Annotated in this window: 202 protein-coding genes, 3 tRNA genes and 2 CRISPR repeat arrays (1 of these 207 cut by a window edge); of the genes, 99 read left to right on the top strand and 106 right to left on the bottom strand. The window is 40.6% G+C overall.

The genetic code is table 11. The features are described from left to right. The 5 genes from rpsG to H6G75_RS02820 all read left to right on the top strand — a co-directional run. Positions 1-156 carry the end of a 30S ribosomal protein S7 gene (gene rpsG, locus H6G75_RS02840; protein WP_190978480.1) on the top strand. Its footprint begins 315 nt before the window's first position, so only the last 156 of its 471 coding nucleotides appear in the window; its start codon lies beyond the left edge, outside the window; the stop codon is at positions 154-156. A 140-nt stretch (positions 157-296) separates the two neighbouring features. Continuing rightward, positions 297-2375: an elongation factor G gene (fusA, locus tag H6G75_RS02835; RefSeq protein ID WP_190978479.1), complete on the top strand. Its 2079-nt coding sequence runs from the start codon at positions 297-299 to the stop codon at positions 2373-2375. Between the two features lie 22 nt (positions 2376-2397). Next, positions 2398-3627, top strand: coding sequence for an elongation factor Tu (gene tuf, locus H6G75_RS02830; RefSeq protein WP_190978478.1), 1230 nt, complete (start codon positions 2398-2400; stop codon positions 3625-3627). 211 nt (positions 3628-3838) lie between these two features. Beyond that, positions 3839-4156, top strand: a complete 318-nt coding sequence (rpsJ, locus tag H6G75_RS02825) for a 30S ribosomal protein S10 (protein ID WP_015113498.1) — start codon at positions 3839-3841, stop codon at positions 4154-4156. A gap of 341 nt (positions 4157-4497) precedes the next feature. Next, positions 4498-5148 carry an LON peptidase substrate-binding domain-containing protein gene (locus tag H6G75_RS02820; protein WP_190978477.1) on the top strand — a complete coding sequence of 217 codons (651 nt, stop codon included), beginning with the start codon at positions 4498-4500 and terminating at the stop codon, positions 5146-5148. A 205-nt stretch (positions 5149-5353) separates the two neighbouring features. Here the strand turns inward: H6G75_RS02820 and pheA are convergent, their stop codons facing one another. Next, positions 5354-6232 carry a prephenate dehydratase gene (gene pheA / locus H6G75_RS02815; RefSeq protein WP_190978476.1) on the bottom strand — a complete coding sequence of 293 codons (879 nt, stop codon included), beginning with the start codon at positions 6230-6232 and terminating at the stop codon, positions 5354-5356. A gap of 105 nt (positions 6233-6337) precedes the next feature. Beyond that, a complete protein-coding gene (locus H6G75_RS02810; protein WP_190978475.1) occupies positions 6338-7993 on the bottom strand; it encodes a phospholipid carrier-dependent glycosyltransferase in 1656 nt (551 codons plus the stop codon). A gap of 305 nt (positions 7994-8298) precedes the next feature. Between H6G75_RS02810 and H6G75_RS02805 the strand changes: the two genes are divergently transcribed. Further along, a complete protein-coding gene (locus H6G75_RS02805) occupies positions 8299-8886 on the top strand; it encodes a DUF1997 domain-containing protein (protein WP_190978474.1) in 588 nt (195 codons plus the stop codon). Between the two features lie 116 nt (positions 8887-9002). Here H6G75_RS02805 and H6G75_RS02800 read toward each other — a convergent pair whose 3' ends face one another. From H6G75_RS02800 to H6G75_RS02775, 6 genes are all read right to left on the bottom strand, one after another. After that, the gene (locus H6G75_RS02800; RefSeq protein WP_190978473.1) at positions 9003-9398 is read right to left on the bottom strand and encodes a hypothetical protein; all 396 of its coding nucleotides are present in this window, start codon (positions 9396-9398) and stop codon (positions 9003-9005) included. A gap of 172 nt (positions 9399-9570) precedes the next feature. Beyond that, on the bottom strand, positions 9571-10476 hold the full coding sequence (locus H6G75_RS02795) for a hypothetical protein (protein ID WP_190978472.1): 906 nt from the start codon (positions 10474-10476) through the stop codon (positions 9571-9573). A gap of 91 nt (positions 10477-10567) precedes the next feature. Beyond that, positions 10568-11233 carry a ribonuclease HII gene (locus H6G75_RS02790; RefSeq protein WP_190978471.1) on the bottom strand — a complete coding sequence of 222 codons (666 nt, stop codon included), beginning with the start codon at positions 11231-11233 and terminating at the stop codon, positions 10568-10570. Positions 11234-11241: 8 nt separating this feature from the next. Then, positions 11242-13299, bottom strand: a complete 2058-nt coding sequence (locus tag H6G75_RS02785; RefSeq protein WP_190978470.1) for an Rne/Rng family ribonuclease — start codon at positions 13297-13299, stop codon at positions 11242-11244. Positions 13300-13861: 562 nt separating this feature from the next. After that, positions 13862-16480 carry a TIGR03960 family B12-binding radical SAM protein gene (locus tag H6G75_RS02780; protein ID WP_190978469.1) on the bottom strand — a complete coding sequence of 873 codons (2619 nt, stop codon included), beginning with the start codon at positions 16478-16480 and terminating at the stop codon, positions 13862-13864. Positions 16481-16622: 142 nt separating this feature from the next. Further along, entirely contained in the window at positions 16623-16955 is a 333-nt protein-coding gene (locus H6G75_RS02775; protein WP_190978468.1) for an STAS domain-containing protein, read from the bottom strand. 459 nt (positions 16956-17414) lie between these two features. Here H6G75_RS02775 and H6G75_RS02770 point away from each other — a divergent pair, with 459 nt between their 5' ends. After that, positions 17415-17618, top strand: coding sequence for a hypothetical protein (locus tag H6G75_RS02770; protein ID WP_190593319.1), 204 nt, complete (start codon positions 17415-17417; stop codon positions 17616-17618). A 160-nt stretch (positions 17619-17778) separates the two neighbouring features. Beyond that, complete coding sequence (locus tag H6G75_RS02765) at positions 17779-18948, top strand: pyridoxal phosphate-dependent aminotransferase (protein ID WP_190978467.1); 1170 nt, start codon at positions 17779-17781, stop codon at positions 18946-18948. A 108-nt stretch (positions 18949-19056) separates the two neighbouring features. Here the strand turns inward: H6G75_RS02765 and H6G75_RS02760 are convergent, their stop codons facing one another. Beyond that, positions 19057-19407, bottom strand: coding sequence for a hypothetical protein (locus H6G75_RS02760; RefSeq protein WP_190978466.1), 351 nt, complete (start codon positions 19405-19407; stop codon positions 19057-19059). 206 nt (positions 19408-19613) lie between these two features. On the opposite strand from H6G75_RS02760, the gene clpS reads away from it, so the two are divergent. From clpS to H6G75_RS02745, 3 genes are all read left to right on the top strand, one after another. Beyond that, positions 19614-19895, top strand: a complete 282-nt coding sequence (clpS, locus tag H6G75_RS02755) for an ATP-dependent Clp protease adapter ClpS (RefSeq protein WP_190967138.1) — start codon at positions 19614-19616, stop codon at positions 19893-19895. Between the two features lie 295 nt (positions 19896-20190). Then, on the top strand, positions 20191-21021 hold the full coding sequence (locus H6G75_RS02750; protein ID WP_190978465.1) for a CPBP family intramembrane glutamic endopeptidase: 831 nt from the start codon (positions 20191-20193) through the stop codon (positions 21019-21021). Positions 21022-21151: 130 nt separating this feature from the next. Next, a complete protein-coding gene (locus H6G75_RS02745; protein ID WP_190978464.1) occupies positions 21152-21955 on the top strand; it encodes an Rpn family recombination-promoting nuclease/putative transposase in 804 nt (267 codons plus the stop codon). 194 nt (positions 21956-22149) lie between these two features. On the opposite strand, the gene H6G75_RS02740 is transcribed toward H6G75_RS02745, so the two are convergent. The 3 genes from H6G75_RS02740 to H6G75_RS02730 form a co-directional block, all read right to left on the bottom strand. Beyond that, positions 22150-22788, bottom strand: coding sequence for a pentapeptide repeat-containing protein (locus H6G75_RS02740; RefSeq protein ID WP_190978463.1), 639 nt, complete (start codon positions 22786-22788; stop codon positions 22150-22152). Then, complete coding sequence (locus H6G75_RS02735; RefSeq protein ID WP_190978462.1) at positions 22785-24182, bottom strand: DICT sensory domain-containing protein; 1398 nt, start codon at positions 24180-24182, stop codon at positions 22785-22787. The genes H6G75_RS02740 and H6G75_RS02735 overlap by 4 nt, the downstream gene beginning before the upstream one ends. A gap of 212 nt (positions 24183-24394) precedes the next feature. Beyond that, on the bottom strand, positions 24395-25969 hold the full coding sequence (locus H6G75_RS02730; protein ID WP_190978461.1) for a photosystem II high light acclimation radical SAM protein: 1575 nt from the start codon (positions 25967-25969) through the stop codon (positions 24395-24397). Between the two features lie 567 nt (positions 25970-26536). Here H6G75_RS02730 and H6G75_RS02725 point away from each other — a divergent pair. The 5 genes from H6G75_RS02725 (at position 26537) to H6G75_RS02705 (ending at position 29463) form a co-directional block, all read left to right on the top strand. Further along, positions 26537-26914: a DUF1830 domain-containing protein gene (locus H6G75_RS02725; RefSeq protein WP_190978460.1), complete on the top strand. Its 378-nt coding sequence runs from the start codon at positions 26537-26539 to the stop codon at positions 26912-26914. A 143-nt stretch (positions 26915-27057) separates the two neighbouring features. Continuing rightward, the gene (locus tag H6G75_RS02720; RefSeq protein WP_190978459.1) at positions 27058-27519 is read left to right on the top strand and encodes a DUF4079 domain-containing protein; all 462 of its coding nucleotides are present in this window, start codon (positions 27058-27060) and stop codon (positions 27517-27519) included. Between the two features lie 46 nt (positions 27520-27565). Continuing rightward, on the top strand, positions 27566-27934 hold the full coding sequence (locus tag H6G75_RS02715) for a hypothetical protein (RefSeq protein WP_190978458.1): 369 nt from the start codon (positions 27566-27568) through the stop codon (positions 27932-27934). 72 nt (positions 27935-28006) lie between these two features. After that, positions 28007-28564, top strand: coding sequence for a hypothetical protein (locus tag H6G75_RS02710; RefSeq protein WP_190978457.1), 558 nt, complete (start codon positions 28007-28009; stop codon positions 28562-28564). 128 nt (positions 28565-28692) lie between these two features. After that, on the top strand, positions 28693-29463 hold the full coding sequence (locus tag H6G75_RS02705; protein ID WP_190978456.1) for an ATP-binding cassette domain-containing protein: 771 nt from the start codon (positions 28693-28695) through the stop codon (positions 29461-29463). Positions 29464-29671: 208 nt separating this feature from the next. Here H6G75_RS02705 and H6G75_RS02700 read toward each other — a convergent pair whose 3' ends face one another. Then, positions 29672-30439 (bottom strand): response regulator transcription factor, encoded by a 768-nt coding sequence (locus H6G75_RS02700; protein ID WP_062296855.1) that lies wholly within the window; start codon positions 30437-30439, stop codon positions 29672-29674. A 562-nt stretch (positions 30440-31001) separates the two neighbouring features. Here H6G75_RS02700 and H6G75_RS02695 point away from each other — a divergent pair. Further along, the gene (locus tag H6G75_RS02695) at positions 31002-31250 is read left to right on the top strand and encodes a DUF6761 family protein (protein ID WP_062296854.1); all 249 of its coding nucleotides are present in this window, start codon (positions 31002-31004) and stop codon (positions 31248-31250) included. 313 nt (positions 31251-31563) lie between these two features. Here H6G75_RS02695 and grxD read toward each other — a convergent pair whose 3' ends face one another. The 3 genes from grxD to H6G75_RS02680 form a co-directional block, all read right to left on the bottom strand. Then, positions 31564-31887, bottom strand: a complete 324-nt coding sequence (grxD, locus tag H6G75_RS02690) for a Grx4 family monothiol glutaredoxin (RefSeq protein ID WP_190978455.1) — start codon at positions 31885-31887, stop codon at positions 31564-31566. 75 nt (positions 31888-31962) lie between these two features. Further along, entirely contained in the window at positions 31963-32217 is a 255-nt protein-coding gene (locus H6G75_RS02685) for a BolA family protein (RefSeq protein ID WP_062296852.1), read from the bottom strand. Positions 32218-32377: 160 nt separating this feature from the next. After that, the gene (locus H6G75_RS02680) at positions 32378-32947 is read right to left on the bottom strand and encodes a hypothetical protein (RefSeq protein WP_190978454.1); all 570 of its coding nucleotides are present in this window, start codon (positions 32945-32947) and stop codon (positions 32378-32380) included. Between the two features lie 172 nt (positions 32948-33119). Here H6G75_RS02680 and H6G75_RS02675 point away from each other — a divergent pair, with 172 nt between their 5' ends. After that, positions 33120-35222 carry a S8 family serine peptidase gene (locus tag H6G75_RS02675; protein ID WP_190978453.1) on the top strand — a complete coding sequence of 701 codons (2103 nt, stop codon included), beginning with the start codon at positions 33120-33122 and terminating at the stop codon, positions 35220-35222. A gap of 28 nt (positions 35223-35250) precedes the next feature. On the opposite strand, the gene H6G75_RS02670 is transcribed toward H6G75_RS02675, so the two are convergent. From H6G75_RS02670 to H6G75_RS02645, 6 genes are all read right to left on the bottom strand, one after another. Beyond that, on the bottom strand, positions 35251-36021 hold the full coding sequence (locus tag H6G75_RS02670; RefSeq protein ID WP_190978452.1) for a 1-acyl-sn-glycerol-3-phosphate acyltransferase: 771 nt from the start codon (positions 36019-36021) through the stop codon (positions 35251-35253). Between the two features lie 64 nt (positions 36022-36085). Further along, positions 36086-36616 (bottom strand): tRNA adenosine(34) deaminase TadA, encoded by a 531-nt coding sequence (gene tadA / locus H6G75_RS02665; protein ID WP_190978451.1) that lies wholly within the window; start codon positions 36614-36616, stop codon positions 36086-36088. 129 nt (positions 36617-36745) lie between these two features. Further along, positions 36746-37177 (bottom strand): DUF6006 family protein, encoded by a 432-nt coding sequence (locus tag H6G75_RS02660; RefSeq protein WP_190978450.1) that lies wholly within the window; start codon positions 37175-37177, stop codon positions 36746-36748. Positions 37178-37329: 152 nt separating this feature from the next. Next, on the bottom strand, positions 37330-39342 hold the full coding sequence (tkt, locus tag H6G75_RS02655) for a transketolase (protein ID WP_190978449.1): 2013 nt from the start codon (positions 39340-39342) through the stop codon (positions 37330-37332). Between the two features lie 364 nt (positions 39343-39706). Next, positions 39707-40954 carry a beta-ketoacyl-ACP synthase II gene (gene fabF, locus H6G75_RS02650; protein WP_190978448.1) on the bottom strand — a complete coding sequence of 416 codons (1248 nt, stop codon included), beginning with the start codon at positions 40952-40954 and terminating at the stop codon, positions 39707-39709. Positions 40955-41108: 154 nt separating this feature from the next. Then, positions 41109-41360 carry an acyl carrier protein gene (locus tag H6G75_RS02645; protein ID WP_190978447.1) on the bottom strand — a complete coding sequence of 84 codons (252 nt, stop codon included), beginning with the start codon at positions 41358-41360 and terminating at the stop codon, positions 41109-41111. Positions 41361-41677: 317 nt separating this feature from the next. On the opposite strand from H6G75_RS02645, the gene H6G75_RS02640 reads away from it, so the two are divergent. Then, complete coding sequence (locus H6G75_RS02640) at positions 41678-42583, top strand: CoB--CoM heterodisulfide reductase iron-sulfur subunit B family protein (protein WP_190978446.1); 906 nt, start codon at positions 41678-41680, stop codon at positions 42581-42583. Between the two features lie 70 nt (positions 42584-42653). Here H6G75_RS02640 and lpxD read toward each other — a convergent pair whose 3' ends face one another. From lpxD to H6G75_RS02615, 5 genes are all read right to left on the bottom strand, one after another. Continuing rightward, positions 42654-43688, bottom strand: coding sequence for a UDP-3-O-(3-hydroxymyristoyl)glucosamine N-acyltransferase (gene lpxD, locus H6G75_RS02635; protein WP_190978445.1), 1035 nt, complete (start codon positions 43686-43688; stop codon positions 42654-42656). A gap of 416 nt (positions 43689-44104) precedes the next feature. Beyond that, positions 44105-45178 (bottom strand): hypothetical protein, encoded by a 1074-nt coding sequence (locus tag H6G75_RS02630; protein ID WP_190978444.1) that lies wholly within the window; start codon positions 45176-45178, stop codon positions 44105-44107. Positions 45179-45381: 203 nt separating this feature from the next. After that, positions 45382-46680 (bottom strand): NAD(P)/FAD-dependent oxidoreductase, encoded by a 1299-nt coding sequence (locus H6G75_RS02625; protein ID WP_190978508.1) that lies wholly within the window; start codon positions 46678-46680, stop codon positions 45382-45384. A gap of 126 nt (positions 46681-46806) precedes the next feature. After that, positions 46807-46968 (bottom strand): rubredoxin, encoded by a 162-nt coding sequence (rd, locus tag H6G75_RS02620; RefSeq protein ID WP_190978443.1) that lies wholly within the window; start codon positions 46966-46968, stop codon positions 46807-46809. Between the two features lie 204 nt (positions 46969-47172). Next, the gene (locus H6G75_RS02615) at positions 47173-47367 is read right to left on the bottom strand and encodes a hypothetical protein (RefSeq protein WP_190978442.1); all 195 of its coding nucleotides are present in this window, start codon (positions 47365-47367) and stop codon (positions 47173-47175) included. A 269-nt stretch (positions 47368-47636) separates the two neighbouring features. On the opposite strand from H6G75_RS02615, the gene H6G75_RS02610 reads away from it, so the two are divergent. Both H6G75_RS02610 and H6G75_RS02605 read left to right on the top strand, forming a co-directional pair. Further along, positions 47637-48191, top strand: a complete 555-nt coding sequence (locus tag H6G75_RS02610; protein WP_190978441.1) for an SRPBCC family protein — start codon at positions 47637-47639, stop codon at positions 48189-48191. Between the two features lie 457 nt (positions 48192-48648). Continuing rightward, positions 48649-49347 (top strand): hypothetical protein, encoded by a 699-nt coding sequence (locus H6G75_RS02605; protein ID WP_190978440.1) that lies wholly within the window; start codon positions 48649-48651, stop codon positions 49345-49347. 241 nt (positions 49348-49588) lie between these two features. On the opposite strand, the gene crtO is transcribed toward H6G75_RS02605, so the two are convergent. The 3 genes from crtO to H6G75_RS02590 form a co-directional block, all read right to left on the bottom strand. Then, entirely contained in the window at positions 49589-51283 is a 1695-nt protein-coding gene (gene crtO / locus H6G75_RS02600; protein WP_190978439.1) for a beta-carotene ketolase CrtO, read from the bottom strand. A gap of 104 nt (positions 51284-51387) precedes the next feature. Next, on the bottom strand, positions 51388-52146 hold the full coding sequence (locus H6G75_RS02595; protein WP_190978438.1) for a DUF2993 domain-containing protein: 759 nt from the start codon (positions 52144-52146) through the stop codon (positions 51388-51390). A 278-nt stretch (positions 52147-52424) separates the two neighbouring features. Next, positions 52425-53810 carry a cytochrome P450 gene (locus tag H6G75_RS02590; RefSeq protein ID WP_190978437.1) on the bottom strand — a complete coding sequence of 462 codons (1386 nt, stop codon included), beginning with the start codon at positions 53808-53810 and terminating at the stop codon, positions 52425-52427. A gap of 326 nt (positions 53811-54136) precedes the next feature. Between H6G75_RS02590 and H6G75_RS02585 the strand changes: the two genes are divergently transcribed. Both H6G75_RS02585 and H6G75_RS02580 read left to right on the top strand, forming a co-directional pair. Further along, positions 54137-56350, top strand: coding sequence for a phosphoketolase (locus tag H6G75_RS02585; protein WP_190978436.1), 2214 nt, complete (start codon positions 54137-54139; stop codon positions 56348-56350). Positions 56351-56535: 185 nt separating this feature from the next. Further along, positions 56536-58239: a tetratricopeptide repeat protein gene (locus tag H6G75_RS02580; RefSeq protein ID WP_190978435.1), complete on the top strand. Its 1704-nt coding sequence runs from the start codon at positions 56536-56538 to the stop codon at positions 58237-58239. A gap of 59 nt (positions 58240-58298) precedes the next feature. Here the strand turns inward: H6G75_RS02580 and grxC are convergent, their stop codons facing one another. Beyond that, positions 58299-58610 (bottom strand): glutaredoxin 3, encoded by a 312-nt coding sequence (gene grxC, locus H6G75_RS02575; RefSeq protein ID WP_190978434.1) that lies wholly within the window; start codon positions 58608-58610, stop codon positions 58299-58301. Between the two features lie 537 nt (positions 58611-59147). Here grxC and glpX point away from each other — a divergent pair. Continuing rightward, positions 59148-60185 (top strand): class II fructose-bisphosphatase, encoded by a 1038-nt coding sequence (glpX, locus tag H6G75_RS02570; RefSeq protein ID WP_190978433.1) that lies wholly within the window; start codon positions 59148-59150, stop codon positions 60183-60185. A 145-nt stretch (positions 60186-60330) separates the two neighbouring features. Continuing rightward, positions 60331-61617: a glutamyl-tRNA reductase gene (locus tag H6G75_RS02565; RefSeq protein ID WP_190978432.1), complete on the top strand. Its 1287-nt coding sequence runs from the start codon at positions 60331-60333 to the stop codon at positions 61615-61617. Positions 61618-61873: 256 nt separating this feature from the next. Here H6G75_RS02565 and H6G75_RS02560 read toward each other — a convergent pair whose 3' ends face one another. The 3 genes from H6G75_RS02560 to H6G75_RS02555 form a co-directional block, all read right to left on the bottom strand. Further along, on the bottom strand, positions 61874-62521 hold the full coding sequence (locus H6G75_RS02560; protein ID WP_190978431.1) for a Uma2 family endonuclease: 648 nt from the start codon (positions 62519-62521) through the stop codon (positions 61874-61876). Positions 62522-62644: 123 nt separating this feature from the next. Further along, positions 62645-62767, bottom strand: a complete 123-nt coding sequence (locus tag H6G75_RS33415) for a hypothetical protein (RefSeq protein WP_277884065.1) — start codon at positions 62765-62767, stop codon at positions 62645-62647. Between the two features lie 152 nt (positions 62768-62919). Then, entirely contained in the window at positions 62920-63135 is a 216-nt protein-coding gene (locus tag H6G75_RS02555) for a helix-turn-helix domain-containing protein (protein ID WP_190978430.1), read from the bottom strand. Positions 63136-63308: 173 nt separating this feature from the next. Here H6G75_RS02555 and H6G75_RS02550 point away from each other — a divergent pair, with 173 nt between their 5' ends. After that, positions 63309-63905 carry a metalloregulator ArsR/SmtB family transcription factor gene (locus tag H6G75_RS02550; protein WP_190978429.1) on the top strand — a complete coding sequence of 199 codons (597 nt, stop codon included), beginning with the start codon at positions 63309-63311 and terminating at the stop codon, positions 63903-63905. A 270-nt stretch (positions 63906-64175) separates the two neighbouring features. Here the strand turns inward: H6G75_RS02550 and H6G75_RS02545 are convergent, their stop codons facing one another. From H6G75_RS02545 to menA, 3 genes are read right to left on the bottom strand one after another with little or no spacing between them, the layout of a single operon-like run. Continuing rightward, positions 64176-65708 carry a 2-succinylbenzoate--CoA ligase gene (locus H6G75_RS02545; protein ID WP_190978428.1) on the bottom strand — a complete coding sequence of 511 codons (1533 nt, stop codon included), beginning with the start codon at positions 65706-65708 and terminating at the stop codon, positions 64176-64178. Then, positions 65693-66895, bottom strand: a complete 1203-nt coding sequence (locus H6G75_RS02540) for an o-succinylbenzoate synthase (protein ID WP_190978427.1) — start codon at positions 66893-66895, stop codon at positions 65693-65695. The genes H6G75_RS02545 and H6G75_RS02540 overlap by 16 nt, the downstream gene beginning before the upstream one ends. 48 nt (positions 66896-66943) lie before the next feature. Continuing rightward, entirely contained in the window at positions 66944-67843 is a 900-nt protein-coding gene (gene menA / locus H6G75_RS02535; protein WP_190978426.1) for a 2-carboxy-1,4-naphthoquinone phytyltransferase, read from the bottom strand. 416 nt (positions 67844-68259) lie between these two features. Between menA and H6G75_RS02530 the strand changes: the two genes are divergently transcribed. Then, positions 68260-69675: an isochorismate synthase MenF gene (locus tag H6G75_RS02530; protein WP_190978425.1), complete on the top strand. Its 1416-nt coding sequence runs from the start codon at positions 68260-68262 to the stop codon at positions 69673-69675. Between the two features lie 354 nt (positions 69676-70029). Here the strand turns inward: H6G75_RS02530 and H6G75_RS02525 are convergent, their stop codons facing one another. From H6G75_RS02525 to H6G75_RS02515, 3 genes are all read right to left on the bottom strand, one after another. Then, a complete protein-coding gene (locus H6G75_RS02525) occupies positions 70030-70653 on the bottom strand; it encodes a heme-copper oxidase subunit III (protein WP_190978424.1) in 624 nt (207 codons plus the stop codon). A 93-nt stretch (positions 70654-70746) separates the two neighbouring features. Then, the gene (gene ctaD, locus H6G75_RS02520) at positions 70747-72507 is read right to left on the bottom strand and encodes a cytochrome c oxidase subunit I (RefSeq protein ID WP_190978423.1); all 1761 of its coding nucleotides are present in this window, start codon (positions 72505-72507) and stop codon (positions 70747-70749) included. Between the two features lie 78 nt (positions 72508-72585). Next, positions 72586-73662 carry a cytochrome c oxidase subunit II gene (locus H6G75_RS02515; protein WP_190978422.1) on the bottom strand — a complete coding sequence of 359 codons (1077 nt, stop codon included), beginning with the start codon at positions 73660-73662 and terminating at the stop codon, positions 72586-72588. A 405-nt stretch (positions 73663-74067) separates the two neighbouring features. Between H6G75_RS02515 and H6G75_RS02510 the strand changes: the two genes are divergently transcribed. After that, positions 74068-75024 (top strand): heme A synthase, encoded by a 957-nt coding sequence (locus H6G75_RS02510; protein WP_190978421.1) that lies wholly within the window; start codon positions 74068-74070, stop codon positions 75022-75024. 302 nt (positions 75025-75326) lie between these two features. Then, the gene (locus tag H6G75_RS02505) at positions 75327-76280 is read left to right on the top strand and encodes a heme o synthase (RefSeq protein ID WP_190978420.1); all 954 of its coding nucleotides are present in this window, start codon (positions 75327-75329) and stop codon (positions 76278-76280) included. 288 nt (positions 76281-76568) lie between these two features. On the opposite strand, the gene H6G75_RS33410 is transcribed toward H6G75_RS02505, so the two are convergent. The 5 genes from H6G75_RS33410 to H6G75_RS02480 form a co-directional block, all read right to left on the bottom strand. Beyond that, the gene (locus H6G75_RS33410; RefSeq protein WP_277884064.1) at positions 76569-76703 is read right to left on the bottom strand and encodes a hypothetical protein; all 135 of its coding nucleotides are present in this window, start codon (positions 76701-76703) and stop codon (positions 76569-76571) included. Further along, positions 76687-76974, bottom strand: coding sequence for a type II toxin-antitoxin system Phd/YefM family antitoxin (locus tag H6G75_RS02495; RefSeq protein WP_190591177.1), 288 nt, complete (start codon positions 76972-76974; stop codon positions 76687-76689). Before H6G75_RS02495 ends, H6G75_RS33410 begins: the two co-directional genes overlap by 17 nt. Positions 76975-77081: 107 nt before the next feature. Beyond that, on the bottom strand, positions 77082-77483 hold the full coding sequence (locus H6G75_RS02490; RefSeq protein WP_190978419.1) for a hypothetical protein: 402 nt from the start codon (positions 77481-77483) through the stop codon (positions 77082-77084). Further along, a complete protein-coding gene (locus tag H6G75_RS02485) occupies positions 77480-78346 on the bottom strand; it encodes a CPBP family intramembrane glutamic endopeptidase (protein WP_313934783.1) in 867 nt (288 codons plus the stop codon). The genes H6G75_RS02490 and H6G75_RS02485 overlap by 4 nt, the downstream gene beginning before the upstream one ends. A gap of 169 nt (positions 78347-78515) precedes the next feature. Next, entirely contained in the window at positions 78516-78947 is a 432-nt protein-coding gene (locus H6G75_RS02480) for an AbrB family transcriptional regulator (RefSeq protein ID WP_062287281.1), read from the bottom strand. 1421 nt (positions 78948-80368) lie between these two features. Here H6G75_RS02480 and H6G75_RS02475 point away from each other — a divergent pair. After that, a complete protein-coding gene (locus H6G75_RS02475) occupies positions 80369-81382 on the top strand; it encodes a succinate dehydrogenase/fumarate reductase iron-sulfur subunit (protein ID WP_190978506.1) in 1014 nt (337 codons plus the stop codon). 131 nt (positions 81383-81513) lie between these two features. Here the strand turns inward: H6G75_RS02475 and H6G75_RS02470 are convergent, their stop codons facing one another. The 4 genes from H6G75_RS02470 to psbX form a co-directional block, all read right to left on the bottom strand. Beyond that, the gene (locus H6G75_RS02470; RefSeq protein ID WP_190978418.1) at positions 81514-82035 is read right to left on the bottom strand and encodes a PD40 domain-containing protein; all 522 of its coding nucleotides are present in this window, start codon (positions 82033-82035) and stop codon (positions 81514-81516) included. 124 nt (positions 82036-82159) lie between these two features. Next, on the bottom strand, positions 82160-82723 hold the full coding sequence (locus H6G75_RS02465; protein WP_190978417.1) for a PD40 domain-containing protein: 564 nt from the start codon (positions 82721-82723) through the stop codon (positions 82160-82162). A gap of 51 nt (positions 82724-82774) precedes the next feature. Beyond that, positions 82775-83692 (bottom strand): Ycf66 family protein, encoded by a 918-nt coding sequence (locus tag H6G75_RS02460; RefSeq protein ID WP_190978416.1) that lies wholly within the window; start codon positions 83690-83692, stop codon positions 82775-82777. A 256-nt stretch (positions 83693-83948) separates the two neighbouring features. Continuing rightward, positions 83949-84068 carry a photosystem II reaction center X protein gene (gene psbX, locus H6G75_RS02455; RefSeq protein ID WP_015112477.1) on the bottom strand — a complete coding sequence of 40 codons (120 nt, stop codon included), beginning with the start codon at positions 84066-84068 and terminating at the stop codon, positions 83949-83951. A gap of 112 nt (positions 84069-84180) precedes the next feature. On the opposite strand from psbX, the gene H6G75_RS02450 reads away from it, so the two are divergent. Further along, positions 84181-84429: a hypothetical protein gene (locus H6G75_RS02450; RefSeq protein WP_190978415.1), complete on the top strand. Its 249-nt coding sequence runs from the start codon at positions 84181-84183 to the stop codon at positions 84427-84429. Positions 84430-84592: 163 nt separating this feature from the next. Further along, positions 84593-84886 carry a YggT family protein gene (locus H6G75_RS02445; protein WP_190978414.1) on the top strand — a complete coding sequence of 98 codons (294 nt, stop codon included), beginning with the start codon at positions 84593-84595 and terminating at the stop codon, positions 84884-84886. On the opposite strand, the gene H6G75_RS33405 is transcribed toward H6G75_RS02445, so the two are convergent. The 5 genes from H6G75_RS33405 to accC all read right to left on the bottom strand — a co-directional run bounded on the left by H6G75_RS33405 (position 84883) and on the right by accC (position 87495). Beyond that, the gene (locus H6G75_RS33405; protein ID WP_277884063.1) at positions 84883-85008 is read right to left on the bottom strand and encodes a hypothetical protein; all 126 of its coding nucleotides are present in this window, start codon (positions 85006-85008) and stop codon (positions 84883-84885) included. The two genes, H6G75_RS02445 and H6G75_RS33405, sit on opposite strands and share 4 nt — an antisense overlap. 33 nt (positions 85009-85041) lie before the next feature. Further along, on the bottom strand, positions 85042-85317 hold the full coding sequence (locus tag H6G75_RS02440; protein WP_103125566.1) for a BrnA antitoxin family protein: 276 nt from the start codon (positions 85315-85317) through the stop codon (positions 85042-85044). Then, a complete protein-coding gene (locus H6G75_RS02435; protein ID WP_190871429.1) occupies positions 85280-85555 on the bottom strand; it encodes a BrnT family toxin in 276 nt (91 codons plus the stop codon). Before H6G75_RS02435 ends, H6G75_RS02440 begins: the two co-directional genes overlap by 38 nt. Before the next feature lie 59 nt (positions 85556-85614). Continuing rightward, on the bottom strand, positions 85615-85818 hold the full coding sequence (locus H6G75_RS02430) for a hypothetical protein (RefSeq protein ID WP_190978413.1): 204 nt from the start codon (positions 85816-85818) through the stop codon (positions 85615-85617). 333 nt (positions 85819-86151) lie between these two features. After that, positions 86152-87495 carry an acetyl-CoA carboxylase biotin carboxylase subunit gene (accC, locus tag H6G75_RS02425; RefSeq protein WP_190978412.1) on the bottom strand — a complete coding sequence of 448 codons (1344 nt, stop codon included), beginning with the start codon at positions 87493-87495 and terminating at the stop codon, positions 86152-86154. A 433-nt stretch (positions 87496-87928) separates the two neighbouring features. Here accC and H6G75_RS02420 point away from each other — a divergent pair. From H6G75_RS02420 to tilS, 5 genes are all read left to right on the top strand, one after another. After that, a tRNA-Leu gene (locus H6G75_RS02420) sits at positions 87929-88009 on the top strand. A 183-nt stretch (positions 88010-88192) separates the two neighbouring features. Beyond that, the gene (locus tag H6G75_RS02415; protein ID WP_190978411.1) at positions 88193-88822 is read left to right on the top strand and encodes a chorismate lyase; all 630 of its coding nucleotides are present in this window, start codon (positions 88193-88195) and stop codon (positions 88820-88822) included. 745 nt (positions 88823-89567) lie between these two features. Further along, on the top strand, positions 89568-91319 hold the full coding sequence (locus H6G75_RS02410; RefSeq protein WP_190978410.1) for a DUF3352 domain-containing protein: 1752 nt from the start codon (positions 89568-89570) through the stop codon (positions 91317-91319). Between the two features lie 277 nt (positions 91320-91596). Then, entirely contained in the window at positions 91597-92652 is a 1056-nt protein-coding gene (gene ccsB / locus H6G75_RS02405; protein WP_190978409.1) for a c-type cytochrome biogenesis protein CcsB, read from the top strand. A 149-nt stretch (positions 92653-92801) separates the two neighbouring features. After that, positions 92802-93779 (top strand): tRNA lysidine(34) synthetase TilS, encoded by a 978-nt coding sequence (tilS, locus tag H6G75_RS02400; protein WP_190978408.1) that lies wholly within the window; start codon positions 92802-92804, stop codon positions 93777-93779. Positions 93780-93820: 41 nt separating this feature from the next. Here the strand turns inward: tilS and hmpF are convergent, their stop codons facing one another. After that, complete coding sequence (gene hmpF / locus H6G75_RS02395; protein WP_190978407.1) at positions 93821-95578, bottom strand: pilus motility taxis protein HmpF; 1758 nt, start codon at positions 95576-95578, stop codon at positions 93821-93823. 404 nt (positions 95579-95982) lie between these two features. Here hmpF and H6G75_RS02390 point away from each other — a divergent pair, with 404 nt between their 5' ends. From H6G75_RS02390 to H6G75_RS02360, 7 genes are all read left to right on the top strand, one after another. Beyond that, positions 95983-97191 (top strand): response regulator, encoded by a 1209-nt coding sequence (locus H6G75_RS02390; protein WP_190978406.1) that lies wholly within the window; start codon positions 95983-95985, stop codon positions 97189-97191. 183 nt (positions 97192-97374) lie between these two features. Then, positions 97375-97740, top strand: coding sequence for a response regulator transcription factor (locus H6G75_RS02385; protein ID WP_062297988.1), 366 nt, complete (start codon positions 97375-97377; stop codon positions 97738-97740). A gap of 13 nt (positions 97741-97753) precedes the next feature. Further along, positions 97754-98284 carry a chemotaxis protein CheW gene (locus H6G75_RS02380; protein ID WP_190978405.1) on the top strand — a complete coding sequence of 177 codons (531 nt, stop codon included), beginning with the start codon at positions 97754-97756 and terminating at the stop codon, positions 98282-98284. Between the two features lie 16 nt (positions 98285-98300). Beyond that, entirely contained in the window at positions 98301-101201 is a 2901-nt protein-coding gene (locus H6G75_RS02375; RefSeq protein ID WP_190978404.1) for a methyl-accepting chemotaxis protein, read from the top strand. A 122-nt stretch (positions 101202-101323) separates the two neighbouring features. Then, positions 101324-106459, top strand: a complete 5136-nt coding sequence (locus H6G75_RS02370) for a response regulator (RefSeq protein WP_190978403.1) — start codon at positions 101324-101326, stop codon at positions 106457-106459. 275 nt (positions 106460-106734) lie between these two features. After that, the gene (locus H6G75_RS02365; RefSeq protein WP_190978402.1) at positions 106735-108825 is read left to right on the top strand and encodes a prolyl oligopeptidase family protein; all 2091 of its coding nucleotides are present in this window, start codon (positions 106735-106737) and stop codon (positions 108823-108825) included. Between the two features lie 95 nt (positions 108826-108920). Then, the gene (locus tag H6G75_RS02360; RefSeq protein ID WP_190978401.1) at positions 108921-109520 is read left to right on the top strand and encodes a Uma2 family endonuclease; all 600 of its coding nucleotides are present in this window, start codon (positions 108921-108923) and stop codon (positions 109518-109520) included. 94 nt (positions 109521-109614) lie between these two features. Here the strand turns inward: H6G75_RS02360 and H6G75_RS02355 are convergent, their stop codons facing one another. After that, entirely contained in the window at positions 109615-109899 is a 285-nt protein-coding gene (locus H6G75_RS02355) for a DUF427 domain-containing protein (protein ID WP_190978400.1), read from the bottom strand. Between the two features lie 181 nt (positions 109900-110080). Between H6G75_RS02355 and msrB the strand changes: the two genes are divergently transcribed. Beyond that, a complete protein-coding gene (gene msrB / locus H6G75_RS02350) occupies positions 110081-110575 on the top strand; it encodes a peptide-methionine (R)-S-oxide reductase MsrB (protein WP_190978399.1) in 495 nt (164 codons plus the stop codon). 65 nt (positions 110576-110640) lie between these two features. Here the strand turns inward: msrB and H6G75_RS02345 are convergent, their stop codons facing one another. Beyond that, on the bottom strand, positions 110641-112407 hold the full coding sequence (locus H6G75_RS02345) for an alpha/beta hydrolase (protein WP_190978398.1): 1767 nt from the start codon (positions 112405-112407) through the stop codon (positions 110641-110643). A 335-nt stretch (positions 112408-112742) separates the two neighbouring features. On the opposite strand from H6G75_RS02345, the gene H6G75_RS02340 reads away from it, so the two are divergent. From H6G75_RS02340 to H6G75_RS02330, 3 genes are all read left to right on the top strand, one after another. Continuing rightward, positions 112743-114110, top strand: a complete 1368-nt coding sequence (locus tag H6G75_RS02340) for a cytochrome P450 (RefSeq protein WP_190978397.1) — start codon at positions 112743-112745, stop codon at positions 114108-114110. 96 nt (positions 114111-114206) lie between these two features. Beyond that, a complete protein-coding gene (locus H6G75_RS02335) occupies positions 114207-114926 on the top strand; it encodes a 16S rRNA (uracil(1498)-N(3))-methyltransferase (protein WP_190978396.1) in 720 nt (239 codons plus the stop codon). A gap of 300 nt (positions 114927-115226) precedes the next feature. Then, the gene (locus H6G75_RS02330; RefSeq protein WP_190978395.1) at positions 115227-116318 is read left to right on the top strand and encodes a tol-pal system YbgF family protein; all 1092 of its coding nucleotides are present in this window, start codon (positions 115227-115229) and stop codon (positions 116316-116318) included. Between the two features lie 4 nt (positions 116319-116322). On the opposite strand, the gene H6G75_RS02325 is transcribed toward H6G75_RS02330, so the two are convergent. Beyond that, a complete protein-coding gene (locus tag H6G75_RS02325; protein ID WP_190978394.1) occupies positions 116323-116760 on the bottom strand; it encodes a hypothetical protein in 438 nt (145 codons plus the stop codon). A gap of 471 nt (positions 116761-117231) precedes the next feature. Here H6G75_RS02325 and H6G75_RS02320 point away from each other — a divergent pair, with 471 nt between their 5' ends. Continuing rightward, positions 117232-117888 (top strand): triacylglycerol lipase, encoded by a 657-nt coding sequence (locus H6G75_RS02320; protein ID WP_190978393.1) that lies wholly within the window; start codon positions 117232-117234, stop codon positions 117886-117888. A 134-nt stretch (positions 117889-118022) separates the two neighbouring features. Here H6G75_RS02320 and H6G75_RS02315 read toward each other — a convergent pair whose 3' ends face one another. Then, a complete protein-coding gene (locus H6G75_RS02315; protein WP_190978392.1) occupies positions 118023-118457 on the bottom strand; it encodes a VOC family protein in 435 nt (144 codons plus the stop codon). 342 nt (positions 118458-118799) lie between these two features. On the opposite strand from H6G75_RS02315, the gene H6G75_RS02310 reads away from it, so the two are divergent. The 3 genes from H6G75_RS02310 to H6G75_RS02300 all read left to right on the top strand — a co-directional run bounded on the left by H6G75_RS02310 (position 118800) and on the right by H6G75_RS02300 (position 123463). Beyond that, complete coding sequence (locus H6G75_RS02310) at positions 118800-119597, top strand: TIGR00297 family protein (protein ID WP_190978391.1); 798 nt, start codon at positions 118800-118802, stop codon at positions 119595-119597. A 456-nt stretch (positions 119598-120053) separates the two neighbouring features. Beyond that, positions 120054-120812 (top strand): peptidylprolyl isomerase, encoded by a 759-nt coding sequence (locus tag H6G75_RS02305; RefSeq protein WP_190978390.1) that lies wholly within the window; start codon positions 120054-120056, stop codon positions 120810-120812. Further along, on the top strand, positions 120761-123463 hold the full coding sequence (locus tag H6G75_RS02300) for a peptidase domain-containing ABC transporter (RefSeq protein WP_190978389.1): 2703 nt from the start codon (positions 120761-120763) through the stop codon (positions 123461-123463). The genes H6G75_RS02305 and H6G75_RS02300 overlap by 52 nt, the downstream gene beginning before the upstream one ends. A gap of 133 nt (positions 123464-123596) precedes the next feature. On the opposite strand, the gene petJ is transcribed toward H6G75_RS02300, so the two are convergent. From petJ to H6G75_RS02270, 6 genes are all read right to left on the bottom strand, one after another. Then, positions 123597-123941, bottom strand: coding sequence for a cytochrome c6 PetJ (petJ, locus tag H6G75_RS02295; RefSeq protein WP_062297964.1), 345 nt, complete (start codon positions 123939-123941; stop codon positions 123597-123599). 264 nt (positions 123942-124205) lie between these two features. Further along, entirely contained in the window at positions 124206-124622 is a 417-nt protein-coding gene (petE, locus tag H6G75_RS02290) for a plastocyanin (protein WP_190978388.1), read from the bottom strand. Between the two features lie 365 nt (positions 124623-124987). Continuing rightward, positions 124988-125479, bottom strand: coding sequence for a photosystem II cytochrome c-550 (psbV, locus tag H6G75_RS02285; RefSeq protein WP_190978387.1), 492 nt, complete (start codon positions 125477-125479; stop codon positions 124988-124990). A 76-nt stretch (positions 125480-125555) separates the two neighbouring features. Next, a complete protein-coding gene (locus tag H6G75_RS02280) occupies positions 125556-125810 on the bottom strand; it encodes a hypothetical protein (protein ID WP_190978386.1) in 255 nt (84 codons plus the stop codon). 176 nt (positions 125811-125986) lie between these two features. Then, entirely contained in the window at positions 125987-126823 is an 837-nt protein-coding gene (locus tag H6G75_RS02275; RefSeq protein ID WP_190978385.1) for a carbohydrate ABC transporter permease, read from the bottom strand. Further along, positions 126820-127728 (bottom strand): ABC transporter permease subunit, encoded by a 909-nt coding sequence (locus H6G75_RS02270; protein WP_190978384.1) that lies wholly within the window; start codon positions 127726-127728, stop codon positions 126820-126822. The genes H6G75_RS02275 and H6G75_RS02270 overlap by 4 nt, the downstream gene beginning before the upstream one ends. 158 nt (positions 127729-127886) lie before the next feature. Here H6G75_RS02270 and H6G75_RS02265 point away from each other — a divergent pair, with 158 nt between their 5' ends. Continuing rightward, entirely contained in the window at positions 127887-130328 is a 2442-nt protein-coding gene (locus H6G75_RS02265) for a 26S protease regulatory subunit (protein WP_190978383.1), read from the top strand. A gap of 173 nt (positions 130329-130501) precedes the next feature. Here the strand turns inward: H6G75_RS02265 and H6G75_RS02260 are convergent, their stop codons facing one another. Beyond that, a complete protein-coding gene (locus H6G75_RS02260) occupies positions 130502-131710 on the bottom strand; it encodes an ABC transporter substrate-binding protein (protein ID WP_190978505.1) in 1209 nt (402 codons plus the stop codon). A 228-nt stretch (positions 131711-131938) separates the two neighbouring features. On the opposite strand from H6G75_RS02260, the gene H6G75_RS02255 reads away from it, so the two are divergent. Then, positions 131939-133327 carry an MFS transporter gene (locus H6G75_RS02255; protein ID WP_190978382.1) on the top strand — a complete coding sequence of 463 codons (1389 nt, stop codon included), beginning with the start codon at positions 131939-131941 and terminating at the stop codon, positions 133325-133327. Positions 133328-133435: 108 nt separating this feature from the next. On the opposite strand, the gene accD is transcribed toward H6G75_RS02255, so the two are convergent. Further along, positions 133436-134386, bottom strand: a complete 951-nt coding sequence (gene accD / locus H6G75_RS02250) for an acetyl-CoA carboxylase, carboxyltransferase subunit beta (protein WP_190978381.1) — start codon at positions 134384-134386, stop codon at positions 133436-133438. Positions 134387-134978: 592 nt separating this feature from the next. Here accD and H6G75_RS02245 point away from each other — a divergent pair. Next, positions 134979-135131, top strand: coding sequence for a hypothetical protein (locus H6G75_RS02245; protein ID WP_190978510.1), 153 nt, complete (start codon positions 134979-134981; stop codon positions 135129-135131). Positions 135132-135358: 227 nt separating this feature from the next. On the opposite strand, the gene H6G75_RS02240 is transcribed toward H6G75_RS02245, so the two are convergent. The 3 genes from H6G75_RS02240 to leuB form a co-directional block, all read right to left on the bottom strand. Next, positions 135359-136177 (bottom strand): A24 family peptidase, encoded by an 819-nt coding sequence (locus H6G75_RS02240; protein ID WP_190978380.1) that lies wholly within the window; start codon positions 136175-136177, stop codon positions 135359-135361. Positions 136178-136266: 89 nt separating this feature from the next. Continuing rightward, on the bottom strand, positions 136267-136527 hold the full coding sequence (locus tag H6G75_RS02235; protein ID WP_190978379.1) for a hypothetical protein: 261 nt from the start codon (positions 136525-136527) through the stop codon (positions 136267-136269). Positions 136528-136620: 93 nt separating this feature from the next. Next, a complete protein-coding gene (gene leuB, locus H6G75_RS02230; RefSeq protein ID WP_190978378.1) occupies positions 136621-137706 on the bottom strand; it encodes a 3-isopropylmalate dehydrogenase in 1086 nt (361 codons plus the stop codon). A 101-nt stretch (positions 137707-137807) separates the two neighbouring features. Between leuB and H6G75_RS02225 the strand changes: the two genes are divergently transcribed. The 5 genes from H6G75_RS02225 to H6G75_RS02205 all read left to right on the top strand — a co-directional run bounded on the left by H6G75_RS02225 (position 137808) and on the right by H6G75_RS02205 (position 144230). Next, positions 137808-138020: a hypothetical protein gene (locus H6G75_RS02225; protein ID WP_190978377.1), complete on the top strand. Its 213-nt coding sequence runs from the start codon at positions 137808-137810 to the stop codon at positions 138018-138020. A 150-nt stretch (positions 138021-138170) separates the two neighbouring features. Beyond that, positions 138171-139037, top strand: coding sequence for a mechanosensitive ion channel family protein (locus H6G75_RS02220; RefSeq protein WP_190978376.1), 867 nt, complete (start codon positions 138171-138173; stop codon positions 139035-139037). Between the two features lie 512 nt (positions 139038-139549). Continuing rightward, positions 139550-140500 carry an ABC transporter ATP-binding protein gene (locus H6G75_RS02215; protein ID WP_190978375.1) on the top strand — a complete coding sequence of 317 codons (951 nt, stop codon included), beginning with the start codon at positions 139550-139552 and terminating at the stop codon, positions 140498-140500. A 34-nt stretch (positions 140501-140534) separates the two neighbouring features. After that, positions 140535-142388 carry an ABC transporter permease subunit gene (locus H6G75_RS02210; RefSeq protein ID WP_190978374.1) on the top strand — a complete coding sequence of 618 codons (1854 nt, stop codon included), beginning with the start codon at positions 140535-140537 and terminating at the stop codon, positions 142386-142388. 120 nt (positions 142389-142508) lie between these two features. Then, entirely contained in the window at positions 142509-144230 is a 1722-nt protein-coding gene (locus tag H6G75_RS02205; protein WP_190978373.1) for a hypothetical protein, read from the top strand. Between the two features lie 87 nt (positions 144231-144317). Here H6G75_RS02205 and H6G75_RS02200 read toward each other — a convergent pair whose 3' ends face one another. Next, positions 144318-145262: a hypothetical protein gene (locus tag H6G75_RS02200; RefSeq protein ID WP_190978372.1), complete on the bottom strand. Its 945-nt coding sequence runs from the start codon at positions 145260-145262 to the stop codon at positions 144318-144320. 412 nt (positions 145263-145674) lie between these two features. On the opposite strand from H6G75_RS02200, the gene H6G75_RS02195 reads away from it, so the two are divergent. The 5 genes from H6G75_RS02195 to H6G75_RS02175 all read left to right on the top strand — a co-directional run bounded on the left by H6G75_RS02195 (position 145675) and on the right by H6G75_RS02175 (position 151047). Further along, positions 145675-145744: transfer RNA gene (locus H6G75_RS02195), tRNA-Tyr, on the top strand. A 2-nt stretch (positions 145745-145746) separates the two neighbouring features. Continuing rightward, positions 145747-145821, top strand: a tRNA-Lys gene (locus H6G75_RS02190). Between the two features lie 580 nt (positions 145822-146401). Then, positions 146402-147442 (top strand): reverse transcriptase family protein, encoded by a 1041-nt coding sequence (locus H6G75_RS02185; RefSeq protein WP_190978371.1) that lies wholly within the window; start codon positions 146402-146404, stop codon positions 147440-147442. A 1145-nt stretch (positions 147443-148587) separates the two neighbouring features. Next, the gene (locus H6G75_RS02180; RefSeq protein ID WP_313934782.1) at positions 148588-149124 is read left to right on the top strand and encodes a Rid family hydrolase; all 537 of its coding nucleotides are present in this window, start codon (positions 148588-148590) and stop codon (positions 149122-149124) included. Between the two features lie 396 nt (positions 149125-149520). Beyond that, a complete protein-coding gene (locus H6G75_RS02175; protein ID WP_190978504.1) occupies positions 149521-151047 on the top strand; it encodes a slipin family protein in 1527 nt (508 codons plus the stop codon). A gap of 104 nt (positions 151048-151151) precedes the next feature. Here the strand turns inward: H6G75_RS02175 and H6G75_RS02170 are convergent, their stop codons facing one another. Continuing rightward, entirely contained in the window at positions 151152-151721 is a 570-nt protein-coding gene (locus tag H6G75_RS02170; RefSeq protein ID WP_190978369.1) for a DUF3611 family protein, read from the bottom strand. A gap of 297 nt (positions 151722-152018) precedes the next feature. On the opposite strand from H6G75_RS02170, the gene H6G75_RS02165 reads away from it, so the two are divergent. The 10 genes from H6G75_RS02165 (at position 152019) to H6G75_RS02120 (ending at position 163513) form a co-directional block, all read left to right on the top strand. After that, positions 152019-153368, top strand: a complete 1350-nt coding sequence (locus H6G75_RS02165) for a histidine phosphatase family protein (protein WP_190978368.1) — start codon at positions 152019-152021, stop codon at positions 153366-153368. Between the two features lie 242 nt (positions 153369-153610). Continuing rightward, positions 153611-155032, top strand: coding sequence for a dihydroorotase (locus H6G75_RS02160; protein ID WP_190978367.1), 1422 nt, complete (start codon positions 153611-153613; stop codon positions 155030-155032). A 250-nt stretch (positions 155033-155282) separates the two neighbouring features. Continuing rightward, positions 155283-157538: a CRISPR direct-repeat array (repeat unit 37 nt; unit sequence ATTGCAATTTCAACTAATCCCTATTAGGGATTGAAAC). 350 nt (positions 157539-157888) lie between these two features. After that, positions 157889-158173 carry a hypothetical protein gene (locus tag H6G75_RS02155; protein WP_190978366.1) on the top strand — a complete coding sequence of 95 codons (285 nt, stop codon included), beginning with the start codon at positions 157889-157891 and terminating at the stop codon, positions 158171-158173. 562 nt (positions 158174-158735) lie between these two features. Then, positions 158736-158987 carry a hypothetical protein gene (locus H6G75_RS02150; RefSeq protein ID WP_062295179.1) on the top strand — a complete coding sequence of 84 codons (252 nt, stop codon included), beginning with the start codon at positions 158736-158738 and terminating at the stop codon, positions 158985-158987. A gap of 132 nt (positions 158988-159119) precedes the next feature. Next, positions 159120-159377 (top strand): hypothetical protein, encoded by a 258-nt coding sequence (locus H6G75_RS02145; protein WP_190978365.1) that lies wholly within the window; start codon positions 159120-159122, stop codon positions 159375-159377. A gap of 132 nt (positions 159378-159509) precedes the next feature. After that, on the top strand, positions 159510-159752 hold the full coding sequence (locus H6G75_RS02140; RefSeq protein ID WP_190978364.1) for a hypothetical protein: 243 nt from the start codon (positions 159510-159512) through the stop codon (positions 159750-159752). A 425-nt stretch (positions 159753-160177) separates the two neighbouring features. After that, positions 160178-160435, top strand: coding sequence for a hypothetical protein (locus H6G75_RS02135; protein WP_190978363.1), 258 nt, complete (start codon positions 160178-160180; stop codon positions 160433-160435). Between the two features lie 99 nt (positions 160436-160534). Beyond that, positions 160535-160780: a hypothetical protein gene (locus H6G75_RS02130; protein WP_190978362.1), complete on the top strand. Its 246-nt coding sequence runs from the start codon at positions 160535-160537 to the stop codon at positions 160778-160780. 75 nt (positions 160781-160855) lie between these two features. Next, a complete protein-coding gene (locus tag H6G75_RS02125; RefSeq protein ID WP_190978361.1) occupies positions 160856-162052 on the top strand; it encodes a phosphotransferase family protein in 1197 nt (398 codons plus the stop codon). A 354-nt stretch (positions 162053-162406) separates the two neighbouring features. Next, the gene (locus H6G75_RS02120; RefSeq protein WP_190978360.1) at positions 162407-163513 is read left to right on the top strand and encodes a T3SS effector HopA1 family protein; all 1107 of its coding nucleotides are present in this window, start codon (positions 162407-162409) and stop codon (positions 163511-163513) included. A 219-nt stretch (positions 163514-163732) separates the two neighbouring features. Here the strand turns inward: H6G75_RS02120 and H6G75_RS02115 are convergent, their stop codons facing one another. The 6 genes from H6G75_RS02115 to H6G75_RS02090 form a co-directional block, all read right to left on the bottom strand. Further along, positions 163733-164509 (bottom strand): peptidylprolyl isomerase, encoded by a 777-nt coding sequence (locus tag H6G75_RS02115; protein ID WP_190978359.1) that lies wholly within the window; start codon positions 164507-164509, stop codon positions 163733-163735. A gap of 438 nt (positions 164510-164947) precedes the next feature. Beyond that, complete coding sequence (locus tag H6G75_RS02110) at positions 164948-166498, bottom strand: HlyD family efflux transporter periplasmic adaptor subunit (protein ID WP_190978358.1); 1551 nt, start codon at positions 166496-166498, stop codon at positions 164948-164950. Positions 166499-166896: 398 nt separating this feature from the next. Beyond that, entirely contained in the window at positions 166897-170010 is a 3114-nt protein-coding gene (locus tag H6G75_RS02105; protein WP_190978357.1) for an ABC transporter transmembrane domain-containing protein, read from the bottom strand. 372 nt (positions 170011-170382) lie between these two features. Then, entirely contained in the window at positions 170383-170982 is a 600-nt protein-coding gene (locus H6G75_RS02100) for a helix-turn-helix domain-containing protein (protein WP_190978356.1), read from the bottom strand. Positions 170983-171926: 944 nt separating this feature from the next. Next, positions 171927-172661: a peptidylprolyl isomerase gene (locus tag H6G75_RS02095; RefSeq protein ID WP_190978355.1), complete on the bottom strand. Its 735-nt coding sequence runs from the start codon at positions 172659-172661 to the stop codon at positions 171927-171929. Positions 172662-173410: 749 nt separating this feature from the next. Beyond that, positions 173411-173836, bottom strand: coding sequence for a HetP family heterocyst commitment protein (locus H6G75_RS02090; RefSeq protein ID WP_190978354.1), 426 nt, complete (start codon positions 173834-173836; stop codon positions 173411-173413). Between the two features lie 763 nt (positions 173837-174599). Between H6G75_RS02090 and H6G75_RS02085 the strand changes: the two genes are divergently transcribed. Beyond that, entirely contained in the window at positions 174600-174854 is a 255-nt protein-coding gene (locus H6G75_RS02085) for a hypothetical protein (protein WP_190978353.1), read from the top strand. A 307-nt stretch (positions 174855-175161) separates the two neighbouring features. Here H6G75_RS02085 and H6G75_RS02080 read toward each other — a convergent pair whose 3' ends face one another. Further along, on the bottom strand, positions 175162-178188 hold the full coding sequence (locus H6G75_RS02080) for a cysteine peptidase family C39 domain-containing protein (protein WP_190978352.1): 3027 nt from the start codon (positions 178186-178188) through the stop codon (positions 175162-175164). Between the two features lie 723 nt (positions 178189-178911). Here H6G75_RS02080 and H6G75_RS02075 point away from each other — a divergent pair. The 3 genes from H6G75_RS02075 (at position 178912) to H6G75_RS02065 (ending at position 183016) form a co-directional block, all read left to right on the top strand. Then, positions 178912-179568: a class I SAM-dependent methyltransferase family protein gene (locus H6G75_RS02075; protein ID WP_190978351.1), complete on the top strand. Its 657-nt coding sequence runs from the start codon at positions 178912-178914 to the stop codon at positions 179566-179568. 46 nt (positions 179569-179614) lie between these two features. Next, complete coding sequence (locus H6G75_RS02070; RefSeq protein WP_190978350.1) at positions 179615-180703, top strand: aliphatic sulfonate ABC transporter substrate-binding protein; 1089 nt, start codon at positions 179615-179617, stop codon at positions 180701-180703. A gap of 915 nt (positions 180704-181618) precedes the next feature. Beyond that, positions 181619-183016: an AAA-like domain-containing protein gene (locus H6G75_RS02065; protein WP_190978349.1), complete on the top strand. Its 1398-nt coding sequence runs from the start codon at positions 181619-181621 to the stop codon at positions 183014-183016. Between the two features lie 255 nt (positions 183017-183271). Here the strand turns inward: H6G75_RS02065 and H6G75_RS02060 are convergent, their stop codons facing one another. Together H6G75_RS02060 and H6G75_RS02055 are read right to left on the bottom strand one after the other, a co-directional pair. Continuing rightward, positions 183272-183967: an SAM-dependent methyltransferase gene (locus tag H6G75_RS02060; protein ID WP_190978348.1), complete on the bottom strand. Its 696-nt coding sequence runs from the start codon at positions 183965-183967 to the stop codon at positions 183272-183274. Positions 183968-184086: 119 nt separating this feature from the next. Beyond that, positions 184087-185184: an iron-containing redox enzyme family protein gene (locus H6G75_RS02055; RefSeq protein ID WP_190978347.1), complete on the bottom strand. Its 1098-nt coding sequence runs from the start codon at positions 185182-185184 to the stop codon at positions 184087-184089. 418 nt (positions 185185-185602) lie between these two features. Between H6G75_RS02055 and H6G75_RS02050 the strand changes: the two genes are divergently transcribed. Continuing rightward, positions 185603-186268, top strand: a complete 666-nt coding sequence (locus H6G75_RS02050) for a DUF4142 domain-containing protein (protein ID WP_190978346.1) — start codon at positions 185603-185605, stop codon at positions 186266-186268. A gap of 65 nt (positions 186269-186333) precedes the next feature. On the opposite strand, the gene H6G75_RS02045 is transcribed toward H6G75_RS02050, so the two are convergent. Together H6G75_RS02045 and H6G75_RS02040 are read right to left on the bottom strand one after the other, a co-directional pair. Beyond that, on the bottom strand, positions 186334-188172 hold the full coding sequence (locus tag H6G75_RS02045; RefSeq protein WP_190978345.1) for a penicillin-binding protein 2: 1839 nt from the start codon (positions 188170-188172) through the stop codon (positions 186334-186336). A gap of 59 nt (positions 188173-188231) precedes the next feature. Further along, on the bottom strand, positions 188232-188849 hold the full coding sequence (locus H6G75_RS02040; RefSeq protein ID WP_190978344.1) for a hypothetical protein: 618 nt from the start codon (positions 188847-188849) through the stop codon (positions 188232-188234). 481 nt (positions 188850-189330) lie between these two features. On the opposite strand from H6G75_RS02040, the gene H6G75_RS02035 reads away from it, so the two are divergent. The 4 genes from H6G75_RS02035 to H6G75_RS02020 all read left to right on the top strand — a co-directional run bounded on the left by H6G75_RS02035 (position 189331) and on the right by H6G75_RS02020 (position 193166). Continuing rightward, positions 189331-189582 (top strand): hypothetical protein, encoded by a 252-nt coding sequence (locus H6G75_RS02035; RefSeq protein WP_190978343.1) that lies wholly within the window; start codon positions 189331-189333, stop codon positions 189580-189582. 246 nt (positions 189583-189828) lie between these two features. Then, positions 189829-190161 carry a hypothetical protein gene (locus H6G75_RS02030; protein WP_190978342.1) on the top strand — a complete coding sequence of 111 codons (333 nt, stop codon included), beginning with the start codon at positions 189829-189831 and terminating at the stop codon, positions 190159-190161. Between the two features lie 243 nt (positions 190162-190404). Then, positions 190405-192699, top strand: a complete 2295-nt coding sequence (gene glgB, locus H6G75_RS02025; protein WP_190978341.1) for a 1,4-alpha-glucan branching enzyme — start codon at positions 190405-190407, stop codon at positions 192697-192699. A 251-nt stretch (positions 192700-192950) separates the two neighbouring features. Further along, complete coding sequence (locus H6G75_RS02020) at positions 192951-193166, top strand: NAD(P)H-quinone oxidoreductase subunit O (protein WP_190593310.1); 216 nt, start codon at positions 192951-192953, stop codon at positions 193164-193166. Between the two features lie 264 nt (positions 193167-193430). On the opposite strand, the gene H6G75_RS02015 is transcribed toward H6G75_RS02020, so the two are convergent. The 4 genes from H6G75_RS02015 to gatB form a co-directional block, all read right to left on the bottom strand. Beyond that, positions 193431-194006, bottom strand: coding sequence for a hypothetical protein (locus tag H6G75_RS02015; protein WP_190978340.1), 576 nt, complete (start codon positions 194004-194006; stop codon positions 193431-193433). A 137-nt stretch (positions 194007-194143) separates the two neighbouring features. After that, a complete protein-coding gene (gene argJ, locus H6G75_RS02010; RefSeq protein ID WP_190978339.1) occupies positions 194144-195481 on the bottom strand; it encodes a bifunctional ornithine acetyltransferase/N-acetylglutamate synthase in 1338 nt (445 codons plus the stop codon). A 306-nt stretch (positions 195482-195787) separates the two neighbouring features. Further along, the gene (locus H6G75_RS32775; protein ID WP_206757366.1) at positions 195788-195964 is read right to left on the bottom strand and encodes a hypothetical protein; all 177 of its coding nucleotides are present in this window, start codon (positions 195962-195964) and stop codon (positions 195788-195790) included. Between the two features lie 265 nt (positions 195965-196229). Next, a complete protein-coding gene (gene gatB, locus H6G75_RS02005) occupies positions 196230-197705 on the bottom strand; it encodes an Asp-tRNA(Asn)/Glu-tRNA(Gln) amidotransferase subunit GatB (protein WP_190978338.1) in 1476 nt (491 codons plus the stop codon). 275 nt (positions 197706-197980) lie between these two features. Here gatB and H6G75_RS02000 point away from each other — a divergent pair, with 275 nt between their 5' ends. The 3 genes from H6G75_RS02000 (at position 197981) to H6G75_RS01990 (ending at position 200650) form a co-directional block, all read left to right on the top strand. Beyond that, complete coding sequence (locus H6G75_RS02000) at positions 197981-198181, top strand: type II toxin-antitoxin system VapB family antitoxin (protein ID WP_190978337.1); 201 nt, start codon at positions 197981-197983, stop codon at positions 198179-198181. Further along, positions 198178-198588 (top strand): PIN domain-containing protein, encoded by a 411-nt coding sequence (locus H6G75_RS01995; RefSeq protein ID WP_190978336.1) that lies wholly within the window; start codon positions 198178-198180, stop codon positions 198586-198588. Before H6G75_RS02000 ends, H6G75_RS01995 begins: the two co-directional genes overlap by 4 nt. Positions 198589-198898: 310 nt before the next feature. Continuing rightward, complete coding sequence (locus H6G75_RS01990) at positions 198899-200650, top strand: FAD-dependent oxidoreductase (RefSeq protein WP_190978335.1); 1752 nt, start codon at positions 198899-198901, stop codon at positions 200648-200650. On the opposite strand, the gene H6G75_RS01985 is transcribed toward H6G75_RS01990, so the two are convergent. The 10 genes from H6G75_RS01985 to H6G75_RS01940 all read right to left on the bottom strand — a co-directional run bounded on the left by H6G75_RS01985 (position 200639) and on the right by H6G75_RS01940 (position 211728). Beyond that, a complete protein-coding gene (locus H6G75_RS01985; protein WP_190978334.1) occupies positions 200639-201409 on the bottom strand; it encodes a pentapeptide repeat-containing protein in 771 nt (256 codons plus the stop codon). The two genes, H6G75_RS01990 and H6G75_RS01985, sit on opposite strands and share 12 nt — an antisense overlap. 113 nt (positions 201410-201522) lie before the next feature. Beyond that, complete coding sequence (locus tag H6G75_RS01980) at positions 201523-201666, bottom strand: hypothetical protein (protein ID WP_190978333.1); 144 nt, start codon at positions 201664-201666, stop codon at positions 201523-201525. Positions 201667-201845: 179 nt separating this feature from the next. After that, a complete protein-coding gene (locus H6G75_RS01975; protein ID WP_190978332.1) occupies positions 201846-202445 on the bottom strand; it encodes a hypothetical protein in 600 nt (199 codons plus the stop codon). Between the two features lie 77 nt (positions 202446-202522). Continuing rightward, positions 202523-202987 (bottom strand): cupin domain-containing protein, encoded by a 465-nt coding sequence (locus H6G75_RS01970; protein ID WP_190978331.1) that lies wholly within the window; start codon positions 202985-202987, stop codon positions 202523-202525. Position 202988: 1 nt separating this feature from the next. Continuing rightward, positions 202989-203417 (bottom strand): GNAT family N-acetyltransferase, encoded by a 429-nt coding sequence (locus tag H6G75_RS01965; protein WP_190978330.1) that lies wholly within the window; start codon positions 203415-203417, stop codon positions 202989-202991. A gap of 13 nt (positions 203418-203430) precedes the next feature. After that, positions 203431-204171: a trans-aconitate 2-methyltransferase gene (locus H6G75_RS01960; protein ID WP_190978329.1), complete on the bottom strand. Its 741-nt coding sequence runs from the start codon at positions 204169-204171 to the stop codon at positions 203431-203433. Positions 204172-204299: 128 nt separating this feature from the next. Further along, positions 204300-205361: a histidinol-phosphate transaminase gene (hisC, locus tag H6G75_RS01955; RefSeq protein WP_190978328.1), complete on the bottom strand. Its 1062-nt coding sequence runs from the start codon at positions 205359-205361 to the stop codon at positions 204300-204302. Positions 205362-205631: 270 nt separating this feature from the next. Beyond that, the gene (locus H6G75_RS01950; RefSeq protein ID WP_190978327.1) at positions 205632-206378 is read right to left on the bottom strand and encodes a creatininase family protein; all 747 of its coding nucleotides are present in this window, start codon (positions 206376-206378) and stop codon (positions 205632-205634) included. Between the two features lie 263 nt (positions 206379-206641). Beyond that, a CRISPR array of direct repeats spans positions 206642-207914; the repeat unit is 37 nt; unit sequence GTTTCAATCCCTAATAGGGATTAGTTGATGTTTAAAC. A gap of 595 nt (positions 207915-208509) precedes the next feature. Beyond that, positions 208510-209994 carry a pitrilysin family protein gene (locus tag H6G75_RS01945; protein ID WP_190978326.1) on the bottom strand — a complete coding sequence of 495 codons (1485 nt, stop codon included), beginning with the start codon at positions 209992-209994 and terminating at the stop codon, positions 208510-208512. A gap of 102 nt (positions 209995-210096) precedes the next feature. Then, positions 210097-211728 (bottom strand): pitrilysin family protein, encoded by a 1632-nt coding sequence (locus H6G75_RS01940; RefSeq protein WP_199337686.1) that lies wholly within the window; start codon positions 211726-211728, stop codon positions 210097-210099. Positions 211729-212095: 367 nt separating this feature from the next. Here H6G75_RS01940 and H6G75_RS01935 point away from each other — a divergent pair, with 367 nt between their 5' ends. Then, entirely contained in the window at positions 212096-212710 is a 615-nt protein-coding gene (locus H6G75_RS01935; protein ID WP_190978325.1) for a TetR/AcrR family transcriptional regulator, read from the top strand. Between the two features lie 60 nt (positions 212711-212770). On the opposite strand, the gene H6G75_RS01930 is transcribed toward H6G75_RS01935, so the two are convergent. The 4 genes from H6G75_RS01930 to H6G75_RS01915 form a co-directional block, all read right to left on the bottom strand. Then, positions 212771-213223 carry a DUF4332 domain-containing protein gene (locus H6G75_RS01930; protein ID WP_190978324.1) on the bottom strand — a complete coding sequence of 151 codons (453 nt, stop codon included), beginning with the start codon at positions 213221-213223 and terminating at the stop codon, positions 212771-212773. A 263-nt stretch (positions 213224-213486) separates the two neighbouring features. Next, positions 213487-214071: a TIGR04376 family protein gene (locus tag H6G75_RS01925; RefSeq protein ID WP_190978502.1), complete on the bottom strand. Its 585-nt coding sequence runs from the start codon at positions 214069-214071 to the stop codon at positions 213487-213489. Between the two features lie 137 nt (positions 214072-214208). Beyond that, positions 214209-215093, bottom strand: a complete 885-nt coding sequence (locus H6G75_RS01920) for an alpha/beta fold hydrolase (protein ID WP_190978323.1) — start codon at positions 215091-215093, stop codon at positions 214209-214211. Between the two features lie 126 nt (positions 215094-215219). Then, positions 215220-215717, bottom strand: coding sequence for a HugZ family protein (locus tag H6G75_RS01915; RefSeq protein WP_190978322.1), 498 nt, complete (start codon positions 215715-215717; stop codon positions 215220-215222). Between the two features lie 346 nt (positions 215718-216063). On the opposite strand from H6G75_RS01915, the gene H6G75_RS01910 reads away from it, so the two are divergent. The 6 genes from H6G75_RS01910 (at position 216064) to H6G75_RS01885 (ending at position 220191) form a co-directional block, all read left to right on the top strand. Next, a complete protein-coding gene (locus H6G75_RS01910; RefSeq protein ID WP_190978321.1) occupies positions 216064-216459 on the top strand; it encodes a type II toxin-antitoxin system RelE/ParE family toxin in 396 nt (131 codons plus the stop codon). Beyond that, on the top strand, positions 216431-216748 hold the full coding sequence (locus H6G75_RS01905; protein WP_190590615.1) for a DNA-binding transcriptional regulator: 318 nt from the start codon (positions 216431-216433) through the stop codon (positions 216746-216748). Before H6G75_RS01910 ends, H6G75_RS01905 begins: the two co-directional genes overlap by 29 nt. Before the next feature lie 102 nt (positions 216749-216850). Next, complete coding sequence (locus H6G75_RS01900; protein WP_190978320.1) at positions 216851-218335, top strand: CIA30 family protein; 1485 nt, start codon at positions 216851-216853, stop codon at positions 218333-218335. A 131-nt stretch (positions 218336-218466) separates the two neighbouring features. Further along, positions 218467-218814 (top strand): hypothetical protein, encoded by a 348-nt coding sequence (locus H6G75_RS01895; RefSeq protein ID WP_190978319.1) that lies wholly within the window; start codon positions 218467-218469, stop codon positions 218812-218814. Between the two features lie 5 nt (positions 218815-218819). Then, positions 218820-219212 carry a GFA family protein gene (locus H6G75_RS01890; RefSeq protein WP_190978318.1) on the top strand — a complete coding sequence of 131 codons (393 nt, stop codon included), beginning with the start codon at positions 218820-218822 and terminating at the stop codon, positions 219210-219212. 604 nt (positions 219213-219816) lie between these two features. Next, entirely contained in the window at positions 219817-220191 is a 375-nt protein-coding gene (locus H6G75_RS01885; RefSeq protein WP_190978317.1) for a hypothetical protein, read from the top strand. Between the two features lie 206 nt (positions 220192-220397). On the opposite strand, the gene H6G75_RS01880 is transcribed toward H6G75_RS01885, so the two are convergent. Then, complete coding sequence (locus H6G75_RS01880) at positions 220398-221186, bottom strand: DUF1868 domain-containing protein (RefSeq protein WP_190978316.1); 789 nt, start codon at positions 221184-221186, stop codon at positions 220398-220400. 225 nt (positions 221187-221411) lie between these two features. On the opposite strand from H6G75_RS01880, the gene holA reads away from it, so the two are divergent. After that, positions 221412-222413, top strand: a complete 1002-nt coding sequence (holA, locus tag H6G75_RS01875) for a DNA polymerase III subunit delta (protein ID WP_190978315.1) — start codon at positions 221412-221414, stop codon at positions 222411-222413. 99 nt (positions 222414-222512) lie between these two features. Continuing rightward, positions 222513-222977 (top strand): DUF4168 domain-containing protein, encoded by a 465-nt coding sequence (locus H6G75_RS01870; RefSeq protein WP_190978501.1) that lies wholly within the window; start codon positions 222513-222515, stop codon positions 222975-222977. Between the two features lie 25 nt (positions 222978-223002). On the opposite strand, the gene H6G75_RS01865 is transcribed toward H6G75_RS01870, so the two are convergent. Both H6G75_RS01865 and H6G75_RS01860 read right to left on the bottom strand, forming a co-directional pair. After that, positions 223003-224991, bottom strand: coding sequence for an ATP-binding protein (locus H6G75_RS01865; protein ID WP_190978314.1), 1989 nt, complete (start codon positions 224989-224991; stop codon positions 223003-223005). Between the two features lie 17 nt (positions 224992-225008). Next, the gene (locus tag H6G75_RS01860; protein ID WP_190978313.1) at positions 225009-225878 is read right to left on the bottom strand and encodes a substrate-binding domain-containing protein; all 870 of its coding nucleotides are present in this window, start codon (positions 225876-225878) and stop codon (positions 225009-225011) included. A 372-nt stretch (positions 225879-226250) separates the two neighbouring features. Here H6G75_RS01860 and H6G75_RS01855 point away from each other — a divergent pair, with 372 nt between their 5' ends. Further along, a complete protein-coding gene (locus H6G75_RS01855) occupies positions 226251-227132 on the top strand; it encodes a hypothetical protein (RefSeq protein ID WP_190978312.1) in 882 nt (293 codons plus the stop codon). A 287-nt stretch (positions 227133-227419) separates the two neighbouring features. Here H6G75_RS01855 and H6G75_RS01850 read toward each other — a convergent pair whose 3' ends face one another. Next, positions 227420-228034, bottom strand: a complete 615-nt coding sequence (locus H6G75_RS01850) for a Uma2 family endonuclease (protein ID WP_190978311.1) — start codon at positions 228032-228034, stop codon at positions 227420-227422. Between the two features lie 88 nt (positions 228035-228122). Beyond that, the gene (locus H6G75_RS01845) at positions 228123-229736 is read right to left on the bottom strand and encodes an adenylate/guanylate cyclase domain-containing protein (RefSeq protein ID WP_190978310.1); all 1614 of its coding nucleotides are present in this window, start codon (positions 229734-229736) and stop codon (positions 228123-228125) included. A 35-nt stretch (positions 229737-229771) separates the two neighbouring features. Here H6G75_RS01845 and H6G75_RS01840 point away from each other — a divergent pair, with 35 nt between their 5' ends. Together H6G75_RS01840 and H6G75_RS01835 are read left to right on the top strand one after the other, a co-directional pair. Then, positions 229772-229984: a hypothetical protein gene (locus tag H6G75_RS01840; protein WP_190978309.1), complete on the top strand. Its 213-nt coding sequence runs from the start codon at positions 229772-229774 to the stop codon at positions 229982-229984. 253 nt (positions 229985-230237) lie between these two features. Beyond that, entirely contained in the window at positions 230238-230468 is a 231-nt protein-coding gene (locus tag H6G75_RS01835) for a hypothetical protein (protein ID WP_242051433.1), read from the top strand. Positions 230469-230686: the final 218 nt, after the last annotated feature.

The following is a 230686-nucleotide window of genomic DNA, read 5'->3' as shown; positions in this document are numbered from 1 at the left end:
CAATTTTCGCGCTCCAGGCCAGGGCGCACAATGGCTGGCAAATTAGCTAATGAGTTAATGGATGCAGCCAACGAAACAGGTAATGCAATCCGTAAGCGTGAAGAAACGCACCGGATGGCTGAAGCTAACAAAGCCTTTGCACACTATCGTTATTAAGCAGCACAGCGATATATCTTGCCTCAATAAGCGGTATATCGCCGACTGATAAAAATCCAGACGGTAATCCGTAAAAGTATAGAATCTTAACAAAGAGTAATATACAAGATATCATGAGGCAAAAACTATAGGAGGCTACTGTGGCACGTACAAACCCGCTAGAGAAAGTACGCAATATCGGTATTGCGGCGCACATAGATGCGGGCAAAACAACAACAACAGAGAGAATATTATTTTACTCTGGGATAATTCATAAAATTGGTGAAGTTCACGAAGGAACAGCTGTAACCGACTGGATGGAACAGGAGCGGGAGCGGGGAATCACCATCACTGCTGCGGCAATCAGTACCAGTTGGAAAGATTATCAAATTAACATTATCGATACTCCTGGTCACGTAGACTTCACCATTGAAGTAGAACGCTCCATGCGCGTATTAGATGGTGTAATTGCTGTATTTTGTTCTGTAGGTGGTGTTCAACCCCAATCGGAGACAGTGTGGCGGCAAGCAGACCGTTACGCAGTACCTCGGATCGCCTTTATTAATAAAATGGATCGCACAGGCGCGAACTTCTACAGAGTTCATGAGCAAATGCGCGATCGCCTAAGAGCAAATGCCATTGCAATTCAACTGCCCATTGGTAGCGAAAACGACTTCAAAGGCATTGTAGACTTGGTGCGGAAGCGTGCATACATTTACAACAACGACCAAGGTACAGATATCCAAGAAACGGATATCCCTTCAGAGGTGCAAGAGCAAGCTGAAGAGTACTACACCAAGCTGGTAGAAGCAGTAGCTGAAACCGATGACGCTTTGATGACTAAGTACTTCGATGGCGAAGCACTGACAGAAGAAGAAATCCGGGCAGCCCTTCGCAAAGGGACAATTGCCGGCACAATCGTGCCTGTGCTTTGTGGTTCAGCCTTTAAAAACAAAGGCGTGCAGTTAATGTTGGATGCAGTTGTAGATTACCTACCCGCGCCAACAGAAGTACCTCCCATTCAAGGCACACTTGCAAATGGTGATACAGTCGAGCGCCGGGCGGATGACAACGAACCTCTAGCTGCTTTGGCATTTAAGATTATGGCTGACCCTTACGGTCGCCTAACCTTTGTTCGTGTTTATTCTGGTGTTCTGAAAAAGGGTAGTTATGTATTAAATGCTACCAAGAATAAAAAAGAACGCATTTCCCGCTTAGTTCTAATGAAGGCAGATGATCGTCAAGACGTAGAGGAACTACGGGCTGGTGATTTGGGTGCTGCGTTAGGATTAAAAGATACCTTAACAGGTGATACTATCACTGATGAAGGCGCACCAGTAATACTGGAATCCCTATTTATTCCAGAGCCTGTGATCTCGGTAGCGGTTGAACCCAAAACCAAGAACGACATGGATAAGCTATCCAAGGCTCTGCAATCTCTCTCCGAAGAAGACCCAACCTTCCGCGTCAATGTTGATCCAGAAACAAACCAAACTGTAATTGCAGGGATGGGAGAACTCCACCTAGAAATTCTGGTGGATCGGATGTTACGCGAATTCAAGGTGGAAGCGAATGTTGGTGCGCCACAAGTAGCTTACCGCGAAACGATTCGGAAAGCAGTTACCAACGTGGAAGGTAAGTTCATCCGCCAAAGTGGTGGTAAGGGTCAATATGGTCACGTTGTGATCAATTTGGAGCCAGGAGAACCCGGTACCGGCTTTGAATTCGTCTCTAAAATTGTCGGTGGCGTAGTACCTAAAGAGTACATTGGCCCCGCCGAGCAAGGTATGAAAGAAAGCTGTGAATCTGGGATTTTAGCTGGATATCCCCTGATTGACGTGAAAGCGACGCTAGTTCATGGTTCTTACCACGATGTAGACTCTTCGGAAATGGCTTTCAAAATTGCTGGTTCAATGGCGATGAAAGAAGCTGTGCTGAAAGCTTCACCAGTACTATTAGAGCCTATGATGAAAGTTGAAGTGGAAGTTCCTGAAGACTTTATCGGGAACGTTATTGGAGACCTCATCTCCCGCCGAGGGCAGATTGAAAGCCAAAGCACTGAACAGGGACTCGCTAAAGTGGCATCCAAAGTTCCACTGGCAACCATGTTTGGCTACGCTACCGATATCCGGTCGAAAACCCAAGGTCGAGGTATTTTTACGATGGAGTTCAGCCACTACGAAGAGGTGCCTCGCAGCGTGGCTGAAACTATCATTGCAAAAAGCAAAGGGAACGCTTAATTAGAAAAGGAAACGAGCATTCATGGCACGCGCAAAGTTTGAAAGAAATAAACCCCACGTTAACATCGGTACTGTTGGCCACGTTGACCACGGTAAAACTACTTTAACAGCAGCTATCACCATGACCTTAGCTGCTCTCGGTCAAGCCGAAGCTAAAGGTTATGACCAAATCGACAACGCACCTGAAGAGAAAGCACGGGGTATTACAATTAACACTGCTCACGTTGAGTATGAGACCGCAAATCGTCACTATGCTCACGTAGACTGTCCGGGACACGCTGACTATGTGAAAAACATGATCACTGGTGCAGCACAAATGGACGGCGCTATTCTTGTAGTAGCGGCTACCGACGGCCCTATGCCCCAAACTCGTGAACACATTCTGTTAGCTCGTCAAGTAGGGGTTCCTAAACTAGTTGTCTTTTTGAACAAAGAAGACATGGTAGACGACGAAGAATTGCTAGAGTTGGTCGAACTAGAAGTTCGGGAACTACTATCGAGCTATGAGTTTGATGGTGATAATATTCCTGTGATTAAAGGTTCTGGTCTGAAAGCTCTGGAAAAAATGACCTCTGCACCCAAAACCCAACGTGGGGAAGATCCTTGGGTGGATAAAATTTACGAATTGATGGATGCGGTAGATTCTTACATCCCTGATCCAGAGCGTGACATTGACAAACCCTTCTTGATGGCGGTAGAAGACGTATTCACCATCACAGGTCGTGGTACAGTGGCTACCGGACGTATCGAACGCGGCAAAGTTAAGGTGAACGATACCGTAGAACTAGTGGGTCTGAAAGATACTCGTAGTACTACTGTTACCGGGATTGAAATGTTCAAGAAGAGCCTTGATGAAGGCTTGGCAGGGGACAACGCTGGTGTACTGCTGCGTGGTCTGAAAAAAGAAGATATTGAACGGGGTATGGTAATTGCTAAACCCGGTTCTATTACTCCTCACACCCAGTTTGAAGGTGAAGTATACGTACTCACTGAAAAAGAAGGTGGTCGTAAAACACCATTCTTCGCAGGCTACCGTCCTCAGTTCTATGTGCGGACAACTGATGTAACCGGCACCATTAAAGCTTTTACCTCTGATGAAGGTGAAGCAGTAGAAATGGTGATGCCAGGCGATCGCATCAAAGTGACCGTAGAATTGATCAACGCGATCGCTATTGAACAAGGTATGCGCTTTGCGATTCGTGAAGGTGGCCGCACCATCGGTGCTGGTGTAGTCGCAAAAATCGTCAAGTAGTACCCTTTTACTCTAAATAATTAAGAGCAGAGATGGTAGAACGCCTCTCTGCTCTTTTATCTGAACTTAATTGTGTGAGTAGGGGCTAGAAGTTAAAACATAAAAGGCAAAAGTCAAAAGAAAAAATCTTTTACCTTTTAACTTTTTACTTTCTTGAAGCCCCGTATCTATTCCCCACTCCCCTAATAAATCAGAACCTGGAAAATTAAAGATGGCAACTCTACAACAGCAGAAAATTAGAATTCGTTTAAAAGCTTTTGACCGTCGATTGTTGGATACATCTTGCGAGAAGATTGTAGATACAGCTAACCGGACTAACGCGACAGCCATAGGCCCAATTCCCTTACCTACAAAACGGAAAATCTATTGCGTATTGCGTTCTCCGCACGTAGATAAAGATTCACGGGAACATTTTGAAACCCGTACTCACCGCAGAATTATTGACATCTACCAGCCTTCTTCTAAAACTATTGATGCTTTAATGAAGTTGGATTTGCCATCTGGTGTTGATATTGAAGTCAAACTGTAGTTTAGAAAAATTTAGCAGTGAGAATTCAGGAATCAAGACTAATTAACGCATTATTAAACCCAGTTAATTTATTCACAACTCATACAGAATACTGTGCGGTAAGTTCATAGCCTAGCCTTAGTGTCAGGTTTTGCCAAACAATTCAAACTTAGCAGTATGCTTCTAAATACTGAGTTCTAGCTCTTGGTTACTGATTTTTTTACCAATGACTATAGTGTGAATACTGAACTAGCCCTGAGAAAATTGATCTCAGGGCTTTTTATTTAGTGATAGAATGTAAATAAAGTACGGGAAAGCAGAGAACAATAAATTTTTAAAATTAAATTTATACTAAGGTAACAATGACATCTTCATCTAGAATTGCTGTTCGTGAACTACCTCTGTTCCCGTTACCCGAAGTAGTTCTTTTTCCTACCAGACCATTACCATTACATATCTTTGAATTTCGCTACCGAATCATGATGAACACGATTTTGGAGAGCGATCGCAGGTTTGGAGTATTAATGGTCGATCCAGTAAAAGGTACAATTGCCAATGTTGGCTGTTGTGCAGAAATTATCCATTACCAGCGCCTACCAGACGACCGGATGAAGATGCTGACTCTCGGACAGCAACGATTTCGTGTCTTAGAGTATGTGCGAGAAAAGCCTTATCGTGTCGGTTTGGTACAGTGGATAGAAGATGAGCCACCTAGCAAAGATTTGCGCCCTTTGGGAGCAGAAGTTGAACAGTTGCTCAAAGATGTAGTACGCCTCTCGGCTAAGTTAACAGAACAAAATATTGAACTACCAGAAGAATTACCAGACTTGCCAATAGAGCTATCTTACTGGGTAGCTAGTAACCTCTATGGCGTTGCAGCCGAACAACAATCATTGTTAGAAATGCAAGATACGGCCTCTCGTTTAGAACGAGAAGCGGAAATTTTAACTTCTACCCGTAATCATTTAGCTGCTCGCTCAGTGTTGAAAGATACTTTCAATCAGAAGTCGTAAGCTAAATTAACTAGAATACGAGTCTTATTAGCGTTCTACCTTGCAGTTTCCTAATTATTTATTCATGCAAGAGTAGACGCTAATGATGTCCAGAAACAATAAGGGATATGTAATTTAAATTCTGACTCCTGAATTCTGCCTGTAGAAAAAAACTTCTGAACAAAATACTATTAAGGATCGAATCATTTAGCAGTTAATTTTGCAATTATAGTTCCAAAGTGTTAACTGCTAAAACACCATAACTACCAAAGATTTTTAAGATTTCTAGATATTCTATTAAATCGGCTAGAGCAGATTGCATTTTTGGTTGTTGAATATCTGTCTCTAGGTCAAGGAAAAACACATATTCTCCTAAAGAACGCTTGGTAGGACGAGATTCAATTCTGCTGAGATTAATTCCTAGTTCAGCAAATACTTGCAGAGGTTTAATTAACGCACCAGGCATATTTGCAGGTAAGCTAAAAGCTAAAGAGCTATGAGTAGGATTTAAATTATTGATGTGATATTCAAACTTGGCGTTATTTTGACTCACTACCCAAAAGCGAGTACAGTTTTCAGGATAGTCATTAATGCCTTGGGCGAGAATTGGCAAGTTGTAGAGTTGGGCGGCTCTAGAAGAGGCGATCGCAGCTGCTGTCAAATCTTGCTTTAATAATTGTAGAGCTTCTGTTGTAGAATTATTCGGTATGATTTGTACATTTGGCAGAGATTGTCCCAACCAATTTTGGCATTGGGCTAAAGCCTGGGGGTGAGAATAAACCTTTTCAATTTTATCTAAGCCAGAAGCACCAGAAATTAAGCTATGAACAATGGGCATCACTAAAGCCAATTGAATTTGTAAACTATCCAATTGCCATAGTGCATCCATTGTCATAGTCACACTACCTTCAATAGAGTTTTCTACTGGTACAACCGCTAACTGTGTTTTGCCTGCCGCCACGGCTTGGAGTGACTGAGCTATACTGGGATATGGGCATAAAGTAGCTTCAATTCCCGTTGCTTTGGTTAGCCAGTTGACATATAAAACCGCCGCTTGTTCTGCATAAGTACCTGGTGGGCCTAAATGAGCAATAGATAATGACATAACCTTGAAACAGAAATTATTGTGAGATTCATCGACTATACCGCAGCGAATTAAGACTTGAAGAAACAAAACATTGATTTAACTTGTTTTTTTAACTCGACTCTGCTATTTTGGACAGCGGTACAGTTTGTAATTATATTCACCAGTAGATTTACCATATTCTGTATCGATAAAACATTGCTGAGATGACAAATTGATGGTTGTACGGAATTCCACTAACCATACATCAAGAGGTCGCTGGATTGTAGCTATTTTTTCTTGTAATAGTTGCACAGCTTCGGTATAACTTTGATTGTCTGCATCTTTACCAGCTAAGAAAAACTGTACACGAGAATCACGTTGTTTTTGAAATTCCCAAGCTAATCCCATCATTCTACCTGTTTGCCCATGATGAATATGTGTTGTAGCAATTAATACCTTATTTGGAGATGCTTTAGATATAAGTGTGGCGAGAATATCTGGGCGTTGGTTTTGCAGATAGCCGAGATTCCAACTTACAATCATCCCCCCTAACATTGCCATCAGCAAAATTATCGTGACAACAACTTTACCATTCAGTTGATGTTGCCAAAAGCCTGCTAATGCAGCACCTAACAACAAAATTACGGCTGGAGCATATACAAATTGAAATCTAGCTGCTAAAGTTAAGTCCTTACCCAAACCATAAGTAAAAAATAAACAGATAAAAATTGCTATGAAGATATAACCACTCAAAATTTGTATTCCTAAAATTCTATGAGGGTTATCCTTGAGAGTTTTTAATCCATAACTGAGCTTCGGCAGACTCCAGCACAAAAATAAAAAAGTTGCTACACCAGACACAATCGTAATTTCTAGAGGTAAGCTAGTCAGTGCAGAAGGTAGAAGCAACAGCATACTCATATTCCACAGCAATAACCGCCCTAATGGTTCTAACCATCTGGTATGAGGGTTACTAATATTTACCCAATTTGTTAAATCATGATTGGGGATACTTTGGAGTAATGGTATCCAGACAACACATCCAATCAGCGTACCTAAAACAGCTATGCCAATACGCCAATAAATTTGTTTAGTATTTTGCTGACGATTTTGCCAAAGATGAACAAATAAAACTAAAGCTTCCGTAGCTAGAGTTAGGGCAAAAAAATAATGGGTGGCGACTCCTAAACTGTTGATTGCTACCCAAGTAAATACCAACCATATAGGTAGAGATTGCTGACGATGGATGTTTTGAATTGCTTTTATACCGCAGCATAAAGAAGCAATGATCAGTAACATCGCCAAAGTATAATGTCGTGCTTCCCTACCTAGAAATACAGCAAAGGGCGAAACCGCCATCATTACAGCGGCCATTTGACCCACTAATTTAGAACGAAAGGTCAGATAGGCAAGGCTAAATATAGCGGGAATTGAGACAACACCTAACACAGCACTGAGCGATCGCGCTGCCCAGATCGAGGCGATTTCCCCTGCTGGTGAGAAAATCTTCATCCAGAAATGGGCTAACGCAAAATAAACAGGCGGATGAGTACTTTCAGTCAACAGTTGCTCAATAACGGCATTAATTCCCATTTCTGGATTAGCTTGTAACGGCTGCAACAGTATATCTGAACTAATAACTTCATTGAGTGGTACTGTGCGAAAGCTATTTCCCAGGCTAAAAACCATCGTGGCACACTCATCAGTCCAAGGAGGCAAAGATGCTAGACGCAAAAAGCGTAAAGCTGTACCAAGAGCTAACCAAAATAACAGTAATAATATGTGAAAGCGGTGCTTCATGAATGTAACGTCAATATATTTTAGTTTTTCTCTTATTTATCATATTTTTAATACTGGTATAATTTTTTATATTTTTGATATTTATACTGAAAAAAAGGATTTTTTCTAAATAGCTGCAATTTGATTTATAATTATAAAAATAGTAATAATTTATTTTAAAAATATTTCAATTTAATAAATCTATGATTAAAGTCGTAAGTCATACAAAAGGAATATCTATACCTATTATTTGATTTGATTAAAATAATAATTGTACTAAATTTATTAACATATAAAGGTATCAAATAACTGCTGTCTGCAAAATCATGCCTACAAGATTTACTGCTTCTCAATCGGTAAAAATTGCTGTACCGCAACAGCCTATTCCTATTCAACATTACTTACGGCAGCCTCAAAGATTGGTGAATGCGTTAGTTGATAACAGTCGTGTCCAACAGCTTTCTGAGGAAGTATTTCGGTTAAAAATGCGTCCTTTGTCTTTTATGACATTGAGTATTCAACCAACTGTAGATATGAGGGTTTGGGCAGAATCAAATAGTGTAATTTATCTGCGCTCAGTAGGTTGTGAAATCCGAGGGTTTGAGTATATTAACCAACGTTTTAGCCTCAATTTAAAAGGTTATTTATCACCACATCAATCTAGCAATGGCACTCGTCTGGAAGGAAAAGCTGATTTAGAAGTACAAGTAGAATTACCTCCACCATTTTCTCTCACTCCAAAGCCAATTTTAGAAGCTACGGGCAATGGTTTGCTCAAGAGTGTCTTAGTTACTGTTAAGCAAAGGTTGTTGCATCAGCTACTCATAGATTATCGTCATTGGGTGACATCACAAATGGCAGAAAAAGCTCTAGAAGATAATAGTGGCGATTTACCAATTTTGAATTTAGATTAGTGCTTATTTAGTGTTGAATTCAGTTATAAGTATACAGTTAGTAGTAAATAATTCTGTATTTGCTACTAACAAAAAAATTATACATCTGTTTTAAACTTATGATGCTACTACAATTGTTACCACTCTAAAAAATAAAAGCGAGTTTGTTTTTCCACAGCTTTACGCAATATTAACTCCACAGCACGCAAGTCCCACAAAACCCACCATATACCTTCAGGGCTTTTATCAGCTTGAGGATGGGCAAGAAGATATGAAAAGAGTTTCTCAACAGTATCTAATCCCTGTTGCGGATCATACCATTGAAGATTATTTTGTAATTCTTCGTCGTCATTTTCATGTTTAATAAATTCACTAAGAGGAACAATCTCTAGTTCTAGTGCAATATCTTCAAGTAAAATATCTGCTACAGGCAAATTATTCCCGAAAATAAGTCCTTCATTTTTTAAGTCCATATTCGATGGTAATTTCATCGCACCTTCATTCTCAATGATGATTGCTAGTTGACGAGACATAGCTTTTTTACTATATTTAATAGGTTAAATTCAGTTGAAGCAACAAAATTTTATAAATTACAGTATGTACTATTTTAATAACAAGACAAAACAGGAATAAGTACGAAAGTAAATTTAGCCATCGTCCATACAAACAAAAAACTTTAATGTATGCACAGTTATTAAACTTGCACTAACATTGCTCATCTAAGATGTTAGCTTTAGCCTGTTTTAATAATGCCATCGCCTGATCACTGGAAAGACCATAAATCTTTTCGTAATCATCAAAGTAATCTTTGGCTTCACCTTGAGTAATAGCTATATAACTCATGTGAAGAACCCACCAAGGCGTTATTCCTAATGCTAGAGTTAATGTATGATGTCTTGTAACTGCATCTGGAAAAGCGTTTAGGTTTAGTAAATCCCCATACTTCGACTCAATAGAAATTTCGTCATTGATACCAAAACCCTGTGGTTTACGTAAAATACTTTCTACTTCATCAATTTTATTTTCTTGATTAAAAGCAACACAAAACTTTTTTGCATCTCCACCCTTTATCTTGGTTCCTAGTTCTGAGAAAATTGCTTTTCCTGGTTGCCAATTTTCTCCTGCATAAGTTGTGTATTCATCTATCATTTTGCCATTTCGAGACAAATGATACCAGAATTGCGAATCGTCTCTTACATAAACAGCTAATGCTGAACAAGAAAATTTTTGAGAAAGATGAGAAGCCCAACAAACTAGAATACCTTCTTTTGTTCCACTGTATTGCCTGAGAAATTTGTTGGCTTGATTATCTAAACTTTTAACCTTAGCTAGTTCATTGTGTGGCTGAGTAACAGCATATTTTAGCAACTGTAGATTCTGATCTGAATCCATATTATGAAGTTGAAACATTCTGGCGTATGCTTGATACATTGATTCAGTATTAGCATTGTTATTAATATTTCCAGAAGTTTCAAAGCTACTGTCGTAAATCGTCGTAAAGTTATTCTCAGTTGGAGAAACGTAACTGTTATAACCTCTATCAGCAAGATAATTAATTAACTCATCTTGAGTGACACCATATAGTGTGAGATTTACATAGCGAGTACCCATAATTGCTTAAAACAACAATATCTTTGTTAGGAAAAAAGTAAAACTATAAAGCGCGATCGCACCTACCAATGAATACACTAAATTATGCAAATTACTGCTGAATTTGGCAAGGGCTGAAAGATTTACGATGCAAAGATGAAGCGCCGTATTCTCGCAACGCCTGTAAATGTTTTGGGCTACCGTATCCTTTATTCTTTGCCAAATCGTACTGCGGATACTTTGCGGCTAAACGCAGTATCAACTCGTCACGCCAAACTTTAGCAACAATACTAGCAGCTGCGATGGAAAGCGATCGCTCATCTCCTTTGACTATTGTTTGTTGGGGTATGTGCAAATCTTTCATTGGTTGATTGCCATCAACCAAGCAAATTACAGGCTGTACTTTCAATTTGAGTACAGCCCGTTTCATGGCTAACAGTGTCGCCTGCAAAATATTTATTTGATCAATCTCCGCAGTTGCAGCAAAACCGATTCTCCAGTCTGTTGCTAATGCACAAATTTGTGCGGCTAATTTCGCCCTTTTAGAACTGGAAAGCTTTTTACTATCTTTAATTCCAGCTGCAATCAATTGCGTGAAAGCATCTGCTGGGAGAATGACGGCTGCTGCAACTACAGGGCCAAATAAAGCACCACGCCCAACTTCATCGATGCCGGCAATTAAGCCAGACATACCCGCTAAAGTGGACGAAAACTCCAGCCATTCCAGTTCACCTAAATTTGGTAGGGAATTAACAGCAGTTTGTTGAATCTCTACCATAAAGCATCTTAACTTTCCTCAGAACCAGATTCTACAGCCGAGGAACGACGACGACGGCGGCGGCTACCTGTAGCAGTCAGATTTCCTTCTGTGTCTTCAGGAGTCGGTGCAAATCCCTCTGACTCTATTGGTTCTTCGGGTAAAGATTTTGCCTCTGGTTCTAGAGGTGGTGGGGCAATGGGTTGAGTGAATGTTTCAGGAATAGCCACCTCGGCAGGCGGTGGTGATAATGTGCTTGTTCCTTGCCCTGGCTGAACAATGTTAATAATCACTGATTTGGGATTTTTCACTTCCCTATCCAATTTCACTAAGGGGGAGATTCCCATCAATGCAAAAACATCTTGTTCTTCTATAGTCATTTCTACAGTTCTAATTTCCGGTGGTTCTACCACTGGTTTGACTGGTTCTGTTTTGATGACTTTATTGCGTTCGACTCTTTCTGTCCAACCTGATTTACCTAATGTGGGTGCAGGGATATCTGGTGTTGGGCTTAAGTCAACTTCATTATCCAGGTCTAGGTCAGTATCACTATCAAAACCGAGAGAATTAGGTGCTAGGCGTGACTCATCTTTACCGTTTGCGCCATTAATCCCAATTCTGCGGCGACGGGTGCGGTTGCCACGTTTATTGTTATCGCCCAGTTCGTGATAGCTGGGATGATTAACTAAATTTAAAGCACTTAAGTCACTGTCACCATCAAAACTATCACCAAAGCTATCAAAGCTTTCTCTAGGTTCAGAAATCCGCGCTACAGGTAAACGAGGTTCTCTTTGTGGTAGAGGTACAAAACGTTCTGGTAATTCTGCTGGTGTGGGTAAGCGAGTTTCGGTTTCGCCGGGGAGATGGACAATGTGACCTAAACCACCGCAGGTTGGACAAGTACCACCAAACAATTCGTAAATGTTTTGACCTTGGCGCTTGCGAGTCAGTTCGACTAAGCCAAGTTCGGTGAGTTGGGCAATTTGGGGACGGGCTTTATCTGCTTTCAGGGCTTTGTTGAAATGTTCCAGGACGTGTAATTGGTCACGCCGTGATTCCATATCAATGAAGTCAACAACAATCACCCCAGCAATATTCCGCAGTCGCAATTGACGGGCAATTTCTGTGGCGGCTTCGCAGTTTGTCCACAATACTGTTTCTCTGGCTGTTGCCGATCGCGTGAATGAACCAGAGTTAACATCAATTACGGTGAGGGCTTCTGTAGGTTCAATAATAATGTAACCACCAGAAGGTAAATCGACTCTGGGTTTCAGGGCTTCTCGAATCGCGGCATTGATGCGGAAATACTCTAATATGGGTGAGCGATCGCGGTGATGATCAATTAACAATCCTTGGGGTGTTTGTCCGCCACTCCAGTTCTGCAAATACTGTTTTACCCGCTTCAAGCCAGTGCTGGAATCAACCACAATTCGGTTGACATCTGCACCATACATATCCCGCAATACCCGTTGAATAAAGTCATCATCTCGATTCAACAGGGCAGGCGCACGGGTTGATTGGGCTTCTTGTTGAATTGCTTCCCATTGTTTTTGCAGCAATTCCAAGTCTTCCATTATGGCTTCTTCGGGTTTGCCTTCAGCTTCTGTTCGTACCAACAAACCCATCCCCGCCGGTTTGATTAAGATTGCTAACGCCCGCAGGCGATTGCGTTCATTTTCACTTTTAATCCGGCGGGATAAATTCACGCCCCGACCATAAGGCATCAGTACTACGTAGCGTCCAGGCAAAGTAATGTTACCAGTGAGCCGCGGCCCTTTTGTCCCGGTTGGCTCTTTCATCACTTGCACCAGCACTTTTTGTTGCGGTGCTAATAATTCTGTAATGGCGGCGGCGGTTCGCTTCAACCTTAATGGGCCTAAGTCCGTGACATGAATAAAGCCATTGCGCTCTGGATCACCAATATTTACAAAAGCTGCATCAATTCCGGGTAAGACGTTTTCTACTACACCTAAGTAGATATCACCGATTTGGTGATGGCCTGTGGCTACAACCAGTTCTTGTATTTGATCTTCAGAAAATACGGCAGCAATTTGATGCTGCTCTGCGATGATAATTTGTTTTGGCATTCAATTTCCTCAAAAATTGGCAGCACTGGTGTAGTTCTGGCGGTTGGTCATATCCCTCGCCCCTGCCAGCTACTAAAGGTACTGCTGATAATAAAATTTGTGAAGCCGAGCTTCAAAGTTAAAGAGTTAATGACTGAGTAATTGCGTTGACACGCCTGTTTATTCCAGAACGGCTGCATATTGTTTAAGTAAATAAATCAACCGTCCGTGGTTGATTTTTGATGCGATACCCGCACCACCTAGGGATTGGGCATTCAGCAGTTGTTTAAAAAAATATAGCGTGAGAGTTGCCGACGGAGCCTGCTTTTAAGTTACTAGTTCACCCAAGTTGCTATCAAGAGAGGCTGTTTTTAATCCGCTTGTTGCTTGTCTGGGATAAAATCCTAGAACTTGCTCTCTAGTATCTTTGCTTCTGCTCCCTGAGTATAGGGGGTAGTGAACTAGTGAATTCAATGCAGCGCCAGAAAATTTCTCTTCACCTCATTCTAACGCAACCTTGCTAAAAATCAATTCCCACGATGTGCTACATCCGGGTAACTACTAGCAAGTTACCCTCTAAGGATTATACTCCCAAAATTAACTGATTGCGGTGAATTTGCAGAAGTTGAAATTCTTGATTTGCAACTACTTCCAGCATAGATAGGACTTGCTCAGGACGCAAGGAAACACCATCATTGCGGCAACTACCTAGAGAACGCAGAATAGCAGTAGATTCGGCGGCACTGTTGTTAATTTTTACTAATGATAATTCAAACAGGCGATCGCGCAGATTTACTATTTGAGTTTTACCAGATTTATTGGTTTGCTCTAGGTTAATTTCTTCCCTGGCCAAGAGGGCATCAATCCAAGCTTGCCATTGTGCAGCTGTGGCTTCACCCGCAACTGCTACCGTAATCAAGTACTCGGCTGCGGCTAAGGCTTGGTTTGCCGATGGAGATTTTAAATCTATCTCTGCTACACAATATATTGGTATATCGCTGGGCAGTTCCTCGGCTAACTTTGCCTGAAAAGTTTCCGTGTCTACAGGTGTAGTTAACTCAAAATCAACAATTTCGCCACTGCTAGTAGCACCTAAAGGTAAAGCACTGGCAATCATAATTCGGGGGTTTGGGTGAAATCCACCTGTGTAAGCAATTGGCAAACTGGCGCGGCGCACAACTCGATCAAGTAAACGCAGCAAATCAAGATTGCCTAGCAAAGCCATGTCACCTTGCTTCCCAAACCAAACACGCAATCTTTGGACTTTGGTAGTATTCGGAACAAACTCACCTGCAAATTGAGGTATTGGCGGCGGTTCAATCACAATATTATGACCGAAGTCTGTGCCGCAGACACCGCAATGGGAACAACCTTCAAAGGAACAATCGGGAACAATTGCTGCTTCTAAGGCGCGTTGCAAGTCTTGTTTCAACCATTTTTTATCGATGCCGGTATCAATATGATCCCAGGGAAGGGGGTTATTGAGAGAGTCGGGAGTCGGGAGTTGGGAGTTGGGGGAATCTTTGTCTTGTGAATGAAACAAGTTCCATTCGCCGTTTTCGACTTGGCGGTATTTCCAGTCTAGACCAGCCTCTTTGATCGCATTGCCCCAAGCGGTGAAGGCTTTATCTAAATTGTCATACCAAGAATCCATACCTGCACCTAATTCCCAAGCGCGGCGGACAACTTGACCCAAAGTGCGCTCGCCTCTACCGATAAAGTCTTCCATTGCCGAAATGCGGACATCGGTGAAGTTGACCTTTACTCCCCGTATCCGGCGGAATTCTTGTCGCAGTAGGTCTTGTTTGCGTTTAAATTCCGCAGTGGCGACGGAGTGCCATTGAAATGGTGTATGCGGTTTGGGCGTAAAGTTGGAAATTGTCAGGTTAAAGTTAAGCGGTCTTCTGCCTTGACCCCGACATTCTCGCTGTAGCCAACGGACTGTTTCAGCAATGCCTAAAACATCTGCATCTGTCTCACCCGGCAAGCCAATCATAAAATAGAGTTTGATTTTATCCCAGCCTTGTTCCCAAGCTGTTTTCACACCTCTTAATAATTCTTCATTGGTCAAACCTTTATTCACAATATCCCGCATTCTTTGGGTTCCGGCTTCTGGTGCAAAGGTTAAGCCACCTTGGCGTGTACCACCGAGAATGTTGGCAATGTTCTCATCAAATCTATCTACACGCTGACTTGGTAAAGACAGGGAAATGTTTTCATTTTTTAACCGATTTTTAATTTCCATCCCCACCGCCGGTAGGGCTAAATAATCGGAACAACTCAAAGATAGTAAAGAAAATTCATTGTAACCAGTCGCCCGCATTCCCTGTTCAATGGCATCTACAACTTTTTCAGGTTCCACATCTCGCGCCGGACGAGTCAGCATTCCTGGTTGACAAAAGCGACAGCCACGGGTGCAGCCACGACGAATTTCAATTGTCAGGCGATCGTGTACTGTTTGGACGTAGGGAACTAAGCCAATCGAGTAGGCGGGTATGGGTGTGGCAACTCTTCTGATAATCCGTTTTGGCACATCGGGGCGGTTGGGATGGACTGAGCCATCAGTTGCCATATCATAAAACTGCGGGACATATACCCCTGGTATCTGTGCCAAGTCGAGTAATAAATCGCGGCGACTCAATTTGGCTTGTTTACCCTCTTCCAAAACCATACCGATTTCGGGTAAGAGTTCTTCGCCATCACCTAAAGCGAAGAAGTCAAAAAAGTCGGCGTAGGGTTCAGGGTTCGAGGTTGCTGTTTGTCCACCCGCAAAAATGAGTGGATAATTCCCGGTGGCTCGTTCTTGCCATGTCAGGGGAATTCCTGCTAAATCCAACATTTCTAAGATGTTGGTTGCACCCAATTCGTAACTGAGACTAAAACCTAAAATGTCAAATTCTGGTAGCGATCGCTTAGACTCTACAGCAAACAAAGGGGTGTTTGTTTCCCTTAACTTTGCTGCTAAGTCTGTACCAGGGAGGTAAGCGCGATCGCATAATTGGCGTGGTTGGGCATTCAAAATGTTATAGAGAATGATATGCCCCAAGTTGGAAGAACCAACTTCATAGACTTCTGGGTAAGTTAATACCCATCTGACAACTGCCGTTTCCCAAGGCTTATGTACTGCTAGGCGTTCGTTACCAAGGTAACGCGCGGGTTTTAGAATATCCGGTGTAATTAATTTTTCAACTGCAACAGCCACTGTGCTATCTTCTAGCTACTTTTATGATTTACAGATAATCACCTCCAACCTTAGCACTGATTTGGTAGCAGCATAGTTTTATCTTTGTAACTGAAAACATCCTTTACAAACCTTTGCTACAAAGATTGCTTATATGCTAGATTTACAGTTTGGCCGATACCAACTCAGCATTATCTGCAAACTCAAATACTTCATCAAGTTGAGTTAATTCAAAGATAATTTTCAGGGCTGGAGACACAGAGCATAACCTTAAGCCCCGTTCTAAGTTTTGCGCCAACTTCAACGCAGACACCAACGCCATTAAGCCGGCACTATCTAGTGACTCTACTGCTGCCAAATCCACAAGTAAGATTGAGACATCATTAGCCGTTAATGCTGTGGTTAAATCTCGTTCAAGTTCTAACGCGTTGGCGGCATTAAGTTTGCCCTGTGGACGAATCACTGCAATTTTTGGGCATTCCAGCACTGCTTGCATATTGACATCCTAAATTAGAGTTATTAAATCTTTAACCTGAGATTTATTTGAACATAATCTCTTTTTTTAAACATCGACCATACGTCTTACATCTCTTTGCTGAATCTTTATCACTGAAGGGTATATCTTTAAAGATTGTCATAAATACAGGGTAAAATGTGTTCATATATACTTTTTTTTAATATTGCTTCTCAAACAATCAACATAGACAGCCACAAAATAAATTGCTGATTGGTAAATTTGCTGGAAAAGCCTAATTTAACGATACTTCAGCCAGTTCATCTGGACTGAGAAAATGAGATGAAATCCGCTCATTGACGAAGAAAAAAGATAGGGCTAGAAGCAAATCAATGAGCAAAATAAATGTGATCTAAATCACCAAAATCATAAATCTAGATCACAATTTTTACTTAGCTACATCCCAGATAATTTAGTATTACCTAAAATGGGTTAATAAATATGAGAACAAGTAAGTATGCTATTCGCCAACTGGTAGAAAAGGCTCTTGATATTAAAAAATTAACTCCAGAGATAGAAAATGAAATTAACTCCGAATTAACTCAAAATGGTTATATTTCGGATGTAGATTACGAAGCTTTGGAATTATTAATGGCAGAAATGGATGCTGGCAGAATCAAGCTAGTTCCTAGCTGGGGATATTAATCTTTAGTCAATTGTTATTTAGTCATTGGCCATTTGTGATGGCAATTCCAATCTCTAACCCCTAGCCTCGGAAATTTTCTGTGAGATTTACTGTTTAGTTACCTGGGGTGGCGTAAACTGTGCTAGTCAGCATTAATGTTTGCATTAATATTAAGTCGCCATGCAGTTCGCTAAACGCCTAGAAAAAATTCCTCCCTACCTCTTTGCTGAAATTAACCGTAAACGAGCAAAACTCGTCGCCGAGGGAGTTGATATCATTAATATGGCAATAGGCGACCCCGATAAACCGACTCCGGCACATATTCTCCAGGTAATGCACGCAGCAATTGATAATAGTGCCACCCATAACTATCCGCCCTACGAAGGAACACAAGAATTTCGGCAAGCGGCTGCTAAATGGATGGAACGTCGGTTTGGGGTAACTGATTTAAACCCAGATACAGAGGTTGTAGCATCTATCGGTTCTAAAGAAGCAATCCATAATACTTTTTTAGCCTTTGTGGAGGCGGGAGACTATACACTCATCCCCGATCCTGGGTATCCGGTGTATCGCACTTCCACAATTTTTGCTGATGGCGAACCATTCACAATGCCACTGAAGGCAGAAAACCAGTTTTTACCAGATTTAAACGCAATTCCCGAAGAAATCGCCCAAAAAGCCAAGCTGTTGTGGATTAATTACCCAAATAACCCAACTGGGGGAGTCGCCACACTTGAGTTTTTTGCAGAATTAGTAGATTTTTGTAAGCAGTACAACATCTTGCTGTGTCATGACAATGCTTACTCAGAGATGGCATACAACGGCTATAAACCGCCGAGTGTGTTGCAAGTTCCTGGGGCGAAGGATATCGCCATTGAGTTTCACAGTTTGTCGAAGTCTTACAATATGACAGGCTGGCGGGTTGGTTTTGTAGCGGGGAATGCGCTGGGTATTCAAGGCTTAAGGCAAGTTAAAACCAACGTTGATTCGGGAGTGTTTAAGGCAATTCAAACAGCTGCGATCGCAGCTTACAATACTTCAGAAGCTGAACTGCAAACTTTGATGTCTGTTTATCAACATCGCCGCGACACCATCGTTAAAGGATTGCAATCTTTAGGATGGCCGATTCAGCCGCCAAAAGCTACCCTGTACGTATGGGTTCCTGTACCTGCTGGCTATACTTCTGCGGAATTTGTAAATTTACTGCTTGACAAATGCGGCATTATGGTAGCTCCTGGTAGTGGTTACGGTGCATCTGGTGAAGGCTTTTTCCGCATTGCTTTAACTATCCCTGAAGAACGAATGCAAGCAGCCATTGAGCGAATGAAAGACGCTGGTATTCGCTACTAAAAAAGTATGAAGTGTGAAGTCTGAAGGATAAAATTCGGCGTTGCAGACAAACTCATTAACCTCTCTGCGCCTCCGCGCCTCTGCGTGAGGTAAATCATTCTAAATACTTCATAATTCAGACTTTCTACTTTGCCACATCTGCTGTATAAATTGATGGAGTTGCTGTTTAGCTGCCAAGTCTGGTTCACCTTTTGGTTCTTTAACCAAAACCTGACTCAACAGGGTAATTACTTCCGTGTCTAAAGCAGGGCGAAATAATTGGAGAGGCCAAAACAAGTCAGATGCGTCTCGCAGGTCTGTAATTAGTGGTGGTTCTTGAGTATGGTTAGCCAGCAGTAAAGGACGCACCCAACACAACTGACGAGATACGACAACTTCAATTACTTCCGCGTACAAATTCTTGTCGCTATGCGCTAAAGACACAATTTGTCCTGGTTGAAATTCTGGGTGTGTATCCATAATCATGTAGCTGGGACAGTAGCAAAGTTAATTTTGCAGCTTTTCTCATTGTAATTGGCAGGACGGGCTTGTTTTGAGAACTTACCTTTGGGTAAGAGGGAGTTTAAAATTTAATGTTATAAAATAAGTGAATAACTGTTAAGCTGTTAAGCGATCGCCAATAGGCATTCCGTTGTAGTAAATCATCGAAACAAGAGCAAAGAACCGTGTCAGTCGAAACCATTGAGAAGAGTTCCACATCCCGCAAGCTCGCCCCTCGGTATCGCGTTCTGCTCCATAACGACGACTACAACTCGATGGAGTACGTGGTGCAGGTATTATTAACAACAATACCGAGTCTCACTCAGCCCCAAGCTGTGAGTATCATGATGGAAGCACATACAAATGGGTTAGCTTTAGTCATTACCTGCGCCCTAGAACACGCTGAATTTTACTGTGAAACATTGAAAAATCACGGTTTATCCAGCAGTATTGAACCTGATGAGTAGTCATTGGTCATTGGTCATTTGTTATTCGTCATTTGTTCAATGTAGTCTACCTAACAACGAAAAGTGGCTACAAGGATAAAGCCTGTGTCCGCAAGCTAGAAAGATTCGTTTTAAAATGAGTCGCACTGGCGGATGCGCGTTTGTATAGCCGCGATTTCAATGGTCGGGGCTTTTATTAATGAAATATAGCAATAGTCAAGGTAGTTAGGACATTGGTAAATGATACAACCTAGACAGCAAAAAACTTTTAATTCTGTCACCTGTCCCCTGTTACCTGTTACCTGCTATTTTTAGTATGAAAAACAACCTTGTCCGTTTAGCTCAACGCCCTGCCCCCATTCGGCTGGGTTGTTTTATTTTAATGCTGTTGTTGCTATGGTTGCCTTTTGCTGCACCAATTTACTTACTAGTGCGTGATGCTAACTTAGTAAGTATTTTGACAATGGTTTTACTATACATAGAATTTATTATTCTATTGAAGCTATGGGGTAAATATGTCTACCAACAACCTCAGATATTGCAGCATTATGGTTTAGATACTACACCACACAACAGAACAGATTTGCTGCGGGGTTTGGCTATAGGTTTTACTAATATTTGGCTACTTTTTGGCATAGAAAGTCTTTTAGGTTGGCTGGTATGGCAACAACCGCAAGTTTTCTTATTAAAAATAGTTATAGAAGGTGTAATTGTCGGCTTGGGCGTTGGGTTTGCCGAGGAGTTATTATTTCGCGGCTGGTTACTGGATGAATTAGAACGCGACTACAACCAACGTGTAGCATTATGGACGGATGCTGTTGTCTTTGCTACCTTACATTTTATTAAACCATTAGAGGCAGTTATCCAAACTCTGCCGCAGTTCCCAGCTTTAGTAGTTTTAGGTTTAACGCAGGTATGGGCAAAGCGTTGGCGTAGAGGGCGTTTAGGTTTACCAATTGGTTTGCATGGTGGTTTAGTTGGCGGTTTCTACATTATTAATGTTGGTGGATTAATTAAATACACAGGTGTAGTACCTGATTGGGTTACGGGAGTATATCAAAATCCTTTGATGGGGTTGATGGGGTTATTTTTGATGAGTATTTTGGCGGTATGGATGAGCAGGAGAGGGAAGCGATCGCACCTTTGAGATAATATTAGAACTATTTGCGATCGCAGCAATAAAATGCAAAATATCACTCAGAAATGAAATTTGTCGTTACGCGCCAAACATCAGGATAGTACAATCACCGTAGTCAAAAATCTGCTCAAACATCTGTGTGAAAACCGACACCATATTTTATCGCTTATTTCAAGAACTCCCCAGCATCTTCTTTGAACTAATTGGCAATCCTCCCGAAATTGCCAACATTTATCAATTTGCTTCTGTTGAAATCAAACAAACAGCCTTTAGAATTGATGGTGTATTTCTCCCCATTCAAAATGAACAAAGCCCGATTTATTTTGTTGAAGTTCAATTTCAACCGGATGCAGATATTTACTTACGCCTAATATCAGAACTTGCTTTATACTTACGCCAAAATAAACCTAAAAATCCTTGGTGCGGTGTGGTAATTTATCCCAGCAGAGATATAGATATCGGCTATAAAGAACATTTCTTAGAATTATTCCAAAGCCAGCGTATCAGTCTAATTTACTTAGATGAATTAGGCGAATCTGCTTCCTTACCAATAGGTATTGCTACGATAAAATTAGTAATAGAAGAGGAAGATACAGCAATTAACACAGCCAGGGAATTAATCAACCGCACCCAGCAAGCCGTTAATTTGCAACTACCACAAAAACAGTTACTAGAATTAATAGAGACAATCTTAGTTTATAAATTTCCCCAAATGAATCGCCAGGAGATAGAAGCAATGTTTGGTTTCAGTGAATTGAAGCAAACGCGAGTTTATCAGGAAGCTAGAGAAGAAGGTAAACTAGAAGGCAAACTAGAAGGTAAACTAGAAGCTGTACCTAAGTTTTTGGCATTAGGCTTGACTGTAGAACAAATAGCACAGGCTTTAGACTTAGATATTACACAAGTCCAACAAGTAGTGCAGCAAATATCCCCCAATCAATAGCTCAAGTTATGAGTAAAAAAAGTTTCTTTCCTTGCTGATGTTGTGATAAAAGTACATCAAATCTCTGCGGAATTATATTTGATGATATGGCGATCGCTCCTTATGATTTGAATGGGAATAAAAAATGACGCAATCCAGTAGCTAGAAACAAGAGTTTGCGCCTTGGCGTGAGAGGGAAATTCTTCTGTCAATCCTTACAACCCATGTTCAGCAATTGTCCCCACCAAACACGCTTTATCCAACTTCACACCGCTTAAATTAGCCCCTTCCAACTCTGCACATAACAAGTTAGCACCTGTAAGATTTGCCCCCGCCAAATTTGCCCCCCGCAAATCAGCCTCTTCCAAATTTGCTTCACTCAACAGCGTTCCTTGCAAGTCAGCGCGGCTTAAGTCTGCGCCTTTGAGATTTGCCCCACTCAAGTTAGCACCACGCAAGTCAGCACCGCGCAAGTCAACGCCTTGTAAATTGACGTTCATTAAATTCGCGCCACTTAAAAAAGCACCTGCCAACGAGACATCACTTAGGGTTGCGCCCATCAAGTTCGCGCCGCGTAAATTACTACCACGCAAGTCAGCACTGGTTAAGTCGGCTTGCATCAAGTTTGCGCCCATCAAGTTCGCCCGCAAGTCAGTTTCTTGTAGGTTCGCCCCCATTAAATTGGCTCCTTCTAAATGTCCGCCTTCGAGCTTGGAACCACTAAAATTAGTGCCAACCAGGGTTGCGCCTGCAAAATTAATCCGGCTTAAATCGAGTTTACAAAGTTCCTCGTCTTCTAAGTTTACCCCTGGCAGTTGTTTGAGGGTTCCTGATTTAATGGCTTCAATGTTCATTGGGGGTAACTACCAATTTCCTCACTACTTTTGCTATGGCTATCCCAGCGAGAATCAAGTAACCACATACCGTTGCTGGCTTTGGTTGTCATCACAGGTAAGTCTAACCCTTGTTGCAAACCCATGACTAACAAAGTTAGGGCATCTATTAGTTTAGGGTCAAAGCGGGTTGATTGTTGCTGTCGGCATGGTTCTAAAGCTTGAACAAATATTTCTTCCCGACTTTGATTAGCTGATTTAATTTGATGGACTCGCCATTGAAATTCGGCTACTAAAGCTAAAATTCTCGATTCTAATGGAATTTCATCACCAGCTAAACCTGCGGGTTCGCCTGTACCATCCCACCACTCGGTTTGGTGGGTGATAATTTGAGCAACTGCTCGTAAACGGGGCATGGTTCGCAATACCTGTGCGCCTGGTACTAGAGGACAAGTTAAAGGACAACTTGGAGCTTGTTCTGTGTAACTGCTAGATGTTCCAGGAGTCAGAATACTTTCAGCTTTTTGTAGCGGATCTATGCGGTGTAATAAACCTGCCAAGCGCAATCTTTTGATTTGCCAAGCTGGTAGTTCTAACAATTGTCCCATTGCTTCGGAAAGGGCGACAACTTCCGATGCTGCCATTGGGTTGTTGATATCTGCCAAATCTATCAACTGCGCCATCCGCAAAAATGCTTGAATTTCGTTAGATAACAAGTTGCTATCTAAGGCTTTTTGACGTAATGCTGTGGGAATTGATAAGTTATCTTGCCCAGTTTGCAGGTAATCAATGACGCGAGAGACTACTGTACTTAAGTCCTCTAGTGTGGCAAGACGAGATTGGATTGCTTGTTGATGAGAGGTGAGTTTTGCGGCTAGTTCTGGGTTGTATTGTTGAATATGAGCGATCGCTAATTCTGCTGTTTCCTTCACTAATTCCGGTTCAAATGTCCACAACCCATAGAATTTCCGTTCTAAATCGGAATCTGGTAATCCACCTGCACCATAATCAGCCTCAGATAACTCTTGACAAAGTACCATTGCTGTGTATCCAGGCGACAGAATAATTAAATGCCATTCCTGTGCCACCGCATCAGTTGAATCCAACGCTACTAAGTCTACATTGGATAATTTGCTGGTAGGATGTTCCGCAAAGCCAGCATCGGGTGAAGCCATGATGACAATTTCCCGACTACATTTAGCTATGTCTGCATATCTTTCGGCTTCTTGCAAATACCATTTACCACGTTGGAAAGCTGTAATTACCAAGGGTTGACCTTGATCAGCTAAAATGTGGTCTTCGAGAGCATGACACAAAGCAACTAAAGTGTTTTTATAATACACCCCAAATCGAATTGGTCTATTGCTATGGCGATGGGCGGCTTCCAACTGTTGTAAAATTGAACCTTCTAACATGGGTTTGGAGTTTTATAAGAGGTTAGAGGCTAGAGGTTAGAACGTAAGATTCAAGAATTTTCCGAATCGTTTTAAGTTTTGTGGGATGGGTAAGATGACCATCCCCTGGTATCTATTAGGTAGGACGGAAAGTCTGCCTAATAAATATCATCTCTTGATTCAGAAACACTAATTTTTTAGTTCCTAACCTCTTATATTTATTAATGTGTTTTCTATGATATGCCTGCTAATTGTTTTTCTTTCGGCTCAATTGGTGCGGAAAGTGCTGTTTCTAATTCCGCACAACCTAGCCTTGCTTCTAAAATCTTCATCACTTCCCTTCCGAAGTCATTGGGATTTTGTCGCCAAGCTTGTAAGCAGACTTCACCAAAGAACGAACCGAGGGGTTCTGGGTTCCACAGCAGTTTTTTCGCTGTCCACGGCATCAAGCTCATAGGATTGTACCCTGGTTTGAGGATGCCTTCTTTAAAGGCATATTCTTCTAGATGGGTGTGGGGTTGCAGTCCGATAAAGAAAATTGCGGGTTCAACTTTATCTGCACCAAAGATACGTTCTAGTTCGCGGTGGTAGGCGATGGTTTGGCGAATAGTTTCGGGACGTTCGTCAATCACATTAAAGGAATAATTGACAGAAACTAAATCGTTAAACCCAGCGGCTTTTAAATCACGACAGTTTTGTAAGACAGTCCGCAGGTTGTAACCCATCCGCATTTTGCGTACCAGTTCTTGAGAACCGCTGGTAATGCCAATTTCAAAATAGTTCATCCCGGTTTTTGCCATCAATTCGCACAATTCCGGTGTTAAATTATCGGCTCTGATGTATGCTGCCCAATGAATATCTTGCATCCCAGAATCAACGATCGCCTGTAATAATTCAATGGCATCATTGATATATCGCCGCGCTGGGATAAATTGAGCATCAGTAAACCAAAAGTTCCGTACACCGCGATTATATAGTTGCCGGATTTCCGCTACAACTTCTTCGGCAGGATTGATACGTACTTGTTTACCTTCAACCACGGTATAAACACAGTAGCAGCAGTTATGCGGACAACCGCGCTTGGTTTGCACACCGATATAAAAGTCTTGGTCTTGCAGGTAATAGTTAAACTCTGGCCAGACACTTTCAATGTAGTCGTAGTTACAAGCGGTTTTTTGTAATGGGGTGGGTTGTTCGTGAATTAGGCGCTGGCGTGGTTTACCTTCCCCAACTACATAACAACGTTCATCACGAAATTCTTGATTATTCAAGAATTTCTCCAGTAAGGTTTCCCCTTCGCCCACAGAAATAATTGTGCCGGAAGGTAAGCTTTTACCTAACTGTTCATAAAATACGCTGACTGCGCCACCGCCAACCACTGCACGCGCATCGGTACGGTATTTTTGGGCGCGTTTTAAACCGCGTTTGATTAATCCCAAATTACGCCACAACTCCACATAGTAGGCAATGAAGATGCGTAAACCACCCAAAGCCCCACGTAATTTAATCAGGGGATTTTTCGCGTAGTAAAATTCAAAAGCGTTTTGCAACGGGTTGCCACCGCGTCCACCCACGGGGGCATAAATTTGAATATCCCGCCAAGAAAATACTAACAGTGTAGGTTGGAACTCATCGATACAGCGATCTAACGCCGCAGCATAGTCTAAAGGGGGGACTGTTCCCAAATCGAAAATGCGCTGTTTGATGTTCGGGAATAGCTTGTGGACATGATCACAAAGATAAACCACCCCAATGGGAAAAATGGGGTTACAAGGAAGGCGAACGTAGAGAATGCGATTTTCGATCATCGGAGTTTTAACCTTTATCTTGCCATTCTTTGAGGAAAGCGAGGGAAATGGGCTTGCTTAGTTGTATTTATGACAGCCTAGTTTGACTTAGAAGTTAATTTATGCTTTTACATTTTTCCGGTGAGGAATGGTGAAAAGGGCTAAATTAGCTTGGCATCAAACAGGAGAGATTGGTTTATGAATAAATTGTTCATATATCTTTACCATAACATTGAGTTTAATCATTAAGCGATGATCCCTCGCTATCTCTTTGGGGATAAAAGTCCAGCCAAACTCATGAAAAGAAAGATACAAGCTTAATCAACAGGTTGCATCCTCTAGAGAGAGTTAATTAATAACTTAGGCAAAATTGTTACCAAAGAAAACAATTAAAAATTTTCCGTAATAGTGTATAATTTTTTAAAAATAGATTTTTTTTATAAAATTTTCATAACTTGAACATATCTTTAGATAGAAATAACGTAGAAATTTTCAGTTGGTAGTCGGAGTTACAGCAACTGGGGATCAGCCGGTGTTAGTCTGGGCTGGTGTAATATACAATGTTTGGCGTAAAGCTCCTCGGCAGTTATGGCTCAAATACTAGATTCTCTACCACCTGAGCAATCGGGGAAAATTCTCTGCTGCTACGTTAATGTCACAAGTAAAATCCAGGTAGCTCGCATCTCTAATATTGCTAACTGGTACTTTGAAAGGGTTGTGTTTCCTGGGCAGCGCCTCGTGTTTGAAGCCCCGATAGAAGCTCAAATGGAGATTCACACGGGGATGATGGCAAGTGCAATTTTATCGGATACAATTCCGTGCGATCGCCTTGCACTTCAAGAACCAAGCAGTAGTGATTTTAATACCGACTCAGTTACTCTCGACCCTATCAGTAAAAAACCCATAGTCCAGTCAATTAATACCAAAAGCGGAGATACAACAAAACCTTTAACAATCGCTGGTTAATCATGCCTTGATTAAAATAAAAAAAATTGATCAAAAAAAATTTAAGGTTGCTGATATCAGCAACCTTTTCTATTGTGATGGTGGGTTGTCATCAGTCATTTGTCCTTTGTCATTTGTTTCCAATTCCCCACTCCCCCAAATTTATGCACCTACCTTCTTTTCTCTGGCTATGGAAAATCGCCGCTTGGTCGATGGGCTTATCGCTGTTAGCGTATATCATGTTAGCTGTTACTGGGATACTAATGTGGCAAGCGAGAACTTCCCAGTCTATGCCTAGTTTGCCAGGATTTCCTGTTAGTCGTGGGGGGGTGCGATCGCTCCACTATACAATGGGCATCAGTATGGTGAGTTTAGTGTTATTGTTATTGGCGATCGGTATTATCGGCACATTAGGCCACTTTGGTTCATTAGGACATTCATCACATTTATCTGCTGGGCTAATAGTAGTATTTTTAGTTTTGCTATCTGCTATCAGTGCGACTCAAATTAACCCCAGAAGACCTTGGGTAAGAACTTTACACATCACTGTCAATATTATTCTGTTTACCGCCTTTGCTTGGGTATCCTGGACAGGCTGGACTGTGGTACAGAAGTATTTACCTTAGAGTCATTTTAGAGCATTTTAGATTACTCTCTTTAAGGGAAAATCTTATGACCAAAATTAGTTGTATATGCGGTGAAATAATTAACCTATCCTCAATTCCAAATCGGCAATGCTTTCACATGGTTTGGGAACCACTGATTGAAACATTAGCTGGTGATTTAATCATTGCCCATCAAAAAGCTGCATCTGATGAAGAGTTTGAAACACAGGTCAATAAACTGCTAATTCCAATAAGACCAGAACCAGAATTTCCAGAAATTTATGAATGCCCTCACTGTAAAAGACTAGCTGTGTTAGCTCGTGCTTCTGATCGTGAAATTACATTTTGGTATCAGCAAGAACAGGCAAACACAGATACAGACTCATTACGTTCCTTAGTTGAGAAAACAATAGATAATCGAGCTGATGGGATTTAATAAACCATCAGCTAAAACTTTTTGTCTAAGTCCCGTTAGGATAAAACTGAAAGCAACAATCTTAATGGAACCGTGACAGCCAACTCAGCTAATACCTCTACAACTATATTTCGCCTATCTCCGTTGATTCGGATTACCCTGTTGAGTTTATATGTAGCACTCACAATACCATTGCCATTTTTAGCCCAAGCAACAGCCGCACCAACACCACCTACATTACTTTGGGTAGGAATTGCCATTGGCTTTGTCGGACTGTATGCAGTGTTGACTGAAAGAGTAATTGTCAACGACCAAGAAATTCAAGTTACTTACCCTGTTTGGGTTCCGCGTTTCTTTCGTAAAGGTTGGTCTTTACCTTGGTCAGAAGTTAAAGAATTAAAACCCCGTTCTACAGGTCAAGGGGGGTTAGTTTATTATTTCCTCAGCAAAGATGGTAAAGCATATTTATTACCGATGCGAGTGGCGGGATTTGCCCGTTTAGTAAATATTGTGCAAGCCAAAACAGGCATAGACACCACAGATGTTCGTCCCTTAGCACAGCCTTGGATGTATGCGATTTTATTTGGATTTACATTACTACTGCTGTTAGTCGATGCTTGGACTATCAATACAGCTTTGACACTATCTTAAATTTAGGACTCTTAATCAAAACATCCAAAATTGTCTTGTGGGATGGGTGTCCTCATCCGTCCCATCCCAAGGGCGGGCAGGATGCCCACCCCACAAGATAGATAATATATTGATTGAATTTTTATACTGTGGATAATTTCACTCCACAAGCCCAACTCAGGCTTGAGCAAGTTAATCTATTTAGCAAACTAAAAAGCAATCACCAGGGATACCCAATTTTACAGAATATTTCCTTTCAAGTATTCCCTGGTGAAAGAATTGCTATTATTGGCGTAACTGGTGCTGGCAAAACCTCATTACTACGCCTAATAAACCGCTTAACTGAACCTACTAGCGGTAAAATTTATCTGGAAAATCAAGAATATCACCAAATTCCTGCCATCCCACTGCGCCAAACAGTAACACTGGTGTTGCAAGAGTCAAAGCTACTGGGGATGACAGTCCAGCAAGCCTTGGAATATCCTTTAGTTTTGCGCGGGATACCCAAACAGACGATTCAGCAACGAGTTAGCCATTGGCTGGAACAACTGCATATTCCTAACGACTGGTTAGCCAAGAATGAGTTACAGTTGTCATCGGGTCAAAGGCAATTAGTTGCGATCGCTCGTGCTTTAATCATCCAACCCAAAATTTTACTATTAGATGAGCCAACATCAGCCTTGGATGCGGGTACAGCCTCTTATCTGATGCAAATCCTCATTCAACTAGCCGAAACCCAACAAACTACAATTTTGATGGTCAATCACCAGTTAGATTTAGCCCAAATGTTTTGTACAAGACTGTTACACCTGCACCAAGGCCAGTTGTTAGCAGACAAACCCGCCTCTGAGTTAGATTTAGTCAGTTTACAAGCAAGTTTGACTCAGGCAGAAACTCAAGCCGCACAAGAATGGATTTAAAAACCTCTTATCTGATAAATCACCCTAAACACAACACTTACAGCACTCTTCCTTTGGATAAAACCCATTAGCCTCTCTCCTCTGGAACTTGTACTGCACCCAACCAAACCCTGTTATGTAGCAGTTGAAGCATAGTTTCAGAAATCCGCAGCTGATAAAATCCAGGCAAAACCTATCACCTGTCACCTGTTATCTCTCACCTGCTTCATCACCGTTGAGTAGTAAGTGTTGGACGTTGATTGCTAAACCGTTCTTTTGCTAACTTAGTTTGTGATTGGGGAAGATTGGCATTCAAAATTTCCATGTTAAATCTGTATCCCACATTCCGAATAGTTTGAATCAAACTAGGCTGGCGGGGATCAAGTTCTACTTTTTTGCGTAGCGATAAAACATGAGTGTCTATCGTGCGCGGGTTGTCAATTGCATCTGGCCAAGCACGACGCAGCAATTCTGACCGAGACAAAGGTACTCCGCCAGCTTGCGCCAACACATACAACAAACTAAATTCCTGGGGTGTTAAATCAATAAACTCCCCTTGGAACCGGACACGACGTTGCACTAAATCAATTTGCAAAGTGCCATAGTCTAAATAAGCTGGCGCAGTCGGCGTGCGTTTGCGGCGAATTAGTGCCTCAACCCTAGCCAAAAACTCCTGCATCCCAAAAGGTTTGCTGAGGTAATCATCGGCCCCCGCTTTTAGTCCTGCGACCACATCCGCCTCGTTGCTACGCGCAGACAGCATTAAGATTAAAGGCTGCTGCTGACGGTGCAACCAACGGCAAAACTCGATACCATCTCCATCAGGCAGATCCGCATCTAGAATCACTAGAGTAGGTTGATGGGTTAAAAACACTTCTCTTGCTTGATAAATGCTGGCAGCTTGATTTACCCTATACTCTAACTGTTGCAAGTGCCAACCCAGCAACGACCTTAGATGGGGATTCCCCTCAACGATTTCAATACAAACCGAACCCACGGCGGTAAGACCCCTTAGCGTTGATGACTTTCAAAGTAACAAGCTCATGCTCAAGGTTTTGTAGTCTTTGTTACTTCTAATCACAATTCATTTGACATTTATTCCACAAAAGGGTGGCAATATCTCCCACCTCAGCCTATTTCCAAGGTTAATTAGTAATTTTCTTAAATTTTTGTTAGACTTATCGAAAGTTCTTCTTAACAATCATTTGGCTTTTAGCAAATTGTAACTTTATGAAGAACTTGTACTGAGTCAAATTATAATTCTTGCAAAAGTCCGTCAGCCTGTTGTTTAAGTGTGGGTCTTGCTTGCTTAAGCTTAACCTCAAGCACAAAAATAGGGGTTTTTGAAAGAAGAAATCATAAGAATAAATTATTTACCAATCAATTTCCCAGTTTTCTGGAATAGGATCTAAATACGCTGTAACTGCTTGAGGGGGCAGGTCAAAGCAGAACCATTGGCATAATTTATATGTCAAAAACGCTAAAAAAGCGAAAGTGGCACTTCACATTTCAGCGTTAATCATTTACAATTCTCATTCCAAAGAGATCAAACAGCAGTTATGCTTCAAGACACACAAACCATCCGCTATTACCAAAGACTCACAGACGCCTTCGTCGAGCTATGGAATCGCGGTTATCGTATGGACGATATGCGGATGTATTTGGATGGATATCTAGCCGCACTGCGACATGGCAACGCTATCGAGCCATATCTGATTCATCGTCTAGAAGAGGAAGCCAGCCGCTACTTGTACGATGCGTCAAATTTTGCAATGCCGGAACCACAACCACAACACGATTACTACTAAAGCAAAAAGCTTTAGCCCTTAAAAGTAAGCGTAGATTGACGCAGATGATTATAGCACGTTATCTGTATTGATCAAGTGTGCAGTGGTGTAAATTTTGGGAGAGATTGTACTAGAAAAACATCCCCTTTGACTTGTGGTAATTTTGGTAACTCTCATAAGGGATGTTTAAGATCGTGATTTTAATTAAAAAAGCAGAAAATTTTTTATTCACTACTTGCTACTAACCATTGAGTAATTTTTCTGCTTTGGGAAGCGTAGTCCATCAAAAAAGCCCCTGTAACGGGGCTTTTTTGTAATTAAACTTATTTTAAAATTACGAAGCTAGAGCAACTTCCACTTTTTCCTGCAATTCACCCTTTTGGTACATTTCAATCAAGATGTCGGAACCACCGATGAATTCACCATTGATATAAACTTGAGGAATGGTTGGCCAGTTGGAGTATTCTTTAATTCCTTGACGAATTTCAGCATCATCAAGAACATTAAACGTCTCGAAGGGAACACCCAAAGTATTGAGGATTTGGACAACGTTGTTAGAAAAACCACATTGAGGCATTAACTTAGTCCCCTTCATGAAAACAAAGATTTTGTTTTGTTTAATTAAGTTCTGAATTCTCTCTTGGGCTTCTTGTGACATGGTGTTTTAGTTTCCTATGTTACGGATATAAAAAAATCAATAGTCAATGCTCAACCTAGCTTGGAACTATTGATTTTATGAAGTGGTTGTTTGCCAAGTTTCTGGCGTAAATGTTTTAACTGCCAAGGCGTGAATTGCTTCCGTGGACATAGCTTGCCGCAACGCGCCATAAACTAGCTGATGTTGTTGCACCAGTCCTTTACCTGCAAACTGCGATGAGACGACTGTAACTTGATAGTGGTCTCCGCCACCTGTTAAGTCTTGTACTTGTATCTGAGCGTCTGGCAGTTCCGCCTTGATCATAGCTTCAATCTGCTGCGGACTAATCATCGCAATTTCTGAAAAACTACTTCTCTATTATTAGCAGATTAAGGAGTGGAAGAAGCAGAGGGGCAGGGAGCAGGAAGCAGGAGAAGAAAGATAAGGGGGACAAGGCTGACAAGGGAGAATAGCTATTGACCACTGACCATTGACTCTTGACTCTCAAGATTTATTTTTGAGAAGTGGAACCGCCTTGTCTGGGGTATGGGGTATCCACAAAACCGAGTTCAAATAGCTGTTGATATGCTTTTTTACCTAAATCGCGTGTGGGATTTTGACTTTTAATAATTTGAATTAATAATGGTACAGCTAATTCTGGCTGATTTTGGGCGCGATGTACAAGTGCGAGTTGATATGTAGCTTCATCTCGCTTTTGGGCGCTTAGTAAAGCTTTTTGACGTTGAGAGTCAGATACTCTGATGTCAATACCAGAAAAGCTAGAGTTTAAGTCTTGATAAAAGTTAGATAGCTGATTATAAACTTGCCGTGCTTCTTGGAGCTTTTTGGCGGCTAGGGCATAGTTTTGGGCGGAAACTGCTGCTTCTGCCTCTTTCATCAGTCGTTCTCCGCCTTCAATGCTTAACAGGCTATTGGTTTGGGTGGTAGGACGGAGATTGTTGGGGTCATTCGGATCAATGGGCTGTGCTTGTTGGCTATAAGCGGGGGATAGCAAACTTAATAAGAGAATGACTGAGAAGGAACTGAGGCTAATAAAAGGCGCAGTTGCAGCTATTTTCATGGATTGAATGGGTGTGACAAATATATACAAATACTAAGAGAAACTTTGGGTATCTTAACTTTGTTTTCGTTTTAAACAAAACACAGCTATATACTTGGTTTCTTTGCTTTAGACTGAAAATCGGTTTAATCGAGTTCCCAGTGCCTCTGTATACTAATTACCATCGTCTATTATGAGCGATCGCATTAATTCCTCTGATTTTCCAACCACAGGTGTACCAGCCAGCAATTTGGGAGTTGTTCTGCAACGCGGTGGTGAAGAATTAGTGTTAGAAAAAGCAACAGACCGTTTCACCATCCGCCCAGCTAACGATTTTACACCTCAACAATTATCTCAGGTAAGTTGGGGTATTTGGCAGCGAAGTATTCCCCAAGCACAACTAGAATTATTTAAAGTTGCACCCGCCCAGTTAGATGCGGCGATGGCTCAAGCCCGCGCGGCAGAAACTGTAGCCTTTGCCAGCCATGTTTACACTCTTAAAAATAATCCTGGGACTTTTGTTTACTTGGGCGACCAAATTACTATTCAGTTTTTAGAAGAGATAGCAGCGCCTAGAATTAATGCGATCGCCAGCGCATATAGTTTAATTCAAGATAAACCTGTTCTGGGTATCCCTAACACTTTCGTATTTTTGGTTAGTAAACAAGCTACAGACAACCCGATTAAAATTACTAACCAACTCCAAGGACTCAAAGAAGTGTTAGCTGCTGAACCTAACATTATCATTAACAGCGAAACACACTACAAACCCCGTGACCCGCTTTATATCCAACAGTGGTACTTAAACCATAGCGGCGGGGAGGATTTAGTCTTAGGTTCTCATATCTCCGTTGAAAAAGCTTGGGATATTACTCGCGGTGTACGTTCTGTAGTTGTGGCTGTGGTGGATGATTCTTTTGATTTGAATCATCCTGATTTTCAAGGTTCAGGGAAAGTTGTCGCCCCTAGAGATTTGAAACAAAATGATTTTCTACCTTTACCTGATGCTAGAGAAACTAGCCACGGGACAGCTTGCGCCGGGGTAGCCATTGCCGAAGAAAATGGTTCTGGTATTGTGGGGGTAGCTCCTGGTTGTGCATTTATGCCCATCCGTACGACTGGCTATTTAGATGATGAATCTGTTGAGCAAATCTTTAATTGGGCAATTGACAAGGGGGCAAGTGTAATTTCTTGCAGTTGGGGAGCCTCGGCTGTGTATTTTCCTTTATCCTTGCGGCAACGGGCAGCAATTACCCGCGCAGCTACCAAAGGACGGAAAGGGAAAGGATGTGTGATTTGTTTTGCGGCGGGTAATGCCAACCGTCCAATTAATGGTAGTGTAATTGAACAAAGTTGGCCTGATAAAATTTTACAAGGAAAGACTGAGTGGCTCAGTGGTTTTGCGGTACATCCTGATGTGATCACTGTTGCTGCTTCCACTAGTTTGAATAAGAAAGCAGCTTACAGTAATTGGGGAGATAGTATTGCTGTATGTGCGCCTAGTAATAACGCACCACCAGGAATGTCATTTCCTGAAAAGGGTTATGTGTATACTCAACCTGCGATCGCTGCTTATCTTAATGGTTTAGGTGTGTTTACCACTGACCAATTAGGAGCAGCAGGTTACGACAAAGGCAATTTTACCAGTAGTTTTGGTGGAACTTCCAGTGCTACGCCTGTGGTGGCTGGGGTAGCAGCTTTGGTGTTATCAGCGAATCCCGATTTAACTGCTCAACAAGTTAAACGCATCTTACAAGAAACTGCTGATAAAATAGTTGACCCGAATCCCGACCCGCAATTAGGCCTCAAAGGCGGGACTTACAATGGTAATGGTCATTCCCAGTGGTTTGGCTATGGTAAAGTCAACGCCGCTAAAGCCGTCCAAGCTGCCAAGCAAATGCGAGAAGGTGCATCACCTGTCAGCCAACAGTTGCGGGTGAATAATACCAACTCTGTAGGCATTCCCGATAACGATCGCCAAGGTATCAAAAGTGCGATCGCCATTAACGAAGATATTGTAGTTAAAGATATTCAAGTAAGTGTGAATGTCTCGCACGATTTCTTAGGCGATTTAGAAATTTACTTAATAGCACCAAATAATCAGTCAGTTTTGTTACAAAACCGGACTTTAGGTAGACGGACAAACTTGCAGACTACTTATAGTGTGCGATCGCATCCTGCCCTCAAGCAATTACTATCCATGTCTGGCCAAGGGCGCTGGCAATTGTGGCTCATCGATGCTGCACCGCAAGATATCGGCAGATTAAACAGTTGGGAATTAGTAATTGGTAATTAGGGTTAAATCACACACAAAGGACAAATGACTATTGACCATTGACCATTGACCATTGCCCATTGGTCACTTCTGCTTCTTGATGATTTAAGCTTTGCAGTTCCTTGGCTAACTCATCTGTCAGGCGTTTTGCATTTTGTTTGACGGAACCGTTAGTATATTCAGCAACATTAATTGGGCTGCCGATGTTAATATGCACATCTGTACCCCAGTTGGGATAGGGTTCGCTGTAATTAATACTCATAGGAACAATTTTGACCCCTAGTCCTGGGTGATTCATTTCCGCAGTCAAAGACAAGCGGGCAATTCCAGGTTTTAAAGGATGAACCTTGCCATCACGGAAAATGCCACCTTCGGGAAAGATGACCAAGGTTTTTCTTTGCTCTAGTAAAGAAACTCCATGTCTTAAGGTGGAAATTGTGGGATGTTGAGGATCTACGGGGAATCCACCTAAACGACGTACAAACCAGCCTTGCAAGCCTTGGCATTCAGTAATAGTCACCATAAAGCGCAAATCTGCGCCAGTAATTAGAGAAGTAGCGTAAGGGACAATTAAAGCATCCCAACGCGCCCGGTGCGTGGGTGCTAAGATAATCGGCCCTGTTGCGGGGACATTGTGTTGTCCTGTGATGGTAATCCTGCCGAAGAACAAAGGTAAAAGCAGATGTCGTCCCACATGATATGCTATTGGCCCTAACAAAGGAGAAACCTGTGAGGTAGTATCAGCCACCTGATGATTTAATGATTTCTGTGATGTTGGCTTTAGCTGTTGGGTATCTTGGGAGAAGTCAAGTTTTATCATGTCGGTAGCTGCGAATTGCCCAGAGGTTTATTAAAGAGTGATTAATTAAACCGTAAATTCTCTTTTATAAATTGTGTAGTTGTGATTGGACAGTTTGCTTGGTGTCTGTAGTTTTTTGTTGAAGTCTACGAGTGGCAAACCAAGCTTGCAAATGCTGGCGACAAGCTGATTCTAGAATGCCTCCCAGGACTTGTAGACGATGATTAGAAGCAGCACTATCGGGAATATTCAGTACTGTGCGAATTGCGCCAGTTTTAGTATCGTCCACTCCATAAACAAGCGTCCTCAACCGTGATTGGATAATTGCACCTGCACACATCGGACAAGGTTCTAAAGTTACGTATAATGTACATTCATGCAGTCGCCAGCTATGTAAAATTTGCGATGCTGCTTTAATCGCTACAATTTCCGCGTGGGCTGTGGGATCTTTGTCTCGTTCTTTGCGGTTTTCACCTTCAGCAATCAAATTTCCATGACTATCGACAATGACAGCCCCAACTGGAATTTCACCCGCCGCTCCTGCTGCTTGGGCGATTTCTAAAGCCCGACTCATCCATTGACGATGTGTCCAATATTCTGGATATTCGATTGACATATCAAATATGGTTTGATGGTGTAATGAATGCGATCGCTTTTTATTGGTTAAGACTTACTAATTTTAGGCGATCGTTCAAAAAACCAGCTCCCCGAATTTTTTGAACAGTCGGGGAGCTAAATCTCCTACTTATCTGCGCTTACGACATTGTAGTGGATAGCGATTACCCCGCCAGGTTGTCCAACCCTCTGCGCGTCGAGTCTGACTGTTGTATTTCAGATACCAATCATCTTGTTCTGCGCCTAAATAACGAATACCTAAATCTTGTCTGCGGTTGCTAGAAAAACGTTTTCCTAAAGGAACCCACGCACTACCGTTATCACTAAACCGCCCAATTAAACGCACACCAGAAGTAGTAGAGCAAACGTTACCATTACAACTAGTTTGGGGGTCATCCACTACTTTCCATTCCATTCGGGCTGGTCTGCCGTCAATGTTACAATCCCAAAAACCAAAGAACCACTCGCCTACAACTTGACTGGCTTGAGTTTGGCTAGATACTAACAATACACTAGCGGGAGCGATCGCCAAGCCCAAAAGCCACTTTGTTATGTTTTTCATGATGCTTCACCAATACGGAAATTTAATCTGTACTTTTCATTTAATCTATATGTATCGGTCTTAGCGTTTATGCAACATAATAGATGAAAAACAAAAAAGGGCGGGTAAATTACCCACCCTCGCAAATTAAGAGAATATGTTGGCTGTTGCGATTAACCCAACAATTGTTTAGCTTTAGCTAATACGTTATCAACGCTAAAGCCGAATTTCTCTAAACAAACGCCACCAGGCGCGGAAGCACCAAAGCGGTCAATGGTGACAGTATCGCCTTCAGTACCAATGTACTTATGCCAGCCAAAGCTAGAAGCTGCTTCTACAGCTAAACGCTTGGTGACAGCTTTGGGTAGAACAGATTCTTTGTAAGCTGCGTCTTGTGCTTCAAATAAATCCCAAGCTGGTAATGAGACGACACGTACTTTCTTACCTTCGGCTGTGAGTTTTTCAGCAGCAGTAACAGCGAGGTTCAATTCTGAACCAGTACCAATGATGATTAATTCTGGTGTACCTTCAGAATCAACAACAGTGTATCCACCCTTAGCAACACCTTCAATAGATGTACCTGCTAAGTTAGGAACGTTTTGCCGGGTTAATGCCAACAAAGTAGGATCATTTTGTTTTGCTCTTTCAATCGCTACTTTGTATGCACCAGAGGTTTCGTTACCATCGGCGGGACGAATGACAGTCAAGTTAGGAATAGCACGCAAGGAAGCGAGGGTTTCGATTGGTTGGTGGGTGGGGCCGTCTTCACCTTGACCGATGGAGTCGTGAGTCATTACCCAAATCGAGCCTGCTAAAGACAAGGCAGATAAGCGAATAGCCGCCCGCATATAGTCGGTGAAGATTAGGAAGGTAGCACCGTAAGGAATCAACCCTGAACCATGCAAGGCAATACCGTTACAAATTGCGCCCATTGCATGTTCCCGCACACCAAAGTGAATGTTGGGGTTTTGGTATTGTCCTTTTTGGAAGTCGCCTTTACCTTTGATTTCGGTCAAGTTGGAGTGGGTTAAGTCGGCGGAACCACCAATCAGTTCAGGAAGAACCGCAGCTAATTTGTTGAGGCAGGTTTCGGAATGTTTACGGGTGGGTAGGCCTTTATCTTCAGGGGTGTAGGTGGGAAGTACCTTATCCCAACCATCAGCCAGTTTGCCACTGAGATAACGCTCAAATTCAGCCGCTTCTTGGGGATACTTAGCTTTATAGTCAGCAAATGCTTTGTTCCAGTCAGCTTCGTAACCTGCACCGCGTTCTACTGCTTTGCGGGTATGGTTGAGAACGTCTTGCGGAATTACAAATGGCTCGTTTTCCCAACCCAGATTTTTCCGGGTTAATTCTACTTCATCTCCACCTAAAGCTGCACCGTGAATACCAGCGGTGTTGGCTTTGTTAGGAGAACCATAACCAATGGTTGTTGTCACCTTAATCATTGATGGTTTGTCGGTGACAGCTTTTGCTGCTTCAATGGCTTTGTGGATGGCTTCTAAATCGGTGTTGCCATCTTGGACGTGAAGCACATGCCAGCCATAAGCTTCAAAACGCTTAGAAACATCCTCTGTAAATGCCACATCTGTAGAACCATCAATAGAGATGTGGTTGTCATCGTAAAGGGCGATGAGTTTACCTAAACCCAAGTGTCCAGCCAGGGAAGCTGCTTCACCGGAAACACCTTCCATGTTGCAACCATCACCGAGAATGACATAAGTATAATGGTCAACAATTTTTGCATCGGGTTTGTTGAATTTAGCTGCCAGATGCGCTTCAGCTATGGCCAAACCGACTGCGTTGGCAATACCTTGTCCTAGAGGGCCAGTGGTAACTTCTACACCAGCAGTAACAAAGTTTTCTGGGTGTCCAGGGGTTTTAGATTCCCACTGACGAAATTGCTTGATATCTTCGATGCTAACGCTGTCATAGCCTGCTAAGTACAGTAGTGCATACTGTAACATCGAGCCATGACCAGCAGATAAGACAAAGCGATCGCGGTTGAACCACTTGGGGTTTTTGGGGTTATACCGCATGAAGCGATCCCACAGCACAAATGCCATTGGAGCAGCGCCCATCGGCAGCCCTGGGTGTCCCGATTTTGCCTTTTCTATAGCATCGACAGCCAAGAAGCGGATTGAGTTAATACACAGTTCTTCGAGGGATTGGGTTGCAACAGCCATAATAAGATTGTTTTTAACGACGGGTTAGCACTCTGCGATCTTCTCATTTACCGGGGTTGTTAGAACAGTTAACAGTTAACAGTTATCAAAATAGAATTTACTACTGCTCTGAACTGATTACTGATAACTGATAGGTATTCCCCTACCGTATCCTCATCATCCCATTCCCGATTGGCGATGGACAAGCGGGATCTCCTGAGTTTATGGTAATTAATCAAGCTGAGAATATTGGTCATGCTGAACCCTTGGTTCAGCTGGGAATGATATCTATGATACTTTTGTCTGGTGCATCTGAGGAAAAGCAGGAAGTGTGAAGTCTGAAGTCTGAATCATAACTCAGCACTCAGCACTCAGCACTCAGCACTCAGTACTTTTTAAAGACTAGGGTTACATTATGTCCACCAAAACCAAAGGAATTAGATAGAGCCACTTCAATTGTTTGGGCGCGGCTAGTGTGAGGAACATAATCCAAGTCACACTCAGTATCAGGATTTTCGAGATTAATGGTTGGGGGAATTTTTTCGTTGGCAATCGCCAATACAGTTGCAACGGCTTCAATACCACCAGAACCACCCAACAAATGACCTGTCATTGATTTTGTCGAGCTAACCGCTATTTTATAAGCATGGTCGCCCAAGGCTGTTCTAATGGCTTTGGTTTCGTTGGCATCGTTGGCTGGAGTACTTGTGCCATGCGCGTTGATGTAGGTTACTTGTTCTGGGGTAATACCTGCATCTTTGAGTGCTAGTTGAATGGCTCTAGCTGCACCTTCACCACCGGGAACTGGGGAGGTCATGTGATAAGCATCACAGGTCATCGCATAACCAATGATTTCCCCATAAATGCGTGCGCCACGACTGAGAGCGTGTTGCAGTTCTTCTAAAATTAAAATTCCCGCACCTTCACCCATGACAAATCCATCGCGATCGCGGTCAAAGGGACGGCAAGCATGGGCTGGATCATCGTTGCGGAAAGACAAGGCTTTACAGGCGGCAAATCCAGCTACAGATAAGGGTGTAATTGCTGCTTCACAGCCACCGCAAATCATGGCTTGGGCGTACCCTCCTTGAACCAGGCGAAAAGCATCCCCAATGGCGTTGGAACCAGCGGCACAAGCAGTCACAGTACAGTTGTTTGGCCCTTTTGCACCAGTGTGAATGGCTGTGAGTCCGGCTGCCATATTGGCAATCATCATCGGGATCATAAAGGGACTACAGCGATCAGGGCCACGGTTTAGGTAGACTGTTTGCTGATCTTCTAATACCTTAATACCGCCCACGCCAGAACCAATAATGACACCTATCTGTTCAGCGTTTAACTCATTAATTACCAGATTTGCGTCAGCTAATGCTTGTTTTGCTGCTGAAACCCCAAACTGCGAAAATCGATCCATGCGCTTGACTTCTTTGCGCTCTAGATAATCATGTGGATCGAAGTTTTTAACTTCACCAGCAATGCGACAATCATGGCTGGACGCATCAAAATGTGTGATGTAGTCTATACCATTGCGTCCGCTGACTAATCCTTCCCAATATTCAGCCGGTGTGTTGCCAATCGGTGTAATCGCGCCAACACCAGTTACAACAACGCGTTTACGTATATAATCTGTCATGACTCAGTTAAAGGTAGCGAGAAAGCTGCAAATTTGAGTGCTGAGTGCTGAGTGCTGAGTGCTGAGTTTTTAAGTAGGAAGACTAAGTGAAAAAGATAAAATAATTCTTAACTCTTGACTACTCAGCACTCAGCACTTTTAACTCAGCACTTTCTTAAGCGGATGCGGCAACTTGCTTTTCAATGTAATCAACCGCATCTTGGACTGTCAAAATTTTCTCAGCGGCTTCATCAGGAATTTCAATCTCGAATTCTTCTTCAAAAGCCATAACTAGCTCGACGAGATCCAGGGAATCAGCACCTAGATCATCGATAAAATTAGATTGGGGAGTAATCTTTTCCTCCTCAACACTTAGTTGATCCGCGACGCTTTTCTTGACCTTTTCAAAAGTTTTCTCTTGGCTCATATCAATAAAATTCCTTGACCAGTTGCTATTAGCCGCTCTTGATGAGTGACATGGTTTTTGAGCATATACATCTTATCGGAAAGCGCGATCGCCCGTATACTACCGAAGTATTTTCTTCTCGAAAACTTTTTCCCTAGCCCCCCAGGGTTAGACAAGGTAGTATAGCAATTTCTGCGATCGCATACACTGTATACATGCTTCTACTTATTAATTGTTACTATTTTTTTGGCTAATGTCCAAATAAATTCCTAGTGCTGAGTACTGTGTAACAAACAAGACTAGCCCTTAGACCCTAGTTTCTAGTCCCTTTTATTTTTATGATTACTCAAACTCTAAAATACGCTTATTTCCCAGGTTGCGTAGCCCAAGGTGCTTGTCGAGAACTGTATCAATCTACCAAAGCCCTCACGCAAGCTTTAGGAATTGAATTGATTGAACTGAAAAAAGCCGCTTGCTGTGGTTCTGGCACGTTTAAAGAAGATTCTCAATTGTTGGAAGATACTGTCAACGCCAGAAATATTGCCTTAGCAGAATCATTAAATCTCCCTTTACTCACTCATTGCAGTACCTGTCAAGGTGTCATTGGTCATGTTAATGAACGCCTAAAAGATTGTCAAAATAGCAATCCGACTTATGTTGACCAAGTAAATGGCTTACTCAAAAAAGAAGGTTGTTCGCCTTATCAGGGCAGTACAGAAGTAACACATTTACTTTATGCTTTGGTCAAAGATTATGGCTTAGAGGAAATTAGCCAGCGCGTCACCCGCAAGTTAACCAATTTAAAATGTGCAGCTTTTTACGGTTGCTATCTACTGCGTGGTCAAAAAACCATGCTATTCGATGATCCTTTCCAACCAGAAGCAATGGAAAATGTGTTTCGGGCTGTGGGTGCAACACCAATTTATTATCGTGGTCGCACCCAATGTTGTGGCTGGCCGTTGGCTAGTTACGCCACTAATGAATCTTTTAAAATGGCCGGAATGCACATTCAAGAAGCTATAGCTAATGGCGCTGATTGTTTAGTGACACCATGTCCTTTGTGTCATTTAAATTTAGATTCTCGTCAACCAGAAGTTGAGAAAGTGATTGGGAAAAAGTTAGGTTTGCCAGTATTACATTTACCACAATTAATCGCTTTAGCACTGGGGGTGAGTCCGCAAGCACTTGGCTTAGAAAGACATATTGTTTCGACAAAACCAGTGTTAGAAAAATTGGGATTGTAATTAATTAAGGCAAAAATAAAAAGGTAAAAGTAAAAAAATTATTTTATCTTTTTATTTTTTACTTTTAATTTTATTGTCGTTGCGATCGCTTGAATGCTTGATACATATCTGGCAAACGACTAGTAATTGCACTAACTTTGAGATAAATTTTGTGAGGTATGGCGGGAGTCCCAGAAACAATTTCCTTGGGTGGGACATCGCTGTGAATACCAGTTTGGGCAGAGGCGATCGCCCCATCACCGATTTTGACTTGGTTGGCGACTCCCACTTGTCCGGCTAAAATCACTCGATTACCAACTTGGACACCGCCAGCCATCCCCGCTTGACCAGCGATCGCACAACCCATCCCTATTTGGCAACCATGACCGATTTGTACTAAGTTGTCAATTTTGGTATCTTTCCCAATTCTCGTCTCACCAACTGCTGGACGATCAACAGCACTGTTACAGCCAATTTCTACACCATCTTCTAAAACTGTGTAGCCTGACTGTTCCATTTTGAACCAACCAGTGCGGGTAGGCACAAAGCCAAAACCTTCTGCACCAATCACAGCGCCACTGTGAATTACGCAATCTGCACCAATTTGGCTGCGTTCGTGAATTGTACAGTTAGCGTGTAAGGTAGTGCGATCGCCAATTTTGACATCAGGATAAATCACGACATTCGGATGAATAATTGCATAATTGCCAATTTCGACCCCTTCTTGCACCACTGCGTGAGGGCCAATGTAAACATCATTACCGATTTTGGCAGTGGGATGAATCACAGCTGTCGGATGAATTTCTGGACTAGGGCGATATGGTTGATAAAACAGAGTCAACACTTTGGCAAATAATAGTTTTGGTTCTTTTGTACTTACCCAAGCAATTCCACGTTCTTGGGCTTGATTTTGTAAAGTTGGATCTTCGGGCAGAATTAAAGCACTTGCGTTTGTCTGATTAATTAAAGATGCAAATTTACTGCCTTCGACATAACTGATAGCCCCAGTTTTGGCTTCATCAATAGCAGCAACCCCAGTAATATCTATATCTTGGTCTGGGTAAGTTATTAGACTGTTACCAGTAGTAATTTCCCTGAATTGGCTGACGATTTCGCTGAATTTCATTTTTTAGGTTGATTAAAAACTTGTCCAAAGCAAGATTATTGTCTCTCTTTATCAACCAAGAATTCATCGTAAGTGTTAATTTGCTAAAAACTTACGCGCTGAGGTGAAAAATCAAGGGTTTGAGTAAGGGTGTAGGGATTTGGGGGTGTATGTATCTCAAACCCTGACACCTCAGACCTTTAGATCCATACACCAATTTTCCATAGACAATCTTGGTGCGTAATTCCTGTAAACAAGAAAATAGGGGATTGGCATCCCCCATTAATAAATTCTGGATTCTAAGTAAGAAGACACAAATAAACTTAACTAGAAAAGTCTTAGGCAAAATAGCTAAAAACCTCTTCCCTCCTGCCTCCTGCCTTGTCCTAATTACAATTATTTATGTCCTTCTACTTAAATACTAAGTACTACATTTTTTAATGGCATTCTTCTGCTGATGGCACTTTAGGTTGGAGATTCTGCCGCAGCAAAACTTTTAATCGTTGATTATCTTCTGCCGTGATCGTTTCACCGTAGTGATGCAGCTGAAACAGCTGGCAATAACGGTTTTGTTTAGCACACATCAAACAGCCATAAGCATGATTGCCATTTGTACCACATAGTCGATGTCCCATAACTGGGCCAAGGGAAATATTTTGTTCACTCGCCACTGTACTGAGAATAGAACGTAATTGTGACTCAAATTTTGCTGATAAAAGTTGTTTGCGCCCTGGTTGTGTACGATCCCATTGGGGTACTATCAAACCTTGTTTTAATAAACTCTCTTCAATTTCTTCCGACATGACAATCCCAGACAAAATTACATGATGGGCAACGTAGGGTAGAAGTGTACGTGCTAATTGCCACATCAAAGCTTCATCAAACCACTGTTCCACTAAAGGACGGAGGTACCAGCAGCAGGGAATACCCAGTTGAACTAAATCTTGTAACAGCCTGACTCTACCTGGAATTGAAGCTTGTTCATAACCAGGTTTCAAGGGTGGTAAACTTACAAACACTGTGACTCGTAGTGCATTTGGTCTAGCTAAGGTAGCTTTCAAACGTTCAAGAAATGCTTGACCTGGATGAACTTTGGTGGTGATGTAGACCATATTGGCGACTTGACGGTCAATCAGTGCATCGAGGATTGACAATACACGTTCCCGATGGGCTGGAATGAAGGGGTCAGAATAATCGCATAAGGAAATGGGATAGCCTTTTTGTCCTTCTGGGGTGGCAAAAATTCGGTCTAATAAACGATCAAGTAGGTCAGAAGGTGTAACATTATTCTCAAAGCTTTCTGGATGATGGTGCCATTCCCGGTCTTGGTGACAGACACAATAAGCACATTCAACGGGACAACGATTCTGGGCATCTGGGAGAAATGGATTTAGACTAAAGTATTTAACGGCACGTTCTTGAGAGGGCATTCCTAATACGGGAAAGCCATGCAGCATATATTGACTGCCCTGCAATGTAATTTCAGACAGAGTAGATTGGTAGTTTGACATACACCCTTTAACAAAAAATGCGAAAAATCGCTTACTCTAGGGTGGCTGCTGCAAATGTGGAGTGACAATGAGAGAAATGCTTGAAAACAAGTATTATTTTTTACGCGGATTATAGATTTACTGAAGTAGCATTCCCACTTCTTTACAGCAGAACAAAGGATACAGTACTTAGATAGCTCAGATTCAGAATTCTGGAGTTTTTATTAATTTTCTGCCATTGCTAAACCTGCTAAATAAGCTGTTGTCCAAGCACTTTGGAAGTTAAATCCACCTGTAATGCCATCAATATCCAAAATCTCTCCTGCAAAGTAAAGATCAGTAATAAGTTTACTTTCCATTGTTTTAAAATTTACTTCTTTAAGGCTGACACCACCGCAGGTGACAAATTCTTCTTTGAAAACACCTTTGCCATTAATTAAGTATTTTCCCTGGGAAATCTCTTGCACTAGTAGATTTAGGGTTTTGTTAGAAATTTCTGCCCAGCGCATTTCCGTATTAATATCGACACGGTTAATCAAGTATTGCCAAAGACGATGAGGTAAATCAATTCCACGATGCAAGGCGATCGCTTTTCTGCCCCATTCATTTTTAACTGCTACAATTTTCTCCCGGACTTCTTCTTGTGATAAATCAGGTAGCCAGTTAATTGTTAAAGTGGCTTGATAGCGGTTGTCAGACAAAATTCTCGCCCCCCAAGCCGAAAGTTTCAACACCGCCGGGCCACTTACACCCCAATGGGTAATCAGCAACGGCCCCATTTGTTCTAAGGTTGGTTGTTGGGGAACAGACAACCGTAACCGCACTGGATTCATACTCACGCCACTTAAGGCACGCAAATTGGGGTCAGCAATGTTAAAGGTAAATAGTGAAGGAACTGGTGGTTCAATTTGATGGCCAAATTCTTGGACGATTTTATAGCCGATGGGGTTACTACCAGTAGCTAATAGTAGGCGATCGCATTTTAATGTTTCACCCGATTTCAAATACACTTCAAACTGAGTTTTGAGTGCTGAGTTTTGAGTTTCAAGTGCTGTACACTGAGCGGAGTCGAAGTGTGAGTGCTGAGTGCTAGGTAGTCGTTTCACTGAGACAACTGGTGTACCCGTCCGCAATTCTATGTCCATCTCTTCAGCCGCATTCATCAAACACTGCACAATTGTTTCCGAACTGTCTGTCACCGGAAACATTCGCCCATCAGCTTCTTTTTTCAGTGGGACTCCGTGATTAGCAAACCAAGAAATAGTATCTTTAGCTTGAAAGCGACTAAAAGCACCCCGCAAAGCTTTTCCACCTCTGGGGTAATTCGCCACTAAGGCGGCTGGTTCAAAACAAGCATGAGTGACATTGCAGCGTCCGCCACCAGAAATTCTGACTTTGGCTAGTGGTTGACGGCTGGCTTCGAGTAAAATAACACGGGCGTAGGGGTTGGCATTAGCACAAGCGATCGCACCAAAAAATCCCGCAGCCCCACCCCCTATAACGACAATTTGTAACGGTTGCAATTTTAAAAAATCTCGTTGATTAGTCAATGGTCAATAGTCCTGAAGGCAGGAGGCAGAAGGCAGAAGGATGAAATTTCATACTTCACACTACCCTTCAAGAAGCCAGCCAAAGGGTATCTACATACTTCATACTACTGGTTCAAATTGGTCTTTTGTCGCGCCGCAAACGGGACACACCCAATCTTCGGGGATATCTTCAAATGGTGTTCCTGGGGAAATGCCCCCATCAGGATCACCTACTTCTGGATCATACACGTAGCCACAAATTGTACATTCGTAATTTTCCATTTTTTTATCCCTGTATTTATTAAATGATTTTTTAAGGATGATTGAGGTTTTTCTTTAGCACTCAGTACTCAAACCTCAGCATTTTCTCTTTATGGTGTTTATTTCTAAAATAACTAAACTTTAATAAGTTGAAAAAGTTGTATGGCTACCAACTTAAACAAACTTATTTCAGTAATATCACACAATTTACTGATGAGTTCTAGATTAGAAACGCCACCATGTTCTTTGAGCAAAATTGATGATTGCCACTGAGATTGCACCTAAGACAAACAACCAAATGATTCCGCCTGGAAGAAATGTCAGAATCCCAAAACCCCTGAGAATCCAAATGGCAATGCCAATACCCAGTAGCATTCCAAAAACTTGAGTTAGCCAACGATTTAAGGAAGATTGATTCATGGAATGCGCCTTTGATTCAAAATTTATTACACTTCTATATTAGAAGTAGTGTTATTGTTAAAGCTGCCGAAATTTAGATTTGATTAAATGTAATCAGCAATACGATTTTATAAGTGATTTCACAGAAAAATAACATGAGATGATATTAGTTCCGGAAAATGGTGCTAGAAAAGTGGAACTAAATTTAATTGAGTTGATCTTAAAGTCTAATAGACGTTGATTAACTTTAACCCTGGAAGTGTGGCAAAGTGAGGAGTGAGTGACTTAATATGGCTGCGTCTCATATTTCCGACCCAATTATTGCAGGTTTAGATATGCCTTGGAGCGATGACAAGCGAAGATTGTTAATGCAGGGCGAAATTTTGGTAGAAGCGCGATCGCATACGGCGTGGGGCGGTGCAGTTACTGCATGGATGTATTTACCAATGATGCGATCGCAAGTATGGCAGCAACTCACTGACTACCCTCGTTGGGTGCAATATTTTCCTGATATCACCAGAAGCGAAGTTCTGCACAGAGGCGAAGCAAAACGCCTGTACCAAGCAGCACAAAAAGCCTTTTTATTTTTCACAGCCCAAGTAGAAATTTATCTCAGCGTTGCGGAAGTCATTGGACAACAAATTCACTTCCGTATGGAAAAAGGCACTTTTGAAGACTTTAGCGCCTGCGTAGATTTAAAAGATTTTGGTAACGGCACTTTGCTGGCTTATAATGTCCAAGCCACACCCAATATTCCCATTCCTTCAATTTTTATTCAGCAAGCCATGAACTTTGAACTACCTGCAAATATGCGGAAAATGCGTCAGGTTTTGTGTAGGCAGTAATCACAATATTGGCAATAGAATTAATCTATGATCTGCATATAGCCCAGACTATACAAAAGTCTGGGCTATATTTTTTATCAGTAGAATTTTTTGCATAATAGCAAGCTCTAATTATTTCATAACAGAGACAGGTAATAGAGATGTGCGTGAGTCCTTGAGAATGGCTATATGTGCTTTCCCCGTATTTCTTGCATAGATTCATATAGCTGATAATTCTTATCCAGCAAGAGTTTCATCAATTTTCTGGATATACCTCAGTCAGTACAATTGTAAAGAAATGTTAAAGAGTCAGAAGTTTTGCGTAAATTCAAGATTTAAGTCTGTGGAATAATTAGCAGACAAAAAAACATTCCTCAGTCTGCAATCCCACTCTAATTTTGTGATTTTGCCATTTATAAATCTGGTAATAACCATCACAATTTTAGAGACATAAACTAGATTACATGGAGAATTAATTATGCCATTAGTTTCAACATTTGAATTACTTGTTAACCCTATCGCTCCTACAGATAATTTAGGTAATTTACCACCCGATGTTGTTCAAAAGCTAGGAAAAGTTGCTCGTAGAGTTGTGCAAGGTTACTTTTTAACTATTGCTAATACTACTGATGCACCTGCACGTTTGAGACTGGAATTTACAGCGACAACACCGGAATTAAATCTAGCAGATACAGTCACAATCCGTGATGTTTTAGGAAACAATGAATTTTCTGAGTTGATTCCAGTTCCGGGTAATCCTAAACGTTTTACTTTTAATGTTGGTATTCCTGCGAATGATACTGCACTAATTACTTTATTACCTGATCTACAAAACGTAGACTTGTTTACAGGAGCTAAAAATTTAGAGATTCGTGGGTATGTGAGCATCTCTAGAGCTACCATCGCCGGGCCAGCTTATGAACTGCTAGTTACTCCAGAACATCGCGGAACTTTCTTACCCAAAAACATTGATGATTCTGTTCCTGACTTTGATCAAATTGCCTACGCTCTGCCTACAGCAAGTGGTGGTAGCTTAGTCAGATTACCATCTATTGTCCGTCCGCCTGTTGTGACATCTCAACCTGGCGAACCCAATACTGTAGACGATAGCCAAGAAGTACTCAGCTTAATGGCTCAACGTATTGAAGAATTGGAACAACGTCTCACAAATGTTTAGTTTTTGTAACCTAAAATAGCCTGAACTGAACCAAGTTGATGTGTTTTAGATAACTAGAGTCACCGTAATTCACAAAATAACCCCACAAATTTTTGTGGGGTTTTTATTTTGTGATATGGCAGTCCTAAATCATTTGTAAACAACAAGATCCCCGACTTCTTAAAGAAGTCGGGGATCTGAGCCTCTCAATTTTTACAACTCACGTAGGATAGACTTCCATTTTGAGGGGTTTATTTCTACTCTAAACAATCCCAAACACAGAACCGACAGTCGATTTAATCGAATCTCTGGCATCTTTCAATGTCTGAGTAATCGGATGCTTCGATTGTAAAAATACCCGCGCACAATTGCGTCCTGGCATCCCGGAAATTGAACCACCAGGATGAGTACCCGCGCCAGTTAAAAATAAATTGTCAATGGGGGTTTTATAGTTGGCAATTTCTGGTAGGGGGCGGAAAAATACCATCTGATCTAAAGTCATATCGACGTGATAGTAATTTCCTTTGTATGCACCTAATCTTTCTCCCAATTCTGCGGGGCTTTCTACCCGACGAGCAATAGTCGCGGTTTTAACATTAGGTGCGTAAGTAGCTAACTTATCAACTACCTTATCTGCAACTTGATTTTTTAACTCATCAGTCCAGCCAGTACCTTTTAAGCCTGTACCTTCTGCACCTGCAATTTGATAGGGGGCGAAAAATTCAATCCAGACAGTATGTTTTCCTGGTGGTGCTAATGTGGGGTCAAGGTAACTGGGCATCACTACATACATTGATGGATCAGCATCAGGGATTTCGCCCAAGGTACACTTACTATGAGCCTGTTCCACATGCGCCACAGAATCAGCAATCAAGATAGAACCAACCAAATACTCATCTTTGTGGGCGTGGAAAGGAAAGCGCAACGGTTCATCTAAAGCCAAATCAATTTTGAGGATGGTTTCGTTATTGTTAACAATGCGACGTTCTAATCTTTCCCACAAATCAGGATCGGCTGAATCAATATCGCTTTTATCGGTCATTTGCAAAAACAACCGCTTGGCATCAATATTAGAAATTACACCGTATTTCGCTCGATATTCTGTACCACCAGCAACGCGCACACCCACAGCTTTACCATTATCAATCAACACTTTTTCAACATGCTGATCTGTGAGAATTGTGCCACCTTTACTAGTAACTAAATTCACCAAAGCTTTGACTAATGCACCAGTGCCACCACGCGGTCTTGCCATGCCAGGATTATGACGCATCGCCATCATAATTGCACCGATCGCAATGGTTTTTTGTGATGGAGGCGCACCTAATTCAGATGCTAATCTGGCTAGTGGTGCTTTTAAAAATTCTGAATCAAACCACTCATTAAGTAAATCTTCAGCACTGGTCATCATGTTGCGAATAAAATCGAGGGTTTTATTTGGCGAACCAATGACTGACAATAAATCTTTGATTTTTGTGATGTCGTAGTTACCCGCAATATCAATAATTGACTTTGGTGGTGCATTAAACATCGGAATCATTGCCCCGATTGCCCGTTGCCAATATTCAGTAAATTCGGCATATTTTTTAGCATCACGTTCACTATAACGGGCAATTTCGGCACAGGTTTTTTCTAGAGATTTATGTGCTAAGAAATACTTGCCATCTGGATGGGGACAGAATACTACTGGGTCACATTCCAAATATTCTAAGCCATATTTTTTCAGTTCTAATTCTTCAACTACTGGCCCCAAGTGAATAAATTCGTGGTCAATTGCACACAAATTAAATTTAAATCCGGGGGCTTCTTTGGGTAAACATTCTTCGGTTGTGGCTGCACCACCAGGAACAGAACGTTTTTCTAAAAGTAGGACACTATAACCAGCTTTGAGCAAATATGCTGCACAAACTAGTCCGTTATGCCCAGCACCGATAATTACAACATCATATTCTTGCATATTTGTAGTTTAGAATAGAGTGGCTTGTTAATATTACAAAGGCTCAAAAGAAATTACAACATTGAGTGTGTTTAGTTAAATCAACTAGTACTATGATAATTTTCCTAATTAGTAATTTCTGAGATTGAAGGAGGTATTTGACGTATTTGAGTTTCCACTAAGAGTATTAAATGATGCTGTTTAACCTCCATATTGATAATTTTAAATTTTGTACCTTCCCATGTAAAATCTGGGAGATTTATTAGTTCTTTTACTTTCTGCATTAGTGCTAAAACTAATTCTAAACTTACCCCTTCACCCTGATGACAATCAAAGCTTTCTAAGATGATAGGATTAGCATAAATTCGGGGTTGAAATCGGGCTGTAAAACCAAGTGGACGGCTTTTACCTTTCTCTGTGATTGTCATTAATCCCTGGAATTCAATTTTGTTATTTTCAGGGAAAGATAATTGCATATTTTGTATTTCAAACCTGACAATTTCGCCTTCGACATTTAAGTCATAATTTTTGGCTGAATTCTGCACAAATTCTGATTTTAAGGCTTGATTAATATCTGATTCTGTCATGACAATGCGAGCGATCGCATTTACTGGTGCATTGAATTCAATCTGTCCAAAAATTGCACTGAAAGGATTTACAGCAATACTATCAGTTTGTAGTTTGATGTCTTGAACCCGGATATTTTCTTTAAAAACTAATCCTTTCCCACTCAGAGAAACACCATCTGCTTGTCCTTGAACTATTTTGAACAAATCAGTCTGCACATTTACATCAATTTGTTCTGCTTCATCCAGTTGGTTGGATAGCCGACGTTCGGCTTCCTGTGAGATTAACTGTTCTTCCAACCTGCGTTCTTCTGGCATGAATTTTTATCTCATAGCGTCCCATAATGCTTACTTTAGACTTTACATACCTCAAAATGGATCTATAAGATGATATATGCAGTTAGGAGTATAATGGGTTAAAGAATAACAAGACCATCCTTTTAATAAATTCAGGATGTTTATATTATTGAATTGACAAAATTCTGGCAGCAGATTTTAAGTTATTAAAATACAAATTTCCATCTTAAAGTACATAGCTCAGACGAATAGAATGCGCGGTTATTAAAACAAAGTCCGCCTCGCGGACTTTGTTTGCTTCAAGCTACAGTGCTAGTTTCTAAACTGCGAGACTTGATTTGACGCTGACTTTTAACCACCATTTGAATAGGACGGTTTGGCCCAGTGACTAAACCACGGCGTTGGGGTTGGACTTCTGTGCGGTCTACTAAATCTAAGTCTCTTATGGTTAACATTTTAGCGATCGCTAGTTTCATTTCCCATTGAGCAAAGGCTAAACCAATACAGCGTCTTGCACCAGCCCCAAAGGGTATATATTCAAAAGGTGAAAACTGTTTTTCTAAAAAGCGTTCTGGTTTAAACTGTTTTGGTTGTGGGTAGATATCTTCCCGTTGGTGGGTTAAGTAAATTGCACCCATAACTGGCGTACCCGGTGGAAGTTCATAACCACCGACAGTGATAGGTGTTTTCACTCGTCTAGGAAAAGTTATCATTCCCACTGGGTAAATTCGCAAAGTTTCTGAGCAAACAGCACTCAGGTAAGGTAGCTTGTAAATTGTATTTGGGTCTGGATTATCGTCTAAACTATCTAGTTCTTGGATCAGTTTTTCCTTAACTTGGGGTAATTTGTGAATCCAGTACATAGCCCAGGCTATAGCTGTGGCTGTGGTTTCATGACCTGCGACTAATAGAGTCATCAATTCATCGCGTAACTCGACATCGGTCATCGGTCGACCTTCCGTATCCCTAGCATCCATGAGTAAGCTGAGGATGTCTGTGCGTGATGCGTCTGGATGTTCCCGCCGTTCTTGAATTTCCTCATATATAAGTTGGTCAGCTTGCTGCTGAATTTCTTCTAGCCTTCCCCAAACTTTAATCGGCCCAAAATCTCTTTGTAATGCCGGGAAATATAGCAAAGCTACACGCCACACAGAACTGCTATTTTCTAAAATTACTTTTAACTTTTGTTGGAGTTGTTCGGCGCGGAGTCCCTCATCTAAACCAAACACAGCCTGCATAATTACACGCAGAGTAATATCTTGGCTAACAGTGCGAATATTAAAAGGTTGTCCGACTGGGTATTGGCTGATGACTTTGGCAGTAATATCATTAATAATCTGGCTATAGCCGCGCATTCTTTCACCATGCAAAGGCGGCATTACTAATTGTCGTTGGCGTTGATGTTCTTCACCAGACATAGAAATTAAAGAACGCTTACCAAGTAAGCCTTCAAACAAACTATTTAAATCTCCAGGTGCTTCTAATTCTTTAGTGTCATGAGTCAAAATCTGTTGTTGGTCTTGAGGATGACTGACAAAAACTATAGGAGGAATATTTTTTTGCAGTTTCAGTGCAAAAACGTCCCCATAACGTTTAGTACACTCCTCCATATAGGACATAGGGCGGAATACCCAATTCAACATTTGTAAAGCTACTGGAGTCTTTGGGGTTTGTGGTAGCTGCATAAAAATGTAGGTGTAGTTGATTGATATCGTTATTTTTACTTAAATTGAGTGCTAAGTGCTGAGTCACCGAAGTTTGCTCAACGGGGGGAACCCTCCGAACTTTGCTCAACGCGGGGAACCCGCGCACGCAAGTTCTCTCCGCACGCAACTTCTCGCTGAGTGCTGAGTTTTGAGGAAAAATAATAGTTTTTAGTGTCTAGCTATTTAAACTACTTATCTTGAGCATCATGAAACACTGATATTTCTTCACATCCCTAAAGATGTAAAATTTTTGTTAAATTCAACGGGCATCTACAGTTTCCCTTCATCCTTATAAGGTACTCAGCATGACAGCAATTACACCAAAGGCATCTTCCGCGCTTCCTAATTTTTGCGAAGGAATTCAATATTTTGGCGAAGCATTACCAGATTTTGCCACTTATGGTGCTACACCTGCGATAGATTCAGATAAAGTAGCGATCGCATCTTCTACAGATAAAGCAGCCGTATATCAAACTTTACTGGCTGCTGATGCCTTGCGTTATCTGACATTGCAAATCACTGGTAGTAAAGCATCAGGACACCCAGGCGGGTTTGCCAGCCAAGCGGAAGCGTATGCAGCATTGGTCATGCTGGGCTACAAAAATATTATTACGGAAGTCGGACACCACGCCCCTGGATTTTATAGTGCCATGTTTTTGGATCGTTCCTTAGAAGACATGGGCATTTTTACAGTACAACAATTGCGCGATCGCTTCCGCGAAAAACATGGTCTTTTAGGACACCTCTCCGGTTACATTCCCGGCATTCTCGCACCCGCCGGGCCTTTGGGACAAGGGCAACACTTTGCAATGGCGGCTGCACTCCTCCACCGTGACAAACTTTTCCCCTTCACCCTCGGCGACGGTGGACTAGGTGAACCATATATTATGAGTTCAATGGCACACTTTAACACCGCCTATCCCAGCGTCACCAACTTCTTACCTGTGCTGGTATGGAATGGGTACAGCCAAGAACATCACAGTATGGTTTCCCTCAAAACCAATGATGAGATGAAAGCATACTGGCAAGGTAACGGTTTTGAAGAAGTCATTCTTGTCGATGCCAAAGAATTTGACGACCAAAATCAACCAGGAGAATACGTAGATAGTACAGCCTTTTCCTTTGAGCAACGCCTCGCCTTTACCCAAGCCGTACTAGTAGCCGTTGATAAAGCAGCCCGTTCCGCCCTCAGTGGTAAACTCACCGTATTTATTATCAAACAACTCAAAGGCGCAGGTGTTCACGCTAGAGGTGCAAAATCTCACAACTTATATCCTAAAGACACCTTAGACGCACCGCACATTGTCTCTGCATTACAAACCCGCGCCTTATCAGCAGAAGCTTGGCAAACAGTCAGAACCAACGCCGAACGCGCTGGTGGCGGCCCCGCAGCTAAAACTGTCGTCACAGAATTTGAATTAGAATTACCAAACTTAGGCGAATTACCATTAGAAGAATATGCAGTTGGCGGTGAACCAAAAGTTTCAACCACCGCAATGGGTAGATTAGTTGGTGTTGTCGGACAAAAGGACAAAAATTTCCTCGTCACCAACGCCGACGGTAATGAAGCATCAGGAATTGGCAACATCAACCAAGCATTAAAAATTATTCACCCCACAACTGACGACTTATATAATCAAGCACCAAACGGTCAAGTTTATGAACCATTAAGTGAAGATGCTTGTGCAGGTTTAGCCGTTGGTTTATCTCTCATGGGTGCGAGAAGTTTGTGGTGTTCTTATGAATCTTTTGCCATCAATGGTTTACCAATTTGGCAAACAGTCACCCAAGCAATGGCAGAATTACGCCGTCAAACTCCCTCAACAATTACATTATTTACTGCTGGCGCATTAGAACAAGGTCGTAATGGTTGGACTCACCAACGTCCCGAAATTGAAGCTTACTTTGCATCGATGATGCGGAATGGAAATGTATTTCCTGTATTCCCACCCGATGCTAATAGTATCCAAGCTTGTTATGACTGGGCATTACAAACAAGAAATAAAGGAATTGTTATTACTGCCAGTAAGTCACCATTGCCAATTCGCACCACATTAAAACAAACCCAGCAAGGCTTAGAAGAGGGTGCGATATTATTGCATGAAATTGCTGGAGATAAGCAAGTTGTGTTTGCTGTTATTGGGGATATGACATTAATTCCTGTCTTTGAAGCCGCAGCATTTTTAGAAACAGAAGGTATTGGGGTGAAGATAGTTTCTATTATTAACCCCCGCCGTTTATATCGTCCTAGTGATGTTGCTTGGGATACTGTTTCTGAAGCCGATGGTGGTTTTATTGATGATGCAAAATTCGCCCAATTATTTGGTGGTGATGCACTAATTGGTGTAACGGGTGGTGCTGCGGCGATGCTAGAACCAATTATGTTAAGAAGTAACAGCAAGCGCGATACTTTTGCCTGGAAACGTGGGGAAACTACAGCTAGTGCTGGCGAGTTGATGGCGTTTAATGGTTTGACTGCTGAGACGTTAACGAAGCGGGCTATTGAGTTAGTGCATTAAGCTGAGTTTTAGGAATAAAAATTAACCGCAGATACACGTATATGAACGAACATAAATTAGTGTTCTATGCGTATGTTTGCGGTTTTTATTATAAAACTTCTTTAATTGAGGAAAACAAAGAATTTTTGACGTTTTTAAATGGGAAGAATAAGTTTAAGTTCAAAATCTAAATTTTCGAGGTTATAGTGCTATCTTACCTACGTGTCATAGCTTCATTTTTACTTAAGCCAATCAAAGCCATTCATCGATTAATTAAGTTTTTAATAAAACAACAACAGCAAGCAGACGCATTAACACATTCTAATCTTGGACTTAGTTTATATAATCAAGGACGGTATCAAGATGCTTTAAACCAGTATATTGATGCTCTATATTATTTTCAAAAAATTCATGACCTACAAAACGAAGGTACTACTCTTAGTAGTATTGGTAGCGCATATCGTGGTATGGGCGAATATTCTAAAGCTTTAGAAATATATGAAAAAGCTATGTCTATTCATCTTCAAATCATGGATCGTAAAATGGAAGGAAAAACACTTTGTGGTATTGGCACAGTATATTACTTGTTAGGACAATATTCAGAAGCTCTCAGCCATTATAATCAGTCTTTAATTATTAGTAGAGAAATAGGAGACTTTTCTAATGAAGCTACTAATCTCAATAATACTGGCTTAATTTATGAAAGCCTTGGAGAACCGCAAAACGCATTACAAAAATATCAAGAAGCGTTAAAAATTTATCAAAATAAAAGTAATCGTAATGGAGAGGCGGCTGTTCTTAATAACCTAGGCTCAGTTTATAGTAATTTAAGTCAATATGAAAAAGCATTAGAACTATATCAGCAGTGTATTGCTATTGAAATAGAAAATAATAATTTATCAGGTCAAGTTTCTTCCCTGAATAACATAGGTGCTATTTATCGTAATCTAGGGCAATACTCAAAAGCTTTAGAATACTATAATAAAGCTTTAAAAATTGCTAAAAAAATAGGAGATCGCACTAATGAAGCTACCACGCTCCATAATTTTGGAGGTGTTTATGACCAGATAGGAAAATATAATGAAGCATTAAATTATTACCATCAAGCTTTATCAATCCGTCGAGAAATAGGAGCCAGAAAAAATGAAGGTACTACATTAAATAATATTGGAGCAGTTTATACTTTTTTAGAAGACTACCCTAAAGCAATTCAATACTATAAAGAAGCGTTGAGTTTACAACAAGAAATAGGAGAGTTGAATAGTCAAGGTACAACTCTCAATAATATAGCTCAAATATACTATCGCTATGGAGAACATTCAGCAGCTTTAGAATACTATCAAGAGTCATTAGTGATAGCTAGTAAAACTGGCGATCGTGATACAGAAGCTACTGTTTTAAGTAATTTAGGATTGCTTCATTCTGAATTACAAGAATTTGAAAAAGCATTAACTTACTATGAGCTTGCCTTAGCTCTACGCAGAAAAATTGACGTTTTGCCAGGTCAAGCAGAAACACTCTATTTAATGGGCAATCTCTATTGCCATTTAGAAAAATATTCTAAAGCAAGGGAGTCTCTTCAAGAAGCTCTCATTATTAGCCAAAAAATTGGAGATAGAATGAGTGAAAGTGATACTCTTGATATTTTAGGCTCAATGTATAGACAGTTGAATCAATATGAAAGGGCATTAGAAGAATATCAAAAGTCTTTGATAATTCGTCAACAGTTAGGTAATTACTTGAGTCAAGTGAACAATCTTGAAAAGATTGGTGAATTATATCTTACACTAGAACAAAAATCTAAAGCTCTTGAATATTATCAACAAGCATTAGCTATCACTAGACAACAAGAATATCACAATTATGAAAAGATAATTATTGAAAGAATTAATAAAATTAATCATGCTTGAACTGCCTCAAGATCGGGAGTCTTTTCTACACAGTTTTTGCATCTAGATTTGAAAATTATTTACACTGTCTGAGTTAATAGCGGGTCGAGTTGACCTTGAGTATCTAACTCATAAATGTCATCACAACCGCCGATGTGTTGATTATTGATGAAAATTTGCGGGACTGTACGACGACCGTTTGAACGTTCTGCCATTTTGGCTCTAGCGGCTTCGTCACCGTCAATTTTATATTCGGTAAAGTTTACGCCTTTCCACCACAACAGCATTTTGGCACGGATGCAGTAAGGGCAGGTTTGCCAAGTATAAATTTCGACGTTAGCTTTAATTTTTTCTGGATGGCGACCGAGAAGCGGGTTGAGGAAGTCGAACATAATTTTGAAGTGTGAAGTTTGAAGTGTGAAAAATTGGTGTTGATGAATTGAGGGGTGAATTTATTGACATCTTACACTGAGGGGCTGAAGTTGCTGCACTTCGACTGCACTCAGTAAACGACTTTCTACTTGTCTGTGCTAGGTGCTTATCCTGATTGTAGAATTTAGCTAATTTTTTTCGTCAACTTATACGCAGTTTTTTTGACTTGCTCTAGTTAGATGCACAGACTACAAAAGCATATTTATTATACCGAGCGAATCATTGAGAAATCATATTAAAATTGAACAGTTTGCCTTAAAGTCTTTTGTAGCAATCACTTGAGTGATTTTATCTACTTACTTTAATACTCAAATGCCAATAGTACAAAAGAACTGTAATTTTTGCCTTACTGGTATAGATTTACATCAATCAGCAGCAAAAATTAACAATTGTGTGAGTGAATACTATTTTCCATAGGTATCGGCACTTTGGTAGACTTGAAAACTGAAATGGCTAGATGAAATAACGCAATAGAGAGCAGTTGAGAGGGGGACTCTGTGGAAAATACGCTTGGGTTAGAAATTATTGAGGTAGTAGAACAAGCCGCGATCGCATCTGCAAAGTGGATGGGTAAAGGCGAAAAGAATACAGCTGACCAAGTAGCAGTAGAAGCTATGCGGGAGCGTATGAACAAAATCTACATGCGCGGTCGCATTGTGATTGGGGAAGGGGAACGTGATGACGCTCCTATGTTGTACATCGGTGAAGAAGTAGGTATCTGCGCTCGTCCCGATGCAAAAGACTTCTGTAACCCAGATGAATTAATCGAAATTGACATCGCCGTAGACCCCTGCGAAGGTACAAACTTGGTAGCATACGGACAGCCTGGTTCAATGGCTGTTTTGGCAATTTCTGAAAAAGGTGGTTTATTTGCTGCACCTGACTTCTATATGAAGAAACTCGCAGCACCTCCAGCCGCTAAAGGCAAGGTAGACATTAACAAGTCAGCCACCGAAAACCTCAAAATTCTCTCCGAGTGTCTAGATCGCTCAATTGATGAACTCGTAGTAGTTGTAATGAAGCGCGAACGCCACAACGACTTGATTAAAGAAATCCGCGATGCTGGCGCTAGAGTCCAACTCATTTCTGATGGTGACGTAGGCGCTGCTATATCTTGTGGTTTTGCAGGAACTAATATTCATGCACTCATGGGTATTGGTGCTGCACCTGAAGGTGTGATTTCTGCGGCGGCTATGCGGGCTATGGGTGGACATTTCCAAGGCCAATTGATCTACGATCCAGCTGTAGTCAAAACAGGTCTAATTGGGGAAAGCAAAGAAGCTAACATTGAGCGTTTGCAATCTATGAACATCACTGATCCTGACAGGGTTTACGATGCTCATGAACTTGCTTCTGGTGAAAATGTGCTATTTGCTGCTTGCGGTATTACCTCTGGTAACTTAATGCAAGGTGTCCGTTTCTTCCACGGCGGTGCGAGAACTCAAAGCTTGGTTATTTCTAGCCAGTCTAAGACAGCTAGATTCGTCGATACAATCCACATGTTCGACCAGCCTAAGACTCTGCAATTGCACTAAAAACTCAGGGAGTAGGGAGAGAGATTCATTAAGTCAAAAGTAAAAAGTAAAAAGTAAAAAATATTTTTGTTTTTTACTTTTGCCTTTTGACTTTTTACTTCCACTCCCCAATTGTTAATAACCCATTATTAATTGTTGATAAGAAATGAATATTGCAGTGGTGGGGTTAAGCCATAAAACAGCCCCAGTCGAAGTTAGAGAAAAGCTGAGTATTCCAGAACCACAAACTGAAAGTGCGATCGCTAATTTAACTAGTTATCCCCATATTGACGAAGTAGCCATACTCAGCACTTGCAACCGTCTGGAAATTTACATTGTCGCCAGCGAAACTGACCAAGGTGTGCGCGAAGTTACTCAGTTTCTTTCAGAACACAGCAAATTACCTGTAGCTTCTTTGAGACAACACTTGTTTGTATTGCTGCACGAAGATGCTGTGATGCACATTATGCGCGTCGCCGCAGGTTTAGATAGTTTAGTCCTCGGCGAAGGTCAAATTCTGGCTCAGGTGAAGAATACGCACAAACTGGGGCAGCAATACAACGGTATAAAAACAATTTTGAATCGGTTATTTAAACAAGCAATTACAGCTGGTAAGCGAGTCCGCACCGAAACTAGTATTGGTACTGGTGCAGTCTCTATTAGTTCGGCGGCTGTGGAATTGGCACAAATCAAAGTAGATAATTTGGCGGCTTGTCGCGTGGCAATTCTTGGCGCTGGCAAAATGTCGCGGTTGTTGGTACAGCATTTAGTTTCTAAAGGTGCGACACAAATTAGTATTGTGAATCGTTCCCGCGATCGCGCCCAAGAATTAGCACAGCAGTTCTCAGAACACCCCATCCGCACTCATTTACTTGGGGAAATGATGACTGTAATTGCCGAAAGTGATTTAGTATTTACAAGCACATCTGCAACTGAGCCAATACTTGACCGTGCCAAGTTAGAAATAGTTTTAGAACCTGGCCGTCCTTTAATGTTATTTGATATTTCTGTGCCGCGTAACGTTCACTCCGACGTAAACGAATTGGCGCATGTCCAAGCGTTTAATGTTGATGATTTAAAAGCCGTCGTTGCACAAAACTACGAAAGCCGCCGCAAAATGGCGCAAGAAGCCGAAAGACTTTTAGATGAAGAAGTAGAAGCTTTTGATGTGTGGTGGCGCAGTTTAGAAACTGTATCCACTATTAGCTGTCTGCGAAATAAAATCGAAACCATCCGTGAGCAAGAACTGGAAAAAGCTTTATCACGCTTAGGTTCCGAATTTGGTGACAAACATCAAGAGGTCATTGAGGCTTTAACGCGAGGCATCGTTAACAAAATTTTACATGATCCGATGGTGCAATTGCGAGCGCAGCAGGATGTAGAAGCCAGAAGGCGCTGTATGCAAACTCTACAAATGTTGTTTAACTTGGATGTTGAACAGCAGTTTGGTTAATAAATTGAGGGTGTAGGGGTGAAAGGGTGTAAGGGTGTATACATTTCTTGCATTTAGCCCCAACGAATGGAATTCGCGGCTATAAGAACAAAGTCCGCCTACGCGGACTAACAGAGAATTAAGGGTTTTGAACCCGCGCAGGCGGGTTTTGTCTGTGTAGCCGCGACTTCAGTCGCTTGGTGCTGAATGAAAACCTACACCCTTACACCCTTGTACCCCACACCCAGCCTCAATAGATAATATTTATACTGAAGTGTCATCCGTTTGCGATCGCCACTTCAAATTCTTCTAATGCTTGCAGATTACCAACTTGCCAAGCACGTTCCACAAAATTAGGAATGATTTGCTTGATTGGGATATCTTCAAACAGAGGACTGTCATCAGAAACTAAATAAATTCCATCACGCAATACATAAATTTTTAGTGTGCCGCTATCATAAACCCAAAGTTCCGGCACACCAACGGCTGCATAAGCATCAAGTTTAGTTTTAGAAGTAACATCCGATTGAATTGCTAAATCGGGTGGTGGGTCGTCTGGTTCCAAGCGACGACGACCAATCATGCGCTGATAATTTTGGATGTAAAAGCAAGCGTCGGGTTCAACTCCGGCGACACCTTCCCTTTTAAAAGTAGTCGAACCAAAAGGTTCATACCTTCTACCCTGAAATCTGACTAAAGCTTTAACAATATCTGAAAGTAGGTCTCTGGGTATTTCATGTTCAGGTAAAGGAACCATAATTTCTAAAGTACCCTGGCTGTAAGCTACTCTGGAACGCCGCTTGTGTCCCAATTCCGCCAAAATCGCTTCAAACTCTGACCAACTGACATCAGGTATCGTCACTGCACTACCGGGCGCTAGTTGCATTTGGCTAACAGGTTTTGCAACGCGAATAACAGTAGTCATAATTTCAACAAGGAAAATATTATATATAGCAGAAGGCAGAAGGCAGGAGTAAAAGTCTTACTATTCCTGGCCTTCAAGCTTTCAAATTGTCCTAACATATCTGACTACCGCTATATTACTTTATCAATAAACTTGGGTGATGGTTTTAGTGAAGCGATCGCCAAACCTAGCTGACAAAACATCAACTAAAAATTTACACAGAAAAATATCTGTTTTTGATGAAAATATAGTTTCATCCAAAAACATTGCTTATCTGCACAAATTTGTATTTGCTATCTTGAATTGGTTTTTCTTACGCTAGACTAGAACTCTATGTCAATTAATCATTGACATTGTCTAGGCGATCGCGAATCTATCTCAACATCATTTCAATTGCTAATACTTACTATTTCAATTACTTATAAGAGAGGTCTAATCCTCGCTTGATAGTCCATTAAAGCTCCTTGACTAATCACAGTCCTGCCATTTCTAGTAGTTGTAGGAATTTGCCCTTTTTGAATAGCCACGTACAAGGTACTCTGGTCTACGCCTAAAAATTTAGCCGCTTGTACAAGAGAAGTACCTTGTTTAATTGTTCTGTTTCTGATTTTTCTTACTAACGAATGTTTCAGCATAGCGAAATGTAAAGAACAACTTAAGAAAATTCATTTTTTTTCTAAACAAATCGCAAAATTGACATTAATAAAAAAATTAACCAATAGGAGATTGCGCTGCATCTTAGGAGGACAGCATAACTAATTCGATTTCTTTCTAATTAGATCGGGATCGAATTGATTATAACAAAATTATGGGAAAAGAACAGTTTCAAACCCTGCTACAGTTTTTTAAAGTATTGGCTGACGAAAGTCGATTGAAGATAGTAGGTATTTTGGCAAATCAAGAGTGTAGTGTGGAAGAATTGGCTGTACTCATGCAACTCAAAGAACCGACCGTATCTCACCATTTAGCGAAACTGAAAGAAGTAAATTTAGTGACCATGCGCCCTGATGGTAACAGCCGTTTGTATCAGTTAGATAGTGAAGCCTTAGAAAACATCAGTAAGGAAATTTTTACGCCAGGAAGGATAGCATCTTTAATTGAAAATATAGATACTGAAGCTTGGGAAAACAAAGTTTTGCACAGTTATTTAGAAAGTAATTCCAACAGTTCAGATGGATTTCAGCGCCTTAAGGAAATTCCTGTAAGTCGTAAAAAACGCTTAGTCATTCTTAAATGGCTTTCTCAGAAGTTTGAGCCAGGAGTTGAATATCCTGAACAGATGGTGAATGAAATTCTCAATCGTTATCATCCTGATTACATAACCTTGCGACGTGATTTAATTAGCCACAAATTCATTCAACGAGAAAATGAGATTTATTCACGTAATCTCCAAGCTGGAAAATGATACAAGACTGACGCACAACACCAGTCAAACTCTCATTTCTCTTCTAACTAAGAAAAGTAGGTTGGGTGGAGCCATAGCGAAACCCAACAAAGTATGTACTGGCGTGCGAATTTCCATTCGTCGGGGCTAGGTGCAAGATATGTGGTAAGGTTCCTGACGAATGCTATCTCATCCATAGAGAACCTTAACTCATTTGTTACAAATGACGTAAGGTTTCTTATTAACCTTACCTCATCCATAGAAAATCTTAACTCGTTTGTTATCAACGGGTTAATTGTGCAGAAATTCTGCGGCTATTTGTTGTAGTGCTTGACGGTTAACTTTACCTTGGGCGTTACGGGGTAAATCTTCCAGACAAATCCAATGTTTAGGAATTTTGAATTTACTGAGTTGATTTTTTAGTAACGTTGCGATTTCTAAATGAGAAATATTAATATCTTGAGGAATATATATAGCTGTTAAGGCTTGTCCCCAATGTTTATCAGGTACACCAATTACACAAACATCAACAACTAATTGAGTTGCGCGGATGGCTGCTTCAATTTCGGAGGGGTAAACGTTTTCGCCGCCTGTAATGATTTTGTCGCTGTTGCGTCCGATAATATTTAGATAACCTTGATTATCTAAAAAGCCTAAATCATCTACTTGCAAATAACCTTGATTTTCCCAATGATGAGGATAATAACCAATTGCTAAAGATTTGGCTTGAATAGTAATATTCCCAATTTGATTAGGTGGTAAAACTTCTCCTTGTTGATTGCGAATTGTTACCTGGGCATGAGGTAAAATCTGCCCACTGTTAAATTCACCTTGAAGAAAATCATCAGGTTTAAGGGTGGCAATTTGCGAGGCGGTTTCTGTCATACCATAGGTTGGGGCTAATCTTATGTTATGAAAGCGGGCTTTTTCTAATAATTCTGGCCAAGCTGGTGCGCCCCCTAACATAACAGTTTGAAATTGGGCTAACCATTGAGTTAATTCTGGATTTTGTAAAAGGCGTTGTAATTGAGTTGGTACTAAAGAAATGAAATATTCTGCTGGTTGAATTGTAGGTATTTGTCCAGTTTCTAAATTTTTGAATGGCAGAATAGTGAGTTTACCGCCAGTTGTAAAAGAACGGATAAATTGCATTAACCCACTGACATGATAAAGGGGTAATATGCAACAAGAATTCACTTGGTTTAACTGAAAATATTCTGTAAATCCTTGCACAGAGGCGGTGAGGGTTTCCCAAGTGTGGATGGCGAATTTGATGTTACCCGACGAGCCACCTGTGGGAATCATTATGAGTGCTGAGTGCTGAGTGCTGAGTGCTGAGTGCTGTACACTGAGCGACTTGTACCGAGCGAAGTCGAGGTAAGTCGAAGTGTACGTATTGGTTCGGCTACTTCGGTTACGCTCAGTACAAGTTCGCTCACCAACCGAGAATGAGGAGTGTACTTCGGCTACTTCGGCTGCGCTCAGTACAAGTTCGCTCAGTAAGCAGGAATGGGAATTAAAATTGATTCCTAAGATAATATCTGGTTGGACTAATTCAAATACTTGTTGCCATTCTTGGGTTCCCCAGTCGGGGTTACAAAGAAATACCGGACAATTGGCTGCACAAGCGGCGAGAAAGCTGGCTAAAAATTTGACTGGTTCGCGTTCAGCTAAGATAATTTTTGGTGGTGTGTGGCGTTGTTTTAATATTTCTGTGAGTTCTAAATATAGTTTTTTCGCTATTACTGAAAATTGATGGCTGTTGTTAGCAATTAACCAATCAGATTGAGGTAAATTTTGCAGATAAGTTAAAAGTTGTTCCATAAACTTTCAGGATTTGTTGCTGCTGCTTGGGCAAAAAAATGATCAACGCCAAAACCAACGGCTCTGTTTTTGCGAGATAATTCGGCTGCTAGGTTAAGTGCAGCTTGTCTACCAATGACAGTCTCAAATACAGAGGAAAATACAGCATCAATTTCATGTTGTTGGTAAAACTGACGCAACTTTGATGGTGAACCGATAATTCCGGGTTTAAGGACGAAAATTCCTCGCCAACCTTGTTGATAACAACTGATGAGTTGCTGGAGTGTGGCGACAGATTCATCTAATGCGATCGCAGTTCGGTAAAATTTACTTAACTCCAACATCCCTGCTAAGTCTTTCACAGGTAAGGGTTGTTCTAAAAATTCAATTTCTGCGCTTACTTCACCCTGAATTTTGCCACAAGTTTCTAGCCATAACTCGGCTTCTTCATAGCTGAGTCCGCCGTTAGCATCGAGGCGCAGTTTAGCTGAGGCGGGTAAGCTACGACATAGGTTATCAAAAATTGCGAGTTCTTTGGCGATCGCATCAACACCAATTTTCCATTTAAATGTACGATATCCTTGTTGCCATAGGGTTTGCCATTGTTGTAAAGCCACTTCACCCGCAGCAAGTAACCCGCTACAACTCAAATTCTCACGCAATCCCGGTTGGTGAGCGGACTTGTACTGAGCGCAGCCGAAGTAGTCGAACCACCACTCCCTACTCCCCATTCCATCAAACGCTGACTCAAACCCAAATTGACAAGCGGGTAAATCATCAGGAATTGAAACAATAGTTTCAGATGTAATTTCTTTAGGTAGTTGGCGACAAAAATTCAAAGCTTGATCTAAAGTTTCCGAACCAAACCAACTAATAGGTGCAATTTCCCCCCAGCCAACATTCCCCGCTTCATCAACCAGACGCAAGATAATTCCTTCGCGCATCTCCCAAACACCATGATGAGTAGTGAGTGGACGCGCAAATTTACGCTGGTAAGGACGAAATGTGAAAAGTGCTGAGTGCTGAGTGCTGAGTGCTGAGTGCTTTACACTGAGCGACTTGTACCGAGCGAAGTCGAGGTAAGTCGAAGTGTGAGTGCTGAGTGCTGAGTGCTGAGTGCTGAGTGCTGGACACTGAGCGACTTGTACCGAGCGAAGTCGAGGTAAGTCGAAGTGTGAATGTTGAGGTACAAATTTATCTGCGTTCATCTGCGTCCATCTGCGGTTAATTATTCTTTTCGTACCTCTTACAACTCATCACCCAATAAAAAACCCTACACCCAAGAACAAACAACTCCAGAAATGTACAGCCACCGCGATAAATTTACAGTTGCTAACTTTATCTGGATAGTTGTGATTTTCTTGGACGTGACGACATAATTTGAAGGCGGATGGTAGACTCAGCCAACTCAATAATGTCCAGACTGGGAAGATTCCCAAAATCACCAACAACAAAGACAAAGGATAGATACTGGCGGTAAACCAAACTAAAACTTTTGCACCGTTGGTTGTACCTAAACGCACAATTGGCGATCGCTTTCCTGCGGCTATGTCATCCTTAACTTGGTGAAAGTGTGAACAAAACAAAATTAAGCTAGTCACAATCCCAACAATCACCGAAGCTGCAAAACTAGCAAATGACCAAGTTTGAGTTTGGCTGTAATATGCTGTTGGCACTAATAAAGGCCCAAAAGCAAAAAAGCAGAGAATTTCGCCTAATCCTTGGTATCCTAGCCGAAAGGGTGGCCCTTGGTACATATAACCCAAAGCACAAGCCGCTAACACCATGATGATCACAGTTGGGTCTTGTTGCCAAATAGCGATCGCGAGTATTCCTAACAACCCAATTACCAAACACAGATTTGCCAACCAAAATATAAGCGACTTCTTCCCTGTTAAATTCACTAGGGAATGATGTTTATTTTTATCGATTCCTGTTTCAGAATCAAATACATCATTACTTAAGTTCTCCCATGCCAGAATTAATATTGCTGCTACTAAAAAAGTTAAAAATACTGTTGTATTCAAAATCTTCTTTTCGGCAAAAGCAATTGCTGTTCCTATCCATATAGGCATAATCGCCACACTGTACATTGGTGGTTTAATTGCCGCCATCCACAGCTTATTTTTGGAATGTGAAATCTGCTTGGTAGTCATTAGTTAATATTGATTGCTTATCAAAATAGAATTCAGTCTATGTTAGGTGTGAATCAATGAGTTCAACCCTCAAACATCTCAAAATCATTGGTCTAGAATTAATGACTGGCTTGCATCCCCACTCATTAATTCTGCCTCCTAAATCCTGACTTCTGAATTCTTCTTTAATTATTTTACTCAGCAATTAGCCCTGAATAGTCAGCACTTTTTTGAACTGATTAAGCATATCCTTAGTAAAACTTATTTTTTGGTTGCAGGCTAAAACTGAGCATAGATTGTCAGCGTTTGGTAATACCTAAAACAAAGCAAACTATACTCTGGTGAAATGTCGTCTGAATATGATACCTGTAGAAATAGACCATGATTAATTACACTTTAGGAAGATTACTTAAAAAAAATTTACTATTCCTAGATCCATGACAGTTTCACCATGTCGTAACAACTTCTTTGTAACGCACAAAGACATATACCAATTTCTGTTAGCGGTTCAAGAAAATTGCCTCACCAATAATTGTCGGCAAATTGTGAGTATTTCCCTAGAACTCGACTGGGTTGATCCTTTAGTTGTATTGGATAAACTAGCGCAAGCAAATGAAATAAATTTTTACTTTGAGAATAGAGGTAAAGGCGAAGCGATCGCCGCGATTGATGCTGTCACAAAATTACAAATTAATGGGCAAGACCGATTTAATCAAGCAGAATATTTTATCAAAAGTTGTCTAAAAAATATAATTCCTTTTGGAGATATTAACAAACCTTTTGCCAGTCCCCGCTTTTTTTGTTACTTTAGTTTTTTTAACCAAAATATTCAAACAGATTATCCTTTTCCTTCAGCGACGATATTTTTACCGCGCTGGCAAATAGCTGTAAAAAATCAGGACTGTATCTTAGTCGCTAACCTATTAATCACAGCCAACACCAATTTAGATAAAATCTGGCATGATTTATGGAGTAAAGTCGAACTGATTAATTCTTTAGAATATTTCTCACCTAAACTTGACTTTTTCTCAACCCATTTTAGTAAACAACCTGTAACGCAAGGTAAAGCATTTAAGCGTTCTGTTATTTCGGCTTTAGAAAAAATCCAAGCTAGTCATCTCAGCAAAATTGTTTTAGCAGATGCTTTAGATGTCCGGGCAAATCATCAGTTTAATTTATATAAATCATTAGATAATCTTAGAAAAATTCATCCTAATTGTTATGTTTTTTCCACCAGTAATGGTAAAGGACAAAACTTTATCGGTGCAAGTCCAGAAAGATTAATTTGTATTCAAAATCAACAATTAATCACCGATGCTTTAGCTGGTTCTGCGCCACGGGGTAAAACACCAGCCGAAGACGCGGCGAATGCAAATCGCTTACTCAACAGTGAAAAAGAAAGACATGAACACTCATTAGTCATTGATTTTATAACTCAACGCTTATCACAACTAGGATTATCCCCTCAAACATTACCACCACGTCTGCGACAGCTATCTAACATCCAACATTTATGGACACCCATTAGCGCCATTGTTCCCCCTAACGTCCACCCCTTAAAAATTGTGGCGCAACTGCATCCCACACCAGCCGTTGCTGGCGCAGCGCGAGACGTGGCTTGTGCAGAAATTCGGCGTTACGAAAGCTTTGAGAGGGGTTTATATGCTGCACCTTTGGGTTGGATAGACTCTCAAGGTAACTGCGAATTTATTGTGGGGATTCGTTCGGCCTTAATTGATGGCGATCGCGCTAGACTGTACGCAGGTGCAGGTATCGTCGCCGGTTCTGACCCCGATAAGGAATTTGCTGAAGTTCAACTCAAACTCCAAGCGTTATTGAAAGCGTTAGTTTAGTCATTAGTTCTTCGTCAGTACAAATGACCAATAGCTCATAACATTCTTAAACTAACGTGACTCGCAAAATCATGAAAAAACGAACCACAGAGGCACAGAGTTCACGGAGAAATGAGAGTTTGAGAGGTGTTTTGCGTCAGTTCCAACTAATATAGCCGTAGTCAGATATGTTAGGACAATTTGAAAGCTTGAATGCTAGGAATAGTAAGACTTTTCCTTCTGCCTCCTGCCTTCTGCTATAAGCTTATACTCAGCACTCCCAACTCAGCACTGATAAAGTTGCAATAAAAAAACCCCCGATGGGGGTTGATTTTTAAGTTATTCGCGTGGAGTGAACAACTTGGTAATTAATACCTACAGAAGATACAGTAATCCGAATAAAATTATCCAAATTACGTCTACAAAGTGCCAGTAGATTTCTGCGGCTTCAATACCGAAGTGTTTTTCATTACTATAATGACCGGGAACGCGCGATCGCCACAACACTGCCACAATTGCTAAAACACCGATAGTAACGTGTAGTCCGTGGAACCCAGTCAACACATAAAAGGCACTGGCGAATAAATTGGTGGTTAAACCAAATTCTAGGTGAGTATATTCATATACCTGACCTACCAAGAAAATTGCCCCCATTGCGGCAGTGATGGCTAACCAAATTCGCGCCCCCCGCGCATTATTCTTTTTAATTGCTGTATCAGCATTGTGCATCACAAAACTGCTGGCAATTAGATTAACGGTGTTGACTCCAGGCAGCAATAATTCTAACTCTGGAGTACCCGCCGGCGGCCACACAGGTAAGGTGGAACGAAAAGCTAAATAGGCTCCGAATAAGCCCATAAAAATCATCCCTTCAGCCACCAAGAAGACAAACAAACCAAACAAGCGATGATCTGGATGTGCTTCGTGATGATCAACTGTGGCTGTACTGTGATGATGATTTAATTCAGTTTTAGCTGGGTCAATGGTTTGACTTTGCATGAATTTTTATAAAGTGTGAAGTATGAAGTATGAAAAATGCAGTATGGCTGCTAGATCCCCGACTTCTCTAAGAAGTCGGGGATCTGACCAACACTAATCCCTAGTCCCAGAAACACGCTGTTCCAAGTCAGACTCAATGGTGGGATATGGCTCATCAGGATCAGCACGGAGTACTGAGTTGGGGCCAGCCGATAATAAAGGATTGGCATCGGATAATGGTACACCTTCGTTAGCTCTTTCTAAGCCGTAGTCGTAAGGCCCTGTAGCTAAGACTGGGTATCCCTCAAAATTTTCAATTGCTGGTGGGGAAGTTGTCATCCACTCTAGGGTAAGCGCCCGCCAAGGATTATTACCAGCCTTCTCGCCATACAACCAACTCCAAATCACATTAATAATGAATGGAAAGGTGGAAACAGCAAGTATGTAAGCGCCATAAGTACAAATTTCATTCAGTAGGGTGAATTTGGGGTCATACTGAGCGACGCGGCGATTCATCCCCATCATCCCTAGCTTGTGCATGGGTAAGAAGGTCATATTCAGACCAACAATGGTCAGAGCAAAATGCACCTGACCCCAAAATTCGTTGACCATTCGTCCCGTCATCTTCGGGAACCAGTGATAAATAGCGGCAAAAATCCCCAACACGCTACCACCAAACAATACATAGTGGAGGTGCGCCACGACAAAATAAGTATCGTGAACGTGAATATCAAAGGGTACAGCCGCCAACATGACACCACTGATACCACCAATTACGAAGGTACCAACAAAACCAATGGCAAATAACATGGCGGAGTTGAGTTGAATTTTGCCGCCCCACATGGTTGCTAACCAACTGAAAATTTTGATCCCCGTGGGTACAGCGATGATCATCGTCGTGATCATAAAGAACATCCGCAACCAACCGGGAATACCACTGGTAAACATGTGGTGCGCCCAAACTATCAGCCCCAAAAAGCTAATTGCTAGGGATGAGTAGGCGATCGCTTTATAACCGAAAATTGGTTTACGAGAATGTACGGGAATAATCTCAGAAATTGCCCCAAAGAAAGGCAAAATCATGATGTACACCGCCGGATGGGAGTAAAACCAGAACATATGCTGGTAAACTACGGGATCACCACCACCAGTCGGGTTAAAAAATGTTGTCCCTGCTAGTAAGTCAAAAGCCAGCAAAATCAAACCGGCGGCTAAAACAGGAGTAGACATCAACACCAGTGCTGAAGTCGCAAACATCGCCCAACAAAACAAAGGCATTTGATGTACTCCCATACCTGGAGTCCGCATCTTGATTAGGGTGACGAGAAAATTAATAGCCCCCAAAATCGATGACGTACCGAGCAACAGCACACTCATAATCCAAATCCCCTCACCCACCTGGCCTGTCACCAAGCTCAGAGGCGGGTAAGAAGTCCAACCAGCATCCGGCGCGTCGCCTACAGCTAAACTCGCCACCAGCATTAAACCCCCAACCGGGATCATCCAAAAAGCCACAGCATTCAATCTGGGGAATGCCATATCCTTAGCCCCAATCATCAGGGGAATCAAATAATTGGCAAACCCCGCACCTGCTGGCACAATCCACAAGAAAATCATGATTGTGGCGTGCAGTGTAAACAAGCTGTTGTACACTTCTGGGGTGACAAAATCGACTTCCGGCGTACGTAGTTCTGTCCGTACCAAGTCAGCTAAAACACCGCCAATGCAGTAAAAAATGAAGGAAGTGACTAGGTATTGAATCCCAATCACCTTATGGTCTGTGTTGAAGCTAAAGTAATCTCGCCATTTTCGCTTCCCTGGCTCATCAATCAGCACCGGGATATTGGCAGTTTCTTGTATTTGGGCTTGTGTCATAGGAGTTAGTTGTCATTTGTCCTTTGTCGTTTGTCCTTTGTCCTGCGTCATGTATGACCAATGACTCATGACCAATGACTAATGACTATGTTGAATTTGATGTAAAGTTTCTGGCTTAATTCCCATTTCTTTGATACGGGGAGCGAGATATTCATCGGGAGTCAAGTCAGATGGATTGACAGCAATGGCTTGATTCATGGTTTCATGACTTGCCACCAACTGCTCTTGCATCCATTTGTCAAAATTCTCTTGACTTTCCACAACCACTTGGGTTCGCATCGCGCCGTGGTAAGGGCCGCAAAGTTCTGCACAAATTAGGGCATAATCGCCAGCTTTTTTGGGTGTAAAGCGAATTTCGCTTTGTCTACCGGGGATCGCATCTTGTTTTACGCGGAACTCTGGCACCCAAAAGGCATGAATTACATCGTTAGCGGTCATATTGACTTGTACTTCCCGCCCGATGGGAACGTGTAACTCGCCTGTGGTCACTCCGGTTTCGGGATAGGTAAAAATCCAGGCATATTGCAGACCTGTGACATTGACGATCAAACTCGCTGGCTGACCTGCTTTGTCAGGACTAGCGCCTAGAGTTGGAGCCACACTACCAACACCAGGAGCATCAACCTTTTGGGGAATTTGATCAGCATTGCGGACGGCTGCGGTGGCTGGGTCTTGCATCGCCTCATCAGATTTTGCTTGATTGCGGTTGACAGGAGCTTCCGTCAAAGTGGCAGCAATCGCGGCTCCTGGCATATTCATCGAACTTTGATTCATCGGCGCTTCGTGAACGGCGTGGGGATCGAAGCCACCGATGTCGTTATAAACTTCAAAGCTATAGACAGAAATACCGATGACGATAATGGCGGGGATCGCCGTCCAGAGGATTTCTAGTGGAACATTACCTTCCACTGGCGGCCCGTCTTCTTGATCACCAGCGCGTCGTCGATATTTAATTACAGAGTAGATTAAAGCACCTTCAACAAGCAAAAATATACCGACAGAAACGGTCATCATCGAATTAAATAAACCATCAATTAAGATGGCTTCATCTGAAGCTGCTGTTGGCAACAGACCGTGATTTTGACCGTACCAAAGACTGGCTAACGTTAGTCCGATGCCAATCAGTAATGTCCAGACTGAACTTGGAATTTTCACGGCTTACCTAGAATTAATTGACTACGTTTTTTTAAAGCTGCCCACTTACTAAGGTAGTCTAGGCTATTAAACAAAAAGCTAAATGGTCTGAAATTTTTATTAATTTTTTCAGCCACTTTCCTATTTCTGAGTAAAAGAGATTTATTAGATACTGACAAGGATAAATAGCGATCGCTGGAAAAATTTAAGAAAAAATTTAGGTTAGCAAAATTGTTTGTTAACTGTCTATGACACATCTTGAAAAATACCTAAAGCTTCAGACTAAAACCATCTGAAGTGATTCAAAGTAATAAGTGAAACTCCATCTCGAAACCAAGTTGTATACGCTAGGGTGGAGAGGGGTTGGCAAGGAAAAATTAGAAATTTTAAGAGAGCTACTACCAAGATCGGCAGAAGGAATCGTTCATGAACGAATTTGTCCTAAAACAACAAAATGATGCGACAATCGAGCAGCAAAAGCCGAAGGAAATGATTCGTCGCTTGGTGTGGCGAATGGCTATAGCCACGTTGATTTTAATGGCTATTGGCTCTGCCACCCGTGTAATGAATGCCGGACTTGCTTGCCCAGACTGGCCCCTATGCTACGGGGAACTGGTACCAGCCAAACAAATGAATCTCCAAGTGTTTTTGGAGTGGTTTCACCGCTTGGATGCAAGCTTAATTGGTGTGAGCGCGATCGCACTTGCTGGTTTATCTTGGTGGCACCGTCGTTCTTTGCCTGTCTGGTTGCCTTGGGCTGCAAGCTTCGCCCTGTTTTTAATCGTGTTTCAAGGCATCTTAGGGGGACTCACAGTCACCGAATTGCTGCGGTTTGATATCGTTACCGCCCACTTGGGAACAGCACTGTTATTTTTTACCACCCTACTAGTCGTCGGTACAGCCATAGCTCCATATCAGGGAACTGGCAATGTCGGTAAGTTGCCCTGGATTGGTTTAGCGGCAGCTATTTTGGTGTACGTGCAGAGTTTACTGGGTGCGGTTGTGGGTTCTCGTTGGGCGCTACACCAGTGTTTTGGTACGGCAGAACTCTGCTCTGTGATGTACAGCCATATTTTTGGTTTAGTCCCGCCAACCGTCGCCACCTTAGCAGTAGTGTTAATTTCCTGGCGTACACCAGCCCTCCATCCCGCTTTGCGGCGATTGGCAAATATGGCTGGTGGTTTGTTAATTTTACAAATTTTGTTGGGAGTTGCTACTTTTCGCTTGCATTTGCAAGTCGAGCCGTTAACGGTCTCTCACCAAGCTGTAGGTGCTGCTTTGTTAGGTACTTTGGTGGGTTTTACGGTTCTAGCATTGCGTGATTGGGCTGCTAGTCGTGAAATCAACAGTTTGTCTAACCCAGCCATTAGCTCAAATCCCTAAATTAACCTTTTGGGGATAAACTGATGCGATCGCTACCATGACTCTTGACTAATGGTGATAAGACATTAGCCATTAGTCATTGAGCCATTAACCGCATCTCCGGTAACTAAAACTGGTGTAAGTCTCCCTGTCTTTACCTTTGCCTCAGTTTCTCAAACACTAGCAACTTAATTGACGCTTCAAACACAGAAACGGCAAGGTTCAAGATTCTTCTCCAAGTAAAGGTAGTCTGGGCAAATCGCTCTCCACAGCCAGACAGAAACTAGACACACATTGTTGACAATTAAGGAAATAGAACCAAGATGATTGAGACTAATGTCTCTCGCCACCACGAAACATTCCTCCAGGTAATTCAAAGCTATTACCAACTAACAAAACCCCGCATTATTCCCTTGCTTTTGATTACCACGGCTGGGAGTATGTGGGTGGCAGCGAAGGGACAAGTAGACCCGTTACTGTTGTTAGTCACTCTGACTGGTGGTACTTTGGCAGCAGCCAGCGCCCAGACAATTAACTGTATCTACGACAGAGATATTGATTATGAAATGGAACGGACGCGCCATCGTCCCATGCCTTCTGGCAGGGTACAGCCAAGAGATGCACTGATTTTTGCAGCCGTTTTGGCTGTACTTTCGTTTACCCTACTGGCTGTGTTTGCTAATTTACTGGCAGCTTGTCTGGCATTCTCTGGCATTGTTTTTTATGTACTGATTTACACCCATTGGCTCAAGCGTCACAGCACTCAAAATATTGTGATTGGTGGGGCTGCTGGTGCGATTCCGGCTTTGGTAGGTTGGGCGGCTGTGACAGATACTTTAAGCTGGGCAGCATGGTTAATTTTTGCCATTGTCTTTTTGTGGACACCCCCCCATTTCTGGGCGCTGGCGTTGATGATTCGTGATGACTACGCCAAGGTAGGCATACCAATGCTTCCGGTGATTGCTGGTGCAACAGCCACAGTCAAACAAATTTGGTACTATACCCTAACTACAGTCATCGCCACGTTGTTGTTGTTTTATCCCCTGCACGCCAGTGGGATTATTTATGCAGCGATCGCAGCTGGTTTAGGTGGATTATTTATCCGCAAATCCTGGTGTTTATTACAACAGCCAGAAGACCGCACTGTAGCCAGGGAACTGTTTCTCTACTCCATCTCTTACATGATGCTGTTATGTTTAGCGATGGTGATTGATAGTCTACCCATCACTCATCATTTGGTGAGTACTGTTATTGCTCAGTTGCACTTGTTTAATTAAGGCAGTCCAAAATGAATGCGATCGCACTAGGAGAATAAGGGGTGCGATCGTATTTCTCAACATTAAAATACTACTAAACAATAATTTTGATTATTTCTATAACTCCACATCATCTTTTGTCAAGTATTGTTGTGCAGTATGTCTAATTCGATAAATGTTCACTTCAGTTTCAGAGATCCCGAAAAGAATTCGGTAGCGGAATCTTTTCGATTTTCCGTAGAGCAATTGGCGAATCTCCATTCCTAACTCCTCACTTTCAGGAGTTACAGGACAACGAGCCGGAAAGCGTTAAAGCGAATGAATTGCATCAAGCAGTCCGTCAAACCACTTGTCAGCCAAATCAGAATCTTGTTCTCGAATCCAAAGATAGGCATTTTCCGCATCAGCTAATGCTAATGGAGAGATGTCAACGCGAAATTCCATGCTTTCTTCTTAAACCTTCTAGTGCTTCTTTAGCTGGAACTCCTTTTCCTTGCTCGATTTCCTGAATTCCTTGTCTGAGTGCAGCTACAGTTTCAGCATATTCTAAACGTTCCAAGAGCTTTTGATAGGCTTTAGCATCCTGGACAACAAGTTGAGCAGCACCATTAACAGTCAGCACGAGCGGTTTTTCGCTTTCTTCCATCTGCTGGATGTACTGTTTGGTGTTTCGCTGAAATTCCGAGAGCGAGTGAATGTTATTGAGGTCAATCATAGACTCAACATGAAATTAACAGTTAATTTGATGATATAAAAATCAGCTTAACATGAATAAAAAAGCGATCGCGTTCGTCAAATCTATAGACCACCTCAATTTAAAATTTATACTGGATACTGATGTAGCTTATCAGTAAGCCAAGAACGTAACTGAGGAGTAGTTGAAGAATTTATGTTAAATAAGGCCCAAGTTGCATGACAAGCTGCATAAGCTACTGTTCCTGGATCAGAATCAAAAGGATGTGCAACAATTTCTGTTACACAAAAAGTTAGTTGTGTTGTATCAATAACCTGCTCAACTGATTGAAGAGCATACTGAACTCCAACTCTAGCACCATCTTTAAGAGCTGGCAGGTTAAGCCTGTCATCAAAGCAAGCATCGAAAGCTGAATCATCAATAAGAATTAGAGGCTGGTTGTTTGTACGCTTATCAAGTAAGATAGTTACTTTTGCAAATCTTCCCCTCTCAGCAATAACCTTAAACAAAGTATAAGTTTGTTGTCTCATAACACGGAAAATAACCAGAGTATTAGGCTAGCTCCCAGAACGCAAAAAACCCCAGCTAACCCAGCCAGGGGTTTTTTGTACTTACCAGTCCACCATTCTGGTACTTTACCTGTGTAAGTGATGAGTTGGGCTGTATCTATAGTAGCGATCGCAAATACCAAAGCTGTATGTAATCCCCAAGCGAGACCCAAACTGCCTTTGTCTGCTATTCTCGCCATCACTAACATCATTCCCATCAGCCACAGTCCCGGTACTTGTGGTAGAGTTTCATTCTGTTCCCAAACTAAGTGCAAGATAGCAAATATACAGCTAGAAATTGCGGCTGCTATCCATATTGAGTAATTTCTTTCTAATTCCGTCAATAAAAACCCACGAAAAACTAATTCTTCTACGCCACCTACCAATAACGCGACTAATAAAATTGGCAACAAGATAGATGGTAAGACTTTAATATTAATCTGGGCAAATTCACACCAACCAAGCCTCAATTCCACAGCAAACATTACAGCGAGGCTGAGTACTCCTAAACCAAAACCTATCCCCATACCACCCATCAGGGAAAGATTTACTCCTAAGCCATACTCAGCAAAAGACCTACAAAACAGCCAAATTACGCCCCAAAGCACTAGGGGAGCTAATAAGTAAAGCGTCACAATGAAGGGTAACTTCTGTTCTGGCTGTAAAGGTTTTGTTGGTTGCCAACCCATAAAAATAGCAGATATGACTGCCAATGGCAGCCAACATACTACCCAGCTAATAAAAAATGCCATCAAGACAACAGCTACTGGTGCATTTTCTCGCAATAACAGTATTGTGTTGCCTGATGGCTGAAAAAAAATTGCTAAATCAAATAAACAAAACACGATAGACTTTTTAATTGGTCGTCAAGACTCTAGCAAAATTTGTGGCTTGAGTCATATGTCTCATCGTATCGTTTTATTAGTACAGAATTCTTAAACAGAGTTATTTGCTCTAGTAGTAGGGATATGTTTGCTCAGGATTTCCCGAAAACTCTCCCTACTACGCAACAATTTACTCTTCTTCGTCTAAGTCTTCATCTACCTCATCTATGTCATCTGGGGAGATTTTTTTATCACTTTCACCCAGTTGAATCAGGTGAATATGTTTGTAACCCAGTCTAATTTCAAATTCATCTCCTGGTTTTAAACCCATTGCCTTGGTGTAAGTTGCACCAATGACAATTTGACCATTTTGATGAACACTAACCCGATATGTCGGTTCGCGGCCACGGCCATCTTTAGGTGCTTCTGGACTTAAGGGAATTCCTCTAGCCGATAGTAAAGCATCATAAAAATCAGTCAGATTGACGCGCACCTGGTTATTCTTAGTAACAGTGTAATAGCCACACTGCTTTGCTCTTTCTCTTCTAGGTAAATTAGAAAGTTCTTTTACCTTAGCAAGCAGTGCTTTTCCCGTTAATGGTGCAGTTGCAGTTTCTGTCATTACGCTCAAATTATCCTTACTCTCTCCAAACTGATAAACTATGTAGTCTGACGGCAGTATTTAACTTTCGAGTATCCGCAAAAAGATACTCAAAATTTTAAGGGAAGGGTTAAATTGCTACTGATAGAGGAGCAACAAGCGCCTATATTATGTTTGCCTGCAACAGATTAAAGCCAGCATTGTCACAGACATTTATTTTGGTGATTTTAGGGCACTTTTAACCATGATCCGCCATTGAAAACGCAATAATTTTCTCTTTTGGCGCTACTGTAGCGGTGTAACTTTAAGTCACCTTTACAAATAAGGTTGTTTCTACTCCAAATAAGTAGTAGACCCAAGGAATTGCAGGTTTTCCACTGTCAGTACTTGCCTTTATTGCTCTTGAGTTGTAGGTTTTAACCGTTCTTCCTCTTAAGCTTAAGACAGCATAGTATTTGTTATGCTCTCTTGGACATACACCTTTTGCCTCAGATGTAGAGACAAAAAATTTTATGTCTCTAGGTTACGAAAAAACAAAGTAGTGGTAATCGCGCTGATAAGACGATTGAGACTAGTTTTGTTACTTCGTAATTTTATATTAAATACTAGCATGGACTAATAATAGCAAAATAATTGTTTATGTTTGAATTTAATTTACAGACAAACTTTTATCTCAATCATTTAGCTTAACGAGGTAACAAGCAGTCAGGATTTTCATGTGGGTTTATTAGCTACCATGCGTATTGCTGCATCACTTTTATAAAAATTCATCTAAAGTTAGATCGGTAGTTTTGAGCAAGAGCCATTCTTTGATATTGGAAATTGAGAAGAGACAAAAATACAGAGAGGTTTGACTTGCGAGTTGATTCTCACAAGTCAAACAACCTCTTAAGTATTTTGAGTGTCTGTCTATGGGAAGAATAAATATCTTGCCCATCTGTCAAGTCCTTGATTAGCCTCATTAGATGTTTATTATCAGCTTTGAGACTTCCAGATCAGCCAAAATTAACTTTTGGTAATTATTTTCCTAATTTCTCCAATAAGTAGATTTTAGCTACAAGCCTTGTAGATATAAAGATGTATTAAGCAGATGAAGTGTAGTAAATGGGAATATTATCGTTATGTAGATAATTAACTTAAGTTGGTCTCCCGAAAAACTCTTTTATTTATAACTCCCAAACAGGGAAGGTAAACAATCAGCTGCGATCGCCTGTTTGGTACTAAAGCTCAGAGCTTAACATAAATCTCGGACATGGTGGTAATACAACTAAAATTTTAATGGTTATCCTGGAACTATAATCAGTGGCTCTTTGCTCATCAGCCTTTTAACACTAGGCATTGAATTAAGAGCAACAAGAGTATAGCTCAATTTTCGCACCTACTAGCCTTTAGTTATGATTTTTCAGGCTGGTAAAGCAATTTTAAGACCTTGGTTGGTGGCAATGAAAGTTATTTTTAAGGTTATTCGACAGCAACAAAATTCTCTACCTGTGGTGCAAACTTACCCACTAGAGGTAGAACCTGGTAATACAATCCTTGACTGTCTAAATCGCATTAAATGGGAGCAAGATGGTACATTAGCATTTCGCAAAAATTGCCGCAATACTATATGTGGTAGTTGTGCAATGCGAATTAATGGGCGTTCGGCTTTAGCTTGTAAAGAAAACGTCGGGAGTGAAATAGCTAGATTACAGCAAATTCAATCTTTGACCAATACAGAAAATCCCAACTTAGAAATCACAGTTGCACCCCTGGGTAATATGCCTGTGATTAAAGATTTAGTGGTAGATATGAGCAGTTTTTGGGACAATTTGGAAGCAGTCGCTCCTTATGTTAGTACAGCAGCCAGACAAATTCCAGAACGAGAATTTTTACAAACACCCCAAGAGCGATCGCTTTTAGATCAAACTGGTAACTGTATTATGTGTGGTGCTTGTTATTCTGAATGCAACGCCCGCGAAGTGAATCCTGATTTTGTCGGCCCCCATGCTTTAGCTAAAGCCTATCGAATGGTTGCAGATTCTCGTGATGGTGATACAGAAAATCGCTTAGAAAATTACAACGAAGGTACTAAAGGAGTGTGGGGTTGCACTCGTTGTTTATATTGCGATTCCGTTTGTCCAATGGAAGTCGCCCCCCTGGAACAAATTACCAAAATTAAACAAGAAATTCTCTCTCACAAACAAACAGCTGATACCCGTTCCCTACGTCACCGCAAAGTTTTGGTGGAATTAGTCAAAGAAGGTGGCTGGATTGATGAACGCCAATTTGGTCTGCAAGTTGTGGGTAATTATTTCCGTGATTTGAGAGGATTATTAAGTCTCGCCCCCCTGGGATTAAGAATGATCGCCAAAGGTAAATTCCCCTTGTCTTTTGAACCATCAGCCGGGACAGAACAAGTGCGATCGCTCATTGAATCTGTACAGAAAATTAAGGGAGTAGGGAGTAGGGAGTAGGGAGTGTGGGGAGAGAGGGGAGTGTGGGGGGAAAATTTTCTTCACCATCCTCCCACACTTCCCACCCCTCATACCCCTAAACCCTATATCTAAAACCTTATTCCCAATTCCCCACTCCCAACTCCCTATTTTTATCGAGGATCTTGGGGTATATCTAATGGTCGCCCAAAAGGGTCATAAACTAAAATATCCCACTGCCCGTTATTACTCGACTCAAAGGCAATTCGACTCCCATCAGCACTAATAGTTGGGTGACGAACTTCCGCTTGCAAATTATTAGTCAAATTGCGAGATTGACGGGTTTCGCGGTCATATAAAAAAATCGCCGATCGCCCCTGACGACTAGCAGCAAATACAACATAACGACCATCTTGAGAAACGCTGGGGTGAGAGGCGATCGTATCTAAAGCATTTAAACCAGGTAAATCAATTAAATTGCGCGTCAGGGTATCAAACATATAAACATCTTGACTACCCCGGCGATCGCTAATAAAAACAATATATCTCCCAGAAGTTTGCGGATTTAACTCCGAAGCTAAACTATTCATACTCCGCCCCCCCGGATCAAACGGATAACTCACCAACCGGGGATAGCCAAAACAACCAGTTAGTAAACTACAACAAGCAAATATAAAAATACTACGTTTGGTCATTAGTCGTATTAGTCATTAGTCATTTGTCATTAGTCATTTGTCCTTTGTCCTTTGTTAATTTCCCCTCATCTCCCTTGTCCCCCTCGTCTCCCTTGTCTCCCTTGTCTCTCCTGTCCCTCTCTCCTCAATTCCTCGGCCCATCCACCGTCGCCCCATTAGGAATATCTAATTCAACATTCGGGCCACGGTCTAAAACTTCAATATCCCATTGACCACGACTGGCTGTTTCAAACACAACATAACGTCCATCAGGGCTAATCCCAGGATTTCGCACCCAGCCACGATAGACAGGTGTGAGAACTTGCGACTGTTGTATGGCGCGATCGTAAAGGGCTACCACTGGTCTACCTTGGTCGCTTGTTAAATAAACAATATAACGCCCTGTATAGCTCAAGCTAGGGCTTTCACTAATTGTCTCTGGTCGATTTAAACCCGGAGTTCTCACAAATGTTTGCTGTTGCAAATCATATATGAGTAATTGGTGACTACCATTACGATTTGAAACAAACGCCAAGAACCGACCGTTACCACTTAACGTCGGTTGTTCTTCTGTATAACGGCTGTTTAACGAAGTCGGCCCCAGGGGAATCTCACTGGCACCACAAGATACAAGTAAGCTACTTAAGCCAAAAATCAGGCTCCAATGAATCGGTCTTTGGAGCCACACAATAGGCGTAAATTTTTTCACCTCTACTGTTATTTTTTACATCGCCTCTAGCTTACATCCATCCCACCAGTTTTAGACATCATCAAAATTAGTTGAATTATCTGATTCATCATCAGACTGGTCTATTGGCTTGTATGGAACGTAATCTGCGGGGATGACATCATCATCTGCACTGTCGCGGCGCGAACTTGTCTCAGCAGATGGACGACGTTTTCTGGGTCTAGCCGGAACATCATCTTCCCGGCTTTCTGGACGCTGAGTACCGTTACTTCCACGACGAGCAGGTTTTCTCCCTTCATCACTGGGACTTTCCCAATCATCTACCTGTCTTGTGGAAGCCGAACCCCAACTTCCTTCATCGTCATATTTCTCAGTCGAACGGCTATTGGAACGAGTAGAAGTCCGGCGACGATTTTTATCAGTTGTGTCTGTCCGTTCATTGCTGGGACGACGATTTGAGCGGCGGGGTGGTTGCTCCTCATAATAATCATCACGAGATGAGCGTTCATCTCTGCTACCCCGAATTCTCGGACGTGCTGGAGGTTCTTCCTCCTCATAAGGTAGTGGTTCGTACTCGTCTTCTACCTCAGCTTCATAGTCTTTGCGCGACCTCCTATTATATGAATAGTTATCGCTGACTTCCCGTTCTCTATCGACAATTGGAGTATTACGCTTGGCTTGCTGAGTAGCGATACTACGTAGGCGAATACTTTCCACCGCAAAAAACACCGTTGTTCCCACCAACAGCAATTGACCAAATTGCAAAATCGGGTCTAACCGCCATCCTTGGAAAATCAAAATAAAGCCGCAGAGTAAACCTACAGCCGCAAAAAAGATATCTTGATCTCGTGAAAGTTCTGGGCGTACAGTCCGCATAAAATACAGTGCTGCCCCAGCCACAGCCAGGAAAATTCCTAGAATACTGGCTGAGTTCGTTCCCACATTGACCTGAGCCAGAACACTGGCTGAGTTCAGCCCAAAATTTAGCATTGTTCTTTATCCCAATATCACAATCTATGTTAGCGAGTCAAAATTAAAATCACTACTTTAATTAATCACAATATAGTTGAGCTTCACGGCTTTTGGCTCAGAAGGTCTGAAGCTTTTTAATCATTGCCAGCCAAAAAAATTTGTATCTGTCAGCTAAGTATACCCTGTCCTCACAAGGAAGATTGCTAATGTGAATGCAATTAGGTAATTAGCTGACAGAATACTTGTCTTAGAGTCTAATTGACTCGACAAAAGATTAAGAACGTTGGATTTTATCTTTTTGGCTAATGAAAATTAGCCCAACAGTAGCAGGGATAACAACGATCGCAGTACCCCAAGCCAGACTCCAAAGAAAATTTGCTAAAGATGGTGTCATTGTTCTCAACCTTTTTTTACACACTTCATCATAATTCTAATAGTGTAGTACTTCCTTGAGAAGCCTTTGGGTATAAGCTTTAAAACCAGAAAATTCAGGCTAGGAGCTAGGGATGAATATTTATCGCTCAGTATTTCCTGTAACTAGACACAAATTATTTTCACAAAAATCTCTAGAAATCTTAATATTTAGCCAAAGTGGTGCTTTTGTGTTGATTGTGACCAATGTTAGCGGAATGGTCAAAGTTGCCAGATTTATTTGTGGAGTCATACCAATTCACTTAAGTACTGATACAAATCACCACTTCCTCTATGCCTCTGCTCCCGGTTGCCGAGCGCAGTCGAGGCGCTGCTTCTTGTAGCTTGCATATCTGGATTATTTTTCAAGTGAAATGGTATTAATCCCAAATCCAAAATTGCTTGACTGGCATTTGCCATAAAATATATCTATAAGCTTTACAAACCTTCAAACTTTCTTATTTACTTCTCGGAATTTTCTTCGTTCAAAAATAGTAGCGCAAACAGATGACTGGTGTTAACTTTACCGTTTGGACTCTCGGCCCCCTGTTGGGGGTGATGACATTTCTCTTTATTTTCCGCATTGTTCTGACTTGGTATCCCCAAGCCGACTTAAATAAGTTGCCCTTCAATCTCATAGCTTGGCCGACTGAGCCATTTTTAGTACCTTTACGTAAGCTAGTACCACCAATAGGCGGAGTGGACATTACCCCAATTATTTGGGTAGGAATTTTCAGCTTGCTGCGGGAAATTCTCTTAGGTCAGCAAGGATTAATCACGATGATGTCTCATACCAGTTAGGGGATAGGGAAGGATGCGATCGCACTTCCGGCACCAACTTTATCATGTTTGGAGCGATCGCTCTCTGTATGAAGATCAGAAACGTTAAGGAAGCACGCATCGTTACTAACAAACAGCTTCAATCTTGATTCTCGTAGGCAATCTCAACCTGCCTGTTATTGATGTGCCTCCATATACGCTCGTAGCAATTGATTGATCTGTGTCTGATAACCTCGCCCTTGCGACTTAAACCACTCCAATACATCGCTATCAATGCGAAGTGTAACTTGAGCTTTGGTTTTTGTGGTAGGTAAACCTCGTCGCACTACTGCCTTAGCAAACATTTCTGGTGTAATTTCTGGACAGTCTGACAAATCAATATCCTCATCACTCATTGCGTCTAATCGTTGCCAATCAGTTTGAGAGTTGCTCGAAGTAGGTTCGTTGTTCATATTTCGTCGCTTTTCTTGCAGAAATAATACGAGTGCAATCCTCACGTTCTGTATGGACAATGGCAATCACTCGCCCTTGCAACAAACCGAATGTGACAAAACGCTGCTCTCCATAACTGTAACGGTCGTCCTCAACCGTTAAGATATCGCCGTCAAATACGGCTGGAACATCAACAAAATCGATGCCGTGTTTACGAAGATTAGCAAGACGTTTTGCTTCATCCCATTCATATTCCATAACTGAACGACAGCTACAATATGCAATTGTAGTTACAAATTGTCGTTACAGTCCCTATTCTAAGTATTTGTCGCCAGAAGATTCATTAAAGCATTGGCAGCCTCAGAGCAATTGTAAGGCGACCAGATCGGATACTCTTGGTTCGCCACAAAGAAGTTTGCATCATCTTCTTTGACCAGTTCTGTAGCGAGAAACTGCATCAGCCGAAGCTTGTCAATTTTTGGAAGTTCTTGGATTTGTGACATGAGTTCAGCTAATGACATGTGAGAATCTCCTTTTCTGAAGATTGGGTGAAAAGGTCGAGGATACTGGCTTATTGTATGGGCAATTTCTAGAGTTTAATGATTCTATCAATTAGTCTGATGGGTTAGTTCAGGAACATCTGATCCCCATGACAACGATTTTTTTGAGTGAGATTGCGATCGATAAAGCTTTATGTAGTCCCCTTGATTAACCAGGATTTTGTATTTAACGGGATTTACGATTAATCTAAACCAACCTGAGTGTGTGAACAGGAAAGGGATAGATAGTCAACTGAAAATAAGATATTTCTCAGCCTTTTACCCTTTCCCTTTACCGTTCTACTTCCTAATTCCCTAAAGTTTCATTTCTTGAATGAAATTAGTGTAAACGTTGCCTTGTAAAAACTGTGGGTTTTCCATAATTCTTTGATGAAAACCAATAGTTGTTGGTAGTCCCGTAATGGCACACTCCCGTAAGGCGCGTTTCATCCTGGTAATAGCAGTTGAACGGTCTGGCCCCCACACAATCAACTTACCAATCAGAGAATCGTAGTAGGGAGGAATTTGGTAATCGGTGTAAACGTGGGAATCAATTCGCACGCCAGGGCCACCGGGGGGAAGATAACCACTAATGCGACCTGGGGCGGGACGGAAATCGTGGTCTGGGTCTTCAGCGTTGATGCGACATTCTATGGCATGACCACGCAAAATCACTTGGTCTTGAGTTAGCCTGAGTCTTTCGCCTTGAGCAACCCGAATTTGTTCGACTACTAAGTCCACACCAGTAATCATCTCGGTGACAGGATGCTCTACTTGAATGCGGGTGTTCATTTCCATAAAGTAGAAGTTACCCGACCGATCTAAGAGAAATTCAATCGTACCTGCTCCGGTAAAGTTGATAAACTGGGCAGCTTTGACCGCAGCTTGTCCCATTTTCTCGCGCAGGTCAGGGTCAAGCGCCGGACTAGGGGCTTCTTCTAATAATTTTTGGTTGCGGCGTTGAATAGAACAATCCCGTTCACCCAAGTGAATCACATTGCCATAGTTATCTGCCAAAATTTGAAATTCAATATGGCGGGGACGTTCAATAAATTTTTCGATATAAACGCCAGAATTACCAAAGGCTGCGCCTGCTTCACCTTGAGCAGCTAAAAACAGTTTAACAAATTCTTCTTCCGAACGGACTAAACGCATCCCCCGTCCACCGCCGCCAGCCGTGGCTTTAATCATCACGGGATAGCCAATTTCCTTAGCTAGTGCTAATCCTTCTTGCTCTGATTCGACTAAACCATCACTTCCTGGTACTGTTGGCACTCCAGCTTTTTGCATGGTTTCTTTGGCAGTGGATTTATCTCCCATCAAGCGAATTGCTTCTGGAGTCGGGCCAATAAACGCAATATGATGATCTGCACAAATTTCGGCAAATTTGGCATTTTCTGACAAAAAACCGTAACCAGGATGAATGGCAGTGGCATTACGGGTCAAGGCGGCAGCAATAATGTTGGGAATATTTAAATAACTTTTACCGCTTGCAGGCTCACCAATACAAACGGCTTCATCAGCCAACTGTACATGGAGCGCATTCCGATCAACAGTGGAGTGAACCGCAACAGTCGCTATTCCCATTTCCTCACAGGCGCGGAGAATACGAAGGGCGATTTCTCCCCGATTAGCAATTAGTATTTTGTCAAACTTCATTTTCGAGTTTCGATATTAGTACCAGTAGATTGACATTTTCTCTTATCTGATTTGCAACAAAGCTTTGACTTGGCTACAAATGACAATAAGAGTTTTTTCAGCAGCATCCTGAGCAGTATATATACGCCCTTCGCAGTTTCACAAAGGTCAGGACTGCCAGGGAGTCTCTACGGGTCTTAACCAGATTAACAGCTTCACATCTGCTTGTCTGTGCCAGTTTCCCGAACGAGGCTGTGGTGAGTGCGGAACATCTTAAAGTAGCTATACCCCTTTTAATATCACTTGTGGCGCTATTACATTTCTGTTAGTCTGATATCCACCTTCGGGAAAGTTGTGAACATGTTCACTTAAATTTTTGGTAAATTTTGCAAAATTAGATATTACCTTACTATAATCACTTTGTTGTGCTATATTAGTTCTTCAGTGAACTCTCGCGGATGTGGCGGAATTGGTATACGCGCACGCTTGAGGTGCGTGTGGCTTTGCCTTGCGAGTTCGAGTCTCGCCATCCGCATTTTTGATGAAAAGGAAACAGAGAAGACTTCGACAACCTTCCTGTTTCCGCCCCGCAAGGGCTTGGTCAATGGTTACAAGTGAATGGTCAATAGTGAAGCAATGCCTAACTACTGATTATCAGCTTTGAACTATTGACTTTTTTTGTGCTTTTATAGAGATAGATGAACTTTTGTAAATAAAATTGACTGCTATTTTTTCTCTGACGAACAATCCCGCGCTGCCAACAGCTTGGCACCGTCTAACTCCGGTTTGGCAAGGAGACGAAGAAGTTATCCAAAAGAGTTTGCCGCACACACAGTTGGCTCCCGCTTGGCAACTGCTGTTGTTGGGCGATGGTTCTCCGACTCGGCATTTAGAATTGCTGACAGGTGAGCCAACAGAAGTAGATGTGATTGATATGTCATTGATTGGCACAGATTTAGATGATGCGCCTGAGTTAATTCAAGCTGTGCCAGGGCCTAGACTGCGTCGCCAGGTGTGGCTACGTACTAGGTCGGGGCAGAGATTAGCTTATGCAACATCTTGGTGGGAAGCCAGTCATGTAGATGAATATTTACAAAATCGTTCATTGCCAATTTGGGCGAGTTTGGCGCGTCTCCGTACAGAGTTGTATCGAGATGTGCGCGGTATTTATTATGGAAACTCGGCGGCCTTAGAGTCTGGTTTTGATGTGCCTGGGCCGTTTTGGGGTCGTCATTACTTGTTTTGGCATCATGGACAACCGTTAACTTTAATTTATGAGGTGTTTTCGCCGTATTTAACCAAGTATTTGGGGCCGATGCAGTTGAGTGCAGGAAATGGCAAAGTGTAGAATGTGATGGCGATCGCTACAGTAAACTACAAGTATGATTAGGTAATAAAATTTACCTGACCTAATAAAAATTAAATTTATCTAAAAATAATATCTAGCTTGCTGATGCAATTACAGCTATCTAGCTAATATTAACCGTCAAAATATCCCTAAATTGCCAAAAATTGAGTTTTGCTAATTTTGGTAAAAATAGTCATCAGTAATTATAATTTCAAAAATTAGCGCGTTATGGCTATATTTTTGAGCGTTAAATATAGAATAACTCAGATGTATAAGTAGTAAAAATTACCAATTTCTGGCGACTTGCAGCTTTTTGGAGTTAGTTATATCCTCATAATGCTGAGAATAAAGTGAAAAACTTATGCAGAAAGTTTGTCTGTGAAGAGTAAATGTCAGTGTTTCAGAATATATGGACACAAGATTTTTACTTGGCTACGTCCAACTTTGAAATTATTGATTCGTAGTAGGAATGCGTAAATTATTACAGAGTTATCTAATTAAGCTTAAGTGACTAAGAAAACTTTTAGAGAAAAGTTGCCTGCGAAATAAGGCAAAGCATGTTAAAAAGATTAACTAACAACAAAATCACTACTTTTAAAGAAAAAATAGCTAAGGTTGATTACCGAAGGATCAGCAAAAGTTGAGGTAGAGAAAATTGTTGAAAAACTGCCCAAAAGCAAGAAAAAAGCTTAATTTTACTTGGTCAAGCAAGTAAAAAGTTCGCAAGTATGAGGTATTGGTTTCAATGGCGCTGCCTATTGTGTCTGTTCCCATGAAGAAAAAACAGAAACCGTCTCTGGCATTGACGCTCTCTGCTACTGGTTTATTAATTATTGGTGGTGGGGTAGCCTATCGGTTGTTCAGCCAGGGGCATTTATATTCTGGAAATTTATTAGTTGGTGCAAATATTATTCCGAACGATGCTCTGTTTGCTGCTTCTCTGACTACAGATCCCAAACAATGGCAGAAATTACAGGAGTTCGGCACAAAAGAGTCGCAAGCAGAACTAAATAAGACTTTAATCCAGTTACGCGATCGCTTTCTGACTAATAATGGTTTTAATTTTGAGCAAGATATTCAACCTTGGGTAGACAAAGAAGTTACCTTCGCAATTTTAGCGCCCGGAACAAATCAGCCTGCTCCTAAGCCTGTAGCCACCGATAGCGTTGCGGCTGAAACTCAGCAGTCAATAGTGATGGTTTTACCAGTCAAAAACTCAGAGTTAGCACAAAAAATTTTGGCACAACCCAAAGCATTAAAAACCGGGAAATGGATTGACCGCACCTATGAGGGAGTGCCTATCAAACAAAGCGAAGGGCAATTTGGCACAAATATTTCAGCTACATTATTAGACCAACGATTCCTAGTTATTACTGATAATCCTAAAGCCGCAGAACGGGCGATTGATGCCTATAAAAATAAAACATCCTTAGCAACAGTTGCCAGTTTCGCTGAGAATTTTCCCAAAATTTCGGAGTCTAATTCTTTTGCCCAGTTTTATGTCAATGTTCCCAATGCGGCCAAGATTGCTACTACTGCGCCAAATCGACGTTTACCAGCCCAAGTTTTGGCACAACTGCAAAATAATCAAGGTTTAGCGGGGGCTATTAGTCTAGAATCAGACGGTATACGCTTAAAGGGTGTTTCTTGGTTGAATCCGCAAAGCCAGCGTCTACTTTCAGTTGATAACTCAGCAGGTAATATGCAACAGCGAATGCCAGCAGAAACCTTGATGATGTTATCTGGTAGTAATTTACAACGGCTGTGGGGTGACTACATCCTCACATCTCAAGGAAATCCGCTTTCACCCGTATCTCCCGAACAATTGCGTAGTGGGGTGAAATCGCTGACGAACCTCGATTTGGAACGAGATTTACTCAGTTGGATGAAAGGTGAGTTTGCTATCTCGCTGATTCCAAACGTACCGAAAAATGGCACACCAGCAGATTTTAGAGCTGGATTGGTATTTATGATCAAAGCCAGCGATCGCAAATTAGCGGAAGCATCTCTCCAAAAGCTAGATGACGTAATTAAAACTCAATATCAATTCCAAATTCAACCAGGGACAGTTGCAGGTCAACCCGTTGTTAACTGGATTGGCCCTTTCGGCACTTTAACAGCCAGCCACGGTTGGTTAGATCAAGATACTGCTTTCATAGTCTTAGGCGCTCCTGTTACCGATAAAATTGTGCCTAAACCCAGCAGCACATTAGCCAGCAATCTTGCATATAAAAACTCTGTGCCGACAGAATTGAATCCAACGAATAGTGCATTTTTTATAGATGTCGAACGAATGGTAAATAACTTTACCCTCAATACCCTATTTCCCAAACAAAAAACTTTTTTAGAAGCGACTCGTTCCATTGGCGCAACAACCTCAGTGAGTGACAGCCGCAGTACTCGCTACGATATTTTTGTCTCTTTGAAAAAATCAACCGATGCCGCTACTGCCCCTAATTCTGCCAATCATCCCAATATTAGTAGTTCAAAACCTTGAACTTTCAGCATCCTTAGAGAACTTTGAGACTATGTTGCTCAAAGCTCTGAGCAAACTGGTTTCATACTAAGTACTTTCAACTCAGCGATAAGTAGCGACAAGAGTTTCCTTTCGGGCAAACTTTGGTGACTCAGCACTTCGTAATCTTGATTGTGCCAGCTGAATTAATAATTACGACATTAATTTATTCTATCTACGCTGAGTCTCTAATTAAACTCAAGTTAGGATCAAAATAGTTAGAATCGCAACTTTAAGCAATAACGGTGGAGAATACTGTATGAATCTGGTTGGACTCCAGAACTGGCTAGATAATGCCTCATTTGCTGTGTTATTCCTCACCATGTTGGTTTACTGGGGAGGTGCAGCTTTTCCAAAGCTACCAGCACTGGGTGCTTTAGGAACAGCTGGAATGGCGATCGCTAATTTGTGTATCGCCACCCTTTTAGGCGCAAGATGGATAGAAGCAGGTTATTTTCCCCTGAGTAACTTGTATGAATCACTGTTTTTTTTAACTTGGGGAATTACAGCCGTTCATTTAATTGCGGAAAATGGTACCCGTAGCCGCTTAGTGGGAGTTTTTACTACACCTGTGGCAATGGGGATCACTGCTTTTGCCGCCTTGACTCTACCATCCACAATGCAAGCAGCAGAACCATTAGTGCCTGCATTAAAATCTAACTGGCTGATGATGCACGTTAGCGTGATGATGTTGAGCTACTCTGCATTAATGGTAGGTTCGATATTAGCGATCGCTTTTCTGGTTGTAACACGCGGTCAAAAAATCGAACTACAAGGTAGTTCAGTTGGTACTGGTGGCTACCGCAGTAATGGTTATCGCATACACAAAGCAGGTGAACTTGTGACTCAAGCAGCAACACCTGTTGGCGAAAATAATGGTTCTGCTCGTCGGTTTGAAACTAATAGTAACAACGGCAACACCGCAGTTTTAAACTTGGTCACAACTGCACCATCAGAAGCTACAGCAACCGCCGCAGTTCTTTCACCCCAACGTCTTAGCCTTGCCGATACCCTAGATAATATTAGCTATCGCATCATTGGCTTAGGCTTTCCCCTGCTGACAATTGGGATTATCGCTGGCGGAGTTTGGGCGAATGAAGCTTGGGGTTCTTACTGGAGTTGGGACCCGAAAGAAACTTGGGCATTAATTACTTGGTTAGTTTTTGCAGCTTACCTCCACGCCAGAATTACCCGTGGTTGGCAAGGTCGTCGCCCTGCAATTTTAGCAGCCAGTGGCTTTGTTGTTGTTTGGATTTGTTATCTGGGTGTGAATCTTTTAGGCAAAGGTTTACATTCTTACGGTTGGTTTTTTTAATAGTCTTAGCCCCTCTTGATCAGTAGAGAGGGGTGAAATTATGTTTAATATTTTGTGAATAGATTCTATTTTTGAAACCGCAGATGTACGAGGATGCACGCTGATAAAATTATCGATTATCTGCATCTATCTGTGGTTAATAATTCAAAATGGTATGGACTCCCTTACACGCCAAAATTCATCGCACTATCAAATCGCGTCATTTATTTAAACATCAGGAACGGCTATTAGTAGCGGTTTCTGGTGGACAAGATTCTCTATGTTTAATTAAATTACTCTTAGATTTAAAATCCAAATGGGGATGGTATCTCAGTATTGCTCATTGCGATCATCGCTGGCGTGAGGATTCACAAGCGAATGCGAATCATGTAGAAAATTTGGCTAAAAATTGGGGCGTAGATTTTTATTTAGAAACTGCCAAAGAACATGTAAATAGCGAAGCTTCGGCGCGTGATTGGCGGTATCAAATTTTAAATGCGATCGCCCAAAAATATAATTATCAATATATAGTTACTGGACACACAGCCAGCGATCGCGCCGAAACTCTGCTGTACAATTTAATGCGTGGTACTGGCGCTGATGGTTTACAAGCTTTAAATTGGCAACGTCCGTTATCGGAAAAAGTTATTTTAATCCGTCCACTATTGGAAATTACTCGTCAACAAACAGGGCAATTTTGTCAAGATTTTCAATTACCTATTTGGGAAGATTCTACCAATCAAGATATCAAGTATTCACGCAACCGTATCCGCCAAGAATTAATTCCCTATTTACAAACCAACTTTAATCCTAAAGTAGAATCAGCTTTAGCCCAAACAGCAGAACTTTTGCAAGCGGATGTTGAATATTTAGAACAAGCAGCCCAGCAGTTGCGGGAAGCAGCAACTATGGAAAATGGGAATGTTTTTAAATTAAATCGTCAAATATTAAAACCAGCACCAATAGCTTTAAAAAGGCGGGTGATGCGACAAGTATTATTAGAAATTTTACCTGACGCACCTAATTTTGAGCATATTGAGAAATTAACAGCTTTAATTATCGCCCCCAACCGTTCCCAAACCGATCCCTTTCCTGGTGGTGCGATCGCGCAAGTCCAAGGCGATTGGATTATCATCAAAGAGACTTAATAAAGTCCAAAATATTTTTCATACTTCACACTTCAGACTGCTCAAGACGCTATTAATTCCGGCTGAGATGTCATATTTTGCAGAGTCTGACGCATTTCACTAATGGTTTGTAGTTGATAATCACTCACTTCTTGGACTTGCGCCAATGAATCATTAATTCCTTGCAGTTTTTGGCGCAAACCATCCAAAGAATCTTGAATTGGTCTTAAGGCTTCTTGATATAAATTCACTCGCGCCCAGGATTCAGCCACTGCTGTTCGCAAAGACTGTAAATTAGCTTCGAGATTTTTGATTTCTTGTTGTTTTTGGGACAAGTCATGATTTTGATTATCAATCATCCCTTGGTCAAGCTCAATAGCAGACCGCATCTGCTCAATTTCTTGTTCTAGTTTTTGTAGTTCCTGAGATTGTTGTTGTCGCTGGCTATCAATTTGTAGCAAAATTGGCGCAAAATCAACTGTTTTTTCTTCTTCGACATTGGGGACAGGTTGTCCTTGGCGGCGGAGTAATACATTTTGATGTTGCTTCAGCACTTTATCACGCTGCAATAAACTCCGGCGTTGACCTTCTAAAGTTTTATTCAGCATTTGATAATGGTCTTTTTCATCTGCCAGTTCCATTTCTAAATTGATATGATCCTGGTCAGAAGCTTGAGTGAGTTTATTTTCTAATTCAGCAATATCTGCTTGTTTATATTGCAGTTCTTGTTCCTGCTCATGCACAAAGCTAGAGTCGATTTCTAATTTTTTAGCTAAATCTTGAACTATTTTTTGTAGTTCATCTAACGGCATTTTTTCTAATGCTTCTATATCAACCTTCTCGCCAGGAATATCACCAGAACTAGCAGCTAGAGAATTCACCTTTTGATATAAATCTTCTTGAGATTGCAACTGCTCTTTGACTAGCCGAGCGTATTCTTGCTTACTTGTAATAGTGGCTAAGTTAACTTTTAATTGAGTAGTTTGCTGTTCTAAAGAATTATGTGCTTGTTGCCATTCGTTTTGGCGATCGCTTACAGTCTGAGCCAAACGCTCAACTTCTTCTTGCTGTTGGGAAGCTAATGTTTTTTGCTGCTCTAACTTTTCCCAGTGTGGATTTAAAGTGGCCTGTTGCTGTTCAATTAATTCAAACGCTAAATGGAGATGTTCTCTTACTGTTTCTGTCGGTGCAACCCGGCTAGATAAGCGATTCAATAAATCACTCATCACCCGACTTTGTTCTTCATCTAAAACATTACCTTGTTTGAACTCGGCTTGTCGTTCTTCTAAGCGGCGCTGTTCACCGCGTAGATGCTCCCAAGCACCTTCTAATTCCTGGCGGTTCCGCTCAATTTCCGCTTGTAACTTTTCAATTTCCTCACGAGATGAATCAACTTCCTGTTTTTGCTCATCTAGACGTTGACAGTCATCTTCCAGTTGTTGCAACTGTTCTAAGCGTGCTTCCATTTCCATTTCGCGGCGATTCATTTCCTGCGCCTGAAATGTTAGCGACTGCTTCCACTGATCAATCTCATCTTCCTTGAGTTTAAATTTTTCTAGCTGCCGCGAAAAATTTTGCAATATATTGACCAATGGCCGTCCCGCTTCTTGAATCCTTTGCACTTGGCGATTTGGATTCAGTTCGACTAGCACTAATGCACCATCGTTTAATTTGCTGGCTTCTTCTGCCGTAATCACCTCTTCCGACACAGTACTCCAATTCTGGTCGGTTCGCTGACAAGCTAGCAGTTTTAGTTCGGTTTTAGAACCACCACTAAGTAAGCCGCCCTTCTGCTTTTGTACTTCTGCTAAATACAGCACACCGTTCGTCCTCTTGCGTACTTAATGTCCGTGTTTTTAGATATACTTGAGATACTTATATAAGTTTGTCTGAATTTCACCGTGGTGTAGGAAAAAATATAGACAAGACTATTGATAGACGTGATAATTCACGTCGTCAGATTTCATCAAAGCGATTGAGTCGCGCCTTTATATTTTGTACTCGTGATAGTAATCATGACTTCCGTGTGATTACTAAGTTTATCCAGTAGTATTACGAAAATTTACGGTTTATAGCTAAATGTATCTCCTGATAGACATTAGTTGTTGGAGAAATAAGATGGCGAATGCTAGTAGGTAATAATTTACTTTACTTATGAGAAGTCTAGAGAAAATTGCTGGGCAAACTTAAGTCAAGAATATAACAAGGAGTTGCGTTGAGCTAAATGCAGGGAAATTTAAATGAAATTGATATTCGCAGTATTTTGCAATTGATTGAGTTAGGCCAGCGAACTGGACAACTTTTAGTGGAAGCTGGCTTTCACAAGCAAGATCATCTCAGCCTGGATGAGACCATCAGACATCGCCATAGCAAAAATCACCGAAAACAATCATGGTTTGTCTTTTTTCTCAATGGTCAAATTATTTATTGTCAAGCCGGTGATAGTAATTTATCGCGGATTGACGATTATTTACGTCATTACCGAGTTGAGACAGGATTAGAACAAAAGCAAAATACTTCACTAGCTACCCAAAATGTTCCAGAGTATGGATATTTGTGGACACTTTTAGAGCGAAATATCATCAGCCCCAAGATAGCTCATAGTATTATTCAGCGCCTCGTGCAAGAAACTCTGTTTGATTTGTTGAGTTTACACCAAGGTAGTTTTACTTTTCGTCAAGGAGCAGCTCTCGCACCACAATTAACCAGTTTAGAAATTGCACCTTTAGTAGTTAAAATCACCAAACAAGTCCAGGAATGGAAGCGCCTATATCCGCAAATTCAATCACCAGAACAATTACCAGTATTAGTTGATACAGTGGAATTACGTTCCTCCCTACCAGAAGCAACGGTGAATAAATTACAGCATTGGGCGGATGGTAAAACATCACTGCGACAACTGGCGCGTTACCTGAATCGAGATTTATTGACGATTGCGAAGGCGATATATCCCTATGTGCAGCAAGGTTGGTTGCAACTAGTGGATGCAGCGACAAATCATTCCCAGACCTTCACACCAGAGTTAGGAGCAGAAAACCATCGTGCGCGGATTGTTTGCATTGATGATACAACAACGATTTGTGAGGCTGTAGAGTCAATTTTAAAGTTGCATGGTTATGAAGCGATCGCCCTCAATCAACCCTTAGAAGCACTGGGATTAGTCTTTCAACTACGACCCGACTTAATTTTATGCGACATCGCTATGCCAGAACTCGATGGTTACGAGATTTGTAGTATGCTGCGTCATTCTACGGCATTTCGCCTAGTACCGATTATTATGCTCACCGGCAAAGATGGCTTTATTGATCGGGTCAGAGCCAGGATGGTGGGCGCAACAGATTATCTTACAAAACCATTTGATGATTCCGAATTACTTATGCTCGTTGAGAAATATGTTAATTACAAGTCTTTTATGGGAACACCAAAGAAATAGAAGACTTGTTGATTCTATAAAAGATGGGGTAAAAAATGTTATCACAGAATCAACTAACCCCATGCCCAATTATTATCTAGTCAATTAGTGAAATAATAGCATAAATTTATACAAGTAATTTTAACGGGGAGTCAGGGAATGTTCCAAACAGGAACGTCTACATCAGGAGGTAGATAAACATTTATGAGTACAGTTCTGATTGTGGAAGACAGTCTCGCACAGAGGGAGATGATTATTGACCTCCTGAAAGCCACTGGTTTAACAGTCACTTATGCCAGTGACGGAGTAGAAGCGTTGGAGGCCATTCAAACCGCTCCACCAGACTTGGTGGTATTGGATATTGTCATGCCACGGATGAACGGCTACGAAGTGTGTCGGCGGTTAAAATCTGACCCCAAAACTCAAAATGTCCCTGTAGTTATGTGTTCTTCTAAAGGTGAAGAATTTGATCGCTACTGGGGAATGAAACAGGGGGCGGATGCTTATATCGCCAAACCGTTTCAACCAACAGAGTTGGTAGGAACAGTCAAACAACTCCTGCGAGGATAAGGATGAAAATTATATGATGAGCAAACCGGACTTTTTAGGTGGCACTGGTCAAGACCACTTCCGCCCGGAATTACAAGTAGAAAGTCCTGAAGGTGAGTTACATTTACGTTTTTATATTCCCTCGCATCAGGAGTTTGCCCTACCAGCTACTGGTATTCGAGAAGTCTTAGAATTAAGCCCTGATAGAATTACCCCGATTCCTAATGCTTCTCCTTTACTTTTGGGTACTCTAAATTTACGAGGTCGAGTAATTTGGGTGGCAGATTTGGGTCAATTTCTGGGCGAAGGAACTGCGCTAAATACTGATAGAGCAGAAATCCCAGTAATTGCCATTGAGGAGCAGGAAACAATAGTCGGTTTAGCAGTCGAGGAAGTCGGCGGTATGGATTGGCTAGATGTACAAAATCTGATGCCACCAACAAATCTACCAGATACGATGGCTCCCTTTTTACGTGGCGAGTGGTCATTAGGTACTAAGAACAACCAGTGTTTAAGATTACTTGATCAAACGGCGATTGTGCGGAGTGCAAGGTGGGCAGGATGATATTGGGAGGGAGCAAATGGCAGCAACAATAGATGATTATCTAGAAACATATCAGCAGGCTTGTACAGCCTATGCGGAACAAGACTATGAATTCGCTGCTACCTTAGTTGATCAGGTAGTACAAAATGTACCAGATGACCCTAACTGCCATTTATTAAGGGGTCACGTCTACTATGTTTTGCAGCAGTACGATGTTGCCAAAGCCGAATATCAAAAAGTATTACAGTTGACTGATGATCCCGAAATCATCAGTTTTGCTAAAAATGGTCTGGAGAATATCAATCAATATTTACAACCATTAGAAGAACAAGCGATTCCGAGTGAGATTGATGAGTCAATTGAGTCAATCAGCTTGACTGGGCTGACAGGGATTTCTGATCCCTCAGAGATGGATACATCAGACTTACAAGACTTAGACGCATTTGCTAATTTAGACAGCCAAAGTTTGAATTTTGATAGCTTGGCAGAACCTCAATCACCATCGAACCCATTTGATATTCCCACTGACAGCATTATCATGCACAAAACGGTTGAAGAGTCACCTGCGGTCATAGATGATCCTTTTGCTGTCAGTCTAGATAACCAAAATGCCGAACTCAATCACAGTCCAGAAGAAGAAATTGCTCTAGATTTACCAGCTTTTTGGCAAGAAGACATATCTGTCATCAATTTAGATGATTCCAGCATTGCAAATAACCCCTTTAATAGTGGGACAAATGTAAATCAAGCCAGCTCACCCTTCGATAGCAATAGCGTTGATTCTCCGTTTGCACCAGATAATTTACTCTCAAGTAATATTTTAGATACTGCTGAGGATGTGGTAGCCGCAGAAAAGTCTTTTGAGCCAAGTATGGCAAGTTTAGACACGAAAATGGGTATTCTGGATGAAACTTTACCAAAATCGCCAGAAGATATCCCGAATGTGGACATAAAAACCAATCAAGATAATGTCTTTGCTGCCCAACCAAGTAATTGGTTAGAAAAAATAGAATTTCCGGATAATTCTACAAATACCAACTCATCTGTTAACGACGATTTTTCTTTGCAAAACTCTCCTTTAAAAGCTGGCACAACTTTAGACACCAACTCGTTTGATGGTGATGATAATTTTGATTTTGAAGCCTTTGAGTCTGCCTTTGGCTCAGATGAATTTAGAAGCACTGAGGATACCAACAGTATGCTCAGTAGTGAAAATTCTAAAAGTAATATTGAGTTTTTAGATGACTTTGACGAATTTGACGACCTTGGTAATATTCCGGGGTTTGATTTAGCAGACTCGGATATGAGCTTTGGGGATGTGGTACTGTCTGGTCCATTGGAAACCAACAGTAGTCCCCGTAGTAAGTCGAATGAACCTATCCCGAATAATGGCAGTAGCGATCGCGATGAAGAACTATTCACCATTACAGGGTCGCAAGAAGCTGTCCCGATATTTACGCAAACAGATGTGTCAAAATTAGACCCAGTAGCCAGTGTAGAGCAAGGCTGGTTAGCCCCCCTCGAAAATGCTTCTTTGGATATGAAGCCTTTTTTAGTAGCTGGAACTGTGGGAATTTTCTCGGCAATGGTGGTAGCTGTGGTCAGCTTTGGGGCAACTTCTTTTTCCGAACCCCAACAGCGAGCATCCATTCGTAACACAGGCTGGGCGATGTCCCTGGCGGCTGGAATTTCTGGGTTTGCCACGGCTGCTTTTATGAGCAATCTCACCCTGAAGCAAATTCGCCGTACTACCAAGGATTTACAAAGTCAGTTTGATGCTGTCCGCCAAGGTAATCTCAATGTCCAAGCCACCGTATATTCCGAAGATGAATTAGGTTTATTGGCTACTGGCTTTAATGAAATGGCGCGGGTAATTTTTACTACCACCAATGAAGCCCAACGCAAAGCCGATGAACAAGAAGAAGCCAAAGAAAACCTCCAACGGCAAGTAATTCGATTGCTAGACGACGTAGAAGGGGCAGCTAGAGGTGACTTGACAGTGCAGGCAGAGGTGACAGCAGACGTACTTGGAGCCGTTGCTGATGCCTTTAACCTGACAATTCAAAACTTGCGCGATATTGTCCAACAGGTAAAAGTCGCCGCGCGGGAAGTAACCAAAGGCGCAACCAATTCTGAAACCTTTGCCCGTGCCTTATCTAGTGACGCTTTGCGCCAAGCGGAAGAATTAGCCGTCACCTTAAATTCGGTGCAGGTGATGACCGACTCAATTCAACGGGTGGCAGAAGCGGCGCGAGAAGCTGAAGCCGTTGCCCGTGATGCTAGTAGCATTGCGCTCAAAGGTGGGGAAGCAGTAGAAAACACCGTAGCGGGGATTTTAGAAATTAGGGAAACTGTAGCGGAAACCACCCGTAAGGTGAAACGTTTAGCAGAATCTTCCCAAGAAATTTCTAAGATTGTGGCGTTAATTTCCCAAATTGCCTCCCGTACCAACTTACTGGCACTCAACGCCAGTATTGAGGCAGCTAGGGCAGGTGAGGCTGGACGGGGATTTGCAATTGTGGCTGATGAAGTCCGCCAGTTGGCAGATAAATCGGCAAAATCTTTGAAAGAAATTGAACAGATTGTGATGCAAATCCAAAGTGAAACTGGTTCAGTAATGACAGCAATGGAAGAAGGCACACAACAGGTAATTAAAGGCACAAAACTGGCGGAAGAAGCCAAGCGATCGCTCGAAAATATTATTCAAGTAGCAAACCGCATTGATATTCTTGTGCGCTCAATTACCAGCGACACCGTAGAACAAACAGAAACCTCCCGTGCTGTCGCTCAAGTTATGCAATCAGTAGAACTCACAGCCCAAGAAACCTCCCAAGAAGCACAACGAGTTTCTGGCGCACTCCAAAACCTCGTGGGTGTGTCCCGTGACTTAATCGCTTCCGTTGAGCGTTTCCGCGTGGACACCTTGGAATCAAAGTAAAAAGGCAAAAGTAAAAAGGCAAAAGTAAAAAGAAATATCTACTTTTGTGCTTTGTCTTTTACCTTTCAATTTGCCGTTGCCTTTTCTTTTACCTTTTAACTTTTACCTTTTAACTTGTGACTATGCTGCCGGAACAACAACAGCGGATTTTAGGTTACTTTATCGAAGAAGCGCGAGACCACCTGAACACCATTGAACAGGGGTTGCTAAATCTGCAAAGTACCTTGAACGACCCGGAAATGATCAATGAAGTTTTTCGGGCAGCCCATTCTATAAAAGGCGGCGCAGCGATGCTGGGTTTAACCAGTATCCAGCATACATCTCACCGTCTGGAAGATTGCTTTAAAGTTCTCAAAGAACATCCAGTGCGGGTTGATGAAAAATTAGAGTCTTTGTTTTTGGGTGTAGCTGATACTCTGAAAGCTTTATTAGAACATTTGAGTGGCCCTTACGGACTTTCCGAAGAAGCAGCCAATAATTTAATGTCGGAAGCTGAACCTGTATTTAAATGGCTAAATGAACATTTAGACTTGTTGGTACAAAAAGGCGGTGCAGCCGAAGATGGTCATACTATCATCCAAGCTGCCCATATCGAAACTGTCAGTACGCTGACCGAGATTTTCCGGCGCGAGGATATTTCCGCAGCGACAGAAGACACCCAAATTTCCGCGCCAGCATTACCAGCACCGGAAAATACTTGGAGCGAATTCCAAAACCAGGTGCTGCAATCGCTCCGACAAATGTTGCAACTGTTTAAGCAACAAGCAACATCAGAATCACGGCAAAATCTTCAGCAGTGCTGTAGCCAGTTAGAAAAACTCGGACAAAGATGGAATTTGCCTAACTGGTCGAGTTTATGTCAAGCGGCGGCTAATGCAATTTGTAATAGTGAAAATACTTATCTGACCTTAGCCAAAATCGTGATTACTGAGATTAAACAAGCTCAGGAATTAGTTCTGCAAGGGAGAGATGCTGAAATTACCATTAGTCAGCAGTTAGAAGCACTGCTGAGTTTTCCTGAACTGGAGTCTTTTTCTTTAGACTTTGATTTATTGGACAATGCAGCGCCAGCCGAGACAGAAACCCCAATTATCAACACCGGCGCAGATGAGGAAGTTTCACTGATTGCTAGTGTCCAACCAACAGATAGTGTTATCAGCTTGACGGATTTGAATGAACAGCTGAATCAAGATCAAGCTGCAATTCATCCGGCTGATGAAAATGGGGTCAATTTGCTGTTTAGTGAGGGCGAAGATGAATCATTGACTGTGGCGCGAATTGATCATCACGGCCCAGAGGTGGGAATAGCAGAATTAAATACTTTAGCGGATTTATTTGAAGGAGAGACACCAGAATTAGATGAAACTTGGCAGCAGGAAGAAATTCTGGAGATTCATCCCATCAGTGATTTAGAAATAGATATTACTGAAGATCCCACAGCAGATCATGATAGTGATTTAGATGATCTTCTGTCTTTAGATCATAACTTGGCTGACTCATCAACCAGTAATCTCGACACGAGTGAAGACCTGGGACTTTTATTTGGCGATCATTTCTTAGAAAAAGAGCCTTCAGCATCAACCACAGCACCAGAAACTCAGGCAGATTCTAGTAGTGTTAGTAATCCAGATGTCGATGAATTATTAGCATTGACTGGAGATGAGCCGCAACACTCAACTACAAGCGAAGTTACTCAACCAGCAAATCCAACCCATCCAAATAGTGAATTATCTGCGACCCAGCAAGACATTTTAGATGAATTATTCCTGGAAAATGCTGAAATCAGTACTGATCATCCAGAAATTGAGTTATCAAATTCTGAACCCAACGCTTTATCTTTAGATGGTTTATTTACGGAAGGGGCAGAAAATACCCTCATACCCACAGAGGAGTCAGGCATTGGGGATTTATTTGAGAGTCCATCTGGTACAACAAATTTATCCCAGACAGAAGATGATTTGCATAACTTCTGGAATTCCTCCACAGAGGTAGATACAACTTCAGAATTTGAGCATGGTTTAGAAGAAGATGTTGCTAAAGCGTTAGAAGAAAGTTTATTTGCGGCGGCGGCTTCTGGGGAGATTTTTGTTGATTTCTCAGATACGAGTTCGGCAAATATAGGTGACTACCGAGATGAGTTTGACATAACTTTTCTCCAGTCAGAATTAGATTTTGATGTTGACCAAGAGGATGATTTATTTGGTAATATTAAGCCGCCTGTTGTGAGCGATCGCGCTGGATCATCTTCAGAAATTCACAGTTTTACCCAAGAACCAGAGGCATTAGATGTCAAGCCTGAATTTACCGAAAAATCACCACAATCCGAGGCTGTTGATGCCCAAAATTTTGGTGACTTGGAATTAAATCTTTTTGATGATCTAGAAACAACGGCAGAGAATGAAGCAATTACTTTAGATGATTTAGAAGTAAAAATTCATGGCACTTATATTCAGTTAGATAGTTCCGATAGTCCCAATTTTGATTTGTTTGGCGATATGAGCCTTGGGGAAACTGCTGAGTTATCTGCCCAAGAACCAGTGGTTAATCAAGATGCAGACTTGAATTTATTCGATGATTTATTAGCTACAGATATTAGTGAATTAGATCCAGATTTAGATAGATTACTGGCAGAAACAGAAATTATTGATTTTTCCCAACTACCTAGTTTTGATAATTTACTCGATGATTCATTTGTAACTGATAATAATCAATCAGAGACAAAAGAACCAAGCGTTAACGATAATTTTGATTTATTTTCCAGTAATGACATGCCATCTGCCAGTAATGGCGAGGTAGGATTAAAGCTAGAAGTTTATGAAAATATTAATGAGACAGTTGCCGTTGATGTATTAAGAGAAACAACAGAGTCGCCAGAATTATTATTAGAAATTCTTGAAACCGTAGAAGATACACCAACAGTTGAACCATTAGCAGCAGAAAGCATTGCAACTCCAGAAAATACAAATCAAGAATCAGCCGCAGAAGATGACTTCGCGGATTTAGAAGCATTATTAGGTGAAGAATTACCGAATCATGATGCAGCGATCGCCTCTGATGATTTTGCCGCTTTAGAAGCGTTATTAGGTGGCAACAAGCAGACCCCTCAACCTCCTGCACCAGAAATTCATCACACTAATATTCAAGAATTTCCTGCCGCCACAACTAATCATAATCCTGCTAACGCAACACCAGCCCCACCAAAATTAGACGATGAATTTAGTGATTTAGAAAAACTCCTGGCGGAAGCAGATAACACCATAGCCCACACATCACAAATTAAACCCAACACAGGTAAAGCGCCTCGTACGGGAGGAGGACGACGCAGATTTGAAGAAACAATGAAAGTGCCAGTTAAACAACTGGATGATATGAGTAATTTAGTTGGGGAATTAGTGGTGAATCGCAACACCTTAGAACAGGATCATGAACGGTTGCGACAGTCACTAGATAACTTGTTAATTCAAGTGCAGCAGTTGTCCGATGTGGGCGCGAGAATGCAAGAATTGTATGAGCGATCGCTCTTAGAAGCTTCTCTCTTAGCCAGCCGCAACAAACGAGAAGCTCAAATCCAATCTTCAGAACCTGATACTGACCGAGGTTTCAGCGAATTAGAAATGGATCGGTTTACGCCGTTCCACACATTGTCTCAGGAAATGATTGAATTGATTGTACGAGTACGAGAGTCAGCGAGTGACATCGACTTTGTAACCGAAGAAACTGAACGTGTCGCTAGACAATTCCGCCAAGTCACAACGCAATTGCAAGAAGGTTTAACCCGCGCCCGCATGGTGCCATTTTCCCAGGCAATTGACCGTTTGCGGCGCGGTGTGAGAGATAACGCGATTAAATGCGGTAAACAAGTAGAGTTGGTAATTGAAGGTGGCGATACTTTAATTGACAAGATGATTTTAGATCATCTCACCGATCCGTTAACCCACATGTTGAATAATGCGATCGCACATGGAATCGAAACTCCCGAAGAACGACAAGCTGCGGGTAAACCACCAGTGGGCGAAATTACTATTCGCGCCTTCCATCAAGGAAACCAAACCGTTATTTCTGTGGGTGATGACGGTGCAGGTATCGACCCCGAAAAAGTGAAAGCTAAGGCCGTCAGAGTCGGGATGATTACCAAAGAACAGGCAAGAAGCATCTCGCGGATGGAAGTTTATGATTTGCTTTTCCAACCGGGCTTTAGTATCAAAGATAAAGCCGATGAAATTTCTGGTCGTGGCGTAGGGATGGATGTGGTGCGTTCCGAGATTAGTGAAATTCGCGGGACGGTGAATACAGATTCCGCCATTGGTAAAGGTACAACATTCACGATTCGTCTACCACTGACATTAAGTATTTGTAAAGCCCTGTGTTGCGTATCCGATAAAGCGCGAATTGCCTTCCCGATGGACGGTGTGGAAGATACTTTAGATATCCCGGCTAAGAACATTCAACATAATGCTGATGGCCAAGCATTTATTTCTTGGCGGGATACAGTCTTACCCTTCCGTCCGTTAAAAGAACTGTTATCTTTTAATCGCCAGTTGAGTCGCGGTAATGTTTACGGTGGTACAAGGGATGATGATACAGTTTCAGTGGTGGTGGTGCGATCGGGTAATACGTTAATTGCTTTACAAATTGACTTGGTACTCAGTGAACAAGAAATTGTAATTAAGCAATTTGAAGGGCCAGCACCAAAACCCATCGGTGTAGCAGGTGCTACGGTTCTCGGTGATGGTCGAATTATGCCAATTGCTGACGTGTTGGAAATTATCGACATCTTCCAAGGACGGATATCTAAAAATGCTGGTGGTACTGCTTGGCAGCAAAAAGTTCCGCCTAACGTTACAGAAACTCCGGCTGAGAAAATTGATCCAACTGTACTCATTGTTGATGACTCAATTACAGTTCGAGAATTGTTATCTTTGACCTTTAATAAAGCAGGCTATCGCGTTGAACAAGCCCGTGATGGTCAAGAAGCTTGGGATAAACTGCGCTCTGGACTACCTTGCGATATTGTATTCTGTGATATTGAAATGCCCCGTTGCGACGGACTGGAGTTACTATCACGCATTCAAAAAGATTCCAGCTTGAATCAGTTACCTATCGCTATGCTAACCTCACGCGGTGCTGACAAACACAGACAAATGGCAATTCAACTTGGTGCTAGTGGTTACTTCACTAAGCCTTATCTCGAAGAAGCCTTACTCGAAGCTGCTGTCAGGATGTTGAAAGGGGAAAAATTAGTTAGTAGTAGCAGTTAGAGACATAGCGTATTGGTTAACAAAGTCCTCAAAGCTAAGTAGCCTGGGCGGAGTGTAAGTCATACTGTTTTTACTAGATGTAGCTCTGTTCTGAATCTACTATTTCTATGATGAAATTGCTTGCCAGGATTGTCCGATTTTTTGTAACTTTTTTGACCATAGTTTTGGTGTGTTACTGGAGTGTGCAGCCTGGGATTGTACCTGTAGCTTTAGCCAGCTACCACAAGCTGGAGAAATCTGATTACCATGTACAGAGAAGAATGGTATCCCCAACTATGTCAACAGCAAAACAGATTACATATCCAGCTACCCCCAAAAGCGAACAAGTGGATAACTACCACGGAACTGTCGTTGCAGATCCTTACCGTTGGTTGGAAAATTCTGATTCTGAAGAAACGAAAGCTTGGATTGATGCTCAAAATAAGATTACTTTTGACTTTTTAGGTGAAATTCCGGCTCGTGACAAAATTAAACAACGCTTAACTAAACTTTGGGATTATGAAAAGTATGGTATCCCATTTAAAGAAGGCGAATCTCTGCAAGACGGTTCTACAGAACGCTATTTTTATTTCAAAAACAACGGGCTACAAAATCAAAGCATACTGTACACTTTAAAAAGTCTAGATGACGAACCGCAAGTTTTACTTGATCCAAATAAACTTTCTGCGGATGGAACGGTTGCTTTATCAGGATTATCAATTAGCGATGATGGTAAACTTTTAGCTTATGGTTTGGCAACTTCTGGTTCTGATTGGCAAGAATGGAAAGTCCGTGATGTAGCCACAGGTAAAGATTTAGCCGACCATTTGAAGTGGATTAAATTTTCAGGTGCATCTTGGACAACTGACAACCAAGGATTTTTTTACAGTCGCTATGATGAGCCAAATTCTAAAACTCAGTTAGAAGATGTTAACTATTATCAAAAGCTGTATTATCACAAATTAGGTAAACCCCAATCAGAAGACATTTTAATTTATCAACGTCCTGACCAAAAAGAATGGGGATTTGGCGGTGGTGTCACAGAGGATGGACGCTTTTTAATTATTTCTGTGTGGTTGGGAACTGACTCGCGCAATTTAGTATTTTATAAAGATTTAAAGAATCCCGATGCGGAAGTTGTGGAATTAATCAGCGAGTTTGAGGCAGATTATAGCTTTATTGATAATGATGATAGTGTTTTTTATTTCCGCACAGATTTAAATGCGCCACGGGGAAAGGTGATTGCCATTGATATTAATAAACCCGATAAATCAGCATGGCAAGAAATTATTCCCCAAAGTCAAGCGACTTTAGAAAGTGTCAATATCCTCAATAATCAGTTTGTGGCTGATTATTTGCAAGATGCGCGATCGCAAATTAAAATCTTTGACTTGAAAGGTGCATTTGTCCGCGAGGTAGAATTACCTGGAGTTGGTTCAGTTGGTGGTTTTGGTGGGAAACGTCATGATAAAGAGACTTTTTATAGTTTCACTAGTTTTACGACTCCAGGCACAATTTACCGCTACGATATGGTGACAGGAAAAAGTCAGTTGTTTCGTCAACCAAAAGTCGGCTTTAATCCTGATGATTATGAAACCAAGCAAGTATTTTATCACAGCAAAGATGGCACAAAGGTGCCAATGTTTATTACTCACAAAAAAGGCATTAAATTAGATGGGAATAATCCGACTTATCTTTATGCCTACGGTGGGTTTAATATCTCGTTAACACCGACTTTTTCTGTGAGTCTGTTGGTGTGGATGGAAATGGGTGGTGTTTATGCTATGCCAAATCTGCGTGGTGGTGGCGAATATGGCGAAGAATGGCATCAAGCCGGGATGAAAGAGAAAAAACAAAATGTCTTTGATGATTTTATTGCAGCGGCGGAATGGCTAATTGCGAATAAATATACCAGAACTACCAAACTAGCGATCGCAGGTGGTAGTAATGGTGGTTTATTAGTGGGTGCTTGTATGACACAACGCCCGGATTTATTTGGTGCAGCATTACCAGCCGTTGGTGTCATGGATATGTTGCGCTTCCATAAATTTACTATCGGCTGGGCTTGGACTAAAGAATATGGTTCACCCGATAATCCTGAAGATTTCAAAACACTTTATGCTTATTCACCCTTGCATAACCTCAAACCAAAGACAGCTTATCCTGCCACTTTAATTACTACCGCAGATCACGATGATCGCGTTGTACCTGCCCATAGTTTCAAATTTGCGGCGGCTTTGCAAGCAGCCCATCAAGGTGATGCACCAGTATTAATTAGAATTGAGACAAAAGCTGGACATGGCGCAGGTAAACCAACCACCAAAATCATTGAGGAAGCGGCGGATAAATGGGCGTTTTTAGTGCGGACTTTGGATATTAAGATTTAAACGCAGAGTATTGAGGGTGTGTTTCTGCAATGGTAGAACACACCTTTTTTGTTAGAGAACCAAGTTACACTGTTGAGTAGATATGGGTAAAAGCTATGCAAGTTACACAACAGCAATACTACACCCCAGAGGAATATTTACAGTTAGAGGAAGCGGCTGAATATAAAAGTGAATATATTGATGGACAAATAATTCCAATGGCAGGTGGAACAGTTAATCACGCTCGAATATCACTTAATCTTGGTTCGGTGTTAAATTTTGCATTTAGACAGCAAAATTACGAGGTATTTGTGGGCGATGTCCGTCTATGGATATCACAAAAACGGATTTATACATACCCAGATGTGATGATTATCGCAGGTGAACCGGAATTTTTTAACAATCGCCAAGATATTATTACTAATCCGCAAATTATTGTAGAAGTGCTATCAAAATCTACGAAAAATTATGATTATGAGGATAAGTTTGCGGCGTATCGCACAATTCCCACGTTTCAAGAATATCTCTTAATTGACCAATATCGAGTTCATGTAGAGCAGTTTTCTAAGATTGGGAAAAAACAATGGAATCTGCGAGAGTATGATGAAGAAGATAATGCGATCGCATTTGCATCTGTACCTTTTGAGATTTCCTTACAAGATTTATATAACAAAGTCAATTTTGATCTGGTTGAGCCGGAAAATGAAATCATCTGAACCAAGAACACAATGATTTATCAGCAAAAAAGGCTTATTCACTGAAACTTTGTAAATCATCCAGTCTCAGCAAATAAGCCGGAAGCGTATTCAATTAAGCTTCGACTTTTACACCTTTCCAGAAAGCGACGTAACCTTCAATATTTTTCGCTTTTTCCTTGGCGCTGGGATAGTACCAAGCAGCATCTTGATTAACCTGTCCATCAACTGCGATGCTGTAGTAACTAGCAACACCTTTCCAGGGACAAGTGGTGTGGGTGCTACTGTCTTGGAAATACTGCTTATTAATTGCGTCGGGAGGAAAATAATGATTACCTTCCACTACTATAGTCTTGTCGCTTTCGGCTAAAGTTGCACCGTTCCAGATTGCTTTAGGCATAATTGCGTTTTTGAGCAAAGTTTACACTTAATATTTTGACACTGTACTGCCTAAACTCCGAATCTGCTGTAATATTTTCCGTGGAAGTATGATGACAGTGAAAAAGCCAGCTTGTATGACTGAGAATGAGAAATCCCTAGTTACATTGAAATGTAATTAAGCAAAAACTCATAATAGATATATGAAAAAACGTTATTTTTTAGAGGCAAGTGCCGTGTTAGCAGGTGCAGCCTTATTATCCCAGTTTATTAATCCGAGGTCAGAAATCGTGACAAGTTCTAACACTGAGTTTGAAGTTACCAAATCTGAAGATGAATGGCGCAGTATTTTAACACCAGAACAGTTTCGTGTTTTACGTAAACATGGAACTGAACGGGCTTTTACAAGTTCTCTGGATAAGCAGTATGCGGAAGGTACTTATTTATGTGCAGCTTGTGACTTACCACTGTTTAAATCTGATACCAAATTTAATAGTGGTACTGGCTGGCCAAGTTTCTTTCAACCAATTGAAGGTGCGATCGCTACTACTGTAGATCGTTCATTATTCATGACCCGCATAGAAGTTCATTGTCGTCGTTGCGGTGGACATTTAGGCCATGTATTTCCTGATGGCCCTGCACCTACTGGTCAGCGTTATTGTATGAATGGTGTGGCATTGAAATTTATTCCGGCTTAATTAGTACAAATTAACCATAAGACACCCGATTGCTTAAAAATCGGGTGTTTGTGTTCATGACATTATTACCAAAAAATCATTACATAAAGCAACGACAAGCCAATATTTAATAACAAAAACCCAAAATGGGCTATGGAATAAGGTAGTTTTTTTAAGCGTTTAGTATGAGCAAATTCCCCAGTTATAACTTGAGATAATTCAGTCTGGCTGAGAGATTGAACCACATTTAACCCTAAAGTGAGACTAGAAATTTTTTGGGCGTAAGCGGGATGGAGATAAGAGACATATTGTGGCTGTTTGGCAATATAAGTCTGAAAAAATGGCACACTAAAAGCATTAATATAACGACGCGCTTGTAAAACATCACCAACTACATCAGCTGGTAATGCTATTTGTCCAGAACCAAGATTTCCCTCCCCAATAGTAGAAAAGTGAGTTCCACCGACAAGGGTGACAAGATATTTTTGGGGATTGCTGAACCAAGAAAAAGGTAAAATTTGCTCAAACAAAGCGGGTGCAACTGTATCATTGCTACTAGCAACAATCATCACTGGTGTTTTGATTTGGCTTAAACCAGTTTTGCCAAAAATAGAACTAGTAATTGGGTTGATAGCGATCGCAGCTTTTACTCGATTATCTTGTAAATTGTAATTAACAGATTGATGAGGTAATTCTAAGGCGCGACACTGAAATAATAAAGACATATTCCAAGTTTGTCGCAGCGCCTCAGTTGTACAATCTTGTTTGAGTTGGGCAAAATTAATTTTTGCCCCTGCCAAAGCCAAAGCTGTATAACCACCTAAAGAATGACCAACAACTCCTACTTGTTGTAAGTTGAGTTTACCTTGCAAGCGAGCATCTAATTTATTACTTTTTTCTAGCTGATTTAAGATATATTTAATATCTAAAGGTCGGTTTTGAAATTCATCGGCTGTAACTAATTCTGTAGCTTGTGCTTGTTGTTTGCTTTCGCTCCCTGGATGGTTGGGAACAACTACAGCAAACCCATAAGAAGCCAAATGAGTCGCTAAATATTGAAAGTTACTACTATCTGTACCTAAACCATGTGAAATGACAACTACTGGTGCAGGAAGTAAAATCTGAGGAAGATAAATATCAGTTAATAATCTGCGATTACGGGCGGAGTCAAAATAATTCAATGTATATTTTTGTGACTTCAATCTTCCTGGTTTTTGCAAATCTGGTAGTTGTGAGAAATTGCTAGGCTTGGGGATGGTGATAGCTTCTAGATTAGACTGTTTGGTAACTGTGGCGATCGCTTGATTAGTAGTTTTAAGTAACTTTTCTAGTTCTGTGGCAATTGTAAAACTACGCCCTAAATCAATACGAATAATGTTAGCCGGATATTTGCGTAAAAGATTTAATAACGTTAATCCTTCTGGTTCTGCAACTGCCAAAATAAACGCCGAACGCATTTCATCTAATATCGGTTGTGTCGGCGGCGATTTACTTTGAATTACTTCTGTAAAACGGCGGAGTAAAAATTCTCCTTGTGGTGTGGAAAGAAACTGTGACACCACCACCGGGCTAGATTTTACAGGTGTAATTAAAATGCCTCGTAATTTCTGAAACTGTTGTGCAGGAATATATTGCTGATAAATTGCTAATTCATCATCAATAATTCCTTTTTTGGCATAATTTTCTAAAGCAGTCACAGAAACAGAAAGCTCTAAAACTGAATATGAAAGATAAACGCGTTCTGCTGCTTTGACTGATGTATTAATTCCCAATATGGGTAACAATGTCGAGAGAAATAATAAGAGCGAATTTCTTTTCAGGGTGCTAACCCAATTCATCAATAAACTATTCATCGCTCAACTTGATTGGTGATGTTGCTTTACTGGATGTTGGCTTTGGTAGTTATCTTCGCACCCTACTGGAGTGAGCAAAAAAGAAAAAGCAGATGTTTCGCTTTCAGCCTCCTAAAACACTCGCAGAAATCATAACAAATCAGAAAATACTCTTGCCTCGGTATGTGTGATGTAGTAAGAAGAAATATTTTTTGAATAACTAGACTTTAAACTTCTCAAAATTTAGATATTTTTATACCTATCGATATAGTTAAATCCATCTTTGTTATGAAGACTTTTATACATCCACTGCACTAATCTACTTGAGGAGATACAAACTAAAACAAAGTTTTTCTATGTCTCAAGATGTATTTGAGTTATCAGCACCACCAGTTAATTCTATTGTTGGTCATTTACTAGAACTGGGACAAGACCCATTAGGGTTTCTCAGCCGCTGTCGTGATTATGGTGATATTATTCCCTTGCAGTTGGGGTTAACACCTGCTTGTTTAGTAACTAATCCTGACTATATAGAAGAAGTTCTCAAAAATCGCAATGATTTTATTAAAAGCCGAGGCTTACGTAGTTTAAAAACTCTTTTAGGAGATGGTTTATTAACAGCAGAAGGAGAATCTTGGTTTTGGCAACGTCGTCTCGCCCAACCAGTATTTCACCAAAAACGAATTAATGGATATAGCCAAATCATGGTGGAGTACGCCAAGCAAATGTTACAAACTTGGCATGATGGCGAAACCCGTGATATTCACGCAGATATGATGCGGTTGACGTTAGCAATTGTGATGATGTGCATATTTAGTGCTGAGGTGGATGCAGGTGAAGCCAAGGTGGTAGCTAATGCACTAGATGTCGCTATGGATTGGTTTGAGAGTAAGCGCAAGCAAAATTTTCTGGTGTGGGAGTGGTTTCCCAGACCAGAAAATATCAATTATCGTCATGCTATTGCCCAGATGGACGAAGCGATTTATAAACTGATTCAAGAACGTCGCCATAGCCAAGAAAAAACTCATGATTTGTTGACGATGTTAATGGAAGCGAAAGATGAACAAACAGATCAACAAATGGATGATAAATTGCTGCGGGATGAAGTTGCTACCTTAATGCTGGCAGGTCATGAAACTACAGCCAATACTTTATCTTGGACATGGATGCTTTTGGCACAAAATCTTGAAGTTCGGGAAAAATTACAATTAGAACTTGATCAAGTCTTGCAAGGAAAGTTACCCACATTAGAAGACTTAGGAAAGTTAGTTTATACACAGCAAGTCATCAAAGAATCGATGCGGTTATATCCTCCCGTATCTTTGATGGGACGAGAAGCCGCAGTAGATACCCAAATTGGCGATTACGAAATTCCCCAAGGTACATCAATTATGATTAGCCAATGGGTAATGCACCGTCATCCAAAATATTTTGAGAATCCAGAAGCTTTCCAACCAGAACGTTGGACACAAGAATTAGAAAAACAACTACCCAAAGGAGTATATTTTCCTTTTGGTGATGGGCCGAGAATTTGTATTGGGAAAGGTTTCGCTCAAATGGAAGCGGCTTTATTATTAGCTACTATTGCTCAAAGCTTCCAAATAGATTTAGTGCCAGGATATCCAATTGTACCGCAGCCTTCTATTACGTTACGTCCCGAAAATGGACTGAAGGTGAAAATCAAATCTCTTCGGGAGAGGGAACAGGTAACAGGTAACAGGTAACAGTTTATTGTTAGTTGCTTTTCAGGGAAAAGTTTAGCATCAATAATTAATTACCACAGATTCTTGCTTGTTTTCTCTGATCAAAAACAAATTAGCATGGCTCAACTACAAAGAATCGCGATCGCACCTGCTCAATTTCAACAAGACCAAATTTTACTGACACCCCAACAATTACATTATCTAGGGCGGGTCTTGCGTTTGCGTGAGGGCGATCGCTTTATTGCGATGGATGGGATGGGTAAATGGTTGTTAACGCAATTAACAGGAAAACAAGCTCAGGTTTTAGAAACTCTTTCCGTAACTACAGAATTACCTGTAACAATTACACTAATGATGGCATTGCCCAAAGGCAGTGGTTTTGATGAAGTTGTGCGCTGCTGTACGGAAATTGGTGTAACTTGTATTGCTCCAGTAATTAGCGATCGCACTCTTCTTCATCCGAGTCCCCAAAAACTCGAACGTTGGCGGCGGATTGCAGCTGAAGCGGCTGAACAATCAGAACGTGCTTTTGTCCCCACAATTTTAGAACCAGTGGCTTTTAGTGAGGCTTTGTCAACAGTTAATGGTCATAAGTATATCTGTGAAGCGCGGGGTAACTATCCTCACCTTCTACATTGCTTACCAAACAAAGAACAAAGAACAAATGACAGTGAACTAATTATTGCTACAGGCCCCGAAGGTGGATGGACAGAACCGGAAATTGCAAATGCGATCGCTTCTGGTTTTCAAGCTGTATCCCTCGGTCGTCGTGTTCTCCGCACCGTTACTGCACCCATCGTTGCTTTATCCTTAGTTACCGCAGCCTGTGAAGTATAAATGATATAGCAGGAGGCAGGAGGCAGGAGGCAGAAGGCAGAAGGTAAAAGTATTACTTTTCCTGCCATGCAACTTTGAAAAAAGTCCTAATCTCACGCGATGTGCGACTCATTCTTGAAACCCCTCTCCAAACCTCTCTCCGTTTCGGGGAGAGGCTTTGAATCTTGCTCCCCTTCTCTCGTAGGGAAGGGGTTGGTGGTTAGGTTTGAGAAAAAGTTGCACACCACGTAATCTCTATAACTACTGCTAAATATTGCGCTTAAACAACAAACGCGGGAATGCAGGGAGAAGGAAGGGAAAATGATTGAGCAGGTTGCGATCGCCTTTGACCGTAAAGATTATCACACTGCTGCCAAATTACTCCAGCAGTTGTCCAAAGAATCACCGGATAATCCTTGGGTGCAATTTTATATTGCCAGACTTTACGAAGTATCTAATAAACGACAAGATGCGGAAAAAATTTATCGCCAGTTATTGCGGAGTACAACCAACTCTAAAATAGTTTCGCAAGCACGCCAAGGTTTACAACGCCTCAAAGAAGTTGAACAAGAACAAAGACAACGCGCCATTGCTAAAGCTACAGCCGAACCTAACAGTAATGAACTAGGAATACTTGTTTTAGAGCCGTTGACCAATCAACAAAAGTCAACAGTTGCAGCGGAGTTCGCTCAAATTATGCAGCTAGACCCCTATACAGCCAGACTAATTCTCCCCAGTCGTAGTTGGCGGGTATATCGTTATGGCCAAGTAGGAGAGTTAAAATTTTATGGTGAACAGCTACAAGCAGCAGGAATTCCTTGTTTTTGGTCAACAATCAGTGCCGTTCAACAAATACAAGTTTATCAAGTTGAATATTTTTCGGAATCTGGTACACAAGCGACGGTTGTTTGTCGTAACCAAACTCATCAACTAGGTTCTCTGACTTTTAATTGGTCAGAAGTACAAGCCAGAGTTGCGGGACTATTACCAATTTTTGAAGAAGTAGTTGATTTGAATGCTCGTCATCAGCTAGAACGGAAAACTCAAACTCAAGATTACGCTCAGTTTTGTGATCTGCATTTACCAGGACGGCGTTGCATTCTGCGACTGTCTGATCAAAGTTATGATTTCCAACAAGGTGTAGAAATTGCTGCTCTAGCTAGTCAAAATACGATCCGCATTAACTGGAATCAAGTACTTAACTGGCTAGAACAGCATTTGCCCCAAGTGAAGCTTTGGTCAGATTTCACACCTTTTGCGGAGACGATTCTAGATCAAACGGAAATGTTAAGCAATATCACACCCAATATCAATTTACTGCGCCGAGAACCGACGAATTGGGATGCGGCTTTTCAGTTGTACAGTGGATTGGTGTTTAATAAATGCTTGGCGATCGCTAACAGTCAAAATTAAATCACTAAGCTTGGTTAGGAGTTTTAACTTGACTGGCCATATCCAAGAAAGAACTCATATTTGCTCCTGGACGGCGACGACCATTAGAAGCACCAGAAGGAGCTAAATATTTGGGTGCAAATGTAGTTATACCTGGTTCTTTCTTCGCAGCCACAGCAGTTGCAGGCGCTTTTGCTGGTTCAGCAGGCGCAGCTTTGCCATTTTGGGATGCTTTTACCGCTTTAGCCGCAGGTTTTTTGGCTGGCTCAGGCGCTGCTGTTGCTTTTGTACCGTTGGAAGTAGCTGCTGGTTTTGGTGTTTCTGCGGGTTTGGGTGCTGGTTTAACTTCTGCGCCACTTTCATCTAATTGCAGATAGTAGCCACCATTTTTTTTCTTCCCACCGAGCAACCCTGTAAAGAAGCCTAAAATTCCAGCAATTAAATTTTTGATAAAACCGAACATTAGAATTTCTCCTGCCTTCTATATTTCTGTAAATCTGACTGTAATGTTAAAAATTGCAGCTTAATGCTACATTTCTTTGCGCCGTACTATGACTTTGACTAGCTTGATAGTTGAGTGTTTAAGCAACACTGGCGTAAGACTACAGAGTAAATGTCTTTGATTTTGCAGGCGCTTGCAGCCTGTATTTATCAAGACTCATTATTAAATTTTACCGTTACCATAAGCAAGATTATGAAAGTTTGCTTAATAAAAATTAATATTACTCTGTGGAAGTAGGGAATAGAGAGTTGGCAATATTCTTTTTTCATGTTCGCTTCTGAGATTGTCTGATGAATCACAGAATGCTAAAAACACTAATTCCTAGCCCCCAGCCCCTAAATTCTAGCCAGTGGCTTGAGTGTCATAACTTATTCACAGACAACAACATAACTTAGCTAGATTTTTGACAGAATTATGCAAGCAAACCCGGCAATGAACGCAATTAATCAACCATACAACCCAGTCTTACTAATACACGGGATTGGAGATACAGAAGCAGTATTCCGCAAAATGAAAAATTACTTACAAGAGAAAGGTTGGTCTGTATATGCTTTGAATTTAGTACCTAATAATGGCGAAGTTGGTCTTGATGTGTTGGCACAGCAAGTAGCTGATTATATTGCCGCCACCTTTGAGCCAGAGCAAGCACTAGATATAGTAGGTTTTAGTATGGGCGGCATTGTCAGTCGTTATTATGTCCAACGACTAGGAGGTATTGAGCGCGTACAGCGATTGATTACTATCTCATCACCTCATCATGGAACTTATATTGCCTATGGTTCTTGGCGGCCTGGTTGTGAACAAATGCGTACTCACAGTAACTTCCTCAAGGATTTAAATTCTGATGCTGTGATGTTGAAGCAATTGAACTTTACATCAATTTGGACACCTTATGATTTGATGATTGTCCCAGCCAACAGTTCCCAAATGCCCATAGGTACAGAGGTAATTATCCCCGCAGCATCTCATCCTTGGATGTTAACCGACTCTAGAAGTTTAGCAGCAGTCGCCACAGCCTTAGCCGAACCAATGCGGAATTACTCACAAAAATTGTCGGTTGAAACTGGGTTTAGGGGTGAAAGAGTATAGGGTGTAAGGGTATAGGGTGTAAGGGTTTTGGCAAAACTATCTTAAGAAAAGCGAGTGCATCTCAAACCCTCTTTCCTCCTGCCTCCTGCCTCCTGCCAACTACAAATGTTTACACTGTTCTACCTAAGTCCTAATTAAGCGCGATCGCCAATTTGGCTATACTCCTCATAACTCCCAAAAATCGCCTCTGGGTAGCGGTAATATTTAAACTCCAGCAAATTATAAAAAGGATCTTCTAAAAAGAAAGTCCGATGTTCTAAAGGTGAACCCACAAAGCGATCTTTAGCTTCCTCCCTAAAAAAGAGTTGGTGCTTTTGTGCTGTTTCTAACAAACTTTCCCAGTCACTTTCTTGGGGAAAGATTAGCCCAAAGTGTCTAGGATATATCGTCCGTTGCCTTGTTAAAGGTTCTTTGGTAGTGTGTGCTACCAGTTGATGTCCGTATAGATTGAGAATCAAAGCATGGGGGTTTTCCCGTCCTGGAATACAGCCCAAGCCATCAACATAATAGGCTTTTGTCTGTTGGATATCACTCACAGGAAAAGCCAAATGAAATATAGGGTTATTCATAACATTTATTTTTTGTAGTCGCTATTTACAATTTATGCCCTGAAAACTTATTTGTGGTTAATTGGAACACAGTTTTATATTGCTGTTACTTATATGCTGTTAGCGATATTTACAGCCTGGAAAAAGAAAGTGGTGAGTAGAGTGTAAGTCCTCAATATGATTTACTAGCCTCTAGCCCCTGTTTTCGCCCACAATCTTGCCTGTTTTTTCTCTCGCTACTAGTAAAAGTAAGAAAATCTATGCACTTTTAGAATTACAGAATGAGGAATAACATCTCAGGTTTAAAATTAGCTATTCTGTTGGTATGCTGGCAATGACAACACCACTTGTGATTCACTGCTAATGTTACCTTTACTAGACTCTGCGAATCCCTGGTTAGTGGGAGTAGGATTAAACGCCGTTTTATTGGGTTTAGTTGCGATCGCTCCTAAAAAGCTGCTGACCCCAGCTGGTATATTTCATGCTGGGATACTGGGTGTCATCGTTTGGGGAACATTGGGTTGGCAGGGGTATTTAGTAGTGGGATTTTACTTCTTGGTGGGTTCAGGCGTGACGCGCATTGGTATGGCACAAAAGGAAGCCCAAGGTATAGCCGAAAAGCGTTCTGGTGCCAGAGGCCCGGAAAACGTCTGGGGTTCAGCCTTAACTGCGGCGTTATGTGCTTTGGGTGTAGGGGTAATCAATTCAGGATGGTTGATATCTGATTCCCAATCTTTAGTTCCCAATCCTGTATCTTTGCTGTTGTTGGGCTATGTGGCGAGTTTTAGCACCAAGCTATCTGACACATCAGCCAGCGAAGTGGGGAAAGCTTATGGGCAAAAGACTTTTTTGATTACCACACTCCAACCCGTTCCCCGTGGTACAGAAGGTGCAGTGAGTTTAGAAGGAACCTTAGCAGGTGTAGTGGCATCGATCGCGATCGCCTTGGTAGGCTGGGCAGTAGGATTGATAGACTTATTAGGGATAGTTTGGTGCATCTTAGCAGCGTTCATTGCCACCAATTTAGAAAGTGTCATTGGAGCCACACTGCAATCTAAATATACTTGGCTAACAAATGAACTGGTCAATATTTTAAATACATTAATTGGTGCGATCGCTGCCATAATTTTTGCTTGGTTGTGGAAAATTGCGATCGGCTAGTACAACAAGGAAAAAGGCAAAAGGAAAAAGAAAGAATAGTTATACCACAAGTCTTTTAGCAATTTCTTATGGTTTGTTTATTTCCGCCGACCTGTACTAGTTACCCAGTGAAATTTCAGTATATTTTTAGGCAACTCATTCCAGTTTGGTTGTCATAATTTCCCATTTGCACTCAAATCAAAGCATGAACAACGCCAAATCAAGTATTTGCTTCCAGATTTTGCAGTGTGAGGATGGTGAACACTCACACCCCTAAACTCTTATGTCCTCACAAAACAAATACTCTGGTTCATCAAACCCTGATCTTCATCCTGCATTAGTTAATAGCATTGTGGATTTGAGATTTTAGATGGGTAATTACAGTCTCAGTCTGACTTTTAGCCACTCCATCGGTCTGAATCTGTTTTCCAATCTTCCTAAAATATGAACTTTTAGCTGTTTTTCTTGAGTTATTTCATGGAATCTTTATCATTTCTGTCAATAAATGATCATCCACTCCCAATCACACAGGCAGTAAAATATCTCCAAGCTTCCGGCAAACTATCCCAGTTTATTGGTGATATTCTCCGGCAGTACGTGATTGAGCAAGAAATTCAAACTAGAGATGATTTAGATATCAATCCAGCTTTAACCGAACAAGCAGTTATTGACTTTCGTTTAAAAAATCAACTCACCCAACCCCAAACTTTTCAAGAATGGTTACAAACGAATGGTACAGATTATGAAACATTTCATAAATCAATTACATTAGGTTTCAAACTAGAAAAACTCAAAACGTTAGTTACACAACCTCACATTCCTGAATACTTTATTGAAAGAAAAATTTATTTAGATCGTGTCGTCATTTCTCGCATTCTTGTTGATAGCCAAGAACTTTGCGAAGAACTCAGAACCCAAATCGAAGAAGGAGCCAGCTTTGAACAACTAGCCAGAGAATATTCCCTAACAGACGATCGCATAATGAACGGCATGATGGGAGCAATCAGCCGTGGCACCATGCCAGATACATTGCGGGCAGCGATTGATGTTGCTAGTTCTGGACAATTGGTGGGGCCAATAGAACTAGAAGGACGTTATGGTTTGTTTCGAGTCGAACAATTTCTGCCAGCGTCTTTAGAAGATACTCAACTCCAACAAGCATTACAAAATGAGTTATTTGAAAAATGGCTAGCAGAGAAAATTCAAAAGCTAACAGTGAAATTACAGATGGGTTAACAAATCTGGATCATGAATCTTTAGAAATTAACGCTATAGCAGAAATACCTTGGCAGCAAGGGCCTTTATGTTGGCTAAGTAGCGAACAACAAGCCAGATTACGAAATCAGTTAGTTATCCATCGTTACCAATTAGGAGAAAAAATCTGGTCAACGCAAAAACGCGGCTATCAATACTATATAGTCTCAGGCAAAGTCAGACTCAGACAAGAACAAGATAGCAAAGCGATCGCCGCCTTACAAACAGGAGATTGGTTCGGCGACCTCTACAAAATCGCCATAGATTGCAAAGCCATAGCCGCCAGTAAAGAAGTCATCGTAGCTTGTTGGGACAGTTCCCTGTGGACAGAATTTAGCACTCCCGAAATTGAACAATTCTTCTCTGGTTCCCCAACCGAAGCTGCACCCAGCAATTCTGAACCCCAACCCAGCCTCGAACCACAACTGCCCCTACCAGCCACAACTGTTACTCCTGAAACTCAGCCACCAACTCTCCAAGAATTACTCAACCGCACTCCAGACACTTCCAATTATCCCTTTACTGCACACAGTAATACCGCAGCCGCCTGTCTGACAATGGTGGCGCAACACCTAGACAACCCTGTGCAACTGGAATGGGTACAGCGCCAACTGCGCGGACAAAGCCCCAAACATATCGTCGAAGCTGCCGAAAAACTGGGACTAGTATTGCGACGACTCCAAGTGAGTTGGGAAGAACTACCTAAACTTTCCTTTCCAGCTTTGATGTTATGGCAAAACGAAAATCAATCCCAAGCAAGTTGGGTGGTAGTTTACGCTATCAAAGGCTCCCGCTTAATTGTGGCAAATCCCCTTAATCCAGGGCAAATCTGTGAAATTCTGCCCCAATCAATTGTCGAAACTGTGTGGGATGGGCAACTGTGGCAAGTAGAACTAATTAATAAACATGAAAAGTTCAACCTCAGTTGGTTTATTCCCGCCGTCTGGAAATACAAGGGATTATTAGGGGAAGTTTTACTGGCATCCTTAACCTTACAACTGTTTGGGTTAGGTACACCCTTAATTACTCAAGTCATCATCGATAAGGTGATGGTGCAAGAAAGTTTGCCCACCCTGGACGTGATGGCTATAGCGTTATTGTTAATTGCTTGCTTTGAGGCGGTGCTGGGTACTTTACGCCTCTTCATCTTTACCCATACAGCTAGGCGCTTAGATTTAAGCTTGTCGTCGCAGCTATTTCGCCACCTGATGCGTTTGCCTTTAGCTTATTTTGAATCTCGGCGGGTGGGTGATACTGTTGCCCGTGTTCAAGAACTCGAACAAATCCGGCAATTTCTCACAGGTACGGCTTTAACAGTAATCCTCGATAGCATCTTTGCCGTTGTTTATTTGGCATTGATGTTTTACTACAACATTCCTTTAACTTTTGTCGCCTTGGCAGTGTTGCCATTATTTGCCACTTTGACAATTTTTGCCACGCCAATTTTACGCAACTGGCTGAACGAAACTTTTAACCGCAGTGCCGACAGTCAATCGTTTTTGGTAGAGACAATTACAGGTATTCATTCTGTGAAAGCCCACGCGGCTGAACCAGTAGCGCGGGAACGTTGGGAAGGTTTATTTGCCCGATTTATCCGTACTGGGTTCAAAGCCTCTACAACATCTAATATCAGTACTAATATTGGCGATTTCCTCACCAATTTTTCTACCTTACTAATTCTCTGGGTGGGTGCAAAGTTAGTAATTGACCAAAAACTCACTATTGGTCAGTTAGTAGCTTTTCAGATGTTATCTGGTCGGGTGACACAACCACTATTACGTTTGGTACAACTGTGGCAAAATCTTCAACAAGTGTTGCTCTCTGTCGATAGAATTGGTGATATTCTCAACACTGCCCCAGAAGCAGAACCAGGTACAGGATTAGTTTTACCAGCATTAAAAGGGCAAGTCACTTTTGAACAGGTATTTTTCCGTTACCAAGCCCATACTGAACCAGTATTACGCGGCATTACTTTTGATGTCCAGCCAGGGCAGTTTATTGGCATAGTCGGGCGTAGTGGTTCGGGTAAAAGTACGCTGTCCAAGTTGTTGCAACGCTTGTATCAAATTGAGTCAGGACGCATTTTAATTGATGGCTTTGATATTAAGAGTGCTGATTTAGCATCACTGCGGCAACAAATTGGCGTAGTTTTGCAAGAGGACTTTTTGTTTAATGGTTCGATTCTAGAAAATATTACCTTGGGCAATCCCAATATTACGGCGGAACAGGTAGTAGAAGCTGCGAGATTAGCTGTAGCCCATGATTTTATCAGTCAATTGCCATTCGGTTATGAGACTAATGTGGGAGAGAGAGGTACAGCTTTATCTGGTGGACAGCGCCAACGTATTGCTTTAGCACGCTTGTTTTTATCCGACGCTCCGATTTTAATTTTGGATGAGGCGACAAGTGCTTTAGATAGCGAAACTGAACAACAAGTACTCCAAAACCTCCAAAAAGTTTCGGCAAATCGCACAGTGTTTTTGATTGCTCACCGCTTTGCCCCACTTAAACGGGCTGATTTAATTGTGGTGATGGAGAAAGGCGTAATTGCTGAACGGGGTAATCACACGCAACTTTTACAGCAGAAGGGTTTGTATTGGTCTCTTTATCAGCGTCAACAGGCTAATGTTTAGGTATAAGGTAAAAAGCAAAAGGCAAAGATTTCAATTCCTAGAGTAAAAATCTTGTGGTATAAAAACTCTTTCTTTTTACTTTTGCCTTTCTACTTTTACCTTGTTGTACTAGTCCCTAGACCCTTTTTCACATCTACCATCCTTGTTCGGCTTTTTGAAAAACGTAAGCAGCTACATCCAAAATTTCTTCGGGTGTTAACTTATTTTTGAAGGGGGGCATGGCATTTTTGCCATTTTGGACTTGATGAATAATTGCCTGAAGGGAGTCGGTGTTATAGTCTGCCAAGTATTTTGATAATGCTTCTTTGTTTAGGGTTTTTTCAGCAACGAGAATGTTACCACCACCTATGTGACAAGAAGCGCAATTGGCACTAAAGATTTTGGCACCGTTTGATGTTTCGGCGGCTAGTGCTGGATAAGTAAATGTTAATTGGAAAAGCGCGATCGCTAGAAATAAAATTAACAACAGTCTTCTCAAGTTATTCTCCAGACTCTAGCGCCTAAATAGAATTCTCATCTGTACTTTGACTGCTACATTTTATCAGTTTTGCATTTAAATAAAATTAGCGGTGACGAGTCAATATCTAAACATCGCTAGGCGCTGTTGAGAATTTTTGGCGGAAATCAAACTCGTCACCGCTATTAGTTGATTTGTTGTATATGCCAGACTCTGGCATTGTTTAGTTTGTGAATTTTCCTGAAGAGCCTAGAAAATTATCTAGTTTCACCAGTGCTATTTCTACTATTGAACAATGATGTGACCAACCATACCGGCACCACGATGGGGTTCGCAATAGAAGGTGTAATCACCCACAGGTGCATCAGATGGGATGGTGGTTGTTTGTGTTTGACCAGGACTCATTAACAAGCTTTTGTGAGATAGAGATTTAGCTAAATCTGCACTCTTAGCAGGGTTGAGAGCCGCATCAAATACAACGTTATGGGGAGGAACTTTGTTATTTACCCACTCAATTGTATCGCCGGGCTTCACTGTTACCTTGCTGGGTTCAAATGCCAGCATTCCTTTATCGCTACCTAACTTGATTTGGTAGGTTTCAGCAGACGCTGAAGGTGTAAAAATAGCAAAGCTGCTTACAACTAAAATCATTGTCAACACAGCTAGACTCAAGCGTCGCAGGCTTGCCACAATTAATTTCATGACTTTCTCCTAACAGATGGTTTTATTGTCCCTATCTCATTTTAAATAAAATCAACGCCAAAGTTTGACAATATGTCGTAGATCCAATTTATTTTATTTATCGGGTCATAAATTAATATTCGGCAATCTGACCATCAGAAAAAATCTGATTTTTATGCACTAAATAGCTTTTCCGTCAAGTAGGAAAAATCCCAAAAACCAGTTTTAATTCTTAAAAAAATATATAAATTGGGAATTAGCTACTGTGAAGTATCAAGATTGAAGAATTAGGACTGAAGAATTAAAGTAAAATTCCCTACTTCATACTTCATACTTGTTTCTTCTCAGCATCTAATTCCCTAAGACTCAGCAATTATGGCTGAGATTTAGTAATAGATTTTGCCACCGCCCCACTTGTTACCTACGACTTTAGGTTGTAGGAGGATGTGACCAGCTATGGCTACTAAATCATCTTCGGTCAGATTTCGCATTGCTGTGAAAATATCTGCACTTTTGAGGCTGGGGTGTAATTCAGAGATTTCCTCTTCCCCGTCATAAGTGGTGGGATTTTTCATGTAATCTACCAAACCTTCAATGTTGTTACGGTTTGGTGTAGCCAATGATAATGCTTCTGGTTCCAGTCCTACGTTTTGGTTGGTTTTGGTAACGCCGCCAACGTGGCATTGAGCGCAAGCATATTGAAATAAACTTTTGCCTTCTTTAACCTGCTTGAGGCTGAGAACAATTGTATCACCTTTGTCATTTAATGGCACTGTTCTGGTAGCTTCGTCTAGTTCCACTGCTGAAGCAGCACCGACCATTAACTGAAATGTTAGTAAAACAGTAACCACAACAACGCCAATTAATCTTCTAAACATGTTTCCCCTTAAAAATTTTGACGCTCAACACAGCTAAATAATGCGATACTCAATCTCTGTGCTGCTAACTGTTGTTCTATGTTGTTAAAAATTCGCTCCAGCCTGAAATTGCCCACAAGGTGACTCTGGTATAACTCACCAAGTCACTAGTACCTTGCTGGTGAATTTCAGACGATGTTTGCGCCATAATTGCTTTTGCATTTTCTAACGCCCAATGAGCCTTGTGGCATTTATAGGCAGTTCTCAATTGGTTATCCAGAGAAAACACCTGCGCCACAGTCATACTGTAGTATGTTGCTATCTCTGCGATCGGTAGACCTGCAAAACCCATAATGTTTGGTTAACTAACAAATAGAGATTGAGTCGCTGTAATACCAATATCACGTTAGGAGTGCAATTTGTTGCCCAAAATTTGGATGAAGGTGAGGATGGTTGGGAGATAAGGGAAGGGAGACAAGGGAGACAGGGTAGACAAGGGGGAAATAGTTATGAGTATATTGGTTCAGGTTATCCTTTCCCGCCTGTAAAGGTGGCGCTTTGGATAAAGTAACGGTTGAAGAAAGCATATATACCTAATGCTGGCAAGGTAAAGACCATCGAAGCTGCCATGATATAGTTCCAGTAGCTAATGTATAAACCTTTAAATGTGTTTAAGCCTAAAGGTAAAGTAAACATTTCGGGGTCAAATAAAATCACGACAGGTAATAAGAAATTATTCCAACTACCCATAAAGACGAAAACGGCTTGGGCTGCGAGTGCGGGTTTAGCTAAAGGTAAAACAATATATTTAAAAATTCCCCAGGTATTTAAACCATCTAATTGTGCCGCTTCTTCTAGTTCTCTGGGAAAGTTAACGAAAAACTGCCGCATCATAAAGATAAAAGTCGCATTCACCATCCCCGGCACAATCATACCTTGATAAGAATTTAGCCAAGCGATCGCCTTTAAAATCAAAAAAGTGGGAATCAAGGTAATTTGTGCCGGAACTGCCAACACTGCCAAAATCAAGAAAAACCAGAAGTTTTTCCCGACAAAGCGTAGTCTAGCTAAGGCATAACCCGCCATAGAGTTAAATATCAGGTTTAATACTGTGACACTGACAGCAATAAACACGCTGTTAAATAACCAGCGCCAAAATAATGGTTCTTGTAAAAATATTTGCGTGTAATTATTTAAAGTAAAATTTTGGGGGATAAAATTATTACCGCCATTGACAATCTCTGATAATGGTTTAAATGAAGCTGACAACGCCCAAAGAAAGGGGACTAGTGTAATAACGGCATAAAGCGTCAGCACCACGTATAACAATAATTTGAGCCAAGGAATGCGAGAAATTGTAGTCAAATTTTTTCGCCTCCAAATAAACGCCGTTGGATTAAAGTCATGGTGATGATGACTAATGCTAATAAAAATGCGATCGCAGCCGCATACCCCATCTGTAAATTACGAAATACAGCTTGGTAAATCAATAACACTAAAGTCAGAGTTGCGTTATTCGGCCCGCCAGTCCCACCAGAGAAAATATAAGATTGGTCAAATAACTGAAAAGTCCCAATTATCCCGATAGCGACGACAAAAAAGGTTACAGGCTTAAGAATGGGGATAGTGATATATATAAACTGCTGCCAAACATTTGCCCCATCTAGTTCTGCCGCTTCGTATAATTTTTGTGGGATATCTTGCAAAGCCGCCAGATAAATCACCATATAAAATGGCGCTGTTGACCAAATATTCATCATCATGATGCCTTTGAGTGCCACGTTGGGATCACCCAACCAGTTATACGTAGGTAAACCCAAAAAACCTAAAACATCATTCAGTAGCCCATCCGTGTTATAAATCCACATAAAAATCAGCGTCAGCACTGCGGAAGAAGTCACTGTGGGTAAAAAATAAAGGATACGCCACCAATTTTTTCCCCGAATTCCAGAATTGAGAGTTACCGCCAAAACTAAAGCCAAAATAGTTTGCGACGGTACAACAATAGCCACGTACTCCGTCGTATTTTTCAAAGCTATCCAGACGCGTTCATCTTCAACTAAGCGGCTGAAATTGCGAAAGCCAATGAATTCATATTCAATTCCGCCGAGAAGCTGCACTTTATGTAGCGAAAGAAAGACGGCGTAGAGAATTGGTAATACAACAAAAGTGCCCAAAACCAACAGCGTGGGCGCAAGGAAGAAATAAGCAGCTAGATTTTCCGTCAGATTCCAACTAATATTTTGCTGTCTTCCGCTAACTTGCCACACAATTTCACCTCCGCTTAATTATGTACAACCTTGTTTTAGCGATAGGTATACATGATTATTTATGGTAGCGTTTGATGAAATCTCTTCAGAAATAATGGCGGAAGTTACTGTATATCTCATTTTGGGAAAAATATATCTGGTGATTGTCAGGAGACAAAATGTCATATACAGCCTACTTAAACTCGATTAAAAATGAACTACAAAGAACTGGTAAAGCCAAAAAAAGCCTACGAGTGAAAACCATCATGGAACAGTTTGGCTATCAACGCCGAAGTCAGGCATTCATTGATGATTTCAATACTGCTCTGGAAAATTTAGGATTGTATGCTGAACCTGCTTTTGATTTATATATTCCTTTAGATACAAAAATAGATATTTCTCTCAAAGGTATAAAACTTAGTGATGAAAATTTCAACTCAGCAGCAATTTCGCAAAAATTGAAAGAAACAATTCAAGTTAAACATGATTTCTTTTACTATTTATTTGACTTTGGCTCTGAGCAAGAATATGAACGCTTCCAAGCTTGCTTAGATTCTAATCAACCGATGGGGATTTTTCTCATTCCTCAAGATGTCGATTTCTTTTCTGATATCGTCGTCAAAATCTTCAATTATGAACTGATTAGAAAATTTCAATATCAAGGTTCAAGTGAAGTTGCCAGTTCTTCTGTACGCCAGTTTACAACTAATATTATTGACTCTGATGATGATTGTGAAAACGATAAGGAAAGTTCTATTAAGGGTGCTAATATATTTCACTTTTATCGTTCAACAATGACAAGTGTCATCTTAGGTGGTACTGGCTTAGAATTACTAGATTCAGAAAAGTTTGATGAGCAGTTTGAATCTATATCTTTATCTTTAAATAAGTATAACTCCACACAATCATTTATTCTATTCCACTGTCCATCGGTGTTGGAAATTCAAGCCCAGCAAAAAGAAGATAGCTTAGGACATTTAGTAGATACAGTTGCTAGTAAAATTCCCTTTACTTTTACCCTCAGATGTAAATATTCTCATGAAAGTGCTATTGAGCGAAAGGAAGAGATTTTAGCTCACTTCCGTTTATTATTAGAACTGCCTTATTATCAAACAGAAGAAGATGATGTATCTCTCCTCAATTATTTCTTAGAACTGCAAAAAGCGCAAATTCAAGCTGAATCACAATTGTTACTCAAGATGAAGCCTGAACATCTTTATCATCTGAAGTGGCAACAAGAAAGTACTGAATACATCTATCTGAAATATTTTGCGATCAAAACACTAGAAAGTCTTGGATATGAATTATCACACATTGGCTGTGAAGTCGAATTAACCTCTCAAGATGAAGATAATAAAGAAGATGAGGAAGAATACGAATATGAAGAATATCAAACTGAAAAAGTAGAAGTATATATTAAAGACAAAATTGTGGTCGAAATAGAAACCCTCAAATATAACGAGTTTGCTGACAATAATCTCTTTTTTGATATGATTAAGAGAATTTTGCGGAAATCTCAGGTATGGCCAAATAATTTAGAGAGTGTTTGGTTAGTCGTCCCTGGATTTGAAATTGCTCGCAATTACTATCAACTCAAAAAAACCAAAGAGATTTTAGAGTATAAACTATCAGAATACTATGGTGCTAACTTTAAAACTATAGTGATGACACCAGATTATGAAAAACATCAATTAGTCCCTGTGGCGTTTGACACTATTGATTATCCAACTTTTGAATATAGAGTTAAAAGACAAGCCACAAGACAAATCACCCCAGTTACCAAACAAGTCAAACTTGACTTCAGCCAAGTCAAAGGGCTAAATGAGGAAAAAGAAAAATTAAATAAACTGCTCAAATTACAATCTAAAGGACATAAAGGCGCAATTGGGGGAATTTTGTTTTATGGATTACCTGGGTGTGGTAAAACATTACTAGCCAATGCTTTTGCTAATGAATCAGGGCGATATTTCTTTAAGTTTTCTCCGGCTGATATTATTAGTGTATGGATAGGTCAAAGTCAGAAAAATATTCGTGATATTTTTGTCCAAGCTAAGAAAAAAGCCCCTTCTGTATTATTCATTGATGAATTAGATAGTATTGGTTTCAACCGTAATGATGAAAACTCCCATACTGACCAAAGAGCCACAATCAATCAATTATTGATTGAACTGAACAATATTAAAAATAGTGATGTCATTGTCATTGCTGCTACTAATTATTTAAGTGGTATTGATAATGCCTTAAAACGTTCTGGCAGGTTAGATTGGAAAGTACCGATTTTCCCCCCAAATCAAGCAGAGCGAGCCGAAATATTTAAGCATTATTTGTCACAAATTACTCTGGAACAGTCGGTTAATTTTGAAATGTTGGCTGAGAAAAGCATCAGATTTACTTCATCTGATATTGAGTTAGTTTGTCGAGAAGTCAACAATGCTATTTTGTTGGAAGAAATCAGTTCATATTTGACAACTTCTGATGTAATTACTTTTATTCATAATCTCCAAGATGGGGGTTTAAGTTTGACTCAAGAACAGGTGAAAGAATTTTTGGAAGAATGTAAGCGATTAAGTGTCAAAAATCCTAAGTTAGAAACCTTGAGATTAGAATGGGAAATTGATTAGGCATCAAATTATTGGGAAAGTATGTTATCCAGATACCCGACTTCTTCAAGAAGTCGGGTATCTTAGAGCCTTTCTTAACCTAGTGAGGTACAGACAAAAATAATTAACCGCAGATAAACGCAGATGGACGCGGATAAATTTGTTCTTCAGTTAACTAGTAAACGCCATATAGACTATTCCATCAGTTTAATTTGTTGATTAGCTGTGGTTTGCGCCTTTAACATTGCTGGCTGTAATGGTTGTTGTCCTAACAAAGCACTGACAAATTGATTATCAAAATTATTCATAATAGCTGCGGGATATTTACCAATTTGCCAAGGTGTTGCATAATTCACTCCGGCAAGCAATGGTTTTCGCAGAGTATCTTTGTCATAGCCTAATTTTTGTGCTACCGATTTTCTGGTTGGTAGTGCAAATCCTGTGGCTGTCCATTTTTGCATTCCCGCTTTACCAGTTAGGTAAGAAATTAATTCCCAAGCTGCTGCTTTTTGCTGAGATTGCTTGTTCATCACATAGGCGACAGTAAACACCATCGTGCCTTTTTGATTGTTAATGCTGGGTAATTCTGCTGTGGCAAATTCCAGTTGAGGAAAGGTTTCTTGCAGATAAGGAATTGCCCAGTTACCTTCAATCACCATTGCGACTTTACCCTGTCCAAACATTTCGCTACCTGAGTTTGTGCCAACATCAGATTTTTGGGCAGAGGATTTATCTTTTTGATACTGGTCGATAACTAATCGTAATCCTTGTAAGCTCTGTTCACTAGCAAAAGTAGCGTAACCGTTCTCATCAATAATTTGCCCATCAAAAGCTTTCATTTTATATGCTTGTCTTGCTAATTCAGGCAATTCGCCAAAACCATATTTGTTGAGCTTGCTTGTTAATTTCTGGGAGTAAGAACGCAGTTCTGACCAAGTAGTTGGGGGACTATTTAAGCCTGCCGCAGCAAAAGATTTTGTGTTATAAAAAAGAGCTAATGTAGAATAGTCTTTAGGAAGCCCATAAATATGGTTTTGGTACTTAAAACTATCTAATAGGGTAACTTCAAAGTCCTCTATATCAAATTCTGGTTGAATGTAATTATCTAAAGGTTCCAAAACATTTTGACTCATCAAAAAAGGCGCTTCCAGTGCATCAAGATAAAATACATCAGGAGCCGCGTCTCCAACCAAACGGGTTTTGATGACATCCATATATTGGTCGGAAATAACTTCGTATTTAACTTTGATGTTGGGATACTGGGCTTCAAAGTCTTGTAGAACTTGTTTTAGTAGCTTTTGCTCAACCTGGGAACCCGCCCAACCACTCAGTTTGACGGTGACAGTGTTGCTTGTTGTTAATGGTAGCTTGTGACAGCCAATAATAGCGATCGCGATCGCCATCACTACACCCAAAAATTTCCCCAAGTTGATTCTTTTCACAGATGGATGACAGTAGTTTTCACTTCACTTATATCGTCTGTAGCTCAAGACAGATGTTTAATAAATCTGAATTTTTGTTGAAAATAATCAAGATAAAATAACTAAAAATTATCACCAACCCCAATGAGGAAGGTTCTATTCCTCAATATGTCACTGACACTTCGCTGAGGTGCGTTACAAACAATAACTATGGATTTTGTTCAGATTGAAACTGCTGCTTCTCTGAATCTGGAAACTCTGGAAATACCCCAGATTGTTACACAGCCAAATACTCTTGTTCCGACTCCCAGACCTACTTTTCGACTTCCCAAAGATGCTATTCGGACTAGTTTACGCGCCTCTACGGTGGATGCTGTTTTAGCAACGGTTTTTGGGATTACCACTGGTGGTATTTTACTTAGCAATTTCCTAGTGGAATTAGATGCTAGTCCGGTAGTGTTTGGATTATTATCTTCTATACCCATGCTGGTAAATTTAATTCAGCCTTTGGGTGCTTATTTATCAGAACGTACTACTAGCCGTTTTCGCTATGCTTTAGGAATATATGGCACAGCGCGATTATTGTGGTTAATTTTAGCGATCGCTATTGCTATTTTTAGTTGGGGCGGTATCAGTTCGCAACAGTTAGTTGTATTGACATTATTGATTGTTTTAGCCACTCATCTTTTAGGTGGTTTGGGTTGTGCATCTTGGATGAGTTGGTTAGCTATGATTGTTCCCCGAAGACTGCGCGGTAGGTATTTCGGGATTCGCAACAGTGCAATTAGCTTAACTAATTTAATTTGTATGCCTTTGGCTGGTTTAGTTGTATCTCATTGGTATGGTGGAAATATTCAAGGCTATGGAATAGTGCTGTTAATTGGGGTGATATTTGGCATGATCAGCATTGGCTGTCAATATTTCAAAGTAGATATTAATCCTCAATTACAAAATTCTTTAGCTTCTACTTCTCCAAAGAATACAACAGATGAATTAGTTACGTTACCTACTATTAGTATTTGGCAAAACTACAATTTTTTAACATTACTGATTTATATCAGTTTATGGATGTTTGCTGTTCATTTGAGCGCACCTTTTTTTAACCTTTATATGTTAGATACTCTGAATATAGATGTTAGCTGGGTGACGCTTTACGGCAGTTTACAGGCTGGTGCAAATTTATTGATGATGATTTGGTGGGGCAAATTAGCAGACAGGGTAGGAAATTTACCCATCTTAATTTTTGTGGGAATTTTGGTAGGACTGACACCAATTTTATGGTTGGGAATTAATGCCAGTCAAATGGATATTTGGCTATGGTTGCCACTTTTGCATATTTTGGCTGGCATAACTTGGGCAGCCATAGACTTGTGTAATAACAATTTACAATTAGCGATCGCACCCATGAAAAATCAGTCAATTTATTTTGCGATCGCGGCGGCGGTTGCTGGTGCTAGTGGCGCTTTAGGCACAACCATAGGCAGTTTCATTGCTCAATTTGCCCTGTGGGGAGGTTTACTTGGCTTATTTGCCCTCTCTGGCTTGTTGCGCCTAGCTGCACTTATACCATTGTTTTTTGTACAAGAACCAGGAAGATGAAGGAGGGGGGAGACAAGGTAGAGGGGGTAGACAAGGTAGCAATCTTTCTTCCGTCCCCCTTGTCCTCCTTGCCTTCCTTGTCCCCCTTGTCCCCTTCCCATCCACTCATTATTCAACAGCTGTAGAACTCAATGTCATCGACTCCCACAGCATCATCGAAGGGGCTGTTGTAACTGGTTGGTGTAAAGCAATTAGCTGTGCTAAGGTTTTCTTTAACTGAGTACGAGGCACAATCTCGTCTACAAAGCCATGCTTGAGTAAATCTTCCGCAGATTGGAAATCTTCTGGCAATTTTTCGCGGAGGGTTTGCTCAATGACGCGCCGACCAGCGAAACCGATTGTAGATTTGGGTTCTGCCAAAATAATATCGCCTAACATGGCAAAACTAGCGGTTACGCCGCCTGTGGTCGGGTTGGTCAATACAGGAATGTACAATAATCTGGCTTCTCGATGGCGATCTAAAGCTGCGGAGATTTTCGCCATCTGCATCAGGGAGAGCATACCTTCCTGCATTCTCGCGCCGCCAGAGGTACAGACAATGACTACAGGGTAACGTCGTCCGGTGGCTTGTTCAATTAAGCGGGTGATTTTTTCGCCGACAACGGAACCCATACTACCACCCATAAACCGGAAGTCCATTACTCCCAAGGCTACAGGCATTCCGTCTATTTGTCCCAAACCAGTTTTGACTGCATCGATCAGACCGAGTTTGGTTTCCATTTCCCGCAGGCGATCGCTATAAGGTTTGCGATCGCGGAATTGTAAGGGGTCGGTCGGGCGCAAATGCTCATTTATCGGTTGCCAAGTATTGCTATCTATCAATTGGCGGATGCGTTCATCGCTGTCTACCCGATTATGATGTCCACATTCGACGCAGACCATTTGATTAGCTCTCAAATCTTTTGTATAGGTTAAAACACCACACTGAGAACATTTGTGCCATAGCCCGTCAGCAATTTCCCGTTCTTGCCGTTCCAGGTTGGTAGAGCCTGATTTTTTTCGATTTGCAAACCAATCAAACAGAGACTTTAAACCGCGTGATTCTTCGTTGTTTGCCATTTTTATCTTATTCAAGTGGGTATGGGTCAAAAACAGTCATTGGTCATGAATCATTTGTCATTAGCCCAGGACAAACGCCTCATGACTACGTAACCAAAATTACGCTTATAAGCAATTCAGACCTTATTTTGCATCTTTGGTTGCCAGCTTAACGAAAATGCTTATACCAATACAAGTCTCTCGCGGATATGATTTTGTAAATGTATTAGTCAAGTCAAGTCCATTGGAATACCAACTCCCGAAAAAAGACGCTGTTACCCAACCCTAGCGGCAATCTAATGTTTCCATATTTTGTAAATAATTTTGCTAGTTTCTGAGCAGTTAGCATCTGTGGCTTTAGTCTTGCCAACGGGTCGCTTTCGTTAAGAGGGTAATACAAGTCACAGTGTTGATATTATCAAAAGGTGAAGCGGCAATGGGGTAATGACCGTTACAGTCATTAATAATCGTCAGTGCTTGTCTTAAACAGGACACCAAAAACGCATAAATAGTCTTAGTTATATTATCTTATCAGGCGATCGCTGGCACGGCGCAAAATATTCAACTTGCGATCGCCCAACTTCTCTTGCAAAGACTCGCTGAAATTTGTTTGATGTTACAATCAGGCAATAAACAAGCTGTAGATGCTTATCTGAAGGATTGGCTAGAGTGGGGCGATCTCATGAGAGAAGAACAAAGCCGCAACCCTAATCCAGTTGTTGAAAGGTTACGTAAATTAAAAGCTGAAAAGTTAGCGGCGCAATGACAGGATGGAATTTCTAGTAATAGTTGTAGAGTCTGTTTAAACGATTGTATCGGTTAATCTGGGTGTTTGATTAACCCATAACTTACACACAAAGATTTTCTATGGAGACTGGGTGTAAGGGTGTGAGGGTTTGAGGGTGTAAGGATTTTGAATACCTACATCCTGGTTACTGAGCGTAGTCGAAGTACACCCCTATACCCCTTCACCCTTACTCTAATATTATTTAGCTAGGATGGAAAGGCAAATTTCAAATAAGCCGATAAAATGGCTGGCCCGGTAAAGACAGTGATGATTGCGCCTAGTGCTAAAAAAGGGCCGAAGGGGATTTTTACTCCGGTTTTTTGGCGCGATCGCACCAATACTAATCCACCTATTAATACTCCCACGGCGCAGGCAATTAAACTAGCTAACAGCAAATACCGCCAACCCAGCCAAGCACCCATCATCGCTGCAAGTTTGGCATCTCCCGCACCCATCGCCGTTTTACCTAAAGCTATTGAACCACCAAAGGCGATGCCATCAAATAGCCATAAACCAATAACTGCACCAACTATCCCCATCATCAGGTGTCTAACTATACTGACACTGCTGGCTTCGTGGGTAAAACCGCTAATTATTTGAAATCCCAAGCCTAACACTAAACCTGATTGTGTTAGGGCATTGGGGAGAGTCATGGTATCTAAGTCAATTAAGGCTAAAGCCAACAGCCAACTACAAAAAGCCCAATATCCTAACGTAGCGATGGAAACTTGAAATACTAAAAAAATCACAACAAAAATTAATCCCGTTATTGCTTCTACTACGGGATAACGAACAGCTATTTTATTTTTGCAATAACGGCATTTTCCGCGTAACCACAACCATCCCAGCACGGGTACATTGTCATAAGCTTTTAGCTGGTTTAAGCAATGGGGGCAACGGGACGGTGGCCAAAGAATCGATAACCCCGCAGGGATTCGATAAACTACAACGTTAATGAAGCTACCTATAGATGCACCCAAGGCGAAAACAACAATAATCGCCGGAACGGCCATTAAAAAGTCCATATAGTCATTTGTCAATTGTTCTGTGTCATTTGTCGTTTGTCATTTGTTCTTTGTCAAATGACCAATGACCAATGACCAATGACTAATAACTAATACATGTGTGACTCAATTTGATTTAAAGGCACAAAACATTCTTGCGGTAAGAGAACGGGTTGGTTGGTAAAAATGACTTTACCGCGATGGGTAACACGATTAATTGCTACCCCAGAAGGTTGCCCCGCAATTTCAGGATGTACTTCACAATAAGTGTAGTAAATCTTGCCAGCCGCCCTGATGACTGCGGGATCAATCAGAGGTGGCTGGATTCTAGAGGCGGTGAAATTAGTTGTCTCTTGTCGTAAAGCGTACACTATGTTACTGCTATCTACTTACTAGATTTTGTCTATAGTGTACCCGAAAGTTTCTGTAAAGATTGCCAATTTGGCGAGTTTATGCAAAAAGAATTATTTCTCTAGTGCCTGAATGAGTGAGTTACCCATTGCCTGACAACCCAAAAGGTTCATTCCTGGTGACATGATATCGCCTGTGCGATCGCCTTGCTCTAAAACTTGCAACACAGCTTTTTCGATGCTATCTGCTGCTTGTGGCTGATTTAACCCGTAGCGTAACATCATCGCTGCACTCAAAACCTGCGCTAAAGGATTAGCTTTATCTTGTCCTGCAATATCCGGTGCAGAACCGTGGACTGGTTCATATACACCAGGGCCAGAAGCACCCAAACTCGCAGAAGGTAACATCCCAATACTGCCAGTTAACATCGCCGCCGCATCAGAGAGAATATCACCAAACAAGTTCCCGGTAACAATCGTATCGAATTGTTTCGGAGCGCGGACTAATTGCATCGCGGCATTATCAACATAAAGGTGAGACAGTTCGACATCGGGATATTCGGCGGACAGTTTCGTGATGCGATCGCGCCATAACTGCGATACTTCTAATACGTTGGCTTTATCTACAGAACAGAGTTTACCGCGTCTTTTTCTGGCAGTTTCAAAGGCGACTCTCCCGATGCGCTCAATTTCCGACTCGCTGTAAACCATTGTATTTACACCGCGTTTCTCACCTGTTTCGGTTTCAAAAATTCCCTTGGGTTTACCAAAGTAAATTCCACCAGTCAGTTCCCGCACCACCATAATATCTACGCCCTCGACAACTTCCCGTTTCAAAGTCGAAGCGTCAATTAATTGCGGCAAAATTTGGGCGGGACGTAAATTGGCAAACAACCCCAAACCAGCGCGGAGTCCTAACAAACCTGCTTCTGGGCGCTGGTGAGATGGTAAAGTATCCCACTTATAACCACCAATAGCGGCGAGTAATACAGAATCACTATTGCGACAAGCGTCTAAGGTAGCGGCTGGTAGAGGTTCGCCTGTTGCGTCAATGGCTGCACCACCAATTAAAGCTTCTTGGAAGGCAAACTCAATATCAAATTTTTTCCCTACGACTTTCAGCACATCTACCGCCACTGCCATAATTTCAGGGCCAATGCCATCGCCGGGAAGTAAGGTAATGCGGTAGTTTTGAGTCATAGCTAGTTTCTATTAGGTAAATGCTTGCAGATTAAATATCATACCGAGCAAGATGCACATCTGGAAGCTTTAATTTTTGCAGTGGGTATTGGAGGTAATCAATGCTAGACGTGACTAAACTCACTCAAGCTGAAATTAGAAGGTTGGGAATAGAAGCTTTGACAAAAGCTCTTGTCCCTGCTGGAATGGCAAGATTTATGCAGCAATTTGAAAAAGGTAGTGGAGATTACACAAAAGATAGAGATCAAATTTTAGGAAATTCAACAATCGATGACATCTTTAGCAGAATTGAAGAGCATCGAAAAACACAATAAAATTGCGGATAATAAACTAATTCTGACTAACTTTAATAGAGTAACAGTTTTTGGTATTTACTCAAACATTAAAAAAAAACTGTTCCTGAAAACTTTTTGCTCAGTTTCTTGTAATGTTTTGGATAAAACTAGCAAGAAATAAAAAAGTTTATGAATTTTAATCAAATTGGCCAAGTAGCAGTTGCACTGTTAACGACATTTGGCTTGAAAATCCTGGGTGCGATCGCTCTATGGATTGTGGCACAAAAGCTGATTGATTTTTCACTCAAATTAGTCAGACGTGGTTTTCGCAGTCAACACGTTGATCCAACTCTAGTTAACTACCTGCTTAATATCATCGGCGTAACTTTAAGAATTGTTTTAGTTGTCGCCATTCTCGGCTTTTTCGGTATAGAAACCACTTCGTTTGCTGCATTGTTAGCGGCTGCTGGTGTAGCTATCGGTGCAGCTTGGGGTGGGTTGTTAGCTAACTTTGCTGCTGGGGCGTTTTTGATTGTCTTTAGTCCATTTAAAGTGGGTGATTTTATCACAGCCGCAGGTGTCACAGGTACAGTTGTAGAAATTGGACTGTTCACCACTAGTATCAATACACCCGATAATGTGTTAACAATTGTCGCCAATAACAAGATTTTTTCTGATAATATCCAAAATTTCTCAGCTAATCCTTACCGTCGAGTTGATTTGCTGGCACAGCTACATCACAATGTTGATCACAATGATGCGATCGCTCGTCTCAAAGCCAGAATCAGCCAAATTCCCAACGTCGTTAATAACCCTGCACCAGATGTAGAAATTATCACATTTAATTTAGCAGGGCCAGTATTAGCCGTCCGTCCCTACTGCAATAACGAACATTACTGGCAAGTTTATTTTGACACCAACAAAGTTATTCGTGAAACCTTTGGTGAAGCCGGTTATCCCATTCCAGAACAACGCTATGCCTTTAGTAATCAAGTTACAAACAACACACCAGAAGATGTCCAGTCTGTTATTTCATCTGCATCTTTGATGAGTTAAGTTTGCAGATATAGGAATCCGGTTTGATTTCTGAATTTATTTGTGTAGGTAGGGAATAGGGAATGGGGAGTCGGGAGTAGGAAAGAAGCCTGATCTGAGCGTACTGATTTTTTCAGAAATCCAATATGAGTCCTATTGATATAGGACTTACGCAAAAACTCTCGCAAACTCTCATTTCTCCGTGAACTCCCGAAGTTTGCTCAACGCGGGGAACCCGCGCACGCAACTTCTCTCTGCGCCTCTGTGGTTCGTTCTTCCGTAGGCTGTGCGTAAGTCCTAATCAAATCAAATTTAATTTGTCAAAATCCCTCAAAAAATAGAATATTTGCGAACTAGTAGGTAAGTTATATACTTTACCTACTTTTTTATCAGCCTGAAATGTTATTAGCTGTATATTTAAACACTAAAGATAAATTTGATCATAACTCAGTTTCAATTTTGGAAACGAGACTGACAACAGGGCTAAAGAGAGGCTAGGTTAGTGTGTAATTAACCACCGTACTCTTGTAGCTATGGTAAAAGAATTAGCAATTCGCACCAGTGGACTCACCAAGCAATTTGAACGGTACATAGCCGTAAATGATGTTCATTTAGAAATCGAAACGGGTGAAGTATACGGACTGATAGGGCCGAATGGTGCGGGTAAAACAACTCTCATTCGGATGTTAGCAACGGCTGAAGAACCAACTACGGGTGAAATATATATTAACGGCGATCGCATGGTACGGGACAAGAGTAACCCGACTATCAAGCGTCGTCTTGGCTATTTACCCGATGACTATCCTCTGTATGAAGATTTAACAGTTTGGGATTACCTCGATTACTTTGCGCGGTTGTATCGTTTGCGCGAACCTCGTCGCACTCAGCGTCTACACGAAGTTTTAGAACTCATTCAATTGGGGAATAAACGCAACAGTTTAATTTCTACGCTGTCGCGGGGGATGAAACAGCGCCTCAGTTTAGCCCGCACTATCATCCATGAGCCGATTTTATTACTACTAGATGAACCTGTATCTGGACTTGACCCCATCGCCAGAATGCAATTCCGCGAAATTATCAAAGCTTTGCAAGAAGCTGGGATGACAATTTTAATTTCGTCCCATGTTCTCAGCGATTTAGCGGAACTGTGTACTTCAATTGGAATTATGGAGTTAGGTTTTTTAGTAGAAAGTGCTTCACTAAAACAACTTTATCAGCGTTTAGCTCGACAACAAATTATGTTGTCAACCTTAGGCAAAGTTGATGCTGTAATTAGTGAATTAAAAAATCATCCTTTGGTAGAAGCATGGGAAGTTTTACCAGGAACTAATAATCTACGCGTGAACTTTTCTGGTGATCAGAATGCTTGTGCAGAATTATTGCGATCGCTAATTCAAGCTAATATCCCCATCACTGACTTTCATTGCACACAAGAAGACCTAGAAAGCATTTTCCTCAAGCTGGGTCATAAACAAGCATCTTAAAATATCAAATTTTTAACTTAGAATCATTTCTCCTATGTATCTCAATTTTTTGGATAAAATTGGCGATTGGAACCCTCAACTTTTACGAGAAATCAAAGGTCGTCTCAAAGTTTTTAACTTAATATTTGCTTTCGCTATCTCTCTAATTGCTCAGTTGGGATTATTTATCTATCATCTTAGAGAATATCCTAATAATAAATATCCCCTAAATGGTGTGTATTGTAATCTGAGCAAGGTTCATCAAAAGCAACTTGAATCAGTCTCTAAACTCATAGAAAAGACTCAATCACCAGATAAATTACAATTCCTCAAAGCACAACAAAAACAGTTAGATTACAACCTATATCAGCAACCATGCCCCATGTCCGAAATTAATTTTCAAATGTGGTGGCGTGACCACTGGGAACACATATTTATTACACTCTGCATAGTTTTTATCTACACACTATTAGTCGCTGGTACATATTTACTAGTCAACAATCTTGCTCAAGAAGAAAAGCGCGGTACTCTAAATTTCATCCGCCTCAGTCCCCAGCCAGAAACCAGCATTTTAACTGGCAAAATGCTAGGAGTCCCAATTATCATGTACTTGATAATTTCCTTGGCGATTCCTTTGCATATTTGGTCAGGAATTTCTGCCCAAGTTAACATCAGTTATATTGTTAGCTTTTATATCGTCTTAGCTGCTAGTTGCTTCTTCTTTTACAGTGCCACATTATTATTTGGTTTGATGAGTAATCGATTTAGTGGTTTTCAGCCTTGGTTGGCTAGTGGTGCAGTTTTCATATTTTTGTTAAATGCAATGCAATTTGCATTTAGTAGCGAAGATTTACACACCACAGCAGCTTGGCTGAGGCTACTAACCCCGTTTGATATGCTGAAATATATGTTCCCAAGTCTCTTGAATAACAGCAACCCATCATTGTTAGGAGAAACTCAATTTTTCTACCTACCATTAGGAAGAAATGTTTTCACATTTACAGGGTTACACCTACTCAATTATGGTGTTGGCTGCTATTGGATTTGGCAAGCACTTGGAAGGCGGTTTCGTAATCCTAATGCTACCTTACTTAGTAAAGGACAAAGTTACTTATTGGTAGCTGGCTATCAAGTAATTTTTTGGGGATTTACCCTGCAATATACTAAAAATTACTGCCTTGCTTACCGAGACAATAAACCAATAAACTGTTACTATGATTTGAATTATCAAATAAGTCAAAACTTCTTCTGGCTTATATTTCTTAACTTCGTTTTACTAACTTGTTTGTTTATGATTTTGTCTCCTTGTAGACAACAAGTACAAGATTGGGCAAGATATCGTCATCAACAAACATCTAGTAGCAATGCTTTTAGTAATAAATCTGTATGGCGTGATTTAATTTGGCAGGATAAAAGTCCCGTAATAGTTTCAGTTGGAGTGAGTTTAATAATCATAACTATCCCCTTACTAGTATGGATTTTACTCGCTCCAGCTTTGAATATTCATCATAACAATGCTATTGATTGGGTGAATCGAATTGGCAGGCTGAAAGCTATTTTAGGAGTGGCGATGTTCATTGCTATAACGATGATTTATGCCACCATATTACAGAGCATCTTATTGTTAAAAACTTCCAAACGGGTGTTTTTGTCCAGTATTATTCTAGGGATATTAATATTTACGCCACCAATAATTTTGGCTCTATTAGAAATCAGACCTGAAACTAATACTATGTTTTGGTTATTTTCTAATTTTCCTTGGGCTGCTTTGGAATACTCAGCCACAACAACAACTTTTATGTCGCTTTTAGCTGAGTTCACTGTTTTAGCTTTGTTAAATGTAAATCTGGCAAATCAGGTGAAGTTAGTTGGGGAATCTGCAACAAAAGCATTATTAGCCGGACGGTAATTCATCAGCAATATAGCAGTCCTATTTGACAAGGGGGACAAGGGAGAAAAGGTAGAGAGATGTTTGCACATCATTTAGGATTGCTATAGATAATTAACTAGTTAATGAGGAGAAATATTCATGATAGAAGCATTAATAAATTACTTAGGAAATGGAAATCCGCAGTTATTTCGGGAACTTAAAGGAAGACTGAAACCCCGAAATATTTTATTAACATCTGCGTTATCATTGCTGGGTCAATTTATCTTATTTATATCCTTTCAAGCCCAGTTACCTACACGCTATGATGCTGTACAAAACCTTACCCATAGATACTGCACGGGTACAATCAAGTCTGACTTACCTGGATGTCTTGCTGATGGGTTCGGTAATGTAATTATCAATTGGCAATTGTGGTCTTGGGATGTCTTTACTTGGGTAAATATTATTGTGAGCTTTGGTTTATTAGCAGCAGGTAGTTATCTACTAATTAATGACTTAGCTACAGAACAAAGACGCGATACCCTAAATTTTATCCGCCTGAGTCCCCAATCACCACAGAGTATTTTATTGGGAAAAATGCTTGGTGTTCCAGCTTTACTTTATGTGGCTGTAATATTAGCGTTACCTTTGCATTTATGGATGGGTTTGAATGCCAAAATTCCTGTGATGGAAATTATCAGTTTTGATGCAATAGTCATCGGGGCTAGTTTTTTCTACTACAGTGCAGCATTACTATTTGGCTTGGTTGGTTCTTGGTTAGGAGTTTTTCAGCCTTGGTTGGGAATTGGCGCATTATTAGGATATCTCACATTTACTAAGGAAGCTTTATCATATAATTTTTATGCTAACAATCCGGCGAGCTTTTTTGGGCTACTTAATCCCTATTTTTTAATGCCATATTTTGATATTGAAATAGACGAGAAATTTAGTTTTGCTATTCCCAATTTCAAATCTTTTCATTGGTTCATGTTATCCATAGGAGAAAGCTTTATTACTATGGCTGTCTTTGCAGTAGTAGTTTACTTTATCGGGGCATACTTTTTTTGGCAATCTTTACAGCGTTGTTTCCGTGATCCTAATATAACTATGTTGAGCAAAAAGCAGAGTTATTTACTAACTGCTGTTTTTAATTTCATCATTTTAGGATGTGCTGATTGGAAAGATTTAATATTCGATAAATTACCTAGAACTTATTCAATTCAGGAAAATTTCGGGTTTTTAATGGTTTTGAATTTGGGGCTATTTTTATATTTAATTGCTGCGATTACCCCTGGTCGTCAAACACTGCAAGATTGGACTAGATACCGACATATTGAGCAAACTAAAGAATTAAGCAAAACTAGTTTAATTCAGGATTTAATCTGGGGAGAAAAAAGCCCAGGAATTTTAGCGATCGCTATTAATGTTATCATGTCTGTGACTTGCTTAAGCTGCTTTGCTTTGATTTCGCAAGTCAGCATCGAAAGTAAAACGAATGCCTGGATGGCGCTAGTGCTTGCAGGTAGTTTAGCTGTGATATTTGCAGCCTTAACTCAGTTAATTCTCTTCATGAAAAATGAACAGCGCCAATTATGGGCAGCAGGGGTGTTAATGTCTGTGATTATACTCCCACCCATTTTCTTAGGAATATTTTTTAATCGACCTGAAAACTACCCTATAGTTTGGCTATTTTCCATTGCTGCGCCAGTCATTGTTTTATCTCCACTAAGCATTAATGGATTACCATTGGCTTATTTTCTGGCAATCTTAGGACATTTTGCGATCGCAACATTTTTAGTATCTCAACTAACGCGCAAATTGAAAAAAGCAGGAGAGTCTGCAACTAAAGCATTATTGGCTGGAAGTGAGTCTGCTGTTTAGATAACTTCGCTTGTGTCAATTGTAACAATTGCAACTTTTAGATCCCCGACTTCTCAAAGAAGTCGGGGATCTGTTTGTTTAGCAAACTTATGTCGATTCTGGTAGCTGGATGCTTTTTTGTCGAGTACCATACAGTTCTACGAATCGTTTAAACAATAACATTGTTTCATGCTTAGAAGCCGAATTGATATTAAATAAACGCTCAACATTGGTGTCTGCTAAAGCCTGTAAATATGGCAAATCTTCAAAAAGTGTCAAACAAGTGGCGCAGTGTAAAACAAATTGCAATATTGGCTTCGGCCAATCTAAATCACTATAGATATCGATAAATAATTGATGTTCCTTCTCACTAATAGGGAAAGTATGAAAGAGGACAACGATTCTTTTATCGTTATATGCAGGAATGCTCAGTTCAATAGTATAGGGAGTATGTAAAATTAAATCTACTTCTACTATTGGTTGCCGCCAAAATCTCAACAGATTCATATTTGGTTGCAACATAGTGTTAAATTTCAGTACTCCTCCGATATGAGTTGTTTGGAATTGACTGATACTCAAAATTTTTAAACTATTCAGGCTGAATTTATGAACGGTTTCTAAGTGTTTTAAGTTTAGCAGGTGATAGATTTGGCAATAGTAAGGAAAAGGTAAAATGTAATCTTGGCTAATCATGTGTCGCTTCTTCAGCCTAAGCTTGAGGGCTTGGCTGCGACTGAGATATTCTGCATATTCATTCGGCTCTACATCATTGCTGGTTAAACTTTCCTCTGGTTTTAAATAAATCCAACTCACAAAAAACAGGCAAGTCATCAATAGTTGCAATATATCTACTGGTGATAAGTTTCCATCCGACAACATCGCAAAACTTCTGTCTGTTATGGCAAATAACCATGATGGAATACCTATCATCCAAACACAACTTTTGATTTGATCTAATGCTAGAGCTATTTCTACCTTTGTTGATGCTTGATTAGGATTATCTGTATCAGTATCATGATTTTTATTTCTTGGTTTCAAGCAATTAACAGACATAGTATTTTAATGAGAATATTGTTAGTAGATGAATATTTCCAACTACTTGTATCCTAATGATTGAAAATACGGATGCACTCTATCATTAGCTGTAAATATCCGTTAAATATGCCTAAATTCAATTAAAAATAATGTCTGGAGCTAATTAATTTGATAGATATGAGTACAATTGCCTGTTATTAGTTGGTTAGCTGGTTTTTTCTATTCTAACTACAGTTTTAGTGGTGCTGCGATCGCCCAAACATAAAAAATAAATTAAATGGCAATTTACGTAAGATAATTTTTTTGTGCTACATTGAATTACAAGGTAATAATACATCTGCTCAACTATGGTTCGGGTTCTGTATACCCGACTGGTGCGCCAACCTTTGGATTGAGTGTATACCGTAGAGCAATGGCTTGTTACTCCATCGCTTGATTAGCTCAGTGGTAGAGCATCCGAGGTACTCGGCTAGTCGTAGGTTCGATTCCTACATCAAACACCCGAAAGTTAGCTCACTGGTAGAGCAATCGACTCTTAATCGATGTGTTGCAGGTTCAATTCCTGTACTTTCTCCCACCTTGTCTAGGTTAAAAGACAAATTTGCGGAATAGAGCAGTTGGTTAGCTCGTTGGGGCCTGTCCCCAAAGATCAGTGGTTCAAATCCACTTTCTGCCACCAAAACCCTGTCCGGGTTAAAAGACACTATCCTGTCACGATAGCTAATTGAATTTAAGTAAAAACTCTGCATTGTAGGTTGGCTACTAATATTACTTAGTGGTGTTGGTAGTCACAGTTAAGGAGCCTGTGCAAATGTTTTCGCCTTAACTTGAGTATGTCCTTCGTTTACCTCCAGTTTTCTGGAATGGGCAAACTGAACGATATATTTGAGCGTTGCTGTCTTTTTTGAGATTATCTTTGGGTAGTTTCAAGAAAGTAGCAACAATCTTAATCCAGTTTTGGAGATACATTTGCCCGCAACTAAACTGTAAAAACCTACATTTGCAGAGTTTTATAGCAGAAGGCAGGAGGCAGTGGTTCGGCTACTTCGGCTGCGCTCAGTACAAGTTCGCTCACCAACCAGGCAGGAGGAAAAGTATTACTATTCCTAGCACTCAAGCGTTGAAATTGTCCTAACATATCTGACTATGGCTATAAAATGAGTTTTCAAAAGCATACTCAAAACAATATTGAACAGTTAAAAAAATATAATTTAGATGTATATAATAATGCCGAGCAGATTGCATCGGCTATGGAAATTAGTATTGATAAACTGCGGTTTCTTGCCTTTACTTCTAAAACTTCCCAGATTTCACATTATAGTTACTTCAAAACTGCCAAAAAACTTGCAGGCGATCGCATTATTTCTGCACCATTGCCTGATTTAAAACGCGCTCAATACTGGATTTTGCAGAATATTTTACAAAAAATTGCCATTCATGACGCTGCACATGGTTTTTGTAGCGATCGCTCCATTATTACTAATGCCAATCCCCATGTTGGCGCAGAAATAATTATTAATATCGACTTGCAGGATTTTTTCTCGGCTATTACGTATCAGCGTGTTAAAGGACTCTTTCAATCTTTCGGTTATACTTCATCTGTAGCCACAATCTTTGGGTTATTATGTACCTCGCCTGTAGTGGAAGAACGCAAGTTAGATAATAAAACAGACTTTGTGGAACTCAAGCAACGTTATCTTCCCCAAGGTTCCCCAGCCAGCCCCGCAATTACCAATATTATTTGTCGTAATTTAGATCAGCGTTTGTGTGCGATCGCAGAAAAATTTGGTTTTACCTACACTCGCTATGTTGATGATTTAACATTTTCTGCATCAGGTGAAAATCTTCAACATACCAAAAATATCATCAAGCAAGTTCAATTTATTATCTCTGATGAAGGATTTGCCATTAATCCCGACAAAACCCGAATTTTGCGAAACTCTCAACAGCAAGAAGTTACAGGGATTATCGTTAATCAAAAAATTAATATCCCCCGGAAAAAGTTAAAAAGTTTCCGTGCAACTTTACATCAAATAGAAAATGAAGGCTTAGAAGGTAAGCATTGGGGTAACTCATCCAACCTCATCGCCTCCATCACCGGATTTGCCAACTTTGTCGCAATGGTTAACCCCGAAAAAGGCGCAGAGTTTCAACAACAAATTCAGCGTATTCAAGAAAAATATGGCAAGAATAATTAGGTGGAAACAATAATTGAGCATTGAGCGAAGTCGAAATGCTCAATCAACTGAAGAGAAGAGGGCTTGAGCGAAGTGTGGATACTTCGACTGCGCTCAGTATCCACACCCGGTAATTTCAAGTTAGGTTTAATTGAGTGCTTCGACTTAATCCTCAATAATTGACAAAAATCTCCCCCTTGTCTCCCTCATGCACCTTGTCTCTTTTATTCATCCAAACCAGACTGCCATCTTATCTTGAGTTACATTAATGAGTGATTAGGAATACATTGTGCCAAGCTCTAGTGTGGGTTCTGAATGCCCAACTGGTACGCCAACCATTGGATTGAACGTATACCGCCGCACGATATGTAACTAGTCATCAGAAAGTTTACTCCTTTGTGAGCGATCGGTGTATCGCCGATTGATAACAGGTAAATCCTGTACTTTCTTCCATCACACTCCGCCTCACGGCACCTTGTTAGGGACAAGGCTACTTTGCATTCAGAAAATCGGGAAAAACAAAGACAGAAAAATCTGCTTTGTTTGGTAAACTCTGCGATGTTGGGGTTCTGCTAACGTTGATTATTCGTAGTCTTCGTTAGTGACAGTAAAGAAGCCAGTGTAATTGTTTTCTTTTTAATTTTGAGTATGTTCCTTCGTTAGTCACATCTAGTTTTCTGGAACTGACAAACTGAACGGCATATTTGAGCGGTGCTGTCTTTTTTGAAATTATCTTTGGGTAATTTCAAAAAAGTAGCGACAATCTTAATCCAGTTTTAGAGATGCAATCTGCCCGCAACTAAACTGTTAACACTGACATTTGCAGAGTTTAAAAATTATAAATTAGGTATTTATTTTTCAAATCCTAATACTAAATGGCAGCTATCTGATGTGAGATATAAATCCTTGATTTTGTTAAAAACACAAGAACAGCAATTTTTTTTTAAAAGTAGCTATTTTTTGAAATACTTCAGAGTAATTATTCAAATATTAAAGATATTTTAAAGTTAGTATATTAGCTGTGTAATTGCACCCAATTATGGAAAAAACGCGTGATTTTTGATTCCAATTAACCCCATAATAGAAGCATAGCCTAGTCAAAAATAGATCACTCAATCTAGGGAACTTCAATGACTCAACATATTACACGTGCGGTTAATTCAATAGTGACAAAATTTTCACGACGAAATGCTCTTTTGTGGCTAGGAGGTAGCGGCTTAGGTACTGCTATAGTTGCAGGAACCCAAAAGGAAGTAGTTGCTCAGGGTAATACAAATAAAAATGTAACTTTGCTGAATCCACCAACGTTATATAATGCGCCTCAAAATGGCTATAGTCATATAGCGATTACACCACCAAGAACAAGAACCGTGTATATTTCTGGTCAATTTGGTTCAGATTTACAAGGTAATGTAATCTCCAATGATTATGAAGAACAATTAGTCAGAGCTTTTCAAAATCTGCGCTTTGCTTTAAATGCAGCTGGCGCACGACCTCAAGATGTAGTCAAAACAACTGTTTTGATAGTAAATCACACCCAAGAAAAATTAATTCCGTTAGGACGCGAAATTGGTAATTTGTGGGGGAATAAACCACCCGCAAACACACTCATCCCAGTTCCTCGATTGGCGCTTGATGAGATGTTGTTTGAAATTGATGCTTATGCTGTGATTCCCGAATCAGGTAATAATGGCTGGTATTAATTTCTAGATAATTTTAATTGCTACGTATGAACTGTAGGGGTGAATAGACGTTAGCCCCTACAGTTTTTTGTATATGTATCGAAATTTTGGAGAATTGGTATAACACCATTCCACTTTAAAAATGATATAGAAATGAAAGTAGCGCCTCGACTTCGCTCGGCGAACAGAAGCAGAGGTACAGAGAAAGTGATTTGTATCAGTAATTTCGTAAATCGGTATAACAAGTAACATTTTACATTTGCGGAGTTTAAAATTACAGTGTAGTATATATATTACAGATGTTAAAAACTTATTAGCTCAATCACGATGTGTTCTAGGCAAGTTTATACATCAGCACACAAGTTGAACTACTAAATGTTTTTATTCAATCTGCGTCAGTTATCTATGCAAATTACTATGTGGAAAACTTTTTATATCAAACCTAACGAAATTGGCATTCTATATAGCCGCAGTGATTTTAAGAAAATTTTGCAGCCCGGTACTTACACTTATTTTGGTAAGCATTGGCAAGTTAAAACCTATGACCTCAACCAACCAGAAGCTAAGATTGATAACTTAGAACTATTGTTGCGAAATCACAGTTCTGAGTTGCAGGAACATCTTATAGTCGTGAGAACTGGTTTCGGTCAAGCGGCTTTAGTCCACTGGGGGCAGAATTGGGTAAGTATTCCACCAAATCAACTCCGGGCTTTTTGGCGTGGTTTTATTGAGGTAGAAACTCATCTATTTAACTTGAATCAAAGTTTAGTTTTAGCTGCGGAGTTTGTTCAACAATTACGCGGAGTTGCTTTAAATGGAATCAAGAAATTTCTCATTTCTGAGTATGAGATTGGTTTGCTGTATGTGCAGAATAACTTTATACAGCCGCTAGAACCGGGGGAGTATGCTTTCTGGGCTGTTGATAGAGATGTGACGGTGCGGACTCTCAGCCGGATTTTGCCAAATCCTGATTTTCCTTTAGAGGATGTGCTAATTGAGCGACATCCTGAGTTTGTGGCGGCTTATTGTGAGGTGGTGCAATTACAAAATCAACAAGTAGCGATCGCACGTTATCAAGGAAAAGTAATTGCTATCCTCAAGCCATGTAGCCGCAAACTATTTTGGCAAGGTGTAGAAATAGAAGTAGTTGACATCAACGCCGAGGCGACATTGCCACCGCGTTTAATTGCTGAGTTAGTTTCGGGTTTACCAGAAACTCTGGCTTTGAGTCGCAATTTTTTGCATATCTGCGAAGTACCCACGCAACACCTTGGGTTACTGTATATCAATCAAGAGTTTCAAACTCAACTGCAACCAGGAAAGCACGTCTGGTGGCTATTCGGGCGCTCTCTGCAAACCGAAGTCTTTGACCTGCGTCAGCAAACTCTAGAAGTTTCTGGCCAAGACATTTTATCTAAAGACAAAGTACCATTGCGCTTGAATTTAACTGCTGGTTTCCGCATCATCGACCCTCTGAGAGCCAAAAATGGGTTATCAGATATTGTTGGTTACTTATATAAAGAAGCTCAGTTTGCTTTGCGTGGTGCAGTTGGCGAAAGAACCTTAGATGCGTTGCTAGAAGATAAAGGCGCAATTGACAGAAGTATTTTTGAATACATCCGTCAAAAAACCGCCGACTATGGAATTGAAGTTGATTCAGTCGGGGTAAAAGATATTATCCTGCCTGGAGAAATTAAAACCATCTTGAGCAAAGTAGTAGAAGCGGAAAAAGCCGCCCAAGCCAACGTAGTGCGTCGGCGTGAAGAAACTGCTGCAACTCGTAGTATGTTAAATACCGCCAGAGTGATGGAAGATAACCCGGTTGCATTGCGCTTGAAAGAATTAGAAGTGCTAGAGCGAATTGCCGAGAAAATTGAGAAAATTCAAGTTAATGGCAGCTTGGATAGCATCTTGACAGAATTGATTCGGATTAATCGGCAATAAAAGGTGTGGCGAAGGGTGTAAGGGTTTTGAACACCTTCACCCTACAAAGTTAGAGAATTTTTGACTTTTAACTTTTAACTTTTAACTTTTGACTTGATTCCTTTCTAGTGCTTATGTACCCGTTCTAATAACCACAAAGAAGCGATCGCACCGACAAAGTGAGCAGTAATCCCGTTAATATTAGCTACGGCGACAAACACATCTAACGCCCGAATAATTTTGTTGGGGTCTGTAATTGCTACCCCTGGTGGTTGGGAGATAGACTTGGCGACTAAAACGCCGAGAGTAGAGCCAGCACCTAAAAGAGTTAATAGTATTCCAACTAAACTAACAATTATGCCTAATCTGATAGCAGCGATCGTATCTGCTTTGCTGGGGTGTAAAGCATGATTTGGATTTTCTAACCTTTGACCCAGGCGTGTATAACGAAAATCCCAATACACACTAAACAATAACGCTACAATCCCGCAGATAGCCCAAAATATCCCGACACCTAAACCTGCATTTGGTTGGTCAGCAAAACCACGCCCAGTTGAAGCAAACAATACAGCTATCCCAGACACCACCGCTAGTCCTAGTTGTACCCAAAAAGTAATCCAGCCTGTCAAGCGAATAGTGTTACCAATTGTGTGGAGCGATGCTGTTATAGTTCTCGCGTCTGTTTCTGTTTGCATATTTAATTTCCATCTAACTTGAAAAGAAAGTCAGGATACTTCTTTTTCATGATTGGTTGTGGGTTTTCCCATGATTGAATATTTTGCATTGCTGAGAAACTTCCCCCAGTTTCAAGCATATTTTGGCTTGATATTGGGATACGACCACCTAGAGACAGAACCTATCAGCTATCTTAAGGATGACTCAAAACAACAATTTTAGATTGACACTTGACAAGTATCCAATCTATCTAAAAAGATTATTCTGCCGACACTTTAGAGTAAAATTAATCCTTTAGATAGAGGAGGGCAAAGCCGATGACTCGTGTCATCATTGTGCGTCACGGGCAGAGTAGCTACAATGCCGAACGGCGTATTCAAGGGCGCACAGATGCGTCAAAATTAACAGAAAAAGGTCGTAATGATGCCAGTAAAGTAGGCAAAGCCCTCAGTAATATTTCATTTCAGGCAATTTATTGCAGTCCTCTGCAACGAGCTAAACTCACCGCCGAGATTATTCAAAGTGAGTTAGCCAATACTCAAGAGTCTGCTGCTGTCCAAACTTCTGATAAGTTATTGGAAATTGATTTGCCTTTGTGGGAGACAATGCTAACTGCGGATGTTGAGCAGAAGTTTGCTGAAGACTATCGCATTTGGCATGAAAATCCTGACCAATTGGTGATGCAAGTTCAAGATGCTGAGGGAACAAGAGAGCATTTTCCAGTTCTGGCTTTGTACGAACAAGCACAACAGTTTTGGCAAGATATTTTGCCACAGCATCAAGGTAAAACTATTTTAATAGTTGGGCATAACGGAATTAACCGCGCCTTGATTAGCACCGCACTGGGTATTCCTCCCAGCCGTTATCACTCCATCCAGCAATCTAACTGTGGTGTGACTGTGTTGAATTTTGCTGGCGGTTTGGGTGAACCAGTCCAATTAGAATCGATGAACCAAACACAGCACATGGGGGAAGCTTTACCTTCATTGCGTCCACATCACCGAGGTGTGCGGCTGTTATTGGTGCGTCACGGTGAAACTGAATGGAACCGTCAAACCAGATTTCAAGGGCAAATTGATGTGCCTTTGAATGATAATGGCAGAAGTCAAGCTCAAAAAGCAGGCGAATTTCTCAAGGATATCGCCATTGACTTTGCTGTGAGTAGTTCTATGCAACGTCCAAAAGAAACAGCCGAGATTATATTGCGTCAACATCCTAGCATTCAGTTAGACCTGCAAGATGGTTTGCGAGAAATTAGTCATGGCCTTTGGGAAGGAAAATTAGAGAAGGAAATTGAAGAAGAATTTCCGGGAGAATTGCACCGTTGGCGGACTGTCCCGGCTGAAGTCCAAATGCCAGAAGGTGAAAATCTACAACAAGTGTGGGAACGTAGTGTGGCTGCGTGGCAATCTATTGTGCAAACCGCATTAGATAATCAACTCACAACAGGATTAGTAGTGGCTCACGATGCGACTAATAAAACCTTGCTATGTCATATCCTCGGTTTAACTGCCGAAAACTTTTGGAATTTCCGCCAAGGTAATGGCGCAGTGAGCGTGATTGACTATCCCAACGGTCTTGATGGTTTTCCGGTATTACAAGCAATGAACATTACAGCTCATTTGGGTGGTGGTGTTCTGGATAAAACCGCAGCTGGAGCATTATAAAACAGGGAGGAGTGAAGAGTCAGAAATGAGGTAATAAATTAGGTGTGAATAGTTAAACCTAAATACTCATAACTCACATGATGTGCAACTTATTTTCCAACCCCTCTCCAAACCTCTCTTCTTGTAGGAGAGAGGCTTTGATTCTTGCTCCCCTTCCCTACGAGGGAAGGGGTTGGGGTTAGGTTCAAGGGAAAGCTGCACACGGCGTTAACTCTTAACTCCTGACTTGTCACTCCTAACATATGATTTTTATGACTGAACTTTTACAACAAGTACGAGTAATTGATCCGGTTTCTGGCACTGACCAAATAGCCGATGTCCTGATAGCTGATGGTCGCATTCAAGCTATAGCTGCACAAATTTCGGAAATTGGTACTGATACTCTAGTTAGAGACTGTCGGGGATTAGTTTTAGGAACAGGGTTAGTAGATTTATATAGTCACTCTGGCGAACCAGGGTTTGAAGAGAGAGAAACTTTATCGTCTTTGTTGCAAGCTGCTGCGGCTGGTGGTTTTACCAGAATTGGCATTTTACCTGATACATCTCCAGCTATTGATCATCCGGCGCTGGTGGTGCAGTTGCAGAAGATGAGAGGGGAAGGGGGAAGAGGGGGACAAGGTGGACAAGGGGGACAAGGAAGAAATTATGTTTCTTCTCCCTCGTCTGCCCTCTCTCCCTTGTCTACCCCCTCTCCCTTGTCTCCCCAAACCCCCACACCGTTACTCAACATCTGGGGTGCAGTTACTTTAGATGTGGCGGGAAAGCAGATGACGGAGTTGGCTGATTTAGCGGCTGCGGGAGTGGTGGGTTTTACTGATAGTCATCCGTTGGATAATTTGGGGTTGGTGCGGCGAGTGCTGGAATATGTACAGCCGTTGGGTAAACCTGTGGCTTTTTGGCCTTGCGATCGCCACCTTACCTCGAATGGTGTGATGCGTGAAGGGGTAGATGCGTTGCGTTTTGGTTTACCACCAGTTCCCGCCAGTGCCGAAACAACTGCGATCGCCTCTTTGTTAGAATTAGTGGCGGCGACTGGTAATTTGCAAGTTCATATTATGCGTGTCTCCACAGCGCGGAGTGTGGAATTAATTGCGGCTGCTAAGGCTGCTGGTTTACCCATCACCGCCAGCACTACTTGGATGCACTTGTTATTGGATACCACATCTATTAACCCTTCAGCTTCGCTCAGGGTTAACATCGAGCAAAGCCGAGATGTTAAAAGTTACGACACCAGTTTGCATTTAGATCCGCCTTTGGGAAATCCTAGTGATTTAAACGCTTTGCGTGAGGGAGTTCGCACAGGGGTAATTGATGCGATCGCGATCGACCACGCAGCTTATACTTATGAAGAAAAAGTCCAAGCTTTTGCCGAAGCCCCAGCAGGAGCAGTTGGTTTAGAATTAGCCTTACCCTTGTTGTGGCAAAATTTGGTGGTCACGGGAGAATTTACAGCCTTAGAATTATGGCAAGCTTTAAGTAGTAATCCCGCAAAATGTTTAGGACAGGAATTAAACACATTAACGGCTAATCAAAAAGCTGAGTTAACTTTGTTTGACCCTTCGCAAACGTGGAAAGTGGAAAGGAAAAATTTACATACACTTTCGAGTAATACACCTTGGATGGGGAAAGAATTACAAGGTCGGGTGTTGCAAATTTGGTGTTAAATTAATTTTGGCAGTTTTGGCGATCGCGCGGATGGGTAGGTGTTCAAAAATAGTGGTTTGGAAAAATGGCTGTATTCCTTTCAGCACAAGCTTTTGCCAGCAAAATAAATTAAAATCATCCGCGCACCTTGCTGTGTATAGATTCCAGCATTTTTGTGTAAATCAATTTGCATTATGCTGTGTTAGAATTTTTCCATCCGCGAAACTGAACCTTGAAAACTTTATAGGACAACGCTTTCTGGCTCCAGCCATTGCAATTTCAACTAATCCCTATTAGGGATTGAAACATCATTAAAAACGGTGTTGTAAAAGCTAAACAAATTGCAATTTCAACTAATCCCTATTAGGGATTGAAACTCTTCATCTTCATAAAAACCAGCTAACTCTTCTAGATTGCAATTTCAACTAATCCCTATTAGGGATTGAAACAGCAAGAAACGTAATTTATGCCCTATCTTCACAATTATTGCAATTTCAACTAATCCCTATTAGGGATTGAAACTGCTGTATTTACACTCCAAGGATTTCCGACTCCATTGCAATTTCAACTAATCCCTATTAGGGATTGAAACTTTGAATTTCTTGCTGCCATTGTTGCGCCTTGTAATTGCAATTTCAACTAATCCCTATTAGGGATTGAAACAACATCACCCGAAATACTTTCAAGTTAGGTATTTGATTGCAATTTCAACTAATCCCTATTAGGGATTGAAACTGAAATATTGGGTTTAAGCTAAGTACGAACTGTTCTATTGCTATTGCAATTTCAACTAATCCCTATTAGGGATTGAAACAGACAAGGCAGGAAAATTGTAGAAGATAAGGCTGATTGCAATTTCAACTAATCCCTATTAGGGATTGAAACTAATAATTCAACAACTGAACTTGTTAAAGCAGTCAATTGCAATTTCAACTAATCCCTATTAGGGATTGAAACATAACAAATTGGCTCACTTTTATGGTGAGGAATAATTGCAATTTCAACTAATCCCTATTAGGGATTGAAACGTGGCTTAGAAGTCCGCGCACATTTTCAATAACATTGCAATTTCAACTAATCCCTATTAGGGATTGAAACACAATTGAACGTGCCGCAGTCGCTTTTATCGGAATTGCAATTTCAACTAATCCCTATTAGGGATTGAAACGGCAATGCAACCGAGAACAAGAGCAACAAAGCCAAAAAATTGCAATTTCAACTAATCCCTATTAGGGATTGAAACAAAGGGCTGATTGGTGCTGAAAATTATGAAAGTATCTCATTGCAATTTCAACTAATCCCTATTAGGGATTGAAACGGATTGGCTGATAATTCATATTCTGTTGGTATCAGATTGCAATTTCAACTAATCCCTATTAGGGATTGAAACCGCTTCACATCGCCATGCTTTATGGTTGGTACAAATTGCAATTTCAACTAATCCCTATTAGGGATTGAAACAATTACTTACTGAGGGTAAACTGGCGCTCCCGCTTGAGCAAGCAATTGCAATTTCAACTAATCCCTATTAGGGATTGAAACAATTACTTACTAAAGTAATACTTGCGGAAGAACGAAAAGCATTGCAATTTCAACTAATCCCTATTAGGGATTGAAACAGCGATCGCATTACAGTCTGGGCATTGCTTGAAATTACCCCAATTGCAATTTCAACTAATCCCTATTAGGGATTGAAACTCAATACAAACATCGTGCGAACATTGGAGAGATTATTGCAATTTCAACTAATCCCTATTAGGGATTGAAACGCGGACAATTAACGGGTGCAACTCTCCAGACTCTAAAGATTGCAATTTCAACTAATCCCTATTAGGGATTGAAACTCTCTATTTTACGCATGATAAACCTAGAATCATACCAAATTGCAATTTCAACTAATCCCTATTAGGGATTGAAACGAACACATTCTTTATGCAGTGGTCTTGAGTTTGGCTTACTTGGGTATTGCAATTTCAACTAATCCCTATTAGGGATTGAAACTGTTTAGTTTCCTGCACTAGTTCGGGTGGAACTTCGCCTAAGCAATTGCAATTTCAACTAATCCCTATTAGGGATTGAAACGGTTCAAAAATAGATAAACCAAAAGAAAGAATACAAAAAAATTGCAATTTCAACTAATCCCTATTAGGGATTGAAACGTCATGCTTCATTCTGTGGAAGGTGGCAGAGAACTTGATTGCAATTTCAACTAATCCCTATTAGGGATTGAAACTGGCGCGAGGTGATTGAGTCATTTATTGCTGAAATTATTGCAATTTCAACTAATCCCTATTAGGGATTGAAACAGCCTCTGCTACTGAGAACTTACCGTTCACCCAGAAATTGCAATTTCAACTAATCCCTATTAGGGATTGAAACAATGTCCAAGCGTCTTTACAAATTCTGAGAATATCTCGATTGCAATTTCAACTAATCCCTATTAGGGATTGAAACGACTGCAATAACTCTTGCGATCGCGCTTCATCCAAATTGCAATTTCAACTAATCCCTATTAGGGATTAAAACTTTTTAAAATTCAAGACCTTGATTTTACTTCAGTCCGCGAAGGCGGACTTCGTTTTTATAGCCGCGAATTCCATTCGTTGGGGCTAGGTGCAAGATATGTGTCTACCTTGTCCCCCTTGTCTCCTTTCTCTCCCTTATCTCCTTCATTCACATACCAAACATAACTGCTGAGACTTAATAACTTAAACCACAATTAATCTTACGCTTTTATAGACGAAACTACTTGAATTGTGTCTAAAAAATCAGCTAAAAAATCTTGATTTTTTTTAATGTGTATACAGAATATAAGAGAGACATTTTAGATGTTGTGCAGCGTTAATTAATATCACCAGATTTGTGGAGGTAAATAAATGGCAAGGATAACTATCTCAGACCTTTATCCCAGTAGTGACGAACAATATATTACTGAACTAACTGCTGGAGAAGCCACAAAGGTGGAAGCAGGCGCAAGCTCAAGTTTCATTACAATTGACACAAACGACCTCATAAAAACGCAGCAAAATATCAATAATATTCTGCGGGATGTGTCAGCAGAAATAGAACAAACAATTGCTGGCTTGCAACAACAGCAACAACAACCTAACAACCGCTATGGTCAAAGGTCACGGTATGGAGGTTACTACAATGATTATTGATTTTGGGTAAATGAGGCACAAGCTGAACATCCAAAATCATGTAGAGATATGTAACATCTCTACTCTAAAACTATACTGTTGTATATCCTCAACTTATTTAATAAGTTGGGGATTTTTTTTGGATAAATATTTTACGAATATATGACTAATATAGGACTAATATTTTATTTCTGAAATGTAATTAGGATGTGTTATCAGCCAATACGCTTCAGTTAAGACTAAAAACTAATTCTGGCGTATGTTGGTTTGAAGAACTAAACCCAGCATCTGAGCATACTTTGTTGGGTTACGCTATCGCTCCAGCCAACCTACTTTTCTGATTTCTAAAACACCCTACTGGCTTCTGAGGTATTTTTCCAATTATTTATATTTCAAAATAGTCAATATATCTCACTAATTTTTCAAATGGACGCAAGACATTTATTTATGTCTTTTAAAGGGCATTTTTAGCGTTGACTTTTACAGTTGGCATAAATAAAAATTGCAGTAACAGTTAAGCAAAACAAAGCTTAATTGCCTGCAAAAACTACTTGATGACAAGCAACTGTATTAGGAGTAAATCATGGCTAATATCACTCTTTCGGAATTAAATGCTGCTGGTTCTCAACTGTTTCAAGATTCCGAAAGCTTTTTGAATGACCTGAGCGATGTTGATGCGATCGCTGGTGGTTCTGGCTATGGCTATGGCTATGGTTACGACGGTTTTGGATTAAATAAGTTGATTGAAGGATTTGTTGATGTTTATGCTATCCAACATGTCTATGGCATAGCTAAGTCCTTCAGCCACGGCGGCTACGGTGTTTCCGCTTATTAATAGCTTTGTAGTTTACTACTAAGTTATCTTTCTGTAATTTACTAAGCTATCTTTCGCATTATAGTTAAGCGAAAGATAGCTGAAATCCCGGCACAAATTATCAAATGTCAGCAAGCTTTTGAGGATAAATTCATGGCAAATATCACTCTTTCAGAATTAAATGCTGCTGGTTCTCAATTGTTCCAAGATTCTGAAAGCTTTCTTAATGAACTGAGCGAAGTTGATGCGATCGCTACGTATGGTGCTGATAGTAACTCCAATAGTTATATTAGCGACTTCTACGGATTCAATAAATTGATTGAAGGCTTTGTTGATGTTTATGCTATCCAACATGTCTATGGCATAGCTAAGTCCTTCAGCCACGGCGGCTATGGTGTTTCCGCTTATTAATAGCTTTGTAGTTTACTACTAAGTTATCTTTCTGTAATTTACTAAGCTATTTTTCGCATTATAGTTAAGCGAAAGATAGCTTAAATCCCGGCACAAATTATCAAATGTCAGCAAGCTTTTGAGGATAAATTCATGGCAAATATCACTCTTTCAGAATTAAATGCTGCTGGTTCTCAATTGTTCCAAGATTCTGAAAGCTTTCTCAATGAACTAAGCGAAGTTGATGCGATCGCTACGCATGGTGCTGATAGTAACTCCAATAGTTATGTTAGCGACTTCTACGGATTCAATAAATTGATTGAAGGATTTGTTGGTGTCTATGCTATCCAACATATCTATGGCATAGCTAAATCTTTCAGCCACGGCGGTTACTAGTAATAGCTTTGTAGTTATACCAATTTTTTATAAAGCTGCATAGAATCAGATCCCCTTGAGCATCCCCTTCAAAAGGGGGGAACCGGAAAACATATATCAAAGTCCCCCTTTTTAAGGGGAGCCACTGCGTTGCGGAGGTTTCCTCCGTTGTAGCAAGTGGCGTGGATTTAGGGGGATCGAAATATGTGCAACTTTACATCAAATTGGTATTAAATACTAATTCTCTGCCAAGAATGCCATAAATCAGCCTGCACTCGATACTATGCAACTTATATATAGAGTATGCAGGCTGTATTTCTCCAACTTAATATCAAGTACAAAATCACAGAGAATTGACCTAAGTCAGCACTCTAACAATGAAGTGCAATTCAGCTTCATTACCTAAAAATAAACCTGATTCCAACCAAGTCTTTGAGGACAAAATTATGGCTAATATCACTCTTGCAGAACTAAATGTTGCTGGTTCTCAATTTTTCCACGATTCTGAAAGCTTTCTTAATGATTTGAGTGATGTTGATATGAGTGCTGCATACGGTGGAAATAACTCTAATTCTTATGACTACGGTTATGGCTCTGATTCCTATATCAGTGTGTTTAATAAACTGATTGAAGGATTTGTAGATGTCTATGCTATCCAGCATATTTATAGCCTAGCTAAATCATTTAGTAAGTCTAATTACTAATAAGTTTTTCGTTTACTACTCTGCTAGATGGCTCTCCTGGATTAGAAAGTAAAAATCAAATCCAAGAGAGTCAGCCATATCTATTCTGGGAATGATGAAATGGCAAAAATTATCGTTACTGATTTAAGTCCTCTCGACTTAGACAGCTACCTGACTGAAGTAAATGAACTAGATTCTCTATTTATATATGGCGGGGAATCAGAATTGCAGCAACTTCTGAATTTTGCTTATACATTCTTGAATTTTATCCTATCCACTTATGCAATCTACAGTATTTCATCAATAGCAAAATCTTTCACAATTCCTCAGCCTAAATCTACCCGTTCGGTGTTTAGTTTATTTTAATTGTTGCATCACAATTGAGACGGTGATGATAGCGATCATCGTTAATTTTTGCAAAAACTCTCCACATCTAAGACTATGGCATTTTTATTAAGCTCTCAAAATGTATTGGAATACTTGCTTACAGTTGGACTTTGTAATCAAGCAGAACAGTCATTAACAAAGATTGAGTTAAAACCAGCGAAAAACTTTAACTTGTTAGTGACTTTACCAGATAATCGGCAACTTTTAGTGAAACAAGAGCGCCTGAATCGAGAAGGAAAAACGGCTGGGGAGTTTGCTGAGGAATGGAGAGTTCATCAGTTCTTGCAGACTTTTCCAGAAATTAATTATCTTCGCGCTTATTGTTCAGAAGCGGTGCATTTTGATGGGGAAAATTCCATCATTGTGTTTAATTATTTGAGTAATTATCGAGATTTGGCTGATTTCTATCTCAAAGAGAATGTCTTTCCTATTGAGATTGCAAAAGTGATTGGCGAAACTTTAGCATCACTTCATCGTGCTACAATCGACAATCCAGAATATGAAGCATTCTTTCAAAAAACTGAGCAAGTATCTCGACTCAAAAATCCGAATCTCAATTTAGGACTAGATAGAATTACCCCAGAAATTTTTGGCATAGTTCCGAGTGAGGGATTGAAATTTTTTGTCCTATATCAACGTTACGATAGTTTGGGGCAGGCGATCGCAGAATTAAGCCGTTCTTACACCCGCTATTGTCTGACTCATCATGACCTAAAACTCAACAATCTTCTTTTATCTTTAAGTTGGGAAGAAGCAATTGCAAATAACTCCTTGTCTGGTGAAAGTATAATTCGCTTGATTGACTGGGAACGTGGCGCTTGGGGAGATCCAGCGCATGATTTGGGAATGCTCATTTCCAGCTATCTGCAACTTTGGTTGTATAGTATGACAACTAGTAAGTCGATGGCTATTGAAGAGTCATTACGTCTCGCTACAACACCATTAGAATTACTTCAGCCTTCGATTGCGGCGCTGATGTCAACTTATTTAGCTCATTTCCCAGAAATTTTGCAGCGTCGTCCAGACTTCTTAGAAAGAGTAGTGCAGTTTTGCGGTTTAGCTTTAATTACCGCCATTCAAGCCGGACTCCAGCATGAAAAAACCTTCGGTAATACTGGAATTTGTATGCTGCAAGTCGCTAAGAGTTTGCTGTGTAATCCCCAAGCATCAATGAAAACAATTTTTGGTGTTGAAGGTTTAGAACTTTTACCGTCCAGCGTATATCAGACAGGGCTTAAGCACAAAGGTTAATGGTGAAGAATGGGTGTAAGGGTTTGAGGGTGTAGGGGTGTAAGGATTTTGAATATCTACACCCTCCTCCACACGCTTGATTTTTCATATCACTGCATCCGATTAGAATTAACCATTTCTAGAGAAATAAAGGGGGCGTTGCATAAATGCGGGATGAAATTATAAAATTCCACTTTTAAAACTCTTGCTCTTTGCGCCTTTGCGCCTTTGCGTGAGATAAAAATTATCTTCGTAATCAGCAACGCCATAAAGGGAGTTGGGAGTAAGTTAAATACCTCTTTGATTCATGGTTGTAAATTTCTTCATCAGAACTGCTTCCTAACTCCTGAATTCTTCAATTACAGGTAAGCTTTTATGCAAATGTTAGATTCCATCGCCACTCAACTTGCAGAAATTCCTGAGTCATTGCAGACATCACTACAAGATATTATTTCTCAGATTGAAATTGAGTCTGCTTATTGTATTAAGCATCCAGATTACCAACCATTGCAACTGCCAGAAGCAGCAATTTCCCGCTTTCAGCAATTACCTGCGGCGTTAAAAAAGAAATTCTTAAGTATGCAATTGCGAAGTTTTCTTTATGGCATTTATTACAATGGTTCTTTAAAAAGTTCTCTGGCTGCTAATACAGAAACTAACACCGTAGCTTTAAACCAACATCTAGAAAATAATACTTTACTTGGTGTGGATGTGGCTTTTTACGATCGCCTGCACGAAAGTAATCAAGGCGATGGCTATTGGTATTACAATTGGCAGGTGGTCAAAGAAAATCTTGATAACACTTTAGCAGTCCAAAAAGATGGTTTAACGCTGCATATTGAACGCAGTCGTCATTTATTACCCCAACATCAATCTGCAACTGTGGGTAAGTATGTTGCAGTCAAAATGCCTAAAAATTTAGTACAGAATGGATTTTATATGGCGGTTGCGAACGCGGGAACGGCGACAAACCGGGAAAGATTGGTGCGTGTGTATTTTAATGTCACTCCCGAAGGTGCTGTTGCAGTTATGCACAGTTTGACGACGCAACTCAATTTTCTAGAGATTCCTTTCTCCCTGAAAGCCTTATACAATCCTTCTGAGTACGAACGTTACGATTCCGCAGTATTTTACTTTGATAAAAAGGATTATGAGGCAATTCACCCAGTGTTAGAAAGGGTGTATGTCGAATGTCAGTCTTATTTTCAGCCGGAAGTACCGTTATTTACTAAGTTTATGGCACCGGGGTTAGCGATCGCAGAAGAACCAAACCGCAAATTTGCTGAACAAGAAAGTTTTGGGACGCATCGTTGTCAAATTATCGCTAATGGTTTGCTGGATGCTTGGGAGGAAGGCAATGATACACCAGCCCATCGCCTTACAGCAATTATCCAACAATTTTCCTTATCCCAAGTAGAATTACAACGCCCTTATTTGAATGCTAATTCTGCGGATATCTATATGCCTTTATCTTTAGCGTAATTCTAAGATGATACTGAGAAATATTAAATATTTCTCTAGATCCCCCCTAGCCCCCCTTAAAAAGGGGGGAATTTTCTTCAAGTCCCCCTTTTTAAGGGGGATTTAGGGGGATCTATTAATCTTAAATACAACACCAGAAAGTTTTCATACATCCTCTAATAATACTCCTCGAAAAATCCCCGACTTCTTGGAGAAGTCGGGGATTTGAAAATTTAGTAATTAAGCAGGTTTTGGTAAATTTTGGGATGAGAGAGAATTATTTGGTAGCTTTGCGACTATTTCTAAATTTGCAACTTGTTGCTGTAACCAATTACTAAAAAACTCGCCGATAATTTGCAAACGTAATTGCTCATTTAATTCCGGTTTAATAATTTCCTCAACAGCAATTATATGTACACCTTTGGGTGTGACAATTGGTTTGATAATTTGTGGCGGAGTCACAGCAAATACGGCGGCGGCGATTTCTGGTCTTAAGTCAGCACGGGTGCGGATTCCTTGATAACCTCCAGCCCGACGAATTTCAGGATTTTCGATATATTGACGAGCAACTTCTTGAAAACCAATTTCTCCTTCTTGCAGTGCATAAAATATCTCTAATGCTAAATCTTCATCATCAAAAATGACTTCATAAATTGCTGCGGCATAATATTCAAATTGACGAGCATAAAAATAAGGTTCGACCTTCTCAGCAAATAAATGATTCGCTAATTTTGTAGATAAAATGTTGGCTTTGGCGATTTCTTCAAAATCATCTAAAGACAGATGATATTTTTCTAGCCATGCCCAAGTGTCTTCGGCTCTGAGGAGTTTATTGGCAAAACGCATACTATCTGCGGCTTGTTGTAGTTCTTCAACTTCGACGGTAATTCCAAGTTTTTCGACTGTCTCAGCAATAATTTTTTGAGTAGCGATCGCATCTAATATATTAGGAACTTGACAAGACAATTTGATGTATTCAATAATGTCTTCCACAGCAATATTTAACAGCTTTGCCATAATTAATTCCTCCACTAATTCTGATTAGTGTTTTGTAGGGCGCATTGAAGTTAATCTCATATCTATATATGTTGGCTGGCAAGAGTTTTTCTTATCTCTATCTAGTGGAAGTTTCGCCTGCTAATTAATATTTTCTGTTAGACATAAACATTCAGATCCCCGACTTCTTCAAGAAGTCGGGGATCTAATTGTCACACATAAAATAAGGGATTTCCAAGAAATAAATTATCCAATCTTGTGGGGTGGGCTTCTAGCCCGCCCTTGACTAGGGGCAGACAAGATGTCCACCCCACAAGAAAAATTGTATGTTTTTTTATTTGGAAGTCCCTAAAAAGTAAAATTAGGGCAGACTAGCAAAGCCTACCCTATTAAAAATCAAGATACATGATTTTATAGCTCTCTCTACCTTGTCTGCCTTAAACAAAGTAGCCATAATAATTACAGTTCTAATCCGCCTTTTTGCAATTTCTTAAATGGATCTAAGATAAAGTCGATGACACGACGCTGACGAATAATTACTTCAGCATTTGCTGTTTGACCTGGTGTTAAGATAATGCGTTTATCAGCAGCTTGGATATAGTTTTTATCTAAAACAATATCCAATTCATAGGTTTCAATAGTGGCTTTGCCTTCACTATCAGTTTGGATTTTCGAGCTAGGTGAAATCCAATGAACGCGCCCTTGAATAACTCCATAATCTTGGAAGGGGTAAGCATCAAATTTGACTTTGACAGGCATACCGACTTTCAAGAAGCCACTTTGTTGACTGGGCATTTGGGCTTTGATAATCAACTCACTATTCTTAGGTGCAATTTGAGCGACGACTTGTCCAGCTTCGACTACAGGGCCTGGTTTAGTAACTGGTAATTCAAAGATTGTGCCATCAATTGGCGATCGCACTACACGCTGCTGTAATTGCAGTTTGAGTGAGGTAATCTGACTCTTGGTTTGGGCAATTTCCGATTGCAGGGTAGTAATTTGGTTCTGCATATCTTTGAGTTGTTCTTGGCTTTTCAGCAGCGCCAGTCTTCCGGCTTGCACTACGCTTTGATAGCTACTTTGCTGTTCTTCGAGGCGCAGTTTGGCTTGCTGAATATCTGCCCAAGCCTGACTCATAATGGATTGATAGCGGGTAGCTTCCTCCTTTAAATTTAATTCTGATTGGGTGAGTTCGGCGCTGGCTTGTTCTCGCAAGCGTTGACTTTCTTCGGCAATTTTTTCTAATTCCACTACTTTAACTTGTGCGATCGCACCTTCGTTTAAAAGTTGACGATAGCGGTCAACTTCCGCGACATCTCGATTAAAACGACTGTGAGCTAATTTTTGGTCAATACGTGTGGAATTAATTTTCTGTCTAGCCTGTTCAACAGTGGCGAGTTTTTCTAATCTTTGCAGGTTATAACTGCTGATTTTGGCATCGAGATTTTGTTGTGCTTGGTTAACTTGGGCAACTTTTTCTAAGGCTTGGGCTTGGTTTTGTTGTTCTTGAATATTAATCGCCAGCATCAGTTGATTTTTGAGTAATTCCAACTGTGATAGCCGAGTGTTTAACCCTTCTAACTTCGTTTGTGTTTGTTGCAAATCTGTTTGCAATACATCCGAATCTAACTGCATCAAAACCTGTCCAGCTTTCACCGTCGCGCCTTCTTGGACATTGACAGCTTTGACTGCACCTGTAACCGGAACGCCCAATTTTTGCGTTGCACCTTTTGGTTCTAAACGCCCTCTAGCAGAGCCTGTTTCGTCCACTTTGGCGAGCATTGTCCAAGGGATAACAATAGCAGCAAAAGCCACTAGCAAGTACAGCATTGAACGTGTCCAAAGCTTGGGTAAAGCATCTAGAAGTTCTTCTGTACCGTAATACCAATCATTAATTTCAGTTGTCTGAATTGATTCATCGACAACTACATCAGAGTCATCAAACTGGCGAGGTTCATCCTGCTTTGGTTGAGTAAGTATGGATGAAAAATCGGGATAAAAATTTGGCATAGGTAATTCAACAGTTTTCTGTTCATGTGCAAATTTCCCAGATGCTCAATTTGATTTAGGAACTAATAAAGGTCAGGATTTGTTTAGATTGGGTGTAACTAATTTAATGTGAAGTTACACATATTTTGATCCCCCTAAATCCCCCTTCAAAAGGGGGACTTGAGGAAAATTCCCCCCTTTTTAAGGGGGGTTAGGGGGGATCAAGAAGTGCTAATAATCACAACCAACCACTTTTCAAACATCCTCTAAGGGTATAGGGGTGTGGGGTGTAAGAGAAGAATACTATTTTATAACTATGTCAAGGTCATTTTTATTCTTTCCCTTATACCCCTACCCCCTCACACCCCTAAACCCTTACGGACTTAATGATCAGTCTTTCACTGAATACGAAATAAGTCCTATGTTTGCGCCAGTTGTTGCTGGTTGAGATAAAAATAATGACCTTTTCTGGCAATTAATTCGTCGTGAGTGCCACTTTCAACTAATAAGCCACGATCTAATACCAGAATTAAGTCTGCATGACGCACGGTGGAAAGGCGATGAGCAATGATTAAACTTGTGCGTCCTTTGAGGATGGTTGTCAGGTTATTTTGAATGATGCGTTCAGATTCAGCGTCGAGGTGACTGGTGGCTTCATCTAATAATAATAAACGCGGATTGCCGAGTAAAGCACGAGCGATCGCAATTCTTTGTCGCTGTCCACCAGATAACATTCCGCCACCTTCACCAATTTGAGTTTCGTAACCCATTGGTAATTGTTTAATAAAGTCATCTGCACCTGCTAAACGCGCCGCTTGGATAATTTCTTCTAAGTTAGCTTCGGGGTGAGCAATGCTGATGTTTTCGCGGATTGTGCCACCAAATAAAAAGGTGTCTTGGTCAACAACGCCAATTTGAGAACGCAGCGATCGCAAAGATATACTAGTCACATCGTGAGCGTCAATTAAAACTTTACCATCTGTCGGCGGATATAAGCCTAAAATCAATTTAGATAAGGTAGTTTTGCCCGAACCACTCCGCCCTACTACAGCTACGGTTTGTTGGGGGTTAATTTCAAAACTGAGATTTTCTAAGACATTAATATCACTGTCTGGATGATAGCGAAAGGTGACATTTTCAAACTTAATATGTCCTTGCAATCTGGGTAAAGTCTGCCGGGGATGATGTTGTAAATCTTCTTCTGGTTCGGCTTCTAAAACATCATTAATACGCTCGGTCGCAATCATCACTTCCTGTACTTGATTCCACAACACCACCAATCTTTGGAAAGGGCGAATAATATTACCCAAAAGCATATTAAAAGCCACTAATTGTCCAATTGTCAGTTGATTTTGAATTACCAAAGATGCCCCAAACCACAGCAACCCTGTACTAACTACTGTTTCAATTGTGGCACTGAAAATTTGCAGTTGATTGCCGACAATTTGCCCGCTAAATGTCTTTTTAATCAAATTATTCAACAATTCTTCCCAATGCCAACGAACTGTTTGCTCAATGGACATCGAACGAATTGAACGAATCCCCGTGAGAGATTGAATTAAATAACTATTTTCGTTAGCAGTGGCGGTAAATACTTCACGGCTAATTCGTCTTAAAAATGGTGTAGCCACCAGTGCCAACAGCATAAACGGTGGAACAATACATAAGCTAAGTAAAGCCATTGATGGGCTGTACCAAAACATCAACCCGACATAAATAAATACTGTCAGTAAGTCTAAGGTGATAGATAAAGCTTCCCCAGTCAAAAAACGCTGAATTTTTTGATTTTCCTGGACGCGAGACACAATATCACCAACGTAACGCGATTCAAAAAATGCCAGAGGTAAACGAAAGGTATGTTTGATAAAACCTACCAATAAAGATAAGCTGATGCGATTTGCTGTGTGATCTAAAAGATATTGTCGCAGTCCATTAATAACGACGCGGAATAATCCAAAAATCAACAATCCTAAACCCACAGCATTTAATGTCAGGGTGCTTCCTTGAACAATGACTCTATCTAAAAGTAGTTGCGTAAATAAAGGTGTCACTAATCCAAATACTTGAATAAATACCGAAGCAATGAACACTTCTAACAGCACTCGCCAATGGGGTTTAACTAAATCAAAAAACTGCCAAAATTGCAGATTTTCTTCCTCAGCTTCTTTGAGTAAGGTTGTGGGTTGGAGTAATAAGGCGTAACCAGTCCACCCTGCTTTAAATTCACTGACTGTCAGATTGCGTTGTCCGATCGCCGGATCACCAATAATTACCCTTTTCTTGGTAATCTCATAGACAACGACATAATGTTTACCTTCCCAATGTGCGATCGCAGGTAGGGTTTGTTGTGCTAATTTATCCAAACTCGCTTTGACGGGACGAGTCGCAAAGCCCACACTCTCAGCCGCAGCCGTCAAACCTCTCAAAGAAGCACCACCACGGCTCACATTGGCTAACTCTCGCAGTCGATTAATACTTAAACGCTTACCCCAATAACGACTCACCATCACCAAGCAAGCTGCACCACAGTCTGCGGCACTTTGTTGTTCAAAAAAAGGATACCGTTTCGTCAATTTTCCCCACACATGAGTTGCTTTCACCGTCGGGTTAGGAAAATAAGCTTGACGCAGCTTCTTGGGCTTCGGCGGTGATAGGGACTGAGAAATTCCTTCTCCCCTGCCCCCTGCCCCCGGTTGGTGAGCGACTTGCCTTGAGCGAAGCCGAAAGGAGCCGAACCACTGCCCCCTGCCTTCCTCTTCCCCCCTCCCCCTGCCCCCTGCCTCCTGCCTCCTGCCCTCTTCCCCCGCCAAATCAGCCAACTGCGGCCAATACGCCACAGCAGTTTGCCAATCAGCATTGTGTAGACTATAGACAATGGTTGGTTGTATAGCTTGCCAACTGCCTTCTTGGGGATATATATAGATATTGCCGGATGTTAATATCCGCCCGTCAGCGTGGAGTAATTTGCCGCGCCGCAACAGCCAAAGTCTAGTATCTTGAAATAATTTGGCTGGAGGTGCGCCAGTATCTAAATTGTGTCGCCGGAAGAGAGATAAAGCCTGAAGCATCTCTTCCACAGAGCCATTGAGGGTAATGGGCGCACTTTGGCAACATAATAAGAGTAAATTCCAAAGTTCTGCTCTTTTTTGCAGGCGATCGCTCATACTAGGATATTGCTGCATCATCACCTGCAATAGTGCTTCCGGTAAATAGCCCAATTTCAGGTTAACAGAAGCCCTCGCCACGTAAGAACAAAACTCTTCTTCAGGAAACAACGTTGATTCACCAAATGCACCCCCAGTTGTCAGGGTAGTAATTAAGTTATTGGCATTGTCCAACAGTCTCACTTTCCCGGTAACAATCATATAAATCCCCGGATTTGCCGTTGTTGCTTGCCAAAATTGTTTAGCAACAGGCGGTTCGACAATTTGCACTTCCGTCAAGCATTTTTCCATATCTTGACTTGATAATGTCTCGCCCAAAGTATGAGTAATTTGCTGCGCTAACTGTTCTTGAGAAAATCCTAATGGCATTTGCTAATCTCCAGAAATTAATAGCAAGTCGCGGTTGTAGAGACGTTGTATAAAACGTCTCTACTTGGGGTGAGGCTAGAGAATAGGAATGCTATTTCTGAAAGCAACTTAGTATAAATAACAAACTAGCCTCAAGCCCCAATAAGGTTCAAATAACAAAACTAAATCACAACTAAACCCACAAATAATGACTCAACAAAAAACGAAAAAATGATTTTGGAGGGGGTTTGGGGGACGGTTGCGTCCCCCAATCGGGGGCGTGGGGGAGCCACTGCGTTGAGCGGCTTTGCCGACTTGAAGCATGTGGCGTGGAGAATCCCCCAAATCTTACTCTTTGTCTAATAGATAGACCTTCATTACCTTAAATGAACCTTATTGATTTGTCTGCATTAAATTAAATGACCAAGGAAAAGTCGGTTCACTGTGAGTTTGCAAGTCACTAATGGTAATATTGTTATCTTTTGTCTCTTCTGTTTTTTGTTGGTTGGAACTTTTAGGTTTAGTCGAAAGTCCCATTTGTTTGAGTAGGCGGTTAACATGGCGATCGCTAATCGAAATCCCCAATTCATTTGCTAAATGTTTGCTTAACCATTGAGCTGTCCAATAAGTAAATGCGTAGCCGTAATCACGCGGACTATGACTTACCAATTCTTTCAATCTGTCGATATATTGAGCATTGACAATTTTTGGTCTCCCAATTGGTCGCTCATTCCATTTATGTGCTAAACCTGCTTCTGCTATGCCAATCCAGTAACGTGCCATTTCTTGAGAACAACCTACAATCTCACATATTTGAGTTTGAGATTTCCCCATATCTGCCAGTAACATAATTTCAATTCTGCGGAGATATTCTGGTTGTAAATTACTTTGTAAGTTTTTCAACAAAGCCTTTCTTTGGAAAGGTGTTAAAAACTTACTATCTTGCGGATCATAATTTTCCAAACCTTGGTATTGGCTAGAATAGTTTGACATAATTACTACCAGTTATTGTTGACAATTACTGTTCGATATGAAGTCAGACTCTGGCAATGATGAAGAGATAAATTTACTCTTGAAAACCTGTTGATTTAGAAGGCTGACTTCTGACTGATGGAAGATGAAAAATTTTAGCCGACGTTGAATGTTTACCCCTTGAATTTACAAATAATCAGGGGAAGTTTTCATATTACATTTGTTCGGACAATCTAGGGTTTTGTGTGAATAGCTGCTACTGGAATCATCTAATTACAAGTATTTCTAGTAGTAACTATTCTACCTGTGGAGAAAAATTGTGTTAAAAACTGCGCTCCTAAATTGTGAGCGCAGAGCATTGAGCAGTAGTAGTTTATAAATCTGACAAAATATTTGGCCAGCATAGCTGTTGTTTGCCTCAATAAACAGCAGTTTCTGGTAAACACCTAAACACAATAAACGATGAACTAGTAAGACTGAATAATTTGGCAAACTTTCCTATAGTTTGGTGTAACGCTGGTACTTAGTTTCACAAAATTGCTTGATGAGTATAGGAAAGTAAGCTAAGAGAGAAATTTTGCCGAAAACCTGTAGTTCCTCACTTTGTTAAGTTAACCTAACTGTTATTCTTTTAAGAATTTTTCTAAATATAGTCAATAGCTTTTATGAAAAAAAGGTGAACTTAATGAAAAAAATATATTTTCTTTATCAAAAGTTTAATAATTAGATTTATCTCAAATACAATGACTAATTTTTAGGACAAAAAGTAGATTAAAAAATATGGGAGTAGTTAATATATCTGTAAGTATTCATTATACAGAATATAAAAATCCGCAGCGGTTACAGTTGAATGACTTATACTCCTGATACTAATATAATTTATACCGTTTCTTTACGAAGATGTAATTCATCTGTTGTTGTAGAGAAGTTGTATATAACATCTCTACAACTGCAAACTCACTGATTTATTTAGTCTTAAGAATACATGCCAATTCTGTCTGCAACCAATTTTGAAACATCTTATCCATAATCTCTTGATATCTTTCTTTGGTTAATTCAGCCGGGATAAATTCTTCAACCAAAAAAAGGTGATAACCTTGCTCGGTTTTATAAGGTAATGTTACCTGTTGTGGTGCCGCTCGAAATACAACAGTGGCTATATCTGGTTGAAGTGCAGAACGATAAACTATACCTTCATATCCACATTTACGCCGACGATAAATATCGATATCATAAATTTTGGCGGCATGATAAAAACTGATTTCACCATCTTCAATTTGATAGTATAGCTCTTGTGCCAATGTTTCTGAGTCAATGATCATTTGATACAAAATCACTTGCTCAAATTCGGCGCGATTTCGCTGAAAAAAATGCTCTACTTCATTAGCAAATAATACCTGTGCGAGTTTGTGAGATAATAGGCGATCGCAGATTCCCCTTTCCCAATCTTCAGGCGTAATTAATTGATCAGCTAACCATTCCAGTGTATCTGCGGCTCTTTCTAAATGTCTTTCCCGGCGCTGCTTTTCTGCTTCTGCTTCAATTTCTGCCGGAGTGATAGTAATATCTCTGGCCTCGGCGGCTTGCCGGATAATTTTGTGAAATAAAATATTTTGAGATACTTCCTTCAACCTCATTTCTTTTTTGAGGAATTGCATCACTTCCTCTGATTCAGGCAAAACTTTTGACCAATCACTCATAGATATTAGTACAGCTTAAAAATATACCAACTTACATAAAAAACTGGAAGCTATTTGGGCTTTTAGCTTCCAGCCAATACTGTATCCATTATGTGTTATTACAGCAGAGATTATCCTGTTTGGTAGAACTAGGATTTAGAGCATCAAAACAAAAGTGTAGTAGTTATATGCTCTCTCAGTCACAACAACTGTTAACTATTAGGTTGTCTATTTCTCTGACTACAAAAGTATGGAAGGCTCTACTAAGTTTCCCCCACCATAGAGAAACTGACTAGAGGGCATTGAAAGTAAAAGTTGCGGAAATCCAACTTTTTAACTTGTTGATGCTCAGGCTTCCTGAGAAACAAAACCACCAATAGCAACAGTTTGATTGTCTGTCTTGGTTTCAGAGTTATGTACTCTCTGGGATACTGACTGCTTCAGCAAAAACAATCAGTTAAATGTATTTCATAGTCAGATATTCAATGATTTTATCATTGTTGATGAGCTTGTTAACTCATCTGCTCTATGTATAATTTAAATGATATTGATAGTTTAAATTTGCCATTTTGGCACATTTTGGTAGATATTTTTATCCTTAATTGCAATCTTTATAACAAGGTTAAACTGGACTTTCCATGCTCTAGAAGCTTGAATCTATGACAACAAAACCCACCTTGAGAGATTGTCTCAAAGATGGGTTAGTTAATTGGAAACAGTATAATTAACGTGATAATTTTACATAAATTTCAATAATTAATAACATCAGGTTATCTGCTGTTTGTTAAAGTTCTACATGGGTTATCGCTATTTGATGCGGATGTTTGGGGCTGTTCTTCTTGATTTTCTTGGGCTAACCATTGCTCCATATTACCCCCACGAATTTCGGTTTTTTGTTTACTTACTACCTCAAGATAAGTTAAGTCTTTAATTTTGCCCAAGCAATTAGTTGCTACAGATTTCTCAGCAGATGATACTTCTTGTTGTTGCGTTCTATTTGTGGACGAATTTTCTTTGAGCAATCTGTTATAAGTGCGATAAGGAATGTAATGTAATGGGTTGTAACCAGCCACACGTAGCATTAACACACATGCCCAAGAATACTTACCAGCGAGAATTGCTTCTACTATTTGGTCAAATTGTTGGGGATTGATACCTTTATTAAAGTTACTGACGCTAGTTAGATTGTGATTCATAGTGTTAATTGAACTGGGGAATTAGGTGTTACAGGTAGTCAATAATTAATCAATAGTTGTTGCAGTGATATGTTGTAACAACTACCCTCTAAAATTATGTTTAGTTTTAGCTATAAACCTGTGGAGAATGACTAAATATAGCTGTGAAAGCTGTTTCATTCCTTGTACTGAGGTTAGAACTGCATGTGTTCTGATGATGATGTCCATGAGCTTGACCTTGGAGTAGAAAGTTAACTGTATTTGATTTAGTAGTTAGTTACTTTTCAACTTTTGGTAATGTCATTTTAATGACTATAAAAGTGTGGCTTGGCTCTTGGTAGACGCAGTTTTACCCTCTGTTTAGGTTCTCAATACTTAGTTTAATCTACTGCCCTGATAATTTTACCGTATAATCTTTCGCTTTAGTTTTTCTAGCAAAGCTTGGTGAAAATGCTCTAGTTTTCCCTGAGAACTTCAAAGTTATTTAGCAAAAAAATTAATAGCTACTTTAGTATTTATACTACGTTTTTTCCTAAATGTCATCTTCTCAATTAAAACTTTACCAGTGAAAAATACTGAATTTTTATGATGTCTCCATTTGTATTATCCAAGTTTTAGTATTGTCACGGATTCGCTGTTTACTGAGGGGTTTGACCCCTCATTTATTGTTCATTAGAAACTTTTATTTGGTTCAAATTCATATAGAAATTTACCATTAACTTGTCTAATAAACAATCACTAAATATCGTAATTCCGAGAGCATTATCAATAACAAAGTAATTTTATGTATTTGGCGTTGTTAAAAATATTTTTAACAAAATATAAATTTCATCCGGGAATTATGTACAACAATTATCTGCGGGGGTTGGGTTTAGGGGTAATACCATTTCACTTTAAAAATGATACAGATATGAAAGCATCGCCTCGACTTCTCCTGACGGAGACGCTGCGCGAACGCTCGGCGACCGGAAGACGAGTTGCAGAGAAAGTGATTTGTATCAGTAATTTCGTGAATTGGTATAAAGGACAATACAGTTAGTCTGGGGCTATACAAACAAAGCTTGCCTAGCCTATCGCCTTCAAGCCATTTCCGCTTAAGTAGAGCGACGTAAATATTTGTAGTTGGGTAAAGGCAGGAGGGAAGAAGATTTTAGCTTCATTAACCTTTCTTAATATAGTTGGGTTTTCTCACACCGACTTAGCTAGAACTAAAGTGAACCAAAAGATCCCCGACTTCTTGAAGAAGTCGGGGATCTGAGCCTCTCGATTTTCACACATCAAATACGATTGCTGTCGAAGTGTTCCCTTGTCTCTGTAGAAACACTTTCTTAACTGAACTGTGTTAATTAATCAATACCTTTGGTTGCCATCAACTTGTGATGGGTGCCTTGTTCAACTAACATACCTTGGTTGAGAACTAGGATATTGTCGGTATGGCGCAGACTAGAAAGCCGATGGGAGATGATAAAGGTAGTGTGGTGCTGATTTAAACGAGCTAATTTCTGGTACAAACAACGCTCAGATTCCGAGTCGAGACTGCTACTAGCTTCGTCTAGAATTAGAATTTTGGGGTTACTGATTAAAGCACGAGCGATCGCAATTTTTTGTTTTTGTCCACCAGAAAGCCGCAAACCTCTTTCCCCGACTGGGGTGTTGTAGCCTAAAGGTAGTTCGCGGATGAAACTGTGAGCTTCGGCTAATTTGGCGGCGGCGATCGCTTGTTCAGGACTAAAATCTGGATTATACAGAGTAATATTTTCTAAAATCGTCCCGGAAAACAAAAAGTTATCCTGTGGGACAAAACCTATTTGACTGCGTAACGATTGCGGCGATACCGTACTAATATCAATGCCATCAATTAAAATTCGCCCACTTTCAGGACGATATAAACCAGCCAGCAAATTGACTAAAGTGCTTTTACCACAACCACTTTGACCAATTATCCCGATGGTTTGTCCTGGTTTGACGCGAAAAGAGACATTTTGCAAAGTATGATGCTGGTCATCAGGATGATAGCGGAAACATACATTCTCAAACTGCACTTCACCGCGAATCGACGGCATTACCTGTAAGGGTTTTTGGGGATTTTCTTCTGGCTGAGAATCTAAGACATCGTTAACTCGCTCTACGGCTGTTAATACTGCCGGTAATTCATCCCATAACTCTAACAATGCCAACACAGGATGAATCACATTACTCATCAGCATATTGAACGCCACCAATTTACCTAGTGACATATCCCCAGTGATGACTAGTTGCAACCCACACCATAAAACAACTGTTGTCGCAATGTGACTAACTAAATTCCGCAGCATTTGTAAGACATTGGCTAACTTCTGTCCTCGTAACCGCGTCTTAACCATTGTCAGCAACCGCTTTTGCCAATATGTCTGCACTGAACCTTCGGCGGCGGCGGCTTTGACGGTGACAATTCCTGTGATGATTTCCCCTGTGGCAGAATTTTGGCTGGCGGATGTTTGCAAAACTTCCCGCGATATCTGCTGGAGGAATGAACTTGCGCCTACAGTCAACATCACAACGGGGACAATTCCACTCACAACTAATAAAGTTAGTCGCAAATTGAGGTTAGCCATCACCCCAAAATAAACAAAAATCATCACCGCATCAATTGGACTAGTAATAGCGCGACGGGTAAAGAACTGTTGAATTTGGCGATTTTCGGGAATGCGGCTGAGAATGTCTTCGACTTGGCGAGTGGTAAAAAACTGTAATGGTAGCTGTAAGGTATGTTTGACAAAACCACCAATTAAATTAACATCGATGCGACTGGCAAAATAATCGAGCAGATATTGTCGCTGTGCATTTAAAACAATACCCCAGACACCCAAGCATAAAAAGCCGAGTACAAAAGCATTTAATGTGGAAAAGTTTTTCAGTAATAGTATTTGGTCGAGAACAACTTGGGTAAGTAAGGGAGTCGCCAACCCAAATACTTGCATGACCAGAGAAACCAGAATAATGTATTGAATAAGTTGGCGATCGCGCTGTAATGTCTGCCAATAACGACGTAAGGAAAGTTTCTCGTTTTTGCGGCTGTGAAAGTTGGCGGTTGGATCTAATAAAAGTGCGTATCCTGTCCAATTGGCTTCAAAGTCTTGGCGTGACAGCCATTTTTTCCCCTTCGCTGGGTCAGCAATTAATATGCGATCGCCTTGAATTTGCCAAACCACTATATAATGATTGCTTTGCCAGTGAGCAATCCAAGGATTAGTTTGCGACTCTAACTTAGTTAAACTCGCCCGCACTTGTAATGTTGTGTAACCCAATGTTTCGGCGGCTGTGGCTAAACCCGCTAAAGATGCGCCTGTAATATCTATGGCTGCTAAGTTGCGTAAACTATTGAGGCGGAAGCGTTTACCCCAATATTGGCTAATCATTGCTAAACAAGCCGCACCACAATCTGATGAACTTTGTTGCAAAATCAAGGGATATTTTCGCCGTGGTTTAGCTTTTGGCTGTTGGGGAAAATCAATTTCTGCGACTGGGGGAATTTCTGCTTGGGAAGATTCCGGTTTGGGAAGGGGAATTTGGGTAATTTCGGAATGATCAATAACGGCGACTTTTGGTTGTGGATTTTGACTAGTAAATACTTGGGCTGATTCCCACTGTTCAATCGGTAGCTGGTAAACTAACAAGTCTGTCTCCGCAATTGCATCGGGAGATGTCACATCAGGATATCCCCAACTATCACCAACTAAGAGTGAGGTTGTTCCCCCAGCTAACCAAAAACGTCCCGCATTGGCTGGTGTGGCTGTATTTAAAGATGCGCCAACGGGAATTTTGCTAGTAATTATATTAGGTAAGAATTGCCGTAAACTTGCACTGTTGAGCGATCGCAATTCTGTATAACTTTTAAAAAAAATCAGTGCTTGACGCTCAACTGCTAACTTTTGCCAGTGCTTTTGGAGATTTGGTAAGCGTTGCAACCACAGTTGTAAATCGGCAATTGTAATTTGCGCTACAAAACCCGGACTAGCACCAATGGCACGGTATGATAAAGGGCGATCGCAAAACAAATGATCTGCGCCAAATGTCTGTTCTGCTAATAACAACTGTGAAGAAACTTCCCTACCCAAAGTTGCATCAAAACTCAATAAACGCACTCTACCTTGACATACCAAGTAAAAAAAATTGCTGTTGTCTGCTGTAGCTTTATTCTCAGTGTATCTAGTTAAATTATCACCTAGTTGAAATTCCTGAATTGTCCACAACGGAATAAATTCTGCTACTAAATCTGTATCCTCTGCAACTAAGTTCAAAAGTTTAATAATGATTGCTTCTAAAGTATTAGACTGCTTTTGTTTATTAAATTTTAGTTCTCCTTGAACGCTGAACGAAGAAGCAGGATTCATGATTGATTAGCTGTTCTTTTTGTAAGTTTTTTGATGTTTTTTGACGTAATTTTATCAAAATATAATTCAGTATTTAGAAGACAGACTTTAGTATTGAATTCTGTGAAATTTACAGATGAATCACTCGTTTTTTGAGCAATCTAATCATTGCTTTTGACTTCTTAATTCTTATTAAGTGAGAATTTTTAGGCGAGATATAGCAGCTTGTCAGTCATGTTTTTGCCAATTTATCTGTGCTTAAATACTTTTTATTTTAAACATAGGTTATTTGCTATTAGTAATTGAGCAGATACAAGTGAGCATTCTTGTGATTGGTTCTCGAAATATGTCAGCGAGTATTCAATTTTTCCTGAGTGTTACTTACATTTTCTGTTCATTTGTGCAACACCCGGAAAATAAAATGACATTCTCGAAAGCTCAGATTTGTGCTGGAAACACAGTGCTGCTCAAGACAGGAATATTAAGTCAGCTACGGTTTTTAGAATGTAACTAAAGTTACTGTTTTTTGGCGATCGCTGGTTGCTTCACCACATAAATTATTCAGCATTGGTAACTTTCAATATCCGTATTCAACACTTGGCGATCGGACTTGATTTAACTGTAATTTCTGTGATAGCCTGCTTTTACATATAAATACGGTAAATCTACCGATGAACCGTATTTTAGTACAGTGTATGAATCACTGTGCCTCCTTCTAGTTTGCGGAAACGGAAATATCAGCTTATGCCAAAAGACTGGTTTGAATGGCACGACCTCTACCAAACAGAACCGAGATTGCAGCAGCGTTTAGAAATTGTGCGAGAATTTATCGCCCACAGTTTAAATTTCTCTCCATCAGGCGTAATTCGTGTAGTCAGTGTCTGTGCTGGAGATGGACGAGATTTACTAGGAACTTTAGCTAATCACCCACGCGCTCAAGATGTTCATGCACGACTTGTAGAGCTAAATTCCCAACTCGTAGAACGTGGCAAAGCAACTATAGAATCATTGGGTTTGACAAAACAAATTGAGTTCATTAATGGTGATGCAACTGTCGCCTCTAACTATATAGGCGCAGTACCAGCAGACATTGTGATTGTTTGTGGCGTTTTTGGTAATCTTGCTGACGAAAATGAACTCAATCGCTTATTAGGAAATTTGAGTTTCCTAAGTAAACAAGGTGCTTTTATCATTTGGACTCGCGGACATTCCAATGGTATTCCCCACTCTGAAACAGTCCGTACATCTTTGCAACAAGCTGGGTTTGCAGAAGTCAACTTTAAGCTGACAGCAACCAGAGATATGGGTGTAGGCATTCATCGCTACCTTGGTGAAAACCTGACTGAACCCAAAGAGCAACAGTTTTTTGTGTTTTCTGGTGTTGCCAATAGAGCCAGGTAAAAAATTATCTCTCCGTTATCAATTAATCTAGCCGTACAAAAAAATTATGGTCGCTACAGTTAAACCCCAATATACAAACATTTTTCATCGTGTTACACGGTTGTTAGTTCCAGGGTTGATGAGCATTGCAACTTCATTCACATTAATTAGTTGCACACAACCAACTCCAAAAGCAGAAACTTCATCTACCGCGAATAACGTATCTGATGTCAAGCCAGCAGGTATCAAAACCAAAGTCTTGCGGATGGGGTATCAACAAGCTGGTGATTTAGTCAGGGTGACAAAAGTATTAGAAAAACGTCTAGAACCGTTGGGAGTGACAGTGGAATGGTCACAATTTGCCCAAGGGCCACAACTGATGGAAGCGATGAATGTGGGCAAAATTGATTTGGGTTCTGTTGGTGAAACGCCTCCCATCTTTGCCCAAGCGGCTGGGGCGCAGATTGTCTATGTTGTTGGTTCAAGACGTAGCGAAAATAGTGGTAGAAGTAGTGCGATCGCAGTACCACCAGATTCACCCATTAAGACTTTAAAAGATATCAAAGGACAAAAAGTCGTCTTCCAAAAAGCATCAGCATCTCACTACTTTATTCTCAGAGCTTTGGAAGATGTCGGTTTGAAATATAGCGATATAAAAGTTTTGAGTATTCCCAACGTAGAAGCGAGCAGCGCCTTTTTAGAAGGTAAAATTCCGGTTTGGGTAACAGGTGATCCGCATCTAGCCAGAGCCGAAAAATTAGGTAAAGCCAGGATTTTGCGAGATTCTCAAGGCCTAGACTCTCCAGGAGGATATTATATCGGTGGCAAACAATTTGCTATAGATAATCCAGAATTGCTGCGAATAGTGATTGAAGAGATTGACAAAATTCAACGCTGGGCTGAGGCGCATCCCAAAGAAACCGCCCAACTCATCGCACCTTTTCAAAAACTACCCCCCGATGTGATGGATTTAGTCATTAGCCGCCGTAGTTATGGTTTAAGAGCCATTTCTCCCGATTTAATCCAAGAACAACAGCGAGTAGCCGATTATTTCTATAAAAATGGCTTACTTCCCAAACCTGTGAATATTCGAGAAGCAGTGTTAACCCCAGAACAGTACGCTGCAATTACGCCACCCACCATCAGCCAAAAATAGTATTTCAGATGATGTTCACATTTGATTGCTGCAAAACATACTCTTTCCTCATCCCTACTTCCAGCCTGTACAGATAATTTCAAAAATCAAATACGAGTCCTACAGACAGCTATTTTGTGTGATTTAGGTTTTCATCCCCGAATTATTTTTTTAATTTGGGGATTTTTACTTACGTGAGAAACGTTGCTAAGAATACATCAGCTTCATAATAGCGATCGCATCATTAATCAATAGCATTGATCTCATCTCGTGTATTTACTGAAAGCGTTTATTATGATGTTAATATGTTGTAAGTTGATTTAGAGGATGTAATCAGAAAAATCAATAGTTTAGATAGAAAAATTAATTAAAAGCTCAAAATCTCACAAAATGGTTTAAAGTACAGTAAAATGTCTGATAACTCACTTAAAATAATAAATTTGGGGCTGAATAAAGCCTGAAATACCTGATAAATCAGAGTTTACAGTGTTTTAGACATTTTACATAAGACTAAAGTACTAATTTTTTCTAACTTAAGCTTTCAAGCTTATTCTGCAACAAATTTAATTTGCTAAGTATAACAACCTGTTAAGAAATGGTCAGCAATTTCATACTTTTGTAATAATTTTCACGGTTACTTTCAGTAAAAATACTGTATCAAAATTTGGTTTTTTATACAATGCTCTTGTTGGTGGTTTCTACGGTTGTTAAAACTTTAAATTTCGGAATGTTTGACGCTGTTTAAATTCTTGGAGTAGTTGGATCATCAGATTCTACAAAACACCTCTTGCAAAATTTGTGATTTGCGTGCTTCTATTCGTATTTTTGCGCTTATCCTCCGGGAAAGCACACAGGGAAATGCACAAGGCAAAAAGTATTGATGCAAGAAGTTAAAAGTAGATTTTGTGTCCCCAAAAAGTTGTTGGAACACAGCCTATGCAAGTGAAACAAACTAAAAGCAAGAGAAGACGAGGCGTTGTACTAACTCCTACCGGACTACAACGTTTGCAGGAAGCGATTGTAGCTTGGGAGATGGCTAGAAAAAAAGGCGATCGCTTAACCCTACAGGAACTCAGCACACAGATTAGTATTTCGACAAAAACTCTCAGTCGATTGTGGTCTTTGAGCAAAGCTGTAGATCAAAAAACTCTCAAACTATGTTTTAGTGCCTTTAACCTCAAATTAAATGAAGAAGATTACGCTGTTTCGAGTGCAGAGGATGAAAGTGAAATCGTAGAATTTCTACCTAGAAATTCATACACACAACTAGAACACTCGCCTCGACTCTCGACTTATGAAATAGGAAATCGTTGGACATATCCAGATGGCCCGGTAGCTTTGGACTCTCCCTTGTATATCGAGCGCCCACCCATAGAAGAACTAGCTTATCGAGAAATTACCCGACCAGGCTGTGTAATTCGGATTCGCTCTCCCAGACAGATGGGAAAAACTTCTTTATTGCTACGTATTTTAGACTTTGCCCAGAAGCAAGAATACCAGACTGTTAATGTCAATTGTTATCAAATTGATGACTCTTGTTTAACAGATTTAAATAAGCTTTTACGTTCTCTTTGTTGGCAAATTGCCCAGCAATTAAACATTGAGCCTAACCTAGATGAAATGTGGGATGAAGAAGTTGGCTATAAGTTAGTTTGTAGTTTTTACCTGCAAAAGTATATTTTTAAACAGATCGACAATCCCATATTGCTGGCTTTAAGCGATGTTGATCGCTTTTTTGAATATCCTCACATAGCTCAGGAATTTTTTGCTTTATTGCGTTCTTGGTGTGAAGAAGCCAGACAAAATTATGGTTGGCAAAAACTGAGATTAGTCGTGGTCTACTCCACAGAACAATATATCTCTCTAGATATTAACCGTTCACCATTTAATATCGGTCTGCCTATACGTCTTGGTGAATTCACACACTCACAAGTCCAAGATTTAGCTAGGAGATACGAATTAAATTGGAGTTCTGGTCAAGAATCTGCGGAATTAATGTCTTTAGTTGGTGGTCATCCAGCCTTGATTCAACTAGCCTTGTTTCATCTTGTCTCTGGTAGGATAACTCTTCAAGATTTGATTGAAGAAGCAATGGTCAACGGTGGTATCTACCGCCATCATTTGTGGCGACATTGGTTGAAACTGCAAGACTATCCTCATCTGATCAAGATATATGCTGAACTTGTCAAAACCAAACTAGGTCTAGTGATTGACCCTGTGGATGCTTATAAGCTCGACAGCCTAGGATTGATTAGTTTTGATGGCGATCGCATCTTACCGCGATGCAAACTCTACCGCACTTACTTTCAAAAACAACTATCTGCTTTTATCTAATAATTTTTTGATATCAAACTTTTGAATTCATCTCTTACCTAATCTCTATCTCATCTATCAAGTCTCAACCTGATCAAATAACAATCAAATTTCATTTTTGAACTATAAGTCAATCCAGTTCCGATAAGCTTTTTTGTCTTTTACTCTTCTCTTATCTCCAACTGTAAACTTTCTCAAATTAACTGTATTGGATTATACGTAGGTAAACATTCTCAATCCAACTGGTAGTGAATACCCAGCCTACATATTCCCAATCTATAAACTTGTCATAACTTGAGTTAATTTATTAGCTAAATCAATATTTGATACTTGAGATTTCTGAAATAGTACTCCAGCTAAGAAATAATAATCTCCAGAGTAAAATGCCTTATGATCTTTTTTTAAATCTTCTATATGTTGCTTGACTTTTGGCTCAGAACTATAGTAACCAAACTGCAAAGGTAAAATCACAAATTTATTGACACTGTAGCCGTTCTCTTGGGCTGTTTTAATAGTACTAATAGGATTGGAATAACTAGAAACTAAAACCAAAACATTTTCATAATCTAAAGATAACAACTCATTGGTAATTGATGCTCCATCTATACCGCCAAATAATAATGGCATATAGATATCATCATCTGGAGCAGGCAGATAGGGTGGATTAGCTACAAGATAATCGGCTTGAGGTTTATCTGAGTCAAATAAACAGGAGTTATGAATAATATATTTGCTAGTTAGATTATATTCATCTATAGTTAAGTTTGCAGCTTTACAGGCAGATGTATTCAGTTCATAGCCTTGAATTAATCCCTCAAATTTATTTCGCAGTAGTGAGTTAATGACTGGGCTGCCATCGCCAGAACCAAATTCAACAATAGATGCCGGATTGTGGCAATCTCTTAGGACAAAATTTTCTAAACAGTTGGAATAGAAGTTAGATTCTTCTGGGCAGAAAAATATATCTTTCATGTGATGGTAATAGTTCCTGAAATTAGAGTTGTGACTTGTATAAAGAGACAGAAATTAGCCTGGAGTGAATTATGTGTCACTCAAGCAGAATCAAGTTGGCAAAAATTTAACTTGGTAAGTTATCTTGTTGGTAAATTTGCTTGTTCGACTGCGCGAATAGAACTAACAACAGCTTGAGCAGCGCGATCGCTCATGAGTTTCTCTTGGTCGTATCCTAGTAATAATTCCCACGCATCATGGGGATACTGCTCGGCTAAAGGTAAAGCTACACTGTCTAACATCCATTGACCGTGGCGTTCATCTTCACGGATGTGCAGTTCCCAATAACCCATTGCTGCATCTGAAAGTTGTAGTCTTTGCGCTGCTGCTAAATAATTTCTGTAAGCTGCTGGGCCTGCTACTTCAAAATAAGTTAATGCGCCACTATAACGCAGAAAATAACGTTTACGTTCGGTGGTTAAAAAGTTTTGATTCGCACAAGCTAACACTTCCCAAGGTACTAAATCAAAATAACCTTCTGGTTCGGTGTTCATTTCAAACTCGGCTAACATTTGGGCAAAAAATGTTGAGTGCTTGCGAGATAAGCGCCCATTGCCATATTCTTCTAAAAATACCCGCACCAAAGTACATTGCACTTCATTGGCTGTACCGCCTAAAATCCGCGATAGACGACTACCTTCCACTAAACCATCAAATGAAGCGATCGCGAGTAAATGACAATAGCCAATTTCACTCATTTGTTCACGGATGTAGCGACTTTCTGGTGATAATGGCGGATCTAAATCAGAGGTAGCGCGTTCTACTAATGCTTGTTTGACATCTAATTTTTGTAATGTTGGTAAATCAATTTGAGCTAATTCCCAAGCTTGCCAAGCCAGTTCAATTTGATGCCGACAACAACTTAAATAAAGCGATCGCTCATTGGTATAATGGCGTAAATCGTCGTACCAAAATAACTTCAGACGATTAATCCAATATAAAATTCGTTGCAGAAATAAATGAGCGCGATTATCTGTGCTGCTATTTTGATAAGCTGCTACAATTGCCGCAAAGAGTGTTTGTTCAAATTCTCTAACTTTCGTTGCTACTTGATGTAGTTGATTATCTAAATCATCTATTGCTAGTAATTCTAAAAATAATTGTTCAGCTTGGTGATAATCATTAGCTGTTTTAGCTTCAATCTCAAAGTTAGGTAGTGTCAATAAATTGCTTTGCATGGAATCTTAGATAACTTGGCTCAAGAGTAAAAATATTTTTATCTCTAATATCTAAAGTTCCACAGTTCAGATTTATTAACCTCTTTCGGTAGTTATAAACAAATATTAACTCTAGAGATACAGAATTACAAATTTATCATTTTCTGGTTGCATACCAGTTGGTAAAACTAGTAGTACTGACTATATTTCACACACCCTCAGACAGAGCTAACAAACTTACGCGGGTGAGGTATATCTGGGGGTAGGTATTTTCTGAGAACATTTTTTCTATATTCGAGATAAACCAACAAATTTAAAAATATAGATAAGCTATTGGACATTTAACTGGCATGTTTTTGATTTAGAAAAACAAGTTAATTATTAGTTTGATGATTCTAAATCACTGTAATTGTGAGCTTTTTAGAAAAAAGGACGAATTATGTCTAATTTAAAATTATTGTCTACTAGTTTAGTGGCGATCGCTTTATCTCTAGCCACTGGTTGTACAAGAACTCCCCAGCAAAATCAAAACATATCTGAAGCTCCATCTGGTGCAACACAACCAGTACAGCTAACTGAAAGTCCATCCCCCACAGCATCACCAACTACATCAGGACAAAATAATCTGAGTTCTTCAGACAGACAGTTTATCAATGAAGCCGCGCAAGGTGGTTTAGCAGAAGTCCAACTAGGACAACTAGCATCACAACGTGCAGCTAACAATGCGGTAAAACAATTTGGGCTGCGTATGGTGCAAGATCATACACAAGTGAACAATCAACTCCAACAGTTAGCTGCTCAAAAAGGTGTAAAACTACCAACTACTCTCAACAGCGAAAATCAGCAACTCCAGCAACGCTTATCTAAGCTTTCTGGTGCGAAATTTGACCGCGAATATATGACTCACATGGTTCAAGATCATCAAAAGGATGTTTCTACATTCCAAACTGAAGCAAAACAGGGGCAAGATCCAGATGTGAAGGCATTTGCAGCCCAAACACTACCAACCCTGCAAGAACACTTGCAACAGGCTCGTTCTATTGTTAATGCTGGCGCTAATACAGGAACTTCAACTAGTAGCCCCAGTCCCACTAATACACGGTAATTTGTAATTAATTAGGACTTACACATTTTTGAGTCAGCAATCAGTTGCAAACCTATGTGAAACTTTTACCTTGGTGTTTCGGTGGGGGAATTTAACTGTTCTGGTGGTAGATGTTCTAGAGGAATTAGGGTTTCCATCACTGATTTGACAATTGGTGCCGCGACAGTAGAACCGTAGGCGCTTTCACCCTTTGGTTCATCAACAATTGCCAAAATTACATAGCGCGGAGATTCCACAGGCAGAACTGCCACAAAGCTGGTGATTCTTGCACCAGGGATATAGCCACCATTCGGACTAGCTTTTTGGGCTGTACCTGTTTTACCACCAATACGATATCCAGCAATTTTAGAAGGTTTACCAGTACCTTCAGAAACCACTGTTTCCATCATTTCCACAACTTGCTGGGTGGTTTTCGCAGAAAAAATTTGTCTTGGTGTGGGAAGTGTTGGTGAATAGTGCATTTTGCCACTGCTATCAACCAGCCCGCGCACCACATGGGGTGTGACTAATTTACCACCATTAGCTAAAGCTCCATGCAGTTGTACTAGTTGGAGGGGAGTGAGTGAAAAACCTTGTCCAAAGGAGGCGGTTGCCGGTTCAATGGGTGAGGCAATAAATCTGGCTTGGCTTTTCAAGGAACCACTGACACCAAAAGGCAAATCTGTTTCTAATGGTTGTCCTAAACCTAGACGTTCTAACCAAGTGTAGTAAACAGAAGGGCGCAGCTTTTGAATGATTTGCACCATCCCGATGTTGCTGGAATTTTGGAGAATTTGAGCAATATTAATTCGCCCATAACTGTTGTGTTGAGCATTTTTAATTACACGGTCAGCGACTCTAATAGAACCTGGGTCATTAAAAGTATCATTTGGTTGAATGACACCATTTTCTAATGCGATCGCGACATTTAATGGTTTGAATGTTGACCCTGGCTCGTAAAGGTCAGCTACCGTCCAGTTTTTAAATAAATCAATCTTCGCTTTACCATAATCATTGGGGTCATAAGTCGGCTGTGACACCAGTGCCAGTAAAGAACCATCCAACGCATCCATGACAATCACAGCCCCACGTTTAGCGCGGTACTTGTCTACCTGGGCTTTTAGCGCCAAGCGAGCCGCCCTTTGTAAGCGTGTATCAATTGTGAGTTGTAATTTCAAATCATCCGCATGGAGAAAGCCCTCCGGCGCATCATCTGGCTTTAATTCGCCTCTGCCAGACTGCATTAACCGTACCTTCTGCACAGAACGTTCTAGCAGTTTTTCTTGACTATATTCCACACCCGCTTGACCACGACGTTCCAAATCTACGTAGCCCACCACATCAGATGTGACATCAGCTTGTGGATATAAGCGTGAGTATTTGGGAATGAATTCTAGGCCATTTAAGCGCAGAGCAATCACGCGCTCGGCAATTTCTTCGGGTAGCGCCGGCATCAAGATAATGCCACTTTTGCGACTTTGAAAAGTTTTCACTAACTCAGCCGCATCTTTAGCAATGATTGGTGCTAACTTCTGGGCGATTTCTTCATTAGACTTATCAAACAGTTTAGGATGGGCATAAACAGTATATACAGGGCGATCAACTGCCAAAACATTATTATTGCGATCGATGAGCAAACGACGCGGCATAAAAGACCGCAAACTCACCATTTGTTGATTGCGTGCCTTCTGAGTGAGTTTTTTGCCTTGGAGAATTTGTAAATTATATAAGTTAAAAGCTAAACCTAATGCTGAGAATATTAAAATAGCCCAAACAATTAACAGCCGAGTTTTGCTGCTTTGTATCGGTTCTGGGGCTTTTGGTGTGAGTTTCTCCAGCAATCTTTGTCGGGAAACTTTCTGCCGCTTTGTAACTGCTGGATTGCGAGAATTTCTAAATTTTAATCTACTGGATGACTTCTGCATCGGCTTCGTCCTTTGTTATTTGTCATTTGTCTTTGAGAAATGACCAATGACTATTGCCTTTAATATCCCAACGGTGAAGAAGTTGGCTGTTGTGTGGGAGAATTGGGTGTCGTATTCGATGGCGAAGAATTAGCCGTATCAGGCGCTGAAGGCAAGAAAATTGTTTTATCTGGTGTAGGTGATACTAATCCCGCACTTGGCTTTTCAGCTTCTTCCGCCATTTTGTTTTTTAACATAGCGTTGGTTGTGGTTAATTGTCGCTCGTTACGTTGGAGATTTTGCAAGCGGCGGAACTCTTGATTCCACAGTTCTTGAGAATAAACTGTCCAACCATAAACAACCAGCGCCACTGCAACTAATAAAAACGTCACCACAGATGAGTAACGATGAACAGTGTACAACCGCAACAACCAAGTTGGTAAAACTTCCGCAGTCGGCACATGAGAGACTTTGGATGCAGTTAATTCTGGTGATGCTTTGGTTGTCGGAGTCGATAAACTTTTGCCAGTCCGTCGCCGACGTTGTGGCGATACTACTGGAGATTGCCCTGAAAGTGGGGATACACTGCTCATAACTGATCCCCGAACAGGAGAGCGCCGTCTTGGCGCAGTTGGTTTAGAATTGCGCCCAAACCAAGTATTAGTTGCAGATACAGCCGATTTACGAACAGCAGCCATAAAATTTTCTGGGATAGGAAATACTGTATTTTAGTCTGTTTATTTAATTTTGCTCAGGTTAGAATCGCCTTTTTTGGGATCTGCATGAGTATAGCGTTAACTGTCAACTATGTTTAAATGTTTTTGAGATATAACAATCCGTTGAGAGTTGCACAACCATTTGCTTTTCTCTGCCTCCAACAGTAGTTGATCAATCAAATAGATATCATCAAAGATTCCCTATTGGATCACTTGACATTTTAAGTAGTGCATCTCAGTATGGCAATACAAGACAAAAAACAAGCTACTGATTGCGATCGCCTACTCATCATTTGATGTTTTTCGTCATCAATCTGCGGCATCATAACTCAAACATCAATAATCAGCCTTCAGTCAGTTTTTAAATATCTCCTACACAGGTAATTCAACAATTCGCAATAAATAGGTTATCGTAGTCAAAAGGCACAAACATTTGATTGCCATAATTGGTGAAAGAGGAGTTATGAAAACAAAAATCTTTGGTTTAGCTCTAATGTTAAGTTTGGCGGCAGTTTTAGGAGCTTGTGAAGGTGGTGGTAATACACCTAGTGCTACAACCTCACCAACCGCTACAGGTGAACCCACTGATACTGGGTCTACGACTTCTCCCTCTGCTGCGCCCACTGCTGAACCCACTGCTACGGCATCCCCAACTGCTACGGCATCCCCGACTGCTACGGCTTCTCCCACCGCAACCCCTACTAAAACACCTTAGTTCTTTGTCTGAAGTTTTGTTTTCAGACAAGCATTTGGTCTTGCAGTTTACGAAAATTGCTTGAGTGCTTGGGTACCAAACAAGAATCAGCGTATTCTTGAGAACGCGGCTACCCAACTCAAGCGCAATTCATACATCTGTATAAACTCAAACAGCAGCAAATGGACACTGGTAAAGTCGGTTAATACCACAACCAAGTGTCCATTTCAATTTTTAGCGCAGTCAGTATGACTTGAAAGTGATGCAATGAGGAAAGTAAAATCTCATAAGCGAATCATATTGGGGCTATTGAGTCTTGTCTCTAGTCTGGGTGTATGGTTAATTAGCCATTGGGGATCAGCAGTTGTGGCTTTACCACCCCCAGAAGACATCCCAGAAGAAATTTTACGGACAGAAATAATTATAGATGCGCGATCGCCCATCGATGGCAAACCAGTCAGTGCTGCTGAGTATGCAGAACTACAAGCACAACTCCAAAAAGTTCCGCCACCAAAATTAACCACCAATCTGCGGCAAACAGTCTTTCTACTGCGGATACGTAATGCTTTGCTGAAGTTATTCCCCTTTTTAGATTTGTAGTGATAGCAGGAGGCACTCCGGCAAAACCGGAGAAGTCAAAAGTAAAAAACCAAAAGTCAAAAGTATTCTTCATTTTTGACTTTTAATTTTTGCCTTTTGACCTTCGACTGCTACCCCTTATCCCCGATGTCCCCATCTGATGTACGATAACGGTGGCAATAAATTGCAAATAAATGTAAAGAATAGATATAGATATTAAAAAAGCCAGTTTAGCTAATCACTTTATTCAACATAGGTAGCTTCATGTCCATAGCCACGATCGCTCAGGAACAGGTTAACCGTATAGTTTGGAATCAGCATCACGATCCGTTTGAAATACTCGGTTCTCATGCAGTAGAACAAAATGGCAAACAAGTGTGGGCTGTACGTGCTTATTTACCAAATGCTAGTGCCGCCTGGGTAGTTATTCCCGAAGAACGCCAAGAATACCCAATGCAACCCGTACATCATCCCCATTTTTTTGAATGTACGATTGAAACCCCAGAACTTGCCAACTACCAGTTACGCATTCAAGAAGGAGAGCATGAGCGAGTTACCTATGATCCTTACGCTTTCCGTTCTCCCCGCCTAACAGACTTTGACTTGCACTTGTTTGCAGAAGGCAACCATCACCGAATTTACGAAAAACTTGGAGCGCACGCCACCGAAATCGATGGAATCAAGGGTGTTTATTTTGCGGTTTGGGCTCCCAATGCGCGGAACGTTTCTGTACTGGGAGACTTTAACCTGTGGGACGGACGCAAACATCAAATGCGTAAAGGCATCACAGGAGTTTGGGAATTATTCATTCCCGAAATTGGAGTAGGGGAACATTACAAGTATGAAATCAAAAATATAGAAGGACACATTTACGAAAAATCTGACCCCTTCGCTTTTCAGCAAGAACCCCGACCCAAAACAGCCTCTATTGTAACTAACTTAAATTCCTATCAATGGAATGACGAAGACTGGATAGAAAAGCGCCGTCACACCGATCCCCTAACGCAGCCTGTTTCCGTTTACGAAGTACACATAGGTTCTTGGTTACATGCTTCCAGTGCTGAACCACCAAAATTACCTAATGGTGAAACTGAACCTGTAGTTATTGTTTCCGAATTAAAACCGGGTGCGCGATTTTTAACTTATCGGGAATTGGCAGACCGCTTGATTCCCTACGTCAAAGATTTAGGCTATACCCATGTAGAACTATTACCCATTGCCGAGCATCCTTTTGATGGGTCTTGGGGTTATCAAGTTACTGGCTATTATGCACCTACTTCCCGGTTTGGCACTCCCGAAGATTTTATGTATTTTGTTGACCAATGTCACCAAAACGGCATTGGTGTAATAGTCGATTGGGTTCCTGGCCACTTCCCCAAAGACGGACATGGTTTAGCATTCTTTGATGGGACTCACTTATACGAACACGCCGACCCCCGCAAAGGTGAACATAAAGAATGGGGTACGCTGGTATTTAATTACAACCGCAACGAAGTTAGGAATTTCTTAGTAGCAAATGCTTTATTTTGGTTCGATAGATATCACATTGATGGCATTCGTGTAGATGCTGTAGCTTCGATGTTATATCTTGACTATTGCCGCAAAGAAGGTGAGTGGGTAACTAATCAATATGGTGGTCGAGAAAACCTAGAAGCTGCGGATTTCTTACGTCAAGTAAATCACCTGATTTTTAGTTATTTTCCCGGTGTGCTTTCCATTGCGGAAGAATCAACATCTTGGCCGATGGTGTCTTGGCCAACCTACACAGGCGGTTTGGGCTTTAACTTAAAGTGGAACATGGGTTGGATGCACGATATGTTGGATTACTTCAGCATGGATCCTTGGTTCCGCCAATTCCACCAAAATAACATCACCTTTAGTATGTGGTACAACCACAGCGAGAATTTTATGCTGGCGTTGTCTCACGATGAAGTGGTGCATGGTAAGAGCAACATGATTGGTAAAATGCCTGGTGATCGATGGCAGAAGATGGCCAATGTGCGTTGTTTATTTACCTATATGTTTGCTCACCCAGGCAAGAAAACCATGTTTATGAGCATGGAATTTGGGCAATGGAGTGAGTGGAATGTTTGGGCTGATTTGGAATGGCAATTGCTACAATTTGAGCCACACCAACAATTAAAACAATTCTTTAAAGAACTCAACGAACTTTACCGTTCTGAACCATCTTTATACACCTTAGATTTTGCCAGAGAAGGATTTGACTGGATTGATTGTAGCGACAATCGTCATAGTGTAGTTTCGTTTATCCGCCGTGATAAAGATTCTGACAACTTTATCGTAGTGATTTGTAACTTTACACCCCAACCGCATTCTCATTACCGCATTGGTGTGCCTGAAAAAGGATTTTATACCGAGTTGTTTAATAGTGATGCTCGTGAGTATGGCGGTAGCAATATGGGCAACTTAGGCGGTAAGTGGACAGATGATTGGTCAATGCACAATCGTCCTTATTCTTTAGATTTGTGTCTACCACCTTTGGGTGTGTTGATGTTCAAGTTAGATAAGGAAAAAACGGCGGCGGCTTTAGGTAGTTAATTGCGAGGGTGTTACAGTCCTAACTGTTTGATTTCAGAGATTGTCGGTTGGGAATGGGTGTAAGGGTTTTTTATGACTTACAACCTTGCACCCTTCACCCTAAATTTTTCCTATTAATTGTTTTCAATAGAGGAATAGTTTGAGATGTCATGGAGAAGTTAAATACTTCAAAGCGATCGCTCTGAGATTTAGTATCATCTCGCAAGCTAAAATCCTCTATGAGACAATCTGCAAACATCAGAGGGGAATATATGCCAGTCAAAAAAGGAGACATTGTTCGCGCTATCCGTGAAAAGCTAGAAAACAGTGTTGAAGCCACAGCCAGCGATACTCGTTTTCCGGCTTATTTATTTGAGACTCAAGGTGAAATTGTGGATATTAAAGGTGATTATGCCTTTGTGAAATTCGGACAAGTCCCAACACCAAATATTTGGTTACGCTTAGACCAATTAGAACAATTTAAGTAAGCATTATAAAAGGTGGGCATTACCCACCTTTTATGTTAAGTGATTAAATGTCACCTTGGGTTTTGCGAAACCAATTTACTCAACTTCTTGCTTCACGCTTCCCGGATATTACAACTTCTTGATAGTTAATTCGGTGTTGAGTTAAGTTATTTAGTTTTTGAGTAATCTTCAGTAAATAAATGTGATACACCAAACTCAGGTCTTTGCAAAATTTGCTCCCAGTCTGTATAAGTACGAATTCTGCCAGTACCAGCTTTTACTTGCTCAGGAGTCAATGGGCGTTGGACTACCCCAAATCTCCTGTTGGCTAGTCGAATATTCAAACGCGCCCTGTTGCGTAAATATAAACTCATGAACTTTCTCTCCTGGGCTTAAATATTTTGTCCCCTGGTAGTTCATCCCAATTTTACTATCATAATATTCAAAAGCGCGAGGTTTGGAGAACAGTAAAACTAAACGCTCATCACCTAAATTAGACTGAGATATGAGTTTTAACCCTACATTTACACAATACCAAATTAACCATTTACCTACAGGCTCAACTAACCTGGGAGATTGTTTCCCTCTATTAACAGGATTAGTTTCCAAGTGGTCAATTACTACAATGGATGGGTTATTTCTTGGAAAAATGCCGTATTGAACTAATCCCCATACTTCGTCCTCAATACTCATTTTAACAATAGTTAAGCCATCAATACGGTTATTTCTCCATAACTCTCTCCAAGGAAATGTCCAATTTGTGGGCATATCAGACAAATTAGCAGGGGACAACACGGCTGTTCTTGCCATTGTTCCATAAATTTTAGTGGGAACTTGATATGCCCCTATATGAAAATCCATAAAGTTTATATGATAGATACCTTGTAATCAATCTAGTCAATTATTGTGATCTACCAAACTTACTCCATCACCTCCCATTTCAATAACTAAGCTTTAATCTGAAAAAGATTTTGCTTTCCTAATATTTGTTGGTTACGTTAAGTTGTATACTCGGCGTTAATTTTCACGTAGTCGTAACTTAAATCACAACCCCAAGCTTTACCTGTACCATGACCATTGCCAACGCTAACAGCAATAATTACAGGATTGTCTAAGCGTTGAGTTTTGATATTGCTACGTAGACGCGCAGCGGCTTGTCCTTGGACATCGCCTGATAAATCATTACTATTATTAGTAGCTACTACATCTACAACTGGATAATCGGTGGCTGCTTGTTTTAAATATGTACTGGCGGCGGCGCGGTCAAATTGCAGAGGTTGACCATTTTCTAGCAGTAAGAAATCTCCTAATTTAATTTGCAAGTTTTCTTGCTCAAAGGGTACACCTGCACGTCCGGCGGCGGCGGCGATGCGTCCCCAGTTGGGATCACGACCGAAAATTGCCGATTTAACTAAGGATGAACCTGCAATGGTTTTGGCGATTTGTCTGGCGGCGAGGTCATCATGAGTGCCGGTGACTTGCACTTCTACCAAACAGGTTGCACCTTCACCATCCCGTGCGATCGCTTTAGCTAAATGCTGGCATACTGCTGTTAACATCGCCTCTAATTTTTCGGATTCTGCACCCATCTCGGTAATTGCTGGGGTGCGAGATTGACCATTTGCTAAGGCGATTAAACTATCGTTGGTGCTGGTGTCGCCATCTACTGTAATGGAATTAAAGCTTTTATCGGCGGCTCTACTCAACATTTGCTGCCAAAGGTGGGGGGAAACAGCCGCATCACAGGTGACAAATGCCAGCATTGTTGCCATGTTGGGGTGAATCATCCCGGAACCTTTGGCAATTCCACCAATGCGGACTGGGCGATCGCCTATAGTTGTTTCTAGAGCAATGGATTTTGTAACTAAATCTGTGGTGATAATTGCCCCAGCCGCCGCATCAGAACCTGTTTCTGAGAGGCTGTCCACTAGTTTGGGAATCCCACTGCGTAAGGCATCCATCTTGATGCGTTGACCAATTACACCAGTAGAAGCCAGCAAAATCAATTCGGGAGAAATATTTAATTCCTTGGCTAACAACTCCGCACTTTCATTAGCATCACGTACACCTTGACTACCTGTGGCGGCGTTGGCTTGTCCGGCGTTACAGAGAATGGCGCGGGCGCTTGGTTTAGCTTGCAAGCGTTGACGGCAATAATCTACACAGGCCGCCTTAACTTGAGATGTGGTAAACACACCAGCTGCGATCGCCTCCACATCCGATACTATCAAAGCTAAATCTGGCAATCCCGATGGTTTTAATCCTGCGGTGATTCCTGCGGCTCGATATCCTTTAGGAGCAGTTACACCACCAGTAATTTCTTGCCAGTCTGCCATTTTTCCGTTCCCCTCACAAAATTAGCGGCTTGACTGGCGATTATACCAATAGTCAATAGTCAATTGTCATTTGTCATTGGTTATTTTTCCCGACTCCCTAAATCAATTGAAAAAGGAGAGCCACTTGAGCAGCTCTCCAGATCATCAGGGTGCATCTACTTAACACAGCATATCATTTTTGCCATGAGGAGTATCACCCATTATTTGTTTTTTCGTATAAATATTGTTAAGAATTTACCCGTAGATTACTGAGATATAAAATTTTAAATGAAAATGGTAAATTTTATTACTAGCCTGTGTCACATCTCAAAATGCACATTCACTGTTATGGTGAGCTGAGATTCTCTGTAATTCGTTTTCTAGGTTAAATAAGAGTGTTGAGAAAAACAACCCTATAGTTAACTGTTCTGCTGATGGCAAAGTTTTGGGTGCTGCGTGGTGAGTGTCGAGGATAAACTCAACGAATTTAATACTTTGAGCCATCAATCCTGTTATCACTACTATCAATATAGCTATCCAAATCAAGATTTCTTATGTGATAGAAACATAACTTTCCCATTAATAAATAAGGAGAGCAGCTGAGGCAACTCTCCGAAGCATTAGGGTGAATCTACTAACCATAGAATAGCCTTTTAATTGTGAGGGCTATTACTGAGTAGATGGTATTTTTAGTAAATATACTGTAAAGAAATTACTGAACAAAAACTGGTTATAATGCTTGATATGCGGGCATTGACTCCCTTTCATACTAGGCATTGAGCTTTTTCTCTACCAGTTCGTTAGTTAATTTCGGATCAGCACGTTTGCTAGTCTTTTTCAGCACTTGCCCCACAAAGAAGCCTTTGAGATTGGTGTTACCGTTGCGATATTTTTCCAGTTCTTTGGGGTTAGCCGCAATCACTTCATCAACAATAGGTTCTAGGACACTGGAGTCAGTGATTAACTCTTGACCAGCAAAAGCTTTTTCTGGAGTCACACCTTGGAGTAAATCTGGCAATTTTTCTTTAGCTTGGGCGTTGCTAATTTTGCCTTTCTCAATGCGGGTGATAACTTCAGCCAAGTTCGCCGGAGTTAAAGCAATATCAGAAATGCTGAGTTTTTGCTTGTTGAGATATGCGGCGATATCTTGAGTAATCCAGTTAGCTGCTGCTTTGGGGCTTGCGCCAGCTGCGATCACTGCTTCAAAATATTCTGATACGTAACGCTCTTCTGTCAAGACTCGTGCATCATAAGCCGAAAGTCCTAGTTCAGTTTCGTAGCGATGGCGCTTTTGGGCGGGGAGTTCTGGTAGTTCGCTACGCCAGTTCTCTAGTTGAGAATCAGCAACTTCAATGGGTGCTAAATCTGGTTCGGGGAAGTAGCGATAATCACTAGAACCTTCCTTTGTCCGCATACTAATTGTGCGTTGTGTGCCTTCTTCCCACAACCGCGTTTCTTGGATGATGCGTTCTCCAGCTTCCACAGCTGCAATTTGACGTTCAATTTCGTATTCAATCGCCCGTTGAATGGCGTTGAAGGAATTCATATTTTTAATTTCTACCTTCGTCCCGAATTCTTTTTGTCCGACGGGACGCACAGAAATATTCACGTCGCAACGTAATGATCCTTCTTGCATATTTCCATCACTCACACCGAGATAACGCATAATCCGGCGGAGTTCTTGGGCGTATTCTGCGGCTTCTTGTCCCGAACGGATATCAGGTTCCGAGACAATTTCTACTAACGGTACACCTGCACGATTGTAGTCTACTAAAGAATAGCTGGAACCAGACAGGCGATCGCTTCCTGCATGTACCAATTTACCTGCATCTTCTTCCATGTGCAGACGAGTAATCCCAATCCGTTTACGGACAGGATTACCATCAGCATCTACCATCTCAATTTCAATCCAACCATGTTCCGCAATGGGTAGATCATATTGAGAAATTTGGTAGTTTTTCGGTAAATCAGGATAAAAATACTGTTTACGGTCAAATTTGCTATATTTAGCGATTTGGCAATTCAACGCTAAACCTGCTTTTACCGCGTACTCTAGAACTTTTTCGTTAAGTACGGGCAGAACCCCTGGTAATCCCATACACACGGGGTCAATGTTAGTATTTGGATCAGCACCGAACGCCGTAGAGCTACTAGAGAAAATTTTGGTATTCGTACTGAGCTGACAATGGGTTTCTAGACCAATAATCGCTTCGTACTCAGTTTTGACTGGAGTAGCAGAAGTCATAAGATTTAAAGTTCGACCAATTTACACGTAAATTACTATTTTAGCCTTGCCTTGACAACTTCTTTGTGTGGTGCGTAGACGCTGCTGCTGATTTTTGACTGGAAGAAGACACTATTGAAGATTTTTTCACACAGCGCCAAGAGGCGATCTAAATAAACTCCATGAGTCTTTTTCTGGATGAGCGATCGCTCTGACTAAATCCTCATGAAAAGTGCGATCGCTCATAGCAGTGTGCGCTACTATCGATTTAGTCAGTTGTTGGATCAGAAGTAATTGTGGCTACACCGCTCAACATCAACGAAGCCTTACTACAAGAGGCGTTGGCACTTGACGACCAACTGAGCATTGATTCTCTGGTGGAAACAGCACTGCGCGAATATATTCAACGTCGCAAGCGACTCAAAGTGTTAGAACTCTTTGGTACTATTGATTATGATGCAGGCTACGACTATAAACACCAACGTCAACAAACATGAGTGTAATTGTTGATACCTCTGTTTGGTCACTGGCTCTGCGTCGGAGAACGCCACCTGATTCTTCAAGAGCGATCGCAATATTGCAGAATTTAATCACTGATGACCAAGTTGCAATGCTGGGTGCAATTCGGCAAGAAATTCTTTCTGGAATCCGTAACTTTGAACAGTTTACCCGTCTACGAGATTATCTGCGAGCTTTAAGAGATTTAGAACTCATAGCTGAAGACTACGAACTCGCCGCAGAGTTTTTCAATACTTGTCGCAGCAATGGTATCCAGGGTTCAAATACTGATTTTTTGATTTGTGCAGTTGCTCACCGTCGAAGCTACAGCATCCTGACTACTGATAATGATTTTTACACTTTTCGGACACATATTCCAATTATTCTATTACCCGTTGATGCTTAGATAACATCCTGACAAACTGTTTAAGAAGAAAGAGTGAGCAAATAAGCCTGGAGGAGGGATCGCCCATTGGCATAACTAAATTGGCAATCGCTTCATGTGTAGCGACAGAGTAACCCAATAAATGACATCAATAAAACAGCAAACTTTCAACTATAAAAGTATCTTAACCCCAAATAAAGCGATCGCTTCCAGTAAATCCTCATGAAAAATTTCCTCAGTGCGATCGCCCATCATCCTGACTACAATTATTCTGTGCGATCGCCCATCTGGTAAAACAAAAAATAATTATAACAACATACAAATATAAACTATGAGTCATCAAATATATACAACTGATATTTTAGTTGTGGGCGGGGGAACTGGTGGAACAGCTGCGGCGATTCAAGCAGCGAGAAGAGGTGTTAAAACGCTGTTGGTGAGTGAGTTTGCTTGGTTGGGGGGAATGCTGACTGCTGCTGGAGTTTCTGCACCCGATGGGAATGAATTGATTGCTTGGCAAACTGGGTTGTGGAGCGAATTTTTACAAGCATTAAGACATTGCCAACCGGGAGGATTAGATAATAGTTGGGTGAGTTTTTTTAGTTATAATCCTGCGGTGGGGGCGGCGATTTTTGCTGATTGGGTGAAGGAGTTGGCGAATCTGCAATGGATGGCGGGACAAGTCCCACTAGAGGTTTTACAAGAGGGAAATTGTGTTACTGGGGTGCGGTTTGCTGATTTTACGGTTCACGCCAAGGTAATTCTTGATGGTACAGAATTGGGTGATTTATTGGCGTTGGCGGAAGTTCCTTACCGTTGGGGTTGGGAGTTGCAAAGTGAATGGGGAGAACCCAGCGCCCCGACTAGTTATAATGCCTTGACGGAGAAATATCCAGTGCAGTCACCAACTTGGGTAGTAGTTATGCAAGATTTTGGTGATGTGGTTGCACCTGAAATTCCGGTTGCGCCTCATTATAATCCAGCGTTGTTTGCGGGGGCTTGGGAAAACTACGGTGCTGAGAAGTTTTTGAATTATGGACGCTTGCCGGGCGATCGCTTTATGATTAACTGGCCCATCAAAGGTAATGATTATGCTGAAGGTGTTGGGCGTTTAGTCGAGTCAGAAGCATCTAAAACTGAGTTTCTCCAGGAATGTCGCTGGTATAGTCAAAATTTCGCTCATTTTATCCAAAATCAGTTAGGTCGCCGCTATGGTTTGGCTGAAAAAATTTTCCCTGGAAATGACACAGCTTTTGCATTACATCCCTATTACCGAGAAAGTCGCCGTTTAGTAGGACTCACAACCATTCGAGAACAAGATATTTTACCTGTGGCTGGAGGTAGAGTTGCATCTTTATTTACAGATGCAGTTGCGATTGGTAACTATGCCAACGACCATCATTATCCAGGGTTTGATTTACCACTACAACCAAAATCAATTCGCTGGGGCGGACGCTGGACGGGAACGCCGTTTACTATTCCTTACCGTTGTTTAGTTCCGGCGACTACAGACGGTTTATTAGTGTGTGAAAAAAATATTTCTGTATCGCACATAGCTAATGGTGCAACAAGATTGCAACCTGTGGTGATGGGTATCGGCCAAGCTGCTGGTATAGCGGCTGCTATGTGCGTTGAGTTGGGTGTACAGCCGCGAGATTTACCAATTAGGGCTTTACAAGAAGCATTATTACAGGATAAACAAGCACCTGCGGCGATCGCACCTTTATTTAATCTAGATTTTTCCCCCAATCATTCACAATGGTTATCAACGCAACTAGATTATTTAGATCATCCCGAAGATTATCCTCTAAGTGGTAATTGCCCTCAAATATCTTTGGTTGAGGAAGTATCAACCCAAAATTGTGACTGTTTGACAGGGATTTTCCAACGTATAGATCAGCAGAATTACCAAATCCTAGTGACTGAACCATCAGCGTATCAGGGTCAGACTTGGAAACTAGTAACTTTGCGATCGCAAATAAACGAACAGCTACAAATTACTGTACATGAACAATTGATTACTGTGTGGGGAAGGCTCAATTTCTCTGGTAATTGGTTATTAGTTCATCAATTAAAAAGGTAAGAACTGAAGCAGAATTGAACCAACACTACCAACAAAATCAAAGAAACTTGGTTTGCCTGTAGTCACATTTTCTTTATAAGGCGTTTGCAGTTCTTTGATAAACGCTTGGGCTGTTTGGGTTCCATCACCATTTTGTTGAGTAGCAAAGAGCTTTTCGGCAATTTGGGCATCTGCGAAAGCACCTTGACGGTCAAACATTTGGTATTTAGCAATACCTCTTGCTAAGTAAGCACCTGCGTATTCTGGTTTAGCGGCGATCGCCTGACTAAAATAACTAATTGCTTGTGGGTGATTGCCTTTCTGCCCTTCTGCTATGCCCCAAGCATAAAACTCTTCTGGGGTAGCAATTTGTAATGGGATACCAATAGCACCTTGAAAATTTACTCCCTGGAGGTAAGCCTTGGTAAATTCCGCATTGCCTAAATAAGTGTTTCTTAAATCTGCGCCGGCAAGATTCGCCCCATTGAATTTCGCCTCGGTTAAGTTCGCACCAAACAAGCCTGCACCAGCTAAGTTTGCACCACGTAAATCAGCACCAGCTAAATTAGCGCGGCTGAGATTCGCACCAGTGAGGTTTGCACCACTCAAATTTGCCCCAGACAAATCAGCTAAAACTAAACCTGCACCAGTCAAATCACAGTTTTGACATTGTTTTGTGGCTAATAACTGTGTCAAATGTTCGGGATTAGCTGCTTGGGCAGTTGAAGCGGCACTGATGGCGGCGACAAATATAATTGTGGCTAAAATTGGGCTTTTCATACTTGGGTGTGGCAATATTTACTGCTCAAACTCACAATTAGGCTATAAATTTATACTTCAGCCCATGATATGAAGAGTTTGAGCAATTTGCCCTCAGTAGATGCCTAGATGAGTTAATGAATTTGCATAACAGCAAAATCTCCAGGCTGGTAAAAATTTACTTTTTGACTTGTATTGCTGGGAACTGACCAGCCTATCTCTGCAATTAAGCGTAAAACTAAAGTTAAAAGAGTTGCAAGTAAGAGTTTTTCTAGCATGACCCTCTCCCCCACATCCACCACAATATAATCGAAACTTATACTTACAGTAAGTATAGGTTATGATTACCCCAAAGGCTATGTTAGACTTACTTAAGTCTCAATGATTTATATCTAGTTTTTGCGTGATGCTGATCACACAACAGGTAGGAAATGACTAGCGAGGCGATCGCTTGCTGTTAACCTTGAGTTCCTTGAATTAAAATCCCTAAAATCTTATTCAATTCTTTAATATAATAATTATTTAAATCAATAAATAAATTTGTACCTTCTAGTTTCAAAAATTTCCAAATATCTCCTGTTGTAACTGCTCCATAAATGGTTTTAATATTATTACCTTCCCGTTCATTAAATATCTGTGCTGCTAACATTGCTGCCATACATTGACCTAATCCACCTTTAATATTTTCATTCTTAGCTTCAACAATGATTATTACAGGTGCGTTAATGGTTAGCTGTTCTTTAGAACGGCTGATGACAAAATCGCAATAACCATTTAAGCCTTTTTCGGCATCAACGTTAAAATCTGTTCCCGAAAACAAACTTATCTGATAATTAGCACTGCGTCTAACTTCTAATAATATTGGTGTGATAATCATTTCCGAGCGAGCTTTTTCTGTATTAATTGCTAATGCTAATTCTGTTGTTTCGGCAAGGGTGGTTTGTAGTCGCTCACTGATTTGGGCAGGTTCAATATTAAAAAATAAGTCGAGTTGTTCATCAATATGAATATTGAAGTCTTTTTTAAACTTAGTTAAGCTGAAATCACTATAAGCCATGAGAGTTTTCTGATAATTTATAAATGTCTCTCTTCCTTGTCTCCTTTGTTTACATATCAAATAAGATGGCTACATTATTAACTTTCATACAAAATTCCATCTTTTCTTGTAAAAATTCGCTCACCGTTTACACCTGCTTTGGCAATTAAATCATCGTCTGGATAGTAACCTTCGTCATCCGGTGTTCTATCCCCAACTTCTAAATAAATTACTATTTTCTCAGAGCGATTTACTAGGTGATGTCCGTTTTCTTCGCCTGCGGGAAAACCTGCCATCATTCCTGGTGTGAGAATTTGTTCTCCTTCATTGGTGACTAATGTTGCTTCACCTTCAATAATATAAATAAATTCATCTTGCCGAGTATGCCAATGTCTTAAGGAAGAACAACTTCCTGGTGCTAGGGTGACTAAATTTACCCCATAATTTTTTAATCCGGCGGCATTTCCTAATGCTTTTTTAACTCTCCCAGCAACGATATGTTGGAATTTTTCTGGGTAAATTGAAGTTGTGCGACTAGGAACATTATCTGGATTGATAATCATGTTATTTATCCTGATGGGAGTGGTGATATCGATACATTAAGTTGAGATTAGCAACTTCTGTTGTGAAACCCCAACGTTGATAAAATGGCATCATCTCTGGCAAGCAGTAAAGTGCAATTTGTTCGACTTGATGTAATTTGGGATGATGGACAATTGCATCCATTAACTTAGCACCAAGTCCTTGGTTTCTGTAGGTTGAATTAATGATGACATCGTAAATGGTGGCTCGATAAACAAAGTCAGTGAGAATCCGTGTAAAGCCAATTAATTGCTCATGATTATCTATCAATCCTAAAACAATATCTGAATGTTTGAGCATTTTAACAACATCTGGATATGTCCGTCTCTGACTCCAAAATTCTTTTTGATATAACTCTACTAATTGATGAATTTGCTTTTCTGTGAGGGTGTCAACAAATTTGTAAGTCATGGGAAAACTATCTTTAATCAGGAAATGGTTTACGGGCGATAAATGCCACATTTCCTTTTGGTAAATAGAAATTACCATAATTGCGCGTTGTTTGGACACGAAAGCCAATTTTGCGTAAGTCTGTGGCTATTTGTGTGGCTCGGTATAACTGCACATGATGGATTTCTTCATCACGTCTGTAGTATTGTCCGACTTGGCGAAAAGTGATGATGCGGCGAGTTAAGATATTTTGCGATCGCAATTCTTCTTTTTCAACTAATACAACCCAGTCTTTTCCTTCCGTAAAATTTTTCGCTTGATTACCGACGGCGATTTGTCCCGCTTCTACAATATCAAAAATCAAGACACCACCAGGAACTAAAGCTTGATATATGCGCTGAAAAAGCTGAATCAGGTTTTGGCGGTTGTTGTCAGTATCAAACAAGTAACTTAAACATTCACTAATAGAAGTAACAGCGTGACATGGGGGAATGGCAATTTTAAAGACTGAACCAACATAAAATTTTGCCTGGGGTACTCTTTTTTGCGCGATCGCAATCATCGATTCTGAAATATCAACCCCTAATACCCGATAATTAGACTTGACGAGTTCATTTGCCCATAACCCACTCCCGCAGCCCAAGTCTAAGACTAAACCTGAGTTAATGTTGTTTTGCCGGAAAATTTCTAAAATACCGGGGGCTGATTTGAGCGCATAATCCCGAAAACCCTCATCATGGATAAAGGCGAGGTCTTCTTTATACCATTCACTCATATAGCGACTTGAGTTTTAGCAATTTATTTTATCGCAGGAGGCAGGAGGCAGAAGGCAGGAGGTAAAATATTACTAATCCTGTTATTCACGCTTTCAGGATATCCTCATCTACGTGACTACAGTTATACCTAAATTGTTTTTGAAAGTAATGCCTTAATGGCATTGACTAATATTTGATTTTGCTCATCTGTACCAATGGTGATGCGGAGTTTATCTAAGAGTCCGGGGTGGGGAAAGTAGCGGATGAGAATTTGTTGTTCTTTGAGTTTTTGATAGAGATATGCGGCGTTTTGCTGGGGTGGCTGGACGAGTAAAAAGTTGGTGTGCGACTCCCAAACCTGGAAGCCTAATTGTTGAAATTCTTTGGTGAGTTGGGTGCGTGATGCTTTGATTTTGGCTACGCAAGCATTTTTATAAGCTTGGTCGGTGATGGCGACTGTGGCGACTGTACAGGCGATCGCATCAATGTTATAACTATCCTTAACTTTAAATAATCCTTGCAATAACTTGGGTTGAGCAATCCCAAAACCCAAGCGCAAACCCGCTAAGGAGTAACCTTTAGATAAGGTGCGGATAATGATTACATTCTCATAGTCTTTGACCAAAGCTAAAGCATCAACTTCCGCAAAATCGACGTAAGCTTCATCAATGACTAACACTCCAGATAACTGACTGGCGAGTTTTTCTAAATCTGCGCTAGGGACAACATGACCAGAGGGACTGTTAGGTGAAGCTATAAATGTCACAGCACCATCCACAGCAATTAATTCCGCAACAGGTAATTGATAGCCTTCACTGTAAGGAATTTCTACAACATCTGCTGCTTGCATCTCTGTGAGAGTACGATACAGGACATAAGTTGGTGTCGGATAAACTACCTTGCGTCCAGGTTCCGTACAGGCTCGCATCACAACATTTAAAATCTCATCACTGCCATTACCAACAATAATCCAATCACTCGGCACTCCTAAAACTTGACTAGCAGCGTGGCGAAACTGGTCGCCAAAAGGTTCTGGATAACGCCGCAACCACTCACCATCAATATTTTGTAGTGCAGCTAAAGCAGTTGGTGAGGGAGGGTAGGGATTTTCGTTACTGTTGAGTTTAATTACTTGGCTACCGCGTTTCGGCTGTTCACCTGGAACATAACTAGCCATTGCATCAACATTGGCGCGGAAGAAATTGGTCATAGTTGCGAGGAAGGTGACAGAGCAGAAATTGGTAGATAAGTATTTTATAGCAGTCCTAGTTGATATGTGAACAACAAAGACAAGGGAGACAAGGTAGACAAGGGAGAGAGATATTTATAAACCATTTAGGATTGCTATAGCTTGTGAATGAGTGTCGAAACTAGAGAAATGAGGATTTTCTCTCGATTAATGAGTCTTTCTGCTCTAAACAACAAGATCCCCGACTTTTTTAAAAAGTCGGGGATCTGAAACCCCATAACTTACTATCCTTTAATCTGCGTTGAGAAACTCCAAATATCCATTACTCAGTTCTTTCACCGCCAAGTCATAAAATTGCTTACCATGTTCTGGTGTGGCTAAGGCGGGATTTGAACCCATACGTCCATCTGGGTAACGGTTGCGAAAGTCGGCGGCGCTATAAATATTGTGTCCCCGCGCTACTTCTGGAGAAAGGGGTGCTTGCTTAATGGCTTCGGGATAAACAAATTGAGTCACGGCTACTTCACTGGGGGTAGCATGAGAACCTTCTTGATCGGCGTATAATTGTTTAGCTAACTCAAATACAGATTTACACATAAACCAGTTAGCTACTTGACATTGCACTTGATGAGCGTGGGAAATTTGTAAATCTTCTAGGTAAGCATAAGTTTCTGAAAAAGCCGCTTTGAGGGTAGCAATGTTACCACCGTGACCATTAATAAAGTAGAACTTTTTAAAACCAACTTTGACTAAACTGGTTACATAGTCTCGCACGACTTGAATTAAGGTGCTAGGACGGAGACTAATTGTACCGGGAAAGGCTGTGTGGTGTAATGCCATCCCCACATTGATTGTAGGGCCGACGATCGCACCTGTGACATCACCCACACCACGAGCGATCGCTTCTGCACAAATCGCATCAGTCCCAATTAACCCCGTCGGCCCATGTTGTTCTGTAGAACCAATGGGGAAAATTATCCCCTGAGATTGCTGTAAATACGCTTCAACTTCTTGCCAAGTACTTAAATGCAGTAACATTCTTAATCTACGTCCTCGTGATAATTGCTGTGGCTGTCCAATTTCTCGACTTGATAATTACTCGCCACTAACTCGACTTTAGCCAAATTCAGCAATTTCTACCGCAGTTTTTCATAGATGGGTCTAATGAGTTTTTTCACGCAGAGGCGCGGAGGCGCGGAGAGAATTAGGTGTTTTGGTGTTGGTGATTAGCGGGATATTTTTTGTTTCGCGCAAAGGCGCAAAGATTTATAGTTAACTTTAATTCGGGACGAATGACCAATGTTTCAATCCCTAATAGGGATTAGTTGATGTTTAAACCCCAAAATCCGCCGATTTCAGTGTGTGGAGCCAGGGTTTCAATCCCTAATAGGGATTAGTTGATGTTTAAACATGAAATAGCAAATCAAAAGGTGGATATGGTGCTGTTTCAATCCCTAATAGGGATTAGTTGATGTTTAAACGCCCATCCTTGCCAATTTAATGACCCATAAAAGTTTCAATCCCTAATAGGGATTAGTTGATGTTTAAACTGGATAAAATACTCGTGGATTCCTAAGAAGTTTGTTTCAATCCCTAATAGGGATTAGTTGATGTTTAAACGTTTCTAGTGCTACGTAGATACGTTGACACTCAAGAAGTTTCAATCCCTAATAGGGATTAGTTGATGTTTAAACTCTAAAGGCGTTAAGCTTCCAATCGTGTATTCAGGGAATAATGTTTCAATCCCTAATAGGGATTAGTTGATGTTTAAACCTGGAGTCCAGATAATGAGTTAACAGTACCTGTTTCAATCCCTAATAGGGATTAGTTGATGTTTAAACAATTGCAAAACCACAACGGCTATGGCGATCGCACCCGTTTCAATCCCTAATAGGGATTAGTTGATGTTTAAACTGGGCGAATAAGTGACAACAAGTTCCCAGTCCTGTTTCAATCCCTAATAGGGATTAGTTGATGTTTAAACTAAACTCTGTCGCTGCAAGACATCCAAATGTAGACACGTTTCAATCCCTAATAGGGATTAGTTGATGTTTAAACTTGGAAATTCTGAAAAAATGCAATCGACGGCAGGTGTTTCAATCCCTAATAGGGATTAGTTGATGTTTAAACGCACTGGGCTTGTAGTTGGTGGTACTCAGGATGCGGTGTTTCAATCCCTAATAGGGATTAGTTGATGTTTAAACGAGGAATGTTTCACCACAGTTCGGTTTGGCGATTTCGCTCTCGTTTCAATCCCTAATAGGGATTAGTTGATGTTTAAACACCGGGGGGTGATCGGGTTCGGTGCATAAGCGCGTGTTTCAATCCCTAATAGGGATTAGTTGATGTTTAAACCCGAACCGCGCTTACGGGTGTATTCGGGGTGCATTTTTGTTTCAATCCCTAATAGGGATTAGTTGATGTTTAAACTTAAGTAGTGCCAAAACTACGGCATCTGAACTAACTGGTTTCAATCCCTAATAGGGATTAGTTGATGTTTAAACCTTTGAGGCTTAGGGAAGAAGCTTTTGAAAGGCGTTTCAATCCCTAATAGGGATTAGTTGATGTTTAAACTGCGGGGACTGGAAAGGCAGTCTGTATTTAGTTTTCAAGGTGCGGTTTCGCGGATGGGTTGATTTTAACATGGGGAAATTTCAGTTGAGTTAACTAAAATGCCTGAAACCTAGACTGGGTAAGGTGCGCGGATGATTTTTAGGAATTTTTTCGGCAAAAGCTTGCACTTCAAGGAATCTAGCGATTTTGTCAAAAGGGATATTTTGTACACCTACCCATCCGCGCATTAAGAAGAAATTTATCCACAGCTAAATTAGAAGTTCAAATTTGAAACTACTTATCCTCTCTGCGACTCTGCGCCTCTGAGTGAGAAAATTTGAGGCTAAGTATAGGGGTGTAGGAGTTATTCACTTACACCCCTTAGAGGATGTTTGAAAAGTGGTTGGTTGTGATTATTAGAACTTCTTGATCCCCCCTAACCCCCCTTAAAAAGGGGGGAATTTTTCTCAAGTCCCCCTTTTTAAGGGGGATTTAGGGGGATCTACAAGTCTCAAATACAACACCAAAAAGTTTTCAGACATCCTCTTACACCCTCAAACCATCAAACCCTTACACCCATTTTCACAGCTAATCTTTGTGCGTAAGTGCCAGATAATTAATTCTTGGCTTGTGATGGTGAACCAGGAATTGTCACATCAATGGTTGTGACTTGTTTGGCTAAACCTGTCAACGGTGGTTTAATTGCGGTTTGATTTCCCACAACTAAGGTTATCAGGTTTTCTGGTTTGAGATATTGCTTGGCTACCCGTTGCACATCGGCGGCGGTAGTGGCGGCGACGGCTTTTTGATAACGGAATAAAAAGTCTGATGGGTAGCCATAATATTCATACCGCATCAGCCGTGATAAGGTTTGACCAGGGTCTTGAAAGTTAAACACGAAAGAATTGAGAGTTGATTCTTTGGCAAAGGCCAGTTCTTGGGCTGTTACAGGCTGTGCTTGAATACGTTTAATTTCGGTTTGTAAGGATTTCACAAACTGGACTGTAGCCTCAGAACGGGTTTGTCCGCCAGCCAAGAAAATACCGGGATAATCAAAGCGGGGACTCCAGTAACCATATACAGAGTAAGCTAAACCTTGGCGCGATCGCACTTCGTTAAATAAGCGTCCACCAAAACCATTTAACACCCCATTCAATACATCCAGTGCGGCATAGTCGGGGCTGTCGAATTGTCCGCCTAAATGCCCTAACAGTACACTACTTTGAGTTAACTGGGGCTGGTTAACAAAAAATACTCCGCCTTTGTTAGCTGGGGAAACTTCTGGTAACTGGGGTTTAGTGATTTTGGGGTTACGTTGCCAATTACCTAATTTAGCTTGAATGAGCGATCGCATTTTTTTACTATCAAAATCGCCCACAATCCCCAAAATTATATTATTGGGGTGAAAGTATTGCTGGTAAAACTGGACTAAATCTTCCCGGTTAATTTTATCCAATGTGGCATATTCCACAGTCCGCGAATATGGACTTTCTTTGCCATAAACCAATTTCTTAAATTCTCGGTTGGCAATACTATTAGGATCATCATTGCGGCGGGCAATTCCCCCTTTAGTTTGGTTCTTGGCTAAATCCAGTTTATCTTGGGCAAATACTGGTTCCCGCAGTACTTCCGCAAACAAACCAAACACTGTGTCCACATCTTCAGTTAACGCGTCAAAACTCGCACTCCCGGAACCTTCACCAATACTCGTTTCTACCGATGCAGCCCGTTGTTCTAAGATTTCATTGAGTTCATCTGGCGAATGCTGCTTGGTTCCCCCAGTCCGCATCACTGCACCTGTTAAACCAGCTAACCCAACTTTCTCGCCCGGTTCCCAACGGCTACCAGTCCGCACCAAAGCCGAACCACTCACTAACGGCAGTTCATGATCTTCTACTAAATACACAACCAGGCCGTTTTGTAAAACAAAGCGTTCATATTTGGGTAATTTGACCGCAGGTAAAGCTGGTAATTTTAACTCTGTGTAATGTTTGGCTGTTGTTGTCGCTGCTAACGAAAAGTCAAAAGTCAAAAGCAAAAAGGCAAAGGCAAACATGACAACATAAATCAACCTTTTACCATGCAATAGTTTGAATTTCATCGACCTCTTACCCTTCACCTGATGTTTATATCTGTCCATATTTCTTCGCGCCCTACCCTTCGGGAAGCCACTTCGTGTCTATGCGTTCTTTGTGGTTCGTTTTCATCCTTGCTTCGACAACAACTTACCTATAGTGCGATTTTCGGGTGTAAACGCTGCTTTGGCGACTCGTTGAATATCCGCCGGAGTTACCGCCGCAATTTCATCCAATTGCTTAAACAAGTTTTGCCAATCACCCGTTTTCACTTCATATTCCAACAACAACTGCGCCATCCCTGTATTAGAATCAAGGCTGCGGAGTAAATCGGCTCTGGCTTGAGTTTTCACACGCTGCAATTCGGTGGCTGTGACTGGTTGAGTTTTTAAGTTATCAATTTCTTGACGTAAACCCGTGGCTAACTCATCCACAGTGTGACCGGGAGCCGTCAGGGCATAAAATAACAGCAAATTGGGATATTTATCGCCAGGAAAACCGCTATAACCTTGGGCTGTCAGGGCGAGTTGTTGTTTTTCCACCAAAGATTTATACAATCTGGAAGTGCGCCCTTCACTCAACAGTCGGCTGATAATTTCATACACAGCGTTATCGGGATGGGTAACTGCCGGACGGTGATAACCTTCTAAATACCAAGGTTGGGAAGGTAGTTCTAAAGTGACTTGACGTGTTTCGGTTTGCTTGGGTTCTACCGGAATTTCTGATTTGGGTTTGGGTTTGCTAGGAAAACGCCCAAAGTAAATTTGTGCGAGTCGTTTGACTTCGTTGGGGTTAACATCACCAACAATTGCGATCGCTAAATTATTTGGTGCATAGTAAGTATTAAAAAACTGCTTTACATCTGTGGGTGTAAGGTTGCGGATATCTTCGTCATAACCAATTACAGGCCTTCTGTATGGATGAACTTTATACGCCGCGTCGATGAATTTCTCCACCATCAACCCAATCGGTGAATTTTCCACCCGTAAGCGTCGTTCTTCCAAAATTACTTCTTTTTCTTTATAAAACTCCCGACTGAGTACAGGTTCTAAAAATCGCTCCGACTCCAGGGACATCCAAAGTTCTAATTTATTAGATGGAAAGCTGTAAAAATAACGGGTGGCTTCGGTGGAAGTATTTGCATTTAAACCTACACCTCCGGCTTGTTCCACAATTTGCCCCATCTCGTTTTGCTTGACTAGCTTGACGGCTTGGGCTTCTACTTGCTTAAATTCAGCCTGTAACCGCGTCACATCAGCTTTTTTATTTTCTGCCTTAGCGGTTCTAATTTGGCTATCTAACTGTTCTAGACGTTCTAAAAGTGGCTTTTCAGCTTTGTAATCTGTAGTACCAATCCGTTGCGTACCTTTAAAAGCTAAATGTTCTAGAAAGTGCGCCACACCTGTTTTCCCATCCGGCTCATCTACACCACCAACATCAGCGTAGGTTAAAAAAGAAACCACAGGCGCTTGATGGCGTTCTAAAACAATGAACTTCATGCCATTATCCAGTTGAAATTTCGTCAATTGCTTGACTACTCGGTCTAAATAAGGCTGAATCGAGCTTTTCTCTGGTGGTTTGCTGGGTTGGACTGTGCGTGGTGGCGGTGATGCAGTTTGAGTTTGCGCCACCGCCATTTCTGGTAGAGAACCCGAAACTAAAATTGTGACAGCAAAAAAGGTAATAAACAGCCGCAACAGTTTTAGCGAGAGTTGATTTGACAAATTTAAAACTGTTTTCAGGCTACGGAAATGATTCATAAGCAATATGGGTTGAAGTATGAAGTGTGAAGTCTGAAATATCGTATCCGCTTGATTACTTATGCCAACCTTCAAACCCCACCCCGCCAAAGCTGTGCTTCGTCTCCCCTCCCCGTGCACGGGGAGGGGTTTGGGGGTGGGGTGCAATGATTGTGGAAATCATAACTAATCAACTGGACTTGATAGAACAATAAATTTCATCTTCATCTTTTACACTTCAGACTGGTATTGTCAAATTCCCCATCCAGAGAAACAGGTCAATATTTGGGCAGGGCGTTAATCTTGTATTAAGCTTTCCGTGCTTTTTGTAATCGACGTTAGACAATAATGCTACCTATCTCGTCCCGGAAATCACACCGTAACTGTTATGCGAGTTTTTAATTCTCCCCCACCTTCAGAAGCACAAACACGCAACCGCATTTTACAAGCGGCACAAAGACTATTTGCCTCGCAAGGATTTGATGGTACAACTACCCGCGATTTAGCCCAAGCTGCGGGTGTGGCTGAGGGTACGTTATTTAGGCATTTTCCGAATAAAAAAGCCATTTTGGTGGAGGTAGCGACGGGTGGCTGGGTGGAGATATTAACGGATTTGCTAACAGAATTGAGTGAAATGGGCAGTTATAAGGCTGTAGCCCAGGTGATGCGCCGGAGGATGTGGAACTTCAAGAAAAATGCTGATTTGATGCGGGTGTGTTTTATGGAAGTGCAGTTTCACCCTGATTTACGCGATCGCATTCAAATCGAAGTTATTAATAAAATGACAGATGTGGCGGAAGCCTTCTTTCAAACAGCGATGGATAAAGGCATTTATCGTCAAACCGATGCCAAACTTGTTGCTAAAGTATTTTTAGGGATGTTTGCGATCGCAGGTTTTTCTAATAACACCCTCATGGAACCCGACGCTTCTCCCCAAGAAATGCAGCAGATGGCTGAAGGATTGGCGGATATTTTTCTCAATGGCGTATTGGTGAAGGAGTAAGAGGCGGAAATGGGGGAGACAAGGGAGACAAGGGAGACATATTTATTCAGGACTCAGCACTCAGCACTCAGCACTCAGCACTGTCTTAGCTTGTTGACTCCATTGCTGGACTAATTCAATTGATGGACACAAGTCTCGTCGTTGCAAGGTTGCTACTTGCAAACGCATAATTTGTCTGTGCAATCTATGGCTGGGAGTTTGGGCTAATTGGGCGACAGAACCGATTCCTGCATGAAGCAATAAGCCACAATATTGTGTGCCGACACTGGGAATGCGCGATAAATCAGCTAGTGCTACCCATTTATTGACATATTGAAGATGAACTTGTAATTTACTAGCTAAGGCTAATTTAGCTTCTAGAGTTTTGCCTTGATTGAATAGACTGCGTGTAGTTTTAATACCGCAAACTTGTAGTTGCGATCGCTCTTCTTGACTTAATCCTGGTAGTTGTTCAATCGGCCAGTCACCAGATTGAAAGAAACTTCGGCTTTTATCTTGAGGTTTAGCAGACATTTTTGACGATAAAGTATGGGTTTGGAATTAGGAAGTCTACGGTATACATACAAGCCATTCCCGCCTTGAACTCAAGTTCAAGGCTAATAGCTCAAGTCTACTCAAGTAGACTCAAAAACATTGGATATATTTAGTCATCTTCAGATGACTTTTGCTATGAGCAAGGAACTTAAGTTCCTTGCAGAACACGAATAATACATTAAGTTGACATATATGAGGCTCCAAATTTTCGCAGCCTATACACCCCTACACCTCTTAAATTTTCACTTCTTCCCTAAATTCCGCTTCATTTCTTCTAATTCGTCTTCTGTTTCCCAACGGCGGAACTTTTCTTCTAAGTCATCGAAACTTCTCGAACTACTTGTAGAAGAATTCCACCAACCGTTAGTGTCTATACGCTGTTGTTGTTGGGCTTGAGTTTGAGCGCGTGTTTTTTGTGCTTCTGCGGCTTTTGCTTGTACTTCTTGTCTTCTGACTTGGATTTTTCGCAATAATTCTTGAGATTGATTCAGACGTTCTTTCAACCCTTGCATGTGTCCCCATTTTTGGTTTCCTTCCCGCAATAGGGCGGCTTCTCGTTCTTGGGCGGCGGCGGCTAAATCTTGCCTACCCGCATCTTTGGCTTTTTGTACACGAATGTGCCAACGCTGAATTTCTTGGGCGGTGGAAAGAATATCATCTTGCGATCGCTTTTCTTGGACTTGTAAATCTGCTATTAGCTTTAATGTATCTTCTTCTTGCTGACGTAGTTGGTCTAACAGCGCATCTAACTCCAAATGTGGATTATTACGCAAGAACTCTTCTAAACGGTTTTCTAAAAACCGACTAAAATCATCAAATAAGCCCACTGCCGGAACTCCAGGGTTGGGTGTAACTATTTTATTGTAGTAATTATCAACGTGGACGAAAATCACTCTTGTGATTTCTCGTTGGGTTGTGGATAAACACGCCTCTTGACTCAAGTCGGGAAATTTGCTCAACCCATTTACAAATGCTGCTGTAATAAACCAATCATGACTTCTGGTAATTCTAAATGAGGCAGTACTCCAGCATCGGCGATCGCATAAAATTTTCCCACAGCATTGGGATTTAAATTCGCCAACCTCCGCCCTAATTTGATACTAGTAAATTGTGCTTCCTCGCCCCAAAAAAACACAGTTGGAATAGTTAACTGTTGCAGATACAAACTCAAGTCAAAATATAAATCACCTCGCAAAAATGCCAAAGCTGCAAACCTCGCATTAGGTTGTTGTGCTGAAGTTAAATAAGCAGCAACCATTTCGGGTGAAACACGTCCAGGTTTAGCAAACAAAAAACTTTGTAAAAAATTCCGCACTGCCAATTCATTCTCTGCACCCAACCCATAAATTAAACTATCTACCAGCGGTGTATTGATTACAGAAAGTGGTAGCCTGCGTCCAGCACCTTGACCAAAGTCATCAAACCCCGAAGGACAAACTAAATATAATGATTGAAATAATTGCGGCTGAGTAATAGCTAAACGAATAGTTAAAGCAGCCGTCAGTGATGATGCAATAACTTTTACAGGTTGGCGACAAGTTTGAGTAATAAATTCAGCCAGCGTTGTCAAATAATCCTTAATTTGATAATCCCGCACCGGGTGTGCAGAATCGCCCCAACCAATTAAATCAGGCGCTAAAATGCGATATTTATCCGCGAATCCTGGGTACACCTTCGCCCATTCATAAGCCGAAGCCCCACCCCCAAAATTATGCAGAAATAATAGTGGCGGTAAATCTTCACTATCAGCATTCAACCAAGGTGCAGATGTCTGAGTATAATACACCATCGCTCCCAAGGAAGTATGAATCACTTTCTGCCCAAAGCCAGGAGGTTGAAACTGAAGCATAAAAGTATGAAGTGTGAAGTGTGAAGTCTGAAGTCAAGATAGTCCTAAATAATTTCCAAACATCTATCTCCCTTGTCTCCCTTGTCCCCCTTGTCTCCCTCATCTTCCAACAAAATGATCAAAAACCTAACGATTATCCCTCGTAATATGAGTCAATTCATTTAAATTGTCGCCGCTAATTTTATAAGCATTGCCAAAACCGAGGACAAAACGGCCGGAACTGGGAATAAGTTGAAAAATGCGAAAGTCCCCCAAGCTTTTTAAGACTTCAATCATTTCACCAAAACGTTCTTGCAGTTGGTCAACAATTTTATTCCAACTCTCTGTATCTCGTTCTATTAACGTCGCAGTACAATCAAAAGTTAGACGACGACGAGCAAAAATGTTATTACTTTTTGTTTCATCTTCAATAAATAAAATACTCACACGGGGATTAGCATAAATATTTTGGGTGTGGGCTGCCAAGTCGCTGATATAAATATAAATATTTTTGGCTGCATCACTGACAAAAGGTGCATAGCTACTATTAGGTATGCCCTCTGGACTGATAGTGCTAATAATGACACTTTGAAACTCTTGCAGAAAACTAGCGTATTCAGCTTGAGCGTTTTCTAGTTGGCTCATAAGTAATTTTTTGTATTATTAACAACATTTAGGTAAGTATTTTAGCGTTTTGAGCGATCGCCAAAACACCAATTTATTGTACCTACTTCCTCATCTTGAAGACCAAATCGGAATTAGCTACAGACATCGCCAAAATCCTATCAGTGATTAGCAAGATTGAAGAAACCTAGGACTTACGCAAGAACCCTCTCAAATCTTCTTAACTTCGTGTCCTTTGCGCCCTTTGCGGTTCGTTTTTTCATGATTTTGCGTAAGTCCTGAAACCATTATTCCATAGATGTGCCTACACGATATCCATCCTAAAATATAGTACCTAGTGCTATACTTTAACCAAAGAGACTATCAAATGAAAATTTACAAAAACCGTACTTTTGACCGTTGGGCGCGGAAGGAAGGCTTAAATGATCTTAGTCTCTGTAACGCTGCAAACGAAATGGCCGCAGGGCTTTATGATGCTGATTTAGGAAGTGGGTTGTTTAAAAAACGCATAGCAAAACCAGGGAAAGGTAAACGTGGTGGATTTCGGACACTAGTAGCTACTAATAATGAAGATCGTTGGTTTTTTATTTTTGGCTTTTCAAAAAACGAATGCAGTAACATTGACAAAGATGAAGAAGAAGCTCTGAAAATGTTATCTAAGCAATTACTTGTTTATACACTAGAAGAGCTTGAACAGGCAAAAGATAGTAATGCGTTAATAGAGGTGATTTGTAATGCGGAAGAAAAAATCAGCAATTCTTGAAGCAGTTCATGAGACAGCAAAAGACCTACACAAAGCTGGGCTAATGAATCAAACTACATTGCGCGACTTTGAACACTTATGTATACCTCCTATTGAGCCACTAGAACCTAATCAAATTAAAGAAATACGGGAATCATCTCAAGTCAGCCAAGCTGTTTTTGCACGTATTTTGAATATAAGTCCTTCAACAGTTCAAAAATGGGAAATAGGACAAAAAAAGCCTAGTGGAGCATCTCTTAAGCTACTGCACTTAGTAAAAAACCGTGGATTAAACAGTGTGTTGTATTAAAATTTTTGGCTCGTAAAACTTCCTTACGGGTTATTCCTATAATTTAACTTGTAAACTATTATTCACTTCTGGTCGCTCAAAAACTTTAATGAGGACGCAATTGTGAATGACAAAAATCGTTATCAATGGGACTTAGGTAGGTTTATCAACACCTTGTCTTACTTCGAGGTTATTCCTTTTCTCAACTGCATACAAAAACTTATCCAAGGTCGTTCCCAAGAAACACAACATAGACCTAATGGAGAAAAAAGCGTGGGTGTAATACTAGTAGCGGGTGCAACGGGTGGACTTGGTAAGCGAGTCGTGAGGCGGCTAAGAGAACAAGGTTATCAAGTGCGAGGTTTGGTACGTGATATTGACAAAGCACGGTCAATTTTGGGTAACGATGTTGACTTAGTAGTTGCAGACATCACCAAACCTGAAACTTTAACCGCATTAGTCATGGCGAATATTCAAGCCGTGATTTGTTGTACAGCAGTGCGTGTCCAACCAGTGGAAGGCGACACCAGCAATCGAGACAAATATTATCAAGGTGTGAAATTTTACCAGCCGGAAATTGTTGGCGACACTCCCGAAAATGTCGAATATCAAGGTGTCAAAAACTTAGTCGCAGCCGCCGCCAAATATCTCCCCGCCGCAAATGAAAAACTGATTTTTGATTTTACTCATCCCTCTGCTGAATTAAAAAATATTTGGGGTGCGTTAGATGATGTGGTGATGGGTGGTGTCAGTTCTAGTAATATTCAATTAACAGAAAATACTGCTGTGTTTGCTGGTAATGTTTCCACCGCCAACTCAGGTGGCTTTGCATCTGTGAGAACCAAAAACTTTGACCCACCATTTAATTTATCTGGTTACACAGGTGTAGAACTACGAGTTAAAGGTGATGGACAACGTTATAAACTCTTTCTCCGCCCTGATGCAACTTGGGATGGTTCAGGCTATAGCTATTCTTTTGATACCGTAGCTAATACTTGGATAAATATCCGCATTCCTTTTGCCGAATTAACACCTGTATTTCGCGCCAAAACTGTTAAAGATGCTCCACCATTAAATACTAGTAGAATTAGCTCATTTCAACTGATGTTGAGCAAATTTGAATATGATGGGGCGTTAAATCCTAAATTTACCCCTGGTGGTTTTTGTTTGCAGGTGGAATCTATTAAAGCCTACGGAGAGAAAACTTTACCAAAATTTGTGCTGGTTAGTTCCGCAGGTGTCACCCGTCCCGGAAGAGCAGGAATTAATTTAGATGAAGAACCTCCCGCAGTCAGATTAAATGACCAGTTGGGTGGGATTTTAACCTGGAAATTAAAAGGCGAGGATAGCTTAAGAGCTAGTGGTATTCCTTACACAATTATTAGACCTTGTGCCTTAACTGAAGAAAGTGGCGGACAGGAGTTAATTTTAGAACAAGGTGATAACATTCGGGGCAAAATCAGCCGCGAGGATGTGGCAGAACTTTGCGTACAAGCGTTAGAACAAAGTCAAGTGCATAATGTCACTTTTGAAATCAAAGCAACAGAAAATAAAGTGAACTCTCGCAATTGGGAGACACTATTTTCTGGTTTGCAACCTGATAAATAAATCAATACTCTATAGATTGATCAATATATATCAGCATACTTTTTTGGGAGGTGCGATCGCACCTCCCAACCTTGTTCAACTTTGCTATATCTTCTTCCTTCGCGCCCTTAGCGTTCTTTGCGGTTCGGACAATGAAAAGCATTCAAACATTAGGAATTGCAGTGGCTTTAGCCATTATCCTCTGGGCTGGGTTATTCTCTAACACTGCATCATCACAGCAAATCGAATCTCGCTTGAATAATTTACAGGCTGATTTCAATCGTCTGGAATCACGGTTAAGCCAAATAGAATCTCAACTCGGAAACACTCGCCAGTCTCCTAACTCGCGCACAAGAATCACCGTACCACAGTCAACTGGACGGAATTTATCACAAGCACAACGGGATAAAATGTTTGACCGTTTAGCAACTTTAGTGGTTGAATTAAAACAACAAGTGAATACTCTAGAACAACGCATTAGTAAGTTAGAATCTCGTTAATTAAGATGACAGAAAATATTTTAAAACCAATGACATACGAGGGTGGTTGTCATTGTGGCGCGGTACGTTTCCGAGTAGTTGTCAATAGCCACAAAGTTGATGATTGTAACTGTTCGATTTGCCGAAAAAAGGGCTTTTTACATTTAATAGTCCCCAAGGAACAATTTACGTTATTACAAGGTGAAACTGAGTTAACAACTTACAAATTTAATACAGGCGTTGCTCAACATAAATTTTGTAAAAATTGTGGGATACATTCTTTTTATATTCCCCGTAGCCATCCTGATTGTATTGATGTTAATGTCCGCTGTTTAGATGGTAATGTCATCTCCAATTTTGAAATTGTGCCTTTTGATGGGATGAATTGGGAAGAAAATATTCACAAATTGATTAATTAACAGATTGTCAATAGAGGGAATAGATAACAGATTTATTTGGATAAATTACAAACCCCTCTCTCCCTTGTCTACTCTGTCTACCTTGTCTTCCTCATTTCTCTTGTCTCTATTATTCATATATCAATAAGTAATTATATTGGTGTTCATCATTTAAATTAGCTTCCTGAATAACTCGCAGAAATACAAAAGATGGAATAGGAAATAAATATCCACTTAATTGTTGCGAAACGTAACAATAATCAGCTTAAATTCCTGATTTATTCAAAAGTTGGGGAGCTATTTTTTCACAAATTATTTATAACTGCTATATTGTTAATGTATGCTCTAGAGTAAGGGCAGAGAAGTTATCTGCGATTTATTGTTGTTTGAAGAAAAAACACGAAATATATATTTTTGTAGAGCAATTGCTAAAGAAAGATGATGAAACTCCAAACACAGGCGATTGAGATTATATAAAAGTTGTACCAGGAGTGAATGGATATCTGATTAGCCTGTTTTACAAGCTGATATATCTGAATAAAGGGAATCTCTTCAGTCAAGCAAGTATAGGAAAATTATTCAGTTTATATCAGTAATTAACCCTTTGAAATTAGGGAAAATTTCTATGAATCAACCATATCTCTCTCCCGATGATTTACCTTCTCATAAAACAACACTAATTAGTGAAGTATTACTTAGTCAGTTAGAAGAGACAGTCAAACAAAGGTTTTTTGCAGTTTGCGATCGCACCGTCCGTCTTTTATTATCTAGTTGTCATTGGTATTTCAAAATCAATAGCGGTATTCTCATATTAATTATGGTTTGCCATGATATAGAAAGTTATCAGAACATTATGATGACTGTGCCGCATTTAGCCGAAAAGTTAAAGCAATTTGCTAACCAAGCCAAAATTAGTATTAGTTCTCCAGTTAACCAAGGTACTCCTTGGGTAATCAGTGTCAATGATATCTTTTTCGGAGAAGAATCATCTGAGCGTTGAATCCTAATAAGTCAAGAGTTGGATAAACTCAGATATTGCATTGGAAGACTGAAGTCACAAGCCAGTTGCTAAAAAAATACTGGCTTGGCTACACAGGCAAAACCCACTAAGCCGCTAGTAAGTCGCTGTTTGTGTAGCCTTAAACTCCAGTCTAAGAGATACAAATTTAACAGTGAACAGTCATCAATAAAAAACTGATAACTGATTTAAAAATTTAAACTCGGCCAGTCTGGTTCACGATAATAACGTGTCATATCATCAAACTTCCGCAATTCAACTCGGTTAACCAGTAACTCTGGCGAATTCTCTAGCCACTGTTGATTTAATTGTGCAAGTAAATCACTGAATTTATTGCGGTCTAAATCTGGCGAAATATCACCAAAATAGCCCAATGTAATATGTGCTGTGAGGTGATAATGTTGCTCAATCCCCAATGCAATCAACTTGGGATTTTGATAAATTGTGCGGCGAAATTGAATAATTTGTTCATAAGAACTTTCATCTTTGGGGACTAAACAAACAGCCAATGCTCTTGGCATCAGAACTAATCCCAAAATTTGCCAATAAATTGGCTTACTTCCTGGTGTTATGGTTTGTTGATATTGTTGAAAAATTTCTTCACAGTAATGGTGTAATTCTTCCTCAAACTTGGGATTTTTTTCACAAGCATCAAGATAAGCATGATCCCAAATCAAATCTGCCAAGGTTAAATGAAAGCTGGCAGGTGGTACAGGGACAATCAAATCCTGGTTGACAGGTAACTGTAAAAGTTGCTGTTGATAAGTTGTTAAGGTTGCATAAAAAGCAGAGTTCTCTGCCGCTTCCTCCAACGTTGGGGTAATTAATGTATAACCAGGAAAAGGTGCTGCTTGTCTTGTTCCAGAAGCAGGTTGGAATTTAGAAGACTCCTGGATATGCTGAACTTGGGTTTTGTATGATTCTGGTAGCATCATTCTTGCTACCCGGTTTAGGTAAGTTTGGTAGTTGTCGTCCAATCTTCAATAGCCTCACATTCTTACTTGATAGATTTTAGGGAAAATTATCCAGTTGTGACTAAGTTGACTTAAAAAGTATTGAGGATTTGGGAAAGGGAGTGGGGAGAAAATATTGAGATGGGTGTAACCAAGAGAGAAAGGAAGGGGTGTGGGAGGTGTGGGAGGATAGTGAAGAAATCTTTCCCCCCACACTCCCCATTCTCTTCACACATGAGAGGTTGATATATGCCGGTTTTAGTTTACTGGGGTGAAGATGACTTTGCGATGGAAAAAGCGGTTAATTCGTTGCGCGATCGCATTTTAGATCCCCTGTGGACAGATTTTAACTATTCTTATTTTGCGCCTGATCAATCTGATGCTGCGATTGCGGCTTTAAATCAAGCGATGACTCCGGCTTTTGGTGCTGGTGGACGTTTGGTTTGGCTGATGAACACTAACCTTTGTCAACAATGTCCTGAAAATGTATTGGCGGAATTGACGCGCACCTTACCAGTCATTCCCGAAAATTCCTATTTATTGCTTACCAGTCGCAATAAACCAGATGAACGGCTAAAATCTACCAAATTGCTGAAACAAGTCACCACAGAGTTTCGGGAATTTTCGCTGATTCCCCCGTGGAAAACTGAATTAATTGTGCAAGCTGTGCAGCAAGCGGCGCAAACAGTAGGAGTGCAACTCGCGCCGAAAACTGCCGAACTGTTAGCCGAAGCTGTGGGTAATGATACAAGGCTACTTTATAACGAGTTAGAAAAATTGCGGCTGTATCATCTTGATCACAAAAAGCCTTTAGATGTCGAGACAGTTAGTAAATTAGTCAGAAATACTACGCAAAATAGTTTACAATTAGCAGCAGCAATTAGAACAGGCGATACAGGTAAAGCTTTAACTGTATTGACTGACTTGCTAAATGCAGCCGAACCAGGATTGCGGATAGTGGCAACATTAATTGGTCAATTTCGCACTTGGTTATGGGTCAAAATTGTCACAGATAGCGGTGAGCGTAACCCACAAGCGATCGCTCAAGCTGCTGATGTCAGCAACCCTAAACGTATCTACTTTTTACAACAAGAAGTCAAATTCCTGTCTGTGCAGCAACTAATTTCGTGTTTACCGTTACTGTTGGAGTTAGAAGTCAGCCTTAAGCAAGGATCTGGGGAAATATCCACACTCCAAACCAAAGTTATTGAACTTTGTCAAATATGTAAAGGCAACGGAAAATACATATAAAATTTCGGTACACTGAAATTTTGATTGGAACTTCTCACACCCAAAATAATTCACAATCAATAAAGCACCCCTACGATTCAGTCCTGTGTCCCAGACATGATTAACAAAATTACTAACTTGTTTTTCCGAGATACACTAGTAAATTTATTACCTAAAAACTTTTTTTTCGGAGTGATGGCTAGTGCAAGTTTGTTAGCCAGCACATTAACATTTACAGCCAAAGCTGATGCTCAAACTCCCACAGTCAATAATAATGAAATCGTCAGCTATGCCCAAGCTGTCTTAGCAATGGAACCATCGCGTCAACAAGCCTTTAGCGAAATCAAAAAACTAATTGGTGGTGGAGAAATTCCTCAGATAGTTTGTAACGATCCTAAAAGCATTAACAGTCTACCACGCAAAGCCAGAGATATTGCTGTCAACTACTGTAATCGCTCCCAAACAATCGTGGAAGAAAATGGCTTAAGCATTGAGCGGTTCAATAAGATTACTATGGAAATTCAAAATGACAATAACTTAAAAAGGCAAGTTTACAACACCTTGATTCGTCTGCAAAAAAAATAATTTTGATAATTGCAAAAATTAAAATTTAGCGGATTGGAATTGTAATTACAAATTCTGTACCTGTGCCTGGTGATGAAATACATTGTAATGCTCCACGATGCTTTTCAGTCACTATCTGGTAACTAATCGACAATCCTAAACCAGTTCCCTTACCAATTGGTTTAGTAGTGAAAAATGGATCAAATAAACGACTTTGTACTTCCTGGGGAATGCCTGTCCCATTATCAGCAATATGAATACTAATATTTTCCTGGTCGCATACAGAAGAAATGCGAATTATCGGCTGTGAACAGAGATTTTTTTCCCAAGCCTCTTCTAAAGCGTCAACTGCATTGGCCAAAATATTCATAAATACCTGATTTAATTGCCCAGCAAAACATTTAATCTCCGGCATTTCACAATAATCTTTAATGACTTGAATTTCAGGGCGATGAGGTTGAGCTTTCAGGCGATGGCGCAAAATTAACAAAGTGCTATCTATCCCATCATGCACATTTGCACTTTTAAATTCAGCTTCATCTAAGCGGGAGAAAATTCGCAAAGAAAGAACAATTTGATGAATACGTTCTGCACCTACCTTCATAGAAGTTAAGATTTTGGGTAAGTCTTGCAGAATGTATTCAATATCAACTTCTTCGATGACATGTTGAATATGAGCATCTGGATAGGGATAGGATTGTTGATACAGGTGAATTAAGTGCAAGATATCGTTAACATAATTTTCCGCGTGTCCCACATTGCCATAAATAAAAGTCACGGGATTGTTAATTTCATGGGCAACACCAGCAACTAATTGACCTAACGATGACATTTTCTCAGTTTGAATTAGTTGAGCCTGAGTCTGCTTTAACTCATTTAATGTATGTTTTAAATCACGATTTTTTTGTTCAATTTCTTGTGTACGTTCCTTGATTTTCTGCTCTAAATTTTGACTGTATGTTTCTAATTTTTCTTTAGCAGCATACTGTTCTGTTAAAAGCTGTTTTACTTGTTGAATTAGCTGATTTAAAGAAATAGCTAGAACACCCACTTCATCTTGAGTGATAACTGGCGCTTGTAAGTCAAAATCTGCATCTTCTGTAACTTTTTTGGCAATTTTAGTCACAGCTTGCAAAGGACGAGTAATTTTTTGGCTAATTAAATAGCCTATCAATGTAACAAGTGTTGCTCCTAAGAAAAACAAAATTTCTAAGCGTACCCAAAGTGCATCTTGGGTTGTTTTTAATTGCAAAGTTGGATAAAGTATAGTGGTGATTAAAGACTGACTTGCTCCTTTAAATAAGATACTTTTAGCAAAATATTCTTGTTGATTAATAACTACTTCGATGGTCGATGAATCTGGAGAAGGCGGTTGCCATTTTATCAGTTCAATTTCTGGTATAGTTGATGCAATAATTGTATCTTTTTTTGTGCTGACTATTTGTTTTGCAGAACCAATAGCAACTTGTTCTAAAAATGACTCATCTACTAAATTACCAATCATAATTCCGCCAATAATTTTTTCAGCAGATTTAATTGGTAAGATTGCTACTTGCAGTACTTGTAAATTGCCTTTTACGTCCACGAAATCATTTAGAATAGAGCCACTACTGACAAGGTTAGTAATATCTTTATCCAGTAACTTAAAATTATTCAAATTTGCGTGTTTTATTTCAACTAAGGTATTACCATTAGTATCAACTACTTTTATCCAAGCCAGTTCTAAGGAAGTTCTGATTGGTAGTAGCTCTTGTAGTAGCCTTGCCCTATCTTGTTGTTCAATAGCTAAGTGGATTGTTTCACGTCCGGCTATTAAATTTCCTTGGACTTCTAAATCTTGCTGTTCATGCTCAAAATCTGTGTAAACTCTAGCTGCAAAACTCGCAACTTCTAGACGGATATTCTGTTCTAGACTATTAGTAAACCAATGTCCAATAATCAATAAACATAATATAAATATGCTCAAAAATACAGCCAGATATGAGAAAATAATTTTCTGGCTGAGATTGAGACGAAAGCGAAAATTTCTTCGCATAGCAGTTATAAATATATTTAATTCTTGGTAAGAAAGCCTTTGTCTTGCAGTAGTTTAGTACCATCTGGACTAAAAACAAAATCGATAAATTTTTGGGTATTAGATGTAGGTGTTTTCTGCCAAATAAGTCCAAGATGACGTACCATTTGATATTTACCGCTAGTGAAATTTTCCTTGTTTGGTGCATTACCATTCAGCTTGAGGTGATTGACTGGTAATTGATTAATTAGAGAATAAGCTAGAGAAAAAGTCCCAATAGAATAAGGAGTGCTTTGTAAAGTATCAATTAGCTCTCCTTCTTTATTGAGAATTACAGCCTGAGTTGTAGTTTTATCTTTTCCTAGATAGTATTTTCGCAGTAGTTTTTTTGCAGATTCATCTTCAGGCCTATCCAAGACCACGATTTTAGCATTTGGCCCGCCTAATTCTTTCCAGTTGGTAATTTTGCCAGCGTAAATTGACTTTAACTGATCAGTTGTTAAATTCGTTACACCTTTAACGCTGTTGTGGGTAGCAACAACCAGCAAATCTTGTGCCAATTCTCGATATTGAATTTTACCATCATCTTCTTCTGGCTTGAGTTTGTGGCTACTACTAGCAATATCGACAATACCATTTTTCAGGGCTGCGATCGCTCCTTCTGATTGACTTTGGGAAATAAACTCAAATGTGGCCGTTTTGTTGTTGGCTTGATAAGCTTCTGTGAGTACTTTTAAAAGGGTAACAGATGAACTAGAACTAGCAAGTTTGATTGGTGGCTGGGTTTGGGGATTATTTTGACTGTTAATTTGACTGTTATTTGTCGTACTGGTTGATTTAACAGAGTTACAACTACAAAGCCCTAACAAGACTAATGCTAAGAGAATTCGAGTAGTAATAATTTTCATGGTGAGTCAGCAAATGCTTTGTTTAGAATAATTGTCATTTTAGATTACCCAATCACTGAGGCAGAGTAACAGTAAATAATCGTGAAATTACGGTGTAGACAATTCATGATGGCAACAGTAATACTTACAAAAATTGATAAGTTTTGTATCATACTCAATACTTAGATTTTGCTAATGTATTTGTGCTGGCGATCGCTCTTTTGTAGTTCATCCAACTCTCAGGAAGACTACCCGTGAACTGCACAATTTTTATACCAGTAAATAAAATTAAAAAGTTTTAACTTAGTAGCGCATTCTCCAAACCCACTATAAAATCAGACTCAATCTTTATGTTGATGTCCATTATTGCTATTAAATAGCAGGAAATTTGCTATGAAAAAAATTAATAAATCTATATTTTTAACTTTGGCTACTGTTGGTTTATCAGTCAGTTATTCAAGTTTATTTGCCACTGAAAATCATCTTCAGCAAGCGGCTAATTCACCAAAGCAATTGTTGGTGCAGTCCCAAAAAATACCTTATGTATATGAATATTTAGATAAAAATAAACCAGAAAGTTACAACTATTTGAAAAAGCAACTAAACGCATCTATTCAAGATGCTAAACAGCCAAGTCAAAATAAAGTTATTAATAACCTTTGGGCATTATCCGCCACTAACCCCAAAATTAAAACGCGAGAACGGGACGGTAAAACAGAATTTTTGATGGTGAGTTGGCTATATACATCAAATCCCAGCACAGACTGGCCTATAGGTACAAAAGAAATCAGCCGTCAAACTTGGTTAACAGCGTTTCCTCAAGTGCAGGAATTTTGTCAAAACTGCAAAGGAACGGGCATTGATTTGCCTGGGAATGTCATGTTAGCTTTGAGATTACAGCAGTATTTAGGCTTAATTTTAAATAAAAGTGCTAATAAAACTCACTTTGTAGAAATGTGGGTAAAAGCAGAAGACTTAAGCAGACCATGTATTGACCCAGAAATTAACGATTCGACTTGCAATGTTTTACCTGTTCCTGTACCTAAAACTAATTCTCTGCTGCACGATATTTATCAAAACTCTTTTGAGAATGACAAAAAAGAATACTATCCTTGGACTGGTTTAGGTTATACCTACGATTGGGGAAATCCGAAAAAGCCTCATGTTGGTGCTAGTGAATTTCTCATTAATGGTACTAACGACAAACCAGTTACAGTAGAAGTTGTTGCTGTTAAAGAAACTCTAGAATATTGTAATAACCAGTATTTAAAGTAAAAGCTGATTTTCAATAAGTAAAAATAGAGAGCATCAGATCCCCGACTTCTTTAAGAAGTCGGGGATATTTTTGTTTATAAATAATTGATGATTACACCATCACCTTCTGTGCTTCTTGCCGGACTGCTGCTCATCGTAACTGTTTCCGCCGCTTTAGCGATGTGATTATGGTAGACTTTGATGATGAACAGATGCAGAAATTTATTACTAATTGGTTTCAATCAGAAGCAGATAAGCAATCTAAGACTGGCAAGCAATTGAAGCGCGGATGTTGTTAGCTCAAAATATTAGTTAGCCGCATCAAAAATTTGTTGTGCAGTTAAATTTAATTGCGGAAAAGTAGGCGACACAATATTAATATTACCTTGAAACGGAGTCATTTGATATTCACCCTCAACTAACTCACATACAAAAATAGTCGGTTGTTTGGGATTTCCGATAAACTTTCTACCACCTAATCCAGCATAATCAGCAATCCAATATTCAGCAATTCCCATCTCTTCATAATCTCTAAATTTATTATAATAATCGTCACGCCAATTACTCGATACAACCTCAACTACCAAAGGAACAGATGCGGCTTGACTGACTGTTGAGTACTTTTCAAAAAGTGGTTCATTGTCAAGATTCTCAAGATTTAGCAGCAACACATCAGGTAAATATGCAGATTCAGCAGATGGAGTTTTCACAAATGTAGTTTTAGGTATAGTGTAGGGACGATTCAGCCGAAAAAACTCGACAGTTAGCTGACACGCGATAAATCCTAAAACTTTTTCATGCGTTCCGCTTGGAGGTGGCATTTCAAAAATTACTCCCCTGTGTAATTCGTAGAGTTTACCATCGTTGGGATACCATTCAATAAATTCATTGAAAGTAAATAATTTAGGCAAAGCTTGAGTCATAATCTCGCCTCCACAAGTATTTTATGCCAATGCGTAATTAACTATTATGAGAAAACCGATAAAAAAATGAAATCTAAAGGCAATAATATTAACTCATTTTTGTTTGATAAACCTTGACTAACCTATCAATACCTTTAAACCGATGATCGCCCATTTCTTGAAAATCTGAAGGATCTGTCAGCATTTGATAGGTGGCTTCACTAATCACACATTCCCCAGGGGGACAAACAGCTTCCATTCGCGCGGCTAAGTTAATGGTAGCGCCTAGGGCGGTGTAATCTACCCGTTGGGAACTGCCAACATCTCCAACGACGGCTTTACCACTGTTAATTGCAATGCGTAATTGTAGAGGTTCTTCCCAAAAACCTTTGGCGTTTAATTTTTGCAGACGTGTGAGCATTCCTTTGGCGGCTGCGGTGGCGCGGTCTGCGTGGTCTAGCAGTGGTTCAGGAGCGCCAAAAAATGCCATGATACAATCGCCAATATATTTATCTAAAGTGCCACCGTAGGCAAATACTTCTTGTAGCATTTCTTCAAATAAATTATTTAATAGTTGGGCGATCGCCTTTGGTGTTAATCTTTCCGAAAGTGCTGTAAACCCGACTAAATCTGCAAAGACAATACTAATTTCACTTTCTGTTGTCGGCAAACGTCCATCTGGTAAACCACCCACAGAAATTAACTGCTGCACAACGGCGGGAGAATGATAACGTTCTAAGCGGTGACGAATTACTTCTTCGGTTTTGAGTTTTTCTACTAATAGCCAACGCTGGACACTCGAAGCCACCACATTTGCTAAAGCCGAAAAAAAGCTGAGTTCTTCTTCACCATCATTTTCCCAATGATAAGAGGAAAGATGGGCATCAGCATAAAGAACGCCAACAACTTTATTTTCATCCCACAAAGGTACAGCCATTGCGCTGCGAATACCTTTGACTAAAATACTATGTTCGCCAGCAAATCTTTCATCTTTGTGAGTATCAGCAGTTTGAATTGCGACTTTTTCTTCAAATACTTTTTGACAAATACTGCGACTAATCCAGCTACCATCAGCTGCTAAATATTTTTTTTCCGCAGCATTTCTTGTTCCAGCGTTGACTAATTCTAGATGATTACACCCATTGATATCAATTAATAAAGCCAAGCGGTCAATACTGTCGAGATAACGAAACACTACTTGTTGGACTTGGGAGAAAATTTCTTCTATTGATGCGGCAGCGCAGAGATTTTTGGCAATATCTACCAAGTCTTTCAGGCGGGCAATACTTTTGTTTTTAGTAGTAATATCATCATCCTGACTTTCAGGTGCTATCCACTGCTGTTGTAATTGTTTGACATTGCGTAATATCGTTCTTTGTTCGTTATTATCAGCAACTGCTTGCAGAGGTTTTATTTGTATTGCCGGATTGACCAACATTACTACTAAGCTGACATTTCCTAACCAAATAATATCGCCATTTTGTAAATCTCGTGTAGCAGTCACAAAACTTTGATTGACTTGCGTACCATTTTTACTACCTAAATCTTCAATAGCCCATGCACCGTTAGCTTTTTTTCGTAACAGCGCGTGTTTTCGGGAGATACCACCAAAAGGTAAATAAAGGTCACATTCTGGTAAACGACCAATGGTGAATTCATCTTGATTCACTGTTATCGTTGTTTCTGTTTCTCCTTGTTGTAGGCGCAGTGTAAGTTCAGTCATGAGTATGGTTTGTTTATCCTGGAAGCAGGGGAACCATGATTAACGCAAAGGATACCAGGATAAATCCTTTACCTTATCTTTATGGCACTGTTGATGGCATTCCGACAACTATCTACCTTAAATTAAGTATCCACGCAGATACAGATGTTGTCGTTGGTATAACCTCTTCAGCACTTCATTTGCAGTATAAACCGCAAAGGAGTAGAGGAGAGAAATTGACGTTTTTACCTCAATTAATCAAGTACTAGATTTTTACTGAGTAACTTTCAAGCTAAATTGCTGTATATCAGCACAAAAATAAATTATACTCAGTAATTTTTTCTCGACAATTCTTTATAAGTCTATTTTAAACAGAAAAAATTAGTTACTCAATTTTTTAAATTAATAGTTAACTTGTATAAAATTATACTTTAATATAAAGATATGAGAAAGGCGATCGCCCTTGTGGAAGAGTCTGCGATCGCCTTTCTTTCAACCCCAAAACAGGAGTTAATTAATATCATGGCACAAGAAAGAGAAAACCCAGACAATCAACAGCCAGTCCAACAGCCATTTTCTCGCAGAGAATCTATTAAACATTTGTTGATTGGTTCGCCAAAAGCAGTCACCAGCACAATACATTATTTGCAGGCGATCGGTTATGCAAATGTCGGAGATTGGAGTCCATTATTACCCACAGAAAACTCTAGTGAAGTGATGAGTATTTTAATCCGACAAATTTTAACTGCATAACTTGAAAACATAACCCCAATCTCAATACTTGGGGTTATGTTTTGCCCAAATCTTCAACCACAACACACAACAATATATAATTTAGCCTTGAGCAGAAGTGTTGAATGTTAAGAAAAAACCGATAAAAATCGCCCAAAGTTTGGTAAAATTTGGGCGATAAACATAAATATATCTGTTTGATAGTGATTATAAATACATTTCCCAAAGTTGTCAAAGAT

It is taken from the genome of Nostoc sp. FACHB-280 (genome assembly GCF_014697615.1).
GTDB lineage: Bacteria > Cyanobacteriota > Cyanobacteriia > Cyanobacteriales > Nostocaceae > Nostoc_B.
This window is presented reverse-complemented; position numbering and strand designations above follow the sequence as displayed.

What these genes read in the sequence shown, in the direction of transcription:
- H6G75_RS32775 (WP_206757366.1), bottom strand. Translation starts at nt 195,964, where the DNA reads ATGGCTCAAAGTATTAAATTCGTTGAGTTTATCCTCGACACTCACCAC.
- H6G75_RS02105 (WP_190978357.1), bottom strand. Translation starts at nt 170,010, where the DNA reads ATGCCATTAGGATTTTCTCAAGAACAGTTAGCGCAGCAAATTACTCAT.
- H6G75_RS02770 (WP_190593319.1), top strand. Translation starts at nt 17,415, where the DNA reads ATGAGAACAAGTAAGTATGCTATTCGCCAACTGGTAGAAAAGGCTCTT.
- H6G75_RS01940 (WP_199337686.1), bottom strand. Translation starts at nt 211,728, where the DNA reads ATGAATCATTTCCGTAGCCTGAAAACAGTTTTAAATTTGTCAAATCAA.
- H6G75_RS02495 (WP_190591177.1), bottom strand. Translation starts at nt 76,974, where the DNA reads ATGATTGACCTCAATAACATTCACTCGCTCTCGGAATTTCAGCGAAAC.
- H6G75_RS01855 (WP_190978312.1), top strand. Translation starts at nt 226,251, where the DNA reads ATGAAAAAAATTAATAAATCTATATTTTTAACTTTGGCTACTGTTGGT.
- H6G75_RS01965 (WP_190978330.1), bottom strand. Translation starts at nt 203,417, where the DNA reads ATGACTTACAAATTTGTTGACACCCTCACAGAAAAGCAAATTCATCAA.
- H6G75_RS01960 (WP_190978329.1), bottom strand. Translation starts at nt 204,171, where the DNA reads ATGAGTGAATGGTATAAAGAAGACCTCGCCTTTATCCATGATGAGGGT.
- H6G75_RS02565 (WP_190978432.1), top strand. Translation starts at nt 60,331, where the DNA reads ATGAATATTGCAGTGGTGGGGTTAAGCCATAAAACAGCCCCAGTCGAA.
- H6G75_RS02685 (WP_062296852.1), bottom strand. Translation starts at nt 32,217, where the DNA reads ATGATTAGTCCGCAGCAGATTGAAGCTATGATCAAGGCGGAACTGCCA.
- H6G75_RS02090 (WP_190978354.1), bottom strand. Translation starts at nt 173,836, where the DNA reads ATGAATCACAATCTAACTAGCGTCAGTAACTTTAATAAAGGTATCAAT.
- H6G75_RS02605 (WP_190978440.1), top strand. Translation starts at nt 48,649, where the DNA reads ATGCCATTAGTTTCAACATTTGAATTACTTGTTAACCCTATCGCTCCT.
- H6G75_RS01910 (WP_190978321.1), top strand. Translation starts at nt 216,064, where the DNA reads ATGAAAATTTACAAAAACCGTACTTTTGACCGTTGGGCGCGGAAGGAA.
- argJ (WP_190978339.1), bottom strand. Translation starts at nt 195,481, where the DNA reads ATGGCAGACTGGCAAGAAATTACTGGTGGTGTAACTGCTCCTAAAGGA.
- H6G75_RS02225 (WP_190978377.1), top strand. Translation starts at nt 137,808, where the DNA reads ATGCTAGACGTGACTAAACTCACTCAAGCTGAAATTAGAAGGTTGGGA.
- H6G75_RS33410 (WP_277884064.1), bottom strand. Translation starts at nt 76,703, where the DNA reads ATGGAATTTCGCGTTGACATCTCTCCATTAGCATTAGCTGATGCGGAA.
- H6G75_RS02325 (WP_190978394.1), bottom strand. Translation starts at nt 116,760, where the DNA reads ATGTTCGGTTTTATCAAAAATTTAATTGCTGGAATTTTAGGCTTCTTT.
- H6G75_RS02210 (WP_190978374.1), top strand. Translation starts at nt 140,535, where the DNA reads ATGTATCTCAATTTTTTGGATAAAATTGGCGATTGGAACCCTCAACTT.
- H6G75_RS02160 (WP_190978367.1), top strand. Translation starts at nt 153,611, where the DNA reads ATGATTTTTATGACTGAACTTTTACAACAAGTACGAGTAATTGATCCG.
- H6G75_RS02185 (WP_190978371.1), top strand. Translation starts at nt 146,402, where the DNA reads ATGAGTTTTCAAAAGCATACTCAAAACAATATTGAACAGTTAAAAAAA.
- H6G75_RS02555 (WP_190978430.1), bottom strand. Translation starts at nt 63,135, where the DNA reads ATGCTGAAACATTCGTTAGTAAGAAAAATCAGAAACAGAACAATTAAA.
- H6G75_RS02800 (WP_190978473.1), bottom strand. Translation starts at nt 9,398, where the DNA reads ATGTCTCGTCAACTAGCAATCATCATTGAGAATGAAGGTGCGATGAAA.
- H6G75_RS02080 (WP_190978352.1), bottom strand. Translation starts at nt 178,188, where the DNA reads ATGAATCCTGCTTCTTCGTTCAGCGTTCAAGGAGAACTAAAATTTAAT.
- fabF (WP_190978448.1), bottom strand. Translation starts at nt 40,954, where the DNA reads ATGACAGATTATATACGTAAACGCGTTGTTGTAACTGGTGTTGGCGCG.
- H6G75_RS02645 (WP_190978447.1), bottom strand. Translation starts at nt 41,360, where the DNA reads ATGAGCCAAGAGAAAACTTTTGAAAAGGTCAAGAAAAGCGTCGCGGAT.
- grxC (WP_190978434.1), bottom strand. Translation starts at nt 58,610, where the DNA reads ATGTTCGACTTCCTCAACCCGCTTCTCGGTCGCCATCCAGAAAAAATT.
- H6G75_RS02760 (WP_190978466.1), bottom strand. Translation starts at nt 19,407, where the DNA reads ATGGATACACACCCAGAATTTCAACCAGGACAAATTGTGTCTTTAGCG.
- H6G75_RS02820 (WP_190978477.1), top strand. Translation starts at nt 4,498, where the DNA reads ATGACATCTTCATCTAGAATTGCTGTTCGTGAACTACCTCTGTTCCCG.
- H6G75_RS02725 (WP_190978460.1), top strand. Translation starts at nt 26,537, where the DNA reads ATGGCTCAAATACTAGATTCTCTACCACCTGAGCAATCGGGGAAAATT.
- H6G75_RS02355 (WP_190978400.1), bottom strand. Translation starts at nt 109,899, where the DNA reads ATGCCTAAAGCAATCTGGAACGGTGCAACTTTAGCCGAAAGCGACAAG.
- H6G75_RS02715 (WP_190978458.1), top strand. Translation starts at nt 27,566, where the DNA reads ATGACCAAAATTAGTTGTATATGCGGTGAAATAATTAACCTATCCTCA.
- H6G75_RS02675 (WP_190978453.1), top strand. Translation starts at nt 33,120, where the DNA reads ATGAGCGATCGCATTAATTCCTCTGATTTTCCAACCACAGGTGTACCA.
- H6G75_RS02630 (WP_190978444.1), bottom strand. Translation starts at nt 45,178, where the DNA reads ATGTCAAACTACCAATCTACTCTGTCTGAAATTACATTGCAGGGCAGT.
- H6G75_RS02330 (WP_190978395.1), top strand. Translation starts at nt 115,227, where the DNA reads ATGATTGAGCAGGTTGCGATCGCCTTTGACCGTAAAGATTATCACACT.
- leuB (WP_190978378.1), bottom strand. Translation starts at nt 137,706, where the DNA reads ATGACTCAAAACTACCGCATTACCTTACTTCCCGGCGATGGCATTGGC.
- H6G75_RS02175 (WP_190978504.1), top strand. Translation starts at nt 149,521, where the DNA reads ATGTGGAAAACTTTTTATATCAAACCTAACGAAATTGGCATTCTATAT.
- H6G75_RS02595 (WP_190978438.1), bottom strand. Translation starts at nt 52,146, where the DNA reads ATGCCAGAAGAACGCAGGTTGGAAGAACAGTTAATCTCACAGGAAGCC.
- H6G75_RS02340 (WP_190978397.1), top strand. Translation starts at nt 112,743, where the DNA reads ATGTCTCAAGATGTATTTGAGTTATCAGCACCACCAGTTAATTCTATT.
- H6G75_RS01975 (WP_190978332.1), bottom strand. Translation starts at nt 202,445, where the DNA reads ATGGCTTATAGTGATTTCAGCTTAACTAAGTTTAAAAAAGACTTCAAT.
- H6G75_RS02045 (WP_190978345.1), bottom strand. Translation starts at nt 188,172, where the DNA reads ATGCAGAAGTCATCCAGTAGATTAAAATTTAGAAATTCTCGCAATCCA.
- H6G75_RS02775 (WP_190978468.1), bottom strand. Translation starts at nt 16,955, where the DNA reads ATGCAAGCAGTGCTGGAATGCCCAAAAATTGCAGTGATTCGTCCACAG.
- lpxD (WP_190978445.1), bottom strand. Translation starts at nt 43,688, where the DNA reads ATGAAATTCAGCGAAATCGTCAGCCAATTCAGGGAAATTACTACTGGT.
- rpsJ (WP_015113498.1), top strand. Translation starts at nt 3,839, where the DNA reads ATGGCAACTCTACAACAGCAGAAAATTAGAATTCGTTTAAAAGCTTTT.
- petE (WP_190978388.1), bottom strand. Translation starts at nt 124,622, where the DNA reads ATGAAATTAATTGTGGCAAGCCTGCGACGCTTGAGTCTAGCTGTGTTG.
- H6G75_RS02305 (WP_190978390.1), top strand. Translation starts at nt 120,054, where the DNA reads ATGGAATCTTTATCATTTCTGTCAATAAATGATCATCCACTCCCAATC.
- hisC (WP_190978328.1), bottom strand. Translation starts at nt 205,361, where the DNA reads ATGACCAATTTCTTCCGCGCCAATGTTGATGCAATGGCTAGTTATGTT.
- H6G75_RS02740 (WP_190978463.1), bottom strand. Translation starts at nt 22,788, where the DNA reads ATGAACATTGAAGCCATTAAATCAGGAACCCTCAAACAACTGCCAGGG.
- H6G75_RS02480 (WP_062287281.1), bottom strand. Translation starts at nt 78,947, where the DNA reads ATGACAGAAACTGCAACTGCACCATTAACGGGAAAAGCACTGCTTGCT.
- H6G75_RS02730 (WP_190978461.1), bottom strand. Translation starts at nt 25,969, where the DNA reads ATGATCGAAAATCGCATTCTCTACGTTCGCCTTCCTTGTAACCCCATT.
- H6G75_RS02255 (WP_190978382.1), top strand. Translation starts at nt 131,939, where the DNA reads ATGGATTTTGTTCAGATTGAAACTGCTGCTTCTCTGAATCTGGAAACT.
- H6G75_RS02380 (WP_190978405.1), top strand. Translation starts at nt 97,754, where the DNA reads ATGATGAGCAAACCGGACTTTTTAGGTGGCACTGGTCAAGACCACTTC.
- H6G75_RS02450 (WP_190978415.1), top strand. Translation starts at nt 84,181, where the DNA reads ATGAATATTTATCGCTCAGTATTTCCTGTAACTAGACACAAATTATTT.
- H6G75_RS02165 (WP_190978368.1), top strand. Translation starts at nt 152,019, where the DNA reads ATGACTCGTGTCATCATTGTGCGTCACGGGCAGAGTAGCTACAATGCC.
- H6G75_RS01905 (WP_190590615.1), top strand. Translation starts at nt 216,431, where the DNA reads ATGCGGAAGAAAAAATCAGCAATTCTTGAAGCAGTTCATGAGACAGCA.
- H6G75_RS02440 (WP_103125566.1), bottom strand. Translation starts at nt 85,317, where the DNA reads ATGAACAACGAACCTACTTCGAGCAACTCTCAAACTGATTGGCAACGA.
- H6G75_RS02035 (WP_190978343.1), top strand. Translation starts at nt 189,331, where the DNA reads ATGAAAACAAAAATCTTTGGTTTAGCTCTAATGTTAAGTTTGGCGGCA.
- H6G75_RS02615 (WP_190978442.1), bottom strand. Translation starts at nt 47,367, where the DNA reads ATGAATCAATCTTCCTTAAATCGTTGGCTAACTCAAGTTTTTGGAATG.
- glgB (WP_190978341.1), top strand. Translation starts at nt 190,405, where the DNA reads ATGTCCATAGCCACGATCGCTCAGGAACAGGTTAACCGTATAGTTTGG.
- H6G75_RS01945 (WP_190978326.1), bottom strand. Translation starts at nt 209,994, where the DNA reads ATGAAATTCAAACTATTGCATGGTAAAAGGTTGATTTATGTTGTCATG.
- H6G75_RS02145 (WP_190978365.1), top strand. Translation starts at nt 159,120, where the DNA reads ATGGCAAATATCACTCTTTCAGAATTAAATGCTGCTGGTTCTCAATTG.
- H6G75_RS02505 (WP_190978420.1), top strand. Translation starts at nt 75,327, where the DNA reads ATGATTGAGACTAATGTCTCTCGCCACCACGAAACATTCCTCCAGGTA.
- msrB (WP_190978399.1), top strand. Translation starts at nt 110,081, where the DNA reads ATGAAAAAACGTTATTTTTTAGAGGCAAGTGCCGTGTTAGCAGGTGCA.
- H6G75_RS02065 (WP_190978349.1), top strand. Translation starts at nt 181,619, where the DNA reads ATGCAAGTGAAACAAACTAAAAGCAAGAGAAGACGAGGCGTTGTACTA.
- H6G75_RS01980 (WP_190978333.1), bottom strand. Translation starts at nt 201,666, where the DNA reads ATGCTAGAAAAACTCTTACTTGCAACTCTTTTAACTTTAGTTTTACGC.
- H6G75_RS02120 (WP_190978360.1), top strand. Translation starts at nt 162,407, where the DNA reads ATGCAAATGTTAGATTCCATCGCCACTCAACTTGCAGAAATTCCTGAG.
- H6G75_RS02390 (WP_190978406.1), top strand. Translation starts at nt 95,983, where the DNA reads ATGCAGGGAAATTTAAATGAAATTGATATTCGCAGTATTTTGCAATTG.
- H6G75_RS02020 (WP_190593310.1), top strand. Translation starts at nt 192,951, where the DNA reads ATGCCAGTCAAAAAAGGAGACATTGTTCGCGCTATCCGTGAAAAGCTA.
- H6G75_RS02220 (WP_190978376.1), top strand. Translation starts at nt 138,171, where the DNA reads ATGAATTTTAATCAAATTGGCCAAGTAGCAGTTGCACTGTTAACGACA.
- H6G75_RS02670 (WP_190978452.1), bottom strand. Translation starts at nt 36,021, where the DNA reads ATGATAAAACTTGACTTCTCCCAAGATACCCAACAGCTAAAGCCAACA.
- H6G75_RS01985 (WP_190978334.1), bottom strand. Translation starts at nt 201,409, where the DNA reads ATGAAAAGCCCAATTTTAGCCACAATTATATTTGTCGCCGCCATCAGT.
- H6G75_RS01835 (WP_242051433.1), top strand. Translation starts at nt 230,238, where the DNA reads ATGGCACAAGAAAGAGAAAACCCAGACAATCAACAGCCAGTCCAACAG.
- H6G75_RS02125 (WP_190978361.1), top strand. Translation starts at nt 160,856, where the DNA reads ATGGCATTTTTATTAAGCTCTCAAAATGTATTGGAATACTTGCTTACA.
- H6G75_RS02510 (WP_190978421.1), top strand. Translation starts at nt 74,068, where the DNA reads ATGAACGAATTTGTCCTAAAACAACAAAATGATGCGACAATCGAGCAG.
- H6G75_RS02130 (WP_190978362.1), top strand. Translation starts at nt 160,535, where the DNA reads ATGGCAAAAATTATCGTTACTGATTTAAGTCCTCTCGACTTAGACAGC.
- H6G75_RS02585 (WP_190978436.1), top strand. Translation starts at nt 54,137, where the DNA reads ATGACAGCAATTACACCAAAGGCATCTTCCGCGCTTCCTAATTTTTGC.
- H6G75_RS02550 (WP_190978429.1), top strand. Translation starts at nt 63,309, where the DNA reads ATGGGAAAAGAACAGTTTCAAACCCTGCTACAGTTTTTTAAAGTATTG.
- H6G75_RS02245 (WP_190978510.1), top strand. Translation starts at nt 134,979, where the DNA reads ATGTTACAATCAGGCAATAAACAAGCTGTAGATGCTTATCTGAAGGAT.
- H6G75_RS02475 (WP_190978506.1), top strand. Translation starts at nt 80,369, where the DNA reads ATGAAAGTTATTTTTAAGGTTATTCGACAGCAACAAAATTCTCTACCT.
- H6G75_RS02810 (WP_190978475.1), bottom strand. Translation starts at nt 7,993, where the DNA reads ATGAAGCACCGCTTTCACATATTATTACTGTTATTTTGGTTAGCTCTT.
- H6G75_RS02055 (WP_190978347.1), bottom strand. Translation starts at nt 185,184, where the DNA reads ATGCAAAGCAATTTATTGACACTACCTAACTTTGAGATTGAAGCTAAA.
- H6G75_RS02360 (WP_190978401.1), top strand. Translation starts at nt 108,921, where the DNA reads ATGCAAGTTACACAACAGCAATACTACACCCCAGAGGAATATTTACAG.
- H6G75_RS01950 (WP_190978327.1), bottom strand. Translation starts at nt 206,378, where the DNA reads ATGTTACTGCATTTAAGTACTTGGCAAGAAGTTGAAGCGTATTTACAG.
- H6G75_RS01930 (WP_190978324.1), bottom strand. Translation starts at nt 213,223, where the DNA reads ATGTCTGCTAAACCTCAAGATAAAAGCCGAAGTTTCTTTCAATCTGGT.
- H6G75_RS01915 (WP_190978322.1), bottom strand. Translation starts at nt 215,717, where the DNA reads ATGAGCCAACTAGAAAACGCTCAAGCTGAATACGCTAGTTTTCTGCAA.
- H6G75_RS02170 (WP_190978369.1), bottom strand. Translation starts at nt 151,721, where the DNA reads ATGCAAACAGAAACAGACGCGAGAACTATAACAGCATCGCTCCACACA.
- H6G75_RS02540 (WP_190978427.1), bottom strand. Translation starts at nt 66,895, where the DNA reads ATGAACGCAGATAAATTTGTACCTCAACATTCACACTTCGACTTACCT.
- H6G75_RS01995 (WP_190978336.1), top strand. Translation starts at nt 198,178, where the DNA reads ATGAGTGTAATTGTTGATACCTCTGTTTGGTCACTGGCTCTGCGTCGG.
- H6G75_RS02735 (WP_190978462.1), bottom strand. Translation starts at nt 24,182, where the DNA reads ATGTTAGAAGGTTCAATTTTACAACAGTTGGAAGCCGCCCATCGCCAT.
- H6G75_RS02795 (WP_190978472.1), bottom strand. Translation starts at nt 10,476, where the DNA reads ATGGGTACTCGCTATGTAAATCTCACACTATATGGTGTCACTCAAGAT.
- H6G75_RS02110 (WP_190978358.1), bottom strand. Translation starts at nt 166,498, where the DNA reads ATGCCAAATTTTTATCCCGATTTTTCATCCATACTTACTCAACCAAAG.
- tadA (WP_190978451.1), bottom strand. Translation starts at nt 36,616, where the DNA reads ATGTCAATCGAATATCCAGAATATTGGACACATCGTCAATGGATGAGT.
- H6G75_RS02050 (WP_190978346.1), top strand. Translation starts at nt 185,603, where the DNA reads ATGTCTAATTTAAAATTATTGTCTACTAGTTTAGTGGCGATCGCTTTA.
- H6G75_RS02100 (WP_190978356.1), bottom strand. Translation starts at nt 170,982, where the DNA reads ATGTCAAACTATTCTAGCCAATACCAAGGTTTGGAAAATTATGATCCG.
- H6G75_RS01860 (WP_190978313.1), bottom strand. Translation starts at nt 225,878, where the DNA reads ATGAAAATTATTACTACTCGAATTCTCTTAGCATTAGTCTTGTTAGGG.
- holA (WP_190978315.1), top strand. Translation starts at nt 221,412, where the DNA reads ATGCCGGTTTTAGTTTACTGGGGTGAAGATGACTTTGCGATGGAAAAA.
- H6G75_RS01895 (WP_190978319.1), top strand. Translation starts at nt 218,467, where the DNA reads ATGAAAAGCATTCAAACATTAGGAATTGCAGTGGCTTTAGCCATTATC.
- H6G75_RS01885 (WP_190978317.1), top strand. Translation starts at nt 219,817, where the DNA reads ATGAATCAACCATATCTCTCTCCCGATGATTTACCTTCTCATAAAACA.
- H6G75_RS02660 (WP_190978450.1), bottom strand. Translation starts at nt 37,177, where the DNA reads ATGAAAAACATAACAAAGTGGCTTTTGGGCTTGGCGATCGCTCCCGCT.
- H6G75_RS02560 (WP_190978431.1), bottom strand. Translation starts at nt 62,521, where the DNA reads ATGACTACTGTTATTCGCGTTGCAAAACCTGTTAGCCAAATGCAACTA.
- H6G75_RS01920 (WP_190978323.1), bottom strand. Translation starts at nt 215,093, where the DNA reads ATGCTTCAGTTTCAACCTCCTGGCTTTGGGCAGAAAGTGATTCATACT.
- psbV (WP_190978387.1), bottom strand. Translation starts at nt 125,479, where the DNA reads ATGTTTAGAAGATTAATTGGCGTTGTTGTGGTTACTGTTTTACTAACA.
- H6G75_RS02375 (WP_190978404.1), top strand. Translation starts at nt 98,301, where the DNA reads ATGGCAGCAACAATAGATGATTATCTAGAAACATATCAGCAGGCTTGT.
- tilS (WP_190978408.1), top strand. Translation starts at nt 92,802, where the DNA reads ATGGTATGGACTCCCTTACACGCCAAAATTCATCGCACTATCAAATCG.
- H6G75_RS02215 (WP_190978375.1), top strand. Translation starts at nt 139,550, where the DNA reads ATGGTAAAAGAATTAGCAATTCGCACCAGTGGACTCACCAAGCAATTT.
- H6G75_RS02300 (WP_190978389.1), top strand. Translation starts at nt 120,761, where the DNA reads ATGGCTAGCAGAGAAAATTCAAAAGCTAACAGTGAAATTACAGATGGG.
- grxD (WP_190978455.1), bottom strand. Translation starts at nt 31,887, where the DNA reads ATGTCACAAGAAGCCCAAGAGAGAATTCAGAACTTAATTAAACAAAAC.
- H6G75_RS02750 (WP_190978465.1), top strand. Translation starts at nt 20,191, where the DNA reads ATGAAAAACAACCTTGTCCGTTTAGCTCAACGCCCTGCCCCCATTCGG.
- H6G75_RS02530 (WP_190978425.1), top strand. Translation starts at nt 68,260, where the DNA reads ATGACAGTTTCACCATGTCGTAACAACTTCTTTGTAACGCACAAAGAC.
- tkt (WP_190978449.1), bottom strand. Translation starts at nt 39,342, where the DNA reads ATGGCTGTTGCAACCCAATCCCTCGAAGAACTGTGTATTAACTCAATC.
- H6G75_RS02075 (WP_190978351.1), top strand. Translation starts at nt 178,912, where the DNA reads ATGCCAAAAGACTGGTTTGAATGGCACGACCTCTACCAAACAGAACCG.
- H6G75_RS02240 (WP_190978380.1), bottom strand. Translation starts at nt 136,177, where the DNA reads ATGGACTTTTTAATGGCCGTTCCGGCGATTATTGTTGTTTTCGCCTTG.
- accD (WP_190978381.1), bottom strand. Translation starts at nt 134,386, where the DNA reads ATGGCAAACAACGAAGAATCACGCGGTTTAAAGTCTCTGTTTGATTGG.
- H6G75_RS33415 (WP_277884065.1), bottom strand. Translation starts at nt 62,767, where the DNA reads ATGTTTTTGGATGAAACTATATTTTCATCAAAAACAGATATTTTTCTG.
- H6G75_RS01890 (WP_190978318.1), top strand. Translation starts at nt 218,820, where the DNA reads ATGACAGAAAATATTTTAAAACCAATGACATACGAGGGTGGTTGTCAT.
- accC (WP_190978412.1), bottom strand. Translation starts at nt 87,495, where the DNA reads ATGAAGTTTGACAAAATACTAATTGCTAATCGGGGAGAAATCGCCCTT.
- H6G75_RS02335 (WP_190978396.1), top strand. Translation starts at nt 114,207, where the DNA reads ATGGCTCAACTACAAAGAATCGCGATCGCACCTGCTCAATTTCAACAA.
- H6G75_RS02445 (WP_190978414.1), top strand. Translation starts at nt 84,593, where the DNA reads ATGACTGGTGTTAACTTTACCGTTTGGACTCTCGGCCCCCTGTTGGGG.
- H6G75_RS02640 (WP_190978446.1), top strand. Translation starts at nt 41,678, where the DNA reads ATGATTACTCAAACTCTAAAATACGCTTATTTCCCAGGTTGCGTAGCC.
- menA (WP_190978426.1), bottom strand. Translation starts at nt 67,843, where the DNA reads ATGACTACCAAGCAGATTTCACATTCCAAAAATAAGCTGTGGATGGCG.
- H6G75_RS02315 (WP_190978392.1), bottom strand. Translation starts at nt 118,457, where the DNA reads ATGAATAACCCTATATTTCATTTGGCTTTTCCTGTGAGTGATATCCAA.
- H6G75_RS02470 (WP_190978418.1), bottom strand. Translation starts at nt 82,035, where the DNA reads ATGACCAAACGTAGTATTTTTATATTTGCTTGTTGTAGTTTACTAACT.
- ccsB (WP_190978409.1), top strand. Translation starts at nt 91,597, where the DNA reads ATGAATCTGGTTGGACTCCAGAACTGGCTAGATAATGCCTCATTTGCT.
- psbX (WP_015112477.1), bottom strand. Translation starts at nt 84,068, where the DNA reads ATGACACCATCTTTAGCAAATTTTCTTTGGAGTCTGGCTTGGGGTACT.
- H6G75_RS02430 (WP_190978413.1), bottom strand. Translation starts at nt 85,818, where the DNA reads ATGTCATTAGCTGAACTCATGTCACAAATCCAAGAACTTCCAAAAATT.
- H6G75_RS02070 (WP_190978350.1), top strand. Translation starts at nt 179,615, where the DNA reads ATGGTCGCTACAGTTAAACCCCAATATACAAACATTTTTCATCGTGTT.
- H6G75_RS02610 (WP_190978441.1), top strand. Translation starts at nt 47,637, where the DNA reads ATGGCTGCGTCTCATATTTCCGACCCAATTATTGCAGGTTTAGATATG.
- H6G75_RS02410 (WP_190978410.1), top strand. Translation starts at nt 89,568, where the DNA reads ATGGCGCTGCCTATTGTGTCTGTTCCCATGAAGAAAAAACAGAAACCG.
- H6G75_RS02060 (WP_190978348.1), bottom strand. Translation starts at nt 183,967, where the DNA reads ATGAAAGATATATTTTTCTGCCCAGAAGAATCTAACTTCTATTCCAAC.
- H6G75_RS02525 (WP_190978424.1), bottom strand. Translation starts at nt 70,653, where the DNA reads ATGCAAAGTCAAACCATTGACCCAGCTAAAACTGAATTAAATCATCAT.
- H6G75_RS02385 (WP_062297988.1), top strand. Translation starts at nt 97,375, where the DNA reads ATGAGTACAGTTCTGATTGTGGAAGACAGTCTCGCACAGAGGGAGATG.
- H6G75_RS02150 (WP_062295179.1), top strand. Translation starts at nt 158,736, where the DNA reads ATGGCTAATATCACTCTTTCGGAATTAAATGCTGCTGGTTCTCAACTG.
- H6G75_RS02805 (WP_190978474.1), top strand. Translation starts at nt 8,299, where the DNA reads ATGCCTACAAGATTTACTGCTTCTCAATCGGTAAAAATTGCTGTACCG.
- H6G75_RS02545 (WP_190978428.1), bottom strand. Translation starts at nt 65,708, where the DNA reads ATGGAACAACTTTTAACTTATCTGCAAAATTTACCTCAATCTGATTGG.
- H6G75_RS02370 (WP_190978403.1), top strand. Translation starts at nt 101,324, where the DNA reads ATGCTGCCGGAACAACAACAGCGGATTTTAGGTTACTTTATCGAAGAA.
- H6G75_RS02015 (WP_190978340.1), bottom strand. Translation starts at nt 194,006, where the DNA reads ATGGATTTTCATATAGGGGCATATCAAGTTCCCACTAAAATTTATGGA.
- H6G75_RS02345 (WP_190978398.1), bottom strand. Translation starts at nt 112,407, where the DNA reads ATGAATAGTTTATTGATGAATTGGGTTAGCACCCTGAAAAGAAATTCG.
- H6G75_RS02280 (WP_190978386.1), bottom strand. Translation starts at nt 125,810, where the DNA reads ATGGGTTTTGCAGGTCTACCGATCGCAGAGATAGCAACATACTACAGT.
- H6G75_RS02155 (WP_190978366.1), top strand. Translation starts at nt 157,889, where the DNA reads ATGGCAAGGATAACTATCTCAGACCTTTATCCCAGTAGTGACGAACAA.
- H6G75_RS02310 (WP_190978391.1), top strand. Translation starts at nt 118,800, where the DNA reads ATGTTACCTTTACTAGACTCTGCGAATCCCTGGTTAGTGGGAGTAGGA.
- H6G75_RS02680 (WP_190978454.1), bottom strand. Translation starts at nt 32,947, where the DNA reads ATGAAAATAGCTGCAACTGCGCCTTTTATTAGCCTCAGTTCCTTCTCA.
- H6G75_RS02365 (WP_190978402.1), top strand. Translation starts at nt 106,735, where the DNA reads ATGTCAACAGCAAAACAGATTACATATCCAGCTACCCCCAAAAGCGAA.
- rd (WP_190978443.1), bottom strand. Translation starts at nt 46,968, where the DNA reads ATGGAAAATTACGAATGTACAATTTGTGGCTACGTGTATGATCCAGAA.
- H6G75_RS02140 (WP_190978364.1), top strand. Translation starts at nt 159,510, where the DNA reads ATGGCAAATATCACTCTTTCAGAATTAAATGCTGCTGGTTCTCAATTG.
- H6G75_RS01990 (WP_190978335.1), top strand. Translation starts at nt 198,899, where the DNA reads ATGAGTCATCAAATATATACAACTGATATTTTAGTTGTGGGCGGGGGA.
- H6G75_RS02790 (WP_190978471.1), bottom strand. Translation starts at nt 11,233, where the DNA reads ATGGTAGAGATTCAACAAACTGCTGTTAATTCCCTACCAAATTTAGGT.
- H6G75_RS02490 (WP_190978419.1), bottom strand. Translation starts at nt 77,483, where the DNA reads ATGAGACAACAAACTTATACTTTGTTTAAGGTTATTGCTGAGAGGGGA.
- H6G75_RS02085 (WP_190978353.1), top strand. Translation starts at nt 174,600, where the DNA reads ATGTATTTGGCGTTGTTAAAAATATTTTTAACAAAATATAAATTTCAT.
- H6G75_RS02435 (WP_190871429.1), bottom strand. Translation starts at nt 85,555, where the DNA reads ATGGAATATGAATGGGATGAAGCAAAACGTCTTGCTAATCTTCGTAAA.
- H6G75_RS02695 (WP_062296854.1), top strand. Translation starts at nt 31,002, where the DNA reads ATGCTTCAAGACACACAAACCATCCGCTATTACCAAAGACTCACAGAC.
- H6G75_RS02040 (WP_190978344.1), bottom strand. Translation starts at nt 188,849, where the DNA reads ATGGCTGCTGTTCGTAAATCGGCTGTATCTGCAACTAATACTTGGTTT.
- H6G75_RS02765 (WP_190978467.1), top strand. Translation starts at nt 17,779, where the DNA reads ATGCAGTTCGCTAAACGCCTAGAAAAAATTCCTCCCTACCTCTTTGCT.
- H6G75_RS02260 (WP_190978505.1), bottom strand. Translation starts at nt 131,710, where the DNA reads ATGGCGATCGCGATCGCTATTATTGGCTGTCACAAGCTACCATTAACA.
- H6G75_RS01970 (WP_190978331.1), bottom strand. Translation starts at nt 202,987, where the DNA reads ATGATTATCAATCCAGATAATGTTCCTAGTCGCACAACTTCAATTTAC.
- H6G75_RS01845 (WP_190978310.1), bottom strand. Translation starts at nt 229,736, where the DNA reads ATGACTGAACTTACACTGCGCCTACAACAAGGAGAAACAGAAACAACG.
- H6G75_RS02115 (WP_190978359.1), bottom strand. Translation starts at nt 164,509, where the DNA reads ATGGCAAAGCTGTTAAATATTGCTGTGGAAGACATTATTGAATACATC.
- ctaD (WP_190978423.1), bottom strand. Translation starts at nt 72,507, where the DNA reads ATGACACAAGCCCAAATACAAGAAACTGCCAATATCCCGGTGCTGATT.
- H6G75_RS01840 (WP_190978309.1), top strand. Translation starts at nt 229,772, where the DNA reads ATGATTAACGCAAAGGATACCAGGATAAATCCTTTACCTTATCTTTAT.
- H6G75_RS02135 (WP_190978363.1), top strand. Translation starts at nt 160,178, where the DNA reads ATGGCTAATATCACTCTTGCAGAACTAAATGTTGCTGGTTCTCAATTT.
- tuf (WP_190978478.1), top strand. Translation starts at nt 2,398, where the DNA reads ATGGCACGCGCAAAGTTTGAAAGAAATAAACCCCACGTTAACATCGGT.
- H6G75_RS02590 (WP_190978437.1), bottom strand. Translation starts at nt 53,810, where the DNA reads ATGCAGCTACCACAAACCCCAAAGACTCCAGTAGCTTTACAAATGTTG.
- H6G75_RS01850 (WP_190978311.1), bottom strand. Translation starts at nt 228,034, where the DNA reads ATGACTCAAGCTTTGCCTAAATTATTTACTTTCAATGAATTTATTGAA.
- H6G75_RS02265 (WP_190978383.1), top strand. Translation starts at nt 127,887, where the DNA reads ATGTCATATACAGCCTACTTAAACTCGATTAAAAATGAACTACAAAGA.
- H6G75_RS02095 (WP_190978355.1), bottom strand. Translation starts at nt 172,661, where the DNA reads ATGAGTGATTGGTCAAAAGTTTTGCCTGAATCAGAGGAAGTGATGCAA.
- gatB (WP_190978338.1), bottom strand. Translation starts at nt 197,705, where the DNA reads ATGACTTCTGCTACTCCAGTCAAAACTGAGTACGAAGCGATTATTGGT.
- H6G75_RS02785 (WP_190978470.1), bottom strand. Translation starts at nt 13,299, where the DNA reads ATGCCAAAACAAATTATCATCGCAGAGCAGCATCAAATTGCTGCCGTA.
- H6G75_RS02205 (WP_190978373.1), top strand. Translation starts at nt 142,509, where the DNA reads ATGATAGAAGCATTAATAAATTACTTAGGAAATGGAAATCCGCAGTTA.
- crtO (WP_190978439.1), bottom strand. Translation starts at nt 51,283, where the DNA reads ATGCAAGAATATGATGTTGTAATTATCGGTGCTGGGCATAACGGACTA.
- H6G75_RS02460 (WP_190978416.1), bottom strand. Translation starts at nt 83,692, where the DNA reads ATGCTAAATTTTGGGCTGAACTCAGCCAGTGTTCTGGCTCAGGTCAAT.
- H6G75_RS02200 (WP_190978372.1), bottom strand. Translation starts at nt 145,262, where the DNA reads ATGTCTGTTAATTGCTTGAAACCAAGAAATAAAAATCATGATACTGAT.
- H6G75_RS02720 (WP_190978459.1), top strand. Translation starts at nt 27,058, where the DNA reads ATGCACCTACCTTCTTTTCTCTGGCTATGGAAAATCGCCGCTTGGTCG.
- H6G75_RS02320 (WP_190978393.1), top strand. Translation starts at nt 117,232, where the DNA reads ATGAACGCAATTAATCAACCATACAACCCAGTCTTACTAATACACGGG.
- pheA (WP_190978476.1), bottom strand. Translation starts at nt 6,232, where the DNA reads ATGTCATTATCTATTGCTCATTTAGGCCCACCAGGTACTTATGCAGAA.
- H6G75_RS01865 (WP_190978314.1), bottom strand. Translation starts at nt 224,991, where the DNA reads ATGCGAAGAAATTTTCGCTTTCGTCTCAATCTCAGCCAGAAAATTATT.
- H6G75_RS01935 (WP_190978325.1), top strand. Translation starts at nt 212,096, where the DNA reads ATGCGAGTTTTTAATTCTCCCCCACCTTCAGAAGCACAAACACGCAAC.
- H6G75_RS02030 (WP_190978342.1), top strand. Translation starts at nt 189,829, where the DNA reads ATGAGGAAAGTAAAATCTCATAAGCGAATCATATTGGGGCTATTGAGT.